Source organism: Shewanella litorisediminis (assembly GCF_016834455.1).
In the GTDB taxonomy this organism is placed as follows: Bacteria; Pseudomonadota; Gammaproteobacteria; order Enterobacterales; family Shewanellaceae; genus Shewanella; species Shewanella litorisediminis.
The window spans coordinates 3,077,501-3,308,186 of the sequence record NZ_CP069213.1; the positions used below are offsets into that span (position 1 = coordinate 3,077,501).

General features: G+C 55.0%; 203 protein-coding genes, 4 tRNA genes, 1 other RNA gene, 1 pseudogene and 1 riboswitch (2 of these 210 cut by a window edge). Of the genes and pseudogenes, 111 read left to right on the top strand and 98 right to left on the bottom strand.

Annotated features, from left to right (window positions below):
- A protein-coding gene (locus JQC75_RS13545; protein WP_203324583.1) for a DUF4124 domain-containing protein crosses the window boundary here: on the top strand, positions 1 to 116 show its final stretch. 340 nt of this gene lie to the left of the window's left edge; the window shows 116 of its 456 coding nt (coding positions 341–456); its start codon lies off the left edge, out of view; its stop codon occupies positions 114 to 116.
- A gap of 164 nt (positions 117 to 280) precedes the next feature.
- Here JQC75_RS13545 and clpB read toward each other — a convergent pair whose 3' ends face one another.
- The 3 genes from clpB to rluD all read right to left on the bottom strand — a co-directional run bounded on the left by clpB (position 281) and on the right by rluD (position 4,766).
- Entirely contained in the window at positions 281 to 2,854 is a 2,574-nt protein-coding gene (gene clpB, locus JQC75_RS13550; RefSeq protein ID WP_203324584.1) for an ATP-dependent chaperone ClpB, read from the bottom strand.
- A gap of 147 nt (positions 2,855 to 3,001) precedes the next feature.
- Positions 3,002 to 3,772, bottom strand: coding sequence for a peptidoglycan editing factor PgeF (gene pgeF / locus JQC75_RS13555; protein WP_203324585.1), 771 nt, complete (start codon positions 3,770 to 3,772; stop codon positions 3,002 to 3,004).
- Between the two features lie 19 nt (positions 3,773 to 3,791).
- A complete protein-coding gene (rluD, locus tag JQC75_RS13560) occupies positions 3,792 to 4,766 on the bottom strand; it encodes a 23S rRNA pseudouridine(1911/1915/1917) synthase RluD (RefSeq protein ID WP_203324586.1) in 975 nt (324 codons plus the stop codon).
- A 122-nt stretch (positions 4,767 to 4,888) separates the two neighbouring features.
- On the opposite strand from rluD, the gene JQC75_RS13565 reads away from it, so the two are divergent.
- The 6 genes from JQC75_RS13565 to JQC75_RS13590 all read left to right on the top strand — a co-directional run bounded on the left by JQC75_RS13565 (position 4,889) and on the right by JQC75_RS13590 (position 8,188).
- A complete protein-coding gene (locus tag JQC75_RS13565) occupies positions 4,889 to 5,653 on the top strand; it encodes an outer membrane protein assembly factor BamD (RefSeq protein ID WP_203324587.1) in 765 nt (254 codons plus the stop codon).
- Positions 5,654 to 5,954: 301 nt separating this feature from the next.
- Positions 5,955 to 6,030 (top strand) — tRNA-Phe (locus JQC75_RS13570).
- Between the two features lie 52 nt (positions 6,031 to 6,082).
- A tRNA-Leu gene (locus tag JQC75_RS13575) sits at positions 6,083 to 6,169 on the top strand.
- A gap of 39 nt (positions 6,170 to 6,208) precedes the next feature.
- A tRNA-Leu gene (locus tag JQC75_RS13580) sits at positions 6,209 to 6,295 on the top strand.
- Positions 6,296 to 6,325: 30 nt separating this feature from the next.
- Positions 6,326 to 6,412, top strand: a tRNA-Leu gene (locus tag JQC75_RS13585).
- A 150-nt stretch (positions 6,413 to 6,562) separates the two neighbouring features.
- Entirely contained in the window at positions 6,563 to 8,188 is a 1,626-nt protein-coding gene (locus tag JQC75_RS13590) for a HAMP domain-containing methyl-accepting chemotaxis protein (RefSeq protein WP_203324588.1), read from the top strand.
- A gap of 214 nt (positions 8,189 to 8,402) precedes the next feature.
- On the opposite strand, the gene JQC75_RS13595 is transcribed toward JQC75_RS13590, so the two are convergent.
- Together JQC75_RS13595 and JQC75_RS13600 are read right to left on the bottom strand one after the other, a co-directional pair.
- The gene (locus JQC75_RS13595; protein WP_203324589.1) at positions 8,403 to 9,977 is read right to left on the bottom strand and encodes a sensor domain-containing diguanylate cyclase; all 1,575 of its coding nucleotides are present in this window, start codon (positions 9,975 to 9,977) and stop codon (positions 8,403 to 8,405) included.
- Between the two features lie 101 nt (positions 9,978 to 10,078).
- Positions 10,079 to 11,944, bottom strand: a complete 1,866-nt coding sequence (locus JQC75_RS13600) for a methyl-accepting chemotaxis protein (RefSeq protein ID WP_203324590.1) — start codon at positions 11,942 to 11,944, stop codon at positions 10,079 to 10,081.
- A gap of 270 nt (positions 11,945 to 12,214) precedes the next feature.
- Here JQC75_RS13600 and lhpI point away from each other — a divergent pair, with 270 nt between their 5' ends.
- The 4 genes from lhpI to JQC75_RS13620 all read left to right on the top strand — a co-directional run bounded on the left by lhpI (position 12,215) and on the right by JQC75_RS13620 (position 15,252).
- Positions 12,215 to 13,168, top strand: a complete 954-nt coding sequence (lhpI, locus tag JQC75_RS13605) for a bifunctional Delta(1)-pyrroline-2-carboxylate/Delta(1)-piperideine-2-carboxylate reductase (RefSeq protein ID WP_203324591.1) — start codon at positions 12,215 to 12,217, stop codon at positions 13,166 to 13,168.
- 82 nt (positions 13,169 to 13,250) lie between these two features.
- The gene (locus JQC75_RS13610) at positions 13,251 to 13,814 is read left to right on the top strand and encodes an RNA polymerase sigma factor (RefSeq protein WP_203324592.1); all 564 of its coding nucleotides are present in this window, start codon (positions 13,251 to 13,253) and stop codon (positions 13,812 to 13,814) included.
- Positions 13,811 to 14,326: a hypothetical protein gene (locus JQC75_RS13615; RefSeq protein ID WP_203324593.1), complete on the top strand. Its 516-nt coding sequence runs from the start codon at positions 13,811 to 13,813 to the stop codon at positions 14,324 to 14,326. The genes JQC75_RS13610 and JQC75_RS13615 overlap by 4 nt, the downstream gene beginning before the upstream one ends.
- Positions 14,323 to 15,252, top strand: coding sequence for a DUF4097 family beta strand repeat-containing protein (locus tag JQC75_RS13620; protein WP_203324594.1), 930 nt, complete (start codon positions 14,323 to 14,325; stop codon positions 15,250 to 15,252). The genes JQC75_RS13615 and JQC75_RS13620 overlap by 4 nt, the downstream gene beginning before the upstream one ends.
- A 151-nt stretch (positions 15,253 to 15,403) precedes the next feature.
- Here JQC75_RS13620 and JQC75_RS13625 read toward each other — a convergent pair whose 3' ends face one another.
- Entirely contained in the window at positions 15,404 to 16,330 is a 927-nt protein-coding gene (locus tag JQC75_RS13625; protein WP_203324595.1) for a LysR family transcriptional regulator, read from the bottom strand.
- Between the two features lie 674 nt (positions 16,331 to 17,004).
- On the opposite strand from JQC75_RS13625, the gene JQC75_RS19005 reads away from it, so the two are divergent.
- On the top strand, positions 17,005 to 21,969 hold the full coding sequence (locus JQC75_RS19005) for a S8 family serine peptidase (protein ID WP_203324596.1): 4,965 nt from the start codon (positions 17,005 to 17,007) through the stop codon (positions 21,967 to 21,969).
- Positions 21,970 to 22,067: 98 nt separating this feature from the next.
- Here JQC75_RS19005 and rsuA read toward each other — a convergent pair whose 3' ends face one another.
- Positions 22,068 to 22,760: a 16S rRNA pseudouridine(516) synthase RsuA gene (rsuA, locus tag JQC75_RS13635; protein WP_203324597.1), complete on the bottom strand. Its 693-nt coding sequence runs from the start codon at positions 22,758 to 22,760 to the stop codon at positions 22,068 to 22,070.
- A 230-nt stretch (positions 22,761 to 22,990) separates the two neighbouring features.
- On the opposite strand from rsuA, the gene JQC75_RS13640 reads away from it, so the two are divergent.
- The 3 genes from JQC75_RS13640 (at position 22,991) to JQC75_RS13650 (ending at position 26,238) form a co-directional block, all read left to right on the top strand.
- Entirely contained in the window at positions 22,991 to 25,078 is a 2,088-nt protein-coding gene (locus JQC75_RS13640) for a M13 family metallopeptidase (protein WP_203324598.1), read from the top strand.
- A gap of 240 nt (positions 25,079 to 25,318) precedes the next feature.
- Positions 25,319 to 25,720, top strand: coding sequence for an SMI1/KNR4 family protein (locus tag JQC75_RS13645; RefSeq protein ID WP_203324599.1), 402 nt, complete (start codon positions 25,319 to 25,321; stop codon positions 25,718 to 25,720).
- Positions 25,721 to 25,734: 14 nt separating this feature from the next.
- Positions 25,735 to 26,238 carry a DUF4447 family protein gene (locus JQC75_RS13650; protein ID WP_203324600.1) on the top strand — a complete coding sequence of 168 codons (504 nt, stop codon included), beginning with the start codon at positions 25,735 to 25,737 and terminating at the stop codon, positions 26,236 to 26,238.
- Positions 26,239 to 26,370: 132 nt separating this feature from the next.
- Here JQC75_RS13650 and JQC75_RS13655 read toward each other — a convergent pair whose 3' ends face one another.
- Entirely contained in the window at positions 26,371 to 28,917 is a 2,547-nt protein-coding gene (locus JQC75_RS13655) for a TonB-dependent receptor plug domain-containing protein (RefSeq protein WP_203324601.1), read from the bottom strand.
- Positions 28,918 to 29,104: 187 nt separating this feature from the next.
- Between JQC75_RS13655 and JQC75_RS13660 the strand changes: the two genes are divergently transcribed.
- The 3 genes from JQC75_RS13660 to JQC75_RS13670 all read left to right on the top strand — a co-directional run bounded on the left by JQC75_RS13660 (position 29,105) and on the right by JQC75_RS13670 (position 32,654).
- A complete protein-coding gene (locus JQC75_RS13660) occupies positions 29,105 to 30,154 on the top strand; it encodes a serine hydrolase domain-containing protein (RefSeq protein WP_203324602.1) in 1,050 nt (349 codons plus the stop codon).
- A 37-nt stretch (positions 30,155 to 30,191) separates the two neighbouring features.
- On the top strand, positions 30,192 to 30,659 hold the full coding sequence (locus JQC75_RS13665; protein WP_203324603.1) for a YehS family protein: 468 nt from the start codon (positions 30,192 to 30,194) through the stop codon (positions 30,657 to 30,659).
- A 306-nt stretch (positions 30,660 to 30,965) separates the two neighbouring features.
- Positions 30,966 to 32,654 (top strand): NAD-dependent malic enzyme, encoded by a 1,689-nt coding sequence (locus JQC75_RS13670; protein ID WP_203324604.1) that lies wholly within the window; start codon positions 30,966 to 30,968, stop codon positions 32,652 to 32,654.
- A gap of 66 nt (positions 32,655 to 32,720) precedes the next feature.
- Here JQC75_RS13670 and JQC75_RS13675 read toward each other — a convergent pair whose 3' ends face one another.
- On the bottom strand, positions 32,721 to 33,155 hold the full coding sequence (locus JQC75_RS13675) for a DUF3069 domain-containing protein (RefSeq protein ID WP_203324605.1): 435 nt from the start codon (positions 33,153 to 33,155) through the stop codon (positions 32,721 to 32,723).
- Positions 33,156 to 33,407: 252 nt separating this feature from the next.
- Between JQC75_RS13675 and JQC75_RS13680 the strand changes: the two genes are divergently transcribed.
- Entirely contained in the window at positions 33,408 to 35,288 is a 1,881-nt protein-coding gene (locus JQC75_RS13680; protein WP_203324606.1) for a GGDEF domain-containing protein, read from the top strand.
- On the opposite strand, the gene JQC75_RS13685 is transcribed toward JQC75_RS13680, so the two are convergent.
- The gene (locus tag JQC75_RS13685; protein ID WP_203324607.1) at positions 35,285 to 36,091 is read right to left on the bottom strand and encodes a substrate-binding periplasmic protein; all 807 of its coding nucleotides are present in this window, start codon (positions 36,089 to 36,091) and stop codon (positions 35,285 to 35,287) included. The two genes, JQC75_RS13680 and JQC75_RS13685, sit on opposite strands and share 4 nt — an antisense overlap.
- A 141-nt stretch (positions 36,092 to 36,232) precedes the next feature.
- On the opposite strand from JQC75_RS13685, the gene queG reads away from it, so the two are divergent.
- The gene (queG, locus tag JQC75_RS13690; RefSeq protein WP_203327228.1) at positions 36,233 to 37,390 is read left to right on the top strand and encodes a tRNA epoxyqueuosine(34) reductase QueG; all 1,158 of its coding nucleotides are present in this window, start codon (positions 36,233 to 36,235) and stop codon (positions 37,388 to 37,390) included.
- On the opposite strand, the gene JQC75_RS13695 is transcribed toward queG, so the two are convergent.
- The gene (locus JQC75_RS13695; RefSeq protein ID WP_203324608.1) at positions 37,387 to 37,596 is read right to left on the bottom strand and encodes a dodecin; all 210 of its coding nucleotides are present in this window, start codon (positions 37,594 to 37,596) and stop codon (positions 37,387 to 37,389) included. The two genes, queG and JQC75_RS13695, sit on opposite strands and share 4 nt — an antisense overlap.
- A gap of 89 nt (positions 37,597 to 37,685) precedes the next feature.
- Positions 37,686 to 39,956, bottom strand: a complete 2,271-nt coding sequence (gene metE / locus JQC75_RS13700) for a 5-methyltetrahydropteroyltriglutamate--homocysteine S-methyltransferase (protein WP_203324609.1) — start codon at positions 39,954 to 39,956, stop codon at positions 37,686 to 37,688.
- A 164-nt stretch (positions 39,957 to 40,120) separates the two neighbouring features.
- Between metE and JQC75_RS13705 the strand changes: the two genes are divergently transcribed.
- Positions 40,121 to 41,020 carry a LysR family transcriptional regulator gene (locus JQC75_RS13705; RefSeq protein WP_203324610.1) on the top strand — a complete coding sequence of 300 codons (900 nt, stop codon included), beginning with the start codon at positions 40,121 to 40,123 and terminating at the stop codon, positions 41,018 to 41,020.
- A gap of 87 nt (positions 41,021 to 41,107) precedes the next feature.
- Here the strand turns inward: JQC75_RS13705 and JQC75_RS13710 are convergent, their stop codons facing one another.
- The 5 genes from JQC75_RS13710 to JQC75_RS13730 all read right to left on the bottom strand — a co-directional run bounded on the left by JQC75_RS13710 (position 41,108) and on the right by JQC75_RS13730 (position 45,939).
- A complete protein-coding gene (locus JQC75_RS13710; RefSeq protein ID WP_203324611.1) occupies positions 41,108 to 41,839 on the bottom strand; it encodes an HDOD domain-containing protein in 732 nt (243 codons plus the stop codon).
- Positions 41,840 to 41,997: 158 nt separating this feature from the next.
- Positions 41,998 to 42,594 (bottom strand): GDSL-type esterase/lipase family protein, encoded by a 597-nt coding sequence (locus JQC75_RS13715; RefSeq protein WP_203324612.1) that lies wholly within the window; start codon positions 42,592 to 42,594, stop codon positions 41,998 to 42,000.
- Between the two features lie 82 nt (positions 42,595 to 42,676).
- Positions 42,677 to 44,617 (bottom strand): TonB-dependent receptor, encoded by a 1,941-nt coding sequence (locus JQC75_RS13720; protein ID WP_203324613.1) that lies wholly within the window; start codon positions 44,615 to 44,617, stop codon positions 42,677 to 42,679.
- A gap of 88 nt (positions 44,618 to 44,705) precedes the next feature.
- A riboswitch (cobalamin riboswitch) is annotated at positions 44,706 to 44,836 on the bottom strand.
- Positions 44,837 to 44,920: 84 nt separating this feature from the next.
- On the bottom strand, positions 44,921 to 45,517 hold the full coding sequence (locus JQC75_RS13725; protein ID WP_203324614.1) for a hypothetical protein: 597 nt from the start codon (positions 45,515 to 45,517) through the stop codon (positions 44,921 to 44,923).
- Positions 45,518 to 45,594: 77 nt separating this feature from the next.
- Positions 45,595 to 45,939 (bottom strand): DUF805 domain-containing protein, encoded by a 345-nt coding sequence (locus tag JQC75_RS13730; RefSeq protein WP_203324615.1) that lies wholly within the window; start codon positions 45,937 to 45,939, stop codon positions 45,595 to 45,597.
- Positions 45,940 to 46,146: 207 nt separating this feature from the next.
- Here JQC75_RS13730 and JQC75_RS13735 point away from each other — a divergent pair, with 207 nt between their 5' ends.
- Complete coding sequence (locus JQC75_RS13735; RefSeq protein ID WP_203324616.1) at positions 46,147 to 47,997, top strand: hybrid-cluster NAD(P)-dependent oxidoreductase; 1,851 nt, start codon at positions 46,147 to 46,149, stop codon at positions 47,995 to 47,997.
- Between the two features lie 155 nt (positions 47,998 to 48,152).
- On the opposite strand, the gene JQC75_RS13740 is transcribed toward JQC75_RS13735, so the two are convergent.
- From JQC75_RS13740 to JQC75_RS13795, 12 genes are all read right to left on the bottom strand, one after another.
- Positions 48,153 to 50,273, bottom strand: coding sequence for a methyl-accepting chemotaxis protein (locus JQC75_RS13740; protein ID WP_203324617.1), 2,121 nt, complete (start codon positions 50,271 to 50,273; stop codon positions 48,153 to 48,155).
- Between the two features lie 125 nt (positions 50,274 to 50,398).
- Positions 50,399 to 51,676, bottom strand: coding sequence for a 4-aminobutyrate--2-oxoglutarate transaminase (gene gabT / locus JQC75_RS13745; RefSeq protein WP_203324618.1), 1,278 nt, complete (start codon positions 51,674 to 51,676; stop codon positions 50,399 to 50,401).
- Between the two features lie 21 nt (positions 51,677 to 51,697).
- Positions 51,698 to 53,140, bottom strand: coding sequence for an NADP-dependent succinate-semialdehyde dehydrogenase (gabD, locus tag JQC75_RS13750; RefSeq protein ID WP_203324619.1), 1,443 nt, complete (start codon positions 53,138 to 53,140; stop codon positions 51,698 to 51,700).
- 55 nt (positions 53,141 to 53,195) lie between these two features.
- Positions 53,196 to 54,482, bottom strand: a complete 1,287-nt coding sequence (locus tag JQC75_RS13755) for an NAD(P)/FAD-dependent oxidoreductase (RefSeq protein ID WP_203324620.1) — start codon at positions 54,480 to 54,482, stop codon at positions 53,196 to 53,198.
- A gap of 168 nt (positions 54,483 to 54,650) precedes the next feature.
- Positions 54,651 to 55,466: an ABC transporter permease subunit gene (locus JQC75_RS13760; RefSeq protein WP_011760747.1), complete on the bottom strand. Its 816-nt coding sequence runs from the start codon at positions 55,464 to 55,466 to the stop codon at positions 54,651 to 54,653.
- A complete protein-coding gene (locus tag JQC75_RS13765) occupies positions 55,463 to 56,374 on the bottom strand; it encodes an ABC transporter permease subunit (protein WP_203324621.1) in 912 nt (303 codons plus the stop codon). Before JQC75_RS13765 ends, JQC75_RS13760 begins: the two co-directional genes overlap by 4 nt.
- Positions 56,371 to 57,507, bottom strand: a complete 1,137-nt coding sequence (gene potA / locus JQC75_RS13770) for a polyamine ABC transporter ATP-binding protein (protein WP_203324622.1) — start codon at positions 57,505 to 57,507, stop codon at positions 56,371 to 56,373. The genes JQC75_RS13765 and potA overlap by 4 nt, the downstream gene beginning before the upstream one ends.
- 117 nt (positions 57,508 to 57,624) lie before the next feature.
- Positions 57,625 to 58,725, bottom strand: a complete 1,101-nt coding sequence (locus JQC75_RS13775; RefSeq protein ID WP_203324623.1) for a polyamine ABC transporter substrate-binding protein — start codon at positions 58,723 to 58,725, stop codon at positions 57,625 to 57,627.
- A gap of 172 nt (positions 58,726 to 58,897) precedes the next feature.
- Positions 58,898 to 60,280, bottom strand: coding sequence for an aspartate aminotransferase family protein (locus JQC75_RS13780; protein WP_203324624.1), 1,383 nt, complete (start codon positions 60,278 to 60,280; stop codon positions 58,898 to 58,900).
- A gap of 46 nt (positions 60,281 to 60,326) precedes the next feature.
- Positions 60,327 to 61,682 (bottom strand): glutamine synthetase family protein, encoded by a 1,356-nt coding sequence (locus JQC75_RS13785; RefSeq protein ID WP_011760752.1) that lies wholly within the window; start codon positions 61,680 to 61,682, stop codon positions 60,327 to 60,329.
- A gap of 3 nt (positions 61,683 to 61,685) precedes the next feature.
- Positions 61,686 to 62,450: a gamma-glutamyl-gamma-aminobutyrate hydrolase family protein gene (locus tag JQC75_RS13790; protein WP_203324625.1), complete on the bottom strand. Its 765-nt coding sequence runs from the start codon at positions 62,448 to 62,450 to the stop codon at positions 61,686 to 61,688.
- A gap of 439 nt (positions 62,451 to 62,889) precedes the next feature.
- Positions 62,890 to 63,438, bottom strand: coding sequence for a cupin domain-containing protein (locus JQC75_RS13795; RefSeq protein WP_203324626.1), 549 nt, complete (start codon positions 63,436 to 63,438; stop codon positions 62,890 to 62,892).
- Positions 63,439 to 63,733: 295 nt separating this feature from the next.
- Here JQC75_RS13795 and JQC75_RS13800 point away from each other — a divergent pair, with 295 nt between their 5' ends.
- Entirely contained in the window at positions 63,734 to 65,041 is a 1,308-nt protein-coding gene (locus tag JQC75_RS13800; protein WP_203324627.1) for an NAD(P)/FAD-dependent oxidoreductase, read from the top strand.
- A gap of 65 nt (positions 65,042 to 65,106) precedes the next feature.
- Here the strand turns inward: JQC75_RS13800 and JQC75_RS13805 are convergent, their stop codons facing one another.
- Positions 65,107 to 66,603, bottom strand: a complete 1,497-nt coding sequence (locus tag JQC75_RS13805) for an aldehyde dehydrogenase (RefSeq protein ID WP_203324628.1) — start codon at positions 66,601 to 66,603, stop codon at positions 65,107 to 65,109.
- Between the two features lie 380 nt (positions 66,604 to 66,983).
- On the opposite strand from JQC75_RS13805, the gene aptA reads away from it, so the two are divergent.
- The 4 genes from aptA to JQC75_RS13825 all read left to right on the top strand — a co-directional run bounded on the left by aptA (position 66,984) and on the right by JQC75_RS13825 (position 71,099).
- The gene (gene aptA, locus JQC75_RS13810) at positions 66,984 to 68,324 is read left to right on the top strand and encodes an omega-aminotransferase AptA (protein ID WP_203324629.1); all 1,341 of its coding nucleotides are present in this window, start codon (positions 66,984 to 66,986) and stop codon (positions 68,322 to 68,324) included.
- Between the two features lie 42 nt (positions 68,325 to 68,366).
- Positions 68,367 to 69,857 carry a CoA-acylating methylmalonate-semialdehyde dehydrogenase gene (locus JQC75_RS13815; RefSeq protein WP_203324630.1) on the top strand — a complete coding sequence of 497 codons (1,491 nt, stop codon included), beginning with the start codon at positions 68,367 to 68,369 and terminating at the stop codon, positions 69,855 to 69,857.
- Positions 69,858 to 69,896: 39 nt separating this feature from the next.
- Positions 69,897 to 70,262 carry a cupin domain-containing protein gene (locus tag JQC75_RS13820; RefSeq protein ID WP_203324631.1) on the top strand — a complete coding sequence of 122 codons (366 nt, stop codon included), beginning with the start codon at positions 69,897 to 69,899 and terminating at the stop codon, positions 70,260 to 70,262.
- 108 nt (positions 70,263 to 70,370) lie between these two features.
- On the top strand, positions 70,371 to 71,099 hold the full coding sequence (locus JQC75_RS13825) for a TorF family putative porin (RefSeq protein ID WP_203324632.1): 729 nt from the start codon (positions 70,371 to 70,373) through the stop codon (positions 71,097 to 71,099).
- Positions 71,100 to 71,155: 56 nt separating this feature from the next.
- Here the strand turns inward: JQC75_RS13825 and JQC75_RS13830 are convergent, their stop codons facing one another.
- Positions 71,156 to 71,338: a hypothetical protein gene (locus tag JQC75_RS13830; RefSeq protein WP_203324633.1), complete on the bottom strand. Its 183-nt coding sequence runs from the start codon at positions 71,336 to 71,338 to the stop codon at positions 71,156 to 71,158.
- A 144-nt stretch (positions 71,339 to 71,482) separates the two neighbouring features.
- On the opposite strand from JQC75_RS13830, the gene JQC75_RS13835 reads away from it, so the two are divergent.
- Both JQC75_RS13835 and JQC75_RS13840 read left to right on the top strand, forming a co-directional pair.
- A complete protein-coding gene (locus tag JQC75_RS13835; protein WP_203324634.1) occupies positions 71,483 to 71,827 on the top strand; it encodes a DUF3634 family protein in 345 nt (114 codons plus the stop codon).
- Between the two features lie 182 nt (positions 71,828 to 72,009).
- A complete protein-coding gene (locus JQC75_RS13840) occupies positions 72,010 to 74,109 on the top strand; it encodes an alkyl/aryl-sulfatase (protein WP_380797919.1) in 2,100 nt (699 codons plus the stop codon).
- A gap of 46 nt (positions 74,110 to 74,155) precedes the next feature.
- Here JQC75_RS13840 and JQC75_RS13845 read toward each other — a convergent pair whose 3' ends face one another.
- Entirely contained in the window at positions 74,156 to 75,250 is a 1,095-nt protein-coding gene (locus JQC75_RS13845) for an ISAs1 family transposase (RefSeq protein WP_203324635.1), read from the bottom strand.
- Between the two features lie 194 nt (positions 75,251 to 75,444).
- Here JQC75_RS13845 and JQC75_RS13850 point away from each other — a divergent pair, with 194 nt between their 5' ends.
- From JQC75_RS13850 to JQC75_RS13870, 5 genes are all read left to right on the top strand, one after another.
- A complete protein-coding gene (locus JQC75_RS13850; protein ID WP_203324636.1) occupies positions 75,445 to 76,383 on the top strand; it encodes a LysR family transcriptional regulator in 939 nt (312 codons plus the stop codon).
- Between the two features lie 148 nt (positions 76,384 to 76,531).
- Positions 76,532 to 77,428: a DUF6662 family protein gene (locus JQC75_RS13855; protein ID WP_203324637.1), complete on the top strand. Its 897-nt coding sequence runs from the start codon at positions 76,532 to 76,534 to the stop codon at positions 77,426 to 77,428.
- Between the two features lie 44 nt (positions 77,429 to 77,472).
- Positions 77,473 to 78,024, top strand: coding sequence for an FMN-binding protein (locus JQC75_RS13860; protein ID WP_203324638.1), 552 nt, complete (start codon positions 77,473 to 77,475; stop codon positions 78,022 to 78,024).
- Complete coding sequence (locus JQC75_RS13865; protein WP_203324639.1) at positions 78,025 to 78,846, top strand: FAD:protein FMN transferase; 822 nt, start codon at positions 78,025 to 78,027, stop codon at positions 78,844 to 78,846.
- 12 nt (positions 78,847 to 78,858) lie between these two features.
- Complete coding sequence (locus JQC75_RS13870; RefSeq protein WP_203324640.1) at positions 78,859 to 79,371, top strand: hypothetical protein; 513 nt, start codon at positions 78,859 to 78,861, stop codon at positions 79,369 to 79,371.
- 22 nt (positions 79,372 to 79,393) lie between these two features.
- Here JQC75_RS13870 and JQC75_RS13875 read toward each other — a convergent pair whose 3' ends face one another.
- A complete protein-coding gene (locus JQC75_RS13875; protein WP_203324641.1) occupies positions 79,394 to 79,588 on the bottom strand; it encodes a hypothetical protein in 195 nt (64 codons plus the stop codon).
- Positions 79,589 to 79,693: 105 nt separating this feature from the next.
- On the bottom strand, positions 79,694 to 80,254 hold the full coding sequence (locus JQC75_RS13880; protein ID WP_203324642.1) for a DUF6942 family protein: 561 nt from the start codon (positions 80,252 to 80,254) through the stop codon (positions 79,694 to 79,696).
- Between the two features lie 144 nt (positions 80,255 to 80,398).
- Between JQC75_RS13880 and zapE the strand changes: the two genes are divergently transcribed.
- Entirely contained in the window at positions 80,399 to 81,520 is a 1,122-nt protein-coding gene (gene zapE, locus JQC75_RS13885) for a cell division protein ZapE (protein WP_203324643.1), read from the top strand.
- Here the strand turns inward: zapE and JQC75_RS13890 are convergent.
- On the bottom strand, positions 81,517 to 82,971 hold the full coding sequence (locus JQC75_RS13890) for an amidohydrolase family protein (protein WP_203324644.1): 1,455 nt from the start codon (positions 82,969 to 82,971) through the stop codon (positions 81,517 to 81,519). The two genes, zapE and JQC75_RS13890, sit on opposite strands and share 4 nt — an antisense overlap.
- A gap of 115 nt (positions 82,972 to 83,086) precedes the next feature.
- Between JQC75_RS13890 and JQC75_RS13895 the strand changes: the two genes are divergently transcribed.
- Complete coding sequence (locus JQC75_RS13895) at positions 83,087 to 84,010, top strand: LysR substrate-binding domain-containing protein (protein ID WP_203324645.1); 924 nt, start codon at positions 83,087 to 83,089, stop codon at positions 84,008 to 84,010.
- Here JQC75_RS13895 and glnE read toward each other — a convergent pair.
- Entirely contained in the window at positions 83,950 to 86,835 is a 2,886-nt protein-coding gene (glnE, locus tag JQC75_RS13900; RefSeq protein ID WP_203324646.1) for a bifunctional [glutamate--ammonia ligase]-adenylyl-L-tyrosine phosphorylase/[glutamate--ammonia-ligase] adenylyltransferase, read from the bottom strand. The two genes, JQC75_RS13895 and glnE, sit on opposite strands and share 61 nt — an antisense overlap.
- A gap of 215 nt (positions 86,836 to 87,050) precedes the next feature.
- Here glnE and JQC75_RS13905 point away from each other — a divergent pair, with 215 nt between their 5' ends.
- From JQC75_RS13905 to JQC75_RS13940, 8 genes are all read left to right on the top strand, one after another.
- Complete coding sequence (locus tag JQC75_RS13905) at positions 87,051 to 88,028, top strand: hypothetical protein (RefSeq protein ID WP_203324647.1); 978 nt, start codon at positions 87,051 to 87,053, stop codon at positions 88,026 to 88,028.
- 23 nt (positions 88,029 to 88,051) lie between these two features.
- The gene (locus JQC75_RS13910) at positions 88,052 to 88,951 is read left to right on the top strand and encodes a DUF350 domain-containing protein (protein WP_203324648.1); all 900 of its coding nucleotides are present in this window, start codon (positions 88,052 to 88,054) and stop codon (positions 88,949 to 88,951) included.
- 3 nt (positions 88,952 to 88,954) lie between these two features.
- On the top strand, positions 88,955 to 90,670 hold the full coding sequence (locus JQC75_RS13915) for a polyamine aminopropyltransferase (protein ID WP_203324649.1): 1,716 nt from the start codon (positions 88,955 to 88,957) through the stop codon (positions 90,668 to 90,670).
- Between the two features lie 135 nt (positions 90,671 to 90,805).
- Positions 90,806 to 91,219 carry a YjfI family protein gene (locus JQC75_RS13920; RefSeq protein ID WP_011760775.1) on the top strand — a complete coding sequence of 138 codons (414 nt, stop codon included), beginning with the start codon at positions 90,806 to 90,808 and terminating at the stop codon, positions 91,217 to 91,219.
- Positions 91,220 to 91,229: 10 nt separating this feature from the next.
- Positions 91,230 to 91,919 carry a PspA/IM30 family protein gene (locus JQC75_RS13925; RefSeq protein ID WP_203324650.1) on the top strand — a complete coding sequence of 230 codons (690 nt, stop codon included), beginning with the start codon at positions 91,230 to 91,232 and terminating at the stop codon, positions 91,917 to 91,919.
- 99 nt (positions 91,920 to 92,018) lie between these two features.
- Complete coding sequence (locus JQC75_RS13930; protein WP_203324651.1) at positions 92,019 to 92,666, top strand: hypothetical protein; 648 nt, start codon at positions 92,019 to 92,021, stop codon at positions 92,664 to 92,666.
- The gene (locus tag JQC75_RS13935; RefSeq protein ID WP_203324652.1) at positions 92,663 to 92,992 is read left to right on the top strand and encodes a hypothetical protein; all 330 of its coding nucleotides are present in this window, start codon (positions 92,663 to 92,665) and stop codon (positions 92,990 to 92,992) included. Before JQC75_RS13930 ends, JQC75_RS13935 begins: the two co-directional genes overlap by 4 nt.
- Positions 92,993 to 93,024: 32 nt before the next feature.
- Complete coding sequence (locus JQC75_RS13940) at positions 93,025 to 93,861, top strand: ion transporter (protein ID WP_203324653.1); 837 nt, start codon at positions 93,025 to 93,027, stop codon at positions 93,859 to 93,861.
- Positions 93,862 to 93,996: 135 nt separating this feature from the next.
- Here JQC75_RS13940 and JQC75_RS13945 read toward each other — a convergent pair whose 3' ends face one another.
- Complete coding sequence (locus JQC75_RS13945) at positions 93,997 to 95,475, bottom strand: CYTH domain-containing protein (RefSeq protein ID WP_203324654.1); 1,479 nt, start codon at positions 95,473 to 95,475, stop codon at positions 93,997 to 93,999.
- A gap of 231 nt (positions 95,476 to 95,706) precedes the next feature.
- Between JQC75_RS13945 and JQC75_RS13950 the strand changes: the two genes are divergently transcribed.
- From JQC75_RS13950 to JQC75_RS13970, 5 genes are all read left to right on the top strand, one after another.
- Complete coding sequence (locus tag JQC75_RS13950; RefSeq protein ID WP_203324655.1) at positions 95,707 to 96,387, top strand: TIGR00153 family protein; 681 nt, start codon at positions 95,707 to 95,709, stop codon at positions 96,385 to 96,387.
- Between the two features lie 15 nt (positions 96,388 to 96,402).
- Positions 96,403 to 97,674 (top strand): inorganic phosphate transporter, encoded by a 1,272-nt coding sequence (locus JQC75_RS13955; RefSeq protein ID WP_203324656.1) that lies wholly within the window; start codon positions 96,403 to 96,405, stop codon positions 97,672 to 97,674.
- Between the two features lie 127 nt (positions 97,675 to 97,801).
- Positions 97,802 to 98,404 (top strand): TIGR04211 family SH3 domain-containing protein, encoded by a 603-nt coding sequence (locus tag JQC75_RS13960; protein WP_203324657.1) that lies wholly within the window; start codon positions 97,802 to 97,804, stop codon positions 98,402 to 98,404.
- A gap of 258 nt (positions 98,405 to 98,662) precedes the next feature.
- The gene (putA, locus tag JQC75_RS13965) at positions 98,663 to 101,839 is read left to right on the top strand and encodes a bifunctional proline dehydrogenase/L-glutamate gamma-semialdehyde dehydrogenase PutA (protein ID WP_203324658.1); all 3,177 of its coding nucleotides are present in this window, start codon (positions 98,663 to 98,665) and stop codon (positions 101,837 to 101,839) included.
- 120 nt (positions 101,840 to 101,959) lie between these two features.
- A complete protein-coding gene (locus JQC75_RS13970) occupies positions 101,960 to 102,136 on the top strand; it encodes a helix-turn-helix domain-containing protein (RefSeq protein WP_203324659.1) in 177 nt (58 codons plus the stop codon).
- Between the two features lie 122 nt (positions 102,137 to 102,258).
- Here the strand turns inward: JQC75_RS13970 and cydC are convergent, their stop codons facing one another.
- From cydC to JQC75_RS13985, 3 genes are all read right to left on the bottom strand, one after another.
- Positions 102,259 to 103,986: a heme ABC transporter ATP-binding protein/permease CydC gene (cydC, locus tag JQC75_RS13975; protein WP_203324660.1), complete on the bottom strand. Its 1,728-nt coding sequence runs from the start codon at positions 103,984 to 103,986 to the stop codon at positions 102,259 to 102,261.
- A gap of 4 nt (positions 103,987 to 103,990) precedes the next feature.
- Positions 103,991 to 105,775 carry a heme ABC transporter permease/ATP-binding protein CydD gene (gene cydD, locus JQC75_RS13980; RefSeq protein WP_203324661.1) on the bottom strand — a complete coding sequence of 595 codons (1,785 nt, stop codon included), beginning with the start codon at positions 105,773 to 105,775 and terminating at the stop codon, positions 103,991 to 103,993.
- Positions 105,776 to 106,019: 244 nt separating this feature from the next.
- Entirely contained in the window at positions 106,020 to 107,285 is a 1,266-nt protein-coding gene (locus JQC75_RS13985; protein ID WP_203324662.1) for a DUF3626 domain-containing protein, read from the bottom strand.
- A gap of 297 nt (positions 107,286 to 107,582) precedes the next feature.
- On the opposite strand from JQC75_RS13985, the gene nirK reads away from it, so the two are divergent.
- The 5 genes from nirK to JQC75_RS14010 all read left to right on the top strand — a co-directional run bounded on the left by nirK (position 107,583) and on the right by JQC75_RS14010 (position 111,852).
- Positions 107,583 to 108,764, top strand: a complete 1,182-nt coding sequence (gene nirK, locus JQC75_RS13990) for a copper-containing nitrite reductase (protein ID WP_203324663.1) — start codon at positions 107,583 to 107,585, stop codon at positions 108,762 to 108,764.
- Positions 108,765 to 108,867: 103 nt separating this feature from the next.
- Entirely contained in the window at positions 108,868 to 109,764 is an 897-nt protein-coding gene (locus JQC75_RS13995; RefSeq protein ID WP_203324664.1) for a hypothetical protein, read from the top strand.
- 14 nt (positions 109,765 to 109,778) lie between these two features.
- Positions 109,779 to 110,438, top strand: a complete 660-nt coding sequence (locus JQC75_RS14000) for an SCO family protein (protein WP_203324665.1) — start codon at positions 109,779 to 109,781, stop codon at positions 110,436 to 110,438.
- Between the two features lie 29 nt (positions 110,439 to 110,467).
- Complete coding sequence (locus JQC75_RS14005) at positions 110,468 to 110,941, top strand: copper chaperone PCu(A)C (protein WP_203324666.1); 474 nt, start codon at positions 110,468 to 110,470, stop codon at positions 110,939 to 110,941.
- Positions 110,942 to 111,033: 92 nt separating this feature from the next.
- The gene (locus JQC75_RS14010) at positions 111,034 to 111,852 is read left to right on the top strand and encodes a Crp/Fnr family transcriptional regulator (RefSeq protein WP_203324667.1); all 819 of its coding nucleotides are present in this window, start codon (positions 111,034 to 111,036) and stop codon (positions 111,850 to 111,852) included.
- A 66-nt stretch (positions 111,853 to 111,918) separates the two neighbouring features.
- Here the strand turns inward: JQC75_RS14010 and JQC75_RS14015 are convergent, their stop codons facing one another.
- A complete protein-coding gene (locus JQC75_RS14015; protein ID WP_203324668.1) occupies positions 111,919 to 112,446 on the bottom strand; it encodes a hypothetical protein in 528 nt (175 codons plus the stop codon).
- Positions 112,447 to 112,687: 241 nt separating this feature from the next.
- On the opposite strand from JQC75_RS14015, the gene JQC75_RS14020 reads away from it, so the two are divergent.
- On the top strand, positions 112,688 to 114,319 hold the full coding sequence (locus JQC75_RS14020; RefSeq protein ID WP_203324669.1) for a DEAD/DEAH box helicase: 1,632 nt from the start codon (positions 112,688 to 112,690) through the stop codon (positions 114,317 to 114,319).
- A gap of 108 nt (positions 114,320 to 114,427) precedes the next feature.
- Here JQC75_RS14020 and JQC75_RS14025 read toward each other — a convergent pair whose 3' ends face one another.
- A complete protein-coding gene (locus JQC75_RS14025; RefSeq protein WP_239002013.1) occupies positions 114,428 to 114,985 on the bottom strand; it encodes a peroxiredoxin family protein in 558 nt (185 codons plus the stop codon).
- 10 nt (positions 114,986 to 114,995) lie between these two features.
- Positions 114,996 to 115,742 carry a hypothetical protein gene (locus tag JQC75_RS14030; RefSeq protein WP_203324670.1) on the bottom strand — a complete coding sequence of 249 codons (747 nt, stop codon included), beginning with the start codon at positions 115,740 to 115,742 and terminating at the stop codon, positions 114,996 to 114,998.
- A gap of 91 nt (positions 115,743 to 115,833) precedes the next feature.
- Between JQC75_RS14030 and JQC75_RS14035 the strand changes: the two genes are divergently transcribed.
- From JQC75_RS14035 to JQC75_RS14060, 6 genes are all read left to right on the top strand, one after another.
- Positions 115,834 to 116,400, top strand: a complete 567-nt coding sequence (locus JQC75_RS14035) for a MarR family winged helix-turn-helix transcriptional regulator (RefSeq protein ID WP_203324671.1) — start codon at positions 115,834 to 115,836, stop codon at positions 116,398 to 116,400.
- 31 nt (positions 116,401 to 116,431) lie between these two features.
- The gene (locus JQC75_RS14040; protein ID WP_203324672.1) at positions 116,432 to 116,608 is read left to right on the top strand and encodes a hypothetical protein; all 177 of its coding nucleotides are present in this window, start codon (positions 116,432 to 116,434) and stop codon (positions 116,606 to 116,608) included.
- A 257-nt stretch (positions 116,609 to 116,865) separates the two neighbouring features.
- Positions 116,866 to 117,195: a N(4)-acetylcytidine aminohydrolase gene (gene yqfB / locus JQC75_RS14045; protein WP_203324673.1), complete on the top strand. Its 330-nt coding sequence runs from the start codon at positions 116,866 to 116,868 to the stop codon at positions 117,193 to 117,195.
- 136 nt (positions 117,196 to 117,331) lie between these two features.
- A complete protein-coding gene (locus JQC75_RS14050) occupies positions 117,332 to 118,132 on the top strand; it encodes a PhzF family phenazine biosynthesis protein (protein ID WP_203324674.1) in 801 nt (266 codons plus the stop codon).
- A gap of 153 nt (positions 118,133 to 118,285) precedes the next feature.
- Positions 118,286 to 118,765: a CopD family protein gene (locus JQC75_RS14055; protein WP_203324675.1), complete on the top strand. Its 480-nt coding sequence runs from the start codon at positions 118,286 to 118,288 to the stop codon at positions 118,763 to 118,765.
- Positions 118,766 to 118,864: 99 nt separating this feature from the next.
- Complete coding sequence (locus JQC75_RS14060) at positions 118,865 to 119,428, top strand: peptidylprolyl isomerase (RefSeq protein WP_203324676.1); 564 nt, start codon at positions 118,865 to 118,867, stop codon at positions 119,426 to 119,428.
- Positions 119,429 to 119,604: 176 nt separating this feature from the next.
- Here the strand turns inward: JQC75_RS14060 and JQC75_RS14065 are convergent, their stop codons facing one another.
- A complete protein-coding gene (locus tag JQC75_RS14065) occupies positions 119,605 to 120,693 on the bottom strand; it encodes a hypothetical protein (RefSeq protein WP_203324677.1) in 1,089 nt (362 codons plus the stop codon).
- A gap of 117 nt (positions 120,694 to 120,810) precedes the next feature.
- On the bottom strand, positions 120,811 to 121,698 hold the full coding sequence (locus tag JQC75_RS14070; RefSeq protein ID WP_203324678.1) for a DUF2927 domain-containing protein: 888 nt from the start codon (positions 121,696 to 121,698) through the stop codon (positions 120,811 to 120,813).
- Between the two features lie 187 nt (positions 121,699 to 121,885).
- Here JQC75_RS14070 and JQC75_RS14075 point away from each other — a divergent pair, with 187 nt between their 5' ends.
- A complete protein-coding gene (locus tag JQC75_RS14075; protein ID WP_203324679.1) occupies positions 121,886 to 123,052 on the top strand; it encodes a sterol desaturase family protein in 1,167 nt (388 codons plus the stop codon).
- A gap of 81 nt (positions 123,053 to 123,133) precedes the next feature.
- On the opposite strand, the gene JQC75_RS14080 is transcribed toward JQC75_RS14075, so the two are convergent.
- On the bottom strand, positions 123,134 to 125,059 hold the full coding sequence (locus tag JQC75_RS14080; RefSeq protein ID WP_203324680.1) for a DUF4339 domain-containing protein: 1,926 nt from the start codon (positions 125,057 to 125,059) through the stop codon (positions 123,134 to 123,136).
- A gap of 45 nt (positions 125,060 to 125,104) precedes the next feature.
- Positions 125,105 to 125,536: a DUF4339 domain-containing protein gene (locus JQC75_RS14085; RefSeq protein ID WP_203324681.1), complete on the bottom strand. Its 432-nt coding sequence runs from the start codon at positions 125,534 to 125,536 to the stop codon at positions 125,105 to 125,107.
- 623 nt (positions 125,537 to 126,159) lie between these two features.
- Between JQC75_RS14085 and JQC75_RS14090 the strand changes: the two genes are divergently transcribed.
- On the top strand, positions 126,160 to 126,978 hold the full coding sequence (locus JQC75_RS14090) for an AraC family transcriptional regulator (protein WP_203324682.1): 819 nt from the start codon (positions 126,160 to 126,162) through the stop codon (positions 126,976 to 126,978).
- A 244-nt stretch (positions 126,979 to 127,222) separates the two neighbouring features.
- Here the strand turns inward: JQC75_RS14090 and gcvP are convergent, their stop codons facing one another.
- The 6 genes from gcvP to JQC75_RS14120 all read right to left on the bottom strand — a co-directional run bounded on the left by gcvP (position 127,223) and on the right by JQC75_RS14120 (position 135,106).
- Positions 127,223 to 130,111 carry an aminomethyl-transferring glycine dehydrogenase gene (gene gcvP / locus JQC75_RS14095; RefSeq protein WP_203324683.1) on the bottom strand — a complete coding sequence of 963 codons (2,889 nt, stop codon included), beginning with the start codon at positions 130,109 to 130,111 and terminating at the stop codon, positions 127,223 to 127,225.
- Between the two features lie 101 nt (positions 130,112 to 130,212).
- Positions 130,213 to 130,602, bottom strand: a complete 390-nt coding sequence (gene gcvH, locus JQC75_RS14100) for a glycine cleavage system protein GcvH (protein ID WP_011760828.1) — start codon at positions 130,600 to 130,602, stop codon at positions 130,213 to 130,215.
- A gap of 25 nt (positions 130,603 to 130,627) precedes the next feature.
- Positions 130,628 to 131,722 carry a glycine cleavage system aminomethyltransferase GcvT gene (gcvT, locus tag JQC75_RS14105; RefSeq protein ID WP_203324684.1) on the bottom strand — a complete coding sequence of 365 codons (1,095 nt, stop codon included), beginning with the start codon at positions 131,720 to 131,722 and terminating at the stop codon, positions 130,628 to 130,630.
- A gap of 280 nt (positions 131,723 to 132,002) precedes the next feature.
- Positions 132,003 to 133,184, bottom strand: coding sequence for an FAD-dependent oxidoreductase (locus tag JQC75_RS14110; RefSeq protein WP_203324685.1), 1,182 nt, complete (start codon positions 133,182 to 133,184; stop codon positions 132,003 to 132,005).
- Positions 133,185 to 133,207: 23 nt separating this feature from the next.
- A complete protein-coding gene (ubiH, locus tag JQC75_RS14115) occupies positions 133,208 to 134,437 on the bottom strand; it encodes a 2-octaprenyl-6-methoxyphenyl hydroxylase (RefSeq protein WP_203327230.1) in 1,230 nt (409 codons plus the stop codon).
- Between the two features lie 93 nt (positions 134,438 to 134,530).
- On the bottom strand, positions 134,531 to 135,106 hold the full coding sequence (locus tag JQC75_RS14120) for a UPF0149 family protein (protein ID WP_203324686.1): 576 nt from the start codon (positions 135,104 to 135,106) through the stop codon (positions 134,531 to 134,533).
- A gap of 249 nt (positions 135,107 to 135,355) precedes the next feature.
- On the opposite strand from JQC75_RS14120, the gene JQC75_RS14125 reads away from it, so the two are divergent.
- The 6 genes from JQC75_RS14125 (at position 135,356) to JQC75_RS14150 (ending at position 138,697) form a co-directional block, all read left to right on the top strand.
- Positions 135,356 to 135,664, top strand: coding sequence for a cell division protein ZapA (locus JQC75_RS14125; protein WP_203324687.1), 309 nt, complete (start codon positions 135,356 to 135,358; stop codon positions 135,662 to 135,664).
- A gap of 52 nt (positions 135,665 to 135,716) precedes the next feature.
- Positions 135,717 to 135,897: non-coding RNA, 6S RNA (gene ssrS, locus JQC75_RS14130), on the top strand.
- Positions 135,898 to 135,905: 8 nt separating this feature from the next.
- Entirely contained in the window at positions 135,906 to 136,640 is a 735-nt protein-coding gene (locus JQC75_RS14135; RefSeq protein WP_203324688.1) for a 5-formyltetrahydrofolate cyclo-ligase, read from the top strand.
- Positions 136,641 to 136,794: 154 nt separating this feature from the next.
- Positions 136,795 to 137,256: a hypothetical protein gene (locus JQC75_RS14140; protein WP_203324689.1), complete on the top strand. Its 462-nt coding sequence runs from the start codon at positions 136,795 to 136,797 to the stop codon at positions 137,254 to 137,256.
- A gap of 257 nt (positions 137,257 to 137,513) precedes the next feature.
- Positions 137,514 to 137,708: a hypothetical protein gene (locus JQC75_RS14145; RefSeq protein WP_011760838.1), complete on the top strand. Its 195-nt coding sequence runs from the start codon at positions 137,514 to 137,516 to the stop codon at positions 137,706 to 137,708.
- A gap of 206 nt (positions 137,709 to 137,914) precedes the next feature.
- Positions 137,915 to 138,697 (top strand): EAL domain-containing protein, encoded by a 783-nt coding sequence (locus tag JQC75_RS14150; protein WP_203324690.1) that lies wholly within the window; start codon positions 137,915 to 137,917, stop codon positions 138,695 to 138,697.
- A gap of 400 nt (positions 138,698 to 139,097) precedes the next feature.
- Here JQC75_RS14150 and JQC75_RS14155 read toward each other — a convergent pair whose 3' ends face one another.
- From JQC75_RS14155 to JQC75_RS14170, 4 genes are all read right to left on the bottom strand, one after another.
- On the bottom strand, positions 139,098 to 139,667 hold the full coding sequence (locus JQC75_RS14155) for an NAD(P)H-dependent oxidoreductase (RefSeq protein WP_203324691.1): 570 nt from the start codon (positions 139,665 to 139,667) through the stop codon (positions 139,098 to 139,100).
- 68 nt (positions 139,668 to 139,735) lie between these two features.
- Positions 139,736 to 140,092: a MerR family transcriptional regulator gene (locus tag JQC75_RS14160; protein WP_203324692.1), complete on the bottom strand. Its 357-nt coding sequence runs from the start codon at positions 140,090 to 140,092 to the stop codon at positions 139,736 to 139,738.
- Between the two features lie 42 nt (positions 140,093 to 140,134).
- A complete protein-coding gene (locus tag JQC75_RS14165; protein WP_203324693.1) occupies positions 140,135 to 141,181 on the bottom strand; it encodes an NAD(P)H-dependent flavin oxidoreductase in 1,047 nt (348 codons plus the stop codon).
- Between the two features lie 100 nt (positions 141,182 to 141,281).
- Complete coding sequence (locus JQC75_RS14170) at positions 141,282 to 142,211, bottom strand: DUF808 domain-containing protein (RefSeq protein ID WP_203324694.1); 930 nt, start codon at positions 142,209 to 142,211, stop codon at positions 141,282 to 141,284.
- Positions 142,212 to 142,411: 200 nt separating this feature from the next.
- Between JQC75_RS14170 and rpiA the strand changes: the two genes are divergently transcribed.
- Entirely contained in the window at positions 142,412 to 143,074 is a 663-nt protein-coding gene (rpiA, locus tag JQC75_RS14175; protein WP_203324695.1) for a ribose-5-phosphate isomerase RpiA, read from the top strand.
- Positions 143,075 to 143,141: 67 nt separating this feature from the next.
- On the opposite strand, the gene recJ is transcribed toward rpiA, so the two are convergent.
- The 4 genes from recJ to brnQ all read right to left on the bottom strand — a co-directional run bounded on the left by recJ (position 143,142) and on the right by brnQ (position 148,193).
- Positions 143,142 to 144,866, bottom strand: a complete 1,725-nt coding sequence (recJ, locus tag JQC75_RS14180) for a single-stranded-DNA-specific exonuclease RecJ (protein WP_203324696.1) — start codon at positions 144,864 to 144,866, stop codon at positions 143,142 to 143,144.
- Between the two features lie 87 nt (positions 144,867 to 144,953).
- Positions 144,954 to 145,682: a bifunctional protein-disulfide isomerase/oxidoreductase DsbC gene (gene dsbC / locus JQC75_RS14185; protein WP_203324697.1), complete on the bottom strand. Its 729-nt coding sequence runs from the start codon at positions 145,680 to 145,682 to the stop codon at positions 144,954 to 144,956.
- 140 nt (positions 145,683 to 145,822) lie between these two features.
- Positions 145,823 to 146,704 carry a site-specific tyrosine recombinase XerD gene (gene xerD, locus JQC75_RS14190; protein ID WP_203327231.1) on the bottom strand — a complete coding sequence of 294 codons (882 nt, stop codon included), beginning with the start codon at positions 146,702 to 146,704 and terminating at the stop codon, positions 145,823 to 145,825.
- Positions 146,705 to 146,855: 151 nt separating this feature from the next.
- Positions 146,856 to 148,193, bottom strand: coding sequence for a branched-chain amino acid transport system II carrier protein (gene brnQ, locus JQC75_RS14195; protein WP_203324698.1), 1,338 nt, complete (start codon positions 148,191 to 148,193; stop codon positions 146,856 to 146,858).
- A 513-nt stretch (positions 148,194 to 148,706) separates the two neighbouring features.
- On the opposite strand from brnQ, the gene JQC75_RS14200 reads away from it, so the two are divergent.
- The 6 genes and pseudogenes from JQC75_RS14200 (at position 148,707) to JQC75_RS14225 (ending at position 158,966) form a co-directional block, all read left to right on the top strand.
- On the top strand, positions 148,707 to 149,408 hold the full coding sequence (locus JQC75_RS14200; RefSeq protein ID WP_203324699.1) for a tRNA1(Val) (adenine(37)-N6)-methyltransferase: 702 nt from the start codon (positions 148,707 to 148,709) through the stop codon (positions 149,406 to 149,408).
- 65 nt (positions 149,409 to 149,473) lie between these two features.
- Positions 149,474 to 150,847 (top strand): annotated as a pseudogene (gene srmB, locus JQC75_RS14205) (ATP-dependent RNA helicase SrmB); the annotation flags it as partial.
- A gap of 622 nt (positions 150,848 to 151,469) precedes the next feature.
- Entirely contained in the window at positions 151,470 to 152,678 is a 1,209-nt protein-coding gene (locus JQC75_RS14210; RefSeq protein WP_239002015.1) for an efflux RND transporter periplasmic adaptor subunit, read from the top strand.
- Positions 152,678 to 155,887 (top strand): efflux RND transporter permease subunit, encoded by a 3,210-nt coding sequence (locus JQC75_RS14215; protein WP_203324701.1) that lies wholly within the window; start codon positions 152,678 to 152,680, stop codon positions 155,885 to 155,887. Before JQC75_RS14210 ends, JQC75_RS14215 begins: the two co-directional genes overlap by 1 nt.
- A gap of 132 nt (positions 155,888 to 156,019) precedes the next feature.
- A complete protein-coding gene (locus JQC75_RS14220; RefSeq protein WP_203324702.1) occupies positions 156,020 to 156,655 on the top strand; it encodes a TatD family nuclease-associated radical SAM protein in 636 nt (211 codons plus the stop codon).
- 91 nt (positions 156,656 to 156,746) lie between these two features.
- Positions 156,747 to 158,966 (top strand): PAS domain-containing protein, encoded by a 2,220-nt coding sequence (locus tag JQC75_RS14225; RefSeq protein WP_203324703.1) that lies wholly within the window; start codon positions 156,747 to 156,749, stop codon positions 158,964 to 158,966.
- Here JQC75_RS14225 and JQC75_RS14230 read toward each other — a convergent pair.
- The 3 genes from JQC75_RS14230 to JQC75_RS14240 form a co-directional block, all read right to left on the bottom strand.
- Entirely contained in the window at positions 158,956 to 160,359 is a 1,404-nt protein-coding gene (locus JQC75_RS14230) for a hypothetical protein (protein ID WP_203324704.1), read from the bottom strand. The two genes, JQC75_RS14225 and JQC75_RS14230, sit on opposite strands and share 11 nt — an antisense overlap.
- 89 nt (positions 160,360 to 160,448) lie before the next feature.
- On the bottom strand, positions 160,449 to 160,964 hold the full coding sequence (locus JQC75_RS14235) for a hypothetical protein (RefSeq protein WP_203324705.1): 516 nt from the start codon (positions 160,962 to 160,964) through the stop codon (positions 160,449 to 160,451).
- Positions 160,957 to 161,712, bottom strand: a complete 756-nt coding sequence (locus JQC75_RS14240) for a winged helix-turn-helix domain-containing protein (RefSeq protein ID WP_203324706.1) — start codon at positions 161,710 to 161,712, stop codon at positions 160,957 to 160,959. The genes JQC75_RS14235 and JQC75_RS14240 overlap by 8 nt, the downstream gene beginning before the upstream one ends.
- A 403-nt stretch (positions 161,713 to 162,115) precedes the next feature.
- Here JQC75_RS14240 and JQC75_RS14245 point away from each other — a divergent pair, with 403 nt between their 5' ends.
- Positions 162,116 to 162,934 (top strand): cytochrome c3 family protein, encoded by an 819-nt coding sequence (locus JQC75_RS14245; protein WP_203324707.1) that lies wholly within the window; start codon positions 162,116 to 162,118, stop codon positions 162,932 to 162,934.
- 9 nt (positions 162,935 to 162,943) lie between these two features.
- Positions 162,944 to 163,471, top strand: a complete 528-nt coding sequence (locus JQC75_RS14250) for a hypothetical protein (protein WP_203324708.1) — start codon at positions 162,944 to 162,946, stop codon at positions 163,469 to 163,471.
- A 92-nt stretch (positions 163,472 to 163,563) separates the two neighbouring features.
- Here the strand turns inward: JQC75_RS14250 and JQC75_RS14255 are convergent, their stop codons facing one another.
- The 8 genes from JQC75_RS14255 to tkt form a co-directional block, all read right to left on the bottom strand.
- Entirely contained in the window at positions 163,564 to 163,968 is a 405-nt protein-coding gene (locus JQC75_RS14255; protein WP_203324709.1) for a hypothetical protein, read from the bottom strand.
- A 163-nt stretch (positions 163,969 to 164,131) separates the two neighbouring features.
- A complete protein-coding gene (gene nhaD, locus JQC75_RS14260) occupies positions 164,132 to 165,547 on the bottom strand; it encodes a sodium:proton antiporter NhaD (RefSeq protein ID WP_380798149.1) in 1,416 nt (471 codons plus the stop codon).
- Between the two features lie 260 nt (positions 165,548 to 165,807).
- Positions 165,808 to 166,548, bottom strand: coding sequence for a DUF481 domain-containing protein (locus JQC75_RS14265; RefSeq protein WP_203327232.1), 741 nt, complete (start codon positions 166,546 to 166,548; stop codon positions 165,808 to 165,810).
- A 147-nt stretch (positions 166,549 to 166,695) separates the two neighbouring features.
- Positions 166,696 to 168,189 (bottom strand): protein adenylyltransferase SelO, encoded by a 1,494-nt coding sequence (locus JQC75_RS14270; protein ID WP_203324711.1) that lies wholly within the window; start codon positions 168,187 to 168,189, stop codon positions 166,696 to 166,698.
- Between the two features lie 140 nt (positions 168,190 to 168,329).
- Complete coding sequence (gene fba / locus JQC75_RS14275; RefSeq protein WP_203324712.1) at positions 168,330 to 169,397, bottom strand: class II fructose-bisphosphate aldolase; 1,068 nt, start codon at positions 169,395 to 169,397, stop codon at positions 168,330 to 168,332.
- Between the two features lie 132 nt (positions 169,398 to 169,529).
- A complete protein-coding gene (locus JQC75_RS14280; RefSeq protein ID WP_203324713.1) occupies positions 169,530 to 170,711 on the bottom strand; it encodes a phosphoglycerate kinase in 1,182 nt (393 codons plus the stop codon).
- An 81-nt stretch (positions 170,712 to 170,792) separates the two neighbouring features.
- Complete coding sequence (gene epd / locus JQC75_RS14285) at positions 170,793 to 171,809, bottom strand: erythrose-4-phosphate dehydrogenase (protein ID WP_203324714.1); 1,017 nt, start codon at positions 171,807 to 171,809, stop codon at positions 170,793 to 170,795.
- 120 nt (positions 171,810 to 171,929) lie between these two features.
- Positions 171,930 to 173,921: a transketolase gene (gene tkt, locus JQC75_RS14290; protein ID WP_203324715.1), complete on the bottom strand. Its 1,992-nt coding sequence runs from the start codon at positions 173,919 to 173,921 to the stop codon at positions 171,930 to 171,932.
- A 380-nt stretch (positions 173,922 to 174,301) separates the two neighbouring features.
- Here tkt and metK point away from each other — a divergent pair, with 380 nt between their 5' ends.
- Positions 174,302 to 175,453, top strand: a complete 1,152-nt coding sequence (metK, locus tag JQC75_RS14295; protein ID WP_203324716.1) for a methionine adenosyltransferase — start codon at positions 174,302 to 174,304, stop codon at positions 175,451 to 175,453.
- Between the two features lie 167 nt (positions 175,454 to 175,620).
- Here the strand turns inward: metK and JQC75_RS14300 are convergent, their stop codons facing one another.
- From JQC75_RS14300 to JQC75_RS14310, 3 genes are all read right to left on the bottom strand, one after another.
- Positions 175,621 to 175,938: a hypothetical protein gene (locus JQC75_RS14300; protein WP_203324717.1), complete on the bottom strand. Its 318-nt coding sequence runs from the start codon at positions 175,936 to 175,938 to the stop codon at positions 175,621 to 175,623.
- Between the two features lie 4 nt (positions 175,939 to 175,942).
- A complete protein-coding gene (locus tag JQC75_RS14305; RefSeq protein ID WP_203324718.1) occupies positions 175,943 to 177,979 on the bottom strand; it encodes an EAL domain-containing protein in 2,037 nt (678 codons plus the stop codon).
- A gap of 82 nt (positions 177,980 to 178,061) precedes the next feature.
- Entirely contained in the window at positions 178,062 to 178,610 is a 549-nt protein-coding gene (locus JQC75_RS14310) for a GNAT family N-acetyltransferase (protein WP_203324719.1), read from the bottom strand.
- A 142-nt stretch (positions 178,611 to 178,752) separates the two neighbouring features.
- Here JQC75_RS14310 and JQC75_RS14315 point away from each other — a divergent pair, with 142 nt between their 5' ends.
- Positions 178,753 to 179,730, top strand: coding sequence for a GGDEF domain-containing protein (locus tag JQC75_RS14315; RefSeq protein WP_203324720.1), 978 nt, complete (start codon positions 178,753 to 178,755; stop codon positions 179,728 to 179,730).
- Between the two features lie 85 nt (positions 179,731 to 179,815).
- Positions 179,816 to 180,733, top strand: a complete 918-nt coding sequence (locus JQC75_RS14320) for a GGDEF domain-containing protein (protein WP_203324721.1) — start codon at positions 179,816 to 179,818, stop codon at positions 180,731 to 180,733.
- 31 nt (positions 180,734 to 180,764) lie between these two features.
- Here the strand turns inward: JQC75_RS14320 and JQC75_RS14325 are convergent, their stop codons facing one another.
- Complete coding sequence (locus JQC75_RS14325; protein ID WP_239002016.1) at positions 180,765 to 180,965, bottom strand: hypothetical protein; 201 nt, start codon at positions 180,963 to 180,965, stop codon at positions 180,765 to 180,767.
- 86 nt (positions 180,966 to 181,051) lie between these two features.
- Here JQC75_RS14325 and JQC75_RS14330 point away from each other — a divergent pair, with 86 nt between their 5' ends.
- Positions 181,052 to 181,462, top strand: a complete 411-nt coding sequence (locus tag JQC75_RS14330) for an META domain-containing protein (protein WP_203324723.1) — start codon at positions 181,052 to 181,054, stop codon at positions 181,460 to 181,462.
- Positions 181,463 to 181,568: 106 nt separating this feature from the next.
- Here JQC75_RS14330 and JQC75_RS14335 read toward each other — a convergent pair whose 3' ends face one another.
- Together JQC75_RS14335 and JQC75_RS14340 are read right to left on the bottom strand one after the other, a co-directional pair.
- Positions 181,569 to 182,861 carry a dicarboxylate/amino acid:cation symporter gene (locus JQC75_RS14335; RefSeq protein ID WP_203324724.1) on the bottom strand — a complete coding sequence of 431 codons (1,293 nt, stop codon included), beginning with the start codon at positions 182,859 to 182,861 and terminating at the stop codon, positions 181,569 to 181,571.
- A gap of 134 nt (positions 182,862 to 182,995) precedes the next feature.
- Positions 182,996 to 183,301, bottom strand: a complete 306-nt coding sequence (locus tag JQC75_RS14340; protein WP_203324725.1) for a DUF4234 domain-containing protein — start codon at positions 183,299 to 183,301, stop codon at positions 182,996 to 182,998.
- Between the two features lie 215 nt (positions 183,302 to 183,516).
- Here JQC75_RS14340 and JQC75_RS14345 point away from each other — a divergent pair, with 215 nt between their 5' ends.
- A complete protein-coding gene (locus JQC75_RS14345) occupies positions 183,517 to 183,969 on the top strand; it encodes a GNAT family N-acetyltransferase (RefSeq protein WP_203324726.1) in 453 nt (150 codons plus the stop codon).
- Between the two features lie 90 nt (positions 183,970 to 184,059).
- Here JQC75_RS14345 and JQC75_RS14350 read toward each other — a convergent pair whose 3' ends face one another.
- The 3 genes from JQC75_RS14350 to JQC75_RS14360 all read right to left on the bottom strand — a co-directional run bounded on the left by JQC75_RS14350 (position 184,060) and on the right by JQC75_RS14360 (position 189,692).
- On the bottom strand, positions 184,060 to 185,424 hold the full coding sequence (locus JQC75_RS14350; RefSeq protein ID WP_203324727.1) for an L-serine ammonia-lyase: 1,365 nt from the start codon (positions 185,422 to 185,424) through the stop codon (positions 184,060 to 184,062).
- Positions 185,425 to 185,473: 49 nt separating this feature from the next.
- Positions 185,474 to 186,700, bottom strand: coding sequence for a serine/threonine transporter (locus JQC75_RS14355; protein ID WP_239002157.1), 1,227 nt, complete (start codon positions 186,698 to 186,700; stop codon positions 185,474 to 185,476).
- A 391-nt stretch (positions 186,701 to 187,091) separates the two neighbouring features.
- On the bottom strand, positions 187,092 to 189,692 hold the full coding sequence (locus JQC75_RS14360; protein ID WP_203327233.1) for an acylase: 2,601 nt from the start codon (positions 189,690 to 189,692) through the stop codon (positions 187,092 to 187,094).
- 216 nt (positions 189,693 to 189,908) lie between these two features.
- On the opposite strand from JQC75_RS14360, the gene yjjX reads away from it, so the two are divergent.
- From yjjX to JQC75_RS14390, 6 genes are all read left to right on the top strand, one after another.
- On the top strand, positions 189,909 to 190,451 hold the full coding sequence (gene yjjX / locus JQC75_RS14365; RefSeq protein WP_239002017.1) for an inosine/xanthosine triphosphatase: 543 nt from the start codon (positions 189,909 to 189,911) through the stop codon (positions 190,449 to 190,451).
- A gap of 74 nt (positions 190,452 to 190,525) precedes the next feature.
- On the top strand, positions 190,526 to 191,464 hold the full coding sequence (locus JQC75_RS14370; protein WP_203324730.1) for a bifunctional helix-turn-helix transcriptional regulator/GNAT family N-acetyltransferase: 939 nt from the start codon (positions 190,526 to 190,528) through the stop codon (positions 191,462 to 191,464).
- A gap of 105 nt (positions 191,465 to 191,569) precedes the next feature.
- Positions 191,570 to 192,607, top strand: coding sequence for an NADP(H)-dependent aldo-keto reductase (locus tag JQC75_RS14375; protein WP_203324731.1), 1,038 nt, complete (start codon positions 191,570 to 191,572; stop codon positions 192,605 to 192,607).
- 145 nt (positions 192,608 to 192,752) lie between these two features.
- On the top strand, positions 192,753 to 193,982 hold the full coding sequence (locus JQC75_RS14380; RefSeq protein ID WP_203324732.1) for an aminotransferase class V-fold PLP-dependent enzyme: 1,230 nt from the start codon (positions 192,753 to 192,755) through the stop codon (positions 193,980 to 193,982).
- A gap of 17 nt (positions 193,983 to 193,999) precedes the next feature.
- A complete protein-coding gene (locus JQC75_RS14385) occupies positions 194,000 to 194,458 on the top strand; it encodes a SufE family protein (protein ID WP_203324733.1) in 459 nt (152 codons plus the stop codon).
- Entirely contained in the window at positions 194,455 to 195,594 is a 1,140-nt protein-coding gene (locus JQC75_RS14390) for a membrane dipeptidase (protein WP_203324734.1), read from the top strand. The genes JQC75_RS14385 and JQC75_RS14390 overlap by 4 nt, the downstream gene beginning before the upstream one ends.
- Positions 195,595 to 196,050: 456 nt before the next feature.
- On the opposite strand, the gene JQC75_RS14395 is transcribed toward JQC75_RS14390, so the two are convergent.
- On the bottom strand, positions 196,051 to 196,938 hold the full coding sequence (locus JQC75_RS14395) for a polyprenyl-phosphate transporter (RefSeq protein ID WP_283165656.1): 888 nt from the start codon (positions 196,936 to 196,938) through the stop codon (positions 196,051 to 196,053).
- 308 nt (positions 196,939 to 197,246) lie between these two features.
- Between JQC75_RS14395 and JQC75_RS14400 the strand changes: the two genes are divergently transcribed.
- On the top strand, positions 197,247 to 197,723 hold the full coding sequence (locus JQC75_RS14400) for a hotdog fold domain-containing protein (RefSeq protein WP_203324736.1): 477 nt from the start codon (positions 197,247 to 197,249) through the stop codon (positions 197,721 to 197,723).
- A 76-nt stretch (positions 197,724 to 197,799) separates the two neighbouring features.
- Here the strand turns inward: JQC75_RS14400 and JQC75_RS14405 are convergent, their stop codons facing one another.
- Positions 197,800 to 198,531, bottom strand: a complete 732-nt coding sequence (locus JQC75_RS14405) for a pseudouridine synthase (protein WP_203324737.1) — start codon at positions 198,529 to 198,531, stop codon at positions 197,800 to 197,802.
- An 11-nt stretch (positions 198,532 to 198,542) separates the two neighbouring features.
- Entirely contained in the window at positions 198,543 to 199,169 is a 627-nt protein-coding gene (locus JQC75_RS14410; protein ID WP_203324738.1) for a helix-turn-helix transcriptional regulator, read from the bottom strand.
- A gap of 161 nt (positions 199,170 to 199,330) precedes the next feature.
- On the opposite strand from JQC75_RS14410, the gene JQC75_RS14415 reads away from it, so the two are divergent.
- The 3 genes from JQC75_RS14415 to JQC75_RS14425 are packed head-to-tail and all read left to right on the top strand — an operon-like array spanning position 199,331 to position 200,795.
- Positions 199,331 to 199,915 carry an NADPH-dependent FMN reductase gene (locus JQC75_RS14415; protein WP_203324739.1) on the top strand — a complete coding sequence of 195 codons (585 nt, stop codon included), beginning with the start codon at positions 199,331 to 199,333 and terminating at the stop codon, positions 199,913 to 199,915.
- A 27-nt stretch (positions 199,916 to 199,942) separates the two neighbouring features.
- Entirely contained in the window at positions 199,943 to 200,326 is a 384-nt protein-coding gene (locus JQC75_RS14420; RefSeq protein ID WP_203324740.1) for a VOC family protein, read from the top strand.
- 40 nt (positions 200,327 to 200,366) lie between these two features.
- The gene (locus tag JQC75_RS14425) at positions 200,367 to 200,795 is read left to right on the top strand and encodes a VOC family protein (RefSeq protein ID WP_203324741.1); all 429 of its coding nucleotides are present in this window, start codon (positions 200,367 to 200,369) and stop codon (positions 200,793 to 200,795) included.
- Here JQC75_RS14425 and JQC75_RS14430 read toward each other — a convergent pair.
- Entirely contained in the window at positions 200,749 to 201,171 is a 423-nt protein-coding gene (locus JQC75_RS14430; RefSeq protein WP_203324742.1) for a TehB-like domain-containing protein, read from the bottom strand. The two genes, JQC75_RS14425 and JQC75_RS14430, sit on opposite strands and share 47 nt — an antisense overlap.
- A 79-nt stretch (positions 201,172 to 201,250) precedes the next feature.
- On the opposite strand from JQC75_RS14430, the gene JQC75_RS14435 reads away from it, so the two are divergent.
- On the top strand, positions 201,251 to 201,751 hold the full coding sequence (locus JQC75_RS14435) for a YcxB family protein (protein ID WP_203324743.1): 501 nt from the start codon (positions 201,251 to 201,253) through the stop codon (positions 201,749 to 201,751).
- A gap of 58 nt (positions 201,752 to 201,809) precedes the next feature.
- Here JQC75_RS14435 and JQC75_RS14440 read toward each other — a convergent pair whose 3' ends face one another.
- Complete coding sequence (locus JQC75_RS14440; RefSeq protein ID WP_203324744.1) at positions 201,810 to 202,346, bottom strand: GNAT family N-acetyltransferase; 537 nt, start codon at positions 202,344 to 202,346, stop codon at positions 201,810 to 201,812.
- Positions 202,347 to 202,574: 228 nt separating this feature from the next.
- On the opposite strand from JQC75_RS14440, the gene JQC75_RS14445 reads away from it, so the two are divergent.
- Positions 202,575 to 202,841: a hypothetical protein gene (locus JQC75_RS14445; protein WP_203324745.1), complete on the top strand. Its 267-nt coding sequence runs from the start codon at positions 202,575 to 202,577 to the stop codon at positions 202,839 to 202,841.
- A 63-nt stretch (positions 202,842 to 202,904) separates the two neighbouring features.
- Here JQC75_RS14445 and JQC75_RS14450 read toward each other — a convergent pair whose 3' ends face one another.
- The 3 genes from JQC75_RS14450 to JQC75_RS14460 are packed head-to-tail and all read right to left on the bottom strand — an operon-like array spanning position 202,905 to position 207,486.
- Positions 202,905 to 203,981: an ACP S-malonyltransferase gene (locus tag JQC75_RS14450; protein WP_203324746.1), complete on the bottom strand. Its 1,077-nt coding sequence runs from the start codon at positions 203,979 to 203,981 to the stop codon at positions 202,905 to 202,907.
- A complete protein-coding gene (locus JQC75_RS14455) occupies positions 203,978 to 206,251 on the bottom strand; it encodes a thiamine pyrophosphate-dependent enzyme (RefSeq protein WP_203324747.1) in 2,274 nt (757 codons plus the stop codon). Before JQC75_RS14455 ends, JQC75_RS14450 begins: the two co-directional genes overlap by 4 nt.
- Before the next feature lie 59 nt (positions 206,252 to 206,310).
- Positions 206,311 to 207,486, bottom strand: a complete 1,176-nt coding sequence (locus JQC75_RS14460; RefSeq protein WP_203324748.1) for an acyl-CoA dehydrogenase — start codon at positions 207,484 to 207,486, stop codon at positions 206,311 to 206,313.
- Positions 207,487 to 207,666: 180 nt separating this feature from the next.
- Between JQC75_RS14460 and JQC75_RS14465 the strand changes: the two genes are divergently transcribed.
- The 5 genes from JQC75_RS14465 (at position 207,667) to JQC75_RS14485 (ending at position 211,890) form a co-directional block, all read left to right on the top strand.
- A complete protein-coding gene (locus JQC75_RS14465; protein ID WP_203324749.1) occupies positions 207,667 to 208,503 on the top strand; it encodes a LysR family transcriptional regulator in 837 nt (278 codons plus the stop codon).
- 143 nt (positions 208,504 to 208,646) lie between these two features.
- On the top strand, positions 208,647 to 209,513 hold the full coding sequence (locus tag JQC75_RS14470) for a MipA/OmpV family protein (RefSeq protein WP_203324750.1): 867 nt from the start codon (positions 208,647 to 208,649) through the stop codon (positions 209,511 to 209,513).
- Positions 209,514 to 209,518: 5 nt separating this feature from the next.
- Positions 209,519 to 209,914 (top strand): DUF3019 domain-containing protein, encoded by a 396-nt coding sequence (locus JQC75_RS14475; protein ID WP_203324751.1) that lies wholly within the window; start codon positions 209,519 to 209,521, stop codon positions 209,912 to 209,914.
- Positions 209,914 to 210,624: a winged helix-turn-helix domain-containing protein gene (locus tag JQC75_RS14480; protein ID WP_203324752.1), complete on the top strand. Its 711-nt coding sequence runs from the start codon at positions 209,914 to 209,916 to the stop codon at positions 210,622 to 210,624. Before JQC75_RS14475 ends, JQC75_RS14480 begins: the two co-directional genes overlap by 1 nt.
- A gap of 3 nt (positions 210,625 to 210,627) precedes the next feature.
- The gene (locus tag JQC75_RS14485) at positions 210,628 to 211,890 is read left to right on the top strand and encodes a sensor histidine kinase (RefSeq protein ID WP_203324753.1); all 1,263 of its coding nucleotides are present in this window, start codon (positions 210,628 to 210,630) and stop codon (positions 211,888 to 211,890) included.
- 47 nt (positions 211,891 to 211,937) lie between these two features.
- Here the strand turns inward: JQC75_RS14485 and JQC75_RS14490 are convergent, their stop codons facing one another.
- A complete protein-coding gene (locus JQC75_RS14490; protein WP_203324754.1) occupies positions 211,938 to 212,258 on the bottom strand; it encodes a DUF1289 domain-containing protein in 321 nt (106 codons plus the stop codon).
- A 131-nt stretch (positions 212,259 to 212,389) separates the two neighbouring features.
- On the opposite strand from JQC75_RS14490, the gene JQC75_RS14495 reads away from it, so the two are divergent.
- Entirely contained in the window at positions 212,390 to 212,917 is a 528-nt protein-coding gene (locus JQC75_RS14495) for a DUF4136 domain-containing protein (protein ID WP_203324755.1), read from the top strand.
- 108 nt (positions 212,918 to 213,025) lie between these two features.
- Here JQC75_RS14495 and JQC75_RS14500 read toward each other — a convergent pair whose 3' ends face one another.
- The 3 genes from JQC75_RS14500 to JQC75_RS14510 form a co-directional block, all read right to left on the bottom strand.
- Complete coding sequence (locus JQC75_RS14500; RefSeq protein ID WP_203324756.1) at positions 213,026 to 214,498, bottom strand: AAA family ATPase; 1,473 nt, start codon at positions 214,496 to 214,498, stop codon at positions 213,026 to 213,028.
- A gap of 85 nt (positions 214,499 to 214,583) precedes the next feature.
- The gene (locus JQC75_RS14505) at positions 214,584 to 215,729 is read right to left on the bottom strand and encodes an HlyD family secretion protein (protein ID WP_203324757.1); all 1,146 of its coding nucleotides are present in this window, start codon (positions 215,727 to 215,729) and stop codon (positions 214,584 to 214,586) included.
- 2 nt (positions 215,730 to 215,731) lie between these two features.
- Positions 215,732 to 216,127, bottom strand: coding sequence for a DUF3302 domain-containing protein (locus JQC75_RS14510; RefSeq protein WP_203327234.1), 396 nt, complete (start codon positions 216,125 to 216,127; stop codon positions 215,732 to 215,734).
- Positions 216,128 to 216,325: 198 nt separating this feature from the next.
- Here JQC75_RS14510 and purT point away from each other — a divergent pair, with 198 nt between their 5' ends.
- From purT to JQC75_RS14530, 4 genes are all read left to right on the top strand, one after another.
- Complete coding sequence (gene purT, locus JQC75_RS14515) at positions 216,326 to 217,504, top strand: formate-dependent phosphoribosylglycinamide formyltransferase (RefSeq protein WP_203324758.1); 1,179 nt, start codon at positions 216,326 to 216,328, stop codon at positions 217,502 to 217,504.
- A gap of 314 nt (positions 217,505 to 217,818) precedes the next feature.
- Positions 217,819 to 218,424, top strand: coding sequence for a PepSY-associated TM helix domain-containing protein (locus JQC75_RS14520; RefSeq protein WP_203324759.1), 606 nt, complete (start codon positions 217,819 to 217,821; stop codon positions 218,422 to 218,424).
- Between the two features lie 7 nt (positions 218,425 to 218,431).
- Entirely contained in the window at positions 218,432 to 218,941 is a 510-nt protein-coding gene (locus tag JQC75_RS14525; protein ID WP_203324760.1) for a DUF2271 domain-containing protein, read from the top strand.
- A gap of 8 nt (positions 218,942 to 218,949) precedes the next feature.
- The gene (locus tag JQC75_RS14530) at positions 218,950 to 219,762 is read left to right on the top strand and encodes a DUF4198 domain-containing protein (protein WP_203324761.1); all 813 of its coding nucleotides are present in this window, start codon (positions 218,950 to 218,952) and stop codon (positions 219,760 to 219,762) included.
- Positions 219,763 to 219,793: 31 nt separating this feature from the next.
- On the opposite strand, the gene JQC75_RS14535 is transcribed toward JQC75_RS14530, so the two are convergent.
- From JQC75_RS14535 to JQC75_RS14555, 5 genes are read right to left on the bottom strand one after another with little or no spacing between them, the layout of a single operon-like run.
- Positions 219,794 to 220,747 (bottom strand): D-2-hydroxyacid dehydrogenase, encoded by a 954-nt coding sequence (locus JQC75_RS14535; protein ID WP_203324762.1) that lies wholly within the window; start codon positions 220,745 to 220,747, stop codon positions 219,794 to 219,796.
- Positions 220,748 to 220,749: 2 nt separating this feature from the next.
- On the bottom strand, positions 220,750 to 221,367 hold the full coding sequence (locus tag JQC75_RS14540) for a porin family protein (RefSeq protein WP_203324763.1): 618 nt from the start codon (positions 221,365 to 221,367) through the stop codon (positions 220,750 to 220,752).
- 16 nt (positions 221,368 to 221,383) lie between these two features.
- On the bottom strand, positions 221,384 to 222,154 hold the full coding sequence (gene djlA / locus JQC75_RS14545) for a co-chaperone DjlA (RefSeq protein ID WP_203324764.1): 771 nt from the start codon (positions 222,152 to 222,154) through the stop codon (positions 221,384 to 221,386).
- Positions 222,155 to 222,163: 9 nt separating this feature from the next.
- Positions 222,164 to 222,844 (bottom strand): N-acetylmuramate alpha-1-phosphate uridylyltransferase MurU, encoded by a 681-nt coding sequence (gene murU / locus JQC75_RS14550; RefSeq protein WP_203324765.1) that lies wholly within the window; start codon positions 222,842 to 222,844, stop codon positions 222,164 to 222,166.
- Positions 222,841 to 223,887 (bottom strand): aminoglycoside phosphotransferase family protein, encoded by a 1,047-nt coding sequence (locus JQC75_RS14555; protein WP_203324766.1) that lies wholly within the window; start codon positions 223,885 to 223,887, stop codon positions 222,841 to 222,843. The genes murU and JQC75_RS14555 overlap by 4 nt, the downstream gene beginning before the upstream one ends.
- A gap of 146 nt (positions 223,888 to 224,033) precedes the next feature.
- Between JQC75_RS14555 and lptD the strand changes: the two genes are divergently transcribed.
- From lptD to JQC75_RS14585, 6 genes are all read left to right on the top strand, one after another.
- Entirely contained in the window at positions 224,034 to 226,328 is a 2,295-nt protein-coding gene (lptD, locus tag JQC75_RS14560; protein WP_203324767.1) for an LPS assembly protein LptD, read from the top strand.
- 122 nt (positions 226,329 to 226,450) lie between these two features.
- Positions 226,451 to 227,755: a peptidylprolyl isomerase SurA gene (surA, locus tag JQC75_RS14565; protein WP_203324768.1), complete on the top strand. Its 1,305-nt coding sequence runs from the start codon at positions 226,451 to 226,453 to the stop codon at positions 227,753 to 227,755.
- A gap of 5 nt (positions 227,756 to 227,760) precedes the next feature.
- On the top strand, positions 227,761 to 228,750 hold the full coding sequence (gene pdxA / locus JQC75_RS14570; protein WP_203324769.1) for a 4-hydroxythreonine-4-phosphate dehydrogenase PdxA: 990 nt from the start codon (positions 227,761 to 227,763) through the stop codon (positions 228,748 to 228,750).
- A 9-nt stretch (positions 228,751 to 228,759) separates the two neighbouring features.
- A complete protein-coding gene (gene rsmA / locus JQC75_RS14575; protein ID WP_203324770.1) occupies positions 228,760 to 229,563 on the top strand; it encodes a 16S rRNA (adenine(1518)-N(6)/adenine(1519)-N(6))-dimethyltransferase RsmA in 804 nt (267 codons plus the stop codon).
- Between the two features lie 33 nt (positions 229,564 to 229,596).
- A complete protein-coding gene (gene apaG / locus JQC75_RS14580; RefSeq protein ID WP_203324771.1) occupies positions 229,597 to 229,977 on the top strand; it encodes a Co2+/Mg2+ efflux protein ApaG in 381 nt (126 codons plus the stop codon).
- Between the two features lie 9 nt (positions 229,978 to 229,986).
- On the top strand, positions 229,987 to 230,686 hold the 5' portion of the coding sequence (locus JQC75_RS14585) for a symmetrical bis(5'-nucleosyl)-tetraphosphatase (protein ID WP_203324772.1). It continues 113 nt past the right edge of the window; the window shows 700 of its 813 coding nt (coding positions 1–700); its start codon is at positions 229,987 to 229,989; its stop codon lies off the right edge, out of view.

Sequence of the window (230,686 nt, forward strand, 5' to 3'; positions counted from 1 at the left end):
CCCGTAAAGATGACTCGAGCGATGAACCCGTGATGATGACGGATGAGGAACGAGAGTCTGCCCTCGCTGAGGCCAAAAAGCGGATATCGCTTTTCTGTAAAGACGGGAAAAAGTAACCCACTCCAGACAAGCGAACATTCTTGACGCCTGCGTCAGATAATAAAGAGGGAGCCAAAAGGCTCCCTCTTTATATTGCGGTCGCAAAATCGCCTCAGATTCATACCACACTATTTGAGCAGCGGTATTTGAAACGCGGTATCCCCATCTTTTTGCTATCGGCTTACTGTGCAAACACCAGCTCTGCATCCTGGCAGTCGACCCGAATGGGCTTGCCGGGGATAAACTCACCCCGCAGCAGTTTCTGCGCCAGCGGGTTTTCCACCTCTTGCTGCAGCGCCCGCTTCAGTGGCCGCGCACCATAGACAGGGTCAAATCCGGCTCTGGCAATAAATGCCAGCGCCTCATCACTGAGCTCGAGTTCAAACTCACGCTCGGCCAAACGCTTGCGCAGAGACTCGATTTGAATGGAGGCAATGTTCTTGATGTGCTCTGCATCCAGCGGGTGAAACACAACCGTCTCATCAATCCGGTTTAAAAACTCCGGCCTGAAACTGTGCACCACCACATTCATCACTTCTTGCTTCATCTGGGCATAATCCAGGGTACCGAAGCGCTCCTGAATAATATCGGAGCCGAGGTTCGAGGTCATGATCACCACGGTATTGCGAAAATCCACAGTGCGGCCCTGACCGTCGGTCAGGCGACCATCATCCAGCACCTGCAAGAGAATATTGAACACATCGGGATGCGCTTTTTCCACCTCATCGAGCAGAATGACCGAATACGGTTTGCGGCGCACCGCCTCGGTAAGATAACCGCCTTCTTCGTAACCCACGTATCCGGGAGGCGCCCCCACCAAGCGGGACACTGAATGCTTCTCCATAAATTCCGACATGTCGATGCGCACCAGCGACGACTCGGTATCGAACAAAAACTTGGCCAGTGATTTACACAGCTCTGTTTTACCTACCCCGGTGGGGCCGAGGAACAGGAAAGAGCCGATCGGACGGTTGGGGTCGGCAAGTCCGGCGCGGCTTCTGCGAATAGCATTGGCCACGGCATCCACCGCCTCGTTCTGACCAATCACCCGTTCATGGAGTGCATGCTCCATTTGCAGCAGTTTCTCGCGTTCGCCTTCCAGCATCTTGGCCACAGGAATACCGGTTGCCTTGGACAGCACCTCGGCTATTTCCACATCGGTGACCTTGTTGCGAAGTAGCTTCATATCCTGCATTTCGGCCTGCGCCGCCAAATCGAGCTGTTTTTCAAGCTCGGGAATACGGCCATATTGCAACTCAGACATGCGGGTCAGATCGCTCGCCCTGCGGGCAACCTCCAAATCCAACCGTGCCTGTTCGAGATCGGCTTTAATATGTTGGGTACCCGCGAGCGCCGCCTTTTCGGTGCGCCAAATCTCATTGAGCTCATTGGCCCTGGCTTCCACTTCTTTGAGCTCATGGCGCAAATGTTCAAGACGCTTGCGACTGGCCTCATCGTTTTCTTTGGCCAGCGCCTGCTCTTCCAGCTTAAGCTGAATGGCACGGCGCTCGAGGCGGTCGAGGGATTCCGGCTTGGAGTCAATCTGCATCCGGATGCTGGATGCGGCCTCGTCGATGAGGTCGATAGCCTTGTCCGGCAACTTACGGTCTGACACATAGCGGTGCGACATGCTCGCTGCCGCCACAATGGCCGGATCAGTAATTTCCACGTGATGGTGCAGCTCGTAGCGCTCCTTGAGACCACGCAAAATAGCAATGGTGTCTTCCACTGAGGGCTCATCCACCAGCACTTTTTGGAAACGGCGTTCAAGGGCGGCATCTTTTTCCACGTACTGGCGGTATTCATCCAGGGTCGTGGCGCCGACGCAGTGCAGCTCACCTCGGGCAAGCGCGGGTTTGAGCATGTTACCGGCGTCCATGGCACCATCGCTCTTACCTGCACCCACCATGGTGTGCAGCTCATCGATAAAGAGGATCACCTGGCCCTCTTCCTGAGCGAGCTCATTGAGCACAGCTTTTAAACGCTCTTCAAACTCACCACGGTATTTGGCGCCGGCCACCAGCGCCCCCATATCCAGCGACAGCACCCGCTTGTTTTTAATGCCTTCGGGCACCTCGCCATTAACAATCCGCTGGGCAAGCCCTTCCACGATGGCGGTTTTACCCACGCCGGGCTCACCGATGAGCACGGGGTTATTTTTACTGCGGCGCTGCAATACCTGAATGGTGCGGCGAATTTCATCGTCGCGACCTATCACGGGGTCAAGCTTGCCCTGCTCGGCACGCTCAGTCAGGTCAACCGTGTACTTTTTCAGCGCCTGACGATTGTCTTCGGCATTGGGGTCATCCACCTTCTGGCCGGCGCGGATATCCTCAATGGTTTGCTCCAGCCGCTCTTTGGTGGCACCCGCCTGTTTGAGGATTTGCGCCAGGGTGTCGTTGCCTTCAAGGGCGGCGAGCACAAACAGCTCGCTGGAGATGTACTTGTCTTTACGCTTTTGCGACAGCTTGTCACACAGGTTAAGCAATCGAATCAGCGCCTGAGACAGTTGTACATCACCGCCGGTGCCTTCTACCTGGGGCTGACGCTCGAGCTCCTGCGACAAGAGTGAGCGCAAATTGCTCACCCGCATACCGGACTGGGTTAGTAAAGGATGAATTGAGCCGCCGTCCTGATTGAGCAGCGCCATCATCAGATGAACAGGTTCGATAAATTGATGGTCTCGACCAAGGGCCAGAGACTGGGCATCAGATATGGCAATCTGGAATTTGTTGGTCATACGATCGAGTCGCATACAGCCTCCTGAAACTAGGACCGCAATAAATTGGGTTACCCGAGAATGGTTACCTGAGTGAGGTCACCTGAGAGTAGTTACCTAAAAGATGGGGCTGCAAATGCAATTTTCAAGTGTGTAAAAAACAATCACACATAAAAATGGGGGTTAATCTCGCCAGATGAGGGAAGCCATACGGCCAGTCACGCCGTCTCGCCGGTAGGAAAAGTAGTCATTGGGGTGAGAAAAGGTGCATATGTCCGTCGAAAAACACTGCACCACACCGGCATGCATCAGTCGTCGCTTCGCCAGTGAAAAGAGATCGGCCAGAAACTTACCTTCCACCGATGCGTGAAAACACACATGGGCTCCGGGATCCTTGGCCAAAAATGCTGTACGCACCTCAGCCCCCACCTCAAACGCGTTTGGGCCGATGGCGGGGCCTAAATAAGCATGGATTTGCGCAGGCGGCACGCTGAAACAAGCCAGCGTTTGTTCAAGCACACCTTCACAAAGACCGCGCCACCCCGCGTGGGCAGCCGCGACTTCCTGGCCATCGGCGGAGGCAAAAAGCACAGGTAAACAGTCGGCCGTCATCACTGCGCAGACTGTACCTGAGCGATTGGTGTAGCTGGCATCGGCAACGGGTGGCTTATTGCCACAAGTCCCAACATCAAGAATGTCATCGTCTTCAACGACTTGATTACCGTCGACAGCAAGGTAAACCTCTGTGCCGTGGACTTGCTCAAGCCAAAGCGGCTCGCAAGGCAAAGCCAGGGCGGCGACAAGCTCGCGGCGATTGAGCTCAACCCGCCCGGCATCATCGCCTACATGCAGCCCAAGATTAAGGCCGTCGTAGGGGGGCTCACTCACGCCCCCCTCACGATCAGTAAAGGCAAGTTTCACCCCGGGAGGTAGTGGCCAATGCGGGCGCAGCATCTCAGCTCTCGTCCTTCTATCAGATATAGTCCTGAGGATTGGCCTCAGTATCTTTACGAAGGGCCTTGGTCAGCATCACCATGTCTTCAGGGATAGGAGCGTTGAAGGACATGATCTCCATGGTGACCGGGTGGGCAAGCTCAAGTCTGACTGCGTGCAGCGCCTGACGGGTGAAGTTTTTCAGAATTTCAAAAAACTCCGGGCTGGCATTCTTTGGCGGTTTAGGACGCCCACCATATACGGGATCGCCCACCAGCACATGACCAATGTGTGCCATGTGCACTCGAATTTGGTGAGTGCGCCCGGTTTCCAGACGGAGGCGCAAACGGGTATGTGCCCGGAACTTTTCAGCCACCCGATAGTGGGTCACCGAAGGACGGCCACTGTGATGCACCGCCATATGGGTACGCTTGGTAGGATGACGACCAATGGGCGCATCGACAGTACCACCGGCGGTCATGGTGCCAAGCACTATGGCTTCGTACTCGCGGGTAATGTCTCTGGCCTGCAGCGCAGCAACCAGATGGGTCTGAGCCTCAACGGTTTTTGCCACCACCATCAAGCCTGTAGTGTCTTTATCGAGGCGGTGGATGATACCGGCTCTGGGCACATGCTCAATTTCGGGACAGTGATGCAACAACGCGTTCATCAGGGTACCGTCGGCATTACCGGCACCGGGATGCACGACAAGGCCTGCCTGCTTATTGATCACCAGAATGTGCTCGTCTTCATAGACGATGTCGAGATCGATGGCCTGAGCTTCTGCCGCAACTTCTTCTTCCAGCGTGGCCTCAATCTCAATGACTTGAGACTCGAGCACCTTTTCTCTGGGTTTAGTCACAGCAACGCCATCAACATAAACGTTGCCACCGAGGATCCATTCTTTCAGCCGGGTGCGCGAATAGTCGGGAAACAACTCGGCAATGGCTTGATCCAGTCTCAGCCCCGTTTGTGTTGCTGAAATCTCGCTTTTTAGATTAATCTCTTGGGTCATGGGAACCGTACCCCGGTATTGGGGTCCAAATTGGTGTGCTATCTGTTACAATCGGATGTTTTCCATTTTATCGTGAAATGGAAGAATTCTTAACTACAACTTCAAAAGAATTGAATTCAAGTATGTATAAATTTGCCAAAGGCTCGGCCGTTGCCTTGTTCGCGCTGGCGCTGGGCGCTTGTAGCAGCTCAGGAAGTCAGGAAGATGTTGTACTGAGCCAGAAGTCACCTGAGGCACTTTATGCCCAGGCCCGAACCTCCATGGAACTGGGGAATTTCTCCAAAGCCGTTAAAAGCCTTGAAGCCCTGGACTCCCGTTTTCCCTTCGGTGCGCACAAGACTCAGGTTCAGCTGGACATGATCTATGCCTATTATAAGCTGGATGACACACCACAGGCGATTGCCAATATAGACCGCTTCCTGCGTCTGAACCCCACCCACCCCGATGTGGACTATGTCCAGTATATGCGGGGCTTGGTGAACATGCAGGCGGACAGCTATCTGTTCCATGACATGATGAACATCGATCGTACCGATCGTGATCCTAAAAATGCCATGGATGCCTTTAAGGATTTCGAGCGCCTTATCAAGACTTACCCCAACAGTAAGTATGCGGCCGATGCCCATCAACGGATGCAGTTCTTGAAAAACCGTCTGGCCCGTTATTCCATCCAGGTGGCCGAGTACTATGTAAAGATGAACGCCTGGAGCGCGGCTGCCGTTAGAGCACAAACCGTGATGGAATCTTTCCCGGGTACACCTTCTACTGAACGTGCGCTGGAAATTATGGCCCAGTCCTATGACGAGCTGGGTCAGGAACAGCTTAAAAAGCATGTCCTGATGGTAATGCAGGAAAATTTCCCTGCCAATGAGATGCTGCAAAACTAAGGCATCTGCACCTTTGATAACGCCCGGCTAAATGCCGGGCGTTGTTTTTAGGCCTTTAACCAGGCTTTTTCAACCTTTCCCCTACAGCAAGCCCTTATCTCCTCTCCCCTTGCCCGCTTTATCACTCACAACAAAATCCACCTTAACCCACCCGGGTTTCCCTGTGGTGCACAATAAAAATACACAAAAACACGGCTTTCAGGCCATTTCGGGCAAAACTTATCCAAACAGGCATGTTTTTAAAATATTCCTGAGAAAAGAGTTGACTCAAAACCGCAAAAGCTATTTAATGCACCCCGTCGCCCGAATAGCTCAGTTGGTAGAGCAGCGGATTGAAAATCCGCGTGTCCCTGGTTCGATTCCGGGTTCGGGCACCACCTTCAACTCTAAGGTGCTCTGGCGACAGAGAAAAACGCAAAGCGGTACAGTGCAGGTGTGGTGGAATTGGTAGACACGCCAGCTTCAGGTGCTGGTGCCCTTACGGGCGTGGAAGTTCAAGTCTTCTCACCTGTACCAACTTTGCGATTATGAGTAAACTGTACAAAGACTCAATGTGCAGGTGTGGTGGAATTGGTAGACACGCCAGCTTCAGGTGCTGGTGCTCTTACGAGCGTGGAAGTTCAAGTCTTCTCACCTGTACCAATTAACACAGAGAGTCTTTAACAATACAGTGCAGGTGTGGTGGAATTGGTAGACACGCCAGCTTCAGGTGCTGGTGCTCTTACGAGCGTGGAAGTTCAAGTCTTCTCACCTGTACCAAACAAATGAACCTCGCAATGCGAGGTTTTTTTGTATCTGTAACATCCCTCCCGAAAAGACTTCCTTTTGCTATACCTATAACTATGGCTCAACCAAAGGCATGACAGAGTCAGGCAAAGGAGAGTCCATTTTCCCTGTCGGGGGTCACCGATGAATCAACTGCAGATTAAACACAAGATGCTGCTGGGATTCTTTATTCCAGTGCTGCTGCTAATCATCGTTTGCGGCGTCTCCATGAGCATCATGTCCAAAATAGAAGATGGCGTGCTTCGCATCTACCACGACAGAGTGGTTCCTCTGGAAGACCTCAAGCTGATTGGCGATGACTATGCGGTATTTGTCATTGATGCCATCAACAAAGCCAACGCCGGCGGTTTTTCGGCTGAAGAAGCCAGAAACGGCTTAATCGAAGCCAAAAAGAACATTGGCAGCCGCTGGGAAAAGTACATGGCCACCGAACTCACTCCCGACGAACAAAAGCTGGCCCAACAAGCCCAGCAGCTGTTTTCCCCCGCCAATCAGCAAATTCAGCTGCTGATAGACAAACTCAGCGGCAAGTCAGGTACTGTAACGGGTCAATTCAGCGGAGACATCATGCCGCTTTACCAGGTGATTGATCCCATTAGCGGTAAAATAGCTGAGCTTGTGGCGCTGCAAATCCACATAGCCGATCTGGAGCGGGAACAGGTAGAGACGCTGCACACAAGCTCGCTGAAATGGTTTATCAGTCTTGCAGCCTTTGCCATCATCATCACCAGCTTTTTCGGTGTGTGGGTTAACCGAGGTGTGATGACTCCGGTGACCGAAATTCGCCAAAAGCTCAGGCTGATACGGGACAAATCAGATATGACGGTCAGCTTTACCGTATTCCGGGATGATGAACTGGGCCATATATCCAAAGACTTGAATGGCGTGGTAAACCACCTCAGGGGCATTTTGAAGAGTATTGCCGAGGCCGCATCAACGCTTGGCGACTCAGCCGATGAACTGAATGAGTTTACCCGCCAGGCCAATGACCGCATGTTCAAACAGCAGTCGGAGACCGAGCAGACTGCCACAGCCATGAATGAAATGACCGCCGCTGTGGCAGAGGTCGCCCAAAGCAGTAATTCAGCGGCCGAATCAGCCAGAAACGCAGATGAAAGTGCCGCCCGAGGCAACAGCATAGTGCAGCAGTCCATCAGCAGCATGTCGGTGCTGGCATCTCAAATTCAGGGAACCGCCACCGTGATAGGCGAACTGGCCACCGAGAGTCAAAACATAGGCAGGGTGCTGGATGTGATTAAGAGCATTGCCGAGCAGACAAACCTGTTGGCGCTTAACGCCGCTATCGAAGCCGCCCGAGCGGGTGAACAAGGACGCGGCTTTGCCGTGGTAGCCGATGAGGTAAGAACCCTGGCACAGCGCACCAGCGAATCGACCCGGGAAATTGAATCCATGATAGCGGCGCTGCAGCAAGGGGTGAAAAGCGCGGTCACGTCTATGGAACAAGGCATTGCCCAGGTAGACAATGCCAACCAGAGCACCAATGCCGCTGGCAGTGCACTGCAGGACATAGTGGCGAGTGTAGACAGCATTACCCAACTGAACACCCATATCGCCACGGCAGCCGATGAGCAAAGCTGCGTTGCCGAAAGTATCAATCAGAGCATCATTGCCATCAGTGACATCGCCCAGGAATCGACCCAGGCCGCAAACGATTTGAGTGATGCCGTTCATCAACTGGCACAACTCGCAGGACATATGCGTACTCAGGTGGGGACTTTCGTTCTCTAAGTGACTCTGATCAAAGTCACTCTTATCAAAGTAACTCTTCTGCAGGCAACTCTGGGAAGCCTCTGAAAACGATGGACGACATAGAAACGTAAAGGGGTCATCAGCAAGAACAGACGGTGTACATCACAAAGACACCGTCTGATACTACAACGCCAACAACACTTCATTTGCCTTCACTTGTACTTCCCCGCAAACAAACCGATATTGTTTGGCTTTACCCCACTGTTTTCATCAATCTGGCTGCCTGCATAAAGCGGACACACACCCGATTGCGGCCTTCGGATTTGGCCAGATACAGCTGCTTATCCGCCATGACCAACATATCCTGCCAGGAAGTATCGGCAAACTGGGGATCATAGTGCTCAAAGAGCACACCTCCGACACTGATAGTAATATAGCCAAACTGGCCGGATGGATGGGTAATGGCAAGCTCTCTAACCCTGTGCAGCATCCGCTCGGCCAGGCGCTCCATTTGCAGGGTATCGTCTCCATGAACCACCACGCAAAACTCTTCACCACCAAAACGCGTCACCAGCTCTCCCCTGCGCCGACATTCAATCAGCAACGTCTGGGCCACCGAGAGCAGCGCCTTATCGCCCGCGGTGTGGCCTTGACTGTCGTTATATTGCTTAAACTCATCCACATCCACCATCAGAAAACCCAGGGCTCCCTTGCCATCCAACCATTCCTGATGGGCCCTCGAGGCAAACGCCTCCAAGCCCCGGCGATTGGCAATGCCGGTAAGAGGGTCTTTGAAGGATAAAGACTCCAGATAGTTTTGATGCCGCTCCAACATGTCAGCCAACTGGTTAAATGAGCCAGTTAGCCTGTGCAGCTCATCGATAAAAAAGGATTGGTTTATTTTTGTAAGTCGGCCCCGGGTTGTCATTTTCACCAGCACCCGATTGATATTGCCAAGGGGCGTCAAAACAAACAGCGAAAGCGGCACCGATCCCAGGAGTAACACCACCATAAAGGTGGCAAAAATCACAATGGATTCACGGGAAATAAATGAGGGGACATCACTCTTGTGATGCTGCACTGTCATGACCATAGCGGGCGCGCCAAACACATCCTTCACCAACCACTGATGGCTTTGGGCCACATCATCGATATAGACGGGCTCTTCGAGTATGGGCAAGCGTCCATGAAGCCGGGGATTGGCAAGAGACAGGCTGGACTCAACCAGGGTCAATTCCTTGAGCATATCCGTAAGGGAGACATTAATCAGTCGAACCACCATAAAACTGCCCAGAACGTTACCATGGCCATTACTTGGCAACACATTGCTGTTACTGAAAAACATTACCTTACTGCCGTAACGGATAATCCCCCGACGTGTGCTGGCAGACTCGGCACTCACGGCCTTGGCATCGGGCAATACGGGCCCAATCCATACAGCCTGTGACTCAAGACTGTCCGGCAGCAGTCCTGGAACCGCCTGATATCGCCACACCAGCTTTCCGTTGGTATCAAACAAAAAAGCCCCGTCCATGCCTGCGGCAACAAAGGCATCGTCATAGAGATTTGACTCGATAAAGTCCGGATCCGGGGATTGGATAAAGCCCACCATGTCGTCCCAAACGCCGTAATCATGGCTGAAAGTAGACAGGGGTTGACTGAAGAAATTCATGCCCGCTTTAAGGGCCTTTACCTCCATCAACTGCTGATCCCGCACCTCATTCATCAGTCCCGGGCGAATGAAAAGGCCGTGGATCAGAAACGATGTCACAAAGGCGGCCAATGTAACCAAGGTGCCGAGCAACATATTGAAATGATTGAGCCGCATACAAATATCCCCGGATGAAGCTTCATTTAAGCTTAGCCCCGCGGCAGGGATTTGCCCGTAAAAAAAGCCGCCTTTCGGCGGCTTTATGATGGATATTTTACTCAACTCACCCGGAACTGACTTACTGCCCGCTGTAAATACTCTGCCCGCTCCCGCAAATCGTCGGAAGCTCTGGCGTTCGCCATAGCCGCCTGGGAAGACTCTTCGGCAATATCCCTGATGACCACCACGTTTTTGTTGACCTCGGCAGCCACGGAGCTTTGTTCTTCGATGGCCGCGGCTATCTGGGTGCTCATATCCATAATGTTGGTCACATCCTGGTTTATCTGCGCCAACATGGTACCGGCACTGGCGGCCTGCTCTGCGCTCTCGCCGCCCTGGCGCTGACTGGCTTCCATCAGCTGGACAATGGAGCGGGTTCGCGATTGCAACGTTTGGATGATACCGGCAATTTCTTCTGTCGATTCCTGGGTACGCATGGCCAGTGAGCGAACCTCATCGGCCACCACGGCAAAGCCCCGGCCCTGCTCACCTGCACGGGCGGCTTCAATGGCAGCGTTCAGCGCCAGCAGGTTGGTTTGCTCAGCGATACCCCGGATAACATCCAACACGCTGCCGATAGTGCCACTGTCACGCTCAAGCTCTGCAACCACAGAGGCCGAGTTGTTGAGTTGTTGCGCCAGCGACTGAATTTTTTCGATGGTTTGCTCAACGCTCTGCTGCCCCACCTGAGCATTGGAGTGTGTGTGGTTGGCACGTTCGGCGGCCAATTCAGTATTTTTGGCAATCTCATCGATGGTCGCACCCATTTCGGTAATGGCGGTAGCCACCATGTCGGTTTCATTCAGCTGCCTGAGCACCCCATCGGATGCCTGGGTGGCGTTCGCCGACAGCTCCCTGCAGGACTCATTCATCACCGCCACGGCATCATTCACTTGCTGAATAAGTGCACGGAAACTTTCAACCATTTCATTAAAATGCAGGCCAATCTCGGCGATTTCGTCCTCACCCGCCGTATCACAGCGCAGGGTCAGGTTTTTATCCTTGCCGACGTGTGAAATCACCTGATTGATATTGTTGATGGGGGTAATGATGGCGCGGATGATAAAAATGGTCACGATAGCCACCAGAACGGCGATAACGGCAAACAGGGTGGTTGCCATGGCAACACTGTCACTCTCTTCATCATGAATTTCATGAAGCGCCAGCTCCCGCAACTCCTGAGTCGCCTGCTCAGCCTGGTCAATTACTGCTCTGAGTGCCCCCATCTTGCCGTCTTCTTTCCCTAAGCCAAACTCCTTCTCTTTGTTAACGAAGGCCTCGAAATTATTCTGATAATCCTTCATCAGACGGCGAATTTCACTGACTACATCAGCGCTCAAATCGGACATACTGAGGGTGCTGTCAAAGCTGCTCAGCGTTTGCTGAAACTTATCCAGATAACTGGCGTCACGGCGCAGCATAAAGTCTTTTTCATGGCGTCTGAGCTGTAACATTTGTACTGCCAGCTCCGGCTTATTGTGTTCCTTCAGTAAGGTTTCCACATTGTGTACGGCCCCTCTGAGCTGACCATACAAGCCAGACTTGGGTGTCAAACCGATTTGCTGCTGAAGCGTTACCACCTCGGAAAACAGCGTCAGATATTGTCCTAACAAGCTTTCAAACCGATTCAAAGGTGCCAGCGGCATGTCATATTCTTCAAAGGTTTGGCTGATGGTACCCAGCTTGGTTTTCAGCTCTGTTGCGTGCTGGGCATGCCCTTGCACATATGCCATATCACTGCGGGTTAAAAAGTCTTTCTCATCCTTGCGAAGCTCGAGCATATCCCTTTCCAGCTCAACAACCGTTTGAGCGGCCAACGCCAGCTCAACCTGAGTTTTGCCGGAATACAGCTGCAGACCGAACATGGCCACAAGGGCACCTATCGACAGCGCTGCGCTCAGCATTAATTTTTGACGAATGAGCATATTACTTTCCCCATGTAGCGATCTTTATTAACTGTAGCCCCCTGGCGTCGATTTGGTAATAACAGCCTTGGGAGCACAAAAGAATCACACGTAGATTATTCTTCTTGTTGAAGGCATCCTTATGAGTATCGGCTGCAAATGCTAAAAACTCCATGAGTTTTAATCACTTTTTGATTTATTCACTCACGTCATAAGGTCCGGATCAGACGATTTACTTCCCACCACAAACTTGCATACAATATTCAAGTATTTCTTTCTATCTGAGTCACTATGCAAATCATCAATGCAAAGCAAGTGCAACAAAAGTTGACGTTCCCAACCCTTGTCGAAGCCTTAAAGCAACAACTGTGCCACCCATACAGCATGCCCCGGCGCCGGGTCTACGCCCTGTCGGAGGCAGCAGAAGACCAGGATGCTTTTGCCCTGTTACCCGCCTGGGATGATGAAAGCATTGCGGTAAAAGCCTTCACCTATTTACCTGACAATCCGGTTAAAAACCCGGGATATGAGAGCCTGTATTCGCAGATACTGCTATTTGACAGACAAACAGGCGTACCTCAGGCACTGATAGATGGAACCAGCGTCACCTACTGGCGCACGGCGGCGATTTCTGCGCTGGCAACAAGCTTCCTGGCACGTGAGAAAAGCAGCCGTCTGTTACTGTGCGCCACCGGCAATCTGGCATCCTACATGGCACTGGCACATGCCAGTGTCCGGCCAATCACGGCAATCAGGGTGTGGGGAAGAAATCCGCAAAAAGTTGCGGCTACTATTAGCGCTATTAAGGCGCAGCGCGCCGACATTGAGGTAACAGCCGCAGATGCGCTGCAAGTGGATGTGCCCTGGGCCGATATTATCAGCTGCGCCACCGGCTCCCCTACGCCGCTGTTCCCCGGAGAATGGGTCTCGCCGGGCACCCACACCGACTTTGTCGGCAATCATCATAAAGACTGCCGCGAATGTGATACCTACCTTGTCACCACCGCCCAAGTTTATGTCGATTCGAGGCTCAATGTATTCAATGAAGCCGGTGAGCTCTTGATACCGGTGGCCGAAGGTCTGTTCTCGCTGGATGAAGTGAAAGCCGAGCTCGCTGAACTTTGTCAGGGAAAAGCCGGGGGGCGCTTGAACGACAACGACATCACCCTGTTCAAAAGCGTTGGCTCGGCATTGGCCGACCTCGCCGGCGCCCGGCTGGTTTTCAAGGCAATGCAGGAACAATAATTTACAGGGGAGGCAAAAAAAGTTGCATCCCCACTAAACCTTTCTATCTTGGGCATCTGTCTTATTAAGCAAACAAGGACCGATGGAACCCAAGGTGCTCCCAATACCACAGCAAGCTGAGCAGCAAGCGCCAGAACCGAACGATGCCAGTTTGGCGCAGCAAGCGGCCCAGGGCGATAAACGCGCCTTCGAAGCACTGTACCTGCGCCACCATAAACGGATTTATGCCTTGGCACTGCGTCTTGGCGGTGAACCGAGTCTTGCCGATGAGATATTGCAGGAAAGCTTTGTTCGGATGTGGCACAAGCTGCCGCAGTTTCGTGGCGAGAGCCAATTTGGCACCTGGTTTTATTCGCTGGCCCTTAATCAGGCGCTGACAACCCTCAAGAAGCATCGAAGCTTTTGGGCGCGCATGGTGCCCGACTGGCAAATACAGCAAGCCCCTGAGCACGCGCAGCATGATGACGGCCTCTTGCTTGACCGCTTGATTGTCAGGCTTCCGGAGCGCGCACGCCTGGTGTTTGTGCTCTTTGCCGTTGAAGGCTTTTCCCATGAAGAAGTGGCCAGCCTGCTTGGCATATCCACCGGCACCAGCAAGGCCCACTACCACAGGGCAAGGGAATTGATGAAGGAGATGCTGTCATGAAAAACACAGCCGACAAAGAGCTCGACGCGCTCATTGCCAATACCCCAAAAGAGCTGACGCCACCACAACACAACTGGACTGCCATTGCAGCCAGACTGGATAGGCCGCAGCCCACAGCCATTTCCTCCAGGGCTCGCGGTTTTTTACCCCTGGCTCTGGCGGCAGGCTTGTTGCTGGTATTGGTCCCTCTGCTCCCCCAAACCACATCACCAGAGAGAGATGATAGCCTGCTGCCACTCATTGAAAGCATTGAGCTTTCCCATAACCAGGAAGTAGCGTCGTTATCCTCGTCCGCCAGCAGCGGCTGGCAGCGGGTGGGATATCAGGAGCCGGTGGAGGCCGGTCTGAAAGAACTGCGGGAAGCCGCACGGCTCATCCTGGATTCTCTTAAGGCCAATCCACACGATAAACAACTTTGGCAGCTCTGGCTCTGGGTCCAGCGCCGCGAAATTGAACTGTTAACCCAGGGACAAAGGCTGCCAGTCGGCGCCACACAAGGAGACAACCTATGAAGACACTGCACTCACTGTCGCTGCTGTGCCTGCTAGCAAGCCCGCTGTTTGCCGCCGAACAAATTGACCAAAGCCTGGATGTCGGCGCTCGGGTGGTATTGGATCTCAGGGTCCAGCGTGGCCAGGTAGAAATCAGCCCATGGGATCAAAATAAAATTCAGGTTCAGGGTACGCTGGATGAACTCAGCGAAGGCCTGATTTTCGAAAATCAGGGCGGCCGGATCCTGCTGGAAGACAAGATGCCCAAAAGCTATCAAGGAAAGAAGAATAAGGGCTCAGACCTCGTTATCAAGGTGCCCGCCAAACTCACATTGCATGCTGAAAGTGTTTCGGCAGATTATCGGGTGAAGGGACTGGAAGGCGACCTGGGATTTGGCACAGTGTCGGGTGACATCAAGGCCAGCAGCCTTGGTGGCAAGGTCAGCTTCAATACGGTTTCCGGTGAAGTGGATGCCACACAGCTTGCCGGCAACATAAAAATTGAGACTGTGTCAGGGGCCGTCAAAGACAACAGCTCCACCAGCGATGAGGCCAGCTACAAGTCTGTCAGCGGGAGTATTCAGCTGAATAATGAGGCACAGACGGTTCGCATCGAGCAGGTATCAGGGGATACCGAAGCGACGCTGCCAAGCGCCCGTGGCGTACAATATAACGCCGTGAGCGGTGACGCCGAGCTTACGCTTAAGGGCGATGTAAAGTTGTCGGGAGAATCGGTCAGCGGTGACTTGTCAGTCAAGCTCCTTGGCGATGCCGATGTCCGCGTGGCCATTAACGGTGGTCCGGGCGGTAAAATTCATAATGGCCTGACCAATGAAGCGCCCAAAAAGCCGAAGTACGGCCCGGGAAGCAACCTGGATATGGTACTTGGCAATGGCAAGGGGGTGATTGAACTCTCCACCCTCAGCGGCACATTATCCGTGGAATAATAGGTAACGCTCATGGATGAGCGAAGCCTCAAAACCGGCCAATAAGGGCCATAACTGAGGTTAGTCACCGCTTTACATGACATATCGTCTTGATAAGGCGTAGCGGTCAATGAGAAGAAGGTCAGAGCTAAGCTAGTAGAGCTAATAAAATCTATGAAATTTCGCCTACGGTTAATTGGGCAACCCTTTGTTTCAAAAAATCCACAAAATTTTGAAAAATATGATTTTGTGGCTTTTCCTTTAGAAACACTATGCTAAAACGCGCATATAGTTCTGGCATTAATGTAGGGGTCAAACGCACCAAGCTGCCTTGTTCAAGTTCACTTCGTACTGCTATGTCGGGAGTCATCGCCACTAAGTCAGTAGTCAGGACCGCCTCTCTAATAGAATGAAACTGCCCAAATCTTACTAAACCGGAAAAATCATCTCTATGCTTCTTAAAAAGATCTTCGAACTCTTCGGCCACTCTGGTAGGTAGTCTTCGAGGGATCGCCAGCGGGTAATCCCTCAGTGTGGTCAAAAACAATCTGTTCAATCCGGTGAGGGGATGGCCTGCACGGCAACAAAAAATAACGGGAAATTCGGGTAAATCTATCAAGTCCACCATCTGACTCTTATCCAAATCAGTCAGTCTTGATTCTGCTATGAAAAAATCTATTTCACGATTCAGTAACTGCTCATAGAGTCTATCCCACCCTGCAACCTGTAAGTCGATAGTCAGATCGGGATAGTGCGCCAAAAAATCCCCTAGGATAGGTCCCACCAAACTGTGTGAAGGTATCGGACTTGCACCTATAGCCATTTCTTTGGAGTCGATGCCTTTAAAAGCCCCCAAATCATGCTCGAGTTTCTCACACTCATTCAAAATACGCTGACTGTGACTCAGTACCATGGTGCCAAAGTCAGTGATTACGACTTCTTTCGCTGTACGGGTGAAGACAGCCCCACCCACTAACGCTTCAAACTTTTTGATACTTTTGGATAAACTCGGCTGGGTTATGTTCAGTTTTCCGGCTGCGCGATGAAAACTCTTGGTTTCAGCCAATACGACAAAATGCTTTAAATGACGTAACTCCATATAAACTCTCTCAATTGACCGCGCCCCTAAAAAACACTATCAAGCCATTAACAAATATTTCCCCCATTAACATCGAACAGCAATTTGCAGAGTAGCGCCGAGTTGCTTGCTGAACTCTCAGCTTGGTTTAAGGCTATATCTGCCGCACTACGTTTTGCGAAGACCAAATACTATTCGCTCAAAACCGCTATGCATCTTCAGCGGCTAACTCACCCTATGCCCGCAGGGCACTTATTGAACCTTGCTTGGATGTCTGCCCCAAAAGCAGTTGTGTTAGATTTTTCGCCTTCGCGATCTTTATTGATTGCTGATGCGTTGACCGTCTCATCAATGACATGCCCCCCGAATTTGCCGCGTCAATCTTACCGCAATCACAAACATCAAATTGTTACAAGTTGCATCAAAATAAACACAAAAAACCAAACAGGCAGCAACCATTTAGAAGCAAAAATATCAATCACCTTGCAAAAATCCCGATCAAGATGCTGTTTTACAATACGAAAATTCTCAAATTGCTTTTATAGCGGACAAAAAACAGTCTCCATCAGATGCCCGTCAGGCATCAGATCATTCCTATTGGCTATTGGATGGCAAAGCATCCGAACGGATAAAAAGGGAAGGATCAGTAAACTCATATTGACTGAGCAAACAAAAAAATAGGGAAGAAACTAATAATGAAACTAAAAAAAATCAGCATAGTGACCCTCGCGGCCATGTATGCGGGTGCCGTCGGAGCCAGTGCTGCCAATAGCATTTCCACGACATCCACTGGGGCTAAAATTAAGCCAATTGAAGTGACTGAAAACGTAAAGCAGTTCAACAAAGACAAATATAAAGATCGTGCGATTACCAGCGGTGACTCAGTTAAGCATTCCAATGGTCGCAATGTTCATCGCGCATACACAGATGAAAACCGCAAGGTAGCATTCGAATATGAACAGGGCTTGCAAGGCGAGCATGTATATATCATTGAGTTGAATGAAAAACCAGTAACTCTATATCAAGGCGGCAAATCAGGTTTGCAAGCCACTTCCGCTCGGTCCAATGGTATCCCTGCGAGCTTAAGTCCCGCACTTCACGATAAAATTGATGTTAACAGCAGGGCAGTTAAAGCCTACCGTTCATACATACAAGAACAACAAGCTTCATTGATATCACAAATCAACAGTCAAGTGGGTAGCACTGAAACTGTGGCTCAATATCAGCTTGCGTTCAACGGCATAGCCATAAAAATGAACCAGGAACAAGCTGCACAAGTGGCAACGTTGCCCAATGTTGTCAAAGTCACTCGCGAAAAGATGTATGAACTTCATACTGATGTTGGCCCTCAACATATTGGCGCAGACAAGTTCTGGACAGGCGAAATTGCTGGTGAAGTGTTCACCGGAAAAGGGATTGTCGTAGGTGTACTCGATACGGGCATCAATTCAGACCATGCATCCTTCGCGGCCGAGGGTCATGATGGCTACGTACACAAATTGCCGTCACGTTACTCAGGCTACTTGGGAGACTGTGAGAAAGAAGCATTCGCTTCTATGTGTAACGACAAGTTAATTGGTGTTCGCTCTTATCCAATCATCACAGATACCTACACCGACCCCAGTTTCCAACCTGACAAAAACAGTTGGGAGATCACAGTTCCAGTTCGGCCTCCAAACGGGGAAGACTACAACGGACACGGCTCTCATACCGCATCGACAGTGGCAGGTAACATATTACTGAATACTTTCTATACCGTGCCTGATGCTGGCGTCACCAGCGATGGAAAGCCGACAGACTTGGTCTTGCCTCGTATCTCAGGTGTAGCACCTCACGCCAACGTCATTATGTATCAAGTATGTCATCCGGGTGATGGCACGCTAAACCAATACGCTGGCTGTCCCGGCTCAGCGTTACTAGCCGGTGTAGAAGATGCGATCGCCGATGGTGTAGACGTTATCAACTACTCGATTGGTACGGCATTTGGCGCTTTTCCGTGGGAAGACCCCGTTGAAATGGCGTTCCTGGGTGCCCGAGAGGCCGGTATTTCTGTCTCTGCTTCAGCAGGTAACTCGTTTGATCCCTCTCGCTCAAGCCAAAGACGAGGGGCTATCGATCATCTTTCACCTTGGCTTACGTCTGTTGCCGCCACCACACACAGCCGTGAATTTGCGGTTGAAGGCAAAATGCTGACCAACTCGCAAGGGGGCAATCAGCCACTTTCCGACATTGAAGGCAAAGGTATCACGCAGGCGTATACCGGGCCAGTTGTCGAAGCCAAGGCTTATGGCTGGCAATATGAAAAGTGTAATGACCCATTCCCGGCAGGCTTCTTCGATGTTGCCCCCGATGGGACACCATTTGACACTGCGCCTATTGTTGTCTGTAAACGTGGCGATATTGCACGTGTACAAAAAGCGATAAATGTGGCAGAAGGCGGTGCTGGCGGCTTTATTTTACGTAACGCCAGCAACTCTGAGTCACTTAATAATGATCCTTTCGCTATCCCCGGTATCCATATTTCTTATGGTGATTACTATGGTAATGCTTCCAACAACTACTACGGACTCAATAAGTGGTTAGCTAACGGCAGTGGTCATCAGTTAACGATTACCGCTTCTGAAGTGGTCTCTAAAAATAGAGAAGCCAACTATGTTGCCGACTTCTCATCTCGTGGTCACAACTTCGCCAACCCTGAAGTAATGTCTCCCAACTTGGCGGCGCCAGGTGTTGATGTTTACGCTGCCTGGGCTGATGACATGCCTATGACAGTTGGGCCAACGCCAAGTGACTTTAATACGATAAGCGGCACATCTATGGCGGCGCCACACGTAGCCGGTGCAATGGCATTACTGAAACAAGCCCGACCTGAATGGACGCCTGCACAAATTCAATCTGCGTTAATGACCACTGCCAGCCTTGACGGTGTGAATCGCACTTCTGAGGTTTATCCATGGGAAGCAGCTGAGCCTGCTGGCTTTAGCGATGCTGGCAGCGGTGTGATTAACGTTGCAAAGGCTTATAAAGCAGGCCTGATAATGGATGAAACTGCCGATAATTACCGCGCAGCCAACCCGAAAAATGGCGGTACTGTCAGCACACTTAACGTTCCTTACTTCTTCAACGAAAGCTGTAATGGCACCTGCACTATGATGCGTACATTTACTGCAACTGCAGATGGCAGTTGGACAGTCGATGCATCCGTATTGGCCATTGATGGGGCTGATATGCTGTCGCTTGAGGTAACGCCTTCAAGCTTCAGCCTGACCAAAGGTGAGACTCAAACCATTCTGCTCACAGCTAAGGTCCTTGAAGTACAGGCACCGGGTGCCGACTCTTCATCTTTGCGCTTGCTTGGTGATGTGAAGATCACCCCAAGTGCCGCTGACATGCCAATTCAACACTTACCAGTCAGCATTCGTTACAGTGGAAACACAATGCCTGAGAATGTGTCAGGTAAGATCCACCGCAAGCAGGGGCATATCCTGTCACCGGAAATTCGTACCGAAGAAATTCAGCAATTTAATTACCAGGCTAATGGTTTAATCAAGGCTGAACGTTTTGATATACAAATGAAACGCAGCGATGCCCGTAACTACGCAGGCAAAGAGGAACGTGAAGCCGATGGCCAACTGGTGAAATTCTTTGAAGTACCAGAAGGCACTAAACGCATTGTGTGGGAAGTGATCAAGGCCGACTACAATGCGTATGCGTCTATTGATATTGGCCTGGACGTTAATAACGATGGCGACATTCAATGGCAAGAGGAAGCAATCTGTTACTCTCGCACAGACAACAATGACTTCTGCGCTATCAATAACCCCACGCCCGGTACCTATTGGGCCTATGCTTCCAACTATAAATATGACTATGAGGATCCTGAAAACCTGGCAGACAACTTCACCTTGGCGTTAGCCGTTATTGGCGAGCAGGACGAAGGCAATCTGGTCGCCACCGGTCCTGACACCACGAATGGTATGGATCCTTATCGCGTACAACTTAACTACGATTTAGCCGACCCACAAGAAGGCGACATCTACTACGGTTACGTTGGTATTGGCAGCGATGCTTATAATGCTGCTAACTTAGGCTATATTCCGCTTCAGTTGATATATGAAGGAGCTGACACCGCAGTTACCGTCAGCCAAACTGCAGCCAAAGTGGGAGATATCGTCAACTTCGAGGTTAGCCTCGCACCGAACTTATTGGGAAGTGAACGCGCCTTCATTCTGGACACTGTACTGGATGATGGCTTTCAATTGCTCAATGACAGCATTAGCTTAGCCGGCCCAACACAGTTTAAGGACGATTTAACAGTTGATGGAAACACCATCAGTATTCACTCTGTCCAAGAATCATCGTTGGAAACCAAACGTCACTATGTGTTTACCACCAGCCTGGATGATGCGACTTGCCGAGTACCATCAAAGTTGACCGACAACGCAGAAGACACTTACTTTGACCTCGGGACGCGTGATCCGCGCACAGCTTTGGGCATCCAAGGCTATTCGTCACAATACTTGTCAATTCCTATGTCAACCAATGGGTTACCTCATGTACCTCTCTATGGTGCAGAGCAAGACATGCTGCATGACATTTTGGAGATTTCACCCTTTGGTTATGTGAAGTTTGACGAGTTACCCGACTTCTATAACATCCATCGTGAGTTTACTGATAGCTTCCAGGACTTTCCCGACACCATAGTGGCTCCACTGTGGCGTGGCGATGTCATGATGCCCGCACCTGTATTTGACATCACTACACGTCAGTACATTAACAATGTATATGGGGCTGTAATTGAAGACTATTATGTATTCCAGTGGAAAGGCGGCAAAGAGTTCAACAACCGATTCACTGGCAACCGCAACCCAGATCCGGATTCCTATTTCGACGTTGAAACCATCATTTCAACCAAGATTGACTTTACCCCGGGACAACATGAAATCATGTTCGGTTATAAAACCATCCGCAGCCAGAACGATCACTTTGGTTCCATTGGATTACATGGCTACTACGGTGAGCGTGCAACTTTTGCTCCTGTAAATGGCTGGTCAAACGATGGTTTTGCCTTCAATAACGTGGATGAAGTAGTCTCTGATGGCATGATGATATGTGCTAACTACCAAGGGCCGGAAAGCTCAGGTATGACGTTAAGCTTCTCGGCTCGCGTATCAGCTAAGGCGGTTGGTTTAGAGAATGCGGTCACCGTGACCTCTAAATATGAAGACTCCGAAACTGTAACTGTTTCTAAAGTGGTTAAATCACCCAGCAACATTCAAGTGACAACCATTTATGATCAAAGCATTGAAGAGAATACCAGTTTAGAGCTCACCATCAGCTATGCCGATCTTAAAAATACCGTCAACGGTATTATGGTAGAAGGTGAACATATCAGTGCCAAAGTTGATGGCGATGTGGTCACCATCACGCCTGATGCGAACTGGTATGGTGAGACGCAGGTGACTATTACGGTGCACGACATGGCCTATCCAAACGACAAAGCATCAACCAGCTTTACGCTGACAGTTGTTTCTGATGGCGTAGAGCCCACACCACCTCCAACACCAACACCACCGGCTAGCAGTGATGGTGGCGGTAGCTTGGGCTTCCTGAGCCTTGCCCTGCTTGGCCTCCTGGGTCTGGGTCGTCGCAAGTACTGATTGGTATCAGTTAAAACTGAAAAGGGCCTTCATTGAAGGCCCTTTTTCTTTGCTGTTTCGGTCGCTATCGTTGACCTACGCTTTTAATTTTCCTGCCACTATTTTACCGAGGCGATTTCTGCTTCGGTCAGATACCGCCACTCGCCGGGTAGAAGCTCGGGGTCAAGCTCTATGGCACCTACGGCCTCGCGATGCAGGCCAATCACCTTGTTGCCCACGGCGGCGAACATCCTTTTTACCTGATGGTACTTGCCCTCGGTGATGCTGAGCAGCGCCTCAGTATCACCAAGGATCTCCAGCCTGGCGGGCTTGGTCAGGCCATCCTCACCATTAAGCTGCAGGCCCTGTGCAAAGGTATCAATCAGATCGGCGGTGAGCGGGTCAGCCAATTTGACCCGGTAGCGCTTGGCGCAATCTCGCTTGGGCGAGGTGACCTTGTGGGACCAGTGGCCATCGTCTGTAATGAGCACAAGACCTGTGGTATCGGCATCGAGCCGCCCGGCAATATGCAACTTGTCCGGACGGGGGATATCCAGCAGTGAGATCACCGAGGGATAATATTCATCCTGGGTGGAACAAATGGTATCAACCGGCTTGTGCAGCATCAGATAGCGAACACCCACGAGCGCCAGCACCTCGCCCTGAAAACAAACACGGGCGCCCTGTGGCACCTTGAATGCCGGGTCTTTAATAACAACGCCATCGCAGCTGACATCGCCGCTATTGATGGCTTTTTTGGCGAGCCCACGGCTGAGCGCTGTGGTTTCGGCGAGGTATTTATCCAGTCTCACAATATTCGGTCCTACCCTGTCAATGCGCCGTCATTATGCCCGGCAGACTACAAAAGGCAATGCTGACAGATTTGCTTACAACCCGTGCAAAAGTTCTCCCGCCTTTCGCTTGTTTACATTCAATCAAAAGCTTTAACATAACGCACGACCACAAGCACAGTAACCGCCTGTTTACCGGATAAAATACCCTTTTTGTATTCACCGGAGGCGAAACAACCAAGGAAAATATAATGAGAAAAGTACTCATCGGGGGATTGTGTGCCTCGCTCATCATGGGTTTGACCGCCTGTAATCAGGAAAAAGCTGCCGAAACCAAGGCACCGGAAGTCGCCAAAACCGCAGCCGCTGAGGCCGTTGCCAAGGCATTGGGTTCAGGAATTGATTTTGCCAACTTCGACAAGAGTGTACGCCCACAGGACGACTTCTTCGATTATGTAAACGGCACCTGGTATAAAAACACCGAAATCCCCGGTGACCGCACCAGTACTGGCGCCTTTTACGATCTGCGTGAAAAGTCACGTGACGACGTCAAAGCCATCATCGATGAGGTTGCTGCGACGCCAAACCTGAAAGAAGGCACGGACGAGCAGAAAGTTGCCGACCAATATCGCGCCTTCATGGACGTAGAAACCCTCAATAAACTGGGTATTACGCCTATTCAGCCAGAGCTGGATGCCATAGCGGCCATCCAGACCAAAGATGACCTGGTAAAATTCTTTGCCCAAAGCCAAATCATCGGCGGTGGCACCCCTATGGCGTTCTACATCGATGTGGATGCCAAGGACTCCAGCCGTTACGCCACCCACCTGTGGCAATATGGCCTGAGCCTGCCTGAAAAAGACTACTACTTCAACGAAGAAGAACGCTTCGTCAATATCCGCGAAGCCTTCAAGGCTCACATCGAAAAGATGTACGAACTGGCCGGTCTCGCCGGTGGTAAAGCCGCAGCTGACACCGTACTCAAGCTCGAAACCGCCATCGCCAATGCCCACTGGAATGTGGTTGATGTTCGCGACAGCACCAAGACTTACAACAAGTTCCAGGTAAGCGAGCTGGCCACCCTGGCACCAGACATCAACTGGCAGCTGTACCTCGCGACACTGGGCGCAGACAAGCAGAACGATATCATCATTAACCAGCCAAGCTTTATAGAAGGCCTGAATGCGCTGGTGAAAAATGAAGATTTGGCGACCTGGAAAACCTACCTGCAGTGGCAAACTCTGACCCACGCCGCAGGTCAGCTGACCGAAGCCCTGGATCAGGAAAACTTCGAGTTTTTCTCAAAGACCCTGAACGGCCAGGCTGAGCAGCAGCCACGCTGGAAACGCGCTGTTGCCAGCGTGAACGGCATGCTGGGTGAAGTTGTTGGTAAAGTTTATGTAAAACATCACTTTACCCCCGAAGCCAAGGCTCGCATGCAGGACCTGGTAGAGAACCTGCGTGGCGCCTATGGCAAGAGCATCGATGAGCTGAGCTGGATGAGCCCGGACACCAAGGTGGCCGCCAAGGACAAACTGGCCAAGTTCAACCCCAAGATTGGTTACCCCAACAAGTGGGAAGACTACAGCAAGCTGACCATCAAGGCCGACGATCTGGTGGGCAACGCCAAGCGTGCCGCCGCCCTGCAACATGAGAAAGATCTGGCCAAGCTGGGCGCACCTATCGATCGCGACGAGTGGCACATGACCCCACAAACCGTGAACGCCTACTACAACCCCACCATGAACGAAATCGTGTTCCCTGCGGCCATTCTACAGCCGCCATTCTTCAACATGGAAGCCGACGACGCCGTAAACTACGGTGGTATCGGCGCCGTGATTGGCCACGAAATGGGTCACGGCTTTGACGATCAGGGTGCCAAGTTCGATGGCGAAGGCAACCTGCGTGACTGGTGGACCGAGCAGGATCTGAAAGAGTTCAGTGCCCGTGGTAACGCCTTGATTGAGCAATATAACGGTTATCAGGTGTTTGACGATTTGCACGTAAACGGCGAGCTGACCCTGGGCGAAAACATCGGTGACCTGTCCGGTGTGACCATAGCGTACAAGGCTTACAAGATGTCATTGCAGGGCAAAGAAGCACCTGTGATTGATGGCCTGACCGGCGATGAGCGTTTCTTTATCGGCTTTGCCCAAATCTGGCGTGCCAAGATGAAGGAAGAGGCACTGCGAAACCGCGTGGCCACCGACCCTCACTCACCAGCCAAGTTCCGCGCTCTGGGGGCTCTGTCCAACATGCCAGAGTTCTACAGCACTTTCGGCGTGAAGGAAGGTGATGCCATGTATCTGGCTCCCGAAAAGCGTGTGAAAATCTGGTAATAGCTGTAGACACCAGAGCTTTAGCACAGCTTCTGGTGCCTCGTCGCTTTCAAGCCCAAACACGAGGCGATGCCAGCTATTATTGCCTCCCCAAAGCGTGTGAAAATCTGGTAATCGGCATCCCATGCCAGCCACATATACATGGGCAAAAATGCGTTAAATCAAGGGTACCTTCGGGTGCCCTTTTTTTTGAACAGTCCCATGGTTATACTCGCTCGAGTATGCCAAGGAGCACATAAAATGCATGAACTCATTGAACAACTTCAAGAAATGAGTGAACGGGTTCCGGTTCCACTGGAACTCCCTTCATTTGACCAACTGCTGGACGTCGAAGAAGCGATACTCATCCCCTTACCGGCTGATTTAAAAGAATATCTGCTTCATGCCAGCGATGTGATTGTTGGCAGCCTGGAACCCGTGACTGTGGCCGACCCCCATAGCCATACGTATTTGTCTGAAGTCGCCGCCTACGCCTGGTCAATTGGCCTGCCACGGGAGATGATCCCCATCTGTCAGAACGGCGATAACTTTTACTGTATCGATCAGGAAGGTCAGGTACACTACTGGGCCTTTGGCGACTTCACCGAGGACCAGTGGGACTCCTTCTGGGAATGGACCGAAGACGTTTGGATGAACAGTTAATTACGGATACACACATGGCAAAAGAGATTGGCCTCAACGGCATCGAAATGCAGTACCTGAGGCTGTCACTGGGTCTCAATCCAGCGCAGGTTGGCACTGTCACAGGTCATAGCGAAGAAGACGTAATGGCCTGGGAAACCGGCACCACTGAAGCGCCGGGCCTGGCACAAAAAAAATTGCTCGATATCGACGAAGTGATTGAGATGCAGGTGCTCAATACCACAGATGGTATTGAGGCCATGTTCAAGAAAGAGCCCAAGCGCCGCCTTGCTTTTGTGGTATACCCTACCCAAGCTGTGTATGCCCAGTACAATCCTGAGTTTTTAAGCTCGCTTCCGTTGGCAGAACTCTACAATACCTCTGCATGGCGAATTAAAAAGGAATGTCAGCTGGTGCTGGAAGTGGAAGTCACTCTGGTGCCTTTGGATGTGGAAAGCTACAAGGCCTTCCGCGAGCAAAACGGCCTGGGTGAAAGCCGCGAAAGCCGCGCCAAATGGGCTGCGGCTCAGCTGAAATAGCGGCCTGAGCCAGATCCCCCGGAGCGCGATAACATCCGGCAATACGGCTCCCTAAACTGACCTGCCACTAAACAATGAACCATAAAAAACGGCATCCCATGGATGCCGTTTTTGTTGCTGAATCTCAGCTTATCAGAAGTTCACTGTCACCTTGGTGTACAGATAACGTCCCATCGGGTTATGCGTGGCCATGACGTAACCGTAGAGGTCGCCATCGCCATCACCAATGGCAAATGGAGGCTCTTCATCCAGCACGTTGTTCACACCCACAGTCCACTTAAAGGTTTCGCTGAAGCGATAAGAGGCTGACATGTCCACCAGCAACTGGGCATCCACTGTGCGGGTTTCGTTGTAATCGTCAAACTCACCGATATAAGTTAGGTTGAGGTTAGCAGCAAAGTCATCCATTACCCAGTTAGTGGTCGCCAACCAGCGGTGCTCTGGGTAACGATACTTGCCAGTCCAATCTACATCACCCTTTTCAAAGTCCATCAGGTAGCTGTACTCAAGACCAAACTTCACATCGCCGTAGCCATCCATACTCAGGGTGTAATGGCTGGAGAGATCCAAACCCTGTACTTCCTGAGAACTTAAGTTGACAAAGCTGGACAGGATCTTGTCGATTGTTCCCAAAGTGTCAGTGCCAACCGGAGCCAATCGCTGACAAATAGGACTGTTCTGAGAACCACAGTTGGCATCATATACATCCTGAGGTTCGAGCTTATCTATCTTGTTATCCTGAGTGATGTTGTACCAATCCAGGCTGATATCGAATGACTGGTTTGGCGCATAAATCATACCCAGGTTCCAACTCTCAGACTCCTCAGCTTCCAGCTCTTTGTTCCCTGAGAACAGGAAGTTTTGGTCCAAATTCTTGCACTCGGATGCGTCTAAACCATTGGCTTGGCAGAAGTAATAATCGTCCAGGAACAAACTTTCCTGTGATGGCCCCAAGCCAATCTGTGCCAGGGATGGCGCACGGAAGCCTGTTGCCCAGGAGCCACGGGCGGTGATTGCGTCTGTGATGCCCCACTGGAAAGCCACCTTGGGATTGGTGGTGGTTCCAAAATCGCTGTAATTGTCATAACGACCTGCCAGCTGCAGTTCAAAGTTATCAGTCAGCGGAATGGAAAATTCCAAATAGGCCGCCCACTGATCGCGTTCAGCGCTGGCAGAAACAGCCTCAGTACCAAAAATCAGCCCACGCTGGAACTGCTCGTCGGGTACGTCACTCACGTCTTCTTCACGATATTCAAGGCCTGCGGCCATCATCACATCACGATCGGCTAGGGTGAATGCCTGCCCGGTAATGCTGGCATTGTAAGCCGTCATATGAGAGACGCCCTGACGTACCAGACTGGTAGTGATAGCATCGATAACTTCGGGTGAGTTGACGGCCGCACCGAAAGGATTGTAACGGCCCGCGTCTATTTCACGCTGCAAGTAATCCACACGAACCCAGCCCTGAGAGCGGTCGCCAGTCTGAGTCTGCTCCTGACGTCCCTTTTGTGCAGCAACTTCCCAATCCCACTCGTTCAGAGTGCCACGCAGGCCTGCAACCAGTCTCATGCTGTCAGACTCGATGTCCCAACGACGAGCTCCCGCATCAACCGGACGATAGCGACCAATAAGGATGTCTTTACCCCATGGGTTATCGGGGTGAGTTCCGGGTACAGTCAAGCCTGCTGATTCGTCCAATGGCGTCGCAGCACCGCCAGCTTCTGACGTGTTGTGCTGCACAGCAAATTCCAGGAAGGCAGTCACGTCATTATCGAAGAAATATTCGAACTGTCCGATGGCCCCCACACGCTCAGCGGCAGGGATGGTCAGGTTATAAGGACCATAGTCAAATAAACAACTGCCACTGCCTGTGAGGCGATCGGCCGGACAATCGGGATCCGGAGTTTTCACGCCATCGACATAAAAGTAGCCAGGGTAACCACGGGAAGAGCGGTTGTCATCACCGCCATAGGGCTCCTGGTTAGCGGTACCGAAACGGCCCATTTCATCGGCGCTGAGAGAAGTATTTTTAAAGTAATCGAGGATGATAGAGGCATTGCCTTTTTCACCCTTGGTACCCCATACCAGACTGCCGGTTTGCTCTTCATAGCTCGGACCGGTCGCACCGCCATAGCCAAGATTGACTTCAATACCTTCGATGTCCTTCTTCAGAACAATGTTCACTACACCGGCAATGGCGTCTGAACCGTAAATAGCCGAAGCACCGTCTTTCAGAATATCGATGCGCTCAATGGCCGAAACCGGTATGTTGTTGATATCCACAAAGGAGTTGCTCACGCCTTCAGCAAAGGAGCTGATGGCTACGCGGCGACCGTTAATCAGTACCAGGGTCGCATCCGGGCCAAGGCCCCTGAGGCTGATAGAGGCAGAACCGTTGGCGGTAGAGTCCTGGCTGTTACCCCGGGTAGAGAAGGCACCGGCACCGTTGGCAGGCATTTTCTCGAGTAACTGTTGCAGGTTATCAAACCCCATGTTGGCAATATCTTCTTTGCCAATAGACTGAATCGGCGATGGGCCTTCGATGTCAGTTCGCTTGATACGGGAGCCTGTTACTTCCAGACGCTCAACTTTTGCACCATCTTCTGCCGAAGCAACAGAGGGCAGTGCCAAAGCAACCGCTAACGCACAACTGCTCAGAATCCATTTTTGAGCTTTCATAATCATTCCCCAGCTATTTGGATAGTTGTTATTTTTCGATAGCGACTGCAGACTGCCATCGATGGTGAGATCATCCACCAAGCTATCCAATTTGTTAACCAAGTCAACTGCATTGCAACACATTAAGAACAATTCATCACAACACACGCAACATTGATACGCACAAAGACCGAAGGATTTAATCGTTTTGAAGATTACTAAGGGATTATTTAAATTAGCTTTTTACCTTTCCAGTCTGTTGGTTTCTTCTGCTGCACAGGCAAAGGAACTGACAGAACTCAAGGCAGCACTGAACGCACAGATTTCAAACAGTTTTCAAGGCATCATCTGGGTACAACATCAGGATAGAAAGTTGTTCGTCAAAGCGGCGGGCGACGGTATCAAGGAAGATAGCCTGTTCATATTGGGCTCTGTTTCCAAGCCTGTTTTCAGCAGCTTTTACCTGAGCCGGCATCTGCAATCCTTGAATTCGCCGCTGACAGTCCAGCAAAAGCCCGCCTTCTACCCCGAAGGAAGACGCCTGACCCCAGCCATGCTGCTCAGCCACTCCTCGGGCATAAATCGAGGTTTTACCGGTATGAGTTCAGATGAGCCGGGGCATTTCGAATACAGCAACGGCAACTATCAGTTTTTGGCAAATGGCCTTAATCCCGGAAACAGCGCGGCCTGGTTATCCGACCTTAACCATTTTCTGAACACCAATGCGTTGGACATTAAAGCCACTGCAGGGCATACCCAGACACTGAGGCAAATATATCCCCGCCTGGTGCAGGGCTTCAACGAGCAGGCTAATCAGCGTGAGGTCGCCGAATTAGCGCTGACAACCGCCAGCGCGGCCTCAGGTACCCTGATAGGCTCAGCCAAAGGCGTAGCCGATTTTCAGCAGAAGCTCCACACTGGCCAATTGCTGCCTGATAGCGCCTATCAAGCCATGGTTACCCCCATGGCCAACAGGGACCATCGCTGGGGAACGCTTGAGTATGGTCTTGGGCTGCAAATCGCACAATCGCCACTGGAATACAGCCATAGCGGCTACCTGCCCGGCTTTATGAGTCTGATGCTCTATTACCCCGATACGCAGTTGCTGCTGGTGCTGCTGCAAAACATCTCTGGTGACCTCAATAATCCCGACGCGGTATTCGCATTTCATGACCAGGTTCGAACCCTGATGCGCAGTTTTGCCAGCCTGCCGCAGCCTGCAAACGCAGACAGCATTAGCCCAGAGGATGCCCCTTAGGTATAATCGCCCCAGCCCGGCAACTGCCCTTTAATGGATGCCCATGACAAACAACGATATTCTGCGCCGCCTGCGCTTTGCCCTGAATCTCAGTGACAGCAAGCTTGTCGCGCTCTTCGCCCTGGTCCACCAACCAATAACCGAAGAGGCCTTGCTCGCTATGCTGAAAAAGGACGATGAACCCGGCTTTCGTCCCTGCACCGATAAGGAACTCTGCCAGTTTCTTGATGGTTTGGTTATCGAGCGCCGCGGACTGAGACCCGGTGACGGCGTGCCTGCACCAACTCCATTGGATAATAATTTGATCTTCAAAAAGATCCGTATTGCGCTGGAGCTCAAGGAAGACGACATCTTAGCCATGTTGACCAAGGCCGGATTCGCCCTGTCCAAGTCGGAACTGGGTGCCATTTTCAGAAACCCGGATCACCGCCATTATCGTCCCTGTGGCAATCAGTTGTTGCGCAACTTTTTGAAGGGGCTCTCTATCAACCTCCGTGGTCGCTAAGCCGCCGGGTTGACCTCGGCTATTTTGTGCCAATGCCCAACAGGGCAAACTCCGAAAGCCATCGTCAATCGATGGCTTTTTTGTTTGAGTTAAACAGCGGGTAAACATCCAAAAGCGTCAAAGTGAATTAATTTAACTTTTTCAATACATTCACAATCGCGTTTAAAACATGCATTCATGAAAAAATGCGAAAAATCCCCTGTACTCAAAGCTACAAAGATCACATTTCGTGATAATCTTCTTGCTATTGACAGCACATTTCATGCCCAGAAAGCACACACCCAAAAAGCATACAAAAGGTAGCCCATGGACGATAACAAACGCCCGCTCTATTTACCGTTCGCCGGTCCAGCCATTCTTGAAGCGCCACTGATCAACAAAGGCAGCGCCTTTACCGAAGAAGAGCGGATATTCTTCAACCTTGAAGGCCTGTTACCTTACGCGATTGAAACCATCGAAGAGCAGGCATCCAGGGCCTACGATCAGTTCCGTAGTTTCAACAACGATCTGGATAAGCACATCTACCTGCGCAACATCCAGGACACCAACGAAACTCTGTTTTACCGCTTGGTGCAAAACAACATTGCCGAGATGATGCCTATCATCTACACCCCAACAGTGGGCCTGGCCTGTGAGCGTTTCTCCAAAAACTATCGGCGCAACCGTGGACTCTTTATCTCCTATCCCAACAAGGACAGGATTGACGATATCCTCAATAACTCCACCCGTCACAAGGTAAAAATTATCGTTGTGACCGACGGTGAGCGCATTCTGGGTCTGGGCGATCAGGGTATCGGCGGCATGGGGATACCCATCGGAAAGCTGTCACTCTACACGAGCTGCGGTGGTATCAGCCCGGCCTATACCCTGCCTATTACGCTGGATGTGGGTACTGACAATCCGCACCTGTTGGAAGACCCCATGTACATGGGCTGGCGTCACCCTCGCATCGGCGGAGAAGAATACAGCGAGTTTATCGAAGCCTTCATGGAAGCGGTACACCGCCGCTGGCCGGATGTACTCATACAATTTGAAGACTTTGCCCAGAAGAATGCCATGCCCATTCTGGAGCGTTATAAGGACAGATACTGCTGCTTTAACGATGACATTCAAGGCACGGCTGCAGTGACCGTGGGTTCATTGCTTGCCGCCTGTAAAGCCGCAAACACGCAACTCAGTGCCCAGCGCATCGCCTTCCTCGGTGCCGGCAGCGCTGGTTGTGGTATTGCTGAGGCCATAGTGGCGCAGATGGTCTCTGAAGGCATCAGTGATGAGCAGGCCCGTAGCCAGGTCTTTATGGTTGACCGCTGGGGACTGCTGCTGGACAACATGCCCAACCTGCTGCCATTCCAGCAAAAACTGGCACAGAAGATTGATAACATTAACCACTGGGATGACTTCAGCGACAATGTCTCGCTGCTGAACGTGGTGAACAATGCCAAGCCGACGGTACTGATTGGTGTATCCGGTGCTCCCGGCCTCTTTACCGAAGAGATCATCCGCGCCATGCACAGTCATTGCGCCCGTCCAATCGTATTCCCGCTGTCAAACCCCACCAGCCGGGTTGAAGCGACGCCAAAAGATATCCTGCACTGGACCAGCGGCCAGGCACTGGTCGCAACCGGAAGCCCGTTTGAACCTGTAGTGGTGGACGATGTGACCTACGACATCGCCCAGTGTAACAACAGTTACATCTTCCCCGGCATTGGTCTTGGGGTGCTCGCGTGCGGTGCCAATCGGGTTTCAGATGAAATGCTGATGGCCTCCAGCCGGGCGCTGGCGGAGTGTTCTCCATTGGCAAAAGACGGCGTTGGCCCCTTGCTGCCACCGCTGGAAGAAATTCACGATGTGAGCAAGCACATTGCCTTTGCCGTGGCCAAGGTGGCTATCGAACAGGGGCATGCACTTGACACCACAGATGAGCTGCTGCTGCAGTCCATCGAGGCCAACTTCTGGTACCCCGAGTACCGCCGTTACAAGCGCACTTCGTTCTAATAAAAAAGCCCGGCACAGCCGGGCTTTTTTTATGGGGTAAGCTTCATGGCTTATTCAGCCATCGACTCAAATCCCCATCACCTCACGCATGCTGTTATACATGCTTCTGTCGGTGCGGGCTTTTTTCAGCTTTTTCACGCTTTCCTTCAGCGCTTCCTCGGCAACACGCACATAGAGCCCACTGTATTCCTGCTCGGCAATGGCTTCATCTGTGTCCTGAAGCTCAGAGATATCTCGGGCAACTATGCTGAGCTGTATCCAGGCATTCGCCAAATAAAACCCGTGGAAGACACTGCGTTCAAACAAAGAGGTTGCACTGACAGGCAGCTTGTCCCAGGCACGGGCAAATTGCCCGTCTTTGTCAGCCAACAATTCGTCGCACAGGCTGTGATAAGCCGACAATAGCGACTCAGGCAACCTGTCGAGCGCAACAACGCGACCTGCAACCTTATCTGCCACCTGCTGCGCCAATGCCCGGTAATTTGCGTCAATCTCGCTCATAATAATACCTTGAATTCCTGTGAAACCTTCAGCATTGCCACCTCATTGGGTCGCGATTCAGTGCTGAAATTAAATAATGGAGACATAAATTGGCGTCTTATACACATTCTGCAACCCAATTGCAAAAGTGCATGGTGGGCTTTGGATTATCGGCCGGTTTTCCAGTATCAAATAAAGAAAAACTGGGAAACTCCATGACATACGGTTATGATTTGCGCAGAACAAAAAATAACAAATTGGCAACAGATTTAGATGAAACTTGATTTTCCAAAGTCCATTCTTTGGGCCAGTTTTTTGCTTATTCTCTGGCAGCCTGTGCATGCTGGGGACTTGTCGCTGGATGAAATAGACAAGCTGTTCAGCCAACTGGAAACAGATCCATCTCAATTTGAGTCAATTCCCGAGCAGGTTGAACTGCTGAAACAAAATATTGCCGCCGACGACATCCCCCGAACCCTGCGCCTGAAACGGGCACTCTGTTGGTCACCCGACCTGACCAAAGAAAATGCTCTGGATAAGGCTTTGAATTATGCCAATGAACAGCTTGCGCTGCCCATGGTTCAGGCTGATATCCCCAGCCAAGCCGATTTGACACTCTGCCGTGGCTGGCTATTGCAGGAAAAAGGCGTCATGGCCGACGCCATGAGTGATTACAACCGCTCGGTTGCCCTCGCCTATCAATCGGAAGAACCCCGTCTCATAGCCGATAGCCGCAGCCTCAGGGGCGCCCTGCTTTCTTATCAGGGTAACTTTGCCGATGCACTGGAAGATCTCATCACCTCCCAACATCTTTACGAAAGCCTGAATCAAACCTACTGGGCCAGATACAACCTCCTTGAGCTTGCTACCAGTTATCGCCGTTTCGGCGACCCGGCCACGGCTATTCGTTACTACGAAGATCTCCTGCAAAAGTACACAGAGATAAAAGACAGCTTTGCCATTGTGGGGGTAAAGGCCGAAATGGCCATGGCATATGAAACCCTGGAAGAATATGACAAGGCACTCATCTACTATCGTGAGGTACTGGCAAGCTGGGAAGCGCAAAAAGATCCCGTCAACATTGCCGCCACCCGGGTAAACATGAGCGGTACCCTCATTAAGCTTGGCAGGTTGAAAGAGGCAAAGGCCGAGTTAGAGCTGGCCTTTGCGGATGTAAAACCAGAGCATGTGGGCTTCTATGCCTTCAAGCACTTGTTTATGGCTCAAATTTTGCTCGCGGAGGGTAAACCCATGGATGCTTTGCCGCTGCTGCAAATTGGCGAAGAGAGTTTCCGCAATGTGGAAAACAGCCGTGGATTAGCCGAACTCTATGCCACCAAAAGCCAGGCCTATGCCGCCCTCGAAGACTGGGCCAACGCATTTTATAGCCTTGAGATACAGAACTCGCTCCATACTCAACTGGACAGTCAGCTGCAATCTCAGCGCACCACAGAGATGCGCACCCGATTCGATACCGACAGAATAGAAAATGAAAACCGCCAGCTGATTGCATATCAGCGGTTGCGGGAAAAAGAGATGGCCATATTGCAGGAAAATAAATTGCTGCAATTCACCATTATTATCATGGGCATTATTATCCTCAGCATAGTGTCTATTTTTGCCTATAAGCAGGCACAGCGCTCAAAGCTGATGGAACGGCTGGCCCTTACTGATCACCTGACGCAACTGGCCAATCGCCGACATACCTACCATGAAGGCGAGGCTATGTTCCGAAGCGCCAGGCCAGGCAGTCCACTCTCGGTTATCCTGTTTGATGCCGACCATTTCAAAAAAATCAATGACCATTTCGGCCATGATGTTGGTGATAAGGTACTGATAGCCATGGCTCAAAGCAGCGTTGGGCAAATGCGTAAAGGCGATTTGGTCGGCCGTATCGGGGGGGAAGAATTTCTGGCGCTGCTGCCACACACTACCCTGGAGCAGGCCGTGGAAATTGCCGAACGCCTGCGGTTAACCATAGAAACCACGGATTTGTCAGAGGTTGCTCCCGGCCTTGGTATGAGCATCAGTGCCGGTGTTGCCACTTTGGACAGCAGTCGGGATAAAAACTTTTCCAGTTTCCTTAACCGGGCCGATCATGCGCTGTACCGCGCAAAACACAATGGCCGTAACCGGGTAGAGAAAGAGGATTAATCTTCCGGCGTCAAATGCCAGAGAATGTGGCTCTGAGTATTTTCTACCGGCATGTTGAACCACCGCTCATAGAGCTCGGCAAAACCGCCCTCTTCCTGAAAGTCAGCGAGCGCCTGATGCCATTGCTGCACCGTCAATGCAGGTGTGCCACGCGAAAACGCAAGATAAAGCTCCACCCTCTCCAATTCAAACAACGGGGTAATCGCAAACTCTGTTGTACCGGCCTGACTCAGCAACATACTGACGGCCAAATCCGCCTGACACCAGTAGCGAACTCTTCCTGCCAGCAGTTGCCTCAGGGACTGCAACGGGTAGCTGGATACTTCAACGTTTTTTACCCCGCTTTTTTTGAGGATCCGTTCAGAAGGCGAACCCCGATATACCCCCAAACTGCCATACTCAGCAGCCGCATCCAGGCTTGTGGGTATGTCGGTATCTGTCGCCAGCTTGTACACCTTAATCCTCGCGGTCGCGATAGGCCCCACAAAATCAAACTGACTGCGCCTCGAATCTCTGAGCGCTGTGGAAAACAGTAATATATTGGGGAGCTGAGACGCCACACTGTAGGCCCTGGCCCAGGGCAATACCTCTATGTTGGCCCCTTCATTCAGCCGGGCCTTTAAATGCTCAACCAACTCCACCGCATAACCCGTGGCCTTCTCACCTTCAAGGTAACTCAGTGGTGGCAAGGGTTCCGTCAACAGGCGCAGCCTTATCGGAGCAGTGGGGTCTGCCGCTTCTCCTTTTGCCATCAACGAAAAACACAGCAGGGCAGTAAGCAGCAAATAGCATGTATAGCCCAATCGATGCATTCCTTAACCTCAACGCCAGCCGGTTTAACTCCAGCATAGCGGCCAAAACGCAGACAGACCAGCAAAGCTTTGCCTGACGCTGACGGCAAAAACTGCTACTATCCGCCCGAGATTGACTATCTGCTTAAGCCAATGACTTCAACCCCCTCTCACGCCCAACTCAGCGACCTTGCCCGGCTAATCAAAGACTGGGGCAAAGCACTCGGCTTTTCGGGGCTGGGGATCACGGACACTGATTTATCGGCCGAAGAGCCCCGATTCCTTGACTGGCTGGCCAAGGGGTATCACGGTGAGATGGCCTATATGGAAAGCCACGGCCTGATGCGTACCCGAGCGCAGGAGCTGCACCCCGGCACCATCAGGGTTATCGCAGCGCGCATGGATTACCTACCCGAGAACGCCGGATTTGCCGCAAACCTGCGCGATCCCAATCTTGGCTATATTTCCCGCTACGCCGGTGGCCGCGACTATCACAAGCTCATACGCAACCGATTGAAAAAGCTCGGCGAGCAAATCGATGCCTGGCTTGACGAACGTGGCTTTGCGTCGTCAAACTTTCGCCCTTTTGTCGACTCTGCCCCCATTCTTGAGCGGCCGCTGGCTGAAAAAGCAGGCCTTGGCTGGACCGGCAAGCACTCGCTTATTCTTAATCATCAGGCTGGCAGCTGGTTCTTTTTGGGAGAACTGCTGGTTAACCTGCCGCTGCCCATAGACATTCCCATCGCCAACGATTGTGGCACCTGCGTGGCGTGCATCAAAAGCTGCCCAACCGATGCCATAGTCGCGCCCTATGTAGTCGATGGCAAACGCTGTATTTCCTATCTCACCATCGAGCTTCAGGGCGCTATCCCGGAAGAATTCCGCCCATTGATGGGTAATCGCATCTATGGCTGCGATGATTGTCAGCTGGCCTGCCCGGTCAACAGTGGCTCGCCGCTTTCCAGCGAAGCCGACTTTCAAACCCGGCAGCCACTCAAGTTGCCGTCGCTGCTTACGCTGTTTGCCTGGGATGAGCAAAGCTTTTTACGCCAAACCGAAGGCAGTGCCATTCGCCGTATTGGCCATAAAAGGTGGCTGAGAAACATCGCTGTGGCGCTGGGGAATGCCCCGGCAAGCCCCGATATCCTGAACGCCTTACACGCGCGCCTCAGGGATGAAGACGTGGATGAGATGGTAGCCGAACATATACATTGGGCCATCAAGCGTCAGCAAAGTGGCCTGACTGAAGAGAGCCGCAAGACGGCGCGCTTGGTGCGCGCCATCGAAAAAGGCATGCCCCGGGACGCCTAAGGCGTGTCCAGCGTAAACCCGATTTTCACTGTCACCTGCCAATGGGCTATCACACCTGCCTCAAGGTGACCGCGGGTTTCAACAACCTCGAACCAACGCAAATGATGCAGTGACTGCGCCGCCGCAGACACCGCATTACGAATCGCGTCATCGCTGCTGAGGGTAGAGGAACCTGTGACTTCAATTATCTTGTAGACATGATTCATGGCAAGCCTCCTTAAGGCGAGGGTGCCGCATTAAGCTGCAACCCCGATGATGTTCCCTCAGTATAGTCCCTGATTTCACGGGTAAGGATTCATCCAAGGCGTCGACGCAGCTCGCGGGAGGCATCCACCATGTTACGAAGTGCTGGCTCCACCTCATCCCAGGTGCGCGTCTTGAGGCCGCAGTCCGGGTTTACCCAAAGCTGCTTGAGCGGAATCCGCTTGGCCGCCCTTTCCATCAGCGCCACCATGGCCTCCACGTCCGGCGTGTTGGGCGAGTGGATATCGTACACGCCCGGGCCAATCTCGGCCGGATACTCAAAGTCTTCGAAGGCCCGCAGCAGCTCCATGGCCGAGCGGCTGGTCTCGATGGTGATCACATCGGCATCCATGGCGGCAATGGCAGCTATGGTGTCGTTAAACTCGCTGTAGCACATGTGGGTGTGAATTTGGGTGTCATCCCGCACGCAGGCAGCGCTGAGCTTAAAGGAGTCCACCGCCCAGTCGAGATACGTCTGCCAGTCGCCGCGGCGCAGCGGCAGCCCTTCCCGGAAGGCCGGCTCATCAATCTGGATAATGGCGATGCCCGCCCGCTCCAGATCCGCCACTTCATCGCGAATAGCCAGCGCAATCTCCTTGCAGATGGTTTCGCGGCTGATATCTTCCCGGGCGAAAGACCAGTGCAGAATGGTCACAGGCCCGGTCAGCATGCCTTTCACCGGCTTATCCGTAAGGCTCTGGGCGTACTCAGCCCAGTCCAGCGTCATAGGTTTTGGACGCGACACATCACCGTAAATCAGAGGCGGTTTCACGCAGCGGCTGCCATAACTCTGCACCCAACCATTTTTGGTAAAGCCAACGCCGTCGAGCTGCTCCCCAAAATACTCCACCATGTCGTTACGCTCGGCTTCACCGTGGACCAGCACATCGATACCAAGCTTTAATTGGCGGTCGATGGTATCGCGGCACACCTGCTTAAGCTGGTTGTCGTACTCGAGGGCGCTGATTTCACCTTTACGGGCACGGCTTCTCAGGGCGCGGATAGCTGGCGTCTGGGGAAAGGAGCCTATGGTGGTGGTAGGCAAGAGTGGCAATTTAAGCCGCTGTTGCTGCTGTTGCTGACGAACCGGAAACGCACTTTGACGCTCATAATCCGCGCAGGAAAGCGCAGCAAGGCGCGCAGCAACGGCGGCATCGGCGGCCTGGGCACGTTCGGCGCGGCGGGCCACGCACTCGGTGGCAATAGCGGCAGCCTCAGCGCCGTTGGGCACAGTGAGCAGGGTATTGAGGCTTCTCAGTTCCAGCAGCTTTTGTTTGGCAAAGGCAAGCTGGCGCTTGAGTTCAGGCTTAAGGGCCGTTTCGACATCAAGGTCCACCGGTGTGTGCAGCAGCGAGCAGGAGGTCGCCAGCCACAGGCGTTCACCAAGGTCTCTTGCCACCGGGGCAATGCGCTCAGCAATCAAATCCAGATCTGCGGCCCACACGTTACGGCCGTTGACGAGGCCCAGGCTCAGCACCTGCTGCTGTCCAAGCCTGGGCAGAAATACGTCTAGCTGCTCGGGGGCCGACACCAGGTCCAGGTGCAAGCCGGCCACCGGCAGCGCCTGAATAATCCCGGCATGGTGGGCTACTGAGCCATAGTAGCTGGTCAGCATCAGCTTAACCGACACGCAGGTAAAGGCCTGATATGCGGTTGAAAACGCCGCCAGCCAGTCTGCGTCAAGATCGAGTGCCAACACGGGCTCTTCAATCTGTATCCAGGTCACGCCCTGGGCGGCAAAGCGAGCAAGCAGCTCAACATAAGCCCCCAGCAGCTGGGGCAGCAGGCTTAACTTATCAAACTCACTGCCGTAGGCCTTAGACAAATACAGGAAAGACACGGGCCCGAGAATGCAGGGTTTGGGATCGTAGCCCAGTGCTTTTACTTCTTCGACTTCATCAAACAGCTGGGTCCAGGCAATGGAGAAGGCTTGGTTGGCGTGAAGCTCTGGCACTATGTAGTGATAGTTGGTGTTGAAATACTTGGTCATTTCCGCTGCGGCGGCCGCTTTACCACTTGGCGCACGGCCTCGGGCAACCCTGAACAGGGTATCCAAATCAACCTTGTCACCATCGCGATGGCGAACAGGAATGGCATTCAGGGTCGCCGCCAGGGTCAGCACCTGATCGTAATAAGCAAAGTCCCCCACGGGCAAACGTTCAACGCCAGCGTCGGCCTGCCACTGCCAATGGGTCTGACGCAATGCCTTGGCCTGCGCGAGCAGCTCATGCTGGGACAACTCTCCACGCCAGTATTGTTCGAGGGCGAATTTCAGCTCACGGCGACGGCCTATTCGTGGGAAGCCAAGACTATTTAATTGCATATTGTATACCTTGTTGGTTTAATATGAGCACATTTCAAAGAGGAACACCTGTTAAACAATTTTTAATAGGCGTCTGGACGTCTAGAAGTTTATTGTGGTAGTCTTCTGGCAAGCAAACGAATTGCGTTCACGGGCAACATGAACAAACTTCATGTGGAGTAGAGATGATAGAGCTAAGACACCTTCGAACCCTGATGGCACTGAAAGAGAGTGGCAGCCTTGCGGCCGCGGCCAAAAAGCGTTTTGTGACCCAGTCAGCCCTGTCTCATCAGATTAAAGAGCTGGAAACCCGCATCAACTCCCCTGTGTTCGTGAGAAAAAGTAAGCCCCTGTCTTTTACTCAGGAAGGCGCCAAACTGCTGAATCTGGCAGAAGAAATTCTGCCTCGGGTGATGGAAACCGAGTTTGTATTGAAGAAAGGCCTGGAAACCGATGCCCATTTGCTCAAGGTCGGCATCGAGTGTCACAGCTGTTTTCGTTGGCTGATGCCGGTGATGGAAGCCTTCAGGACTGAATATCCGAATGCGGATTTGGACTTGTCCAGCCGTCACCTGTTCGACTCACTCAATGCGCTGGAGTCCGGTGAGCTGGACATAGTACTGACATCCGATCCCGTACCCGGGCATCAACTGGCCTATCAGCATCTGTTTGATTTTGAGGTGCGCCTGGTGGTTGCCAAAGAGCACCCGCTGGCGAGCAAGAGCCAGGTACTGCCGAAAGATCTGGAAGGCTTGCCCATCATCAGCTACCCGGTGCCACTGGAACGTCTGGACCTGTTCCGACTGTTTCTGGAGCCTGCCGGCGTGGTGCCCGGAGTACAGAAGAGCTGCGATCTGACCTCGGTACTGTTTCAGCGCATCGCCTGCCAGGATGGCATTGCCGCCCTGCCCAGCTGGTCCATCAGTGAAGCACAGGGTCTGAGCCTGAGCAGTTTGCGTCTCGGAGCCGAAGGGCTGAAGCGCCCCTTGTTTGGTGCCTATCGCCGTGGCAGTGCCAACTCCCGCCAAATACAACGCTATCTCGAACTGGTGGCAGCAGAAGGCTTGGCCCGCCAGTCACAGTAAGTTCGTCTGTTAAACCGCCCACACCCGAAATTATTCATATAAAAAACGCCTGCAATTGCAGGCGTTTTTATATGTTGTTCTGTGAACTCATAGGGGATTAAGCAGCAAACCGCGCATCGACAATACCCTGCGCAACACCAAGCCGGCTGAGTTGGGGTTGCGGGTCTGGCGCAGGTTGTGGGCAATCATAAACTCTTCTTTGAGTTCTTCATCGAGCCCAAGTGAGTCAAAGGCTTCCAGTGTCAGGGTTTGCTGCTGGGTATCTATGATTTGCTTGATAATGCCCAAGGGGAATGACTCTTCCGATTCGGCATTGAGATACGCAAAGGCTGTCAGAGCAATCATCTGTCCGAACACGCTGAAGAGTGCCAGGGTTTGTACTTCGTCCGGGTCAATATTGTTGCTTACCAGATCTTTAAGGCTGTCCACCGCAGATGCGGCAATGCTTTCGGTCAGGCGCCAGTATCCCAGTACCAGCTTCTTATAAGGCTGCGGCAGCTCATCGAGGCGCTCTTTCAAATAAAAGCTGAACGCGTAGCGATAAATGTTCACCTGCCCCAAACGGATAAGCGCATCCTTCAAGCTGCGGTTTTTAGTGTTATTGGCGGTTCCGCCCACGTGAGCCGTGGTGCTTCGCCACAATAAATGCGCCGCAAGCGCCGGATCGCTGGAGACAATATCCACCACATTACGCACATCGCCGTCGGCAAGGATGGCCTTTTTCAGTGGAATAAGGATCCCCCTGCGGCCTAATACCTGCTCTTCATTGGCGATGATCGCCCTGATTTGAGAAAAAACCTGATGCTCAAGCTCAGTCATGAAACTAACCTATTTTTGTCCGGGCAATCAAAAAGGGACTCAAGTTTGGCCTTAGCAATAAACCCGCCCTGGCTGTTATTACCGGGGAATTTACCCATAAAATCCTGCCCATGGTCAAGCTGATTTCCGTCCGTTTCAGCATTTTTCGGGGAGCAGCCTCAAAAGGCTCCACTCTCCCTCGCGAGCTGGTAAATTTCTTCAGCTAAAAGCTGATATCCGGCGTCATTTAAATGAACTGTGTCCGATTTCATGGCGCTTTGTGACAGCAGCTGCGGCAGCGTATCCTCAAGCAGTGGCAGAGAAAATTGCTCAGCCAGTTCCTGATACAAGGGTAATGGAGATAAAAACACCTTTCGGTCTGGCACGGCAATCAGGAGCACAGGCACCTGCCTTCCCTGAGCTTCCCTAATCATAGCTTCCAAATTGCGCTTAAGCTGTGCTTTATCTTGATTTCTGAGGATATCGTTGCCACCTTCCATCAAGATGAGCAAATCCGGTTGGGTCTCATCGAGCAATTCCCCGATCCGCGTCAGCCCCTGGGCTGTGGTTTCCCCCGATACGCCGGCATTAATCACTTCGCAGCCGCACAAACGGGCAAGGTGCGCCGGGTAATCCATCCCCTCACGCGCGCCAACCCCAAAGGTTAGGCTGTCACCGAAAGCCAATATGCGGGCATTGTTGCCCAGAAAGGGCAATTGTGGCCCACCGCAGGCAGACAAAAACAACAGGACGAACAAGACTGACAGGATACGCACTTTGTACTCCCCGGACTAATCCGTCTGTTATCGCCCAAAAAAAAGCCGGACACAAGTCCGGCTTTTCAATTTCAGTGGCTTATCAGTATCTCAGCCCCAGCGTCAGGCTCACCTTGCGCCCTTCACCGGGGTAATAACCATTGCCCCAGTCACTGTAGAAACCCGATGCGGCATACGCTTCATCGAACAGGTTATCCACTCTCAGGGTGGCACTCAGGGCATCCTTACGGAAACTGACTGCGGCATTGGTCAGCCAAAAAGAATCGAGCTGCTCGCCCACATTGGCGTTGTCCCCTTCCACAAAACGCTCACCCGTGTAGGCAGCATCCACGTACGCCGACCAATGCTCGGCAAACTGGGTAGAGACATACATACGGCCGCTGTGTTTGGCGACCCATGACAGCGCCTTACCCTCATTGAGACCTGCGGTAAATTCGGCATCAGTATACTGGTAGTCGGCGCCCAGGCTGATGGCATCGTTCAGCTGCCAGTCCCAATCCAACATGGCACCATATCGGCGCGACTCATCGGCGTTGATGTTGGCCCCCGGGAAATAGCCACCCACGGGCGTGTCGGCGCTGGGGTCAAACACGATTTCATCTTCCAGGCTTAAACGGTAGAGGCTCAGGCGCAATGCCTGCTGAGCGCCCTGATAGTCCCAGCCTGCTTCATAGCTGCGACCGGTTTGAGGCTTTAGGCTATCCTGGCTGGTGTAGGCCTGCTCATCCACCTTGGCAAAACGGAAGTTATCTTCAGCGCGCAGGTAGAGTCTGTGTCCCTGCAGTGGACGGTAGTTCAAGCCAAGCTCAAGCGCATGGGCGTCATTATCCAGCTTGCCACCCTGTGGAAAGGTATTTTGATCGCGAATATCGTCCTGAACTTCGGCGTAGCGGCCACCCACCACATAACTCAGAGACTTGGTCAAAGGCACCGACGCCTGGGCAAAAGCGGCCCAGAGTTCCTGGGTGTTGCCGCGTTCCATATAAGCCGAGGTAAATTCAGATTCGCCTCGTGACAGGTCCAAACCTGTTACCAGCTTGAGTTCGCCATCGTCAGTCTGGTAGCGGCCAATCGCTTTGGGAGAAAGGCTGATGAGTTGGCGCTCGGTTTCACCCGCACCGCCCCAGCTGATGTAATTGACCTGAGTATCACTGGCATCCAGATCCGCGGCCAATGTCCAATGTTCGGTCAGGTTGTGCTCATATCCCAGTCGGCCGGCCTTGGTCAGATTATGCTGATAGTCGCTGCTGTTGGCGGCGTTTGCCTGACGGGGATTGGCGTCGAGTTCCTCTGCGGAGAGAGAACCTGCAAGTTCGCGGTCATCATCGTAATAGGACGCTTCTGCAAAAAAGCGCTGCCCATCGCCACGGTATTCAAGGCGGCCCAGCACAGAGCCTGACTCGCTGACGGCATGGTCACGGTAGTTATCGCTCTTATCGAAGTTGCCACCCACAAAGAGATTCCAGCGCTCATTCAGCGCCGCCGAAAAATCCATGGCAGTGCCAAGGGTGCTGAAACTGCCGCCAGTGAGCGAGGCGCCGCCGGTGCTTTCCTGACTGCGCCTGGTAATGATATTGATGACGCCGCCAACGGCCTGATCGCCATAGAGCACACCGGCGCTGCCAGAAAGCACTTCGATACGCTCAATCTGACTCAATGACACGGCATTGAGGCTGGGAGCGGCAATATCAATATTGTTGAGACGGCGGCCATCCACCAGCACCAGGGTGTTGTTGGCAGCCTGGCCAGCGCCAAAACCGCGCATGGCGAATACCGGCCCGGTGCCGCTGTCACTTATTTGTATGGCACTCTGGCCGCGCAGCAATCCGGCAAGGCTGGTCGCGCCGCTCAAGGCGATATCTTCGGCCGTAATAACCGCTACATTGGCGGCAATATTGAGGGGGGTATCGGCCTGACGGCCAATGACCACCAGATGTTCATCCACAGGAGCCTGTGCTGAGGCGAAAGATGACAGCAGGCTTGTGGCCAGCGCCAATGAAATCAAAGAAGGTTTGGTACCCATTTTCCTTACACTCCATCAAGGGAAACGGGGCATGGGTCATCGACATGCCAAAAGCTGTCGCAGTCAAGGATCTGCCCACCGAAATCCACGACAATACCTTATTTGGGCCGGTCTCCGGACTTAGATGCCAGGCATCATTACCGTTGCGGGGGCAGTGTCGGATTTACACCGACTTCCCGATTCTCCCGCCAATGCGGGCACCCAAAGGGCTGACAATAAAGAGGCCGTCACTCATGGACGGCCGCGCATTATAGACGTCTAAACGTATAAAAGTCTAAGCCTTTGTCTCGCACGAGTGGCCGTTCAGTTGAGGCGCAAGGGCAAAACAGAGGCAATAAATTCGCTGTGATTGGCCGACGTCAGCGGAATATTCTGCCCCGCAAACACATCGCCTCTCATGGATTTATGCATGAGCACCAGCTGCCCGGGGCCGCTCACCACCCGGTAATAACCCACCTCACCTTCGGGCTTGGTGAAAAAGGGGCGCGACTCTTCAAGGGAGGCATGCTGATTGGGCATGCGACTGCAACCCAGAATACCGTGAAAACCGGGATGTCCGTCGGTATCAACGTCGCCCAACTTTTCGTAGGTGACTTCGCCCTCGCAGCTGCCCCGATACTGCCTGGCCAGGCCATCCAGAAAGGCCTCCGGAGCGGGAGAATCATCACTCAATTTAAAGCTTTGAACACAAATAAGCCCGCCCCATTGATTGAGGTTTTCCTGGACCGGCACAAATTCAGCACTCACCATGTCGGTCCTTTCCTCGGTGGCAGCCAATTTCCACCCCGACGGCAATTCAAACGAGAAAGGCGTGCCAAACAGTGACAGCTCCTGAGTTTGCGCAAGTGCGCCGGTGGCGGGCAGTAAACCAATAAGAAGTAATAAGCAGCGGGTCATCATCAGCTTCCTTGAAATCTCATACCGTAACGTCCTGAAACGGCATTTTGATGGGGGGAGGAGAGCCTCCCCACAGACTATCAGGCAAAGGCCTTGGGGTTTTCACCGTAGTCGTTCTCGTCCTGACTGTCCTGACAGTAGAACACGATCAGCACTATGATACCTATGATGGGGATAAGCGCGATAAGCTGCCACCAGCCGCTGCGGCCAGTATCGTGCAGACGACGGGCACCTATGGCAAGAGACGGTAAAAATACGGCCAATGAATAGAGGGTACCGACCAGCATGCTGCCAAGGGCCATGTCCACCAGATTCATCCCCACACTCACAATCAGGTTGAACAGAAAGAACATCCAAAACTCTTTGCGACGGGCACGCCCCGTGAAGTCCGCGTATTTTTTCCAGGCGCCAATGTAGTATTCCATGGTTTCTCCTTAAAGCCGGGCTCCATCGCCCAAATTACCGCACAGAGTGCGAATTTGTCCTTATGATTCATTAACCTGCTACCGATAAGCGCCATTACTTTACCACAGAGCCGGGCATTGAGAAGTATGAAAAGCACTTGGGTACTGGCTTCAGCTGCAGCCACATGGTTATAGTGTCGCTATTTGCCAACCACAGGGAGACGGCAAATGGCAAAACTCAGCGCAATTCATATCTATCCGGTTAAATCCATGGGGGCGCAACCACTTAAGCTGGCACGAGTTTGCCCGGAGGGATTGGCAGGTGACCGACGCTTTATGGTGATAAAGCCCAGCGGTGATTTCATCACGGCCCGCACACACCCGATGCTGCAATTGATAACCCCCAAGGGCCAGGACGAAGATATTCACGTAGGACGCCTTCGGCTCTCCTACCCCGGCCAGCCAGACCTTGCCCTGGATGCCAGCGAGTTTGAAAAAGCCCCGGTGAAAACCCAGGTCTGGAAAGATGGCTTCGAGGCGCTTTCTATCCACGCGCTGGCCGATGCCTGGATCTCGACCCTACTGGGCGAACCAGCCCGGCTTATCTGGCTTGGGGAAACCTCCAACCGTTTTCGTGAAACACTGGCCACCCGTGTCAGTTTTGCCGATGGCTATCCACTGCTGCTCATCAGTGAGGCCTCGTTGGCTGACTTGAATCTGCGAGCCGATGCTATCAGCCAGATGAGCCAGTTCCGCACCAATCTGGTGGTATCTGACACAGATGCCTTTGCCGAAGACGGCTGGAAACGTATTCGTATCGGTGAAGTGGAATTTTTACTGGCCAAACCCTGTAGCCGCTGTGTCATGACCACCGTTATTCCGGGCACCGATAGGTTTCATCCACTGGGCGAGCCTCTTGCCACCCTCAGCAAGTTCCGTAAAACCCAACAAGGCGATGTCAACTTTGGCCAGAATCTGATTGCCCTCAATGAAGGCATAATACGCGAAGGGGACACCTTAGAGATTCTTGAAGAGCAGCCCAGCGAGCACTACCCCAATCGTGCACCGGCCAAGCGCAGTCTGCGCCTGGCTGCCAAAGCGCCCATTGCAAAAGACTTTATGGGGTTCACTTTTGAAGCTGCCGATGGCAAACCTTTGCCGACCTTCTTACCGGGCCAGCATCTGGTGTTTGCCTTTGATATCGACGGTACCCGCCATATCCGCCGCTACAGCCTGACCCATGCACCGGCTGAGGGTAACTATCATATTGGCGTAAAACGCACCCAGGGCGGCCTGATTTCCAACTGGCTGCACGATGAGCTGGCTGTGGGTGACACAGTGCTGTGCAGCCGCCCCGAGGGCCGTTTTATCCCCAAAACCGGCAAACCCTTATTGCTTATCAGTGCAGGCTCCGGCGTTACCCCCATGCTGGCCATGGTCAGAACCGCACTGGAGCTTGGTAAACTGAAAGGTCTTTCTGCGCCACTTGCCCATATTCACTTTATCCACCAGTGCCGCTCTGAAGCGGATATCCCCTGCCGGGGAAGCCTTCACGATTTCGTCGCGGCGGGTATGACGCTTGAGCTCAATCTGACGGCTCCAGCCCCTGACTGGCAGGGCAACGAGGGTCGTATCAACGCCCCACAGCTGTCTGCGGTGCCCGGGCTTGAAGAACGCGATACCTTTATCTGCGGCCCCAGCGGCTTTATGCAAACAGTGGAGACTATGCTGGCACAAGGTGGCGTGCCGACTGAGCAAATTCACTGTGAAAGTTTCGGGGGATTGACCAGCGTCGAAGCAAGGGCGCCGGAGCAACTCAAGATTCAGATTGGCGAGAAAGGTTTTGTGGGCGATAACCAACAAAGCCTGCTGACCCAGGCCGAAGCTCAGGGCATAAAGCTGCTGTGGTCCTGCCGCGCGGGTATTTGCGGCAGCTGTAAATGTAAGCTCACCAAAGGCGAAGTGCACCAGCCCCGGGCCGAAGCCCTCTCTGATATCGAGCGTGAGCAGGGCGTCATTCTGGCGTGCTGCGCTACCCCGTTAACGGACGTCAGCCTGGTGCCACTGGACAGCGTATAACTCAGTCTCAAATAAAAAAGGCTGCCTCGGGCAGCCTCTTTTTTTCAGGTTAAGTCCAGCACACGTCCGTGTTTTCATCCCGGTACCAAACATCCGGGACGGAAAGCCAATAACAGAAGCCGCTCAGGCTCCATGCCACCTACCTTAAGACTATGTCAGGTACGCAGCTTCGCCAGCTGACTTTCCTGCCTGCCAACCAGCTTGGCGAGACTCTCACTGCTTTCCCGGGCTTTACCGGCCAGCTCCATCAGCTCTGCCGCAGAGTCGGAGATCCCCGTGATGTTGCGGCTCACCTCTTCAGTAACTGCACTTTGTTCCTCGGCAGCAGTCGCAATCTGAGTAACCTGATTGGAGATTTCGTTAATGCGCTCCACCATCACCGACAGGGCTTCAAAGGCCTGCTCGGTTTGCGCCACCGCCTGCTCAGCAAGGCCTACCCCTTTATCGATAATTCCGGATGCCCCTTTCACCTCTTGCTCGAGCGCATCAATTAACCGGCCAATATCGTCGGTGGAGGCCTGTGTCTTGGAGGCAAGCGAGCGAACTTCATCGGCAACCACAGCAAAGCCCCTGCCCTGCTCACCGGCACGGGCCGCTTCAATGGCGGCATTGAGCGCCAGCAGGTTGGTCTGGGCAGCAATGGCACTGATCACTTCCAGGATCTTGCTGATATTGGTGCTGCTGTCGGCCACCTTACCAACCGCAATCTTGGCTTGCAGCGACTCCTTGGACATGGTGCTGACCAGGTTGACCGCCTGAGTCAGACTTTCCTGACTCACCTTGACCTGCGAGGCCATGGCGGCAGACTCGCTGGCCGTTTGTTCAGACGCCTTGGCCACTTCATGGGCGGTATGGCTCATCTCGTTGACGGCGGTCACCACACTCTCAATTTCACTGTACTGGCGGTTGACACTTTGCTTGGTTTCTTCGGCAATCCGGGCCGTTGCCTGGCTTTCAGAACGGGATTCTGTGGCGACCTTTTTCAATTCACTGATAAGCCCATGGAGCTTGCCAATAAAGGCATTAAACCCGTTGCCAAGGGCAATCAGCTCTGCGTGTTCATCCACTTTCAGGCTTTGGGTCAAATCCCCCTCGGCACTGGCAAGCTGACTGACCCGCTGCTGAATTTGCTGGATGGGGGCCACCACGCTGCGGATAAAGAGGGCGATGAGGATCACCGCCACCGCGGCAATACCTATACCCAGCAGCAGCACAAAGCGCCCCAGGCTGGCAGCCATGGCCTGCATGCTCCCCTCAACCTGTTCGGCACTGGCAAAAGCGATATGTCGTGGCACCTCGATAGTGAGCAACCACTGACTGCCAGAGAGCGGAATATTGATGGGATAGGCCACTATCATGCTGTTATCGTTGAGAAGATAACCGTCCCCCTTGCCCAGGCCCAACATTTGGCTGGCGAGGGCGTTGTCTATTGACTCCCCAAGGGGACGGGCTTTTTTATCATAGTGGCTCGCCGCCACTATCAGCCCCTTGGTCGACAGCAAGGTTACCTTGGCCTGGCCCTGGTAGAGACTGGCAGACAGTTCCTCAATCATCTTTTGAAACACCGGCAGGTTCAAATCGACCCCGACCACGCCCCTAAAAGCGCCGGCGCGAACAATAGGCACGGTCAGCGAAGTCATGAGCATGTTGTTGCCGGGGGTGATCTCGTAGAGATAGGGCTCCATCAGGCAGGGCTTTTGGGTGTCTTTGGCACACAGGTACCACTCTGCTTCCCGCAAACCAAACTCATTGCGGGTATCAGCGTATTTCTCGTTGGCGTCATCCACCTGAGACTGGGTCTGGCTGCCATCATCGTTGCGATAAAAATACACCTCGAGGGTACCCACGCCCTCAACAGAGTGCATCAGACCCGGGGCAGTAAACTCGCTGTCACGGCCATCGAAACCATTGGGTTCGAACTGCGCATACATGGAGGAAATCTGGCGATTTTTCTGCAGCACAGCGCCCACGGCATCCTGAACGGTTTCACGATTCATCCGCCCGACCAGCGCATCGTTTTCCATCATGGCACTGAATGAATAGGGAATTCGGTAGGCTTCGTTGATAAAGGCGGCGACCTTCTCACCATAGCGTCCGGCGCTGGCGGTAAGTTTGGTACGTATTTCATCATTCAGCGCTTTGTCGACTTCAACAAAGAGCTCGTCGGTTTTGTTATTGAGGGTACTCCAGAGGGTAATCGACATGGTGGCCACAGTGGCCAGAAACAGCGCCGAGGTCATCCAAAGTAGCTTTTGTCGCAGGGGAAGATGTTTCATGCACTCTCCGCAAGATCCTGAAAACACATAGGTAGACTAATGTATGACTGAGTATAGTCTCTATCTGCGTCCGTGCATTTTTCAATAAAAAAGCGGCCCTTCATGGGCCGCTTTTACTGCTGACGTTATTTACCGAGCACGGCCTCGAAACATTCGGCCATGATCTCAAGCCCGCGCTGGATTTGAGCATCCGGTGCCGTGATGGGCACCAGAATCCTCAGCACGTTGCCGTAGGTACCGCATGACAGCAGGATAAGACCACGGTTACGGGCTTCGGTGAGCACCTGCGGGCAATACTCAGGGGCAGGCTTGCCGTTTTCCATCAGCTCAATGGCAATCATGGAACCCAGGCCGCGCACCTCAGCGATTTGCGGATAACGACCGGCCAACTCGCCAATAGCCGCCTTGATGGTCTGGCCGATGGCATTGGAGCGCTCCAGCAGTTTTTCTTCTTCAAAAACCTCTATCACCGCCAGCGCAGCAGCGCAGGCCAGCGGGCTGCCGCCGTAGGTGCCACCAAGGCCACCGGGGCCAATGGCATCCATCACCTCGGCGCGGCCTGTGATACCAGAAAGCGGGAAGCCACCGGCAATCGACTTAGCGAAGGTGGTAATGTCCGCCGCCACACCCATTTGCTCCATGGCAAAGAAGGTGCCGGTACGGCCTGCGCCGGTTTGCACTTCATCGGCAATCAGCATGATGCCTTCGCGATCGCAAAGCTCACGCAGACGCTTCATAAAGCTTGGGTTCGCGGCATAAAAACCGCCCTCGCCCTGCACCGGCTCAAGAATGATGGCGGCGATATCGCTTGGCTCGGCATCGTTCTTGAAAATACGCTCGATGGAGGCCATGGCATCATCTTCGCTCACCCCGTGCAGCGCACAGGGGTATTCGGCGCGAAACACGTTGGCCTGCATCAGCCCCATGCCCTTGCTGTAGGGAGCCACTTTACCGGTCAGCGCCAGTGCGGCCATGGTGCGACCATGGTAGCCGGAGGTAAAAGCAATTACGCCGGCACGCTTGGTATAGGCGCGGGCCACCTTGATGGCGTTTTCCACCGCTTCCGAGCCACTGGTAAACAGGGCCGACTTTTTGGCAAAGTCACCGGGCACCAGATGATTGAGCTTTTCACATACAGATACATAGCTTTCATAACCCATCACCATAAAACAGGTGTGGGAGAACTTATCCAGCTGCTCGGCCACGGCAGCCTTCACTTTCGGATGCAGGTGACCTGTGTTCAGTACAGCAATGCCGCCGGCAAAGTCGATATACTCACGGCCTTCAACGTCCCAAACGGTGGCGTTTTCGGCGCGCTCGGTAAACACAGGGTGGATTTGGCCAACGCCACCGGCCACAGCAGCGCGGCGACGAACCATCAATGAATCATTGGTCAAGCTCATAGGATACTCCTGTTTGGCCGGTCACACCGACAGACAGATATATTTGATTTCTACATACTCATCGATGCCGTACTTGGAGCCTTCGCGGCCCAGACCCGATGATTTCATGCCGCCAAAGGGGGCCACTTCGGTGGAAATAAGGCCGGTGTTCACACCCACCATGCCGTATTCCAGTGCCTCGGCCACCTTCCAGATAAGGGAGATATCGCGGCCATAGAAGTAGGCTGCGAGGCCAAACTCGGTGTCGTTGGCCTGACGAATCACATCATCCACATCGCTGAAACGGAACAGCGGTGCCAGCGGGCCAAAGGTTTCCTCGCGGGCCACCTTCATGGTGGCATCCACGTTGGTCACAATGGTGGGCTCCATAAAGTTGCCACCCAGCGGTTTGCCACCGGCAACCAGGGTCGCACCCTTATCCAGCGCATCCTGAAGGTGGCTTTGCACCTTCTCCAATGCGGCAGCGTTGATGAGCGGCCCCGTGGTCACACCCGGCTCTGCGCCATTGCCCACCTTAAGCTTGGCCACAGCAGCGGCCAGCTTTTCGGCAAAGGCGTCGTACACACCGTCCTGTACGTAGATGCGGTTGGCGCATACGCAGGTTTGACCGGCGTTGCGGTATTTGGAAATCATGGCGCCTTCAACGGCTGCATCCAGATCCGCATCGTTAAACACGATAAAGGGCGCGTTGCCGCCAAGCTCCAGGGAGACTTTCTTCAGCGTTGGCGCACACTGCTGCATCAGCTTGATGCCGACACCGGTTGAGCCGGTGAACGACAGCTTGCGCACCACAGGGTTTTCGCAAAGCTCGTTGCCAATGGCCACGGCATCGCCGGTGACGACACTGAACACGCCGGGTGGAATACCCGCTTCTTCAGCCAGTTCGGCCAGCGCCAGCGCAGTGAATGGCGTCTGGGGTGCTGGTTTCACAATCATGGTACAACCTGCTGCCAGCGCCGGACCCGCCTTACGGGTTATCATGGCCGCCGGGAAATTCCAGGGCGTAATAGCCGCTGTGACCCCAACACCCTGCTTAATCACCATGATGCGCTTGTCGCCCTGGTGACCCGGGATGGTATCGCCGTAAAGACGCTTGGCCTCTTCGGCAAACCACTCGATAAAGGAGGCGGCATAGACCACCTCGCCCCTGGCCTCGGCCAAAGGTTTGCCCTGCTCTGTGGTCATCATCAGCGCCAGATCGTCGGCGTTTTCCAGCATCAGCTCATACCAGCGGCGCAATTTGGCACCGCGCTCTTTGGCGGTCAGTGCACGCCAGGCTGGCAGCGCCGCTTCTGCGGCCGCAATGGCTTCGCGGGTTTCATCCCTGCCCATCACGGGCACAGAGGCAATGGCCTCATTGGTGGCCGGATTGGCAATGGTCACCGTCTCGCCCGACAGGGCATCGCGCCACTCGCCATTGAGATAACACTGGGTTTTCAAAAGTGAAGGACGTTTGAGCTGCACAGCTGACTCCTTGATACCTGTTACTTGTTACTGGGCACTTACGCCGTTAATTCTGTTAGATGCCCAACTTATCGCGAACCGTGTAGTACCAGGCGCCCAGGGCGCTGAAAGGTACCCGCAGCGCATGGCCGCCGGGGAACGGATAATGGGGCAGCGCGGCAAAGGCATCGAAACGGGTCGCCTGACCGTTCAGCACCTCGGCAATCAGCTTGCCAGCCAGGTGGGTGTAGGTTACACCGTGGCCACTGCAGCCCTGGGAGTAATAGATGTTCTTGCCGATGCGGCCCACCTGCGGCAGACGCGACAATGTCAGCAGGAAGTTACCTGTCCAGGTGTAGTCGATACGCACATCTTTAAGCTGCGGGAAAGTTTTCAACAGCTTGGGCAGAATGATGGACTTGATGTTGTCCGGGTCGCGGGCACCATAAACCACGCCACCACCGTAAATGAGTCGCTTATCGCCGGTTAAGCGGAAATAGTCCAGCAGGTAGTTACAGTCTTCGACACAGTAATCCTGAGGCAGCAGGCTCTTGGCCATCTCATCGCCAAGGGGCTCGGTTGTGATCACCTGGCTGCCACAGGGCATGGACTTGGCCATGAGTTCGGGCATCAACTTACCCAGGTAGGCATTGCCTGCAACCACCACAAAGCGGGCTTTAACCTGACCGAATTCGGTTTTGACGATGGCAGGCTCACCTTCCACCACATCCAGCACGGCCGAGTCTTCAAAGATTTTACCGCCAAGACTTTCCACCGCACGGGCTTCGCCCAGTGCCAGGTTAAGCGGATGAATGTGACCGCCACTCTTGTCCAGCATACCGCCAACGTAGCGCTCAGTATTTACCACATTGCGGATACCGGCTTCGTCGAGGACTTCCAGTTGCTCAGTATGACCGTGGGCTTCCCACAACGCCTTTTGCGCCCTGAGGTGACCCATCTGCTTTTGGTTCAGTGCAGCAAACACACCGCCGTTTTTCAGATCGCAGTCGATGTTGTATTTTGCGATGCGCTCGCGAATGATGCGGCCACCTTCAAATGCCATTTCACCGAACAGTTTGGCCTTTTCCTTACCAACGGTTTTTTCAATGACATCAATGTCGCGGCTGTAGCTGTTAACGATTTGGCCGCCATTGCGACCCGAAGCACCCCAACCAATTCGGGCGGCCTCCAAAACGACGACCTTGAAACCACTTTCAAGTAAATGCAATGCCGAGGACAGACCCGTATAGCCTGCGCCTATAACACACACGTCGGTTTCAAGATGCTCCTCAAGACGAGGGCGAATACGGGTGTCATTGGCGGAAGCGGCATAGTAGGACTCGGTATGAGGTGTAGCAGACATGATGCTTCCTTCTTTCTTATGTTCATTATTTTAAACAACCAGCTCATCCTACACCTTCACCCAGGGAAACTCTAGGGCTACTGAAGGATAATTTTGAATTTTTGTTGAAAATATCAAACAAACAAAAACGGCCGCCAAGGCGACCGTTTCATTAGTGGACACTCAGGACTATTCCATCGCAGCCTTGGCCCGTTTTTCAGCCCTGCGGGCGAAATACCAGGACAGGAAGGCAATCAGAGAGACCGCCAGGATGATCAGGGTCGCCAGCGCGTTAATCTTGGGTGATACCCCCAAACGTACCGAGGAGAACACCACCATCGGCAGCGTCGTCGCCCCAGGACCAGACGCAAAGCTTGCAATCACCAGGTCATCCAGCGACAGGCTGAAGGACAGCAGCCAACCTGCAGTCAGTGCCGGCGCAATCATGGGCACAGTGATGAGGAAGAAGGTCTTGAGTGGCGTTGCCCCCAAGTCCATGGCCGCTTCCTCAATCGACATGTCCAGTTCACGCAGGCGGGACGACACCACCACGGCCACGTAGGCTGCACAGAAGGTGGAGTGCGCGAGCCAGATGGTCAGCCTACCACGCTCGGCGGGCCAACCTATGAGGTCGGCCATGTGCACAAACAGCAGCAGCAACGACAGACCCGTGATCACCTCTGGCATTACCAGTGGTGCCGTGATCATGTTCGACAGCGACAGCTTGGCCCAACTGCGGCGAAAACGTGTCATCACGAAGGCCGCCATGGTGCCCAGCACCACGGCCATGGACGCCGACAGGAAGGCAATCTCGAGACTGGTCCAGACCGCGTCGAGAATTTGCTGATCCTTAAACAGCTCCACATACCATTTGGCCGAGAATCCGCCCCATACGGTCACCAGCTTGGACGCGTTGAAGGAGTAGAAAATCAGGATAAACATAGGGGCATAGAGGAAGATGAGCCCCAACCACAACATCACGGTAGAAAAACTCAGCTTTTTCATGCCTCTTTCTCCAAATCACGGGCCTGATAATGATGGAACAGGGTAATAGGTATAATCAAAAGTCCCAGCATCACTATCGCCAGCGCCGAGGCCACCGGCCAGTCACGGTTGTTGAAGAACTCCTGCCAAAGCACCTTACCTATCATCAGCGAGTCCGGGCCACCGAGCAGTTCAGGGATAACGAACTCGCCCACCGACGGAATGAACACCAGCATCGACCCGGCAATCACGCCACCCTTTGACAGCGGCAGGGTGATATTCCAGAAGGTATTGATACTGCGTGAACCGAGATCTGCCGCAGCTTCCAGCAGACTCATATCCATCTTCACCAGGTTGGCGTACAGCGGCAGCACCATAAAGGGCAGATAGGCGTAAATCAGGCCTATGTATACCGCGATATCCGTGTTCATTATCTTCAGCGGCTCATTGATGACACCCAGCCACATCAGCACATTGTTGATTAGGCCGGTATCAGCCAGCAGACCCATCCAGGCGTAAACGCGGATCAGGAACGAGGTCCAGGACGGCAGCATGATAAGCAGCAGCAGAACGGTCTGCATCTTGGCTGGCGCGCGGGCAATGGCATAGGCCATGGGATAGCCAAGCAGCAAGCAGCCGAGGGTCGCTACCAACGCCATCTTCAGCGACCCCAGATACGCCGTGTAGTAAAGCGCATCGTCCAGCAGCAACAGATAGTTGCCCAGGTTCAATGCCACATTCAGCAACTGGTCAGCGTAAGTGAAGGTAGGCTCATAGGGCGGAATGGCAATCGCCGCCGTGGAGAAACTGATTTTGAGCACTATCGCAAAGGGCAGTGCAAAGAACAGGGTCAACCACAGGAAGGGAAAGCCGAGGGTAAAGTGCCTGCCACGGATGGCAAAGCGAAAACCTTTCTTTCGTTTGCTCATGATCTCAATACCACACCACTGGTGGCCTCCCAGCTGATGTAAATATCATCGCCCCAGGTAGGATGGTCTGCGCGGCGCTCGGTATTGGTCATGGAACATTGGATGATGCGCTCGTCTTCAAGCTTGATGTAATACACCGACAAACCACCCAGATAGGCTATGTCATGCACAGTGCCCTTAGCCCAGTTGTATTCGCCTTCGGGCTGCTCGCGGGTAATCAGCGTCTTTTCAGGGCGAACTGCCAGCCACACGTGCTTGTCTTCCAGGCTGGTCGTTACACCGTGGCCAATAAAGAAGGGTTGCGGCAAGGTGGGCGACTTCAAAATGGCGTGGTCGGCCTCATCTTCAACGATTTCACAATCAAAGAGGTTCACTGAGCCAATAAACTCGGCAATCATGCGACTGTTGGGGCTCTCGTAGATATCCATGGGGCTGCCAACCTGGGCAATCCAACCGTCGCTCATGATGGCGATACGACCGGCCATGGTCATGGCTTCTTCCTGATCGTGGGTCACCATCACACAGGTCACGCCCACGCGCTCAAGAATTTCCACCACTTCGAGCTGCATCTGGGTACGCAGTTTTTTGTCCAGTGCGCCCATGGGCTCATCGAGCAGCAGAAGTTTGGGTCGCTTGGCAAGTGAACGGGCCAGAGCCACACGCTGGCGCTGACCACCGGAAAGCTGATGGGGCTTACGCTTCGCGTACTGCTCCATGTGCACCAGCTTGAGCATTTCCTGCACGCGCTGGGCAATTTCATCCTTGGCCATCTTGTCCTGCTTCAGACCAAAGGCAATGTTTTGTTCCACTGTCATATGAGGGAAAAGCGCGTATGACTGGAACATCATGTTGATGGGACGCTCGTAGGGCGGCAGATCAGTAATGTCCTGGCCGTCGAGATAAATACGACCTTCCGTTGGCCTCTCAAACCCGGCAAGCATCCGCAGCAGGGTAGATTTTCCGGAGCCAGAGCCCCCAAGCAATGCGAAGATTTCCCCTTTGTTGATGGTCAGGGACACGTCGTCCACTGCACGAACATCATCAAACAGTTTGCTTACCCGCTCTATTTTGAGCAGTACTTCGTCTTGCGTCTTTGTCGTTGGTTTATTGGTGACGCCCGAGGTCATAGCCATAAATACTTCTCCATTCCAAACTGCGCCAGAACAAGCCTCCGGCCTGCTGGAATTCGGTTTACTTGTGCAATCTAAGAGTCAAAGGTGGGGCAGCAATCCGCTGCCCCAAGTACAGGATCACTGACCAGACTTGATCTTGGTCCAGATCCGGGTCATGGCGCGCTGGGTCTTCATTGGACGCACTTCACCCAGGTAAAGCTTGGCGAGTGTTTCTTCTGATGGGTACACAGCGGGGTTTTTAGCAACTTCCTCGTCCAACAGAGGGTTAGAACCATCGTTGGCGTTGGCATAAGCCACATAGTTACTGATAGAGGCAATCACCTCTGGGCGCATCAGGTAGTTCATAAAGGTCAGCGCATTGTCTGGGTTGGCAGCGTCGGCTGGGATAGCCATCATGTCAAACCACAGAGGGGCACCTTCTTTAGGGATGCGGTAATCCACTTGCTGGCCGTTGCCGGCTTCTTCTGCACGGGCCTGAGCCTGCAGCACGTCACCGGACCAACCGATGGCGGCACAGATTTCGCCGTTGGCGAGATCAGAGATGTAGCGGGAAGAGTGGAAATACTTGAGGTAAGGACGAATTTTCAGCAGCACTTCACCGGCTTTTTCATAGTCGGCTGGATCTGTGCTGTTGGGGTTCAGACCCAGGTAGTTCAGTGCCGGTGGCAGGATTTCATCGGGTGAATCCAGCACGGCAATACCACACTTGGCCAGCTTTTCAGCATTGGCAGGGTTGAAAATCAAATCCCATGAATCCACTGGCGCATCTTCGCCCAGCACTTCCTTCACCTTGGCAACGTTAAAACCGATACCTGTGGTACCCCACAGATAAGGTACGGCGTGCTCGTTACCCGGATCGCTCTTTTGCAGCTGGGTCATCAGGTTTTTATTGAGGTGCTTTTCATTTGTCAGCTTGGACTTGTCCAGCTTCATGAAGGCACCGGCTTTAATCTGCTTGGCCAGGAAGTGGGCAGAGGGCACGACCAGATCGTAACCGCTGCGGCCTGACAGCAGCTTGGCTTCCAGCACTTCGTTGGTGTCGAATACATCGTAAATGACGCGGATGCCGGTTTCCTTCTGGAAGTTTTCCAGGGTGTCTTCGGCGATATAGTCAGACCAGTTATAGACGCGAACAACTTCTTCGGCCGATACCGCAGCGCTTCCCAAAACACCGGCGGTAACCAAAGCCAGAGCTGTCATTTTGTGTAATAACTTCATGCTATCTCCTTTTGCAGGTAGCAGTAATTGAAAGCCAATTACCCTGATTGTGTCGCCGGCTTGGCCGGCATTTATTTTATTGTTAGGACCAATGCTACAACCTGAAAAACCGCATCGGCAGTTGCTGCTGCCCAGAACCTCTTCCTCTATTGGCAGGCTTTTTAATATGCACTCAGTTACCCCGAGCTGCAATCTTCTCAAGCGTCAGTGAAAGTGCCTGACTTGCTTTAAAAATCAGTTCATCAATCTCATCGCGACTAATGCAAAGTGGCGGCGAAATAATCATGGTGTCACCTACCGCGCGCATCACCAAACCATTGGCGATACAGGCCTCACGGCAGAGCATACCGGCCGAAATTTCACTGCCGAATCGTGCCATGCTTTGCTTATCTGCCACCAACTCAATGGCACCGACCATGCCCATGCCCCTGACCTCACCCACCAAGGGATGCGCACTCAGGGTTTGCAATCTGTCCTGCAAATAAGGCCCGGTGTCGGTTCTGACCTTATCCACCAGCTGCTCGTCTTCGAGAATACGGATATTCTCCAGCGCCACCGCAGCCGCCACCGGATGGCCTGAGTAAGTAAAGCCATGGGCAAACTCACCGCCATCGCTGATAAGAACATCGGCAACCCGATCGGACACTATCACGCCGCCCATGGGGATGTATCCCGATGTCATGCCCTTGGCGATGGTGATTAAATCGGGTTTGAGCCCCAAAGTTTGGGCGGCAAACCAGTTACCGGTACGACCAAAGCCGCTGATAACTTCGTCCAGAATAAACAGAATATTGTACTTTTCCAAAACCCTTTTAATTTCATTCCAGTAGCTATCGGGTGGGATGATTACTCCCCCAGCGCCCTGAAATGGCTCTGCAATAAAAGCGGCTACTGTGTCTTCACCGAGCTCAAGGATTTTGGCTTCCAATGCCCGGGCCGTTTTAATGCCAAACGCCTCCGGCGACATATCTCGCCCTTCACCAAACCAATAAGGCTGGTCGATGTGGACTATCCCGGGAATGGGCAGATCGCCCTGCTGATGCATAAAGCCCATGCCGCCGAGGCTTGCACCCGCCACTGTTGAGCCGTGATAGGCATTCTTGCGGCTGATGATGGTTTTCTTGGCGGGCTGCCCCTTCAAGTCCCAGTAACGGCGCACCATACGCAGATTTGTGTCATTGCCCTCGGATCCCGAGCCGGTAAAGAACACCCTGTTCATGTGTGCAGGTGCCAGGGAGGCAATCTTTGCCGCGAGCCGAATGGCAGGCTCATGGGTACATTGGAAGAAATTGTTGTAAAAAGGGAGAGTTTGCAGCTGAGCGTAGGCGGCATCGGCGATGGACTTGCGACCGTAGCCGACATTTACACACCAGAGTCCGGCCATGGCATCCAGCAGCTTGTTACCCTTGGCATCCCAAATGTACACACCTTCGGCACGTTCGATAACGCGGGTGCCACGTTTGGCCAAATCAGCACTGTCGGTAAAAGGATGCAAATGATGTGCTGCATCCATTGCTTGCAGTGCGCCGATGGTATCTTGCTGTTGTTGTTGCATCTTCGCCCTCCCCCCAATGTGCCGGGGCACGCCCCGGCCTGTGTTTTTATACTGTCAGTAACAGGAATTCACGCTCCCAGGCACTGACAACGCGCCTGAAGTTTTCAAGCTCTGCCTGCTTCACCGCCACAAAGCCGGTGGTAAAGGCATCGCCAAGATATTTACGTGCCGCGTCGCTCTCATCCATGGCCGTCAGCGCCTCTTCCAGGGTCAGCGGCAGGCAATTGGTATCTGCAGTGCGGCTTTCGTTGGCACGGCCCAGTGCCGGGTTGGTTGGCTTAAGGCCCTCCACCATGCCGATGTAACCGGCCAGCAAACTGGCGGCAATGGCCAGATAACAGTTGGCATCAGCACCGGGAATGCGGTTTTCAATTCGGCGGTTTTGCGGTGATGATTCCGGAATACGCAGACCACAGGTACGGTTCTCTTCACCCCACTCCAGGTTTACGGGCGCAGAGGTGCCCGGCAGGAAGCGGCGGAACGAGTTCACACTGGGCGCCATCAAGGGCAGGAATTCAGGGATAAACTGTTGCAAACCGGCAATATAGCCGAGGAAGTTGGCGCTCTTGGTGCCGTCTTCTTTGGTAAAGATGTTCTTGCCGGTCTTTTTATCCACCACGCTCTGGTGAATGTGCATGGCACTGCCGGGCTCATTGGTTACGGGCTTGGCCATAAAGGTGGCACACACATTGTGCTTAAGCGCCGCTTCACGCAGGGTACGCTTGAACACAAACACCTGGTCGGCCAGCGACAGGGCATTACCGTGACTGAAGTTGATTTCCATCTGCGCCGGACCATCTTCGTGGATCAGGGTGTCGATAAACAGCCCCTGGGCCTCACACCACTCATACATGTCTTCAAACAGGGGATCGTATTCGTTGGCGGCATCGATGGAGAACGACTGGCGACCGGCTTCAGGGAGACCTGAACGTCCCAGTGGAGGATTCAGCGGCAGATCCGGATCCCCATTGCGCGCCACCAGATAAAACTCCATCTCGGGGGCTACCACCGGTTCCCAACCCTTTTCTTCGTACAGTTTTAGCACTTTTTTCAGTACGTTACGTGGCGAAAGCTCGATGGGGTTCCCCATGCGGTCGTACACATCGTGGATAACCTGAGCGGTTGCTTCCACACACCAGGGCAGTTCAAAAACGGCGTTTTCATCGGGCACGCAAAGGAAGTCGACATCGGCTTCATTCAGCAGCTCATAATACGTATCGTCATTTACATAATCGCCGGTGACAGTCTGCAGCAGCACGCTCTCGGGCAAACGCATGCCCTGCTCAGCGATAAATTTGTCGACCGGGGCAATTTTGCCACGGGCAATACCCGTCATATCGCTGATAACACACTCGACTTCGGTTATCTTTTTTTCTTTTAAAAACGCAATCAGCTTTTCCATGATTTATCTCACTCGGTTTTGGGCCCTGCGTCGGCACGCTTCACCGAAAGCATTGAAAATCGACAGATAAAAAGCATTGTCGGCCACTTTCCATTCGGGATGAAATTGCACACCCAGGGCAAAATTTTTGGCATCTGTAACAGAGAAGGCTTCTATTAAGCCATCCGGAGCGTAGGCTTCTGGCCGCAACCCGTTACCCAGGCGTTCAACGCCCTGAGTGTGGACGGAATTCACTTCCGCCGAGCTGCGGCCCCAGGCTTCAAAAATTACCCCCCCGGGCTCCAGAGTCACCGTGTGGGCCAGACCATACTGCACCTCAAGTGGGGCTGTTCTGTCTTCGCGATGCTCTTTAAACACACCCGTTTCATGTAACTTTTGGTGCAGACTGCCACCAAAGGCCACGTTCATTTCCTGGAAGCCACGGCATATACCCAGTACCGGTACGCCTGCTGCGATAGCCGCCTTAATCAAGGGCAAGGTGGTGGCATCACGACGGGGATCATGATGAGTTCCCGGCTCGCTGGCCGGCCCCGAATAGTGATGTGGTTCGACATTGGAAGGTGAACCCGTGAACAGAATGCCGTCCAGGCGCTCAAGCAACAATTCCGTTGGCATACCATCACCAATAGAAGGAATGATAAGCGGCCAACCGCCTGTGCCATTAATCACACCTAAGAGATATTTTTCTCCCACCGTATTAAACGTCTGCAGTCCAATCGGGGTATTACAGGCAGAGACACCAATCAGGGGTATCGTGGCGTCAGACATACTTCACCTTGCAGTTGATTCAGTGTTTGAGTTTTGTGATCGCCCTCAAACTCGGCGTTCATTTTTTCACACAGTACACGGAAATATTGAACGAGGCAATAGCCCACTTACCTCTGCGCAGCACTTTTATAACAATAAAATTTTATCCGCTAACAATCAGCCACTTAGGCTAATACAGCCCATATAAACACGTTGTGAAGCCCGGAGGTTTCGCCCGCAGCCAGTGGGATAAAAAGGAAATAACCGCCTGAGAGCCGAATTCGAAAAGCGGCCATATTTGGTTAAAATTATTTACATCAGTGTTTGAAATGGTGGCAGCCAGCCACCCAAAAGAGTGCAAAGTGGCAATTGATGGCGCAAAGCGCCCCAAAAGGGTGCAAAAGTGACAGATACAACAACGGCCCTTGAAGGGCCGTTGTTGTATTTGAACGGGAAAGTATCAGAAGTTGGCAGGTGTAGTGGCACTGACCAGATGGCAAGGCTCATCGAAGGGATTTCTGAACCTGTGGGGCAATTCGCTGTTGAAGTAATAGCTGTCACCGGCTTCGAGCACAAACACCTCGTCACCTACTGTCAGCTCGAATTTGCCTTCAATCACCAGCGCGGCCTCTTCGCCAACGTGCTTGAGCATCTCTTCACCGGTATCCGCACCGGGAGGATAAATCTCACTCATCACCGACATGGCCCGGTTGGGATAGTCACGGCCAATCAGCTTGAACTCCAGGGGACCTGTACCAATATCCAGCAGCTCGTCGGCGCGATAGACAATCTTTTGTTCGGCAGATGCCGAGTCGCCGATAGAGAAAAACTCCACCAGCGACATAGGTATGCCGGCCAACACTTTTTTCAGTGAACTCACCGACGGGCTCACGCTGTTTTTCTCAATCATTGAGATGGTACTGTTGGTCACACCGGCACGCTTGGCAAGCTCACGCTGAGACAAGCCTTTCATTTTCCGGACTGCTTTGAGACTGGCTCCGATATCCAAATTTGTCACCCCCAAACAGGTTCAGTTATCTGCACAGCAGATAAAGTGCAAATTATCTATCCCGACCGTGAGTACCGCCAAACAATCTCAGGACCGGAAAACAAATTTTCTCAAGCAAACTCAATTAACTGCAATGCGCAAATGGATTAAGGCAGGGCGCAGCAAATGAGAATACGCATTGTATTTTAGCGGTATTGTGTGTTAAATAAAATGCACACGTATGTTTATCCGCAAAAAGTGTGATGAGTATACAGAGACAAGACCAATTTACAATAAAAACAGCGTCGGAGCCCTTATGGCAAACAAATCTCCCATCCACAGCGATAAGTACCCGGATTCATTCTATTTTGCGACGGCAAAAGAGTTATATCAGTATCCCGTACTGGACAGCACCATCGATGTGGATGTCTGTGTGGTGGGAGGCGGTTTCAGTGGGCTCAACACCGCTATCGAACTGCGCCAAAAAGGCTTCAGCGTCGCGCTGCTGGAAGCCAAGCGCGTAGGCTGGGGTGCCTCGGGTCGTAACGGTGGCGAGCTTATCCGTGGTATTGGCCACGGACTGGAGCAATTTCACAACACCATTGGCCAGGAAGGCATCGACGCCATCACCCAAATGGGATTTGAAGCGGTTGAAATTGTCCGGAATCGGGTTGCCGAACACAATATCGACTGCGACCTGGCCATGGGCTATTGCGATCTGGCAGTCAAACCCAGGCATATGGTTGAACTTGCTGAAGAATTCGAACATCTGAAAACGGCAGGTTACCGCCAGGACATTAAACTGCTGCAAAAGGCAGATTTAGGGGAAGTCATAGGCTCTGACTGCTATCAGGGCGCCCTGGTCGACATGGGCAGTGGTCATTTACATCCCTTAAACCTGGCCCTCGGTGAAGCCAGGGTCGCCCGTGAGCTGGGTGTACAGATTTTTGAATACAGCGCTGCCACCAAAATCATCAAGGGAGATAAGCCCAGGGTAATCACCGAAAAAGGCGAAGTGACCTGTCGTTATCTGGTGCTTGCCGGCAACGCCTACATAGGCCATAAGCTGGAACCTTATGTGGGCGGAAAGGTATTGCCCGCCGGCAGCTACCTGCTGGCGACCGAGCCCTTGAGCCCCGACCTGCAACAGGAAATCATCCCCAAAAATATGGCCTTTGCCGACATGCGCATTGCACTGGATTATTTCCACCTCTCCGCCGATGGGCGTTTGCTGTTTGGTGGCCTCTGTACCTATTCAGGCAAGGACCCCAGCAACATTGAAGCCGCACTGAGGCCAAATCTGGAGCGGGTATTCCCCAAACTCAAGGGTGTTCGTATCGATTATCAATGGGGCGGCATGATTGGAATTGGTGCCAACCGCTTACCTCAGCTTGGACGCCTGCCGGATGCACCCAATATTTTCTTCGCCCAGGCTTACTCGGGTCATGGCGTCAATGCGACCCACATGATGGCAAAGCTGCTCGCCGACGCCATTGCTGGTCAGGCAGAACGTTTTGATGTGTTCGCCAAGGTGAAACATATGACCTTCCCCGGCGGCCCTGCGCTGCGCTCACCGCTGCTGGCAGCGGGTATGCTGTACCACCGCTTTATGGATATTTTTTAACGGCATAGTGATAGTGCCAAAAAGAAACCCGCCAAATGGCGGGTTTCTTTTCACTCGGGTAACACTCAGAGCGCTATCCAGGTCGCCTTCACTTCGGTGTATTTCTCAAAGGCATGCAGCGATTTATCCCTGCCATTGCCTGACTGTTTATAGCCACCGAAAGGCGCAGTCATATCACCACCGTCGTAGTGGTTAATCCACACCATGCCGCTGCGAAGTGCCTTGGCAGTTTTATGGGCCTTACTGATGTCAGAGGTCCACACCCCGGCGGCAAGGCCATAGATAGTGTCGTTGGCAATGGCTACCGCTTCATCCATGCCATCAAAGGTGATTACCGACATCACAGGGCCAAAAATCTCCTCACGGGCGATTTTCATCTGATTGGTTACCCCATCAAACACAGTCGGCGCAACATACACACCGCCGGTTTCGGCAAGCACCTGGCTGCCGCCACACATCAGCTTGGCGCCTTCATCGTGACCGGCTTTGATATAGCCAAGCACGGTATCCAGCTGCTGCTTATCCACGACAGCACCGCAGGTGGTGGCAGGGTCCAGCGGATGACCGGGCTGCCAAGCCTCCATTTCCTTGACGATAAGCTTAAGCAGCTCGTCTTTTACCCCGGACTCCACCAAGAGGCGAGAACCCGCGGTACACACTTCCCCCTGGTTAAAGGCAATGGCTGAGGCGGCGGCTTCGGCGGCGGCTTTCAGATCAGGCGCGTCATTGAATACGATGTTGGGGCTTTTGCCACCGGCTTCGAGCCAGACACGTTTCATGTTGGACTGACCGGCATACACCATCAACTGCTTGGCTATCTTGGTGGAGCCTGTGAACACCAGGGTGTCCACATCCATATGCAGTGCCAATGCCTGGCCCACTGTGTGGCCAAAACCCGGCAATACGTTGAGCACCCCATCGGGAAGCCCGGCTTCTTTGGCGAGCTGCGCCATGCGAATGGCGGTCAGTGGAGATTTTTCTGAGGGTTTGAGCACCACGCTGTTACCTGTGGCAAGGGCTGGCCCCAGCTTCCAACAGGCCATCAGCATCGGGAAGTTCCAGGGCACGATGGCAGCCACCACCCCGACAGGTTCGCGGGTGATCATGCCGATCTCATTGTGCGGCGTCGGGGCCAGCTCATCGTAAATTTTATCAATGGCCTCACCCGACCAGCGAATGGCGCGGGCGGCACCGGCGACATCCACCGCCTTTGAGTGCGCGATGGGCTTACCCATATCGAGAGTTTCCAGCAGCGCCAGCTCGTCGGCATGCTCTTCCAGCAGTTCGGCAAAGCGAATCATCACCTTTTTACGTTTTACCGGTGATTGCAAAGACCAGACTCCGGACTCGAACACCTCACGTGCATTGGCAACGGCGATATCGGCATCGGCCTGCTGACAGCTGGCCACCTGAGTCAGCAAACGGCCATCCACAGGACTGATGCAGTCAAAGGTTTCTTTGCCAACGGCATCGCAATACTGGCCGTTAATAAAGGCTTTACCATTGATTTCAAGGCGCTGTGCCATTGCTTCCCATTCGCTGCGGCTTTGGGGTGTACTCATGATGACTCCGTATCTGTGACTGTTATGGTTATTGATTTCGGGTTTTCGGGATGCAGGTCTGGTTTACGCCAAAGAGTTGTTCTCTCCGCGGGTCCAGCAAGACGGGAAGTACCCACTGGTTGAATCAACAAAGGCAGCGATACAGCGGCTTCATCACATCGACTTACCTGCATCGCCCTGCTTTGTGTGCGGTCCCGAAAACGGACACTGGGCTCAGATTACGCTCAGGCATTGAGCATTTCAATATTTTTTACAATTTGCACTTTTTTGCCACAAATAAATGCACAAGGGTATTCCATGTTCATTATTTCTGACATAGCATAGCGAATATCAATCACCTTAAAAACTCAAACAACCGATAGGATCAAGGTAAATAATGTATGGTCGACTTCAACGCAATTACAGGACAAGACACACCGTCCCTTGAGCATTACTGGATGCCGTTCACCGCGAACCGCCAGTTCAAAGCCAGCCCACGATTGCTGGCCAGTGCAGAGGGTATGTTTTACAAAGATGTTGACGGCAATCCGGTACTGGATTCCACCGCGGGCCTTTGGTGTTGTAACGCCGGCCACGGCAGAAAGAAAATCAGTGAAGCTGTCAGCCACCAAATCCGTGAATTGGATTACGCCCCTTCATTCCAAATGGGCCACCCACTGGCATTCGAACTGGCCAGCCGCCTCGCCGACATAGCGCCGGCAGGACTGAACCGCATCTTCTTTACCAATTCAGGCAGTGAATCTGTCGATACGGCACTGAAAATGGCGCTTGCCTACCACAGAGCCAATGGCCAGCCCACCCGCACCCGCTTTATTGGCCGTGAACTTGGCTATCATGGCGTTGGCTTTGGCGGCATCTCCGTGGGCGGTATCGGCAACAACCGCCGTACTTTCAGCCAGCAATTGCTGCAGGGCGTCGACCACCTGCCCCATACGCTGGACATCGCCAACAACGCCTTCTCACGAGGTTTTCCCGCCCATGGCCTCGAAAAAGCCGAGGTGCTGGAACAACTCATTACCCTCCACGGTGCGGAAAACATCGCCGCCGTTATCGTTGAGCCCATGTCTGGCTCCGCTGGCGTGATTCTTCCGCCTCAGGGTTACCTCAAGCGTCTGCGCGATATCACCAAGAAACATGGCATCTTGCTGATTTTTGATGAAGTCATCACAGGTTTTGGCCGTGTTGGTGACGCCTTTGCCAGCCAGCGCTGGGGCGTTGTGCCCGATTTGATGACCACAGCCAAAGCACTCAACAATGGTGCTATTCCCATGGGAGCTGTGTTCGTGAGCCAGGATGTACATGATGCCTGCATGACTGGCCCAGAGGAACTGATTGAATTCTTCCATGGTTATACCTATTCCGGCCATCCGGTCGCGGCAGCGGCCGCGCTGGCAACACTGGATATTTATCAGGAAGAAAAACTGTTTGATCGTACCAAGGAACTCGAAGGCTACTGGGAAGATGCGGTCCACAGTTTGAGAGACCTGCCAAATGTGATTGATATCCGCAACACAGGTCTGGTCGCCGGGGTGCAACTGTCACCCAATGATGAAGGCCCGGGGCGCCGGGGCTACAAGGTATTCGAGCGCTGCTTCAGAAACGGCACCCTGGTGAGGGTCACCGGCGACATCATTGCCATGTCTCCGCCACTTATCGTGGAAAAGCAGCACATCGACCAAATCATTAATACCCTCGGCGACGCCATTCGCGCCGTTGGATGACCCCTTTGCCAGCACAGAATTAACAGGTAGCCAAAGATACCCATGCAAAGCATTACTCATTTCGTAAACGGCCAGCACACCGCCCCCAGTGCCCGCAGCCAAACTGTTTTTGAACCCGCCACCGGTGAGGCCCGCGCCCAGGTCTCTCTGGCAAGCACACAGGAAGTCGGCGAGGCCATCGCTGTCGCCAAGGCAGCATTTGAGAGCTGGTCTCAGATGACTCCCTTAAACCGCGCCCGAATTCTTTTTAAATTCAAAGCCCTTGTTGAAAACCACATGGATGAGCTCGCAGAGCTTATCACCCGTGAACATGGCAAGGTGCTGGACGATGCCAAGGGCGAACTTATCCGCGGCCTCGAAGTGGTGGAATTTGCCTGTGGCATTCCCCATTTGCTCAAAGGCGAGCACACGGCGCAGGTCGGCACAGGTGTTGATGCCTGGGCGGTTAATCAGCCGCTGGGCGTGGTGGCCGGTATTGCCCCCTTCAACTTCCCTGTGATGGTGCCCATGTGGATGTTCCCCATCGCCATAGCCTGCGGCAACACCTTCATCATGAAGCCATCGGAAAAAGACCCAAGCTCTGTGATGCGCATTGCCGAGCTGCTCAAAGAAGCCGGTTTGCCCGATGGCGTGTTCAACGTGGTCAATGGCGATAAAGAAGCCGTGGATACCCTGCTGACCCACAAAGACATTCAGGCCGTCAGCTTCGTAGGCTCCACCCCCATTGCTGAATACATCTATGCTACCGCCTCCGCCCACGGCAAACGGGTTCAGGCCCTTGGCGGTGCGAAAAACCATATGCTGCTGATGCCGGATGCCGATCTGGATCAGGCGGTTAACGCTCTGATGGGTGCTGCCTACGGCTCGGCCGGCGAGCGCTGCATGGCCATCTCCGTGGTACTGGCCGTGGGTGATGCCGGTGATGCGCTGGTTGAAAAACTGCTGCCCAAGATTGCCGCGCTCAAGGTGGGCAACGGCCTGACCCCTGAGATGGAAATGGGGCCACTGATTTCGGCTCAGCATCTGGACAAGGTCTCAAGCTATGTGGAAGCCGGCGTACGTGAAGGTGCCAGGCTGCTGGTCGATGGCCGGACACTCTCTATGGAAGACAAGGCCAATGGTTACTTCCTGGGTGCCTGCCTGTTCGACCATGTCACGCCACAGATGAGCATCTATAAGGAAGAAATCTTTGGTCCCGTGCTCAGCATAGTTCGGGTGCCCGACTACAACAGCGCCCTGCAGCTCATCAACGACCACGAGTTCGGTAACGGCACCGCCATCTTCACTCAAAGTGGGGAGGCCGCCCGCCACTTCTGTCATCACGTACAGGTGGGCATGGTAGGGGTCAATGTGCCCATTCCCGTGCCTATGGCATTCCACAGCTTTGGCGGTTGGAAGCGTTCACTGTTCGGTCCTCTGCACATGCATGGCCCGGATGGCGTACGATTTTATACCAAGCGCAAAGCGATTACGGCGCGCTGGCCTCAAGGAAAACAACTGGCCGCCGAGTTTGTAATGCCTACCATGAAGTAAGCAGATGCGGGGCACACCTGTGCCCCCTTCGGAGCAACAATGACTGCAAAAATATCTGATATACAGCGATTTTCGGCATCAAACGCCCAAACAGAGCAATATTTCCTTCCCGAGGAAAAACGCCTTGATGGCAATCCGCTGCAATCGCTAACCAACCACTATTCCAGCCCCTGTGGCCAGTTTCACGCTGGGGTTTGGCAGAGTGCTGGCGGTAAATGGAATGTCAACTATACTGAACACGAATTTTGTGACATTCTCGAAGGGTCCAGCATTATCTGCGACAGCGAAGGTAACTGCCTGACCGTGGAAGCTGGAGACAAGTTCGTTATCCCCGCCGGTTTTAAAGGCACATGGGAGGTGGTTGAACATTGCCGCAAGATCTATGTGATTTTTGAGCAAAGCTAACAGGTAAACCCGCCATGAGGTCACAGCCAAGTGCTGATGTTTGGCAATAAATGTGAACGTGCGAATTAACGTCGTCACTGTCAACAAAAGTAAAATGGAGAATCAAGCGTGGATAAATATTTCAATAAAAACAAGCTTGCTAAGCTGACTGGGATCCTTCTGACAGGTGCGCTGCTGTCCCCTTTGGCCAACGCCGGTGAACTGACCGGTGAAGTTGGGGTGGCCAACGATTACCGCTTCCGTGGCATATCGCAAACTGACAGTGGTTTCCAGGTTTCTGCAGGCATTGATTATGCCGCCGACTCAGGCTTCTTCGTGGGTGCCTGGGCCAGTAACGTGGACTTCGGTGAAGACGATGACACCAATATTGAATTGGACATCTATGCCGGTTACTACCATGAAGTCAGTGACGATCTGTCGTTCGACGTCACCATCTATCGCTACAACTATTTCGGTGAAACCAGCGATTACGATTACTTCGAAGGCACCGTTGGCGCCGATTTCCATGGTTTCCGTGCTGCTTACTGGTACACCAACGACTACAGCGGTTCAGACTACGACTACCATTACCTGGAGTTGAACTACAGCTGGGAATTTGCTGAAAACTGGAGCCTGGACCTGCACATAGGTAACAACTTCGGCGATGCGATTGAAGATGAAGATTTCGGCTTTGGCGATACCTTTATCGATTACTCCATCGGTGTGTCTACCGAAGTGGCCGGTTTTGGTCTGTCTCTGGCCTGGCTCGATACCAACCTGGATGACGATGTACAGATCACTGACGATCTGTTCAATACCGAAGGCACAGTGCTCGCCAGCGTAAGCTACGCCTTCTGATCCCAGGTCTTTCTCCCTTCCCCCCCAAACAAAAACCGCCCAATCGGGCGGTTTTTTTATTTCACCTGGTTCACCCGCGGCACATCTCCGCAGTCTATTTGATGTTTCAACTCACGCCAATAACGGCTGAGTTCGGTCAACGGCTGATGCCGCTCAGGGAAGTGGCTGCGCATGTTTTCTATCAGGCGGGCTTGTTTGTCACACATCTGCGACCAGGCTTTGGCGTTGGTAAGGGGCATGGGGTCATCCTTAACGTGAGTGGGGTTCCTGTCTTGCATCATAAATCCTGGGCGCCATATCTCAAGGTTGCAAATGAGACCTTGTGCACTTTTTTTATAAAAAGTTAAGGCGTATCTTTAACAAAAAACGCCGGGGAATTTTTTATGTTAGCTAACCTTTTGAAACTGCTTTTTATCGCTATTGGTGTGTACATTCTTTATCGGCTCATCTTTGGGGGTAAAAAAGGCCTGTCGCTGTTCGAGATGCATTTTAAGGAAGGTCGCATGACCAGCCACAAGGGAAAAATTCCGGAAAAATTTGAGCGCGAGTGCAGAAACCTGGCCAAAGCAGAAAAGCTGACCTGTACTATCCGCGCTGAACGCCTCGGCGATGTACGCTTACATATTTCGGCAAATGTGCCAGATAATCTGACTCAGCGGATCCGCAATCTGTTTCCTTTTGAGCTGTACGACAAAAAAGCCGTGGATAATAGTAAGCAAAGCATCTGAATTACCACACTTCAGCTTCCGTTAAACGCCGACATTTGTGTCGGCGTTTTTGTGATCTGAGCCACCACGACTCATTCACCACATAAATGTCAAAACCATTTTTAAGTGAGTTTATCGAAATAACCAGGTTCTCTAATATGGCTCCATCGGCGAACGCCTACTCATAAAGGAACACCAAGATGCTGAAACTCACCGTTGTATCTGTAGCCGTCATTTCAATGTTATCGGCAGCCCCAAGCTATGCCGGCCCAGGCCACAACCATGGCGCAGGTCAGGACGAGCATGCCCTGACCACCAGCTTTACCTACCAAGGCAAACCCGCCACCGAGGCCACCAAGGCCCACAACGCCAAGGTCGCCGCTGGCCTTAACTTTGCCGACCAAGAGGCCTTTAACAACACCCGGGCCAAACTCATCGCCAAGCTCGATGATGCCACTGCCGCGCTGCTGGCCGACAAGTTCGAATTTATTGGCAATGAGACCCCTGATACGGTCAATCCGTCCTTATACCGCCAGGCCCAACTGAACAATGAAGCCTATGGATTATATGAAGTCAGAGACGGCATCTATCAGGTACGCGGCACCGACCTTGCCAACATGAGCTTTGTGCGCACCGACAACGGCTGGATAGTCTTCGATCCGCTTACCACTTTTGAATCGGCCAAGGCGACACTCGACTTTGCCCTGAAACATCTCCCGGGCGGAGACAAGCCGGTGGTGGCCATGGTGTATTCACATTCCCACAGCGATCACTTTGGTGGTTCCCGCGCGATTGCGGAGCGTTTTCCCAATGTAAAAGTGTACGGCTCACATAACATCACCGCCGAAATGGTCGATGAAAACGTCCTTGGGGGCAATGCCATGGCACGCCGAGCCTCCTATCAGTATGGTAATACCCTATCTCAAGGCAACACCGGCATTGTGGATGCGGCGCTGTCCAACGGCTTGGCCAAAGGGGAAGTCACCTATGTGATGCCCCACTATGAAACCAACGCTCAGGGCCAGAAGTTTGAAAAGCTGAACATAGATGGCCTAGAAGTCATCTTTATGGATGCCTCCGGCACCGAGGCACCATCCGAAGCCGTAGCTTACATTCCCTCAAAGCAGGCCATCTGGGGCGCCGAAGTGATGTATCACGGTATGCACAACGTCTACACCCTGCGTGGTGCCAAGGTACGTGATGCCCTCAAGTGGTCCAAAACCATTAACCAGATGATTGAAGCCTGGGGCGGCGAAGCCCAGTTCCTGTTTGCCGCGCACAGCGCACCTGTGTGGGACAACGACAATATCCTGTCTTACATGAAACTGCAGCGTGACAACTACGGCTTTGTCCATAACCAGTCGCTGCGACTGGCAAACTCCGGTGTAGTGATGCAGGACATCGGCTGGGAAATTCAAAAGGTCATTCCAGAAACTATCGAGAAAGCCTGGCACACCAACGGCTATCACGGTACTTACAGCCACAATGCCCGCGCCGTGTACAACATGTATCTGGGTTACTTCGATATGAATCCGGCCAACCTTAACCCTCTGCCAACCAAAGAAGAAGCGGCTAAGTTCGTTGAATACATGGGTGGTGCCAAATCTGTGCTGAAAAAAGCCAAGAAAGATTTCAGCCAGGGCGAATACAACTTTGTTGCGACTGCGCTCAACAAGGTGGTAATTGCAGACCCCAGAAACGAAGACGCCCGTAACCTGCTGGCCGATACCTACGAACAGCTGGGATATCAGTCCGAGGGTGCTGGCTGGCGCAATGTATACCTGTCGGGAGCTCAGGAGCTCAGAGTGGGCATTCAGGACGGCGAGCTGAAATCTGCCTCAGCAGATGTAATTGCCAACATGCCTGTCAGCAGCCTGCTGGACTATCTGGCCATCAAGCTTGACTCTGTGAAGGCGCAGCATCATAGCTTTGGCTTTAACCTGGTACTGCCCGACATCAAAGAAACCATCTATGTCGAACTTGCCAACGGCAACCTGAACAATATCAAGGTAGATAAGCCCAAGGCCGGTGCCGACCTTACTGTAACCCTGAACAACAAAGATGCCATCGCCATGAACCTGGGCCAGGTATCGCTGAAGCAGTTGTTTGAAGCCGGTAAGGCCAGCTATGAGGGCAATATCCAGGTACTGGATACCCTCAAGAGCCTGATGGTGGATTTCGACCCTCGCTTTGAAATCGTGCCGCTGCCGACTCAGACCGAAGCAGATGCCAATCGTAGCCTCTACTACACGAGCGAGCCACAGCACGACGACAAGCATTGGGGACGTCGTCACCAGCACTGACAAGTTCAGGCATTAGCCCAGGGCGGGATTCCACTTTGTGCATAATTTAGCCAAAGAGCAGCTCTGAACGAAATACAGGGCTCCAAGCTGCACGCCGGCGCTTACCTGCAAGGCTGTCTTTCTTGCCATTGTGCTGTTTTATTGCACTTAGTGCCGCACGGTTGAATAGGGCCAAATGTTTAGCACCCTCTGGATCTGACACTTTCAAAGCATCCTCGCGAAAAACAACGTCCAGCACCCAGTGCAGTTGGTTCTCAACGGCCCAGTGGTCGCGGATTGTGCGAGCTGCTTCCTCAGCGTCCACTGGCAGGGAGCTGACGTACCAACGTGACGAACATGATGTGCTACCATTAACAGTCCGCTCGCTGGCGACCTCTATCAGTGACTTTATATGGGGCCATTTCTTTTTCAGGTCTGGTGACAACTCGGCTTCAGTTTGCATCACGGTCCTGCACTCCTTGCGGCCATGACCGGTGTTGGACTGTTCATACGTTTCCAGTTCCTTTGAGTCATAAAGGTTACGGAATGACGCCTGCACTTCCTCAAGCAGCGCTTTTTGATTGGACTTCACCTGGATCACGAAATCGCCTTTGCGCTGTGTAATTGTGCTCATGGTGGCGACCTGGCAGTGCAACGCGTCGAGCGTGACAATTGCGTTATCCAGTGCCAAGGCATCAATCACGTTTCGGGCAATCTCGGCTTCTTTGCCTTTGGTATTCGAACTGTCCTGATAAAGCGTGACACCGTTGCTGACATCGAACGCACTGACGACATGAAGTGCATTTTTAACGTCGTCACTCCACGCACCGCGCATCGTTTTACCGTCAAGAGCGATGACCGACTTACCTTCGCTCTGCCGTTTCTCGTTGATCCAGCTGAACACCGTTTGCAGCAGAAGCTCACTATCCAAGGCTTTGATAATGTTGGCGATACAGTGTCGTCTGGGGATACCATACTCAAACTGGCGGTACTGCCGTAACCAGTCGAGTTGTTCTTCACCGAACTCCTGGATCGACTTCCAGCCGGTTGCACCGCTGAGTACGGCAGAGAGTGTCAGGAAGACTACGTCAACCAAGTTGTGTTTAAGATTGATTTCCTTACGAGGATCGGGCAGTGTTTCAAGGTGTTCCAAAAGATTCATGTCTGTCAGCTGGTTATGACTAATGCTGATCTGATCATAAGGCTGTGTAAAAGTTCAACTCAAAGTGGGATCCTGCCCTGGGCATTAGCCCAGCTAAGAGCTAAAACTACTGTGCTAATGCGGCAATAACCCCAAATCCACTGAGAGGCAGCCCCGGCTGCCTCTTTTTTTATCCTGCAACAGGAGTTACCTTATTGTTTTACCAGAAACAAATACAAGACCACATGGGCGATTACGGCAAGCTGGATCTGAATCTGTTGCGGGTATTTATGTGCGTATATCAGCACAGCTCCTTCACTCGGGCGGCGGATGTTTTGGGGTTGACCCAATCATCTGTCAGCAACGCCATTGCCAGACTCAAAGCACAAATAGGTGAGGAGCTCTTTGTGCGCACCGGACGCGGCATTACTGCTACAGCCGCAGGGCATCAATTATATCGGGGTTTGTCTGTCGCCATGGAGGACATTGCCGCCACACTGGATGCCTTTAAAGCGTTCGATCCGGCCACCAGCACCCGTCAATTTACGGTGTATACCTACGAAGCGGCAACTCATACGCTGCAACACCTGCTCGAACCCCTCCTGCGCGACTTGAAACTGGGGATTGTATTCAAAGACATGACCGCCGATCCCGAAGGCGTTTACCAAGCGCTCTATAGTGGCAGCGCCGACATGGTGATAGACATTCTTCCCCCCACAGGCAACAGCACCAAAAGCCAGCTGCTTATCGAAGAAAAGTTTGTATGTGTCGCTGCCCGTAATCACCCAAGGATCCATGGCAGCCTTTCGGCAGAGCAATATGCGGCAGAACGCCACTGTGTCTTAAACCTCAGCCGTCATGGTTTAAGTCTTGGCGAGATCTTCTGCGACGAGCCCCTGCCAGAACGGCACATCTATAGTGAGAACAACAGTGAAATCAGTATGATGGCTAGCATCGCCCGAAGCGAAGCCATCGGCATTGCGCCCTCACGGCTGGCCCGAGCCTATGCACCTTTATTGCAATTACAGGTACTGCCCTTCCCTTTCAAAAGCCGCGCCATCCCGGTTTACATGGTTTGGCCCCGGCGAGTAGATAACCAACCTTCCCACCGCTGGCTCAGAGATATTCTCAGTCAGGCGGTGTCCAATCAATGAGCTGAAAACAAGCTTAAATTTTATTAGCCATATTTATCAATAACATAGATATGAAAAGCACAAAAACATAATGCGAACCATTTTCATTTTCACCTGCATTATCTAAAATGCGCAGCAGTTTGGACATAACATCAAGATGGGAATGAACATGAAAGCAACAAAACTTGGGCTATGCATATTTGCCCTGCTCGCCACAGCAGTCAGCCAACACAGCCTTGCGGGTGAAGATCTGTTTGGCTATATCAAAGGCGCCGAAGCCCTGCCTGAAGGCGCCTCTGAGCTATACCAAAAAGTCACAGTACGTGACGGCAAGAGCGTGGCTTCGTATCAGGGTATCGACTTCGAGACCGAATACGAATACGGGGTTTCCAACAAGTTTTCTTCATCGGTTTCGGCCAAGTTTATGTCGCTGGATACCAAGGGCCTATCCATTGATGGCTACCTGCCGGGGGCCAAAGATATAGGTTTCAAAGCCTCTGGCGTGGAATTGGGAATGGCCTACATGTTCCTCAGTCCCGCCAAAGACGATGTGGGTCTGCAGGCCAGCCTGTCACTGGACTACGACTGGATTGACAAGCACTCAGGCTATGACAAAGACACACTGTCGCTGGAGCTGGGACTGCAAACACAAAAGTACTTTATGGAAGGTGAGCTGGTTTGGCTTGGTAACATGGCGGTGGAAACCACCTACGCCAACCGCGCCCCCATCGATAACCTACCGGAGGATTTTGACTGGCCAACCGATCCGGAAATGGAGATCGAGCTTAAATTCGGTACAGGCCTGAGCTATCGTTTCGCCCCCAACTGGTTTGTCAGCGCCGAAGTACTCTACGAGACCGAATTTGAAACCGAAGTAGGTCAGGAACGCTGGTCATGGTTCGCCGGTCCTTCACTGCATTACGGCAGCGCCAACTGGTGGGCAACACTGACCTGGCTGCCTCAGCTTGCCGGTGGTGGTGAGCAGTTTGACGGCCAGGATACCGACCTGCACCTGATTGAAAAAACAGAGCAGGAATGGCGCTTTAAGATCGCCTACAACTTCTGATTGCAGGATGGGGCGTCCGTCGACGCCCCTTTTGGAGAATCACAATGTCTGACTCCCTGTTAAACAACAGCCTCTGGTTTATTCCCATGACTTTTGTGGCGGCACCTGCCGTGGCCGCCGATTACCTGAGTATCCCTCTGGCGCAGCAGTTACTGTTTCCCTCCGCGAGTAGCTTTATCGAGCGCCCTACCCTGTTTGACAGCGGTGCACGCAGCGCTATCAAATCCCATGCCGGCACCAGACAACGTCAGGACCACCAGCCCATTTGGCGGGTAGAAAAAGACGGTCAGTTACAAGGCTGGTTTATGGTCGATGACGTTATAGGCAAGCACGAATACATTACCTACGCCGCCGCCATCAGCGCCGACGGCGAAGTCATGGGCATAGAAGTGCTGAGCTACCGCGAAACCCACGGCGCAGAAGTACGAGACGAAAGCTGGCGCACCAACTTCAAAGGCAAAAGTCTGAAAGACCCCTTCAAGCTCGATGAAGATGTGCCCAATATCAGCGGCGCTACCCTCAGTTGCCGTAATCTGCTTGATGGAGTCAAAAGACTGCTGACCATCCACGAGCTTTTTCTGGCCCGCGAGTCCTGAGTGCTGCGCCGCGCCAAACCCATGCTGGGCACCCTGACGGACATCAGGATCACTGCCCCCGGCCATGCTGATGTAAAGGTAGCGATGACTGACGCCTTTCGGCTGATGAGCGAGATAGACACCAGCCTGTCGTTTCATCGGCCGATGAGTGCACTTTCGTCCCTCAACGCCAGCCCGATGCAATGGACCGACATGGGCAGACATGGCGCCAGGATACTCTGGCTCGCCAAAGCGCTGGGCAGGCTGAGCGATAACCGTTTCAATGTCACCCTGGGCGGCGCTCTGGTCACCGTCGGAGCACTGCCCTGTCATACCGAAGCCGACTTTTTACCTTGTGGCAGTTGGGAAGACATAGAGATAAAAGGCACCCGGGCCAGGCTTAAACGGCCGGTTCTGGTTACCCTGGATGGCATTGCCAAGGGCTACGCGGTGGACATGGCAGTAAGCTGCCTTAAACGCTCTGGGGTGCGCGCAGGCTCGGTCAATGCCGGGGGCGATCTCAAAGTGTTCGGGGAATACGGCATTAAGGTGCTGCTGAGAAACAGCCAGGGCTTTACCGATACCCTGTGGCTCAAGAATGCTGCACTGGCAAGCTCAAGGCTCGGCGGTGGGCCGGATGCGCGCTTCCCCTCGCTTATCATTTGCCAGGATGCTCCCCCGGAAAATTCCCCGCAGACCGAGTCCCTGCTATCTGTTATCGCCCCTTTTGCCTGGCGTGCCGATGCGCTCACCAAGGTGCTGGCGTCTGCCACCCCAGATATGGTGACTCGCCTCGGCGGACACATTCCTTACCCAGCATCAAACCCTGAGTCCACGCCCTGAGACAAGAGACTGATGAAACGCTTAAACGGATATCCTGACTGTTTTTTTTACCTGCTTATTGTGTCGATGACGCTTTGCGCCGCCACCGGGTTTGCCATGTATCCCTGGGTACTGGAATTTAAACTGGAATGGGAACTGCCCATGATGCTTAATGGTCGATGGCGCTTGCCTCTGGTGAGCACTCACGCTCTCAGCGCGGCTGTGCTGCTGATACTTCTCGGTGCGCTTTGGCAAGTCCATATACGCGCAGGCTGGCGTAAAAAGAAAAACCATGTCAGTGGGCTCTTAATGTCACTTTCCATGATGCTGTTGATGCTGACAGGTGTTGGTCTTTATTACCTGAGCGCAGAGTCGGCGCAGTTTGCAGCAAGCCTTGCCCACTCGGGAATGGGATTATCCCTAGTGTGCGTATTCACCTGGCACTGGGTAAAGGGCCGCAGGGTAAGGAGGCAAAAAATCCAGCAGGCAGCCAGTAAGCACACCAGCTCCCGGCAGGCGTTAAAGCAGCATTCTTTGACTGAATAAGTCGCTGCTGGAACTATCGGGGCTACTGGTTGAGCCTGCCGTCCCGGCGGGCATCATCGAGGATGCGCTCATTGTCTTTCACCATGCCATCCTGCTCGGGGAGCTGAGGTTGATTCACCTCTTTGGCAGGTTCGGGGTCAAGCCAGTGAACATTCTCGCAGCCACCCAGGCACAGGCCTGCCAATAACACCCCCACCCCGTATTGAGGTTTTATCATACGCTCTCCTTTCACAGCGATAGCACAGCCATGGCAGTCAAATAGTCAGATTTAAGAATAGATACTGGCATAAATGTGTATCGGTATTTAGTTCGGCCATACGCATTACTCACAAAAGCGCCGTATCAGCACCACCAGCTCATCGATGCGCTGATTACTGAGTTGCCGATAGTCGAAATAAGGACAGACGATAAGGCGGCGATGACGGTCTATGGCAAATCGCTCACTTAGCCACTCGAGTTGCAATCCGCCGTTTTCCCTGTCGCTGAAAGCAGTGCCGTAACCTTTCCCCATCACCAGATACAAAGGGCCAGTTCGCGCATCAAGGGGGGATGAAAACAGCAGCGCGGTGCCGCAGTTTGGTTGCAGCAGCATTGCATCCCGATACGCCTGCCAGCTATCAAATTGGCTCACGGCCGCAACCGCTGGCAATGCCTTTTTAATCACCTCATCGGCGGCCATGGCCCACATTAACTTGGCATACACGTTAAACACCTTGCGCCAGCCATTGCCACAGGCGTCGCCTATGGCTTTGATTTCGCCGCTCACCAGCGCGCGGCAGCTGGCAAGCTCGCCAAGCCCCATAAAGGGTGGGCGATTGGCGATACAGACACCCAATTGATAGTGTTCATCACCCAGGCACACGGGTGGTCTTGTGCTTGTCATCTTCATTCCCTTATTCGATTTGCCGGTTCAGGCAGGCGAAATGGGCCACAGCATAGGTTATCCGCACCGGGACGCCAAGGGCTGCGACAGGGCGGCAACAGGGCTGATATACTGCCACTCTTTGTGCCTCCCCGACCTTGCTGTATGCCAGACACTCGCCAAATCCCTGATTTTTCATCGCCAAGTGAAGCTTACCAACGGCTGTGCCAAACATCCCGGCTGCACCAGGACCCGGCACAGCTGGCGGCTCTGGCCGCCTTACAATTCAGATTCGAGTCGCTTCAGAGGCACGCTGGCACTAAGGGGCTTTACCTGTGGGGTGATGTGGGCCGGGGCAAGACCTTACTGATGGATCTCTTCCATGCCTCCCTCGGGAATATCCCCAACCTGCGGCTGCACTTCCATCACTTTATGGCACGTATTCACCGGCAATTAAATCAACTCACCGGTGTACGTGACCCACTGAGACATCTGGCACGGCAGCTGGCAAAGGACTGCCGCGTTCTCTGTTTCGATGAGTTTTTTGTCTCGGACATTGGTGATGCCATCATTTTGGGGCGCCTGTGCGAGGCCCTGTTTGATGAAGGCGTTATGCTGGTCGCCACCTCCAACACGCCAATTCACAAGTTGTATGAAAACGGCCTGCAGCGGGACAGGTTTCTGCCTGCCATCGAGCTCTTGCAGCAACAGCTGGAGTCCATTCACTTAAACGGCAGTGTGGATCATCGCCTCAGGGCAAATACAAAAGCCGCGGGGCTGCCGCGCTGGCAGTGTGGCGGCGATGCTGATTTCGAGGCCCTATTCGGCCCTGAAGCAGTTAGCAATCTTGAAATGCAGATACTGGGGCGCCCTATTCATGCCAGACGCACCGCTTCGGGCGTTGCCTGGTTCCGCTTTGAAGACTTGTGTGATGGTCCCCGCTCGCAACTGGACTACATGGCGCTGGCGGAGCAGTTGGAGATATTGGTGCTAAGCGACGTGCCAAGGCTCGGCGGCGAGCCCCGGGGCTGGATCCGCGCCCGGGGTACCGAAGATGGCGTTGAAGCCACCATCACTGGCGAGCGCATCTTGAGTTATGCCCCACAGGATGATGCGGCGCGGCGCTTTATTGCCTTGGTGGATGAGTTTTACGATCAGGGCAAGCAGCTGTTTTTACACACCCAGGTCCCCCTCGACGAGCTTTATTGTCAGGGGGCTCTGGGATTTGAGTTTCGCCGCACCCAAAGCCGGCTTCAACAGATGCTGCGGGCCGATTGGCCGGGCTAGATGTCCTTGCGGCCGGTGTTAAGGATTTGCACCGCCGCAGCGGCATTGTCTTTCCAGCGCGTGAGCTGAGCTTCGTTGTGATACTCCCCGCCCAGCACCAGACTATCGATTTTCAGTGTCGCGCTGATATCCGCCAGGGGGTTGGTCTTTAGCACCAACAAATCCGCCCGCTTACCCTCGGCAATACTGCCGTAATCCTTCTCCAGCCCCATGAATTTGGCCCCATCGAGAGTGGCAGCGCGCAAAATTCTCGCCGGGCTCAATCCTGCCTTCTGCCACAGCTGCAATTCTGTATGCAGCCCTTCAGCAGGATAAACATAAGTATTGAGCGCCGCGGAGTCACTGCCCGCAAGCAGCATTACCCTGGCGGCATCCAGATGACGCAGCTGACTAGCTTCGCTCTCATAGCGCTGCTTGCGCGCTTGCCACTGCTCGGGCGTTTGCTCGCCCATGCGTTCGATGCGCCAGCGATACTTATCGGTAAAGGCCGTAGTCAGATAACGCAAAAACGCATCCTGACTGTGATTGTTGGTGTCGAGATTCGCCAGCTGATAACCACCAATCAGGGTGGGCGTCACGGCCACCCCCTCCGCCGCCAGCATCTTGTATCCCTCTGAGGCCACGTGCTGCTCGAATCCCTGCCGGTATCGGGCGGCGGCATCTTTGGCCGACAAACTGCCGTCTCTCACCGACGCCGCGATGGCGGCCTCGTCCCTGTGCCCCAAACGCAGCACGTAGGAGGCATGCTCAATACTCGACAGCCCGGTGCGGGCGGCATCGGCCACACTCACGCCATAGGGAATGTGGCTGGATACCCGATACCCACGGCTGTGAGCTTCGGCCAGGGTTTTAAGATAGAGCGCCGGTGTCATGGTGTTTTCGGTTATCTTGATGAAATCCACCTGCATGGCGACAAGCTTCTCCATGCCGCGGCGCATGGCAGCCTCATCACCCACTTCCATATCGCCGTTCCACAGGGAGTCTATGCCCTCAAATTTTTGGCCTGCCGAGAAAATACGCGGACCAAGGCGTTCGCCATCGGCAATTTGCCGGCGCCATACCATCACTTCCGGGGCAAGGTCGCTGGCAGCTTCGCGCACCGCCGTAATGCCATAGGCCAGATAGAGGGGGAGCAGCAGCGCGTTATCCTCCACCAGCTCACGCCCCTCAAAGTGCACATGCATATCCCACAATGACGGCAACAGATACTGGCCGCCCAGATCTTGCGTGCTGTCGGCCTCCAGAGGCTCATTCGCCGGGGCCACATGCACAATACGGCCATCTTCAATCAGCAGCTGCTTACCCTGTACCAGACGGCCTTGCTCCACGTCCACCAACTGGAAATTGGTCAGTTTGAGGCTTTGGGCATGGGCGTGAGCCGTCAACCCCAATGCCAGGCCGAGACTTAAGGTCAGGCTAAGGGTTCGAGCGAGTGGTTTGAGTCTGGTCATTATCTGGGATCCTTTGAGGGTCTTGTTATTGTGCCCCCAGTCTAGGACGCGGCCATTTGATTTAGAAATTAAATAACGAAATAATCATCAGTGGATTTCCCACTGGAATATAACTATGTCATCCCCATCGCTCGGCACTGGGCAGGTATTCCCCCAACAGGCCTTGCTTGATCCTGTGCTGCTGCGGGCATTCGTGGCGGTGGCCGACAGCGGCAGCTTTACCCGGGCCGCTGCCGCCACCCATTTAACCCAATCCACCGTGAGCCAACAGGTAAAAAGGCTCGAGCAGCAGCTGGGCTGCGAGCTACTTAGCCGCAAGGGACGCTACGCCATGCCCACAGTGGATGGCGAGCGGCTTTTGGGTTACGCACGGCAAATTTTGGCTCTGATGGCCGAGGCGGGCATGGCGCCGGAGCGGCCCCCCTTGCTGCGCCTCGCTGTGGCAGAAGACTTTGCCGGAAACACCCTGATGCCCATCCTGATGAAACTCAGGACACGCTATCCCAACGTAAAGCTCGAGGTGCAATCGGGCCTCAGTAAACCGCTGTATCAGGCGTTTCAGGAAGGAATGGTGGATGTGGCGCTGATTAAACAGCGCCCGGGAGAGCACCCGGCAAAAGCCTGTTGGCCAGAGGCGCTGAGCTGGCTTGCCGCCGCAAACTGGCAACCCGAAAAGGCAGGAAAGCCCTTGCCCCTGGTTGCCTTTCCGGCAGGCGGCCTTTATCGCAATGAAATGGCCCAGTTGCTGGATGAAGCTGGCATTCCCTGGCGACTGGTGTACAGCAGCAACTCCCTTGAGGGGGTGCTGTGCGCCGTGGCCGCCGGGCTGGGGGTCAGTCTGTTACCCAGCCGTTTTATCAGGGCCGGGGAACATAAAGAGATAGCATCGCTACCCCAGGCAACCGCCATGGAACTGGCGTTGCACCTTGCCGGCTCACCGGGGGCAGAACTGCAGTGCCTGGCGGATGAAATCGGCGCTTATTGCGACCGGCTCTCCAGTGGCAGCTCATCACTGTCATCCCCCAGTACATCGGCGTAAATGGCACACACCCGCTCACTGTGCTCGGCAACGGCAATGGCAGGTAGCTGCCCGGCCTCACGCTGCAGGGTGAGCCTATGATTTTCATCCCGCAGGGTACAGTAAGCGGCAATCAGCTGCTGCGCCAGACTGAGTGGCAGTATGTCGAGTTCGGCGGCCGTCTGGAAAATCCGCACGTTATCAGACCACACAGTCAGGTCCTCAAATTCGGCGCTGCCCGCCAACACCAGATACTGGGCAATAAACTCAATATCCGCGATGCCACCGGGGCTTTGCTTCAAATCGAACATGCCCTCGTCCACTTTCAGCAGGTGCTCACGCATCTTGGTGCGCATGGCTTTGACCTCGCCCTTGAGCACCGCGGGATCCCGTACCTTGCCAAGCACCTCGGCGCGAATCTCGCTGAAACGGGCCGCCAGTTGGTTATCGCCAAACACAAAGCGTGACCGCACCAGTGCCTGATGCTCCCAGGTCCAGGCTTCTTGCTGCTGATATTCGCCAAATCGCTCAATCTCGCTCACCAGCAAGCCTGATGCCCCGGAAGGGCGCAGCCGCATATCCACTTCATAGAGTTCACCCGACGTGGTGCGGGTCGAGAAAAGGTGCAAAATGCGCTGGGCCAGTTTGAGATAAAAATGGCTGGTTTCGATTTGCCGCTCCCCGGTGGTAAGGCCTGCTCCCTGATGATTGTGCAAGAACACCAAATCCAGATCGGAGCCATAACCCAGCTCGATACCACCCAGCTTGCCATAGGCTATCACGGCAAAGCCCATCTGCCCGGGCTCCAGGTGCGCAGGAACCCCATGACGGGATGCGACCTGCCCCCATGCCTGATGCACCACCTGCTCAATAATGGCTTCGGCGAGGAAAGTTAAGTGGTCGCTGACCTGCATAATCGGCAAAACCCCGGTGACGTCGGCGGCGGCAATCTTGAGTTGCTGGGTCAGCTTGAACTGGCGCAGGGCTTCCATTTGCTGCTCCATGTCATCTTCCGGCACCCGCAGGAGATACTGGCGCAGCTCGCTGCCATAGTCGTCGAGGGAGGTGATGTCATAAAGGGCAGCCGGATCGATAAGTTCATCCAGCAGCATGGGAAACTTCGCCAGCTGATCGGCAATCCAGGGGCTGACGCAGCAGAGGCTGACCAATTGGGCTCTGGCGCCCGGGTTTTCACACAGGAGCTCCAGATAGGTGGTGCGGGTCAACACCTGCTCAACCACATTGAATACCGGGGAAAAGGCAGCCGACGGCGTGGGCATGGACACCAGTTCCCCCAACAGTTTGGGCATCAGGCGGTCGAGGGTTTCCCGCCCTCTGGGACCGATGGGGCGCCGCGACATGGTTTCACGCCAGCCCTGAAGCAAAGGCCAGAGCGCCGGATCGTCGATGTGCTGATCTTTCAGCAGCGCTTCGGCATGGTCGTCTTCCTGCACATTCCAGAACTGCCAGGTCCAATGTTCGTGATTCTCTTCGGCTTCTTCGCCGCCCACTGTGGCGCGAAAGTGACGGTGAATTTTGCCCATGGCCGCTTCGATATGGGCGCGCAGGTCAAACTCATTGGCCATTTCCAGGGCACAGCACAATCGCTGCCAATCCAGCGGGTTATCCGGCAGAGTCTGGGTTTGTTTGTCGTCGATGGCCTGCAGCAGGTTTTCAACCCTTCTGAGCAGCACATAAGCGTTTTTCAGCTCATCCACCGCCAGGTATTCCAGTTGGCCCAGGCTGTACAGGGTATCTATGGCGCCAAAAAGACTCTGGGTGCGCAGGCTGGGTTCACGCCCGCCCCGGATAAGCTGAAAGCTTTGCACCACGAACTCGACTTCACGGATACCGCCGGCCCCCAATTTGATGTTGTCGGTCAGGTGGCGGCGTCTCACTTCCTGGGCGATAAGCTGCTTCATGCGGCGCAGCGATTCTATCGCCGAAAAATCGATATAACGGCGGTAAACAAAGGGGCGCAGCAAACTGTGCAGCTCATCGCTGCAGCCGCTCCAGGGGCCCAGCGCCCGGGCCTTGACCATGGCGTAGCGCTCCCAGTCACGGCCCTGCTCCTGATAATAATCTTCCAGCGCACTGAAACTGACCACCAAAGGGCCGCTCTCGCCGTAGGGGCGAAGACGCATATCCACCCGGAACACAAAACCATCGACAGTGACCTGAGACAGGAGATTCACCAGTCGTTGTCCCATGCGGATAAAAAACTGCTGGTTATCCAGCGATTTGCGCCCACCCTGGGTTTCGCCGTGCTCGGGGAAAGTAAAAATCAGGTCGATGTCAGAGGAGAAATTCAGCTCACGGCCACCCAGTTTACCCATCCCCAGGATCATCAGGGGCTGAGGGCGACCATCGGGATCGGTGGGGGTGCCGAGGCTTTGGCACATCTCCCGGTAAAGCCAATCACGGGCAGCGATAATCAGGGCTTCAGCCAGCGCAGAGATATCCAGCAGCGACTCACCCAAGGGCGCCTTTCCGGTAAAGTCGCGCCAGGCCAAACGTGCCATCTGAAAATTACGGTAGCGCCGAAGCACCGCCTTGGCGTCTTCTTCTGCCGTGACAGACGCCAGCGCCTGATGCAGTTCCCGGTCAAAAGCACTTCTGTCGACCTTGTCCAGCAAACCGTCAAAGAGTCTGGCAATGCGCTCGGGATGGCGCGACAGCTCTCTGGCAATAAAATCGCTCAGCCCGGCAACCTGTTCCAGTTCCCGGCGCTGCACCGAGTCGAGCCCAATCAGAGACTCAGGATGGTGCGCCTCCAGAGATGCCAGCCACAGGCTGCCTTTTTCTTTGATTTCTTTCGGTATTTCTGCCTGATGTTGCTGCGACATAGTGTTCCCTGACAACCGAGTATCGACATATTATGTCGAGAATGATATAGGTAGTGGGTCTGCATTCCCGCATCCCGGGGGCAAGACGCCGATACCCGGATAAGGTTACTATAAACCTCTGGGGATGACCTACGGGTTAACCCGATAATATTCCCTGAATTTTTAATGCACCGTCCAAGGCGTTCGCCTGCGGTGCAGGGATTAACGGAGTGAAAATGGCAGGATGGCTAAAACGCATCTTTCTCCCTCTTGGAGCTGTGATGCTGATGCTTGGTCTGGGAGGCTGCGGCGACGATGGCGCGGCCCAGCAGGCGAAGGAAATCGAAAAATACCTCACGCTCACCGAGAGCCGCATCAATACCCTCGGGAGCATGCTGGATAAGGGCGAAATCCGCAACGCAACCCTGATTACCCAGTATGCCGAGCGGCTGAAGGCTCAGGATGCGTCCTTATCGCCAATCATTGACGCCCTGTCACAGGATGCGGCCCGGGGGCCCCTGTATCAAAGCCTGGTCAGGCGCCGCAGCGACGCCCTCGCGCCCGGGAACTTTGTCGATGAAGACATGCGCCTTGCGGAGCTGGAAAACCTTTATCAGGCGGCCGACCCTATTCTTTATAACGACATGCTGTCAGACCCCCTCAATGCACTGGCGGATATGTCGGGCGGCACCCTGCCGCGAATGAATGCCATCAGCCGCGAGGCCGAGCTAGCCGCCAATGGTGAAGACTTTGGACCGGGCAGCCAGCTCGTCGGCAACCCCACCTATGGTCAATGGCAAACCGGCAGCGATGGTACCTCGTTCTGGGCCTGGTATGGCATGTATGCCATGTTCTCCAACCTGTTTCACCGGCCGGTTTACTACGATAACTGGTCCAGTCGTCGCCATTACAGCTATTACAACGACGTAGGCCGCTACCGCTACAGCTCCCCCAGGGATCTGGCACGCCAGCAGCAGGTGTTTACGCAGGCGAAAAAGCGCTTCGACAGCCAGGGCAAGCGTTTCGACAGCCCCTATGCCAAAACCCGCAGCGGTGCCAGCGGCCTGTCACGACAGAGCCAGCAGGCACCCAGCGTGGCCCAGGCCGCCAAGGCCCGTACCGAAAAACAGAAATTCCGCTCCAACTATGCCAAGGACAGCAGTTTTCGCGATGCCAAAAACCGCACCAGCCGCAGCACCCGACGTGGCAAGTGAGCCCAGAAATTAAGGATCTGATGATGACACTGTTACAAGACTATGGCCTGACACAAGAACTGTTGCTGATCCTCGCCATCGACCTCACCATCGCCGTGCTGCTGCTCACCGCCATGCGATATCTGCAGGGGTGGAGCGTCAAGGTCAACAGCAGCCATGAGCTGGCGGAAAAAGATAATGCCGCCTTTGGCATCAGCACTGCCGGCGCCGTGCTGGCATTGGGTATTGTGCTCACGGGCGCCATCACAGGCGCTGCGGCCCCCGATTACCTCACCGAAGCCATCGGCATGAGCGCCTACGGGGTGTTTGGTATGCTGCTGATTAAAGTCGGCCGGGTCATGCACGACAAAATCGCTCTCAACAACATCGACAAAAATGCCCAAATACTCAAAGGCAATTTGTCGGTGGCACTGGTGGATGCCGCCGCCGCTGTGGCCACGGCCATTATCATCCGCGCCAGCCTCCTGTGGGTTGAAGACTTAACCATCAATACCTTTATCGCCATAGGCACCGCCTTTGTGGTGTCACAATTGATGCTGGTACTGCTGACACGACTTCGCGAAAATCGCTACAGCGCCCGCAATCAGGGCGCCTGTATGCAAGAGGCGCTGGCAAAGGGGCACACCGCACTCGCTATCCGCCACTCAGGGCACATGCTGGCCATGGCATTAACCTTCAATGCCGCGAGCCACTTTATCCTGTTCTCGCCAACGGCCTATCTGACCAATCTGCTTGGCTGGCTGTGTTTCTCGCTGGTGATGCTGCTGGCGCTCTCGCTGCTGCTGAAGCTGGTCAAATTGCTGGTGCTGGCCCGTATCAATCTCGCCGATGAAATCGAGCGCCAACACAATGTGGGACTTGCTGCAGTCGAGGTCGCCATCAGTATCGCCATTGCGCTTATTCTCACCGGATTGATGGCTTAAGCCATGGCGCTGGCACAGGACCTGCCTCAGCCTTTAACCCCGGCCAAACACCTCGGCCGCCTGGATGATGCACTGCTATTGGGGATAATGGCCCTTTTAGCCGGGTGTGGCCTCATTTACGAGTATCTGCTCAGCCACTACGCCGGGCGAATTCTCGGTGCCATGGAAGCCGCCATCTACACCATGATTGGCTTGATGATTGTGGCCATGGGAGCAGGCGCCTTCGCTGCGCGCGCAATTCGCAATCCCTTTGCCGGTTTTGCATTGCTGGAGCTGACGGTAGCCCTGCTTGGCGCCTCCAGCGTACTGTTTTGCGCCGCCGCCATCGGCCTCACCCAAAGGTTGCCACAGCTGCTGGCTGATACCTTTGGTTTGCCACCTGACCTCTTGCCAACCGGCGGGTTTCTGGGCCAGATACAACAACTGATGCAGTATCTGCCCTATTTGGTGGGTACCTTGCTGGGGCTGTTAATCGGCATGGAAATTCCACTTATCGCCAGGGTGCGCCAGGCACTTTCCGATGAGCATCTGCTGCACAACGCCGGTACCATCTATGGTGCCGACTATATAGGCGCGGGTGTCGGGGCTGCCATCTGGGTAGGCCTGATGTTGGCCATGGATATTCAGCTTGCCGCCGCCCTCACCGCCAGCGTGAATTTGTTGGCAGGCTTGGCTTTTATTTTGCGTTTCAGAACCCGCCTCAGACACTTTTTCTGGCTGTTGCTTGGGCACATTCTGGCATCAGTGGCACTCTTGCTACTTGCCATCAAGGGGCCGGCACTGGAGCAGGATTTCAATAACCTGCTCTACAAAGACAAGGTTATCTATTCCCAGGCAACCCGGTTTCAACAACTGGTATTCACCGAAAGACTCAGGGGCACGGCTCCCCCTGTGTATTCCCTGTACCTGAATGGCCGTTTGCAGTTTTCCACACAGGACGAAGCCATTTATCACGGCTTTTTGGTATGGCCGGCAATGATGGCTGCCGCGCGGCACGACAGAGTACTCATTGTCGGTGGCGGTGACGGCATGGCCGCACGGGATGTGCTCCAGTGGCAACCCAGGGAAGTGGTGCTGATGGATCTGGATGAACAGCTGGTGCGCTTGTTTCAGTCACCGGCTGACGACATGCCAACGCGTCTGGCCAATGCACTGCTGAGGCAAAATGCCGCGGCGCTGCAGGATGCAAGACTCTCGCTGATGTTCGATGATGCCTTTAACGGAGTAGACAAACTCATCGAAGCGGGCCAGCACTTTGATGTGGTAATAGTCGACTTACCGGACCCAAGCCATCCGGATCTTTCCAAACTCTATTCCGACCTCTTCTATCGCAAACTCAAAGAACTGCTGAGCCACGACGGCGCCATTGCGATTCAATCCACCTCCCCCTGGCATGCCACCCGCGCCTTTCTGAGTGTGGGTAATACCCTGGAGTCGGCAGGATTCAACATTGCCCGCTATCACCAAAATGTGCCCAGTTTCGGTGAATGGGGCTGGACGCTGGGCACACTGTCAGGCTCGGCCAAAGACAAGGTGATGGCGGCAGAGCCCATACCCCATGCCTGGCTCAGCAAAGAGATGATAACCAGCGCCTTTGCTTTTCCGCCGGGATTTGAGGAGCGGGCTGGGGCGGTGGACATCAACCAATTCGGTTCTCAGGTGATTTATCAATATCATCAGGAAGCCTGGCAGGAAGAGAGCGGTATCAATTTGTTTTAACAAGGAACGGCCCAAAACAGGTCACGCCCTAAAACAGGCTACACTCGGGGCGAAAAAACGACCAAGATAATACTTGACATATTATGTCCCAGTGTTATCTTGAACCACAGACATAATATGTCAGAGAGGACAACTATGAATATCCACGCTATCGCCAATCATCTCAATGGACTGGGTGACAACAGCCAGACCGGCTTCAGGTTTGATTGTTATCCCATCGAAGGTGATGTGGAGGTACTGCAGGTCAATATCGTAGGCCGGGAGGAGATCCCGATTTTTGTGTCGGTTACCGATAATCAGGTGCTCTGCATCAGCTACCTGTGGGGTGAAGACGAAGTCAAAACCGAGACCCGTGCCGAGATGTTTGAAACCATGCTGGAACTGAACATCCCCATGCCACTGTCGGCCTTTGCCAAAATCGACGACAAATATGTGGTGTATGGCGCGCTGTCGCTCAAGTCCAGCATGGCTGAAATAGAACAGGAGCTCAGTGTCCTGTCAGACAACTGTCTCGAAGTTATCGCCGAAATGGCCGATTACCTGAATTAAGGAGCGCATTATGGGCATTCTCAACAAAATTCTGACCGCCTTTCGCGGTGGCGCCAACGAAATTGGCCAAAACATTGTCGACGCTAACTCGACCCGTATTTTTGAGCAGGAAATTCGCGACGCCGAAAAGCACCTGACCAAAGCCAAGCGTGATCTCACCGACGTCATGGCCAAAGAAATGGCTGCCGCCCGTGAAGTTGACCGCTTGAAGCGCACCATTGCTGAGCATGAAGGCTATGCGACCCAGGCGCTGGAAAAAGGCAATGAGGCACTGGCTCTGGAAGTGGCCGAAAAGATTGCCCAGCTCGAGCAGGAACTGGCCGAGCAACAATCTGCCAATGAGGCCTTCTCCAATAACGCCGCCAAGCTAAAAGAGCTGGTGAAGAAAACCGAGCGTCAGTTGGCCGATTATCAGCGTCAACTGTCGATGGTAAAAACCACCGAAAGCGTGCAAAAAGCCACCGCCTCCATCACAGACTCTTTTGCCTCAAGCAACTCCAAGCTGCTGAATGCCAAAGAGTCGCTAGAGCGTATCAAGGCCCGTCAGCAACAGTTTGATGACCGCATGAAGGCCGCAGAAACCCTCGAGAGTGAAAACAGTGACAAGTCACTGGCTGCCAAACTGGCTGAAGCCGGCATCGGCGAGCAAAAGAGCGATGCCAATGCAGTGCTTGAAAGGCTTAAAGCCCGTAAAGGCTAATCGCCTCGATACATACAACACCCGGGCCAAACGGCGCCGGGTGTTTGCGTTTGTTCTGTACCACCCGTTATGCACATCTTCCGCGCACGGAGCTCTGACATGAGTTTTTTCAAAAGCCTTTTCGGTGACAAGCCGGTTCCCCCCAGAGTCATTAAGCACCCCAAAGAGCTGAAAAAAGGCGATATTATCAGCCTGGACAACGACTTTGGCCTGCCAAAGCAACTCCGTGGCCAGTCGTTGGAAGTGATTGCGGTCAATACCTATGAGTTTGAGCGCAGTCAGGAAACCGAATGGCAGCTCAAAGGGGCCGGTGGCGATACCCTCTACATGGGTCTGGTAGATGACGATGAGCCAGCGCTGTGCTTCAGCTTCAAGATACAGCGTGGTGACGTAGAAACCCTGTTTGACCTGGATGCCTTCAGCGATATTTTTGAAGAAGATTGCAAGGCAAGCCTCTCGACGCAGCAGGTTCCATCTCATCTTGAGCAATGGGTTGCAAATCAATACCATGAGGTTGTATTTGCTCAATTCGGTTACTTTCACCGCGAAGACTATCGGGGTCTTAAACCACCTCAGGATGCGAACGGTGCCACGGGAGAGCCCTTTGAGCGCTATCTGTTGGAAGATGCGAGCGAAACCTATTCGGTGGAAGTGGAAGTGTTCGAAGGCGGAGAGACAGACGTGCTCGTCGGCCTGACAAAGCCCCTTGGGATTATTCGAGAGTACTGGCCAGGAACCCCATCATGACCAAGACTAAACACCCGCTGCCGGAAACCTGGCTGCAAAATCAAAAGGCCGCCAAGGCGACTCAGGTTGCCTTCGATTTGGACGAAAAATTTCAGTACCAGATCCGCAAAGCCGCCCTGGATGCCAATCGCAGCCCATCGGATCAAATTCGCTCCATCCTGGGCCTGCCGGTTGCCAAGCGGCCGACCCGTCCCAGGCTCACAGTATCACTGAGTCCCGAGGACTATGTTCGACTGGCCGAAAAATACGGATTGAGTGCCGACTGTCAGCTTGAAATTAAAAAGCGGGTACTGGAAGACCTGGTCAATTTTGTTTCTGAAAACTGAGTAACAGCCCATTAAAGGCTCGGGGGAGTCGGATGCCGGAACATACAAACATGCACGTAAAACCCAATAAAAGCCCACAGCCGATAGAACTGGCGATGATGCTCCTGTCCTTGCTGGCCGTGATTGTGGTCCTGGTGATGACCTTTGGTCGCCTCGATGCCGAAACCTATCGGCTGCTGCTTTTTATCGATACCGGCATTTGCAGTATTTTTCTGCTGCACTTTTTTGTTGGGCTTTTTAAAGCTGCCAATAAATGGCACTTCATCCGGGATCACTGGATTGACTTTGTCGCCAGCATCCCGGCCATCGAAGCCCTCAGGTTCGCCCGTCTGTTTCAAATTCTAAGGGTCATCCGACTTATTCGCATGAGTCGCTCCCTTTTGGCTCACATGCTCAGACAAAGACGCCAGGCAACGCTGGCGAGCCTCTTGGTGGCATTGGTTACCATTCTGACCCTGTCCTCTGTGGCCATCTTATTGGTGGAGTCCCCAGCTGACGGCTCAAACATACTCACCGCCGAGCAGGCTATCTGGTGGGCCATGGTGACCATCTCTACCGTGGGTTATGGCGATCATTATCCTGTCACCACCGCCGGGCACATAGTCGGCTCCATGGTCATCGTCTGTGGTGTCAGCTTTTTCGGTATTATTTCGGGCTATATGGCTTCGGTATTTGTTGCGCCGGACGAGGAAGAGCGACAGGAGGCCCAGACCGAAAATATTCGCCATGAGCTGGAAGCGGCGCTCAGGCGCATGGAAGACAATCAGGCCAACATGCTGAGGGAAATGGCCGCGCTCAAACATGCACTCAAAGAAGCCAGGTATACGCCGGCCCAGGAAGGCGCCGATAACAAACAAGCGGAGCAATGACTCTTCGTCTTTAAAGACTTGCTGATAATGAATAAAAACGCCCGACTTACCCGGGCGTTTTCGTTTCTATGCATGCTCAGAATCAAATCACCCGCCTTATCGGGCTATTTGGGACATCATCGACCCACACATGAATCAGGTCTGCCAGTAAGGCAATTGGGTTAATGCCGAGCGGCGGCTCTGCTCCAGTGCATGCATCAGGCTCAAGGACTTATCATCGAGCCACTCCTGCATCTCGGTAGCGGGGCCAGCCAACTCCCCGAGCAGAACATAAGCTCTCAGGGTATCTATGCCGCGACGCAGGTCCTGCCAGGGTGCCCGGTACTGATGCCTGGCATCGCTGCTGTAGAGCTCACCATAGGCAAGCCCCACCAGCAGCGCTTCATCGAGGGCACTGCCTAAACGCAAAAAGTCACAGGCTCTTGGACTCTCTGAACCCTGTTCTGGCATCAAGCCCTGAATGCTTTCCCGGGATGCCTGCTGCAGGGCATCTGCCACCTGACGAAGCCCGGTTTCGGCCATCGATTTGGGCGACATCAATATGCGAACCAGCGCTAACTGCACCCGGCCGTATGCTGGCATGCGCCAAAGCGCTTGCAGTCGTTCGGTCGATGGCTGAGCGCCGAGACGCGCCTGTGCCTCCTGCTGCCAGTGCAGTGCATCTTTACGCCGCCCAAGCAACGAATCCCGGTTTTCCGCAATAAAGGTAAGCGCAATAAGCTCGTCCACAAACCCAAAGGCCTGACGAATGTCGTTGAAGCCTGCCTCAAGCTCGGGCGTTAACAGAGTAAACTGTCGGCAGCTGGCTTCAAGCAGTCCAATGCAGGTACGCATCCTTAACCAAAGCGAAGCGCTGCCATTGGGATCGTCCACGGATTGCCCCAGCAGGTCTTCCAACAATTGCCAACGTTCGAGGGCGGTTTCCAGTAAGGTCGTCAGGGCGTGCTCGGCACTGTCGTCAGGGTCAAGCGGAATGGTTTCAAGCGCCTGGGGAGCCGCTTTGGTCGCCATTCCGGCGAGTCGATAACCGCGCTGCGCCTTACTGGCCTTCCCCAAACGTAAAGGGATGGTGTTTGCGAGCTCTGCAGCCAAATCAAGGAGAGCCAAAGGCTCGCCGGCCATCAGTTCAAACTCCAGCTCACACAGGGGCTCTTCGTTACCCGCAGCGCAAATCAGCCCCTGATCCAGGGCGATTTCGATGCGATTGCGGCCTTCTTCCACCAACCAGGTGAGACGTCTGAAATCGGTATTGAAAATACAGGCAAGCTCGGCCTGCGTTTCATTCAGGTTTGCGCCTTCAGGCCAAATATGTTCAGGAAACAGAGACAATACAGGTGAATCAGCCTCGATATCGACGTTATATTCGGGCCGGGTATGAATACCGCCTACCACCTTGCCTGCGGTCTTGATGGTTTGCTCGCGCTTGCCATTGCGACCACGCACCCTGAGGCCCATATCCCACTGACGCAGCTGCATGTCGGGAGTATCAAAGTATCCGTTGCTCAACTTTGCATCGTCGCGGATACTGTGCGTAAATCTGTTATTGAGTGCCTGAATGAGGCTATCTTTATATTCGGGAAGGAAAAAAAGCTTGAGTTCTATCTCGGCTTCCATTGAAAAGGACCCTGGAGTTCATCAAAAATTCATCAAACTGACACCTAAGCGTCATAATGTCATACTGTTGTCACAATTCTTCAGTATGATGCGCGCCGTGGGTTAGGTTATAACCCGATAGTATAAAGACTTGCGTTTTTTAGGTAAAAACACAGTTTCAATACGTGGACGCTTGGGTTACCATGCGCCCGCAATTTCCAATAGTGGAATAACCTACATAGGTAAACGGCTATGCCAGTAAACTCCATTTTGGGCGTGTTTGCAAAATCGCCAATCAAGCCGCTGCAAGAGCACATCGATAAAGTGCACGAGTGCGCCAACTTCCTCATCCCCTTCTTCGAAGCCACTACTTCAGGAGATTGGGATACAGCCACAGAGCTTCGCAAGCAAATCAACAAAGCAGAAAAAGAAGCGGACGCCCTTAAGCGTGAAATCCGTTTGACCCTGCCCGGTGGTTTGTTCATGCCTGTAGAACGGACTGACCTGCTGGAGCTTTTGACCCAGCAAGACAAGATTGCCAATAAAACAAAAGACATCTCCGGCCGCATCATAGGCCGTAACCTCGTCATTCCTGCACCTATCCAGGAACCTTTTATGGCTTACCTCAAGCGTTGTCTGGACGCTGTGGCCATGGCCAAAGAAGCTATCAACGAACTCGACGAACTGCTTGAAGCCGGTTTCCGTGGTCGTGAAGTCGCCCTGGTAGAAAAAATGGTCAGTGAACTCGATGCCATCGAAGAAGATACTGACGCACTGCAAATCACCGTACGCCGCGGTCTCTATGCCGTTGAAGCAGGCATGAGCGCCGTTGATGTGATGTTCCTTTATAAGATCATCGAGTGGGTTGGCGACTTGGCCGATCTCTCAGAGCGTGTCGGTTCCCGCCTTGAGCTGATGTTGGCTCGCGTATAACGAAGGTTATAAAAAATGGTTGATATATTTGTCACCTATGGCCCGTGGCTGATTGCCATCGCGGCCGCATTCGGTTTCCTGATGGCTTGGGGTATCGGCGCCAATGACGTAGCCAACGCCATGGGAACCTCGGTTGGCTCCAATGCCATTACCATCAAGCAGGCGATCATCATTGCGATGATTTTCGAATTTGCCGGCGCTTATCTGGCCGGTGGTGAAGTAACCAGTACCATACGTAACGGCATTATTGATGCCAGCTACTTTACCGAAGTACCGCACCTGCTTGTGTATGGCATGATAGCCGCACTGCTGGCGGCGGGTATTTGGTTGGTTGTAGCCTCTGCGCTGGGCTGGCCCGTGTCTACCACCCACTCAATCGTGGGCGCCATCATCGGCTTCGCCGCTGTGGGTGTCGGCTCTGAAGCCGTTGCCTGGGGTAAGGTAACCGGTATCGTGGGTTCCTGGATTGTAACCCCCGCCATCTCCGGCTTTATCGCCTTCCTGATTTTCCAAAGTGCCCAGAAGCTGATTTTCAACACCGATAACCCGCTGGAAAACGCCAAGCGTTACGTGCCGTTTTACATGGCACTGGCCGGTTTTGTGATGTCACTGGTCACCATCAAGAAGGGGCTGAAGCACGTAGGTCTGCACTTCTCTCCTTTGGAAGCCTACGCACTGGCCATCGCCATCGGTATCGCCGTTGCCATTGTGGGTAAACTCTTTATCGGCCGCCTGAAAATGGCTGAAAAAGCTGACCGCCACACCCAGTTTGCCAACGTGGAAAAAGTGTTTGCCGTGCTGATGGTGGTTTCTGCCTGTTGTATGGCCTTTGCCCACGGCTCAAACGACGTAGCCAACGCCATCGGCCCTCTGGCTGCCGTCGTGTCTGTGGTTAACAGCGGTGGTGAGATTGCCTCCAAGTCTGCACTGGTATGGTGGATTTTGCCTCTGGGCGCCTTCGGTATCGTGTTTGGTCTGGCAATTTTCGGTAAGCGCGTGATGCAAACCATTGGTAAAAACATCACTCACCTGACCCCAAGCCGTGGCTTTGCTGCCGAGCTGGCTGCCGCCTCTACCGTGGTAATTGCCTCGGGTACAGGTTTGCCAATCTCCACCACCCAGACTCTGGTGGGTGCGGTATTGGGTGTAGGCATGGCACGTGGTATCGCTGCGATTAACATCGGTGTGGTACGTAACATCGTTGTCAGCTGGGTAGTCACCCTGCCAGCAGGTGCCGGCTTGTCCATCATCTTCTTCTACATCATCTGGGGTGTGTTCGGCGGATAAGCAATTGAACAGCTTAAACCACTGACAACAAGCCAAAAACAAGAGGGAAGTCGCGAGACTTCCCTCTTGCATTGGCGCCGCCAAATCCCTAGCATGGTGGCACACTTTTGCTGATGGGATGTAATCTGTGTTCAGACCCTTGTTTCTTGCCGGAGCCCTGCTCCTCTCCCCGGCCCTGTTGGCTGAAAATCTGCCGCGCTATATTTCCGACGACATCTACATTTACCTGCATAATGGCCCGGGCAACGAGTACCGCATTCTGGGCAGCATCAACGCAGGCACCCAGGTGTCTTTCACCGGCAAAACCTCGGGTGACTTTTCAGAAATCGTCGACCATCGTGGCCGTGATGGCTGGGTTCGCAGTGATGCTCTGAGCAGTGACAAGAGCCTGAAACAAAAGCTGGAAGAGGCAGTGAAAGCGCTGGAAGACAATCGTGCCGAACTCGCTGCCGTGCGGGAAGAATTCAAAGACGCCGATGGCACCATCCGTGGTCTGCGTGAGCAGCTTGCCAAGGCCGATGAGCTGGTGAGAACCGCCATCACCGACAAGGACAATGCCGAAGCCGCAAGAGCGCAGGCAGAATCCGAAATGCAGTCGCTGAAAAACAACGAGCGTTTCCGCCTGTGGCAGGAGGGTGGCCTTATTGCCGCGCTCGGTATTCTGGTGGGAGTCATTCTGGTGTATCTACCCCGTCCGCAAAGGCGCCGAAGCGGCCGCTGGATGAACTGATATCGGCCCAAGGCCCCATTGATTTCAAACAGTGGGGCCTTGTCAATTGGGCGTTACGCACGCTTATCCCAATCCAAATCAAACAATCTTCACATTCCCTCCCCATCCAGTGTCGCCGATCACATTTTGCATGTATAATTTGCGCGCCCGAGACGTCAAATTGTATACAAAATGAAATAAAGGCGTCCGCCGGAGCGTCGGCCACCCCCAGTGAGCGTGCCCGATACCCCCTTAACCGGCCCAGATGGAAAGATAACTATGTTCAAAGCGAGTGAAGTACTGGCAGGTCGTTACGACAACGCCAATCTCGACGAATTGTTCAGTCTGATCAGTCAAAACTACATCGTTGATGAGGAAGCCTACCTCAAAGAACTGATTGCGCTGGTTCCGTCGAGCGACGAAGAAATCGCGCGCATCACCAGCCGTGCCCACGACCTGGTGGCCAAGGTTCGCCAATACGAGAAGAAAGGTTTGATGGTTGGCATCGATGCCTTCCTGCAGCAGTACTCCCTGGAAACCCAGGAAGGCATTATCCTCATGTGTCTGGCCGAGGCCCTGCTGCGTATTCCCGATGCCGAAACCGCCGATGCCCTGATTGCCGACAAGCTGTCCGGTGCCAAGTGGGATGAGCACATGTCCAAGAGCGACTCTGTGCTGGTAAACGCCTCCACCTGGGGCTTGATGCTGACCGGTAAAATCGTCCAGCTCGACAAGAATCTCGACGGCACCCCAAGCAACCTGCTGAGCCGCCTGGTAAACCGTCTGGGTGAGCCTGTTATCCGTCAGGCCATGTACGCCGCCATGAAAATCATGGGCAAGCAGTTCGTACTGGGTCGTACCATCGAAGAAGGCCTGAAAAACGCCGCCGACAAGCGTAAGCTGGGTTACACCCACTCCTACGACATGCTGGGCGAAGCCGCCCTGACCATGAAGGACGCTGACAAGTATTATCGCGATTACGCCAATGCCATTGAGGCACTGGGTACGGCCAAGTTCGATGAGAGCGAAGCCCCGCGCCCCACTATTTCCATCAAGCTCTCAGCCCTGCACCCACGCTACGAAGTGGCCAATGAAGACAGGGTAATGACCGAGCTGTATGGCACCCTGATCAAACTTATCGGGCAGGCACGTCGTCTGAACGTGGGTATCCAGATTGATGCCGAAGAAGTGGACCGTCTCGAACTGTCACTGAAACTCTTCAAGAAGCTGTACCAGTCTGACGCCGCCAAGGGTTGGGGTTTACTGGGTATTGTGGTGCAGGCTTACTCCAAGCGCGCCCTGCCGGTACTCATGTGGCTGACCCGCCTTGCCAAAGAACAGGGCGATGAAATCCCGCTGCGTCTGGTGAAAGGCGCCTATTGGGACAGCGAGCTCAAGTGGGCCCAACAGGCCGGTGAAGCGGGCTATCCGCTGTTCACCCGCAAGGCTGCCACCGATGTGTCTTACCTTGCCTGTGCCCGTTACCTGCTGTCTGAAGCGACCCGCGGCGTAATCTATCCGCAGTTTGCCAGCCACAACGCCCAGACTGTTGCCGCCATCACCGCCATGGTGGGCGATCGCAAGTTTGAATTCCAGCGTTTGCACGGCATGGGACAGGAACTCTATGACACTGTGCTGGCCGAAGCGGCCGTACCCACAGTGCGCATCTACGCCCCGATTGGTGCCCACAAGGACCTGCTGCCCTACCTGGTGCGTCGTCTGCTGGAAAACGGTGCCAACACCTCATTTGTACACAAACTGGTGGATCCCAAGACGCCCATCGAGTCGCTGGTGACCCATCCGCTGAAAACCCTGCAAGGCTACAAGACCCTGGCAAACAACAAAATAGTTAAGCCCGCCGATATCTTCGGTGCTGAGCGCAAAAATTCCAAGGGACTCAATATGAACATCATTTCCGAATCCGAGCCATTCTTCGCGGCCCTGGAAAAATTCAAGGACACCCAGTGGAGCGCAGGCCCGCTGGTCAACGGTGAGACCCTGTCGGGTGAAGTGCGTGACGTGGTCAGCCCCTACAACACCACCCTGAAAGTGGGCCAGGTCGCCTTCGCAAGCGAAGCAGCCATCGAGCAGGCCATTGCCGGTGCCGACAAGGCATTTGCCAGTTGGTGCCGCACCCCGGTTGAGACCCGCGCCAATGCCCTGCAAAAGCTTGCGGATCTGCTGGAAGAAAACCGCGAAGAGCTGATTGCCCTGTGTACCCGCGAAGCCGGCAAGAGCATCCAGGACGGTATCGACGAAGTGCGCGAAGCAGTGGACTTCTGCCGTTACTACGCGGTGCAGGCCAAGAAGATGATGAGCAAGCCCGAGCTGCTGCCAGGCCCAACAGGTGAGCTGAACGAGCTGTTCCTGCAGGGTCGTGGCGTGTTTGTGTGTATCAGCCCATGGAACTTCCCACTGGCCATCTTCCTTGGTCAGGTAGCCGCCGCACTGGCAACCGGTAACACTGTCATTGCCAAGCCAGCAGAGCAAACCTGCCTGATTGGTTTCCGCGCCGTACAGCTGGCCCATGAGGCAGGTATTCCAAAAGATGTACTGCAATTCCTGCCCGGCACAGGTGCCCTTGTGGGTGCCAAGCTGACCTCAGATGAGCGTATCGGCGGCGTGTGCTTTACCGGCTCTACCACCACTGCCAAGGTCATCAACCGTGCCCTGGCCGGTCGTGATGGCGCCATCATTCCGCTGATTGCCGAAACCGGTGGTCAGAACGCCATGGTGGTTGACTCCACCAGCCAGCCTGAGCAGGTGGTGAACGATGTGGTATCTTCCGCATTCACCAGCGCCGGTCAGCGCTGCTCTGCACTGCGGGTGCTCTATTTGCAGGAAGACATCGCCGAGCGCGTACTGGACGTGCTCAAGGGTGCTATGGATGAACTGACCCTGGGTAACCCAGGTTCGGTGAAAACCGACGTGGGCCCTGTGATTGATGCCGCTGCCAAGGCCAACCTGAATGCCCATATCGACCATATCAAGCAGGTGGGTCGTCTCATTCACCAACTGAGCCTGCCGGAAGGTACCGAAAACGGTCACTTCGTGGCGCCAACCGCGGTGGAAATCGACTCCATCAAGGTACTGACCAAAGAAAACTTCGGTCCTATCCTGCACGTGGTGCGCTACAAGGCTGCCGATCTGCAGAAGGTTATCGATGACATCAACTCTACCGGTTTCGGTCTGACCCTGGGCATCCACAGCCGCAACGAGGGCCATGCCCTGGAAGTGGCCGACAAGGTGAACGTGGGTAACGTGTACATCAACCGCAACCAGATTGGTGCCGTGGTTGGCGTGCAGCCATTCGGTGGTCAGGGCCTGTCCGGCACTGGTCCAAAAGCTGGCGGTCCACACTACCTGACCCGTTTTGTGACCGAGAAGACCCGCACCAACAACATTACCGCCATCGGTGGTAATGCGACCCTGCTGTCTCTGGGCGACGCCGACTGATAGTCGACTCCCCTTAAAAAAGCCGGGCTATTGCCCGGCTTTTTTGTGCCCCTTGCACGCCGGCGTCATTGGCTATACTTGATTAACCCCGATTATGACCGCCATCAGAGGAACAGCCCAATGAGCGATAAACTGCTGACACTGGACGAAGTTGCCAAGCTGCTCGATAAATCTGCCGTCACCATCAAACGCTACGCCAGGGAACACCTGCTGACCAATGTCGGCGAAGGCGATGAGCTTATGTTCAGGGAAGAGGAAGTGATGCGCTATCTGGAGTTTTCCAAACGCCTGGGTTAGCCGGGCTGAAGCCGACACTGCCCGGGAGTAAACCGGGAATACTGCATCATCTTAAGAACACAACCTTATGAGTTCGAATAAAAAAACAGGGCCAAAGCTGCCCTGTTTTTTTCGACTGCCCCTTACTCTCGGCAAAGGGACAGAGCCCGGTATTCCGGATGCTGAGCCACCAGGGCCTCGTGGCTGCCACTGGCCCGCACCCGGCCATTTTCCAGGATATGAATCGCATCCATCTCCGTCATGGCGGTGAGCCTGTGACTTATCATCACCAGGGTTTTGTCTTTGGCGTGCTCAAACAGGAGGGCCAGCATTTGCCGCTCGGTGCGCCGGTCAAGGCCTTCTGTGGGTTCGTCCAGCAGTAAAATGGGGCTGTCTTTCAAGAGTGCTCGGGCAATGCCGATGCGGCGGGTCTCACCGCCCGAGAGCAAGCGTCCGCCTTCGCCAATCCACTGCTTGAGCCCGTCGCTGCCCTCGGCCAAATAACCCAGCCCTACCCGTTCCAGCACCTGCATCAGCGCCACATCGGTGGGCGGTGTCTCACAGGCCATGGCAAGGTTGTCCTTTAGGGTACCGGCGAAGAGATGCACCCGCTGGCTCACCACTGTGATGGCGGAGCGCAGGGCTTTTTCAGTGACATCCTGAATGTCTGTCTCCCCCACCAGAATGCGCCCCGAGTCGGGGTTATATCCCCGGGTCAGCAGGGTAAAGAGACTGGATTTGCCCACCCCGGTTTTGCCGAGCACTGCCACCCTGCTCCCCTGGCGGATTCGCAGAGAAAACTGTGACAGCACCGGATGCCGGGGTTGGTAACCAAACTCGATGTCTTCGAAATAGATATCCCCGGCAGGCAGCTGCGCTTTATCGCCAAACGCGATATCGCTTTTCTTGTCGATAATGTCATTGACTCTGTCGCCCGCAGCAAGACACCCCGCCAGCTGACTGAACGCCCCAGCGAGCGGCATCAGCATTTCCATCACTGCCAGACTGGCAAAGAGCACCATGGCCGCCAACGGCCCGGGGGGCACCCTGTCGCCGACACCGCTCGATGCCATGACCAACATCAGCAGGATGAGCACGCCATGCACCAGCACCAGCACCGCCTGCGACAGCCCCTGCAGGCTTGCCATGGTGCGCTGCGAACGTTGCCATTGCTGCTCGGTAAGGTCCAGATCATGACGATACTTATCCAACGCCCCAAACAGCCACAGCTCTGCCAGCCCGCCCAAAAACTCCAGGGACTGCACCCGGTAGCGGCGCTTTTCATTGACGACCGCCACGGCGCTGCTGCGCCCAAGCAGATAAAAACTGAGGGGAATACAGCAAAGCGCCAACAACACCCCCCCACAAAGCAGCATGGCGAGGCGCGAGTCAAACCATCCGATAAAGGCAAACAGCGCCAGCAGCACAGCAACAAAGGCCCCCATGGGCACCAGGAGACGCAGGTACAGATGATCCAGGGTGTCGATATCGGCGACCAAACGGTTGAGGAGTTCAGACTGCCGCAGTCCCGCCAAATCCTTGTCCGCCAGAGGCATCAGCGCCCGCCATACCTTTACCCTGAGCTCGGTCAGCAGTCTGAAGGTGGCCTCGTGGGTGGCAAGGCGCTCACCATAACGGCTCGCGGTGCGGGCAATGGACAAAAACCGCACCCCACCCGCCGGGGTGAAAAAGTTAAAGGCCTGCGCCGTGGCAAGGCTCAGCCCCGCAACCGCGGTAGCCGACAAAAACCAGCCAGACAGTGACAACAGGCCGATTCCGGCCACCAGGGTGATAAAGGCCAGTAACAAACCGGTAAACATCATCAACCATTGACGGCGAAGCAGAGGTAAAAAAAGTTTAATCAGGTTCATGGCCTTACCTCCCATCACACACCGGGGTGTCCAGGCTGCTCGCAAGCCCCGACTCAGACAAGAGCTCGGCAAAAAGGCCGTTGGCGTTGGCAAGCTCCGCTGCCGTCCCCGACTCCACAATGGTGCCGGCATCCATCACCAGCACCCGGTCGAGCTGAGTCAGCGCTTCAAGGCGATGGCTCACCATCACCAGACTCAGGCCCTCACTCTCCCGCATAATGCTGTCCATCACCTTGCGCTCACTGTCCACATCCAGGCTGGCGCCGGGCTCGTCCAGTAAGAAGATTTTAGGCTGCCCTGCCAGGGCTCGTGCCAGCGCCAGTCGCTGGGCTTGCCCCACAGACACGCCGCCTCCACCTTCGGCGATGGCGTGTGACAGGCCATCGGCCGACCCGGCCACAAAATCCGCTATCTGCGCCTTGGCGAGCAACCCATGTATTTGCTCATCGCCAAGCTCTCTGCCCATGGCAATGTTGTCGCGAAGGCTGCCGTGGAAGAGATGTGGCTCCTGTCCAAGCCAGGCCACGGCGCCGCGCCACTGGGCCATATCCAGCTCGGTAAAAGGTATACCGCCGACCGTCAGCTCCCCCTTAAAGGGCAAAAAGCCGAGCAGCGCATGCAAGAGGCTGCTTTTGCCCGCCCCGGATGGCCCGACAATGGCAAGGCGCTCACCTTGCCTGAGGCTGAATGACAGCGGCCCTGCCAGCAGCGCACCCTGATGGCTGTAAATACTCAGATCCCGTGCTTCGATATCGAAACTGCCGGGAAGTGGCTCCTTGCCTTGCTGTTTATCGATATCGATGGCCAGCAGTTCAGACAGCGCCTCGGCGGCGGCCACCGCCTGCGCCTTGGCGTGGTAATGGGTACCCATGTCTCTGAGGGGCTGATAAAACTCAGGTGCCAACATCAGCACAAAGAGGCCGGTAAAGAGGCTGATACTCTGGCCGTAATGGCCAAAATCCAGGTGCCCCAGGTAGCTGAAGCCGAAATAAACGGCGACCAGGGCAAGGCTGACAGCGGCAAAAAATTCCAGCACCGCCGAACTTAAAAAGGCCATGCGCAGCACCGCCATGGTGCGGCTTCGAAATTCGTCTGAGGCTTTTTCGATAGCCCGTCCTTCGGCTTCTGCTCTGTCGAATAGCCTGAGGGTAATTATGCCCCTGAGCCTGTCCATAAAGTGCCCTGACAACCTTGAGAGGGCAGCAAAGTGCTTACGGTTGGCGTCGGCGGCCCCCATACCAACCAGGATCATAAAGAGTGGAATGAGTGGCGCCGTGCCCAGCAAAATCAGCCCTGCGGCCCAGTTCAGCGGAAACACACAGGCGAGAATAACCAAAGGTATCATGGCAGCCAGCGACAGCTGCGGCAGATAGCGGGCGTAAAAGTCGTGCAGATCTTCGATTTGCTCCAGCACCACGGCGCCCCAACTGCCAAGGGGTTTGCCCTTGATGAAGGCAGGGCCCAGTGCCGAGAGACGGTTTAATACCTCGCCTCTGAGCTCAGTGCGAAGGCGGCGGCCCGCTTCAAAGCTGACCCGCTCACGTCCCCACGCCACCGCCGCTCTGGCGATGATAAGCCCCAGCAGTGCGGTTATCTCAGCCCCAACGGCTGAGATGGTTTCACCCTGCATCACCACGGCGCTCAGCATACTGGCGAGCAGCCAGGCCTGGCCTATGAGTAACAAACCAGCGAGCAGGCCCAGCGCAACACTCAGCAGCAGAAAAGGACCACAGGCGGCCTTACGGGATTTGAGCCAGAAGGCAAGTTGTTTTTCGAGGGATTTGTCCATGTATATCCTGCGCCAACGCCCCTTGACCGGGGCCGGGAATTACGGCAGGGAGGCAGTATCTCAGTGTTTGAAGGAGGAGGAAACCCAAGTCGGTGGATTTGTTAAGGGATTCACAGAATTTGCGCTGGATCAAAAAAACGCTTAAGTCTGAGTTAAGCCAACCCCTTGTGTGTTGGGGGTGTGGCCGGTTGGCGATGGCGTTTTAGCATAAACAGGGAAAAGAATATCCACCAGGAACAGGCAGTCAGCTTGCTGAATTGTCCTTGGCTGTCGCCGCCGCATCACCGGCGTGAGACCCCTCTGTGGTTAACGCTTCCTCCAGACCATCTTCTCTGAATGTCTCTTTGTCGCAGGTAGCATCATTGCCAGGCCCTGACTCGGAGTGGGCGGTTTCCTGAAGCGATGCCAACTCATCGCCCCTGAAAGACGGCTCTCGTTCATCACGGGCTGCGCCGTAACGCACCAAGAGATGCCACAACCATTTGAGCTCGCTCATTACCTCGGCTTTATGACCCCGGGCGCGCCAGCGGGTTGGAAAACGGCTGACTTCCCGCGCCGCAACACCGATGGCATAGGCCGTGACTGTGCCATCGATGGCGACTCGCTGCGCCAGTGACGGCATGCCTGCACCGCGAAAATCCCGCACCACATGCTCAACATCCAGACTCAGGCCCGAATGCCAGTAAAGAGCTATCTGATAACGCTCAGCAATCGCGCGCAGCAGGGGTTCAATCTCTGTGCCTCTGAAACTCGGGTCGGCCACCAGCGCCTCTATGTCCTCTGCCAAAAGCAGCGGCCCGTGGATCTGCGCCTCGATATAGTGATCCAGATTGCCCGACAAGCCGCGCTCAAATCTGAGGCCTATGTCTTCGCCCAGGGTCGAGACGAGCCTCTCCACCAGTTTGGCCGGCGCCAGGCCATGCTCACCCAGGGCGTAACGCCGCTCGAAACTCTCGGTCAGCAAGGCCGCCATCACCATCTCAAAGGCGTCCGCTGTGCCCTTGTCGCGGGGATTGCGGTAAGAATCGTTAAAACAGAAGGTGGCCCGCGACAGCACTTCCGGTTTTGTCAGGAAGTAGCAACTGCCAAACCGCGGTGCCGGACCATTGGGAGCAAGCAGTAAATCGAGGGCGCCGTATTTGGGGCGGGCAGCTATGTCAGTTGTCAGCTCTCGGAAAAATTGCCGCTCCCAGTGATCCCGGGCACCACCAATCTCAGGCGATAACAGACCGGACGAAATATGGGTTTCAAACTGGCAACGATAACGCCCGTCCTGCAACAGGCCTTCAGCCACCGTCAGCCCCCGGGAATCGAGCCTGTCCGGATGAAAGTGCAAGGCAATGCGACCATGGATGGCCACGGCCTGCATGGCCGCATTGAATCGTCCCGGCGCGATGTCTGACATCTGCAGCACATTACGGATGATCCCGAGGGCGGATTCACGCTCTTCCCGGGCATAACGACTCAGGCTTTCTATCGCCAGATACTGGCTGCTCGGCGATCGCGGCATCATGCTCCTTGTGGCTGGCCGGAAAAGGTTGAAAACACTGCAAAGATAGCAGAGCGGCCGCTGGCTCTCCATCTAAATTAACAGCCTTTAATGAGAAGCATTTTCTCATCTCTCATCAGTTAGTTATCTGTTCATTTGACGTTAACGGAAAGTTTTTTTCGTCAGTTGACCTTCATCAATTGCTTTTTCGCCCATGGCGATAATTTAGTCACCAGAAAAGGATTCTCAACACAAAGCGCCTCCACACAGGGAGGCCATAAAAAACCATCACGCGATATCACAACCATGGAGTTTGGCATGAAAAACGAACAGCAATCTATCGAACATGGCGTGGACACCAACCGCAGACAATTTCTGGGTGGTTCTGTGGGCGCAGGCCTCGTGGGACTGGGGCTCGCCTCCGGGCTGATGGCCAGCCAAGCCAATGCCACCACCGCAGGCACCAAGGCCAAAAGCGATCGCATGGCCAACTACACCGCCGATCAACTGGAGCGCGTAAAACAAGAGCTGGTGCCCCCTCCATTCGTACCCAAACATGATCAGGTCGCCAGCGGCAAACCCAAGGTCATTGAAGTACGTCTCGAAGTGGAAGAAAAACAAATTGAGCTGGAAAACGGCGTCTATGCCTGGGTGTGTGCTTTCAACGGCAGTGTGCCCGGACCGCTCATTGTGTGCCATCAGCATGATTATGTTGAGCTGACTCTGGTCAACCCCAAGACCAATGTGCTGTCGCACAATATCGACCTGCACTCCGCCACCGGCGCAATGGGCGGCGGCGAGCTGACTCTGGTTGCCCCCGGGCAGGAAGTCACCTTCCGCTTCAAGGCCACCAAGGCCGGCACCTTTGTTTACCACTGTGCCCCGGGCGGCATCATGATCCCCTGGCACGTGGCCATGGGCATGCATGGCGCCATCATGGTGCTGCCACGGGAAGGCTTGAGTGACGGCGACGGCAATCCGCTGCATTACGACCGCGCCTATTACATTGGCGAAGCTGACTTCTACGTGCCCAAGGATGCCCAGGGCAATTACAAACGTTACAACCAACTGATGGAAAGCATGGAAGAAGTGCTCAACACCATGAAAACCCTGCTGCCTTCCCATATCGTCTTCAACGGTGGTGTGGGCGCCCTGACCGGCAAACAGGCCTTGAATGCCAGGGTGGGTGAGTCGGTGCTCTTTATCCACTCCCAGGCCAACCGCGACACCCGCCCCCATATCATCGGCGGTCACGGTGACTATGTGTGGCCCGCAGGCTCCTTCGCCGATAGGCCACAGCGGGATCTGGAAACCTGGATGGTGGCCGGTGGCAGCGCCGCCGCTGCACTCTACACCTTCCGCCAGCCAGGTCTGCACGCCTACGTTAACCACAACCTGATTGAGGCCATCATGAAAGGCGCTGCAGCCCACATCAAGGTGGACGGCGAGTGGGATGACAACCTGATGGTACAGGTGAGGAAGCCCAGCGCCATCGCCTGAGCTGTTGTCCTCTGACATACCGCGGCGAGAAACCCCAATGGGTAAGCCATCGCCGTAAGCACCTTGCTACGCCGGGCCAGGAGGCCCGGTTAAGGAGTCTGATATGACCGGTCCGCGCCATACCACAGGGTTTCGGGCACGCCAGCTTGCATGGTTGAGCGCCTTTGTGTGGCCACTCAGCCAGCCCCTGCTGGCCGCCGAGCCACTGAAAGACTACCGGCTGGAAGCTGCGGTTTATCAGTGGTATGGCGCACTGGACTCAGGAACAGCCACTGTATCCGGTGAGCAGGCGGTGGCTGTTACACTCCCGGAGTATCAGGGCACACAGGGCGGCGGTGCCCATCATATTCTCGCCATCACGCCACTGCCCGCCGCCACACCATTACCAGCCACCACGCCAGCAGCGCGCGATGGCTCGCCTTTACAGGCTTCAGTGTCCCTGGAGTTTTTGCCTCCATCACCCGGCGACATAACCCGGGGACACTACCTCGAAGTCACCCTGAGTTTTGATGCTGCCATGGCTTTAACGGCGCACAGTACCGAGGTGCACGAGCAGGACGACTTTGACTCTCGCTTTCGCCCCTCCGCCGACACCAACCTTATCCGGGCCCTGATTTATCGCTGGACGGCTCAGCTGGATGCGCCGGGCACCCGTTATCCAAACGCCCTGCCCCCTTTTACCAACGGTGCCAGCTTTATCACGCCGGAAAGGGGAATCAACACGGCAGAGGCCTATCTCAGCTACCTCGAAAGCCTGCAACATCAATCAAGCCGGCGGGAAATCAAAAATCTGATATTGCAGTCCAGCGTGCAACCGGGGGAATACCAGGTGAGCTTCGAATACCAATGGCGGGCACAAAACGCCCGGGGTGAAGAAGAGCTGTCCCAACTCCAGGTCGATATGACGCTCATCCTGCAGGATGGACAGGCAAAAATTTCTGCGTATCGGGAGCGCTTTCTCCCCCCAGTGACCGATCTTGGCGCCGAAGTCCGGTGCTAAGCCAGGAGAGCCTTATGATAAACAAGCGTATTCAAGCAGCCGCCTTCGTCGGCAACGCCTTATCCATCCTGTCTTTGCTGTTCGTGCTTGCCACTGCCCAGGTACAGGCGCAGATGCCTGTGCTCAAAGGCATTGGCGGCGATTTCAGCATGCAAAGCAGTAAAGGGACTCAGGTTAACCTCAGCGACTTTCGCGGTAAGGTGGTGATGATGTTTTTTGGCTATACCAACTGCGCCGACATTTGCCCCACCACCATGGCCCATATCAGCCAGCTGATGCAAAAAATGCCGGCGGAGGAACGCGCCCGGATTCAGGTGCTCTTTGTCAGCATCGACAGTGATTACGACACCCCAAAACACCTCAACAAATACCTGAGCTACTTTGACCCCAGTTTTATCGGTCTGGTGGACGAACGGGCCAAAATCGATGAAGTGGCCGCCATGTATCACGCCGATTACAGCAAACTCGCCGACGATAAGGTCACGACCGAGTACAAAAAGCTCCGTCTTGAACGTCAGGGCAGCGCCGGAAAGGGCTATCTCTATTCCCACACCGCCAAGATTTTTGTACTCGACCCCGAAGGCCGGGTGCGGGGCTTCTTTTACACTGGCACGCCGCTGGACGAAATGCAGGCCGACATTTCCTCTCTGCTCAATCCTGAAGCCCAGGGTTAGTCAAACCACGACTCTTAAGGAAAAGCATCATGACATTCAGTTTCAGACGCCTCATCAAACCCGCCCTGCTGCTGGCTCTGGTCAATTCCAGCGCCCCCTTCGCAGGGGAGGTCATGGTCCACGATGCCTGGATAAGGGCCATGCCTCCCAATGCCAGGGCTGTGCCTGTTTACCTGTCACTGCACAATGGCAGCGACTCATCCATCGCCCTCACCGCCATAGAAACGCCCCTTGGCCGGGTTGAACTGCACCAGAGTATTCAACAGGGGGAGATGATGAAAATGCAGCGCGTCGAGCGCATCGAGGTAGCCGCCCATGAGATGGTCAAACTCGCCCCCATGGGCTATCACGGCATGCTGCTGGACATGCAGGCGCCCCCGGCAACCGGGGAACAAGTCGCACTGACACTGCACTTTGACAACGGTGAAACCGCACGGGTGGAAGCGCCTGTGATAGCAGGGCAAGGAAAGATGATGGCCTCGGGCCATGAGCATCATCACTGATCCCGGCCTTATCCACCTAAGGCGATCCAGATCAATGATTTGAATGGAAATGTGACTTAGTCTGCCCTTCAGTAACCGAGCCGGGGGGCAGCATGATCACCGACATTCAAACCAGTCAGATTATTCACCAGCACCATCTTTTCTCTCCCCTTGCGCCGAGGCAATTGGAGCAGCTGCTGGCGGGAGCCGGTCGAATCAGCCTCGCGCCACAGGAGCACCTCTTTCACCGTCAGGATCCGGCCAAACGCTTTTATCTGGTGCTCAAAGGCAACCTGCAACTCTATATCACCAGCGCCCAGGGCCAGCTCAAGGTACTGGAAGTGGTGCGACCGAATCATTCCTTTGCTGAGGCACTGATTTTCAATCAGGAACCTTTTTACCCGGTATCGGCTCAGGCGGTGCAGGCCTGCGAGCTGGTGAGTTTTGATGCTGAGGCCTATCTTGCCATTCTCAAGCAGAGCCCGGATGCCTGCATCGCCGTGATGGCGGCCATGAGCATGCGTCTGCACAAGGATATTCAGGAAATTGAAAATCTATCGCTGCAAAACGCCGAGAACCGGCTGCTGATGTTTTTGCTCAGGCACAGCAAACCTTCCGGGGACAACAGCGGCATGCTGACCCTGGATGTACCCAAACGTACCCTGGCGTCTCGCTTGTCGATTCAGCCGGAAACCTTCTCCCGGCTGATAAAAAAGATGAACAGTGAGGGCATGATAGAAGAGTCGCGGGGGCTGATTAATATTCCGGACCTCAGCCGTCTTTACGAAAGTATTCAGCAGCTTGAGCCTGCCGCCTGTGGCCGTTGCCCCATGGCCATCAAGAAAGCGGCGCTGAAACAGGCCGCGGCCGCGAACAAAACCCCCTTGAATGCCAGAACGCTGGCGGACAGGATCCCGGCCAGCGTGGGTTAAACAGACTGAGCCGGTTTGGGGCTGGCGGCAAGCTGGCTCAGTTGGTCAGATTCCTGACTGAATGTGTCAGGTTCCGGACGGGGTTTCACAGCTGCCAATCAGGGTCTTGAAGTGTTGCCCCAGATCCTGACCGGCGAAAGACTGTGCCTGGCTTACCATCTGCGCCAATGTTTGGGAGGCCCCTTCCAACCCCTCCTGTTCAATCAAGGCCTTGGCATAGGCCGCCACATCGGCGCCCTGTTGCAGGAGGGCCGCCGCACTTTGCAGGTCAAACTCCTGCTCCATCATAGACTGCACATTGGCCAGCAGCTCAGCCACCTTGGCAGACTCCACCAACGCACCTTCAACCTTGACCAGCTCACCCACTGGGTCGTCGGCAAGCTTATTGGCCACACAGGCCGCCACTGAACCTGCCTCAGCGCTCTTCACCACAGCATCCAGCCCCTCGGCGCGAATTTGCTCAACCGCTTGCTGAATGTCAGCATTACGCGCGAGCCAGGCCTGCTCCATGGCCGCCTTTTCATCGCCCCCAAACCAGCCGCATCCAGACATCAGCAGGGCACCCAATGCCAAGGTAAGAATTTTTTGTGTCATTGCCTTTTCCTTTAAATCAACTATCCATAAACAAGGCATAGAGAACTATGCCGCCCCGTGTTGCCACAGTGTTCCAGAATCGCCTTAAACGGGGATGAACGAGGATAACCAACAAATAAACGCAGGTTTGCGGCCATTTACATGGCGGCATGCCCGGTGCTTTGGTAAGCTTGCGCCCCCTGTTACGGGTCTGGCCACCAAGCCTGTCCGGACACCTTTCCTGCAAGCAAGAGAAGACTGCATGAGTTTTGCCTCACTGGGCCTGTCGGCGCCCATCCTCAAAGCCCTCGATCATAAGGGCTATAAAACCCCGTCTCCCATTCAGGCCCAGGCCATTCCTGTGGTGCTTGAAGGCCGGGATTTGCTCGCCGCAGCCCAAACCGGTACCGGCAAAACCGCAGGCTTTACCCTGCCCTTGCTCGAATTGTTGTCCCAAACCCAAAAGGCAGGCCCCAAGCAGGTGCGTGCCCTTATCCTGACCCCAACCCGCGAGCTCGCGGCGCAAATAGCCGACAACATCAGCGCCTACAGCAAGTACCTGCCGCTGAAAAGCACCGTGGTATTTGGTGGGGTGGGCATTGGCCCACAAATCACCACCCTGCGCCGTGGTATCGACATTCTGGTGGCCACACCGGGCCGCCTGCTGGATTTGCACCAGCAAAATGCCGTGAGCTTCCATGGTCTGGAAATTCTGGTGCTGGATGAAGCCGACCGCATGCTGGACATGGGTTTTATCCACGACATCAAGCGCATCCTGAAATTGCTGCCGGCCAAACGACAAAATCTGTTGTTTTCGGCCACCTTCTCGCCGGAAATCCGCACCCTCGCCCATGGACTCTTGCACAATGCCGCCGAGGTATCTGTTACCCCAAGAAACAGTGCCGCCGAGTCGGTAAAGCAATGGATAGTCCCGGTGGACAAAAACCAAAAGCCGGCCCTGCTTGCCGAGCTGACCCGTTTTTACCGTTGGCAGCAGGTGCTGGTATTTTGCCGCACCAAGCACGGCGCCAACCGCCTGGTACGCCAGATGGAAGCCGAAGGCATCAAGGCCGCCGCCATCCATGGCAACAAGAGCCAGAACGCCCGTACCCAGGCGCTGGCCGACTTCAAACGCGGCGCCATCCGCATGCTGATTGCCACCGACATTGCCGCCCGCGGCATTGATATCAGTGAGTTACCCAACGTGGTGAACTTCGAACTGCCCCACGTGCCGGAAGACTACGTGCACCGCATCGGCCGCACCGGTCGCGCCGGCGCCAGCGGTGAAGCGGCCTCGTTGGTTTGCAATGAGGAAGCCAAGCAATTAAGGGATATTGAAAGGCTGATTAAGCAGTCGCTGCCCCGCAAAGAGTTTGTGGGTTTTGAACCGGTTCACGGCCTGCCGCCAAGCGAAAATCAGGGTAAGTCCAAGCCTGGAAGTCAGCAAGGTGCCAAGCCGGGCAATAAGAGCCAGGGGCGCAAGCCACAGGGCCAGAGCCGCAATGCACAGCCCAAACAGCGCCAGGGCAGCCGAGCGCAGGAAGAGCGGAACCTGCAGGACAAAGCCCCATCCCGCAGCGAACAGCCGCGCCGGGAAAGAAGCAGTAACGACCAGGCTCGCGCTGAAAAGCCACGCACTGACAAACCACGCAGCGACAGAGCCCGTAGCGACAAAGCCCGTAGCGACAACGCTCGCAGCGAAAGCGGCCGCAGCGATATCCGTAGTGACAGCGCTCGTAACGACAAGCCACGCACCGACCGCCCGAACACTGACAGAGCCGCCGGCAATAAGCCCCGCAGCGGCAATCGCCCCCAGGGACAGGGCCAGCAGCGTGCTCAGGGCCAGCAGCGCCCCCGCAGCAATGCCAAAGGTGGCGATCGCAATCAGGCGTAATCTTGCCCAAGCGAGACAATAAAAAACCGGCCAATGGCCGGTTTTTTGTTTGCGGGCTGTTTTCATCACTGCCCGCTCTCTTCAAGCTACTGGCTACAGAAGCTTGGGCTACAGGCTGCAGCGCATATCATCACAATCACCTCGTTCAAATGCCGCTGAAGTGCGATGAGCTGCATTGTCGGAATTCACCGCATTCTCAGATGTTTCTGCCAGCAGGGCTCCTATCATCTTACCGAGTTTCATATCTTCCAACGGCCCCAGGTGTTGCATCCTCACCCGGCCATCGGCATCCAGCAGCACCAGGGTCGGCGTGCCCTGAAATCCCCAGCGAGCCATGGTCTCGGGAATACGTCCAGCCGGACGGTCGATGGCAATGGGAAACCTGAGCCGATACTCATGCACAAAGGCCTGCAGCGCCTCTGGCCCCATCACCCCGTGGTGCTCAAACACCGAGTGCAGCCCCATGATGGCAATTTCATCACCGAAGCTATTTGCCACCCGGGCAAGTTGCGGCAGACCATGGCTGATGCATGCAGGGCACAGCATCTGAAATACATAAATCAGCAGTGGCTTGCCACGAAAATCATCAAGGCTTAAGGGTTTTGGCGTATTGAGCCAGCCACTGGCGGCAAGCGCCGGTGCCAGCGGGAATTCAACGTGCGACATAACCAGTTCCTCAGTGATTTACCTTACCCGGCAGACTCAGATCCCCTGAGGCCACATCGAACACATCCACCACGCAAAACAGCGGCGTATGCAGATTGGCGCTGACCCTGAGCCCGGACGTTACCCCATCAAAGCTGGCGGACGTGACAACATCGATATTGTCGAAAGGCACCTTCACCTCGACTCTGTCGCCGCTCAGCAGCGGGTCGAAGCCGGGACTGTCGATAAACAGCGGCAACCCGGGCCAGGTCTTGGGCAACTTGGGGCGCGCTCCTTCGGGAATATCCTTCACCTTGAGCTTTCCGGGGCCGCATGCCTCATCCGCTGCCAATACCACCCAGTGGCTGTGCCAAAGGTCGCCATCGTTGTCGGTATTGTTGTCGCCGTTTTCATCGAACAGCGGGGTATCGTCGAAGTCCGGGTGACTCGCCACCGCCAGCGCCAGAATACCTGCCCCGGCTTCAAAGCCCACTTCGCCACTGTCGATACTGGTCGGCCATACGTAGGCAAAGGCCGAGGCGCCCGCGAGCTTGCCACCGGCGTTGGGAGTGAGGCCCCCGGCTTCACCGGCAACGCCCATGTGGAAGGTTGCCACATTGCCCTTGGTGGTGATTTTGGCGTGCACTATGTCAAAGGCGGGTTCTATCGCCTTATCGGTTTTGGCCTGAATACCGCCCTGATGGGCGCCGTGGCCTATTGCGGCTGCGCTGAACAGCAAGCCTGACAGGGTTGCAATGGCAAGTTGTGACGATTTCATGGTGGATCTCCTTAATTGTTTTGAGTCGAAACAATTAAAACCAAAATGATCCAGCCTTGTCAACATAGTTTCGAGGCGATACAATTATTTCATGACCTCAGAAACCATCCAGATCCAGCAGTTGCTGGAACGCATTGCGGCGCTGCTGCGCGGCGAAAGGCGAAACAAATTAGTCGAGTTGGGGCTGCTTCCGGTGCAGTTCGATGCCCTGTGCTATCTGGGAGAGTGCAACCGCTACTCAGACACCCTGATGGCCCTGTGTGAATACCTGGGCCAGACCAAGGGAACCGTATCGCAAACGCTGAAGGTGTTGGAGAAAAAGGGGCTGATTGAGCGCCAGAGCGATGCCAAAGACAAGCGGGTGGTGCACCTCAAACCCTCTGAGGCTGGATTGGCACTGCTCGCCGAACTGGCCCAGTCTCCCCTGCTTTGTGCCTTGCACACAGAGCATGGATTCGACACCCGGCTGCAAGGCTCCCTCGCTGAGCTTTTAAAGCAGCTGCAACAGGCCAATGGTGGCCGCACCTTTGGCGTGTGCCGCCAGTGCCGCTACAACCAAAGCCCTGCCGAAGGGCATTTCCAATGCGGTCTGACCGGAGAAGCCCTGTCTGAGGCGGATACACGGCTTATCTGCCGTGAATATGAACGTATTGATTAGTAAATAAAAAACTGTATTGCGCCGGTTTTTTATGAAAGTACACAAGACCTCTATCGATAGCCCCACAGGCCAGCAGACTATCATGCATCAGCGCTGGCGTGCCTTCACCGAAGCGGTCGTAAAGCTGCCTGAACCTGTCGTCGGCAAGGTACATGGCCGCGAGCATGGGCTGCCGCGCCTTCGCCGAAGCGGTAGTAACACTGCCTGAACCTGTCGTCGGCAAGGTACATGGCCGCGAGCATGGGGTGCCGTGCTCCGGGGCACTCGCCATTGGTAGAGCGTCAGCGGCACTGCGCCACACTCTCTCCTTAAAAACGGTTCGTAAACACGTGTTTTAGCATTTCAGACGAATTTATTTGAGCCCCTTTCGAAAGTGCACCCAAAAAGCACCGCAGTCGGGCGTTACAGCGTTAAAATGGCTTGGTCCTGAGAAAAAGCCCCTTTATTTTAGCCTTGGAGCCTAAAGTGCATCCCACTAAAATCACCTTTTACGAGCGGTTCGAACCCATCATTCTGTCCGGTGACAAGACCATCACCATCCGTGATGAGGCAGAGTCCCACTATGTGCCCGGCACCCGGGTCGCCGTCCATACCTATGAGACAGACCGCTGGTTTTGCGATATTGAGATACGCTCTGTCACCCCCATTCAGTTCGATGACCTGAACGAAGAGCACGCCCGCCAGGAGCATCTGTCACTGGAGGATTTGAAACGTATCATCCGCGATATCTACCCCGAGCTGGATTCCCTCTATGTGATTGAGTACCGCCTTCTCGCCCGGGACCCAGCTGGGTAATGCGTAAGGCTGACTTTCAGCCCTCCAGAGCCCGTGGGCAGGGCTCCTGGGTTGACTCAAGGCAAACAAGCTGAAATAACAATACCTTGCATAACAATTTCTGAATACATTTCCGATATTGCTTCAAGGAAGTCCCATGGAAATAACCCTGTATCAGGTCGATGCTTTCGCAAGCCGGGTGTTTGAAGGTAACCCGGCCGCAGTGTGCCCCCTGCCCCACTGGCTGGACGATAAGCTGCTCGCCAGAATTGCCAATGAGAACAACCTGTCGGAAACCGCTTTTTTCGTCCCCAAAGACGGGGGCTATCACCTGCGCTGGTTTACGCCCGCTGAGGAAGTGGATCTCTGTGGCCACGCCACCCTGGCCGCAGCACATGTACTTTTTAATCACCTTGGCCACCAGGGGGATGACATAGACTTCCATACCCTGAGCGGCACTCTCACAGTAACGCACAGCAACGGACTCTATACCCTCGACTTTCCAGCCACTGAGCCACAGGCCATCGAGGTACCCGCCGCCCTGATTGCGGGTCTCAGTTCGGGCGCAGAGGCCGTGCTCGCCGGCTTTGATTATGTCGTAGTGCTCAAGGATGAAGGGAGCGTAAAAGCCCTGACACCGGACTTTGCCCCCTGGCACAGCCTGCCCCTGAGAGGGGTTGTAGTCACAGCGCCCGGTGATGAGGTGGACTTCGTCAGTCGCTGCTTTTTTCCAAAGCTCAAGGTGGACGAAGACCCGGTAACGGGATCGGCCCATTGTGAACTGACGCCCTATTGGGCCAAAAGGCTCAATAAAACCCGACTGACGGCCCGGCAACTTTCGTCCCGCCCCGGCAGCCTGGTCTGTGAACTCCGTGACGACAGAGTCAGGATCTCCGGTCAGGCCGTGGACTATCTCAAAGGCACCGTTTTACTGCCTGATGCAGAGGTTAAGGGCTAAAGCGCCTTCTGATACGACGGCCAACCGGCGCTAACTCCCGTTCGCCTACTTTTTTCCGTGAATTAACCTGGATCAAGGCGCTTTGATTCCCCTCCCTTAATCTTGGCGCCATCGCCCATCAAACTGACGGGGCGCCTTTGGGGAATCTTGACCTTGTACGCCACGATTTTACTGCTCCATGTGCTGGGGGCCACTCTCTGGACCGGAGGCCACCTGGTATTAACCCTAAGCATTCTGCCCGGTGCCATAAAAAACAACGACCCACAGCCTTTACTGGATTTTGAGTCCCGGTTTGAAAAGCTGGCCATGACCGCACTCGCGGTGCAGGTCACCACGGGAATGATGCTGGCGCGCCACTATTTGCCCAACCCGGCCCTCTGGTTTGCCGAAGCTCAGCCGTTTTCGGCCATCATCAAGGCCAAGATGCTGCTGTTGCTGCTGACGCTTCTGGTTGCACTGAATGCCAGATTCAGAGTGCTGCCACAGCTTGCCGCCCTGTCGTCTGGCACTCCGATGTCAACCAGCAAAACCCGTCTGCTTTACACCATGGCAACCCATGTCATGGTGGTTACCCTGCTATCTGTGGCATTTGTTATCGTTGGTGTGGGAGTGCGTACCGGCTGGTTTTACTGACGCCTGAAGACAGAGGTGTGGCAAGCAATCAGCAATAACTTGAATTTTAAGCCAATCCCTGTAGTTTAGGTTGGAACCACCACGCCACCGGACTGTGCAATGACACCCGTTTCCCGACGCTTATCATCCGGGCTGTTCCTGCCCTTGATGACACTCTGCCTTGCCCTCGTTGGCACAGGCGCGAAGGCGGAAGATCTCGTCACCATAGAAACCTCCTTGGGCGAGATGACCTTTGCATTTTTCCCCGATGAAGCCCCCCAAACCGTCGCCAACTTTAAACGACTGGCGCAAAGCGGCTGGTACGAAGGCAAGTCTTTCTACCGGGTGGTCAAGGGACATGTTATTCAGGCTGGCAGCCTGGATGAAAACAGCGAGCCCATGGTGGAAGCTGAGTTCAATCATCATCCCCACCTCAAAGGCACCCTGGGGCTTGCCCGGGACGAAGACCCCAATTCTGGCTCCACAGAGTTTTACATCTGCCATGGGGCCCGGCCACATCTGGATGGCCGTTACACCGTATTTGGCCAGCTGGTTTCCGGCGAGGCCGTGCTCGACGCCATCGCCAATGTAGAAGTCATTGAAAAATATTATGATGAAGACAAAAAAGTCGCCTTCCACGAACCCAAAACGCAGGTAACTATCAAGGCGGTGAGGCTGCATTAACCCAGATAAGTTCGCTCGGAATATAAGGCATGGCACCAAACCATCCCATTGGACAGCGTTAGGCAAAGTCTCGTCGAAGAGGTCTGAGGCAAAACAGGCATTTGCAGAAGCTGATAAAAAAGCTGCCCTGAGGCAGCTTTTTTAGTGGTTTGAACCCGGTGTCTGAGGGGTTGATATCACTGACCAAAGGCCGGCGAAATACAGCGTTTCACACTGTAGCTGTACCCCAAAGGAACGCTGTCGTCCTTCAGGATCTCCAGGATTTCGTAGTCGTTCAGCTCCACCACCTTACTGCCTTGCGAATGTTGGCAACGGGAGCGACTATCTGATTCGTATACATAAATAAAATACGCCAGCATCGACTGCTGCAGACTGTGGTAGCGTTCGGCTCGGGCCCGCATTTCACGTACCGGCATGGAAGCCAGATTGGTCGTATCTCCGTCTCGGGTGATATGTACACCCAAATTGGCGGCGGGCTCCTCGGGCTCGTCAATCACAGCGCCAGCCACAGACGCCGGCTCGGCGTTGCCCGTTGAGTCTGGGGCGGATGCGGGCAATATCCCGGTTTCTATCACCTTTTTTTGCACATCTTCATCGGCATGGAAAAATCCTTCATATAAGCCCGACGTGAAGGCGCTGGATTCCGAACCGACGCCGGTAAAGGCACCCAGCATCAACAGCTGGATAAGCAGCGCAATACTCCAAAACCAGCGCACCAAGGCGGTGGTAAACACAAAGCGGTAATGGGGTGGGTGCCAGAGCGCGTGAATACCAAAGGGCTTGAGCAGTAACAGCAGCAATAAGTAAAAGGGCATGGCCACCTGGGCCAGCAGTAACATCAGCAGCGAGGTGATAAAGAACCACCCCGGCAAACTGAGCAAAATCGCAAAGTTATGACTGTATGGCAGACTGGATGCCGCCACCCCGGTCACCTCATTGACCATGCCTGCCGCATTGCCCAGGGCAAAGTTGGCCACGACCGCATAGAACAGCAGGATGAGAGCCTTACCCGGCAGGCTGTGCCACACGTGTAAAAAGCGCGGCCAGAACTCACTCACCAGGCCGGTTAACATCATCAGGGACATCAGGGCGAGAAACCATGGGCCCAACTCCAGCATCAACACCAGCTCAACCAGCAGCAACACTGTGGCTGCCACATAGCAGCGCTGGGCAAAATTAAGGCTTTGCCAGAATCGTTTCAGGCTGATGAGGATGCGCGTGAGTGGTCGGGTGAAGGGGCGATTGAACAGCCCCGAAATTTTCATTTTTACCTGGGAGGTAAGTGCCGGTAATTCCATATTTAATAAGCGCCGCACTGTGTGTAATCCATTGTGCCCACAAGATACTGGAAACCAATTTTTTACACCAGCATGAGTGGCCTATCATCGCCCCAGCAATCGATAGAGCTCACCCCGTCGCACCTCGCTTTCGGCGCTCGCCAAAGTGCCATCGGCGAGCCATATTGCCAGTTGCTCTGCGATGATGGGCGCAGTTTGGGTGCGGCTCATGCCCGGTTTAAGGGCGTCCTGATACAGTAACCGGATCAGCACCCAGTCCATGGGGGTAAGCAAGTCTGCTGCGGCTTTATCGTTGAATACGGAAGGAAATATCGCCTCGCTATCGTTTGGCAGCCCCAGCACCTGGGTCAGCTCTTCCACCACGCAGGATACCAACTTGCCATGCATCCTGGCCTGATCCACAGGAATAAACACCTGTGCCCGGCGGATAACACCGCCCGGCGCCTCAAAATGGGCAAGGCACACGGCTCCGTGCAGATTGGCAGCGGCTTTAGCCCCCAGGCGCCGCTTCACTTCCCCCTCCCAATCCCGCTGGCGGGTAAAAAGAATATGAAGATTTGCCTCTTTAACACCCACTTCACGGATACGGAGCCCTGTGAGTTCACCAAGCTGCTTAAAATGCATAAGCACCAACTGGCGCTGCACCGGCTCCTGAACCTGCTCTTCGATGGCAAATCGTATCTCACCGACCCACTTGGAAAGGGGAAAACTGCCAGCCTCATACTCGCGGCCGTGAACGATAGCGGCAAACGAGCGTGCCACATACCCGGGGTTGAGATGATTGCCAGCACCGGGTTCAAAATCGGTGGCAAGCGGCTTTGCCGATGCAGTGGCAATGACCAGCAGCCCGGTCAGCAGCAGCCCTGCTAATGGGACTGCGGTTACCGTCACGGCTCTTGGCTGCAAAGCGACTCCAGTTCCCGGCCGCAAGGCGGCAGGGCGCAACAGCCGGTAGAACCATCCAGTACTCACATTACATCCTTTTTCACTATTACTTTTGGCGTATGCTGAAAGCTTAGCACGTCGCATTTCACCAGAGCGCTATATCCGTCATCCGGGCTGTGACATAATCGCCGCAATTGCATTAAGCGGCCAATGGAGCCAGCAACCGGGCTCACCCGAATTATGCCACCCCACCACGACACAAGGATATTCAGCCATGGATGAGCAGTATCACTATCAGCAAAGGGACGTGCCCCCACACCCCCACAAGGCCTTCCGACTCGGAGAAGGTAAAATCAGTGGCTACGCCAGCGTATTTTTAGGGGCGCTCTCCCTTCTGGCCGTGCTTGCCTATCTTTATCCTTCCTACCTCACCACCACCGAACTCAGGGCGGTTTACAACGCCGAAGAGCTTCAGCAAGTGCTGAAATACGGCATGTATTTTTCACTGTTTTTTGGACTGCTGACCTTTGTGCTTGGGGGATACAGACGCCTGGGCATGGCGGGGATCGCCCTGACCGGCATCGCGTTTTTACTGGGCGGCTGGCAAATCCCGGTTGGGCCTGTGGCGCCAAAAGCGCTATCCCTCGGTGTCGACTGGCTTATCCTGGCGTTCTTGGGGTCAGTATTTATTTTTATGACCCTGGAGAAACTGCTGCCACGGTATAAAGATCAGGTGATTTTGCGCCCCGGCTGGGGGCTGGATCTCTGGTATTTTGTGTTTAACCATTTGGCCATTTCTGCCATTTTGTTGTACGCCAACTACCATGTGAGCCACTTTCACTGGGCGGTAAGTGACCCTGTGCAGGCCTGGATTCAGGCGCTGCCGCTGTGGGTACAGGTGGTGGCCATCATACTCGCGGCCGATTTTGTGCTCTATTGGGAACACAGGCTGTTTCACGAGGTGGGCTTTTTGTGGCCCATCCATGCGGTGCATCACTCGGTGGAAGATTTAGACTGGCTCGCAGGCTCCCGAGGCCACTTTATTCAGATGTTCTCCGAGCGTGCCATGGTGATGGTGCCATTGTATCTGCTGGGGCCTGACAAAGCCGCGCTGGACATCTATGTGGCCTTTGCGGCGCTGCAGGCGGTGCTTATCCACTGCAACACCCGGCTGCATTTTGGTCCCATCAAATATCTGTTGGTGACGCCCTGGTTCCACCACTGGCATCACAGCTCGGAAAAGCCAGCCATAGATACCAACTACGGTGCCCACACACCCATTTACGACTGGCTTTTTGGCACCTTGCATGTGCCTTCAAAGCATTGGCCCGCCCACTACGGCACCACCAAGCCCCTGCCCCGCTCCTTTATGGGACAGCTCTGGTATCCCTTTGCCTGTTGGTTGGCCAGGCGCAAAGCATCGAGCGCTGACCAAGCCTGAAGCAACCTCGTTAGCGAAACGTAAAAACAAAACGCCCGGCAAATCAGCCGGGCGTTTTATTCAGATGAAGGCAAACATCAATCAACCGCGCCTGCGGCTTCTGCGGCGCATGCGGCCTTCGACATCGCCTTTTTGCGGCTTGGGCTGACCGGATTGCTCACCGCTCAGCGCATCCTCGCTAAACGCCTCGGCAGTCGAAACCTCATCCGCAGAGCCTTCTTCATCGACCTCGGTCTCTTGCTGAGCATCCTTTTTATCGCCCTTGAACACGGACTTGAAGATGCTCGTCACCGACGGCAGCTTGACTTTGGGCTCGGCTTTTTCTGCCTTTATGGAAGACTCAGCCTCCGGCGCCTTATCCTCAGGCAACTTTACTGACACAGTGGCGCTATCTTTAGCCCCGGGCTCAGTAGCAGACGCCTTCTGAGCCGTCCCGGCAGGGGTAAAATCCTCCGGGGAAAAGCCAAATAATCCGTCTTTACCCTGGGGGCGACTGGGCAACGGGTCTGGCAAAGTGCTGGGCATCAGGGACGCGAAAAAATCATCGGGGTTGGCCTTCACAGCGACCGGGTCCAACGACCGAGAATCACCTTTTAATGCCCCTGTGGGGACAGACACATCACCGGCGGCTGGCACCTCTGCAAACCCGATATCGGCTGTGCCCTTGGCCGCTTCGGCGGCATCGAGGGAAGCGATAAAGTCGTTTACCGAAATCATTTTGGGCCGCTTTACAGCAACAGGATCCTTGGGAACCAATGCGGGATCTTTTGCCGGGGTGGCAGCAGTGGCAGCCTGGGGCACTGTCATCCCGGACGCACCTGTCTCAGGCTTAAAAGCCAACGACGTGGCTGCCTGGGGCTCAGTACTCCCATCGGCGTCCTCACTCTCAACAGCCTCATCAGGCTCTGTACGGGAAGCTTCATTTGCAGTTTCCTTTACCACTGGCAGCGGCTCCAGTGCATTGGACAACTCCTGCTCCCAGGCCAGTGACAGAGCCAGATCGGCACTGAGCCCCTCATCATCTTCAGGCAAAAGCAGCTCGTGTTCGGCTTGTGCTTCCACCTCGCCTGACGCCATTGACGCATTCTCTATGAGTTCGAGGCGGATTACTGCTGACGGCTCATGCGATGGAGTCGCCGGGAGCACTGATTCAGCCTGCTCCAGCGCGATGGACTCAAACTCAAGAGGGGCGATTTCAATACTGGCCTTGGGTGCATCAACGAGCAGCTCGCTATCGACTTCGAGCGGGTCGCTGTCGATTTCAGACAGTTCAGGTTCGGCGCCAATCACGGGTTCAGGCTCAGGCTGATGCTTAAGCTCAGGCTCAGGCTGATGCTTAAGCTCAGGCACAGGCTTACGCTCAGGCACGGAGTCAGATGCAGGGGCTAAGGTGGCAGTAGAAACGGCAGCGGCTTCGATTCGAGGCGCCACCGTTAAACTTGCCATCCCCGAGGTCACCAGAGGTGCACTCACTGTGTTTGACACCGCATCCTGACCCGCATCGGCTTTTGCCTTGCGCTCACGCAGACACAGGTCAAACCCGTCGCTCACTTCGGTAAGTTCGACTTTGGCCATCGCCAGCGCGTAGCCAAGGTCGTCCAGTTGCTTGCGGTACTGGCCTGCATCTTCCTCAATGCCCGCAATCCCCCGTTTGACCTCGTCGCTGAGCTTATGGGTCAGGCGCTTGTAGGTGGTAATTTCCTGCTCCAGCTCACGGAGCACCCCCTGGGTGGTCGTCACGCTGGCCTCAAGGGCTCCGACCTGCTGTGTCAGTTGCTGACGTCGGCGTTCAAATGCTGCCGAGAGCGTGGGTGGCACAGTTGTCGCCACTGGAGCAGGCGTGGGGATGTGGCCACTGAATTCAGGAATATGACTCACGGGGAGCCACTGGGTATACGAAGGGTGCCAGCCATAACTCTCGGGTTTATCCTGTAAAAACGCGATAGCCTCGGCATGGGTCAATGGCGCGCTCTGGGCACCATTATGTGAAAGAATCCATTTCTTCATAGTGATCATTCTTGTTCATCGCCACGGCGACTGTGTGGAATGGGGTTAGCCTTGTCTTACGGCAAAACCGGCCAGCTTTTTCTGCAACGCCTCATACTGCTCATTGATGGTGCGCAGGGTCTGATTGACCTCTTGATTCAGGCTCTGAGTGACCGTTTTGCTGCCCTTGATATCGGCACCGAGTGCCGACAGGCTTTGCTGCAGTGACGTCAGGCTGGCGGCTATGGGTTCGAGCGACTGCTTTAGCCCTTGCTCTTTGGCGAATACCCGCTCAATCAAGGCCTGTGGCACGGCTTTGGGTGGCGGCGGGGGCGTTAGCTTAAGCTCAAACTCGTCGATGTGGCTTACCGGTACCCACTGGGCAAACGATGGCTCCCAGGCATAGCTGTCTGGATGGGCTGCGATAAACAGATTGGCTTCAGTCAACCCAAAGGGGCCACTGATCTCGCCCTGATGGGACAAATACCATTCCTTCATAGATCACCTCTTACCTTTTTGTATTGGTACTACTTGGTTTTTTCATTGTTCAGGCGTGATGTTCTAACCATTGCAGCGGGCTATCTGTTCTCAGGGGAAAACCCACTACAACAACCGGCTACATTAACCGATGTTTTTTTACAAGACCACCGATAAGGCGTAAATCCCGGATAAAAATTAATCGCCATTCGTACGGAAAAACCCTTACAAACCAGTCAAAAGACTGAAAACCTTGCGAATACCTCTATTCGAGGCTTAAACAAATCAAAGGATTGACCCCAGGTCTTAAGAAAGCCATAGCAGGTATCATGTTGACGAAGGAATGCAGGCCTCTGAACAACACCCCACTCCAGTAACACTGAGGTTTGATTGACGCAGGTATTCATTGGCAGACCTCAGTTAAAATCGAGGCTTAAGCCTCTCGTGCCCACTTTCAGGGATGAAGGAAAGCCCTGCTTTCTCTGGCGTTACTGCGACCTCAGGCACTATGAATAATGAATGAAACAGCGAATGTAAGATTGACGGTATCTGATTAAGAAGCACGAGATGTAAAAAGGCTTGCGGGTTTTCACCCAATCTTGCTTTGATATACTGGCTCACCCCCGCTTTTGGAGCGCTTTGCTATGTCGACACTGCCGCATCTTGGTTTTCAGCGCTACCAGCCCTGCGCCCTGCTGCAGCCCTATGTAAGTTGCTACTGGCAAATCTTCCGCCCCGCAGGCGCCGAGTCACAGTCGACTGAGTTTATGCACCCCGAAGGCGGCACAGGTATCGTGTTTAATTTTGGCGCGCCCATGCACCTGGATGGCTGGCAACACAGGGCACAATGCCTGATCACGGGTCCCACCAAACAAAGCACCAAACTGGAACTCTCCGGCAGGATTGATGCCCTGGGTATTCGCTTCTGGCCCGGCGCAGGGCGGGTATTTTTAAAGTCACCGCTGTCAGAATTGTTGGGACAACACCTGACACCGGGGGATCTGTCGCTGGCGCTGTTAAGCGATGAACTGGCCGAGCGCTTAGCGCTGCTGCCCACGGCACCAGAGCGCATTGCCCTGCTCGAAACCCGGCTGCTGCAATATCTCACCGCCCACGAGTCCCAAGCTCAGGCAACCGAGCCCAGGATGCAGTACGCACTCAAATGGATAGCCGCGCAAAAGGGTCAGGGTGAAATACGCAACCTGCTAACCGAGATGGATATCAGCCAGCGCCAGCTCGAACGCCTGTTCCAGCAAAATGTGGGCATGTCCCCAAAAAACTACAGCATTCTGCAGCGTACCGGCTTCGCCCGCGAGCTGCTTAAACACGACACCGCCGCCCCGCTCACCGACATCGGCTATCAGGCCGGATTCTACGATCAGGCCCACTTTATCCGGGAATTCAAGCACGTGATTGGCATCACCCCCGGACAATTCAGAAGCAAGGCGCAGCAAAGGCGCTGAGCCCGAGTTTGACGTAACAGTTATCCCAAAATAAAAAACGAGTGCCGAAGCACTCGTTTTTTATTTGTCAGTCTAGCCAGGGGTCAACAAGGCCAAAATTGCGTTGCCGACGTCAAGGCGCCAACAATGGCGTTACTGCCGCAGATAAGACAAGGAAACCTGCTGTTTTCGCCGCGCAGTTTACTCATGTAAAGAGCCACGAAAACAGTGGGGTGACGCCGTATTATCCAGGCTAAGTAGCCATTTACTCGTAGTCGCTCATCGGCACACAAGCACAGAACAAATTCCGATCGCCATACACGTCATCGATACGGTTCACCGTTGGCCAGAACTTGTGGGCGCGCACGAACTCAGTCGGGAACACCGCCAGCTCACGGCTGTATGGACGGGCATCGAACGCTGGGTCCATGATGTCGTCCATGGTGTGCGGGGCGTTGCACAGTGGGTTGTTGTCCACTGGCCACTCGCCGCTTTCCACACGGGCGATTTCGCCGCGAATGGCAACCATGGCCTCGATGAAACGGTCGATTTCGACTTTGGATTCAGACTCAGTCGGCTCGATCATCAGGGTGCCGGCAACCGGGAAGCTCATGGTTGGCGCGTGGAAACCGTAGTCGTTCAGACGCTTGGCCACGTCCATCTCGGTCACACCAGAGGCTTCTTTCAGCGGACGCATATCGATGATGCACTCGTGAGCGATACGATCGTTACGGCCGCGGAACAGCACTGGGTAGTGCTCAGACAGCTTCTTGGTCAGGTAGTTGGCGTTAAGCATAGCGGTCTGGGTAGATTGCTTCAGACCCTTGCTGCCGAGCAGCTTGATGTACATCCAGCTGATTGGCAGGATGCCGGCGCTGCCGAATGGCGCGGCAGACACGGCGCCATTGTTGTCGCTTTCGATGCCCTGCTTAACCACAGCGTGACCGGCCACAAAGGGTGCCAGATGCTTCTTCACGCCGATTGGGCCCATGCCGGGGCCACCGCCGCCGTGAGGGATGGCGAAGGTTTTGTGCAGGTTCAGGTGCGATACGTCGGCGCCGATAAAGCCAGGGGCGGTGAGGCCTACCTGAGCGTTCATGTTGGCACCGTCGAGGTACACCTGGCCGCCGTGCTGGTGAATGATGTCACAGATTTCACGCACGGTTTCTTCGTATACACCGTGGGTAGAAGGATAAGTGATCATGATGCACGACAGGTTCTCGGCCACTTCGGCGGCCTTGGCGCGCAGGTCGTCCAGATCGACGTTACCTTCTTTGTCACAGGCAGTTACTACGACTTTCATGCCAGCGAGCTGGGCAGAAGCCGGGTTGGTACCGTGGGCAGACTGAGGGATCAGACACACGTCGCGATGGCCTTCGCCGCGAGACTCGTGGTACTTGCGGATTGCCAGGAGACCGGCGTATTCGCCCTGAGCACCTGAGTTAGGCTGCATACATACGGCATCGTAACCTGTGATATCCACCAGCCAATCGGACAGCTCGCCAATCAGCTGAGTGTAACCCTGGGCCTGCTCGGATGGGCAGAAGGGGTGCATGTTGGCAAATTCTGGCCAGCTCACCGGGATCATCTCAACGGCGGCGTTGAGCTTCATGGTGCAGGAACCCAGCGAAATCATCGAGTAGTTCAGCGCCAGATCTTTGCTTTCGAGGCGCTTGATGTAGCGCATCATCTCGGTTTCGCTGTGGTAGCGGTTAAAGGTTGGGTGAGTCAGGTAGGCTTCTTCACGCACCAGCGCTGCAGGGATAGAGTTTGAACCCTTGGCAAGGATGTCGGCATCGATAGCGGCCACATCCAGACCATGACCGGCGCCCAGGATGATGTCGAACAGTTCGGCAACATCGCCACGGGTAGTGGTTTCGGCCAGGCTCACACCCACAACGCCATCGGCGTCGTAGCGCAGGTTCACACCGGCAGCCAGGGCGCGGGCACGTACGGCGTCCACATCAACCTTGAAGCTTAAGGTATCGAACCATTGATTGTTCAGTACAGTCACACCCTTGGCGGCAAGACCGGCGGCCAGGATGTCGGTCAGGCGATGGATGCGCTCGGCAATCACCTTGAGCCCCTGTGGGCCATGGAATACGGCGTAGAAAGAGGCCATGTTGGCCAGCAGCACCTGTGCGGTACAGATGTTGGAGTTGGCTTTCTCGCGGCGGATGTGCTGCTCGCGGGTTTGCATGGCCATACGCAGGGCAGTCTTGCCACGGGTGTCTTTGGACACACCGATGATACGGCCGGGCATAGAGCGCTTGTGCTCATCTTTGGACACAAAGAAGGCGGCGTGTGGGCCACCAAAGCCCATGGGCACGCCAAAGCGCTGGGCTGAGCCGAATACCACGTCGGCGCCCATGGCACCGGGGCTCTTCAAGAGCACCAGCGACATGATGTCGGCGCCCACGGTCACAATCACGTTCTTGGCGCGCAGCTGGGCAAACAGCTCGGTGAAGTCGGTCAGTTGACCCTGACGGTTGGTGTACTGGAACAGGGCACCAAAGAGGTCATCATGGTTAGCGGCATCAGCAGCAGGACCGGTCACAATGTCAAAGCCAAAACACTCGGCGCGGGTTTTTACCACGTCCAGGGTTTGTGGGAATACGTCATCGGCTACGAAGAAAGTGTTGGCTTTCTTGGCCTTGGATACACGCTTGGCCAGCGCCATAGCTTCGGCAGCGGCAGTGGCTTCGTCCAGCAAAGAGGCAGAGGCCAGGTCCAGACCGGTCAGGTCGATGGACAGCTGCTGGAAGTTCAGGATGGCTTCGAGGCGGCCCTGGGCGATTTCTGGCTGATATGGGGTGTAGGCAGTGTACCAACCCGGGTTTTCCAGCACGTTACGCAGGATAACGTTAGGCACTTCAGTGCCGTGGTAGCCCATACCAATGTAGCTCTTGAACACCTGGTTCTTATCGGCCAGCTGGCGGATGTAGGCCAGACCGGCGGCTTCGCCATTGGAGGCACCCACGTTCAGCTCGCGACCCAGACGGATAGACTCGGGTACGATTTGGGCGGTCAGATCTTCCAGGGACTCGGCACCAACGTAGTTCAGCATGGCTTGCTGTTCGTCGGCATCGGGGCCAATGTGACGGGTCAGAAACAGCTCGTGCTGTTCCAGCTCTGTGAGGGTTTGCTTGGTCATGATAAACCTTTCAAATTACGCCGATCTCAATTGCGACCGATCTGCTTTATGTCGGATAAAACAAACGAAGCCCCGGGGGGCTTCGTTTTTCCTGGCGAGGATTATTCCTCGTCGATAACTGCTTGATAACCTTCGGCATCGAGCAGGCTGTCCAGCTCAGACTCATCAGAAGGCTTGATGCGGAAGAACCAGCCGTCACCGTAAGCATCGCTGTTTACCAGCTCAGGAGAATCTTCCAGAGATTCGTTCACGGCAATTACTTCACCGGAGATAGGGGCATAGATGTCAGAGGCGGCTTTTACAGACTCGGCCACGGCGCAGTCTTCACCGGCAGACACAGTGTCACCCACTTCAGGCAGCTCAACGAATACCATGTCACCCAGCAGTTCCTGAGCGTGCTCAGTGATACCTACGGTGTAGGTGCCGTCGTCTTCCTTGCGGATCCATTCGTGGGAAGAAGCATACTTGAGTTCGGACGGGATATTGCTCATTGTTCTTGTTCCTTAATCGGGTCTTTTAAAATGCTTGTTTTCCGTTGCGTACGAAGCTGGGTGCAATAACACGCACCGTCACACGCTTCTTGCGCATTTCCACTTCGGCAGTATCACCGATGGCGCCGGGTACGCGAGCCATCGCGATAGAATAGCCCAAAGTGGGTGAGAATGTACCGCTGGTGATCACGCCCTGGTGCTCAACGCCATTGGCGTCGGTAAAAAACACTGGCATATCATGGCGCAGAACGCCCTTCTCTTCCATCACCAGACCGACTAATTTGTCGCTGCCCTTGGCCTTGATGGCTTCCAATGCTTCACGGCCGATAAAGTCGCGATCCGCCGGTTCCCATGCAATGGTCCAGCCCATGTTGGCGGCCAGTGGGTTGACGCTTTCGTCCATGTCCTGACCGTAGAGGTTCATACCGGCTTCCAGACGCAGGGTATCACGGGCACCCAGACCACATGGCTGCACACCGGCATCCAGCAGGGCTTGCCACAGGGCCTCGGCTTCGGCTTCAGGCACGATAATCTCGTAACCGGCTTCGCCGGTGTAACCTGTGGTAGCAATAAAGAGGCTGCCGGCCTGCTTGCCGAAGAAAGGCTTCATGCCTTCGATGGCGGCGTTTTGCTCGGCGGTAAATACGGTGGCGGCTTTGGCCTTGGCGTTAGGACCCTGCACGGCAATCATGGCCAGTTCAGGACGCTCGGTGATGGTAACGTCGAAGCCTTTGGCCTGTTCGCCAATCCACGCCAGATCTTTTTCGCGGGTCGCAGAGTTAACTACCACGCGGTATTGGGTATCGCTGAGATAGTAGGTGATGAGGTCGTCGATGACGCCGCCGTCGTGGTTCAGCATGCCGCCGTAGAGGGCTTTGCCGGGAACGGTCAGTTTGGCAATGTCGTTAGCCAGCAGTTTGCGCAGGAAAGCGCGGGCATCGGCACCTTCAACGTCCACCACAGTCATGTGAGATACGTCGAACATACCGGCGTCACGGCGCACGGCATGGTGCTCTTCGATTTGGGAGCCATAGTTGAGGGGCATATCCCAGCCGTGGAAGTCCACCATCTTGGCGTTCGATTCCAGGTGCTTGCTAAAGAGTACAGTTTTATTAGCCATTATTATCCCTTCTATCCGGGGCTTTGGTGCCAAAAATAGAAACGGCACCTGGTTAAAATGCGGCGAAATTATACCTTGCGTCACAAATTTGTATACAAGAGAATTTTCTAATCCGAACAACAAGGCATTAGTTTTTCTTATGAAAAAACCAGAAAAAACTAATCTTCAGAAGTCGCATTACAATTTTTGGCCGCCAATTGTTTGATATTTGCTGCAAAAATCGCCTTTAACGCCTGCCTGGTCGGCAGCTGTTATCAAATATTTCACAGAGACTGTTTGCTTATCTGCCCATGGCCTGTTTGATGAACACTGTTTTCAGTCCAGGCAGCTTATCCACCAGATTCAGCCCCAGATCCCGCACCGCTTGCTTAATGGGGTTGTTGCCTTCAAAGAGGCGTTTGAAGCCTTCCATGGTGGCTATCATTTCCTGGGCGGCGGCCTTACGTTCGCGCTCCAGCGGCCGCAGCAGGCGGTAATCGCCTATGTCTTTACCGTCGGCTTTCAGGCCACTGAGGGTATGGATTATGGCGGCGGCGTCCTGAAAACCCAGGTTTACCCCTTGGCCCGCCAGCGGATGTATGGTGTGGGCCGCATCCCCCGCCAGCAGCAGGCGGTGGCGGGCAAAATGGCGGGCATAGCGCATCCGCAGGTTAAAGCCGATACGCTCGCTCTTTACCTGGCACAGGCCCAGACGGGCATCGAAGGCGGCGGTGAGGGATTTTGAAAAATTTTCATCATCCATGGCCAGCAGCGCCTGCGCCTTGGGCTCGGTCACCGACCAGACGATGGAGCAAAGATTTGCCTGATACAGCGGCAAAAACGCCAGCGGACCGTCAGGCAGGAACACCTGACGGGCACAGCTCTCGTGGGGCTCGGCGGTTTCTATGGTGGCAACGATGGCGGTATGGCCATAGTCCCAGAAGGTCAGCGGAATATTGCACTGGCTGCGCACCCAACTGTTGGCGCCATCGGCGGCGATAACAACGGCAGCCGAGAGCATGTCGCCCTCTTCCAGGGTCAGCCAGGCTTCTTTTTCGCCAAAGGCGAGGCGGCTTAGGCGCACACCTTCGCGGTAATCCAGGTTATCGAACTCACCGGCGCGCTTGGCCAGTGCGGCGGCAATGTTGTCGTTTTCGATGATGGTGCCAAGGCTTGTCTCACCGAGCTCATTGGCATCAAAGCCAATCTTGCCCATGCCGTCTTTGTCCCAAACCTGCATTCGGCTGTAGGGGGCGGTGCGCTGACAGTCCATCAGTGGCCAGGCGCCCAGAGACTTTAGCAGATCTTCACTGGCACGATTGATTGCACTGACCCTAAGACGCGGCTCACCCTCCACCGCACTCTGACTGCCGGCATCCAAAACTGTCACCTTAAGCCCTGCCTCGGCAAGGCCGATGGCGGTTGCCAATCCCACCATGCCGCCACCTACAATGGCCACATCACAGCTTTGGGTTGTCATCATCTGTCAGTCCTCGGACGAAAAAGTTACAGGGTTGAAGTAAGGCGGATACCACGGCGCCAGCCCATGGCCCGGCTTGCCAGTGGCGCCTTGAGCGGCGGACACCAGGACAGCAGCCGAAGCCCCAGACTGCGACCGGCCACCAGCGGCCAATATTGATTGGAAAAGCCCCGAACCAGGGATTCGATGGCCAGCAGGGTCTCGCGTCTGTCGTGCTCGCGAAGCGCCAGATAACGATGCAGTATGCGGATATCGCCCACATCGGCCTGACTGTTTTCACTCAGAGCAAGCCTTAATACCCGTGTCAGGTCCACTATGTCCCTTAGCCCCAGGTTAAAGCCCTGACCGGCGATGGGATGCAGGGTTTGGGCGGCATTGCCCACAAACACGCAGCGATGATGAATGGGTCTGGGCATCCAGGAAAGTTTAAGGGGGTAACGCTGGCGATTACCGGCGCCAACAAACACTCCGGCTCTGTTGCCAAAGGCCTGTTGCAACTGGTTCACGAAGCGTTGCTCATCACAGTCCTGCAGCGTCTGGGCTTGCTCTGGGGGCAAGGCCCACACCAGCGAGAGCCGTGACTCTCCATTGATGGGCGCCATGGGCAACAGCGCCAAAGGCCCGGTGTCGGTAAAGCGCTCCCAGGCCCAGTGGTCGTGGGGCTGCCGGGTTACCACGTTGGCAATCACGGCGTCCTGGTCAAAGTCCACCTGCTCCAGCGGCAAATTAAAGTGGCTGCGCACGGCAGAGCCCAAACCATCGGCGGCGACGACAAGCTTTGCCGTGAGCCTTTTACCCGACTCGAGCAGCAGGGTGTGGGCATCCTGACCGGCCTCCATACCCACCAGGCTATCGGGGCACAGCAGTTGGATGCTGGTTTTGGCAATGGCATCAAACAGTGCCTTACCCACGGCCTCAAGCTCAACCACCTGCCCAAGGTAAGGCAGACCAAATGCACTGCTATTGAGTTCGGTCATACCGAAATGGCCACGGTCTGAGACGTGAATATCGGTGATGGGGGTGCCGAGCCGGCTCAGGTGTCGCCACACACCGAGGCGCTTGAGCTCCTCAATGGAGCCTTCGGCGACGGCGATGGCGCGGGCATCAAAGCCTGGATGTTCATCGCCCGGCGCCCTGGCTTCAATCAGGGCGACAGAAAGGGAGGCGCCTGAGGATTTGCAGAGCTGCTCGAGCGCCAGCGCCAGGGTTGCACCGGCCATGGCACCACCCACGATGGCAATATCCACCGCCAGCATTTGTGACGCGTGGGCAGGCTCCTGGTCACTGCGAGTTTGGTTAGTTTGACGGGTGTCGTCCATGGTGCACAGCTCCTCGAAGTCCCATCAAAATCAATGCAGATTGTTGTTGGGCTGCACGGCGCCGCCGCCATCCTGAGGGCCAAACTCCTGGTAGCAGTGAATGGCCGCCATACGAACAAATTCAAGGATTTCGACATAGGCGGTTTCAGATTCTTCATCATCCACCACATCGATTTCGACCTGGGCTACGGCGGCGAGATCGGCTATCACCTCACGCACATCTTCTGAGGCCTGATTGAGCCCGGGCTGGATAATGGCAAGCCCGGCCAGAAAACTCTGTACCCACAGGGACAGGGCTTCGACTCTGTCGCACAGGGGCTCTTCTTCTTCGGGCAACAGCGGCATAAAGCCAAATTCGATTTCGCCCAGACGGGCCAGCGTGTCCACAAACAGCTCTTCCACCAGGACCTGCAACTCTTGAGGCAATGACTGACCGTCATTCATCAGCTCTACCAGAGGTTTGAGCCAGGCGCCGCGGCCCTGCTCCACGCCCCCGGCAATCAGGCCGACCATGGCACCGTGAACTTCCACCGGATGCTGACCAATTTCGGCCGCTTCGAGTGCGCCGAGCAGTTTTTCAATCTTGAGGGATGGAGGGGTTGCCATAATTGAGTGTCCAGAGCCTAAACGCAATGGGCCAATGCTAACAGACCCCGGGGGCTGTGACCAAGTTTGCAAACAGGGGTTTGTGGCAATTTTGCGTGACATTGGCTCAATAATCATCTTTTGCCTCAGGCCGTTGCTCACGCAAGCAGCAAACTCGTTTTCAGTGTGGCCTGAACGCCGCTCCGGCCTTGCACTTTTGCAACCCGCCTTATATAGTCCGCCACATAAAGACCACCACAGGGATAGCCCATGAGCAGTAGCGCCATTGATATTATCCTCCTTGGACGCACCTACTCCATCGCCTGTCCAGTCGGACAAGAAGCGGCACTGAGGGCGGTGGCACAAAAGCTTGAGCAGCAGCTGACGTCACTTCGTGGCCGCACCAGCAATCTGAGCCGGGAAGATCTGGCCATGATGGCGGCATTAAATCTCGGTCACGAGTTGCACGAAGAACAGCGGAAGAATCAAGACTATATGCAGCAAATGGACGACAGAATCCGCCTGCTGCAGCGAACGCTCGAACAAGCTTTGGTTGAGCGAAGCCACAAGGAAGATTAAACTGATTACAGGTTTTGCGCCGGGTATAATCCCTGTGTAACACCACCAAATTTGCTCCCTGGGTTGTGCGCCAGCTGGTAATGTCCCTGTGCCGATATTTTTGACTTTAGGGCAGGTGTTTTACCGACATTGAGCAGGCTCGGCTCGTACCGAGAAGCCTTAGGAAGTAATCGCAGGCCCGCCTTGAACCTACGGTTCAAGGGCTACACCGGCAGCGGCATTCCGGGGAGCATCTCAACTTATGACGGTATCCGTCACATCCAACGCGACTATCGCCCAACGTGCTGAGGCACAAGAGGGCTTAAGTGCCGAGGCACAAGAAGGCTTAAGTGCTGAGGCACAAGAAAGCTTAAGTGCTGAGGCACTGGGCAGCATGAGTGCCGAGGCGCAAATCGGCATAAGTGCGAACGCGTCGCGCAGTACCATCCGAAAACACATTCGCGCCCTGAGGCGCGCCCTCAGCATTCATGTTCAGGCATCGGCTTCCCTGCAGGCAGCGCAGCATCTGTTAACTGAGCTGGATGGCGCTCGCGCCGTTGCCCTTTATCTTGAAAATGACGGTGAAATCAGCACCCGCCCCCTGATTGAGGCCCTGTGGCAACAAGGGGTTGACGTGTATCTGCCGGTGCTGCATCCCTTCGCCGAAGGCCATTTACTCTTTATCCGTTACGATAAACACAGCGAGATGCGCGACAACCTTTACGGCATCCCTGAGCCTGTGATGGCCTGCCATCGCCTGTGCCCAGCCTATAGGCTGGATGCCATCATCACCCCCCTGGTCGCCTTCGATGACCGCGGCAATCGCCTCGGCATGGGCGGCGGCTTTTACGACCGCACCCTGGCACATCTGCCAGACAGTACCCGGGTGATAGGCCTCGCCCACGATTGCCAGCGCCTGCCAGCCCTGCCGACTGAGGTTTGGGATGTGCCGCTGCCAAAGATAATTACCCCATCAAAGGTATTCGACTTCAGTTAATCCCCTTTTACTCACCTCAGCGGCAGGTGCTTTTGTGCTAACCGCTGCGCTAACACGCATTAGCCCCGGGGTGATAATTCACCGCTTAACAAGGCTTTCAGGCCTTAGTGTCCTTTGGGTAAGATAAGGTTACCCTTAACTGAATTGACTCCTTATGCCACCAAGACTCGAACGCGCAGGCAAAATCGACAGTGCAGCCCGGGCCCGCGCAAAACTGGAAATCATGGAAAATGCTTACCGTGCGCTGAAGCAGCGCCAGTCTCCCTACAAGACCCTGCTTGGCAGTCTATTGGGGGCGGTATTGGCGCTAATCGCTTTTGTGATGATTGCCGCAGCCGATACCGGCATGGTGTTTTTATACCTGCTGCCGCCGGCGCTGATTGGTCTTGGGGCCAGGATCATTGGCCAATGCTTTGATTGGCAGCTGCTGCTTATTCCCGTGGCCAGCGCCACCTGTGTTTACCTGACGGTGTTTGGCTATTTATTGCCATTTCACAGTGCCGATCTGATTGTGGTGCCACTGGGCGTAGCCCTTGCCGCCTTCCTTGCACGAAAACCCCTTTCTGATCTTGAGAAAAAAGCCCTCTGGCAGGCCAAACTGGGCAAGTTTGACTGAATTTTTTACCAACGAATCTGGTGCCGAGTGAGCCCTCATAGCAATGCAAGCATAACCCAAGCCAACTTTTTAACCTTTAAATCCATTTCTTAACAAAGCTTGCGCTGGCGCAAGCTTTGCGTCCCTAGCAAGAAACCGGCGCATTAAACTTGATTGCGATCAAATATCTGCATCATCAAATCTTCATACTGAAGCCATCAAAAGCGGGCGAGAAATAAGCCCCTTGTCCATGACAAACCTTAGAAAGGAATTCGGTTATGAAATCAGAAGTCGTTGTTCTGCTCCTCGCAACCCTGGCCCTGGTCGTGGCACTGGTAGGCCATATTGCAATCGGGTTTATGCTGAATGTCAGCGCATTGGGAATGGTGGCAGCGCCCGTGCCCTTCGTGTTGATGTTAGTGGCCGTGATTGCGGTGAAATATGCTGCCGCCCACGATAAACCCGCTCACTGAGTCCCGAAGAAGCATGCCTCCCTGGCCCGGATAACCCGGGCCAGTCGTATCCAAGGTCTGCCGTCCTGGCTCAGACCAGGGCATATCCAACAAACGGTTCCAACTGTGCCAGACAGCCCAGCGCTGATAAGTGCTTGGCATTCTCACCCGCTGCATCTACAGTAATCTCACGCCCTCTTTTTTTGCGGACCCGCTGAGACAACAACGTGGACTTTCCTGAAGAAATCAAACAGCAAACCTGTGCCGACTGCCTGAGCGGCGTCTCTCTTGGCTTTCGTATCCGCATGGCTTTTCAGCCCATCATCGATTGGCAAACCCGCAAAATCTTCGCCTATGAGGCGCTGGTCAGGGGCCCAGACGGGCAAGGGGCTGGCTGGGTTTTTGAACAAATCAACGAGACCAATAAGTACTATTTTGATCAGGCGTGCAGAATAACTGCCATCAAAACGGCATCAGAGCTTGGATGCGACACCTTTTTATCCATTAACTTTTTGCCCAACGCAGTCTACAACCCACAAACCTGTATCAAGGCAACCATAGAAGCTGCGCACCTTTACAACTTCGATTTGAAAAAACTCATTTTTGAGGTGACTGAAGGGGAAAACATTATCGACAAGGCACACTTGCGGAACATCTTCCAAAGCTATGCCAAGTTTGGCTTTTTAACGGCTATCGATGACTATGGCGCAGGCTATACCCATATCAGTTGGCTGTCTGAGCTGAAACCCCATGTGCTCAAATTGGACATGTCCCTCATCCGGGACATAGACAAAGACCCACTCAAACAAGTGCAAATCCGGGAAATTAAGGCCCAGTGCGACCTGCAGTGCACCCAACTTTTGGCTGAAGGCATTGAAACCCTCGAGGAGCTCGAATGCCTGACCGAAATGGGTATTCGCTATTTACAAGGGTATTTATTTGCCCAGCCCAGTCTCGAACACCTCACCACTGCCGGCGACATCCAATTACTGCAGGCAAATGATTTATAAAACAATTTATTTCTAGCATCCGGGTATGCATGGGGTCTCCCATGCACTCCCATGCATAGGCTGCGGCGGCTCACCACCGAACCCGGCGGTTTACAAAAAGCCGTGAGCCAACATCATTGCAAACCTTAAGCACATCGAGGTTTGCTCATATCGAGCTTTGCAAACATCGAGCTTTGCACACACCATTCGAGGGAAAGCATCTTAGACTGCCCCAAAACCTTCGGCACCCGCGATTTAACTCATCAGTCAACCGGGCTGCTGCCAGCGACAGGAGCCCGATGTCATGTCTCCCCGGTAGGCTTACACTTACAAATCAATGGTGTCTTCCCCTGAATATCGCCAGTCCAAATGGCGATATCCGGGGGGATATGGCAACACTGCGACTCGCCTCTACTCCCCTCTACTCCCCCTTTCGGCCAAAGGCTTTAATGGTCTGTTGCCAGAGTTCAAGAAGCTCTGCAGTCACCCAGGACGCGGCAGGAAAATACGATATGTTTGCCGGAGCGAAGCCACAAAACTGCAGGGTGAACCGGTCAAGCTGGGCCACCACGGGTTCAGCCTGCTGTTCAGCAAAGTCTGCCGGAGCATCCATGGTGAACATCAGACGCGCGGTTTTACCCTGCAGCAGCGGGATAACGGCTGCAGTATTGGCGTCGTAACGGAAGGCAAAGCCCGGCAACAGACTGCGGTCAAGCAAGCCTTTAAATGCAGCGGGCAGACCTCCCCACCAGACAGGACTGACAATTACCAGATGTTCGGCCCAGATAAGCGCCTGCTGAAAGTCCTCCAGGCAGGGCTCCAGCGTCTGCGGTGCATAGCCCTCACTCAGGTTGGCATCAAACGCCATGTGTGACAGATTGAAGCGCCTGACCCTGTGGTACTCCCGTGCCTCGATTTCATACATATCCGCCAAATGCTTGCACAGACTGTCGGCTTTGGGGTTGGCGTTTACTATCAGAATATTTTTCATCCCCGTACTCCTTTTCAAGGTTAACGAGGCCGATTCTAACGTCTCCCCTTAGGGGCAGAGTCAAGGGCTCAATCGGTGAGGCCGGGGCAATCCTCAATGGCCGAAAGACATTGCTCTACTGTCGCAAGCTGCTGCTTGAGTCTGAGTTGCTGCGCCCGGATGTCCTGTTTGATGCCACCAAGGAAGCGCCTTATCTCTTGCCAGTCGAGGGGGTCGTCCTTAGCTGGCAACACGGTCGTGAGTTTGGCGAGCGGCACACCCAAGGCTTTGGCATCGCGAATGAGGCGCAGCAGCTCAAGGTCTTTTGGCGAATAGACCCGATAACGACCATGGCGATGTGGCGCCGGCAACAACCCCTTTTGCTCGTAAAAGCGGATGGCCTTAATGGAAAGCCCAGTCTCTCTGGCAGCCTGACCTATATACATATGACTCCTTATCCAACTAATCCCCTATCCACTTTTCCACACTCACTGCATCAATCCGGCCGCGAGGGCCAGGGTCAGTTCTGCGGCCGGCACATCACAGCAGCCTGAGGTGTTTTGCCCGCACCACAAAGGCGAGAAGTCCCCAATGCCCTGCCGCTCCGCCGCCTGTCGCAGCAGTCCCATGTCGATTGCGGCAAAGGGAAATGGCGGCGCGGCCTCATGCAAGGGGCCAAGCTCTGCCATGGCGCGGTTGACTATACCCCGGGCAGGTCTGCCGGAGAAAAGCGTGGTGATTTGAGTCTGTACCGGCTGCTGGCCAATGGCGCGGCGATGTATGGCTGAGGTTTTAGCTTCATCGCACAGCAGATACGCAGTGCCAATCTGCACCGCATCGGCGCCTGCCTTAAGCGCAGCATTGATATCGGCAGCGCTGCCAAGGCCGCCGGCGGCAATCACGGGCACGGCAAGCTTATCCTTTGCCTGTACCAACAGCGCACGCAGTGGCTGCTGAGAGCCAAAATCCATCGACAAAAACATGCCCCTGTGGCCACCGGCTTCAAGCCCCTGCAGTATGATGCCATCTGCGCCATTGGCCTCTAGCCAAAGCGCCTCATCGAGGGTGGTCGCCGATGACAGTACCTTGGTGCCCCAGCTTTTTAATCGCTGTAACAAGGGCTTGTCAGGAAGCCCAAAATGAAAGCTGACAAAGGCTGGCCGGGCGGTTTCTATCACATCGGCGATGTCGTGACTGAAGGGTTGGCGACTGGCGCTGGCGGTACCTGCGGAGGCAGTAACGCCAAACTCGTCAAAGTAAGGTGCCAGCAGGGACTGCCAGCGCTGGCGAACAGGTTCGGGGTAGTCACTCACCCGATGGCAGAAAAAATTAAGGTTGTAAGGTGCCGGGGTTGCCGCCTGAATACGGCGAATTTCAGCCTGCAGCATTTCACTGCTCAACATGCCACAGGGCAAAGAGCCCAGCCCCCCGGCGTTACACACCGCAATGGTGAGCTCACTGTCCTGCACCCCGGCCATGGGGGCCTGTATGATGGGTAATTCAGTGCCAAGAAACGGCTGCCGTTTATTTGTCATCTCCACTCCCTGGTATGCTTGCGGGCAAAGCCCGTGATAAATCCCTTATTCCACACCTATGCCAAAAGACACAGGCACATCAGTACAGGTCCCTGGCGGCTCAGTGTGCTGTCTTAGCGGGTTTGAGCCTGGCAATGAGTGTCATCACCAGCACAGCCACTGCGCCCGCGACTATGCCAAAAAGCAGATTAAGCAGGCTCGGAGTAAAAAACTCAAGCACCGGGCCTATGGCCTCGATTGCCCCCACACGCACTGCGGCGGCATTGATGCCATCGTGAAGCACATGAATACCGTGGGTAAGAATACCGCCCCCCACCATAAACATGGCCGCCGTGCCCACCACAGATAAGAGCTTCATCAATTTGGGGGCTGCCGCCAGCAGCAGCTTGCCCACCAACCGGGCCAGAGCAGCCGTTTTACGCGACAGCCAGAGACCCAAATCATCCAGCTTGACAATGCCCGCCACCAAACCATACACACCTATGGTCATCGCCACCGCGATAATGGACAGGGTCGCGACCTGGGTCATAAAGGGTTGCCCGGCGACCACCCCCAGGGTGATGGCAATGATCTCGGCCGAGAGTACAAAATCGGTGCGTACCGCGCCTTTCACCTTTTGTTTCTCATACTCTTTGGGATCCATGCCCTCCGGCGCCAGGGCATCGTGGGGATCTTCACCTGCTACCGGCACATGTTTGGCCTTCGCATGCCACAGCTTTTCAAAGCCCTCGAAGCACAAAAACAGGCCGCCGAACATTAAAAGGGGCGTGACCAGCCAGGGAACGAAAGCACTGATGAGCAGCGCCGCCGGAACCAAAATCAGCTTGTTCAAAAACGAGCCCTTGGCAACGGCCCACACCACTGGCAACTCCCGGTCGGCATTGACTCCGGTCACCTGCTGGGCATTGAGGGCCAAATCATCCCCCAGCACTCCGGCGGTCTTTTTGGCTGCGACCTTACTCATCACAGACACATCATCCAGAATGGTGGCTATATCATCCAGCAGGGTGAGCAAACTGGCTCCGGCCATAACAACTCCTTGTGAAAACTCCGAAATCGATTGCGGTTATCCTAATCCATCCCTTCGGCAAAACGCACCCCCGGAAGGCAAAAGTACCCAGATGTCATTAAAGCAGGCAGGATTTTTGTTAGCCAACAACCACTTTTGTGGCCACTTGCAGGTATAATAAGGGCAATTTTTTTGCATTAAGTCTTTTACAGGATCTCACCATGACTCAAGACGAAATGAAAAAGGCCGCCGCCTGGGCTGCACTCAAGTACGTTGAAAAAGACAGTATTGTGGGCGTGGGCACCGGCTCTACCGTTAACCACTTCATCGATGCGCTGGCTACCATCAAGGCAGAAATCGAAGGCGCCGTGTCTTCTTCTGAAGCCTCAACCGCCAAGCTCAAAGCACTGGGGATCCCGGTTTACGATCTCAACAGCGTCGACAGGCTGTCGGTTTATGTGGATGGCGCCGATGAAATCAACGGCCAGATGGACATGATCAAGGGCGGCGGCGCTGCGCTGACCCGTGAAAAAATTGTCGCCGCCGTGGCCGACAAATTCATCTGTATCGTGGATAACACCAAAGAAGTGGCCATCCTCGGCGACTTCCCGCTGCCGGTGGAAGTGATCCCCATGGCCCGCTCCTATGTGGCCCGAGAGCTGGTGAAACTGGGCGGCGACCCCGTGTACCGTGAAGGTGTGGTTACCGACAACGGCAACGTGATCCTGGATGTGCACAACATGAAGATCATGGAGCCCAAGAAGCTTGAGCAGCAGATAAATGGCATCGTGGGCGTGGTCACCAACGGCCTGTTCGCCCACCGCGGCGCCGATGTGCTCTTGGTCGGCACCCCTGACGGCGTGAAAACAGTCACTGCCAGATAAGCGACCCGATAAATACGAAAAAGCCACCCTTGGGTGGCTTTTTTATTGCGTTGAGCCCCATCAGGACTCATTTGGCTTCAATTTGCTCCACCAGGAGCTGCAGGCTTTGATTACCGCGAAACTCGTTCACATCGAGTCGGTAGGCAAGCTGCACGTGGCGCACGCTGGCGTCTGGCCAGGCTTTGAGATCCACATTAAAGGCGATGGCATCCAGCATCAGTCGGCCACACTCGGTTTCCACCAACATCTTCAGATGCTTTTCGCCCACGAGACGCTGCTGCAATAACCTGAAATGACCATCAAACAGCGGCTCTTCGAAGCCCTGCCCCCAGGGGCCGCTGGCACGGATAAGGTTGGCGGCTTCCAGGGTCAGGTATTCGATGGGCAGTTCACCATCCGAGAGGATTTCGCCGGTGAGGAGCTCAGGTGCCAGCAGCTCCCGCACGGTTTCATCAAACACGGTCTGGAACTTGCCGACATCAGATTTGGCAAGGCTCAGGCCAGCAGCCATGGCATGGCCACCAAATTTGGGAATAAGCCCGGGGTGACGGCTGGAAATCAGCTCCAGCAAGTCGCGCATGTGCAGGCCCTTGATGGAGCGGGCCGAGCCTTTGACCTCGGTATCCGAGGCTTCGGCAAAGGCAATAACGGGTCTGTGGTACCTGTCTTTGATACGGGACGCCAAAATGCCTATCACCCCCTGATGCCAGTCATCCTGATACAGGGCTATGCCCCAGGGCAGTTGTGATTCTTCCAGCTGCAAACGCTCGAGGCTCTTTAACGCCTCGGCCTGCATGCCGGTTTCCAGCTCGCGACGCTCCTGATTCAGGCCATCCAGCTCGGCCGCCATCCTGCGGGCATACACGATGTCGTCACACAAGAGGGTTTCGACCCCGAGGGACATTTCATCGAGGCGCCCGGCGGCATTGAGCCTGGGGCCCACGGCAAAACCAAAGTCGGCGGCCACGGCGCGGGCAGGGTTACGCTTGGCCACTTCCAGCAGCGCCGTGATCCCGGGCCTGCAACGGCCGGCCCTGACGCGTTTAAGTCCGGCATCCACCAGAATCCGGTTATTGGCATCCAAACTCACCACGTCTGCCACAGTCCCAAGCGCTACTATGTCCACCAGTACCGCCAGGTTGGGCTCTTTTATACCGAGCTTTTCAAACCAGCCGCGGTTTCTGAGTTCGGCCCTCAGGGCCAGCATCAGATAAAAGGCCACGCCAACACCGGCAATAGACTTGCTGGCAAAGGGGCAGCCATGTTGGTTGGGGTTGACTATGGCGTCAGCGTCCGGCAATACCTGCCCGGGTAAATGGTGGTCGGTGATCACCACCTGCATCCCGGCGGCCTTGGCCGCCGCCACGCCGTCGATACTGCTGATGCCATTGTCGACCGTGATAAGCACCTCGGCGCCCTTTTCCACCGCGAGCGCCACCAAAGGCACACTGAGGCCATAGCCATAATCGAAGCGGTTTGGAATAAGGAAGTCAGCCCCCTGAATACCCAGCATCTTCAGCGCAAGCAAACACACACTGGTGGAGGTGGCACCATCGGCATCGAAGTCACCGACAATCAGCATACGCTTTGACGCCAGAGCCGCGTCGGCCAGGAGGCGCGCAGCAACATCGAGGCCCAGCATGGTCTCAGGGCGCAGCAAGCGCGACAGTTCCTGCTCACAGTCATCGGCGGCAACACCGCGGCGGGCAAGCAATTGCTTTATCAGAGGGTGTAGATGGTTTGGCAGGTGGGAGTCATCCACCGTTTCGCGCCTGGTGAGCTTGTACTTCACGCAGGGACTCCTTGCTTGAACCTTTGGGGACACGGGTACAACAAAAAGGTGAGCCTGGGCTCACCTTCGCTGTGGTGCTGCATGCAGTTACTGCTTAACCGCACGACGCTCCAGTACATCAAACAGCGCCGAGGCAGGCTGGTAACCGGGGATCATGGAACCATCTTCCAGCACCATGGCCGGGGTACCATTTACGCCGAAGGCGCCACCCAGATTGTACTGACCGGCGATATCCGCATCACACTTGGCGAGGCTGATATTTTTACCGGCTTTGGCATCGTCCATGGCCTTGTGGGGGTCTTTGGCACACCATACGGCTTCCATTTCGTCGGCATTGGGCGAAGGCACGCCCTGACGGGGATATGCAAGGTAGCGCACCGTGATCCCCAGGTCGTTATAGTCTTTCATCTCGCGGTGCAACTTGCGGCAATAGCCACAGGTAATGTCTGTAAAGACAGTCACTACGTGCTTTTCGTCTTTGGCTTTATACACCAACATCTTGCTTTCAAATTCTTTGAGCATGTCCAGACGCGGACCAGCCAGGGCTTTTTCGGTCAGGTTGTTCATCTGGTCATTCAAATCATAGATATTGCCGTGAAGCAGTTTGCTGCCATCGGCGGTGATGTAAAGTACACCGCGGTTAGTGATGGCCTGATACAGACCTTCAACCGGTGAGGCAGTAATAATGTTCACTTCCAGGCCAAGGGTGCTTTGAATTTTCTGCTTCAACATGTCGTTTGGAGTGGCAGGCGCAGCCATCACCATGGGTGCCAGGGCCAATGAGCCCAGAAGCGTCAGGGTACGGGTGAATTTCATCTTGAGTCCTTGAATACGACTGCGGGTGTAGTCTCTTGATTATAAGACCCGCGAATGGCCTGAAAAGTTACCGTCTAACGATAACAAAAGCAAATTACCCGAGAGTGAATTTGTATCAGTCGGTGTTTTTGCCGGCCTCATTATCCCCTCGGGTGATGTTTTTGATGGAGATCCGCAAGGCGGGTTCTGGCCACGTGGGTATAAATTTGGGTGGTCGATAAGGAGCTGTGCCCCAGCAGCAACTGCACTACCCTGAGATCGGCGCCATGGTTGAGCAAATGGGTGGCAAAGGCATGCCTTAAGGTATGGGGCGACAGCTCAGTGGAAATGCCTGCTCTGAGCGCATACAGCTTGATGCGGTGCCAAAAGGTTTGCCGGGTCATTTGCTGGCCACGGCTGGATGGAAACACCACCTCGGAGGCCCCTTGCCTGAGCAGCATCTGCCTTGGGCCGGCAAGGAACTGCTCCAGCGCATCCTGAGCCACCTCCCCCATGGGCACCAGCCTTTCTTTACCCCCTTTACCAATAATGCGAACCAACCCCTGACGCAGCCCCAGCTCCGACATCCCCAGCCCCACCAACTCACTGACCCGAAGCCCGGTGGCATAGAGAAGCTCCAACATGGCTTTATCGCGGCACTCCACAGGGTCGTCACTGTTTGGCTCCGCCAGCAGCAGCTCCACCTGCGCCTCCGACAGGCTGCTGGGCAGGGATTTGGGCAGCTTGGGCGACTCAATCAAGGCCGTGGGGTCTTCACTGAGATTGCCGGATACCAGCTGATGACGATAGAAGCGGCGCAGGCTTGAAAGCATGCGTGCCGTGGAGGTTTTGGCCATACCCTGCTCAAATCGGTGGGCCAGGTAGTCCCTGAGTGTCAGGCTATCGAGGGCCAGCAAGCCAATACCCTTTGCTGTGAGAAAGGCATCAAACTGGCACAAATCGGTTCGGTAGGCACTTAAGGTGTTGTCAGACAGCCCCTGCAATGACCAGAGATCATCCAAAAAGGCATCTATCAACGCCATGCCTGCCTCGCTGGGCTGCAATGAAGCGCCGGATTTTTTGGGGCGCTTGCCACCCTTGTGGGCAGAATTAACCTTGGCGGACAAAAAAGACTCCAACAGAAAAAAACAAAAAAGCCGGACAAGGCCGGCTTTTTAAAGATGAATCTGGCTATCAGGCCGCGGCCGGCGTGCGCTTGCCGATAAAGAGGCAGATTACCATGGTCACTGCGGTTGGCAACAACCAGGCCATGCCTTCGGCATAAAGCGGCATAAAGCTCAGTGACTCCATGTTCACCCCGGCGGCCTTAAGACCATCGATGGCACCAAACAGCAAGGCCACCGCCAGTACCAGTCGGTGGCTGATTCTGGGATTGGGCAGGTATTGGGTCATAAAGGTCACGGCCACCAGTGCAATCACCACGGGGTAAACACTCACCAGCACCGGAATACTGACGCTGATAAGCTGGGTCAGCCCCACGTTGGCCACCACGGCACAGATTATCGAAAACAGGATCACAAACTGACGATATTTAATGCGCGGGAACAGCTCATTGAAATAATCAGAGCAGGCACTCACAAGGCCAACGGCGGTAGTCAAACAGGCCAGAGATACCACAGTCGACAGCATCAGCGCCCCTAAAGTGCCAAACTCGCGGTCCACATACCGGGTCAGGATCTGGCCGCCATTTTCAGCGCCCTGGGCGATCTCCCCCGCAGTGGCGCCAAGGAAAAACAGCGAAATATACACAAAGGCCAATCCGGACGCGGCAATAAAGGCCGCACGCACCAGTGCCCGGGTTTGGTCGGCCGGGGCATCGACCCCTTTCTTGCGCAGCAGGTCGATGATAAGCATACCGAACATCAGTGATGCCAGGGTGTCCATGGTGTTATAGCCTTCAATCACCCCCTTGATAAGCGGACTGGAGGCATAGTCACCCACCGGGGCTGAAGTGTCACCGGATGGCAGCATTATCACCGAGATAGCCAGCGACAACAGCAGCACCATCAGCACCGGCGTCAGCACCTTGCCGACGCTGTCCATCAACTTGCCCGGAAAGAGTGCCAGCAGCATGGTGACGGCAAAGAAACCCAGGGTAAAGATAAGCTGGGCCACATTCAGGCTGATGCTGCCGATTGCCCATACGGTACTGGTATCGCCGAGGAAAGGTTTGGCGCCGATTTCAAAGGCGACAAGGCCGGTGCGGGGCGCCGCAAAAGCCGGGCCTATGATGATGTAAATAGCCACGGCCAGGGCGGTAGCTGCCACAGCAGGCAGATACGCCATCACCTTGCCCTGAGTCTTGGCGACAGCAATCAAACCGACCAGGGGCATACCCACGGCAGTCACCAAAAAGCCCATCATGGCCAGTGGCATGTTGTCTCCGGCAAGCATGCCCGCGAATGGCGGGAATATCAGGTTGCCGGCCCCCAAAAAGAACGCAAAAGTCATAAAACCCAGACTTAAGGTGTCTGAGAAACTCATCTGCTTGTTTTGCACAAGAAGCCCCATCTTATTTATTAGTGTTTTTCGAACAAACTTAAGTGATTATCTGTAACTTGGCTACCGAAGAAGGACTGAGAAAGCCCCCGTGTAACGCCAGAATTACAGTACTGGAGAGGTAAATTTGGCGTTGCACGCCGAAAAAACCACCTGCCTCGAGGTGAATTTTGGCCAAAAACGCCACCGAGGGGCCCGAAGTCGCAAAATTTGGCTACGGGAAAGGGGAAAACTAATACCAAAGCCCGGACAGCAGCGCAAGCAGACCGGCCTCTCTTGCACAAAAAAGTGTCCCATGCTGCACTCGCGCTAACAACATGTTGCGCCGGATCACGGCCCTTGGGCGTTTTCGGGGTGCGACCATCACATTCCGGCAACAGCACCGCGAAAAGTAGGCCATCAAGGTCAGACCAGCCAGCAGGGACCGGTGTCTTTTTGCGGGCAAACCCGGGGCACGACTGGGGACTGGCGCATGATTCTGCTACCATGCCGCCATTAAATTGCGATTGGTTATTTGGCGACCCCATGGGATTCAGTTTTAAAGCATTTCACGTGGACGATTTCGGTTGCGGTATGCCGGTGAGCACAGACGCCGTGCTGCTGGGAGCCTGGGCTAACCTCTATGGCGCCGAAACTGTGCTCGACCTCGGTGCCGGCAGCGGTCTTTTAGCCCTGATGGCAGCACAGCGCTGCAACGCGCCCATCACCGCCATTGAGATAGACCCGGTTGCCGCCAACGCCTGCCGAGCAAATATTGCCGCCAGTCCCTGGCCCGACAGGATAACCCTGATAGAGGCCGACGCCACCGATACGACCGTGCTGGCGGGCAAAGTGTTCACTCACATACTCTGTAATCCCCCCTATTTTGAAACCGGGCCATTGTCAGAAAAGCCCGGCAGGGCGTTGGCACGGCACACAGGGAGCCTCGGCTTTTCAGTCCTGTGCCACTTAATTGCGGCACACTTACGCGCCGATGGTCTTGCCAGCCTGGTGTTGCCGGTGGAGAGTGAAGTCACATTCAGGCAAGCACTCACTCACGCTGGACTTGGCATTCGGCAACGGGTTGAAGTCAGCACAGTTGAAGGCAAGCCGCCACGGAGACTGCTGCTGGCACTGGGCCAGGGCGACGGGCCTTGTGAGAATGAGAGCCTCGCCATCAGGGATATTCACGGCTGCTACACTGAGGCCATGACGGCCCTGACCCGAGACTTTTACCTGAAACTGTAACTCTTGGTTTCAGTAACCGAGTAAAGCACCTATAATAGCGCGCCTGTTAGAGTAGGAATGCCACCATGCTATTTGAAGATTTCCAATTGGACCCCGAGCTGCTGGAGTCCCTGAAAGCCATGGGGCACAACACCCCCACCACCATTCAGCGTATGACCATCCCCCTTGCCATGGAGCAAAGGGACATTTTGGCGCGCGCTCCAACAGGTACCGGCAAGACTGCCAGCTTTTTGCTGCCTGCACTGCAGCACCTGATAGATTTCCCCCGCCGTCGCCCGGGTCAGCCCCGGGTGCTGGTACTTACCCCGACCCGAGAACTGGCCAGCCAAATCCATCGCTACGCCAGCCATTTGGCCACCAATCTGGAACTGGACATCAAACTGATTACCGGTGGTGTGCCCTATGGTCCCCAGGAAGAGATGCTAAAGAGTAACGTCGATATCCTGGTGGCAACTCCGGGGCGTTTGCTGGAATACCTGGACAAGGGCCACTTCAGCGCCGAACTGGTGGAAGTTCTGGTTATCGATGAGGCCGACCGCATGCTGGACATGGGCTTTGGTGAAGTGGTGAAAACCCTTGCCGTGGAAGCCAGTGGCCGTAAACAGGCCATGCTGTTTTCAGCCACCCTGGAAGGTGGCGGAGTAGGCAGCTTTGCCCGGGAACTCCTGAACGAACCTGTATTTGTCGAGTCTGAGCCACCCCGCAGCGAAAAGGCCAAAATCCACCAGTGGATCCATCTGGCCGACGACAAGGACCACAAGTTTGCCCTGCTGACCCATCTGCTGAAGCAGGAAGACGTCAAACGGGCCATCGTTTTCTGTAAAACCCGCGACGTGGTCGCTTCACTGGAAGGCCAGCTGCAACAGGCCGGTATTGCCTGCGCCTTTATGCGCGGCGACATGGATCAGAAAAAACGTTTCCAGGCACTGGGCCGCTTTACCAAGGGTGAAGTTAACGTGCTGCTGGCCACCGACGTGGCTGCCCGGGGTATCGACATTGAAGACATCACCCACGTGATAAACTTCGACATGCCACGCTCCGCCGACACCTATGTGCACCGCATTGGCCGTACCGGCCGTGCAGGCGCCAAGGGCACAGCCATCTCCCTGGTAGAAGCCCATGACATGCGTATTCTGGGTAAGGTCGAGCGTTACATTGAGCAGCCGCTCAAACGTCGGGTGATTGAAGAGCTTCGCCCCAAACACAAAGAAGCCAAGGTGCCCACCAAGAAAAAGGTCAAGGCCAAGGATGCCAAAGCCAAGGCCAAAAACCCCAAGCCCAAAGCGGCCCCGGGCCGTGGCCCCGCTACGCCAAACGCCAAGACCGATGACAACCGGGGCGGCGACAACTTCAGATCTGGCGGCAGAGCGTCGACACGCCATGCCGGTAATGACGACAAGGGCGAAGGCCAGGATAAACACGAGCGCAGAAGCTACGACAAGCAAGAGCGCAGAAGCCACGACAAGGGCGATACCGGCCGCAGCCAACATGGCACCGGACGGAATGAACGCAGTGCTGATGGCAAAGGTTATGCGCCGAAAGACGGCCCCCCCCGTGGTCCAAAGCGTGAAGCGGGTGAAAAAACAGCCCATGGCCGCGCAGACCAGCGTCACTCCAGGGATGCAGACCCAAAGAGCGATAGAGGCTATCAATCGGCCGAACGCAGCAATGCCCAGGGCAAAGAGCGCTCTAACGCCGAAGGAAAGCAGCGCTACAGTGCTGAAGGGAAACAGCGTTTCAGCGCTCAAGGTAAAGACGGCAAACGCAGTGATAAAAGCGGTGACTACCGCGCATCTGCATCAAAGACCACAGGCGGCAAAAGCCGCAAACCGTCCAAAGCCGACTGACACCACAAAAATTGTATAAAAACAGGGGCCTTGTGCCCCTGTTTTATTTTGTGGCCAAAACCGCCAAAACCACTCCTGCTCAGACAGGCGTGACAAGACTTTTCCATCTCTTCGATAAAAATCAGATACATTTCTGTTACAAAAACTGATTGGTATAGCAGGGCGCTTTTGATACCTTAACCCCCGTTACCTGTTAATGGACAAGCGGGCCCCTATGAGCACTATTTTAAGACGTACCCTCCCCCTTATCATTCTCGCGCTATTCATTCTGGCCGCCATGGTACTCATGGCCACCAAAGAAGCCCCGGAACAAAAGGCCGAAGAGGCCGATATGCCAATTATCGAAGTGACTGAGGTCCGGCAGGAAACCATGTCGCTGAATTTGCCGTCATACGGGGTGGTAATGCCAAGGCACAAGACCCAATTGGTGGCCGAAGTGCAGGGGCGCCTGACGAGTGTATCGCCCAATTTTGTTGCCGGCGGCGTGGTGAAGGCCGGCGATCAACTGGCGGTGATAGAACCGTCAGACTATCAGGCCGATCTGATGCAGGCAGAGGCTTCACTGGCCCAGGCTACAGCCGCGCTCAACGAAGAAATCGCCCGCGGCGAAGTGGCAAAAACCGAGTTCAAGGGATATGACAAGGGCGTCCCCCCTGAACTGGGTCTGCGTATTCCACAGCTCAGAAAAGAACAAGCCAACGTCAAATATGCCGAAGCCGCTTTGGCCCGCGCCAAGCGCAATTTGGAGCGCACCGTTATCCGCGCGCCTTTCGACGGCATAGTCAAAGCCCGTGGTGTCGACCTGGGTCAATACGTCACCCTGGGCACCAAGCTGGGCGAGCTTTACGATACCAGTGTTGCCGAAATCCGCCTGCCGCTGGCCAATGCCGACCTCGCGTATCTGGAGTCGGTTGACAACCCCGACACCGAAGTCACCCTGACCGCCTCCCTCGCCGGACGTGATGTGGTGTGGACCGGCGACATAGTGCGCAGCGAAGGAGTTATCGATGAAGGCAACCGCATGGTGTATTTGGTGGCAGAAATTCCCGACCCTTATTTGCGCAAGCAAAAAACCCAGGGCCAGCTGCCACTGAAATACGGTACCTTCGTCAACGCCATCATCAAGGGCCGCACCGAAGACGGCATAGTGCGTCTGGACCGCCATCTGGTACGTGAAGGTAAGGTGCCCGTCGTTCGCAGCGACAATACCCTGGAGCTGCGTGACGTGAATGTTGTGCGCTCGGATCTCAACTACGCCTACATCAAGGACAGCCTGAAGACCGGTGAGCGCGTCTCCCTGACCAACACAGGTACCCTGTCCACCGGCCAAATGGTGAAAATCCGCGGTGAGGAAACCCCGGACAGCACCCGGGATAGCGAGGCGCCATCCAATGAGCGTCTGGCACAGGCAGGGGATAAGTAATGGACACCCACAAAGGCATAATTGCGTGGTTTGCCCGCAACAGTGTGGCGGCAAACCTGTTGATGATAGTACTGCTGGTTGGCGGTCTTTTTAGTACACAGCTGATTAACAAAGAAATATTCCCAAGTTTTGAGCTCAATCTGCTCAGAATTTCGGTGGCCTACCCCGGCGCCGCGCCACAGGAAATCGAAGAAGGGATCAACATCAAAATCGAAGAAGCCATCCAGGATGTTATCGGCATTAAAAAGCTGACATCGGTGGCAAGCGATGGCGTGGGCAGTATCACCATCGAAGTGGAAAATGGGGTCGATGCCAAAACCGTACTGGATGAGGCCAAACTCCGTATCGATGCCATATCCACCTTCCCGGCCAATATCGAAAAACCCAACATTTACCAGATAAAGCCGGAAAACAACGTGATTTGGCTGTCTGTGTATGGCGATATCAATGCCCACGAGATGAAGGAGCTGGCCAAGAACATCCGTGATGAAGTGGCCGCCCTACCCTCGGTGACCCGCGCCCAGGTGGCCGGTGCCCGCAACTATGAAATCGGCATCGAAGTCTCGGAAAATAAATTGCGTGAATATGGCCTCACCTTCACCCAGGTTGCCATGGCGGTGCAAAACTCCTCTCTGGACTTACCCGGCGGTGCCATTCGTGCCAAAGATGGCGATATCCTGCTACGTACCAAGGGTCAGGCCTACACCGGCGAAGACTTCTCCAGCATAGTGGTTGCCACCAGCAAGGACGGTAGCCGCATCATGCTGCCGGACGTGGCCACCATCAAGGACGATTTCGAAGAACGCCTCGACTACACCCGCTTTAACGGCAAACCCGCAGTGATAGTGGAAGTGCTGAGCGTGAAAGATCAGGACGCCGTGGCCATCGCCGAGGATGTGAAAAACTACATTACCGAGCGCAAACTCAGTTTGCCCGCCGGCGCCGAGCTGGATTACTGGGGAGATTTGACCCACTACCTCAACGGCCGCCTCAATATGATGCTGTCGAACATGACCATGGGTGCCCTGCTGGTGTTTGTGATCCTGGCACTGTTCCTGGATCTTAAACTGGCATTCTGGGTAATGGTGGGCATTCCCGTGTGTTTCCTCGGCACCCTGCTCTTGATGCCGGTGGAGCCCTTTGCCCTGTCCATCAACATGCTCACCCTGTTCGCCTTTATCCTGGTGTTGGGGATTTTGGTGGATGATGCCATTGTGATTGGGGAGAGCGTCCACACCGAGGTGGAACGCCACGGTCATAACATGGACAACGTTATCCGCGGTGCCCAGAAAGTGGCCATGCCCGCCACCTTCGGGGTACTGACAACCATAGCGGCCTTTATTCCCATGCTGATGGTGGATGGTCCCATGGGGATCATCTGGAAATCCATCGGCATGGTGGTGATCCTCTGTCTGGCGTTTTCGCTGGTGGAATCCAAGCTCATTCTGCCTGCCCACCTCGCCCACATGAAGCCAAACACCAAGGAGCCCACCGGGCCACTTGGCCGCATGAAAGTACGCTTTAACGAGCGCGTGGCCCATTTTATCCATCACAGCTACAAGGCGTTTCTTGAGCGTGCCATTCGCAACAGATACAACTGGCTGGCCGGCTTTACCGGGGTATTGATCCTTTCTATCGCCCTGGTTGCCAGTGGCAAGGTGCGCTGGGTGTTTTTCCCCAGCATTCCTTCTGACTTTGTGCAGGTAAATCTTGAGATGGAAGAAGGCAGCTCAGAGGACAACACCCTCAAGGCGCTGCAACAAATCGAAGATGCCCTCTACCGCATGAACGGTGAAATGGAGCAGAAGTACGGTGAACCTGTGGTGAAACACAGCTTCTTCAACATGAACTCCCGCACCAGTGCCTTTATTTTTGCCGAGCTGACCAAGGGGGAAGACCGCGAGCTGGATGGCACCGCCATTACCGATGCCTGGCGTGACGCCCTGCCGGAAATGGTGGGAGTGAAGAAGTTGTCCATGAATGCCACCACCAACGATGCCGGTGGCGATGTGGCTTTCCGTCTGTCTTCCAGTGACCTTGAGCAGCTGTCACTGGCGGCCAAAGACCTTAAAACCAAGCTGGCAAGCTATGAAGGCCTGTACGATATTGCCGATAACTATTCCTCCGGCAGCCATGAAATTCGCCTGAAAATCCGCCCCGAGGCCGAAGCCCTTGGACTGACACTGTCAGATCTGGCGCGCCAGGTACGTTATGGCTTTTATGGCTACGAGGCCCAGCGCATTTTGCGCAACAAGGAAGAAGTGAAGGTGATGGTACGCTATCCACTGGAGCAGCGACGCACCCTGGGTCATCTGGAAAACATGCTGATCCGCACCCCCGATGGTACCGCGGTCCCCTTTGCCAACGTGGCCGAAATCGAAATGGGCGACTCTTACTCGGCCATTACCCGGGTAGATGGTCGCCGGGCTATCACCATCACGGCCGCCGCCAACAAAGACAAGGTGGAGCCGGGCAAAGTGGTTGCAGAAATTCAGAAAGACTTTATGCCGCTGCTGAAACAAAAGTACCCCCATATCGACACCTCCCTCGATGGTCAAAGTCAGGAAGAGGCCGATGCCATTTGGGGGCTGCTGCAGGGGCTGTTCTTCGCACTTTTCACCATCTATGCCCTGATGGCGATTCCGCTGAAGTCATACAGCCAGCCGATGATCATCATGTCGGTGATCCCCTTCGGTATGATTGGCGCCATCATAGGTCACCTGCTGCTTGGGCTGTCTCTGAGCGTCCTTAGCCTGTGCGGTATTATCGCCCTGGCCGGGGTGGTGGTGAATGACTCGCTTATCCTGGTGGACTTTGTGAACCGTGCCCGGGCACAGGGTTTTGCCCTGCGTGAAGCCGTGGTGAATGCGGGCTGTTTCCGCTTCAGGGCCATCATTCTGACCTCCCTGACCACCTTCTTCGGTCTGGTGCCCATCATCCTTGAACGCAGCTTGCAGGCTCAGATTGTCATACCCATGGCCACCTCTCTGGCGTTCGGCATCCTCTTCTCCACCTTGGTGACCCTGATACTGGTGCCCTTGCTGTACGTCATACTGGCCGATTTCGCGAGCCTTTGGCAGCGCTTCTTCAATTGGTGGTGGCAACCAAACCATGGACACCAAGAGCGGAGCGTTTCTGCCGAGCGTATCGCTGAGCAGGGGCACGGTGCCTCACTGGCGCAGTCGCTTGAGGGTGCAAAGCACGACTGAGGCAAAATACTTGTCTGTCATCCCAAAAGGGAGAGCCGAGGCTCTCCCTTTTTGATCCCGGGAACATTTTGCACAAGATGCCTCTGTTACACTGCCCCCACGTTGCCCCCAGGCCCAACCGGGCGAAGCACCATGAATCCAAAGGACTCCACTCCCCCAAACGGCATACCAGACGCGACCCTCGTTTACGATATCCGTCGCAGCCGATACCTCAATATCACGGGTCGCTGTACCCTCAGATGCGGCTTTTGCCCCAAACAGCAGGGCAGCCGACAAATTCATCAGTATCAGCTGGCATTGGATAAGCAGCCCAGTGTTGATGCCCTCCTCCCCCTGCTTGGGGATGTGGACGCCTTCGATGAATACGTGTTTTGTGGCTATGGCGAGCCAACGCTGAATCTGCCCACCTTGCTCGGTGTCGCCCGCGCCATTAAAGCCCGGGGCGGCCGGGTCAGGGTGAATACCGATGGGTTGGGCAATCTGTTTCATAAACGCAATATCCTGCCGGAACTGGCCGATTGCGTGGATGCGCTCTCGGTGTCCCTCAATGCCCAGGATGAACTCATATACCTGAAACACTGCCAACCACGACTGAAAGGGTCATGGCAGGCCGTAAATGACTTTATTCGCATGGCACCGGCTTACATTGACCGGGTGGACGTGTCCGCCATCGATGGTTTGCCCGGCGTCGATATCCAGGCCTGTCGGGCACTGGTTGAAGCGGCAGGCTGCACATTCAAGCACCGCCACCTCGATATAATGGGCTAGTTTTGTCCCGCCAAACCCGGCGCACGGGCCTGTACCGGCGGGGGAATCGTGTTAACATTGTGCCCACTTTTGGTCCAAATTTAGCTCTGGCATGCTCAAACCCAATACCGGATTATCGTCGCTCTCCTCTTTGCTGACCGATGAACAAAGTGTTCGCTGGTCACATCAACGTATGCTGGCCATCGCCAGTCAGTTGGCGATGCTGGTGATTAGCGTAGTGTTGGTGATTAATGTCATCATTACCCTGGGCGAGCGCAGACTGCAGCAGGAATGGGCCACCCAGAGATACAGCGAGCTTCAGTCTGTCGGCACCATGATTGCTGACAAGGTCACCTTCCAGCAGTTCCGCACCCAAACCTTTGCACGGGGTGAACTCCTGCGCCAGTACCTTGAGACAGGGGATGAAGCCCTGAAGGAAAAGCTGCTGCTGCAGTGGACTGGGCTGCAAAAGAACATGCCTGAACTGATGGGGATTGCCCTGTTCAATGCCAATGGCGAGTTTCTGTTTGCCTCCACCGATGTGTTCGGGCGCCAGACCCTGCCACCTTCACTGCTGGGCGGCGCCCGCAATATGGGCGGTAACGAAATCTACAGCTCCCCCATGGAGTTTTTGTCCGTCAATGGCGACCTCGAACCCTACATGTATCAGCTGGCATGGCTTGAGAATCCCGACCAGAGCGTACGGGGCTATCTGGTGACCTATAACTCCATGCTGCGCACCCTGGATATGGTCAAACCCGCCCTCAGTGCCAATCAGCAACCCATGATGATGTTTGATACCCAGGGCCTGATGTATGCCGGTGCCAGCGATGCGCCTCTGCCCCGGCTGCCAGAGGGCTTAAGCGGCAGCCTTCGTCAGAGTTACCCTGCCCTGTGGCGACAGATGGCCATGAGCAACTTTGGCCAGTTCCACGGCGATGACGCCACCTTTGTGTATCTGAAGGTAGACCTCACCACCCAGTATGAAACCCGTCGTGAATACTTTTTGGTGTCCTATATCCGCAACGATGACATCGCATCCCGCTTCTCCCAGTGGCAAACCATTCTGGTGATAGGCGCCTTCATACTGACTCTGCTGGCCGCAGCCGTGGTGATACTCACCCATCTTTTCCGCCTCGAGCAGCGCGCCCGTCACAACAGTATCCAACTGGCGGCGGATCTCTTTACCGGTGAAGAAGGCCAGCTGCTGGTGAACGATAAGGGCAGGGTCCTCAGTGCCAATCCCAAGGCCGGCAGTTTATTGAATCTTGCGGCCAACCAACTGACAGACCGCAGCCTGCAGCGCTGTTTGCAGCTGGATGATGAGAGCTTTGAGAAAATCATCGCCACCGCCAAGGCCAAGGGCGAATGGCGCGGTGAAGTCAGCCTGGATGAACTCCCCGGCGCCGTGATAAGGGTGGTGCTGCGTTACACCCGCGCCAACACAGAGCGCCAGCGTTATTTCCTGGTTAGCCTCAGTGACATCAGTGAACTGGCACAGAGCCGCCGTGAAGAATCCATGCACAGATTGCTGGCCGACAGCGCAGTGGCAACCGCACTGACACGGGCCGACGGCACCCTGCTGAAATTCAACAACGCCTTCGAACAGCTGCTGGAATACAACGAGCCCCTGGGCGCCAATCTGGCCGATATTCTGGAAAATGACCTGGGTAATCAGTGGCCGCGCATCACACAAATGGTGGCCATGCAGGGCAGCTGGCAGGGGCAGATTCTGTGCAGCAACAACGCCAGCACCTGTTTGCAGGCCACCCTCAAAGGCCACCTGGACGACGAAGGTGATATTGAGTATCTGGTGTGTACCCTGGAGCAGGCCAGTAGCCGCAACCGAAACCGCGAAAACAGCCAGCTCATCCCCAACCGCAGCACCATTCTGGCCAACCTGGAAGATCTGGAACGCTACTACGATGCCCTTGGCGAGCAAAGCCGTAACCAGTCCTGCCTGATGTTGATGGACATCAGCCCCGCCGGCATGCTCAGCCATATGAGTGATATTGGTCAGCTGGAAAAACGCCAACAGGAAGTGGAGACTCTGCTGCTCAAAGAGCTGCCCTCCAATTCACAAATTTCCCACTGGCAGCTGGGCAAGCTGGTAGTCATATTACCGGGCACCGACAGCAACGCCGTCCACAAGTACGCGGTAGATGTGCTGGATGCACTGAACAGCATGGGGCTCGGCGAAGGCATCTCCATTGGCATTGCCGCCCACCAGCAGGGGCAAAACCTCGAGGCCTTTATCAGTCACGCCGAAATTGCCCTCAAGCGCGCCAAGCAAACCGGCGATCAGAAGATTTGTCAGGCCTTTACCCGCTGACACCCAGTAGCTGTTCCGGCAGGGATTTTTCACTGACGCTGATAATCCCGCTGCGGTTTAAGGTTACCTTGTATCTGGCATAGCGAGGGCCCTTACGCCCTTCGCGGTACACCAGCACCACGTTGATTTGATAACGACGCTCAGCGGTTTCGGCGCAGATCCCCTCTTCGGTCTCACGAAACACCTTCACCTTGCCCCGCTCCAGATAGCGCACAAAGGGCACCAGGCTGAATGACACCTGTTCTGAGAGGGTGTCATAACCGGCCAAAAATCCCTCATCATTTACCCGGGTCGAAATGCCATAGTGCAGGTATTCCGCCTCCAGGCGGTTTTGCTGATGTCGACGGCTTAAAATTTCAGTCACCGCCGGCGGCAAGTCCTTGCTGCGAACAAAGTCCAGCCACACCTGCTGGCGGGCCACCACCTTCTGGCTTGAGGTATCACGGAGCAATCGGCTCCAGCGGGGACGACCGCGCTGGATAACCCGCCACATGGCGTTGCGGATATCCTCTTTAAAGATTTCCCGGAAACCGTAGATAACCGCCAGGGTCAACAGCAAACTCATGGTGACGCCGCTGAACACCCCCTGCGCCTTGATGATAAGCGCCGACACCACCAGCATCACCAAGCCTGTGGCGAGACCCGTGACAAACTTTTTCAGGCCTACTCCCAAAGGTTTGAGCTCTTCTTTGAGTACAACCCCCTGCTGAATAAGGCGTCTTAGCAGCAACATCTTGTTGGAAATACGGTTGTGATCCGACTTGGTCTTTTCCGAGTTGTAATGGCGGCTGTCACGATAAAGCGCCTCGGTCCGACACAGTGACAGCACAGCATCTCGAACAGTGCCGGCGCCTTCGGCGTCTTCTGTGGGAATGTCCGGGGCGTGCATGATGAGCTGCAGCAATTTTTGCTCACAGTGCCATGACAGGTAGTTGTCGGCGTGCTCAAACCAGGGTTTCCATTTGGGATCTGTGGGCTCGCTGCGACGGAATTTTTTGAGGATGGCGCCCACCTGCTCCCCGAGCTCACCGAGACGGGGAAAAAACTCCTCGGCGTTTTTCAGCTGCAGCAGCTCCTTGGTGTCATTTTCCATGGCAACCGCGAACTGGTAGGCAAAGAGATTCAGATAGAGCCTGAACTCCTCCATGGTGCGCTTGTTGAGGCTGACAAAGCGGCTCTGCACCAATGGCAGATGCAGACCGTCGGAATAATAGGCTCGCCGGCCGATAATGGCGCTGTGGAAGTACTCTTCTTCATCGAGGCTTTCGGGGCCTATGCCCATCTCCTTGGGCAGGGCAAAATACAGATCCAGCCGGCAACTGTCGTTGGCACCAAGCTGATGGGAAAATTTAATCGAAAGTGCGTCTTCTTGCTTGAGTTGAATGTTGGCCACAGGGCTCCTCTATGCCAGGCTGGTGAAATACCTGCGATTTCTGCCGCCAGCCCAACTGACTTGACTCGTCCAGTGTGCCAAATCCTCCCTCAGTGGATCAACCGGCATCCGCAAACAGTATTGCTTGGCTGAAACAGTACGATGGCATAATCCCTGGCCTTATCCAGTTCAAGGATCTCCAGCTCTATCTCGTGCAGCCCCTTGCCAGAAAGATTCAGCCCACTGACGTAGGAAACATAATTCATGTGCATGGGTTTGGGCGCACCGTTTTTGGCGGTTTTCTCTTCTTTACTGTGAATGGCAATGCTGTATCTGTTACCGGCGCCGGCAGAGGCTTTGAGCTCACCTTCCATACTGATACTGCCCGCCAGACTGCCATCGAGGTTGAAATAACGATAATGCATCTGCGCCCGCTTTCCCTTGGTAACCAGATCAACCAACAAATACTGTTTGGCCTGAGCCCCATCGCCGGGCTCATAGAGTTCCGATGAGCAGTTCAGCAAGGTGGTTTCTGCGCCACGGGTTAAGGAAAAAATCGTCCCCAGTGCCAGCAGCAACAGCAGCAGAATGCACAGGTTAATACTCCAGATCCAGGCTCTAGTCACAGATGTCCACCTCTTTGAGCCAGTCAGGACTAATAAAGCGTCTTGGACTGCGGCCGTCGCTTATCTTCAGGTTGCGTACCACAGCCTGGCCAAGATAATCGCCCCTCAAGGTCAGATTCAGCACCCTTGAGTCGTGGCTTAACGACATAAAGACATCGCGCCAGCGGGAATGGCGGCAATCTCCCAATACTGTCGCCAGCTCGGCGGCTTTTTCCAGCAACAGGGTATTGTTGCTGCGGGAGTGTGCGTAGAGTACAAGCTTCACCATTTGCCCGTCGGCCTGCACCAGTGACTGCACCTTTAAAGGCGCCGTGGGCGACATTTCCCCCACCCGCAAGGCAAAGTAGCCACCGACAAACAGCAGTGCTAACATCAGCAGCGCCGGGATCCAAATAGGCACAGGCCCCAGGCGGCGGCTTGGCAGGCGTCTCTTGGCCGGCACAGGGGCTTTAATGGGGGTAAGATGCAGCCGATATCCCTGACCTTTAACGGTTTCAATCAGGAGTTCGCTGCCCGGACCGAGGAAGGAGCGGATCATAAACACAGCCCGCGCCACTGAGGAATCACTGAGCTCGCCATGTTCATCGTCGCCCTGGCGCAACTGTGCCTTGGTGACGACCTGATCTGCCTGGCTGAGCAAGAGTCTAAGCACCTGGGCTTCCGCTCTGGGTAAATGCCAAACGTCCCCGGAGGCGCGGTTAATCAGCTCCCCTTTGGCATCATCAAACCAGCAGTTACCCAATTGCATCCAAAATCCCCACCCAAAATACGGTGTTATTTTACCCTGTGCCAGCACGAGCAACTGTGATCTGGATTAAGTGATGGCTTCTTTGCGCCAAAAGGTGCCGGCGTTAGAAAATGTGATATTGAACAATATGTTGAATGTAAACATCACCCAATATGAATGCCGCTGAATCTCGCTGAATTTACATGAATGCTACAAATAGCGTGAGGCCGCACCATTTATAGCCTGGCCGCTCAATCAATCCATACCACCTTAATCGACCATCCCTCTCATACTCAGTCATTCGCAGCGCTTGGCTTCAAGCGCGGCAAATCACAGTCTTCCTTTTCATGCCCGACATACTGATGTCACGGCCCCAGGGCCCTTTTATCACAACACCCTTGAATAACAACAAGAGGACAACAGCATGAAAATCGACAGACGACAGGCGCTCGGACAAATTATCGGACTTGGCAGTGCAGCAGGCCTTGGCCTGGTCAGCACTTCACTGATGGCGGCCACCGACGAAAACGGTAACTATCAACTCGCCCTCGGTGAAAAGCTCAAATATGTTCCCCTGGATCCCATGGCCACTGCAAAGCTCGCCTATGAGACGGGTGGCGGCTGTATGCACCAGGTATTCCACGCCACAGTCACCATGCTGGCCAATTCAGCCAGCGTGGATGCCGACAAGTTCAAGTCTATTCCCACCGCACTCGCAGGCTATGGTTTTGCCGGGGTGACGGGTCAGGGCACCCTGTGCGGTAACCTCAACGCCATAGGTATGCTGGTCAATCTGCTGGACGACATCAACGGCCAGAACGCCGCCGTGATTGGTGCTGCATTCCGTTGGTATGAAAACACCAAACTGCCATTGGATACTGCGGAATTTATTGCAGGCATTGGCTCCACCGCCGAGAAAACCGAACTGGTTGTCAGCTCATCGGTCGCAAACAGCGTGATGTGCCACTCCTCCATCAGTAATTGGTCCAAGGCCTCGGGCAAAACCTTCAGCCAGAAAGGCGAGCGCTGCTACCGTCTGTCGGCTTCCATGGCCTATCACCTGGTTGAACTGCTTAACCGCGCCTACAAGGGTGAAGTCATTGCCGGTACACCGGCAGCCAAACCATCTGAAGAAGCCCAAGCGTGCCAGACCTGCCACGGCAGCACAGAAACCATGGGCCCTGCCGCCAGCGTTAAGACCGACATGGAATGCACCACCTGTCACACCGGCCACTTCAATTAAGGGGGCACCATGAAACCAAGACTTCTCTACCCGCTGCTGGCGACACTGCTTGTGGGTGCCTGCGGCAGTGACAATGACCCGCAAGAGCCCACCATACCTGAGCCACCCGAGCCACCGGTGGCAGAGGTTGTGCATGTGGACGAGGCCAACAGCATCGCCCTTGAGGTCGTCAGCTTTGAGCCCCTCTCAGGTGCTGTGGAATTCACCCTCAAAAACGAGGCGGGGCTTGCTGTCACTGGCGCCAGTCAGTACGAGCTCATCTATTTCGGCTTACCGCCGGAAGAGAATGCATCTCGCAATCCCAAGGCCTGGAAGCGTTGGCACGTTTCCCAGAGTTTTCGCTGTGGTGAAGACACATCAACCTGTGAGGGTGTGTTGACAGAGGGCAACACCAAGGGACGCTACCTGTTTGAAGCACAGGGACTGGATTGGAGCCAGGATGCGCCGGAAGGCACACTCAGCAGATACCGGTTGGCAATTACCCTCCAGGGTGCCAAGGCCAGCAGTGACATGCAATTTGTCGCAGAAGCGCCATAATGCGATAACGGGGGCAAAATCCGCCTCACGCCCCCGACTTTTTTTTCCATACAGCGGATAGCGCCACGGCGTTATCCGCTTTTTTGCGGTCGTTAAGACCAGATAAGCAGTACCAGAAATACCGCCAACATGCCGATACAGGCCAATGCAAAACAGTGAAGCCAGGGTAAGTCCCTGACGGGCCTTGCAAATAGCCGCCCCATGGGATGCATCCCCGAATGCAGCAAATAGCCCTCACTGCCCACCTCTTCGAGCAAATAACGCCACGCCGGGCCCATCAGCACCCCCAGCGCGCGCATTTCCTGCTCCAATTTACGCTCATTGGCCCCCACTTGCTTGAGGGCGCCTCGCAAACTCGAGCGTGACACCACACGACCGCGCTCGGCGCCGAGCATCAACAGCAAGGCTCCCTGAGCCTGGGTCAGGGTATGGCGGCGACCATCGGTGAATTCGAGTGTCAGGGTGCTGGCCGTAAAGTGGGCCTCACCAATTTGCATGGGTTGTGTATCCGAAAAGTATCAAATGGGCTCAGTATAGAGAATCCGTCCCCCTCGGGTTGTGATCCCGTCTAAGCCCTGAGCAGGAAAAGCCGAAAATGTGAACGGCGCCGGATTACAAGGGATACAAACACTTACCCTTGTAACCCGGTGTCATCGACTGTCAATGAAAGGTTGCGGCATTCAGCCACATGTGCACCAGAATGCTCGCCACGTACCCCAGTGCGATAACCGGCGTCCACTTAAGGTGAGTACCGAAGGTGTAGATGCCACGGGCCTGCCCCATGAGAGCGACACCGGCGGCGCTGCCGATTGACAGCAAGCTGCCGCCCACACCGGCGGTCAGGGTGACCAGCAGCCACTGCCCCAGTGCCATATCCGGGTTCATGGTCAGCACGGCAAACATCACGGGAATGTTATCCACGACCGCTGACAGGAGGCCGACGGTAATGTTGGCATAGGTAGGATCCCAGTGGCTGTACATGGCTTCAGACACCAGGCTGAGATAGCCCATAAAGCCCAGACCACCGACACAGAGTACCACCCCGTAGAAGAACAGCAGGGTATCCCATTCGGCGCGGGCCACCCGGCTGAACACATCGAAGGGCACCACGTTACCCAGGTAGGTTAAACGCTCCCTGTTTTGCTCGGCTTCGGCCTTGGCGATGGCCTTGGCAACCGAGTGGTTGAAGGTTTTGCGCAGGAAGAAGCCAAAGAATTGCAGGAAACCAAGGCCTGTCATCATCCCCAGCACAGGAGGCATGCCCAGCAGGGAGTGAGCCATGACCGCTGAGGCAATGGTCAGCAAAAACAGGGCGACAATCCGCCTGGCACCGCGGCGCATGTATACCTTTTCCTGTACGGCATCCGGCCGGGCATTGCCAACAAACAGGCTCATCACCACCGCAGGCACCATAAAGTTCACTACAGAAGGAATGAAGAGAGCGAAGAAATCTGCGAAGGATACGATACCCTTTTGCCACACCATGAGGGTAGTGATGTCACCAAAGGGACTGAAAGCGCCACCGGCGTTGGCGGCCACCACAATGTTAATCGAGGCCAGGCCAATAAAGCGGCGATTATCCCCGCCCACCTTCATCACCACGGCGCACATCAACAGCGCCGTCGTCAGGTTATCAGCCACCGGCGAGATAAAGAACGCCAGCACACCCGACAACCAGAATACCTGCCGCAGGCTGAAGCCCCGGCTGACCATCCAGGCACGCAGCGCATCAAACAGACCCCGCTCTTCCATGGCGTTGATGTAGGTCATGGCCACCAGCAGGAACAGCATCAGCTCAGCGTATTCCAGCAGGTTATGCTTAAAAGCCACTTCGGCGACCTGGGGCATACCGTGCTGGGAATACACATACCCCAGCATGCTCCAGATGATGCCCGCCGCCACCAGCACGGGTTTGGACTTTCTAAGGTGCAGCTTCTCTTCCAGCATCACCAAGGTATAAGCCAGCACAAAAATCAGAATGGCCGCATAACCGACCCCGGAATGGGTCAGATTCAGCCAGTCACCCCCGCCCGTTTCACTGGCCCGGGCGAGCGGCGCAAACAATACCGCCATCATAAAAGAAATCACAAGCCCCGCTTTGCGGTGGACTCCCCCAATCCAATGCTTCGTTCTCATAGCTAGCCTTATTCGTTGGAAACTGGGCAGAAAGTAGCACGCCGCCGGAGGGGCAAATGTTGATTGGGCGCAACTTTCTTGGAATAAGCTTTGCCTGAATCACAAAAAATTTCAGTATTTTTTTACATTTACCTACAAGGTGGTAATAAAAAAACAAAAAAGCGCCCTGAGGCGCTTTTTTATCCCACTATGACCTGTACTTAGAATGAATACAGCAGTGTCATGTTGGTTTCTGTGTCAGTGCTCTTTTTACCATCCAGCGGCTCATTGTTGTAACGCACCACCACGGCAAATTTCATCGCCAGCGCGCCAACGATATTGGCCGTCAGAGAGGTTTCAGAGCGGGCTTCCAGCTGTTCGCCATAGTCAGCAACGATGAGTTGCCTGAACTTGGAAGAATCGCTGATCCTGGTTTCAAAATTCAGCACGCCGTGGGCAACCACGCTGTCTTCCGAGCTGTATCCCAGCAGGGTGCTCTGCTCATCATCCAAACGACGATACTGGTAACCCGGACCCACTTCCACGGCAAGCGTGGTACTTTCGGTATTGATAAAACGATGACCATAACCCACGGCACCGCTCAGCTTGTAGTCATAACCGGTAAAAGGGTCCTGCTCGTAATTGGCGTTGGCAAACAGGTAGTTGTCATCGTTAAACTTATAGTTGCCCTGGACACCGGCGAAGTAGCGCTCGGCTGTCACTTCATCCGTGTCTTCCTTGTAGAGCGCTTCCAGGTCGTACTGATTTTCCCAGTTACCCAGCTCATGTCTGAGCCCGAGACGGCCCTTGAGTGACGTGGTGTCTGTATTGCCTGTGGTCAGAGTGGCACCCAGTTCGGCTTCACCGGCAAAAGTCTTGTCGCCTTCCACGAAGTCGGCACCTGCCATGGCGGCAAAAGGTGTCACCGCCGTCAGGGCGGCGGCAATCAGCAGTTTGTTCATCATTCTCTTATCCTTATCAGGTGTTTTCGCTCCCAAAAATCGCCGCACATGGTACCACCTGAGGTCGAAAATGAGAAATACACCACAAAATCCGGCAGTTGACAGCGCAACTATGGGCAGGATTCCTATACGGATAAAAGGGGCTTATCAGGTACCGCAAAAGGTGCGGAAGGGGCCAAAATCCTGTGGCGCGCCCTGTCCGTAGGCTTCACAGCCCTCTTGCTCCTCAAAGGGGCGGCACACCACCTCAAGCAAACGTTCAAAGGCGGCCATATCACCGGCTTCCGCGCTATCCAGCGCCCCCTGCAGCAAGTGATTGCGGGGGATATAAACGGGATTGACGCTCAGCATCAAGGTCCTTACTTGTGCTGCTGATACCGCCTCAGACGTCTGTTCACGACCGAGCCGCTCATGCCAGCGGGCAAGCCAGGGCGCAAGCCTTGAGCTATCGGGCGTCAGGGCCTCGATTCCACCAGGGGCTGCACTATTGGCACTGTCCGCCAAGGCACGAAACGCCTGGGTAAAGTCGAGCCTCAGCTCACCGAGCAACGTCAGGAAGTCCATAAAGAGTTCAAGGTCGCCGTCCTGTACGGTTTTCAGGCCGAACTTGGCGGCAAACACCGCCAGCCATTCGTTGGTATACACCTCGGCAAAGCCATCGAGCACCGACTGGGCATGGGCCAGCGCCTCGGTTTCATCCTCCGCCAACAGCGGCAGCAGGGCTTCGGCAAAGCGGGCCAGATTCCAGCGGGCAATGCCAGGCTGATTGCCATAGGCGTAGCGGCCGTCGTGATCGATGGAGCTGAACACGGTGCGGGCATCATAGGTGTCCATAAAGGCGCAGGGACCATAGTCAATGGCTTCACCGGAAATGGTGACATTATCGGTATTCATTACCCCATGAATAAAGCCTATGCCCATCCACCTGGCCACCAGCTTTGCCTGTGCCCGAGACACCGCATTGAGGAGCGCAAGAGCCGGCGCTTCATCGCTCACAAGCTCGGGATAGTGGCGCTTCAGGCTGTAATTAACGAGTTCTCGCAGCCCTTCATGGTCACCGCGCGCAGCCGCGTATTCAAAGGTCCCCACCCGGATATGGCTCGATGCCACCCGCGCCAGCACCGCGCCGGGCTTGATGCCATCGCGGTAAATGTCTTCACCCGTGGTTACGGCCGCCAGCGCTCTGGTAGTGGGAATACCCAGGGCATGCATGGCCTCCCCCATCAGATATTCGCGAAGCACGGGCCCGAGCACCGCCTTGCCGTCACCGCCACGGGAAAACTGCGTACGCCCCGACCCTTTAAGGTGCAGGTCGCGACGCCTGCCATAAATGTCTTTAACTTCGCCAAGCAATAAGGCACGGCCATCCCCCAGCCTTGGCGAAAAGCCCCCAAACTGGTGGCCCGCGTAGGCCATGGCAACAGGCTCGCTGCCTTCTGCGGTCAGCATGCCGCAAAAGAAGGCAGCCAGTCGGCTGTCTTCCATGGCGTCGGCATCCATCCCAAGCTCTTCAGCCAGCTGCTGGTTAAAACACACCATGGCGGGCGCAGGAACCCTTGCCCCTTGCCAGGGCTCAAAAAAGCCCTCCATGTGCCGGACAAAACTGTTATCGAATTGAAACGGGGAAAACACCTTGGACATCCTCTGCTCCGACATAACGGCGATGGGCTAATGCTAACCCGTTTGTCCGGCGAGCATAAGCAAAAGCGCACATTTACCCGCTTATGACAGATAGCCAAATAAAAAAGCCCGCAATGGCGGGCTTTTTCAGTTCAGAGCGATTAGAGGTTGATCTTCGGATCCAGCTCGCCGGTCTGATAACGCTTGTACATGGCCTGCAGTGACAGCGGCTTGATTTTTGATGCCATACCGGCACAGCCGAAGGCTTCGTAGCGCTCGGTACAGATATCGGCCATGGCTTCCATGGAGGCCTTGAGGAACTTACGTGGGTCGAACTCACTTGGGTTCTCGGCCAGGAACTTACGTACCGCGCCGGTAGAGGCCAGACGCAGGTCGGTGTCGATGTTCACCTTACGCACGCCGTGCTTGATGCCTTCCACGATTTCTTCCAGAGGCACACCGTAGGTCTCAGGAATGTCACCACCGTACTGGTTGATGATTTCCAGCCAGTACTGGGGTACAGAAGAAGAACCGTGCATTACCAGGTGGGTATTGGGGATGCGGGCGTGGATTTCTTTGATACGGTCGATACGCAGCACGTCACCGGTAGGCTTGCGGCTGAACTTGTAAGCACCGTGGCTGGTACCGATGGCAATGGCCAGGGCATCCACGTGGGTGTCGGCCACAAAGCGCGCGGCTTCTTCGGCGGTGGTCAGCAGCTGATCGTGGCTCAGCACACCAGCGGCGCCGATACCATCTTCTTCACCGGCAGTACCGGTTTCCAGGCTACCCAGACAGCCGATTTCACCTTCAACAGACACACCACAGGCGTGGGCGAATGCCACGGTCTTACGTGTCACGTCGACGTTGTACTCGTAAGAAGCCGGGGTTTTGCCGTCAGACATCAAGGAGCCGTCCATCATCACCGAGCTCATACCCAGCTGGATAGAACGCTGGCACACGTCGGGGTGGGTGCCGTGGTCCTGGTGGATACACACAGGGATATCAGGATACTGCTCGAGGGCGGCGTTCATCAGGTACTTGAGGAACTGAGGACGTGCATACTTGCGGGCACCGGCAGAGGCCTGAACAATCACAGGGCTGTCGGTAGCTTCGGCCGCCTGCATGATGGCGCGCATCTGCTCAAGGTTGTTCACGTTGAACGCAGGCACACCGTAACCATGCTCTGCAGCGTGGTCCAGCAGTTGACGTAGGGAAATAAGGGCCATTTTTTACTCCATTAATAGGGTGACATCCATGCTGAACTTGGGTCACCGAGGTCGCTATCGTTTGGACTGATTTTTATACCTCCCGGTCTCCCGGGAGGCGGTTTCTTCTAATAATAGTAATGTGTTGCAGTGTTATGCCTTGGCACCACGGGCGGTGAGCATGGCCACGGCTGGCAGCTCCTTGCCTTCGAGGAACTCAAGGAAGGCGCCGCCACCGGTAGAGATGTAAGACACCTTGTCGGCGATACCGTATTTGTCAACGGCCGCCAGAGTATCGCCGCCACCGGCGATGGAAAACGCTGAAGACTCGGCAATCGCCTGGGCGATGCGCTTGGTGCCTTCACCGAACTGGTCGAACTCGAACACACCCACAGGGCCGTTCCATACGATGGTACCGGCATTCTTGAGGATGGCAGCCAGGGCCTCAGCACTGTCTGGACCTATATCGAAAATCATATCGTCTTCGGCCACGTCGCTGACGTTTTTCAAGGTAGCAACCGCAGTTGGGCTGAACTCTTTCCCCACCACCACATCGGTAGGTACAGGGATATCGCCGCCGCGGCTCTGGGCATTGGCTACCAGACGCTTGGCTTCATCAATCAGGTCAGCTTCATACAGTGACTTACCGACCTGATTACCGGCAGCGGCAATAAAGGTGTTGGCGATACCGCCGCCAACCACCAGCTGATCAACGATGCCGGAGAGTGACTCAAGCACGGTCAGCTTGGTTGATACCTTGGAGCCACCCACAATGGCCACCAGAGGACGGGCCGGGTTGTCCAGCGCCTTGCCCAGAGCATCGAGCTCAGCAGCAAGCAAGGGGCCGGCACAAGCGACAGGGGCATACAGACCCACGCCGTTGGTGGAGGCTTCGGCGCGGTGCGCGGTACCAAAGGCATCCATCACGTAGACGTCACACAGGGCTGCCATCTTCTTCGACAGAGCCTCGTCGTTCTTCTTCTCGCCTTTGTTGAAGCGCACGTTTTCGAACACAACCACTTCGCCAACGGCCACATCAACGCCATCGAGGTAGTCGCTGACCAGACGCACCGGGCAATCCAGCGCGGCAGTCAGGTAGTTCACCACAGGCTTCATGGAGAACTCTTCGTTGTACTCGCCTTCGGTGGGACGGCCCAGGTGAGACATCACCATTACCGCGGCACCTTGTTCCAGCGCCAGCTTGATGGTGGGCAGCGAGGCGCGCAGACGGGCATCACTGGTCACCACGCCATCGGCCACAGGCACGTTCAAATCTTCACGGATAAGCACGCGCTTGCCGTTAAGATCCAGGTCTGACATTTTGATAATTGTCATGGTATTGCTTCCTTATTTTTAATCAAAAACAAATTCTTGTGAGAAAAGCTTGTCCCTGCTCTTCTTCATTATCCAGTAGGGTCAATCGGCCTGTGTGGCGGCCATGGCCAGGGCGGTATCGAGCATGCGGTTGGCAAAACCCCACTCGTTGTCGCACCACAAAAGCATTTTCACCAGATGCCCGGCACTGACACGGGTCTGGGTACCATCCACCACGCTGGAGCGCGGGTCATGGTTAAAGTCACATGATACCAGAGGCTCGTCGGTATAGCCCAGTATGCCGCTGGCGCTGCCATCGGCGGCTGCCTTGAGCGCGGCGTTGACGGTAGCGATATCCACCCGGGTATCCAGGGTCACCGAAAGGTCGATGGCGGTGACATTAATGGTAGGCACCCGTACCGAAATCGCCTCAAACTTGTCTTTCATCTGCGGCAGAATCCGCTCGATGCCCCTGGCAAGCTTGGTGTCCACCGGGATAATCGACTGACTGGCGGCGCGGGTACGGCGCAGGTCGTCATGATAAGCATCAATCACCTGCTGATCGTTCATGGCCGAGTGAATGGTGGTGATGGCGCCGCTCTTCACGCCGAAATGGCGGTCGAGCACGTCAATCACAGGCACCAGACAGTTGGTGGTACAGGAGGCGTTGGAGACGACGGTATCTGTGGCTTTGAGGCTGGCGTCGTTTACACCAAAGACGATGGTGGCATCGACATCGGCAGACGATGGGTGGCTTATCAGTACCTTGCGGGCACCGGCATGAATATGGGCTTCGGCGCTTTGCCTGTCATTGAGGGCGCCGGTGCATTCGAACACCAAATCCACATCCAGCTCACGCCAAGGCAGCGCGGCGGCATCTTCAACAGCCAGCAAACGAATGGCGTCATCCCCCAGATGCATCATGCCTTCATCGAGGGTCGCACGGGTATGGAAACGGCCGTGGGTGGTGTCGTAATTGGTCAGGTGAACTATGGCCTCGGGCTTGGCCAGTTCATTAATGGCGACCAGCTGCATCTGGCCCCGTTTGCCGGACTCATAAAGCGCCCTCAGTACGGAGCGGCCGATGCGGCCATAACCATTGATAGCAACACGGATCATAGTGGTGAGCAAATCCTCTGGGGAGGGTGAAAACCCTGTCGGCTCCCCTGCCGACAGAGGCTGACCGGCAACGCCGGTCAGACCGGTGGCAGCTAAGCTGCCACCTTGCTCGCGTCAGTATTAACCCAGCAGCTCTTCGGCGGCAGCAACCACCTTGTCGACGGTGAAGCCGAACATTTCGAACAACTGATTGGCTGGCGCTGACTCGCCGAAGCTGGTCATGCCGATGATGCGGCCATTGAGGCCCACATACTTATACCAGTAATCGGCAATACCCGCTTCCACTGCCACACGTTTTGTGACGCTGGCAGGCAGAACCGTTTCTTTGTAAGCCGCATCCTGCTTATCGAACACGTCGGTAGATGGCATTGACACCACACGCACCTGCTTGCCCTTGGCGGTCAGTTCGGCCTGGGCCTTCACTGCCAGCTCAACTTCAGAACCGGTGGCGATGATGATGAGCTCAGGCGCAGCAGCGCTGTCGACCAGCACGTAGCCACCCTTGGCGACATTGGCCAGCTGCTCGGCGCTGCGTGGCATTTGCGCCAGGTTCTGACGGGAGAAAATCAGCGAGGTTGGGCCGTCTTTACGCTCGATGGCGTATTTCCAGGCCACGGCAGATTCAACCTGATCACATGGGCGCCAGGTGCTCATGTTTGGAGTCACACGCAAAGAAGCCATTTGCTCAACCGGCTGGTGAGTCGGGCCGTCTTCGCCCAGACCGATTGAGTCGTGGGTGTAAACCTGGATGTTCTGCACCTTCATCAGGGCAGCCATACGCATGGCGTTACGGGCATATTCCATAAACATCAGGAAGGTGGCGCCGTATGGCACAAAGCCACCGTGCAGGGCGATACCGTTGATGATGGCGGTCATACCGAACTCACGCACACCGTAGTGCAGGTAGTTACCGCTGGCGTCGTCACCTGTGATGGACTTGGAGGCTGAGTACATGGTCAGGTTGGATGGGGCCAGGTCGGCACTGCCGCCGAGGAATTCAGGCAGCATGGCACCAAAGGCTTCGAGAGCGTTTTGTGAGGCTTTACGGGAAGCGATATTGGCAGGGTTGTTCTGCAGCTTCTCGATGTAAGCCTGAGCTTCTGTGCCGAAGTTGGCAGGCAGTTCGCCCTTCACGCGGCGCTGGTATTCAGCGGCCAGCTCTGGGTAAGCAGCGGCATAGGCAGCAAATTTTTCGCCCCAGGCTTTCTCAGCGGCGATACCGGCTTCTTTGGCATCCCACTGGGCATAAATATCAGCTGGGATAACGAATGGGTCGTGCTTCCAGCCCAGGAATTCACGGGCAGCAGCGATTTCAGCATCGCCCAGTGGCGCGCCGTGGCAGTCGTGTGAACCGGACTTGTTTGGCGAGCCGTAGCCAATGATGGTTTTACAGCAGATAAGGGTTGGACGTGGGTCAGCCTTGGCAGCCTTAATGGCAGCATCGATGGCGTCGCTGTCGTGACCGTCAACACCGGCAATCACGTGCCAGCCGTAAGATTCGAAACGCTTTGGCGTGTCGTCAGTAAACCAGCCTTCAACGTGACCGTCGATGGAGATGCCGTTGTCATCCCAGAAGGCAATCAGTTTGCCCAGACCCAGGGTGCCTGCCAGAGAGCAAGCCTCGTGGGAGATACCTTCCATCAAGCAACCGTCGCCCATGAACACATAGGTGTAGTGGTCAACGATGTCGTGACCGTCACGGTTGAACTGAGCAGCCAGCACTTTCTCGGCAATGGCCATACCCACACCGTTGGTGATGCCCTGCCCCAGAGGACCTGTGGTGGTTTCGATACCAGGGGCATAACCGTACTCAGGGTGGCCTGGGGTGCGTGAGTGCAGCTGACGGAATTGCTTAAGATCTTCAATAGACAGGTCATAACCGGCCAGATGCAGCAGCGAGTAGTGCAGCATGGAGCCGTGGCCATTGGAGAGGATGAAACGGTCGCGATCGGCCCACTGTGGATTGGTGGGGTTGTGCTTCAGATGACCGCGCCAAAGGACTTCGGCAATATCTGCCATCCCCATTGGGGCACCGGGGTGACCGGAGTTGGCCTTTTGAACGGCGTCCATGCTGAGTGCGCGGATAGCGTTGGCGAGTTCTTTACGAGACATGCTCTCTCCTGCTTGTATTGAGGCTTTTCGGGCAATTGTGGGCACATATTTTCCCTTAACAGGGCTTGTGGACGCAAATTTAAATTTCCATATTGACGGCTGGCAAAACCAGTGAGGCGCTATCGGGGGCTTCTTTCGCTGGTCGCATACAAAAACACATGGAAGAAACCACAGCACACCAGGCCTTTATCACCCTGAATTTGTTAAAGTAATTGATTTTCTCTATAAAACAGTCCCCTCACCCAGTCCTATCTTGGTCACAATTGGCACTAAATTTTCTGATCCGGGGGATGATCGTGAACGTAATTTCAACTAAAATGGCCGTCTAGATGTAGATGCTTCTACACGTTTAACGCTTAAAAAGTCGAGATATTCCAAACATGGCAAAACACTTGTTTACCTCTGAGTCGGTCTCAGAAGGTCATCCCGATAAAATTGCAGACCAGATTTCCGATGCTGTGCTTGATGCAATCCTGGAGCAGGATCCCAAGGCCCGCGTAGCGTGCGAAACCTACGTGAAAACCGGTATGGTGATGGTGGGTGGCGAAATCACTACCTCTGCCTGGGTCGATATCGAAGAACTGACCCGTAAAACCGTACGCGAAATCGGCTATGTGCATTCTGACATGGGCTTCGATGCCGATTCCTGCGCGGTACTGAGTGCCATCGGTAAGCAGTCTCCTGACATCAACCAGGGTGTTGACCGTGCCGATCCACGTGAACAGGGCGCCGGTGACCAGGGTCTGATGTTCGGCTACGCCAGCAACGAAACCGACGTGCTGATGCCAGCCCCTATCACTTACGCTCACGCACTGGTTAAGCGTCAGTCAGAAGTCCGTAAAGACGGCACCCTGTCCTGGCTGCGCCCCGACGCCAAGTCTCAGGTCACCTTCGCCTACGACGAAGGCAAGATTGTGGGTATTGATGCCATCGTACTTTCTACCCAGCACTGTGACTCTGTGTCTCAGTCTGATCTGGTGGAAGGCGTGATGGAAACCATCATCAAGCCTGTGGTACCTGCCCAGTGGCTGAACAAGGACACCAAGTTCTTTATCAACCCAACCGGTCGTTTCGTTATCGGTGGCCCTATGGGTGACTGTGGTCTGACTGGCCGCAAGATCATCGTTGACACCTACGGCGGCATGGCCCGTCACGGTGGTGGCGCCTTCTCCGGTAAAGACCCATCCAAGGTTGACCGTTCTGCTGCCTATGCCGCCCGCTATGTTGCCAAAAACATTGTGGCCGCGGGTCTCGCTGACCGCTGTGAAATCCAGGTGTCCTACGCCATCGGTGTAGCCGAGCCAACGTCTATCAGCATCGAGACCTTCGGTACCGGTAAGCTGCCGGAAGATAAGCTGATTGCCCTGGTACGCCAGCACTTCGACCTGCGCCCATATGGCCTGACCGAAATGCTGAACCTGGCACGTCCTATCTATCAGGCCACTGCCGCTTACGGTCACTTTGGCCGTAACGAGTTCCCTTGGGAACAAACCAACAAGGCCGAAGCGCTGCGCGCAGACGCGGGTCTGTAATCAGACGCTCGCCCATGAAAAAAACCGCCGCAAGGCGGTTTTTTTATGTCTGGCTCAACCCCTGAATGCATCACGCCAGCGCGGCACGAGGCAATTCAGCCGTTGGCTGTGGTCTACCCGTGGCTGTGGTCTACCCGTCGCTGTGGTCGACTAGTAGCTGTGGTCGACTAGTAGCAGTGGTCAAAGTGCGCCGCCTGCACCAATAAAAACCCCAACTGGCTTTCTGGCACGGCTTCCAGCTTCAAAGGCTCCAGAGTGCCACCCGGCGTGATGTCCCATTGCCAAGCGGTACTGGCAGCATGAAGGGCACCACAATGCACATGACCTTCGGGTACTTGCAGCCAATAAGCCTCAGGCTCCCCGCCCCGAAAGGCCTTAACCTCGACGCCCCCATGTACACAGAGGCTGTAACCGAGACGCAATCTGTCCCAGGCACTGAGAGAATGTTGTTGGTAAGGCATTAACAGCTGTTGGATATGTTGCATGGTGTCAGATGGTGTCCAAATCGTTAGGGGTTATTTTGCCATGATTGAGCGCATATTCCATTGCCTGGGCTTGTGGCAATGCCCTGGCATACAACCACCCCTGAACATAATCCACACCCGCATCACCGACGAAGCTTGCCTCCGAGGGCGTTTCAACCCCCTCGGCCACCAGCTGGAACCCCAGGGATTTACACAGCTGGCAAATTTGCCGGTAAAGCACCCTACCCTGATCGGTATCGGTTTTGCCAAGGATGCTCCGATCAAGCTTGATGCCATCCACGGAGATCTGGGTCAAGAGACTGAGACTGGAAAATCCCGTGCCGAAGTCATCCAGCAAGAATCGGAACCCCAACGTCTGCAATTGGGCAATGGCGCGGTTAATGCCTTGCAGATCCCGCATAAATGCCCGCTCGAGGATTTCCACTTCGACCTGATGGGCAAATTCCCCCAGGGTGGTGCGCAGCCTGTCGAGCATAAGCACATCGTTTAAGTTGTTGGGATCGAGGTTAATACTCACCTTGGGTGAAAAGCCGGCCGCCTGCCAGCGCCGCAAATCCTCCGCCACCGTAGTTATCACAAAGCGGTCTATCACGTGGGAGTAACCCGCCCGCTGGAAGTTATCAATAAACCAGGGGCCCTTTATGTTGCCGTCGGCATCCTTAAGCCTCAAAAGCGCCTCGAAACCAACCACTTCCTGCCCGGGCAGCTTGAGCTTTGGTTGATAGTGCACCAGAAGTTCACCGCTCAGCACCTCGCGAACCGTACGCTCCAGACTGCGACTGGCGGCGAGGGATTCAGACTGATTACGACTATATTGACGCTCGGACATGCGCTCAATATCCGTTTGTAATTCAGTGCGTTTGATAAGTTCACGGTCGTATTGATTGGCATCGGCGAAGGCACTGTATTTCCGAATAAATGGCCGATAGATGAATACCCCGACCACGACCAGTAACAGCTGCAGCACCACGACGGCAAAACCGCCGGATGCAATCCAGCCATTTAAAAACAGAGGTGTCACCCAGGGAAAGGGTTTGCCATCAAAACTCAAAAGTCCGGCGGAAATCACTGACCAGGCAATGAGCACATTCAGGCAGGGCAGCAGAACAAAGGGGATGGCAAGGCGCAGGTTAAAGACCACTGGTAAACCGTAAATCAGGATTTCATTGATGTTTACCACCGAGAAAGGCACCGCAATTTTGGCCAGGTGCCGGCTCTGCTCGTCGCGGCTTTCCAAAAAGATGGCAATCAGCAGCGGAATGGTGGCACCACTGCCTCCAAGTAAAACAAAGAGATCCATAAATGCGCTGAAGGTCAGGTTGGGCGCCAGGAATTGCAGCCCATTATCATCGCCAATCAGCAGCAGGAAGGCATTATCGCCATGTACACCAAAACACCAGAGTATGTGTGTCAGCAGTACCCGGAAAATGATTTGCCCAAGCGGGCCCAGTTCACCCACGGCATCCACCATGGGCGAGATCCCGAGCAGCAACAGCATACTCATGGCCTTGAGGATCAAAAACACCAGGGTGAAGGTCAGCACCATGGGAATAATCAGGTTCAGGTGCTGGCTCAGGTAAGCACTGATTTCGGCACTTCTGACCAGATGCAGCTGGGGGAACTTTAAGAATGGCCGCATTACGTAGGCAGCCAATATTGGGGTAATCACCATCCTCGGGTCCCCAAGCACCTCCACCAGATAATCGCTGAACACCAGTCCACCGCTGCTGTGCACATGGAGCGAAAAGACAATGCATAACGACAGAGTGGCACAGGCCACCGCAGAAATATCCAGATACTTGGCAAAGTGATACGACAGCGACAGCATAGCCAGCAAAGGGAAAAGCCGCCCGAGCGTATCACTTATCCCCTCAAACCAATGAAAAGCATCGGATCCCGACAACTCAGGAGCCAGCGCAGTGGCAAGTACAGGGAAGAGCGCCAGGAGCGCATTGATAAGCAGAAACGGTAACAGCGCAATAAAGGACTCGCGCACCGCCAACAGAAAGCTGCGATCAAACAACTGAAAATTTACCTGCATAGGCTGCCGTACAATATGACTGCTCGTTAAATTAACTTAACCCATAAACCGCAGGTGCGACAGTCCGTGCAGGAAAAGCGCATTAAAGGCGCTGCAGCAAGTAAAATCCCCTTCCGTCATCCTCGAAAAAGTCCACCACCTCCATGCCGGCGCGCTTCACATGCACGTTCAGCGAATGCTGATTCTCCTGTGCAATAAAGGTAAACAAGGATGAGTACCGCCCCATTGAAAGCGTCAACACCTTGTCAAACAAAGCCCCGAAAATCCCTTTGCCGCGGTAGCGGCTATCCACCCACACAGGACCATAACAGCCTGGCGCCGGGCGTTTCCCGGCGCGGCCTCGTGTCGAAGTGTTAGACTGCTGATGGCTGCCAAGTAGCTGATAAAGCTTGCGATAAAAAGACTGCCCCTGATAAAAGCCTTCATCAGCAACAATGGCGTATGCCACTATTTGCCCCGCGTCATCCGCCACCACCACCAGATGATCCGCAATAAGGGATGTGAATTCCCGACGCCCATTAAGCTGAGCCTCAAGGCGAGAATCATCATTGCCAAGCTCATCCCGGCCAAAACGCTGTTCAAGCCTTACCAACTGGTCAATGTCATCGGGGCTTGCCTGCCGTATCTGCATCAGAACTTCTCCTTTGGAAAGCAGTCATTATACTGGGAGTTAGACCGATGAAAGCCAACAATCAAAATCAGCCATTAATTTGCGGTTCCTGCGGTTCCTGACCACACTGTAAGACAGTTCCCAGCGAAAGGTGCTGCCCTTTATGTTGCCTGAAACCATCAATCCCCATGCCAGCCTGCTGGAGTCCGACAGCCCCCAGGTCAACCTTGTGCGTTGGATGCATCAGTGTGAGCTCATCAAGCGCTACTACGAAGCCGACTATGTGTTTGTCGTGCAAAAGGTATCCCTTGGTTTCGAAGTACTGGTGAGTGCCATCGCCAGCCTGCCGCACTTCACCTCGGGGCAAATGTTTGACCGGGACACACCGCTGTTTCTGGATTTGGTCAATGCCATGCCCGATGGTGTGTCACTGGATTTATCCAAATACCACGCCGGAGACTTACCCAACGATTTTGACAGCTGCCTTGGGCTGCTCGCCAGGCCCATCCTCTGGCCCGATGGCTCAATTTTTGGCTGTTTGTGCGTGCTTTCCCACAAGCGGGTAGAAAACCAGAGCATTAACAGCCTGATGCTGGAGCCATTTCAAATCCTGTTGCAGCAAGATCTCGCCCTGCTGTGCCAAAGCCACCGGGTGGAATCACTGTCCATGCGGGATAGGGAAACCGGCATGCTAAACCACTATGGTTTTATCATGATGGCGCCAAGACAGTTGAATCTTGGCCGCCGCTTCGGAGCCCATGCCGGCATTTTGTTTTTTGAGTTGCAACAACAAAGCCCCGATGCAGAGCTCAACGAAAAGCATCACCGGCTGCTTGGTGGCATCATACAGCACACCATTCGCACCGCCGATATTGCCGCGCACTACAGCGAAACCCTGTTTGTAGTGCTGGCGTTTTTGGACAATGAGCGGGATCTTAACCATATAGTGCAGCGGGTTGAACGCCAGCTGGCCCAGCAGGAACCCAGTCTCAAGCTGGATTACAGCTTCCGGTTTTTCGCGCCGGACTCAGGCAGTAAGCTCGGCCCCATGCTGATGTTGGCCAAAGAAAACCTGCAATCCTGGCAGCGAGAGCAAAAGGCAAGAGCCGCAGAAATCCCATTGACGGCCACCACCCAATAGCCCGGTTGGCACCCCGGGCTGGCTTTTTCAGTGATTCGCGACTAACGTATTATGGAATAACAACAATTACATCAATGAATACCCTATGTCAGAATCTGTATCCTGGTTATTGGATTCCCCCCACACTGCTATCGATGAATCCCGATGGCAGCATTTGACGCAGCTGTTGTGTCAGCTGTTTAAAGCCAGTGCCTGCGCCATAGTGCAGTATCAGTTTGGCGACGCCAAAATCCTTACCCTGAAACAACCTAAAAACGTTGGCCTGACCCTTGGCGCCGCTGAGTCCATAGACAATCTCAAGCAGCGGCTGGCCAATACCGAATTGCCCGAAGAAGGCATTTGGCAGCAGGGGTTGATTGAGTTTCCGCTGAACTGGCCCGGTGGCAGCCCCTTCGGCGCTGTGCTGCTGGTGTGTGACAAGTTGCCCCCCAACATCGACAGCGGTCGGACGTTGGCAGAACCCATGTTGTCACTGATAGAAAGTGAGTTAACGTTATTCCGCCAGGCCAGCCGCCTGGAGCGTATGTCGCTTCAGGATGAATCCACACAAATGCTCAATGACAATGGTTTTAACCTGATGGCCCCGAGGCAGCTGAACCTGAGTCGGCGCTTGGGATCCCACGCCGGTCTGGTGGTGATGGAAAACGGCACCCAGTATGACGCCGAAGAGTCGCAGGAAAAGCTGCGAGCCCTGGCACAGGTGGTATTTGAAAACCTTCGTGAGGCCGACGTGGCCGCCCGTATAGGGGAACAAATTGTGCTGCTGGCCTTTGTCGACAGCGAAGCCAACCTGGACTCCCTGGTGACCCGGCTGCACAAACAATTCAGCCGTAAACTGGAAGACCAGCGGGTGATGACGGGGCACAAGTTTTTCACCCCGGACTCCCATCTTGAACTGGCGCCCATGCTCGCTGAAGTAAGGGATGAGCTGGACAAGACCCGCAGCCGCCTGTATCCCAAGCCCCAGAGCAGTGACGAAGCACAGACACCTCCAGAAGCTTAAGCGCCTAGAGGCAGCCTGACAGGTTACCCCCTCAGGCGCTTGATTGTCCCCTGGCCCACTCGATGGCGAGCACTACCGGGAAAGGGGACATAAACACCAATCCCAGCCCCAACAAGACTGACGTCCACAGCATGCCACTGACTTGCTCCGTCAGGTCTGTACCCAGATGCAGCCAAACCACGCCCAGAACCATGGTCAGACCAAGCCAATGCAGGATTTTCAGAAATTTCATTACACTTTTCATCTGTTCCACCACATAATCGCCCCAGAATGGCGGCATGCCGACGTCGCCCGTCAAAGTACAGTATGGAAACCCGCATGATCAAGAAATTTGCCCTGCTGGCCGGCGCACTGGCGCTGGTGGGCTGCCAATCATCCCCATCCTCTCACGCTGATACCGTGAATTTGCTCGGAACCTGGCTAATAGAACAGGTTAACGATCACCCTGTTATCGACTATAGCCCCGCAAAACTGGTGTTCGAAGAAGGCAACAAACTTCATGGCAACAACAGCTGCAATAACTTTTTTGGCAGCTTTGAACTCCAGGGCAATCAGCTGCTGCTTAGCCCGTCGGGCACGACCCGCAAGGCCTGTGTCGATGCCTTGATGGATCAGGAAGCCAGGGTAGCCGACGCCCTCCCCAAGGTGAGATCGCTGGCACAAGGCGAGGGTAAATTGCGCCTGTTCGACAGTGAAGGCAAGCTGCTGCTGATTTTAAGCCGCCTCTGAGCGCTCTTTGCCACATAGCCAAGGATTGACTGGCAGCCTGCGTCCTCACTATCAATAAGAAGCCCGGCCAAAGCGGGGCTTTTTTATGACTCAGCGGCTCAGGTAATCATGCCTCTTCCCTTGCCTGCGCCATCTCGGCGCTGGTTTCCATGTCGGCGTTGTAGTGGGCAATATCTATCTCACCCTCTGAGCGTGCAATCACTGTGGTAGCCACCAGGTCACCGGACACATTGACCACGGTGCGGGCCATGTCCAGTATCCGGTCGATACCGGCAATAATGGCCACCCCTTCAAGGGGCAAGCCCACCGTGGTGAGTACCAGCGTCAGCATGACAAGCCCTGCTCCGGGTACACCGGCAGTACCGATTGATGCCAGGGTCGCTGTCAGTACTATGGTGAGGTAATCCACCCAGGTTAAGTCCACCCCAAATGCCTGCGCCACAAAGAGTGCCGTCACGCCCTGATACAGGGCCGTCCCATCCATATTGATGGTGGTGCCAAGGGGCAACACAAAACTGGAAATCTTTTTGTTTACGCCCAGATACTCGCTGGCGCACTTCATGCTGGCCGGCAGGGTGCCTGCACTGCTTGAGGTGGTAAAGGCCACCGCCATGGCATTGCTAATGCCCTTGAAAAACTGGATGGGATTAAGCCCTGCCACCAGTTTAAGCACCAACGAATAAAAGCCCAGAATATGCAGGGCACAGCCCAGATACACGGCAACAATCACCTTAATCAGCGGCAGCAGCATATCAATGCCATACTCGCCCGCCACCCAGGCCATCAGGCCAAATACGCCATAGGGCGCAAGCTTCATCACCATGTCGGTGAGTTTGTACATGGCTTCCGCGAGGCTCTCAAACACCTTGATGGCAGGCTTGCCATGGTCACCAATCAGTACCAGGGCCACACCCAGGGCCACGGCAAACACAATCACCTGCAAAATCTGACCACTGGCCAGCGCCGCCACCGGATTGGTGGGCACTATGTTAATCAGGGTATCCATCACAGAGGGCGCCGTTTTCACTTCGGCACTGAGGTCGTGTCCTTCAAGGCTCAGACCAGAACCCGGTTCCAGCAGCCAGCCAACCAGCAAGCCCACCGAGATGGCAATGGCAGTCGTGGCCAGATAAAACGCGAAGGATTTAAAACCGATACGCCCCATGCGCGCGGTATCCTGCATCGAGGTAACACCCACAATCAGCGAGCAAAACACCAGCGGCACTATCAACATCTTGATGGTGTTAACGAACAGGGTACCTATGGGTTTGAGGGCGCTGGCATCGGGCCCAAGGACAAGGCCAACACCAATACCGAGCAACATGCCGGTGAGAATTTGCAGCCACAGGGGCACAGCGCACCAACGGCGCCACAAGCTAACGGGTGGAGTAACGGACATACAGAACCTTTTCAGACTTGCCTAAGGGGCACGCTCAGCATCCATCCCGGCGCGCTCGGCATCAGAGGGCCGAACGCGAATATTAACATTTGCTGTGGGAAGGCGTGACGATCGGCCTCACAAGTTAGCAGGCTTCAGGCATCAAAAGTCCCGCGCTGCTCGGCACTGAATCTCTGTGGGTACAGGGCGGCGGGCGGCTGCTCGCGCTCAATCAGGTAACTCCAGTAATCGTCATCGAAGCCCGTGAGTATGTCTCGTTTTCCCTGTTGTTTCAGGATGAGGTACCACCACACCAGGCCCCACAATCCGAAGGTAACCAGCGTCAGACAAAAATGCAGAGGATGCTGAACGCCCGGCACCTGTTGGTGGTGTAACGAATTATCTATTTGATGTGACTTAGAAAAAAACTTGGGACGCGCAACACGGATACGCTTGGCCATAGGATCCCCCAAAATTCACACCTCTCTCAGACCTTAGCTAAGTGTAGCTGCATTCGACTTTAGTCGAATATTGCACGCCGACATTTTTATCTTCAGGGCCGCGCGCAGATGCCGTCGGCACATCAGGCTGCACGCTTTGTTGCATTCTCCCTGGCTGCATAAGCATGTGCCGCTGTGCTAGATTATCGGGTCTAAAACAATAACAGGAATGACTGATGAACATACGCAAGGCTGTGGCGGCCGACTTAACCGATATCGTGAACTTTAACCAGGCCATGGCCTTGGAAACCGAAGGATTGCAGCTCGATACTGCCACCCTCACCAAGGGCGTCTCGACCCTGCTGGAAAACCCTGCCAAGGGTTTTTATCTGGTGGCCGATATTGATGGCGAGATTGCCGGCTCCCTGATGGTCACCTTCGAGTGGAGTGACTGGCGCGCCAAGGATTATTACTGGATACAAAGCGTGTACATTCGCCCCGAGCACAGGCGCAAGGGCATCTATACCCGTCTGTATCAGGCCGTGAAAGACATGGCCGCAGCCGCCGGTGGCGCTGCCAGCTTCCGACTCTATGTTGAGCAGGAAAATGCCAATGCCCAGCACACCTACGAGGCCCTTGGCATGGAAAAGAGCTACTACCTGATGTACGAGGAAAAGCCGAAAGGCTAATCAGGGCAAAGCCCAAAAGCGCAGTAAATCACCAACACAAAAAAGGCCATCTGTGATGGCCTTTTGCTTATGTTCCCGATTGAGGCACACTCAGTCACAGATACTGGTGACCTTGATGGCAAGGCCACCCAGACTGGTTTCACGGTACTTGGCGTGCATGTCTTTGCCTGTCTCGTACATGGTGGCAATCACCTTATCGAGGCTTACACGGGGGTCTGAGGTGCGCCTCAGCGCCATGCGCGCCGCATTCACCGCTTTCACCGCTGCGATGGCATTGCGCTCGATACAGGGCACCTGCACCTGGCCTGCCACCGGATCGCAGGTCAGCCCCAGGTTATGCTCCATGGCGATTTCGGCCGCCATACATACCTGAGCTGGGCTCGCGCCCATGAGTTCCGCAAGGCCCGCCGCCGCCATGGAGCAGGCTACGCCCACCTCCCCCTGACAACCCACCTCGGCGCCCGAGATAGAGGCATTGCGCTTATACAGGCTGCCAATGGCGGCTGAAGCCAGCAAAAAGCGGCTGTATTCCTTTTGCCCAAGCGGCTGAATAAAGCGATCAAAGTAAGCCATTACCGCCGGAATAATCCCCGCCGCACCATTGGTTGGCGCGGTCACCACCCTGCCACCGGCAGCGTTTTCTTCGCTCACGGCGAGGGCAAACAGGTTCACCCAATCCACAATCTCCATGGGATCGGCACTGATACGGCCACTGCTTTCCAGCTGCTTAAGCAGCGCCGGCGCCCGGCGAGGCACCCGCAGTGGCCCGGCGAGGACGCCTTCGGTGTGACAGCCCCGGTCAATGGCCTGCTTCATGGTCAGCCAGATATCGCGAAAACCGCGGTAGATAAACTCTTCACTGTGGCAGGCTTTTTCATTGGCCAGCATCAGGGTCGAAATACTCACCCCTTCGGCGCGGCACAATTTAAGTAAACCCTCCGCGTTTTCAAAGGGGTAAGGAAACGGGATGTCACCGCCCTGCACCTTGCCAAAATCGGCTTCTTCCACCACAAAACCGCCACCGATGGAGTAGTAGGTCTTGGACAGCAGCAGCTCATCGTCTGCAAAGGCGCTTAAGGTCATGGCGTTTTCATGCAGAGGCAGGGCATGGGGATGAAACACCATGGCGTCACGGGCAAAGCGCACCGGTCTGCCGCTTTCAAGCCACAGGGTTTCGGTGTCATTCACGGCGGCTATGGTGGCCGGGATGGCATCTATATCCACACTTTCCGGGCTTTGGCCCATCAGACCAAGCAAAATGGCGATGTCGGTGTGGTGCCCCTTGCCGGTGAGTGACAGCGACCCGTACACATCGGCTTTCAGGCAATCCACCCGGCCTGAAAAATTAAGATTATCAAGGGTATCTACAAAGGCCTTGGCCGCCTTCATCGGTCCCACTGTGTGGGAACTCGAAGGCCCGATACCAATTTTGTAAATATCAAAGGTACTGAACATGGAAGACTCCAAAAGCAACGGCGACGCAGTGCGTCGCCGGTCAATCAACTCAGGCGGCCAGACCGTAGAGGATGGCAGTCATCGACAGCAAACCGGCAATGATCACGAACACATTGCTGATACGGCCTCGGTAGGCCTTGAGTGCAGGCACCCGATACACGGCGTACATGGGCATCAGGTAAAGAATGGCGGCAATAATGGGGCCGCCGAGGGCTTCAATCATGCCGAGGATACTGGGGTTGATTACCGCAACAGCCCAGATGGTCAGGAACATAAAGCCCAGAATAAAGCGGTTCAGTTTGGCTTCGTTGACCGGCTTGCCCTTGCCTTCGAGCTGTTTCTTGATAATGCCACTCATGCCTTCGCTGGCGCCCATGTAGTGGCCAAAGAAGGACGACACTATGGCCACAAAGGCGATGAAAGGACCAAAGTAGCTGACAAAACCGCTGTCGAACACGTTGGCAAGGTACGACAGGATCGGCAGGTTCTGGCTCTTGGCTTCAGCCAGCTGCGCAGGGCTTAAGGACAACACGCAGGAAAACACAAACAGCATCACAAACCCCACCAGCATCATGGCGGTGTTGCGCAGAATGATATCAGCCTTGCGTGACGCATTGGTGCCGTGTTCGCGCTTGAGGGAAACCGCAAACTGACTGATAGCTGGCGAGTGGTTAAAGGCAAAAATCAGCACTGGAATCGTCAGCCAGATAGTGCCGAGGAAGTCTCCGGCGGCAGGCACTTCTTTCACCGCGGCCAGGTTCCAGTTGGGCATCATATACAGCGACATAAAGGCGAGGATGGCCACCAGCGGATACACCAGGAACTGGGTTACCTTGAGCATCATTCTCTCACCGGCCACCATCACCGACATCATGCCGAGAATAAGCACACCCGACAGCAGCCAGCGCGGCAGCGACTCCATACCCAGCTGGTTGACCATAAAGCTGTCGACCACGTTGGTAATACCCACGCCATAAATAAGCACAATCGGGTAAATCGCGAAGAAATACAGCAGCGTAATGGCTTTACCTGCACCCTTGCCGAAGTGCTCTTCCACCACCTGGGTGATATCACTGCCGGCGATGGATGAGGAGCACACAAAACGCGACAGCCCGCGGTGGGCCAGATAGGTCATGGGGCCAATCAGGAGCGCCATCATCACCAGGGGCCAAAATCCCCCCATACCGGCATTAATGGGCAAAAACAAAATACCTGCGCCCACGGCGGTGCCGAACAGGCTGAGCATCCAGGTGGTATCCTGCGCCGTCCAGGGCATGGCAGTGTTGGACTGTGAAACGGTTGGGGAGGCAGTTGCTTGCCGGGTAGCGGCAGTCATGGTTTCGTTGGACATGGGCTCAACCTTGGCACCAGAGGTGCGATAAACGTTGGGGTCTGAGTCGTGACTCAAAATTCGCGGCAAGGATAGTCAAAAGGCAAGAGCCCGCCTTTGATCGATGGCCGTTTTACGTAATTAAATTTCACCAAATGCTGATATTGGGATCCCGATCCCGTATGTCGCGTAATTTATTTTCAGTTAAGTTGCCATCTCTTAACCCGGGCTTAACCACAGGCAACCAAGCCGATACAAGTGCGCCCCTGAGTGGAGCCTGCAAAACAAAAACCGGCCTCAGGGGCCGGTTTTTTTTCTGCGCAGTTTGCTGCGAATGTTAACGAATGCTGTCGCCCGAAAGCTCCAGCGTCTCTTTTACATCCGCCTCAATATCGGCTTCAGCAAACAGGAAGGGGCGGAACCGCTTCTGGGTGGAATACAGCAGTGTCTGGTCGGCAAACTCGGGCCTTAAGATATTGCTGGTTTCCGAGTAGGTCAGAATGCCGCGGGCATCCACCCCGGTATCGGTAAAGTTCACCGCCATCATCCAGCTCGAGCCATAACGAATCTGATACCCCTTGTCGGTGAGCCCAGAGCGAAGTGGCTTGCCGCTGAGTACATCCAGGGATGGCGCATAGCTGTGCTGGGGAATAAGGGTGTCATCACCACTCAAGCTGGTGGAAAATACGTTAAAGCCACCCTCGGCATTGTGGGTACCAGGCCATGGCAAGCGCTGACCGCTTGGCAAACCGTTGGGCAGCGAGCGCTCCACAAACTGCACACTGCCCAAGGGCGCATCCACCGCAAAACCGGCGTTTTCCAGGTTCAGCGCTGCCAGTGCCAGTGCCTTGAGGGCACTGCCGTCTGCCACCAGCGTATTTGGCGTAGACGCCGCAGCCTTGAAATCAAAGGGCACAGTAAGCATGGTGTCTTCGCTGAAGTTATGGGCAAACTCTCGCAAGAGCGCCCCACCTATGCTGTCGTTATCCTGCTTGCCGTTCCAGCGTGAAAGCGCATCGCAGGCACCGCTGATGTCTTTGGAAACACCCTCTGCCACCATCACCGGGGTTGAGCCCTGGGCATCGCACTGGGCCAGCAGTTCCGGCAACACCATCTCGGCCAGATAGCTGTGATTACCCAGCACCGCCGCTTCCAGCTCGTCGAGGTTAAACTTGCCATCGCTGCCACCGGCCTCACTCGTCAGCTTAAGCCCCATGCGGGTTCGCATGCTCAAGCGGCCGCGCTCGGGTCCATACATGGGCGAGAAAAACTCCAGCGGCTCCTGAAGGTTGGTTGACCAGAATGAGTTATTGGAGTTTTGCACAAAGTCGGTGCGCTCAAGCTTGGGCGCCCTGTCGTATGGCATGGGCCCATCGAAGGCAAACAGCGAAGTGTTCCCCGGCAAAATGGTAAAGCCTGCCCGGGCGCGGGCATCACGTATGGCCTGCTCGGTGCGCAGCAGCATCACAGCGGCATCCGATAAACCGGGTACGGTGGAGTCGTCGATATAGAAGGCATTGCCCTCTCTATCGGCGTACATGGTGTTGTTGAAAATCACCCCGTCATAATCTTTGAATGCCTGCTGGAACTCGTCCTTGTTGGTGGCAAGGTTCATGGCCAGCCAGTGGTCCAGCGGGTCCATGTTGGCCATGTTGGCATCTTTGAGCATAAAGGCCTGGCCATCGTCCCAGCCAAAGGGCGCGAGGTTGGCGGGGGCCTCTATCATCACGGCATCATCCGTGTAGTACACCTCTTTTTCAGCCACCAGAATGCCGGCAGGACCGGCGTTCACCAGCACCTGCACTGTTTCTTCGTGAACGTCTTTGGCTTCACCATCCACCAGATATTGCATCCTGTCGCCTGACTTAAGCTCCAACTGATACACAATAAAGTGCTCGGCGGTTGAGAAGGTGTGGGTCCAGGCGAGGTTTTCGTTAAAGCCAATGTTGATGGGACCCGGCATGCCCACCAAAGAGCCGCCCATGACATCCAGATGACCGGGGATGGTGGCATGTGACTGCCAGAATCTCAGGTTACCCGTGTGGGGGAAGTGCGGGTTGCCAAGCACCATGCCGCGGCCATTTTCAGTTTTGTCTTTACCAAGGCCCCAGCCGTTGGAGCCCAGTTCCCGTGGATTGGTGTCCGGCGTTTGAATGCGCGCGGCGCGGGCAATAAGGCGCTGGTTGAGATCGTCCACAAAGGCCTTGGTGGCGGCCGAAGCAGGGGCAGACTTAGCGGACGCAGAAAGAGTGGCCGGGCCCACGATGCGCGGCAGGTACTCGGTGCCATCGCCGGGGTTGGCGTAAAAAATCAGGTCGAGAAAGTTGGCGGCACCGGGCAGCAGGGCAATAGAGAAGAGATAGGTCACCACATCTTCCGGCACTATGGGTTTCACCCAGGGCTGACCGGCACAGAAGGGCTCGGCCTGCTCTTTGCCTTCGGCCACATCGCTGAGGTACTGGTTGTAACCGGCCACAAAACCCGAGATCAGGGCGCGGGAGTTGTCGCTGAAATCCGGCCATTTGGCTTCGGCCAGGGCCCTTATCTTCAACGCCTTATAGGCAAAGTCACTGATAAGGTTACCGTTATCCTCCTGCTTTGGCATACCTGTGGTGAAATCCAGGCTGGCATGGGGGCCAAAATACAGGGAGCGCTCTGAGTTGGCCTTGATAAAGCCGTCCGCCAGAATGCAGAGGTTATCCTGTGCCTGCACATAGCCATTGCCAAAACCCAGACTCTCAAGGTTGTCGGCCTTGATATGGGGAACCCCGTAGGAGGTGCGGCGGATATTGACCGAGAGCTTGCCATCCGGCGCAAAGGCCTGCAGGGAAGTGTCGGAGGGAGGCGTGGTTACAGCGTCGTTGTCGCTGTCGTTACAGCCGGTCAGCAAAATCATGCTGCCCAGCCCCATGGCGATAAAGAGTTTGTTGAATGTCATCATTATTGGTCTCGTTAGATTCCCTTTCCTGCGACAGGAACCCCTGTATCCCTTTATTAAGGAACGCAAAAAAGCGGAGTAGATGTCGTATCCCGAAGGGTGCTTGCCCTGACTCGCCGCTAACGCCAAAATACCGGTCCGTGTGGAGCAAAAACACCTCGGACCATTTAAACAGTCATTTAAACAAACGTCTACATGTTGGAAATAATTAACACAATGACATTAACAAACATCAGGGTGCTGGTCGGCTCCAAAAACCCTATAAAGGTTGCCGCCGCCAAAGGCGCCATCGAAGCCCTGTACCCACAGGCCAAAGTCGAATGCCATGGCGTCTCTGTGCCATCCGGTGTACCTGACCAACCCATGAACAGCGCCGACACTCGCCTTGGCGCCATCAACCGTGCCAGGGCCTGCCGCGAGCTTGGCAATGCCCACTTTTACATGGCCATGGAAGGTGGCGTGGACGAACTGGAAGACGGACCGGCCACCTTTGCCTACGTGGCCATTATCACTGACTCGGGGCAGATGTCGGTGGGCAGAAGTAGCCAGTTACCCCTGCCAAGGCAGATTTTCAGTGCCCTTCAGGCCGGTGAAGAACTTGGCCATGTGATGGACAGGATGTTCAATACTGTGAACATCAAACAGGATGTGGGCGCCATCGGCTTGCTGACCCACAACGCCGAAAGCCGGGGCAGCAGCTATCGTCAGGCACTGATCCTCGCCATGGCACCCCTGCTGCACCCCGGGCTCTATCGATAATGGGACGCACGCCTCTTGCCTAAGGTTAAAAAACTGTTAGATTGGTTGTAATTCGCAACCAACCAAACTGCATCATGGTCAGAAGTACCCAAGTTCAGGAATCCCAGGCCCGTGAAGTTCGTCAGCTTTCACGGCAACTGATACGTCAGCTCGGCATGTTGGCAGGCGCCGTTGGCAAGCTGCCCTTAAGCCCGGTTCAGGCCCACGCGCTGATAGAGCTGGGCCAGCAAAGCCTGTCCATCAAACAGCTTGCCCATTTGCTGAACATCGACAAATCCAATGCCAGCCGGGCCGTGACCCATCTGGTTGAAAAAAAGTTGGTTGAAACCCGGGTGCACCAAAGGGACAGCCGCAGCCTGCAAGCCAGTTTAACCCCCAGAGGGCGCACCATGCTCGAGCGTCTCGACGAGCAGCAGGACAACTACTTTTTGCAAGTGCTGGCACAGCTGACCGACGAAGAAGCCGGGCAAATTGCCCTGTCGCTGGGGCGCTTTCAGCGCGCCATAGTGCAGGCCAAGGCCCAGGATGGCATTGAGATCCGCCCCCTCACTCCCGACGATGATGTTGCCATTGCCGCTGTGATCCGCGAAGTGTCGGCCGAATATGGGCTGACGCCGGACAAGGGCTACGGCGTGGCCGACAAGACCCTCGACTGCCTCAGTGAGGTGTACAGTGTGCCCGGCGCCGCCTACTGGGTGATTTGTCAGGATGGCCAGGTGCTTGGAGGCGGCGGCATAGCGCCACTTGCCAGTGAGCCCGGGGTCTGCGAGCTGCAAAAAATGTACTTTTTACCGGTTATTCGCGGCAAGGGTCTTGCCAGACGTCTGGCCAACCACAGCCTCGCCTTCGCCCGCCAGGAAGGCTATCAGGCCTGCTATCTGGAAACCACAGCCGTGCTCCACGAGGCGGTAAAGCTCTATGAGTCACTGGGCTTTGAACACCTCACCGCTCCCATGGGCAACACAGGCCATGACGCCTGCGAAATCCCCATGCTCAAACGCCTCATTCCCTGACGCAATTTTGTGCAAGCGATAAGGCAAGGCCCTGTGCTGCCTTGCTTTATCAGCCAGAGTTGATAGCTTCAAACTCATAACGCCTATCATGCTAAGGATGTTTTGATGGAATACCGCCGCCTGCCCCACTCCAATCTGGAGGTCAGCTCCCTGTGCCTTGGCACCATGACCTGGGGTGAACAGAATACCCAGGCCGACGCCTTCGCACAGCTTGACTACGCCATTGGCCGGGGCATCAACTTTATCGACGCCGCCGAAATGTATCCTGTGCCACCCCGCCCGGAGACCCAGGGGGCCACAGAAGAGATCCTCGGCAACTACCTCAAAGCCCGTGGCAATCGTGATGAACTGGTGATTGCCACCAAGATTTGTGCCCACGGTGGCAAGGGCGACTATATTCGCCCCAAGATGGCACTGGACTGGAACAACATCCACGAAGCCGTGGATGCGTCTTTAACCCGCCTCGGCATAGACACCATCGACCTGTACCAGCTGCACTGGCCCGACAGAAACACCAATTTCTTCGGCGAGTTGATGTACAGGCGTGACGACGCCGAGCACCAAACACCCATCATAGAAACCCTCGAGGCCCTGGCCGAGCTTATCCGGGTGGGGAAAATCCGCTACATAGGCGTCTCCAATGAAACCCCATGGGGCATCATGAAGTATCTGCATCTGGCAGAAAAACATGGCCTGCCGCGCATCGTATCGATTCAAAACCCCTACAACCTGCTCAATCGCAGCTTTGAAGTGGGCATGAGCGAAATCAGCCACAGAGAAGAGTTGCCACTGCTGGCTTACTCGCCACTGGCCTTTGGCACCTTAAGCGGCAAATACCTCAATGGCGAATGGCCGGAGCAGGCACGCCTGACCCTGTTCAAGCGTTTTGCCCGCTACAGCAGCGACCACGCCAAAGCCGCCACCGAGGCCTATGTCAATCTGGCGCGGGAGTTCAACTTAAGCCCGGCGCAAATGGCGCTGGCCTTTGTGAACAGCCGCAGCTTTGTAGGCAGCAACATCATAGGTGCCACCTCGCTGGAGCAGCTCAAAGAGAACATCGACAGCCTCGATGTCAGCCTGCCTGACGCGCTTTTTGATCGCATCGATGCCCTTGGAGAAATCTACCGTTTGCCCTGCCCTTAAGTTACGGACTGCAGTTAAGGGCTGCCAATATACGTCAATTATTGCTGCAATTCCTGTTTCAATCCCGGCGCGGCCTTGCAATGGCCGCGCAAATCCTTAAAGATCAACTCAATCCCATTACGGCCACTGCTTTGACAGCGTTTTAATGAACATTTCCAGCCTTCGTAACCAGTTTCCTGCGCTTGACCAACACATTGGCGACTATCCGCTGGTGTATCTGGACACAGCCGCCACCAGTCAAAAGCCCCGGCAGGTGCTGGATGCCATGGCGAACTTTCTGACCACAGACAACGCCAACGTGCACCGCGCCGCCCATACCCTGTCTGGCCGCGCAACCGCAAGCTACGAAGCCGTTCGGGATAAACTCAAAGCCTTTATCCAAGCCGCCCGCCGGGAAGAAATCATCTTCACCCACGGCACCACAGAGGCCATCAATCTGGTGGCCAATGGGCTTAAACACCGCCTCAATCCCGGCGATGTCATTCTGGTGGACAGTGCCGCCCACCATGCCAATCTGGTGCCCTGGCAGCAGCTTGCCGCGCAAACCGGTGCCCGGCTTGAAGCTATTCCCCTCACAGCAGAGCTGCGTTTGGATACCGCCGCCTTCGACGCACAGCTCGAAGCCGGTGCAGCCCTGGTGGCGCTCGGTCATGTCTCCAACGTGCTCGGCACAGTGAATGACGTCAAAACCCTGTGCGCCAAAGCCCGCGCCAAGGGTGCCCTCACCCTCGTGGATGGCGCCCAGGCCGTGGCGCATCAGGCGGTGAATGTGGCCGATATCGGCTGCGATTTCTATGTGTTTTCCGGCCACAAGATGTATGGTCCCGATGGCGTGGGCGTGCTCTATGGCCGCTTTGAGGTGCTCGATACCCTCACGCCGCTCCTCACCGGTGGCGAGATGATTAAAACGGTAAGCTTTGCCGGCACCGAATTTGGCGAGCTGCCAAACCGGCTCGAAGCCGGCACGCCGCCCATCGTCTCAGTTATTGGGCTTGGGGCTGCCATCGACTTTATCAATAGCCTCGACAGGCATGCGCTGCAGGCCCACGAGAGTGAACTCATGGCCAGGCTTCGCGCTGGGCTTGAGGCGGTGCCGCAGATCCGTATTCACAGCCCCCGCGATGCCAAGGGGGTTATCCCCAACAGCGGCGCCATCGCCTTCAATCTGGGGGATGAGCATCATCAGGATGTGGGTATCTTATTGGATCAACAGGGGATTGCGGTGCGCTGTGGCCATCACTGCGCCATGCCGCTGATGAGCCTGATGGGGGTAAAAGGCTGTTGCCGGGCCTCAATCGGCCTCTACACCACCCCGGATGATATCGCACGTTTTCTCGCCGCCATCAATGAAGCGGCCGAGCTCTTATGCCCATGATTTGCTGCGAGGAAAGTATGGAACAACGCCCCAGCGCCACCGAATTTTTAAGCCGCTTCCAAGACAGCAGAGCCTCCCTCACTCAGCTGGTTAATCAGGTGCAACAAGCCCCCAACTGGCAGGAAAAGTACCGCGCCCTGATGCTGGGTGGCAAAGCCCTGGCGCCGCTGGCGCCTGAGTGGCAAACCGAGGATGCCAGAGTGCGTGGCTGCGAGAGCGCCGCCTGGTTGTATCACCATGGCGAGCAGGGCAAACACTATTTTATTGCCGGATCTGAGGCCCGCATTGTCACCGGCCTGATAGCCCTGCTGCTGGGTGCCTGTTCGGGTAAAACCAGCGACGAGCTAGCCGCCTTCGATGCGGCGGCCTATTTCAGCGCCCTGGGTCTGGAGGGTCAGCTTAGCCCGTCACGCACCAACGGCGTATATGCCCTGGCAAACCGCATTAAAGAATTAAGCCGCGAGGACACCCCATGACCAATCTTCACCGGCGCAGCCTGATAAAAGCCCTCGGCGCCAGCGCCCTCTTATCTGCCCTGCCCCCGGGGGTGCTTGCCGCCAAGGCGCTGCGGCCGCTGTACATAGATGGCCTGTCGTTTCTGCCTGACTCCCTTGACGATCTCGCCGCCTCCGGCCTCTCGGCCTTCCTGTGCGATATCTCCGCCATCGAAGAAGTGAAACAGGAAGACGGCACCCTCAACTACAAGCGCACTTACAACGCCTGTATCAAGTCGATTGCCGAAGCCGGTCAGCGTGTGAGAGACAACCCCAGGCAGCTGCTGCAGGGTCTTTCGGCCAAAGACATACAAAGCGCCCGTGAGTCGGGTCGCACTGCGGTGTTTTTCCAGATTCAGGGGGCAGACTGCGTGGAAGAGCGCCTGTCCCAGGTGGATGAGTTCTACCAAAAGGGCCTCAGGGTGCTGCAGCTCACCCACCACTATGGCAACAGCTTTGCCGGTGGCGCGCTGGACAGCGATGAGCGCGGCGGCCTGAATCTCCCCCTGAGTCCCAAGGGCTACGCCCTGGTGGATAAACTCAACGACAGCGGCATTCTCATCGACCTCAGTCACTCCAGCCCACAAACCGCTCTGGACACCATAGCCGCCTCCCGCATGCCGGTGGTGCAAAGCCACGGCGCGGCCCGCGCCATCGTCAACCACGCACGCTGCTCACCGGATCAGGTGATCCGCGCCATCGCAAACAGTGGCGGTGTGTTCGGTGTCTTTATGATGAGCTTTTGGCTGACCACCAATAGCACTCCCAGGGTGGAGCACTATCTGGCGCAGCTGAAACATGTGGCCAATGTGGGCGGCATGGATGCGGTGGCCATTGCCAACGACTATCCGCTGCGGGGCCAGGAAAACCTGCTCAAACTTAATAATGATAACGCCGAAGGGGTGAAGGAGTTTCTGGACTGGTGGCACAGTCTGCGCGCCAAAAAGGTGCTCGGCTTCGACCATGAGCCGGTGCACGTGGTGATCCCCGAGTTCAACCATATTGAGCGCATGAGCCGTATCCACGATGCCCTCAAGGGCGCGGGTTTCAGCGCCGCTGATGCCGATAAAATCATGGGTGGCAACTGGCAACGGGTGCTTCATCAGGTGCTGGTGTAACCCAAGGCCTGCCATCCATGAAAGAGCCCGCTTAAGCGGGCTCTGTTTTTACAGTATCGGTTAATTTTCCCCGGCGAGTCGCGGCGGCAACTTCGACTGAGCAGGCGCTAAAAAGCGCCCCTGTTTCCAAGCCACAGCAGAGAAGCCGTCATCACCAACGTCACCATGACTACTGTGACTATAGAGTCTTGCCGCCACATCGTTTGGCGCGTGAAAGTTAAGCAAAGGCTGATAAACGTTTGTAGTTTGTACGGGGAGGATGCCGGCCCTTACATCAACTCAAGCACTGACTCAGATATCCACTCAGTTACCGACTCGGACACCGACTCAGCTATCAAAGTAAGGCCGCATCCGCTTCAGCGGAAAAACCCGTGCAAAGCAGCTGGAAATAAACCAACAAAAAGCCCGCTCTCGCGGGCTTTTTGTATTCATTGCCGATGTTTATCACAAGCCAAATCAGTGGCGCGGTTTACCTTCGCCCAGCTTCTCAATAATCAGCACCAGAGCTATACCCACCAAGGCGCAAACGATGGCAAAACCGAGCTGGGATGACTCGCCGGTGAGCTGCTCGAATCCCCAGGGCGTGAGGTTTTGCTGCGCCAGCGGCACCTCTTCGCCGTGGGAGTTGGTGCGCCAACTTATGGTTTCTTTCCAGGGCCAGATTTTACCCAGGGTGCCCAGCATCAAGCCGGTGAGGAAGAAGATGGTGGCGTCGTGGAATCTACGTAAAAGCATCGACAGCAAATGGCTGAAACTCAGGATGCCACAGATGGCACCTGCCGCAAAACAGGCAAGGATATCCAGCTGCAGGCCCTTGGCGGCGGCGAGCACCGCAGGATAGAGGCCGAGCAGAAGCAAGATAAAGCTGCCGGAAATGCCCGGCAAAATCATGGCACAAATGGCGATGGCGCCGCCAAGGAACACATTGAGGTAGGTGGCAGGTATTTCGGTGGGGGTGATAACAGTGATACCCCAGGCCACCACAGCGCCGAGGGCAAAGAGCGCGATACGCCCGGCATCGAAGCCCTTTACCTGCCGCAGCATATGCCACACAGACACCAAAATCAGGCCGAAGAAGAAGGACCAGACCGGAATGGGGTGATGTGTCAGCAGGTATGAAATCAGCTTGGCGAGACTGAAGATGCTGGTAAGAATTCCGCCAAGGAGACACACCAGAAAGGTGCCGTTGATACGCGCCCAGGCGGCCTTGCCGCCCTCTTCCCGTATCACCTTGATGAGAGAGGGATTAATGGCGCGCACGCTGTCCAGCAGCTTGTCCAGAATGCCGGTAATAAAGGCGATGGTACCACCGGATACACCGGGTACCACATCCGCCGCGCCCATGGCGAGCCCTTTAAAATATGTCAGTAAGTTATTCACCCAATTCCCCAAAAAATACCGGCACTTGGCCGAAGCTGTCCTTAAGTTGCCGCCGATTATATGTCGGGTGGGCGGCGGCTGAAAATGAACTTTGCGTTAGGAACCCAAGAAAGCCATGGGGCTTACTCTGGAGACACCTGCGCTCTTGCAGATGGTTAATGGCATGTTACACTGCGACAAAACAAACAGGCCAGACCAGTTATGGGTTAACAGCCCGACAACCGATATGGCCAGATAACAGAATGCAGTACGCACAGACAGGAAGCAAAACCATGGCAGGCAAACCCAATAAGGTGATGGCGCTTTACCAGAAGCTCATTCCCTATCCCTTTGGCAGGGTTATTTTCTCCAAAATGGTGGCACGTATGGCGCCCTACTTTGGCACCATCAAGCCACTCATTACCGAACTTCGGCCCAATTACTGCGAATGTTTTATCAAGAAGCGCAACGCCGTGCATAACCACATCAAAACCGTGCACGTGATTGCCATCTGTAATGGCCTGGAAATGGCCATGGGCGTGATGGCCGAGGCCTCAATCCCACCGCATCTGCGCTGGATCCCCAAGGGCATGACGTTGGATTACACCGCCAAGGCAGGCAGCGATATCCGCTGTGTGGCCGAGGTAAAGCCAGAAGACTGGCAGGAAGGTGATTTGCTGGTGCCCGTGACCGCCTACGACAAAGACGGCGTGGTGGTGGTAAAAGGTCATATCAAGCTGTGGATCTCCCTTAAACCGGCCAGGGCCTGAACCGATTTCCCCCAAATCAGGATCGGGAGAAAAAAGACTGAGATTTCAGTCTTTTTTTGTTTTGAGCCGTCTGCACTCAGTCGTTTGGCGACTCGGCGCCTTGCAGACAGGCCAGCTTTTCATCGTCGGAGAGTGGCCGCCACTGCCCGGGAGCAAGCGCCGGGTCCAGCCTCAGGGCGCCGATGCGGTGTCGATGCAGTGCAACAACCGGGTTTTGAAAACGGCCAAACATGCGCTTGATTTGATGGTACTTGCCTTCGCAAAGCTCTACCCTGGCCTCGCGCTCACCGAGGATGGTAAGCCTGGCAGGCAGTGTGGTGATGCCTTCGGTCTCAAAGTAAAAGCCGCGCTCAAAAGCGGCGACGTAATCTTCTGTGAGCACATTTGCCAGAGTCACCCGATATTCCTTGGGCACATGGGCGCCGGGCTGCATCATGGACTCGGACCAGCGGCTGTCGTTGGACAGAAGCACCAGCCCCGAGGTATTCAAATCCAGCCTGCCGACTATGTGTAAGCCTGTTCTGAGCGCATCAGGGATAAGGTCGAGCACGGTTTTATGCTCTTTGTCTTTGGTGGCCGACACCACCCCCACGGGTTTATGCAGCATCAGGTAGCGCGGCGTTTCGGCGCGAAGGGCGGTATCGCCTAAATAAATCTGGCTGAAGGGGCCAATTTGCTGCGCCATCTCCAGCGCAAGCTCGCCATCCACAGTCACCCGCTCGGCTTTGAGCAGTTCGCGCACTGCTTTTTTGGGAATATTGAGGGTTTTGGCCAAAAAGCTGTCGAGCCTGCCACGGGGGGAAATCATAGTTTTGTGCCTTATTCGGCAATGGCCTTGGTGATGCGATAGGCGCAGCGGCGCGCCCCTTCGATGATGTGTTCGCTGCGCTCCACGGTGACGTCCTCGCTCAGCAGACGGCGAAACAGCATGAGCTCCGAGCGGCAAAAACTCTGGCAACTGGTGGCGGCGGCGCAAATGGGGCAGTGATTTTCATACAGCCACCAGACATCGCCTTCGTTTGCCACAGTCGCCATATAGCCTTCTTCGCTGCGAATAAGTGCCAGCTGCCCGATGCGCCCGGCAAGAGTACTCTCTCCCGCCATACGCTCGAGGTAGACCTGCTCGGAGGTCGCTTCGCGGTGGCTTATCAGGGCATCCATACCCGCATCGCCAAAAATCACCTTCACCGAATCAATCAACCTTAAGGTCAGCTCGCTGTGGCGATCGCCAAAGTGCTTTTGCGCCGATTCAGTGAGGTTCCAGTAGCGCGCCGGGCGGCCGCGGCCCTCGCTGATATCTTCATAGGCGAGATTGCCTTCGGCTTCCATGGCCTGCAGATGTTGCCTTACCCCCATGGACGTCAGCCCCAGCGATTCGGCCAGACCGGCTGCGGTCATGGGCCCTTGCTGCTTCAGCAAATCGAGGATTTTTTGGCAGGTTTTCATGGTTTCATCCAATACATAAACGCGGCTGTTCTGGGCTCTATTATGGATAACAAAAGTATTAAGTAAACTTTTTTGTTTATTTTTAGCTTTACATAATTAAGTAAAGTTTTTACCTTACAAATTAATTTAGAAACAAAAAACTTTACTAATAAGGACGCACCATGAAACTCAGCATCATCAATGGCAGCCAGCGCCGGGGTTCACAAAGCGGCAGGGTAGCCGAATTCATCAACGCCCAAAGCAACAGCTTCAGCGATGTGGAAATCATTGAACTGGCTGAGTATTCACTGCCGTTTTGGGATGGCGACAGCCGTGAAAGCAAGGGCGAAGACTGGGCCATTATCGAGGCCAAACTCAGTGCCAGCGATGCCTACGTGCTCATTACCCCGGAGTGGAGCGGCATGGCCACCCCAGTACTGAAGCAACTGTTAATGAATGCCAGCGTACCCGTGACCGGCCATAAACCTGCGCTGCTGGTGTCGGTTTCATCCAGCGTTAATGGCGTGTTTCCACTGAGCGAACTCATGGTAAGCGGCAATAAAAACAACAAGATGGTATTTATTCCTGCCAACGTCATAGTGCGCAATGTGGAAGAGGTGCTCCATCCGGTGGCACAAGGCGAGCAAAGCCGCCGCGACAGGGCGATACGTGAGCGGATTGCCGAGTCAGTGACTTTACTTGGGCACTACACAGAGCTCTTGCTGCCGATGAGCAAGTACCGGGATCCCTTCCAATACGGCATGTAACCAAACCGCAAAGGCACAGGAGGCACGATGAGACAGAATCAAATCACCCTGGGCGTCACCGATATGGCCGCCGCCGTGGAGTTTTACCTGACACTGGGCGCAATACAGATAGTGGATACGCCCCATTACGCCCGCTTTGCCCTGCCCCAGGGCGACGAAAGCTTTTCACTGCACCTGCGAAAGGAGCCACCTTCACCGGGCCACTGCCTCTATTTTGAGAGCGAGCGATTGGACGAATGGGTGGCAGAACTGAAAACCAAGGGCATATCTTTTAAGGGTGAGCCGGAAGATAAACCCTGGCTGTGGCGCGAAGCCGAGCTGACCGACCCCAGTGGCAATGCCATCAAGCTGTTTTATGCCGCCGACAATCGCCTGAACCCGCCCTGGCGGGTGGAAAAACGTAAACACTGATACTGACCATTCACAACTCACCACGACAAGGAACGCAATCATGGTACATCTGGAACACATCAATTTGGTCGTGCATGACCTGGAAAAGAGCCTGACCTTTTACAAAGCCGCCTTTCCACATTGGCAGGTAAGGGGTGGCGGTGAGGGCAGCTGGTATGGCAAACCCCGCCAATGGCTGCACTTTGGCGACGATTATCAATACATTGCTTTAAATAACGACGGTGAGGGAGAGAGCCGGGATCTCACCGGCCATCAACCGGGTCTGGCCCACTTTGCCTTTGTGGTGTCGTCGCTGGATGCCCTGATTGCCCGCCTCGAAGCCGCCGGTTTTGCCATTGCCAAAGACGGCGCACCCGACTCGGGCCGACGCAACGTGTACTTTATCGACCCCGATGGTATGGAAGTGGAATTTGTGGAATACCTCAGCGATCTGCCTGAAGTTCGCAATCAGTATCCTCAGTCTGCTTAGCCGCAGGGGTCAGAGAGGTATCGAGGGGCTCGAGAAAGAGCCCCACAGTGCTGCTGACATCGAGGTTGCTTTCCTGCAGGCTTTGATGGGCAAACACATTGAGTCTGAACCGGGTGTCGTCGGTGAGCAGCTTAACGCAGTAACATTTACCCGGATGGGTCATGGCCCTGTCGTTGGCGCGCAAGTGCACCTCAATGCCGGGCTTGCCATCTGTGTCGCCAAAACCCTGCCATAACAGCTCACCTTCAATCACCTCGATTTGGCTGTAAAAGCCGTTTCGGGTACGATGCTGGGACAGCAGCAGCTCAGGTAAATCATTACCGCCGAATATCCGGGTAGAACCCACTGGAACATAATTTTTTGGTATCAATGCCATGGGCGCTGTCTCCGGTTTCACCTCAATTTAAGGCTGTTTTGGGAACACACCCCCAGCCACCAAACTCTTGAGCATCGCAATGCCGACAAGTTTAAACCACCAGCACAGTTTTATCCTGAATCGCGCCCATTTTGAAGAGTGCTTTGATGAATCAGTCACGCCATTGACAGGCCCCAAACGCCATATCAAAACCCTCGGTTTTGGCCTGATGACATTTGCCCTGCTGGCAAGCCCGCTGCCATCCTACGTGGGGTGGTTTTTCCTCGGGTTAACGGTACTGGAGTTTTTGAGTGTGCGTTATCAGCGTACCTGGTGGCTTTGGCGGCAACTCATGAGTCGCGCCGCTGGCAATGAAGTCACTGTCACTCTCACCGACAAGCTGCTGATAACAGAATCACTGGGGCAAAAGCGTGAGCTGGCCTGGGACAGCCTGGATGCGATTACCCCAACGGCAAGAGGCTTTTTATTGCAGCGGGGCCGTGCCCGTCAGTATTTATCCGCCTCAGGGTTATCGCCCGAGGCGCTGGCTTTCCTGACAAACTTTAACAGTGCCCATGACGAAGCGCAGATGGAACAATAACCCGCGACAGGCTGTCAGATCACAGTCAATTTGAGTACAGACCTTCCCGGCACACGCTTCAGCCGAAGTCGCGACAGCTGGCCATCAAAAAGGCGTCAACGTATTCACCGCCCCGGAAGGCGTAACCTATGGCCTCGCCTTCAATCACAAAACCATGTCGTTTATAGAGTTTGATGGCGGCATGGTTATCTGTGTACACCTCAAGCTCGATGCGCCTGACCGCAAGCCAGTTGTGGGCCAGCTCCATCATGGCGGCCAGGAGCGCCGAGCCCACGCCAATGCCCTGATAATCTTCGCTCACCGCCATGCCCAGATTGGCCACATGTTTGCGTCTTGGATTCACGAAGACTTCCATTCCGGCCTGCCCCACTACCTCACCATCGATTTCGGCGACCAGGCTGTAGCAGTTCTCGGGTAAATCCCCCAGGCGACGCTGCCATTTTTCCAGTGAAGGAAAGGGATGTTGCAACGTATTGGCAAAGCAACTGGGCTGACTGTAGATGGCGCGAATGGCACCTATGTCACCGGCATCACTGTGGCGCACCTGAATTCGGCCATCTGTTGTCCGGTAGATGCTGGGCGATTGCGCACTCATTACTTCTAATCCCATGTAAGTTAAAGAGATCACTATGCCATTTCCAACAATCACATCACAAGGGAAAGACTTGCTGTGCCAAGGAAAAAAAAACTTTCCGACACCTCGAAAAACTCGCGATATCCAAAGGCTAAACTTACTGTCACAATAGCGCCACCTCCGGGGCATTGTAAGGATGCCGAGCGGCACCTTGGTCCCGGTTGCTCTAACCCCTTGAAGGAACCCAAAATGCGCACCCCCTCAGCTATCCTCACCAAAGTCGCCCTGGCAATGGCGCTTGTGGTTAGCTTTGCCGTATCCGCCGAAGAAGAACCCACTCTCGACCTTCCTCCGGCTCCCAGTGAAGATGTCAAACAAATCAAAGAAGTCTGTCTGGAGCTCATCACAGAGCAGGAAATCCCACTCGAAGAGCAGGAAAGCTATTTGCTCACTTGCGTAAACGACCAGTTATTCGAGATGGGCTATTTGGCGGTGGTGCAACAAGATCTCAACTGAATCAGTCTGAAGTCGAAAAATCAAAACGGCCCAAGGGCCGTTTTGTTGTTATTTTACTCCTGACTACTGGCTGCCGGGCTTCAGTGCCAATGGCCGCTGGGCGTCCATCCCCATGGCGATAAGTCTGGTGTCGACTTTTTGCCCCTCACTGAAATCCGCCTTTTGCCGCCAGCCAAACCAGTGGCAACCAATAAGACTCTGGGCTACGGCGCCGCCAAGGGTGGTGCCCGGCCCCAATATCATCACTCTGTCGGGGGCAAATTCTTTCACCGCCACCTGCACTGCACTGGTGAAGTCGTAAGGCTCGGTAACCTGATGGCCGAGGGTGTAATCCCACAGCTTGTCAGTGTCTGTACTGTACTGGGTCCAGATGGCGCCGCGGCCATCCACCATAGGCACCTTGGGCGCTTTAAAGAGGCTCTTTGGCAACAAACTTTTGCCCTTGGCCGACACCTCGGTTAACAGCGGCGAGTGGAAGGCACCGTGGTTATAAAGCCGCATCGGATAACGCTCATCGATTTTCGGCAGTCGCTCTTCGGCAAGTTTAAGCCCCGCTTCGTTGCCCGCCAGCACCCTGAAACCACCGAGGCGAATAGAGGTGTAAAGGGCGCAGCCCTCGGTACCCGCAGCCTCGGCGAGCAGGGCATCGAGCATTTGCGTCCTGGCGAGACTCGGATGCCAGTTATCATCCATCTCGGGATAAATCATCTGCCCGCCAATCAGGCCATCCTGCATCATGGAACCCATGGTGTTAATCACCCCGATGGCGCCCTCTTCATCGAGCGCACCCGCGCAGGCAAGGGCAATATACCAGCCCATGGAGTTGCCGGTAACCGCCACTATCTCGAAGCGTTCCCGGTCGATATCCATAAAATCGGCCATGGCACAGGCGTAGATCAGCGCCGAAGCGTTTTCGCCGGGGGTATGCAGCTTGAAGGAGTACTTGTCCATGGCATCCAGTTCGGCAATGGATTTTTGCCCCTCGTGGCGCCGAAAGGCATCGATACCGGCGATAAAGTCACCCTTATCCGCGTGGAGGCGCTTTAGGTACCCCAGCTCCTCTTTGTTGTAACAGCCACGGCCCGGGGCTATCACCAGCACCCGCTCTTTACTCGCTGTTGTGCTTAAGTTTGAGCTCATGCCGATGCCTCCAATCCAATCACTATGGCAGTGTCCTTGCCAGCATCCGTCCCCAGCACCAGCTTGAGCGCGGCGGCCACTATGCTGTCTTTGCCCGGCAGCGGCAAGGTTGCGGCGTCGGCGAGCGGAATAAAACAGTCTTCGGCGTTAAGCCGCGCCACAGGTGGGCAATCGTTGCCAAGCCTTTCATGGAGCGCCGTGACTATGGCCTCGGACACAGAGCCTGAGCGGCGACACTCATCCACCACCAGCACATGGCGGCAACCGGCGGCGATATCGCTGATGGCAGCTTCATTGAGCGGTGCGAGATAGCGAAGGTCCACCAGGGTGCAATGGACACCGGCCTTGGCAAGTTCTTTCTCGGCCTGACGGCTTAAGTAGTAACCATTGCCATAACTGATGATGCACAAATCCTTGCCCTCACCGAAACGGCCCGGCTCACCAAAGGGCAGCTGGGTTGCTTCACGCTCGGGTACATATTCCGCCGCCCACAGGCTATCGCCAACCTCATGCAGATCGCGGGTCATGTAGAGTGCAATGGGCTCAAGGAAAATCACCAGTCGCTGCTCTTCACGGGCAAGGCGCACGCACTCCCGCAGCATGCCCTGGGCATCGGCGCCATTGGATGGGCAGGCGAGGATAAGCCCGGGAATATCGCGAAACACGGTAAAGGAGTTGTCGTTGTGGAAGTGGCCACCAAAGCCCTTTTGATAGGCAAGACCCGCAATGCGAATAACCATGGGGTTGGTGTATTGACCATTGGAGAAAAATGGCAAGGTCGCGGCCTCGCCGCGAATCTGGTCTTCGGCGTTATGCACATAGGCCAGAAACTGGATTTCGGGAATGGGCAGCAGGCCATTGTGGGCCATGCCGGTGGCGAGCCCCAAAATGGAGGTTTCATCCAACAGGGTATTGATGACCCGGCTGGGACCAAAGCGCTCCACCAACCGCGAGGTCACATGGTACACCCCACCCTTTTTGCCCACATCCTCGCCGCACACCACTATGTTGTCGTGGCTTGCCATGAGCTCTGTGAGGGTGAGATTAATCAGTTTACCCATGTGCACGGGTTTACCCAGCGACTGCTTGTCGGCCGCAAAAAGACTCGCAAAGGCGGCTTCATCCAGCGTCTTCACCGCACGGGGATTGGCAAGCTTTGGCGGCACCACGCTCGCCATGGCATCTTTTGCCGTTTTGAGCTTGGGTCGGGTGGCAGCCACCCTGGCAATGGCAGCAATCCTGTCTTTAAGTTCCTGATACATCGCGAGGATTTGTCCTGCGCTCAGTACGCCTGCCTCTATCAGCATGGCGGCGCTGCGAAGCAGTGGATCCAGCGCTTCGTTTTCGAGGATTTTCGCCTTGGGCAGGTAGGCAATCTCGGCATCGCTGCCTGCATGGCCCATCAGGCGCACTGTGCGCACATGCAAAAACACCGGCTGGCGGTGGCTGCGACACCAATGGGCCGCCTCTTTGCCCACCTTGAAAGTGTCCAGCAAATCCAGGCCATCACAGCAAAAATACTTAAGCCCCGGCCTTTGGCTGAAGTTGGCACCAATCCAGCCCTTGGGCGTGGGGGTAGAAATGCCTATGCCGTTGTCTTCACAGACAAACATCAGCGGCATGGGAATATTCTGAAACGCCGCCCAGCAGGCCGCGTTTATGGCAGTCTGGGCGCTGGCGTGGTTGGCTGAGGCATCACCGAAGTTACACATGGCGATGGCATCAGGGGGCAAAGTCCCTTCGACACCCAGTCGCTCGGTGAGTGGAATGCTTAAAGCCACCCCCACCGCTTTGGGCAGGTGGGAGGCAATGGTGGAGGTTTGCGGCGGAATATTGAGTGACTTGCTGCCCAGCACCTTATGGCGGCCGCCGGAGATGGGGTCTTCGCATGAAGCCGCAAAGGAGAGCATCATATCCCACAGCACAGTCTCACTCGCCTCATGACGGCTGCGCTCCACCATAAAAGCACCGCTGCGGTAGTGCAGCAACGCCATATCGGTGGTATTGAGCACGGCGGCAATGGCCGCATTGCCCTCATGGCCCGAAGAGCCAATGGTGTAAAAGCCTTCGTTACGCGCCCGCATGCGGCGCGACTCCAGGTCGAGCAAACGACTCTTTAACTGAGATTCGAAAATCCCCACAAACTCGGCATCACTGAGCCCAAGGCGGCGATGGTCCCAGCCCTGGGTATTATCGATAAAGGCACTGATTGAGCCGGTTTCCAGCGCCTCAATAAACTGCCGCTCAACGGCAATAGCCCTGTCTTCCATGGTTATCCCTCACTGGGTGAACGATACAAAAGCGGGGGCGCGCGGCCCCCGTTTTCCCATCAGCAAAATGCCTGCAGATCGGTCTGGGCGCGTCCCAGGATCAGGGCATGGATGTCGTGGGTACCCTCATAGGTGTTCACCGCTTCAAGGTTCATCACGTGACGGATAACATGGAATTCGTCGCTGATACCGTTGCCGCCATGCATATCACGGGCGATGCGGGCGATATCCAGCGCCTTGCCACAGGAATTGCGTTTAATCAGGGAGATGGCCTCCACCGGCAGGGCGTCGGCATCCATCAGGCGACCGGCCTGCAGACAGGCAAAGAGACCTGTGGTGATTTCGGTTTGCATATCGGCCAGTTTCTTCTGATACAGCTGATTGGCCGCCAGAGGGCGGTTGAACTGAATACGGTCCAGACCATACTGTCGGGCCGCATGCCAGCAAAACTCGGCAGCGCCAAGTGCGCCCCAGGCGATGCCGTAGCGGGCCTTGTTAAGGCAGCCGAAAGGCCCCTTGAGCCCTTCCACATTGGGCAGCAGCGCATCTTCGCCCACTTCCACATTGTCCATTACGATTTCGCCGGTGATAGAGGCGCGCAGGGAGAACTTGCCTTCAATCTTGGGCGCCGACAGGCCCTTCATCCCCTTCTCGAGCACAAAGCCACGGATGGCACCATCGAGCTTGGCCCACACCACAAACACATCGGCAATGGGTGAGTTGGTGATCCACATCTTGGCGCCATTAATGCGATAGCCGCCATCAATGCGCTCGGCGCGGGTTTTCATGCCGGCGGGATCAGAGCCCACATCCGGCTCGGTCAGACCAAAGCAGCCCACCCACTCGCCTGTGGCGAGCTTGGGCAGATACTTGTGGCGCTGCGCTTCGGTGCCATAGGTATAGATGGGGTGCATCACCAGAGATGACTGTACGCTCATGGCCGAGCGATAACCGCTGTCGACCCGCTCGATTTCGCGGGCCACCAGGCCGTAACTCACATAATTGGCATTGGCGCAGCCGTATTCTTCCGGCAGGGTGGCACCGAGCAGGCCCAACTCACCCAGTTCATTCATGATCTCCCGATCGAAATGTTCTTCACGGTTGGCCATCAGCACCCGCGCCATCAACTTATCCTGGGCATACTCGTGCACCATGTCGCGGATCATCCGCTCTTCTTCGGTCAGCAGGGAGTTGAAATTCAGCGGGTCTTGCCAGTCAAATTGCACGCGGGCCATAGGGTAGTCCTTTATTGAGTCTTATTGTTTGAACGGGTTTGCAGGCAGCTTAGAGGCCAATACATACAGCCACAGCGCCACTTGTGATTTGCACTAGCATAGGCATAATCAATCATTAGGAAAAATATTCTTTTTCTCTTACTCCCATAGCTATTTTCTATACCTTACGCGCAGGGAAATATGAATCTTAAGGCATTGAATTACTTCGTCGCAGTTCTGGAGAGAGGCAGTATCAGCGCCGCTGCCAAGCACTGCTACATAGCACAACCCTCGATTTCTGCGGCCATTGCCGCGCTGGAGTCTGAGCTCGGGGTGCAGCTCTTTGCCCGCCACGGGAAAGGGGTGTCGGCCACCGATGCGGGTATGCGCTTATATCCCCTGGCCAAGCGGCTCTTGAATGAGTCCAAAGCCATTCAGTCGCTATTCTCCAAGCCTGAAACCCAGGTGCCATTCAGGCTTGGGCTTATCCGCTCGCTCGGGGTAGCGCGCATGAGTATGCTGCTCAAAGACTTCACTGCCGCCTGCCCGGATATGGATTTAACCTTGGTGGAGCCCAGTGAAGAGTGCGATGGCCGCATCATCACCACCGCCGATTTAACCCCCAACGAAAGCTTTCAGGCCATGTGGCACGACACCTACTTACTGGCCATTCCCCCGGCTTTGAGTCTGGCGCTGAAAAACAGCATCCGGCTCGAAGATTTGCAGGGGCAACCCTTTATTCACCGTGCGCCCTGCGAGGCACTCACCAGCCTGCAGCAACTTTTGGACATGGAAGGGATAAAGATGCAGGTGCGTGCCCGCATTCAAACCATCGAGTATGCGGTGGGCCTGGTAACCGCCGGGTTGGGGATAGCGCTGGTGCCTGCCATTCCGGCACTGCTGGATCAGCAGGACATAGTGTTCCGGCCATTGGCTGACATTGAGCTTAAACGCACCGTGGGACTGGCTCTGCCTCTGGGCCGCCCTCCGACACCGCAGCAACGGCAACTTGCAGCCCTTTGCCGACAGTGCAACTAACCCCGCAGGTACCTTTTACGCCGCACCTTTTGCGAAATACTGGTATCAAATTGCAACAGTGACAGCTTGACCACTGCTGCACCGCCATTTACATGCTAATCTGTTGCAATCTTTGTTAATGGATAACCCTGATTGCCACCAAGATGAAGTCATCCTTTTTTGGTTTTTTACTCAGCGTCTTACTCCTGTCACCCGGTGTGGTGATGGCGCAGTGTGACGACACCACGGACTGTATCGAAAAAGGCAGTTGGGATCTGGGCATTGCTTTTGGTTATGGCCAAAGAACCAATCCCATCAAGGATTTCGATGACATTCCCATCTATGTGCTGCCCACCATCGCCTATTATGGCGAGCGCTGGTTTTTTGATAATGGCGCCATAGGTTACACCCTCACTGAGCAGGAGAGTTTTACCGTGAATCTGATCACTGGCTTTTCCAGTGACAGGGCCTTCTTTTACCGCTGGGATCCATCCAATATTTTCCTCGCCGGCAGTTCCCATTCCTTCCAGCAGACCCCTTTTGTTGAATCAAAAAGGCCCGTAAAAACAGAGTCCCAAAACATCGGTGAACTGGAGTCCCGCCACTTTACTTACCTTGGCGGAATTGAGGCTTACGTATACAACAGATTCGGCACCTGGCGGCTCGCACTGCTTCACGACCTGCTGAATGTGCACCAAGGCTCAGAAGGCCAAATCAAATGGAACTACCATTGGGGTCATAAAGAGTTAAGTGTTGATTTTGCGGTATTCTTTGATTGGAAAAGTCAGGAAATCGTTAACTATTACTATGGCGTGCGCCCGTCGGAAAGTGCATACTGGCACGAGCATTACCGCACAGAAAACGGCTGGAATCGGGGGCTCGAACTCACTGCCCGTTACAGCCTAACACCTGCATGGGAACTCCTGATGACGGCTCGCTACACCCAACTCGCTGATACCATAGCGCAAAGCCCACTACTGGACGAAGACTACAGTTACGCCTATTTGATTGGCGCTGCCTACAGGTTCTGATACCGTTGAAGACCTGTCGTCGACTTTTACTGTTGCCTTTAATCAGCCTGCTGGGGCTCTCTGCGTCACAGGCAAATGAATCGTCCAAACCTTTCGAGGTCACCCCCAGTCTTTGCCTGACCGATAAGGCAAGCGGCCGCTGCGATATCCGGGTCACCCTCACCTGGTATACCGATGACCCTGTGTGTATTGAGGTGAACTTGCCCGACTTACCCCGTTGGTGCATAAGTGATGATTCCCAGGACTCGCTGACACTGGATATCAGTACCGATAAGGACCTGCATTTTGTCATGCGGGATGAAAAGAGTAACCAACCGCTGGCCGATGCGGTGCTCGAGGTCAAACCCCTGAGCGAACCCCAGACCCGGCGACGCTTTCGTAACCCGTGGAGTATTTTCTGATGACGACTCAAGTACCACACAGAGTATTGCTGGTTGAAGACGATGTGCGTCTGGCAAACCTTATCGTGGACTACCTGAAAGCCAACGGTATGCATGTAGAGCTGGAACGCCGCGGCGATACAGTGCTGACCCGCCTGCTTAACTACAAACCCGATATCATATTGCTGGACATCATGCTGCCCGGCATGGACGGCCTGACGCTGGTTGAAAAGTTGCCGGATTACTTTGCCGGCCCCATCCTGCTGATGAGCGCCCTGGGCACCAATGAAGATCAAATCAAGGGGCTGGAGCTCGGCGCCGATGATTATGTGGTTAAACCGGTCGACCCCGCCTTGCTGGTTGCCCGAATCAACAATCTGCTGCGTCGCCACAGCGCGCCGCCCAAGCAGGAAAGCCATTGCCTCAATTTTGGCAAGCTCAGCATAGATCCCCACACCCAGACCATACGCCTTAACGACCAAAGAGTGGATTTAACCAGCCATGAGTTTGAACTCTTGTGGCTGCTCGCCTCTCAGGCAGGGCAGGTACTGAGTCGCCAGTATATTTACCAATACCTGCTCAATATCGATTTCGATGGCAAGGACCGAAAGATCGATGTGCGCATCTCTCGCCTGCGCAAAAAGCTCGACGATAACCTGGAAACCCCCTTCAGGATCAAGACCGTTTGGGGTCAGGGTTACCTGTTTGCACCCGAGGCCTGGACAAGCTGAACCGTGAAGCGCCTCTTTGTCAGCCTCTATCTGCTGCTGAGTCTGTCTATACTGGGCATAGGCTGGACCCTGGATAGCCTCTGGTACCACAATGTAGACGACTCGGCCGCTGAAGACGCCCCCTTCCTGGCGCTCGCCAGCCTGCTGTCTGAAATGCCCGAAGCCGAGCGGGCAAAACACCTCGCCAAATTCGAAGAAGACAAGACGCTGCCCCTGTCGCTGCTGAGCGCCAGTCAGGTGGCATTGTCCAACAACGAGGCCCTGAGCAGCGGCACTGTGTTTACCATTGCCCTGGATGACGACAAAGAAATGCGTCTGGTACGGGTTGGTGAGCAGGTGCTGATGGCAGGCCCCATGGAGATTGACCCCAGAGAAAATCTGCGCGGGCTCTTTACGCTGTTTTTTTATGGGCTGCTTGCCGGTGTTGCACTGCTGTGGGTGTGGCCGCTGTCGCGGGACATCCGCATTCTGAGGGAGGCCACCGAAGCCTTTGGCCGCGCCAAATGGGATACACGCATCGCCCTGTCAAAGCGCTCTCAGGTGAAAAGCCTCGCCGATACCTTCAATGAAATGGCGCGCCATATCAGTGCCCTGATGGAAAACCAGCAGCACCTGACCAATGCAGTTTCCCACGAAATCCGCACCCCGCTGGCGCGACTCAAGTTTGCCCTGGCGCTGTTGCCCGGTTATTGCGGTCAGGACTGCAACGATGAGAAGCTCAACCAATTCCTTGCGGATATGCAGTTGGATATCAAGGAGATGGAACAGCTGCTTTCTGAACTCTTAACCTATGCCAGCCTGGAAGCCCCCATGAAAGGGCTGAAATTTGAAACCAGTAATCTCAGTGCCCTCACCCGTCAGGTGGCACAGCGGCTGCAAAGTTTAAGTCAGGTACCCATTGAGCTGCATTTGCCGGAAAAAGACGTACAGGTGCCCGCCGACCCATCGCTTATCGAGCGCGCCCTGCAGAATCTCATCACCAATGCCATCCGTTTTGCCCATACCCGAATTCGTATCGAACTGGTACGGGTCGACAATGAATGGTGCCTCTCGGTAGAGGACGACGGTGAAGGGATCCCGCTTTGCGATCAGGGCAAGATTTTCGAGCCTTTTTATCGGGTGAGCAGCAGCCAGAACGGCAACAAGGGACATGGCTTGGGACTGGCCATCATCAAGCGCATCATGCAGCGCCATAAGGGCAAGGTAAGCCTTGAGAGTGAACCCGGCAAAACCCGCTTCACCCTGCACATGCGGGCACGCAGTTAGTCATCCTGAAGGGTTATTTTAGCGATACAGTTCAGCGCGGCTGACAGTCAATCCAGACTGAAATGGCCAAGATCCAGTTCATTGTCATGACTATCTGTTGCCTGCTCATCATCCAGCGCCAGACGCCCATTGGCAAAGGCACGCTCAGCATTCAGGGCTTCCAGTCTGGCCTTGTGCAGGGCATAAGCACGGCGACGCTTGCGGTCACGGCACAGGCGAATCACTTCGGTCTTTTGGGCATCACTCAGATTTTGCCAGTGAAAGCGTTCGTCACGACTGCGAAAACAGCCCAGGCAATAGCCACGGTTGTCACTCTGACACACGTTAATACAGGGGCTGGGAATTTCGAAAAAGACTAACTGTTCCATGGATTCTTGGCACTGAACGCTGTCCGCTAGGTATAACATCAAACCCTGAAAAAGGCGAAATAATCTACAGCCTGCGGGCTTGCCATGACCTTCGCCAGGGCGCAAAGTAGATAAAAAACGGGAGAATAACCATGTTGAGAACCCTGACCCTGTCACTTGCCCTGTTGGCTCTGACGGCTTGCCAGAGCGGCCCGAAAACCGATTACGACCCCAACACCAACTTTGGGGCAATGAAGCGTTTTGCCCTGCAAACTCCTGAGCAAACCAACGATCCCCTGAGTTCAGAACGCATCGCCATGGCGGTGACCCAAAATCTGATGGCCAAAGGCTTTAGCCAAAGCGACACTCCGGATATCAGGGTGACCTGGGTATTTCAAACCGGCAGCAAGCCACCGAGTTCCGGCCTGTCCATCGGGTTGGGTACTGGCTCCTGGGGGCATTCTGGGGGCGTATCTGTTGGCACCAGCGTTGGCATTCCCTTGGGCGGCGAGAAACAATATCAGCAAATTCAAATCGATATATTAACCGCCAGCGGCGATCGCCTGCTGTGGCGCGGCAGCGACAGTTTTGAGTTCAGCGATGGCGGCGAGGATAAGGCCGAGGCCACCCAAAAGACGGTAGCCAAGATACTGGCCGCCTTTCCGCCCACACCAAAGTGACCCCTTCAATGTCAAAGCGCGGATGAAACCGGCTTTCCCAATTACACAGCCATTAAAAAGCCACCCAAGGGTGGCTTTTTAATGGCTGTAACCAATCAGTGGTGCTGACTAATCCAGATGGGCATTAACCGTGCGACCCTTTGCCCAGGCCCTGAGGCCATCGATTTTTTCCCGCATCACCACTGAGAGTGGGCGGGTGCGGGACAACTCTTCCAGAATAATGGCCTGATCCACCGGCTGGCGGCGACTGGCCGCTGCATAGATGGCTGAAATCACCACCTGCTCAATTTCGGCGCCACTGAATCCCTGACTGGCGCGGGACAAAAGCCCCAGATCCATACTGGTCACGTCAACTGCACGCTTTTTACAGTGGATAAGGAAAATGGCTTTACGGATTTCCTCATCGGGTAAGTCGACAAAGAAGATTTCATCCATACGTCCCTTTCGCATCAGCTCGGGGGGCAGAGCCTGAATATCGTTGGCAGTGGCCACCAAAAATACATCGGATTTACGCTCCGCCATCCAGGTCAATAAGGTCCCGAGTATGCGCTGTGATGTGCCCTCGTCACTGCTGCTGCCGCTGATGCCCTTTTCAATTTCATCCACCCAGAGCACACAGGGCGCCATCAGATCAGCCAGCTCCAGCGCCTGACGCAGGTTCTTCTCGGTTTCGCCTATGTATTTGTTATAAAGCGCCGCCATATCGAGGCGCAGCAAGGGCCGCTGCCAGGCACCAGCCACCGCCTTGGCGGCGAGGCTCTTACCGCTGCCCTGCACGCCCAGCAGCAGTATGCCCTTGGGAGGTGGTGCGCTGCTTTGGGGAGAGAGTTCTGGCGTACGGGCCTTGAGCCACTCCTTGAGATTATGCAGGCCGGCAATGTCGGAAAAACTGCTGGTGTCGTACTCGTATCTCAGCACCCCATCCATGTCCATCAAGCGGAACTTGGCCTGATTAACCCGCTCCACATCATCATGGGTGATGGCACCATCATCCACAATCGCTTTGTGGATCAGGCGGCGGGCATCATCAAAGGTCACGCCACGCAGGTTATCGGCCAATCTGGCAATGGCGGCCTCATCGGCCACCAGCGGCAAGCCCTGACGGCGTACCTTATCAACTTCTTCCACTATCAGATTTTCAAGCTGGTTGCGGCTTGGCAACGACAGACGGAAATGGGCACAGTAGCGGCGGATTTCAGGCGGGATCTCAAAGGCATGACTGACCAGCACCAGGGTATGTTTCAGGGCATCGTATTCGAGTGCAATTTCCTTCAATAATCGAACATTGCGCGGCGCATCCTGAACGAAGGGATGAAAATCACAGAGCACATAGATGCCCTGCTGCTGGGTCGATTTGATTTGCCCAAGCAACTCGGCGGGATCGGTATTGAACTTTTGGGTACCCATGTCCTTGTCTACCCGGGATAACCCCGAGGTGACAGACCAGGTAAACAGGGGTTGATACAGGGTCATGGCGACCCGTTTAAGCAACTCTATGACCCGATATTCTTCGTAGGTTTCAATTACCACTATGGGTGTATTCGATCTGAGTACCGCTGTTAAATCCTTGATATCCTGCATCTTGTCTTCCGGTTAACAAAAGAGGCCCTCGGGTGGGGCCTCTGGATTATGCATGGGTTTACTGAGTCTGGACAGAGGCTTAGCCTCAGTGCCCCTCACCGAAGAGGTAATTGAGCCAGCCCTGCATCCTCAGCAGCACTTTGCGCATTACGGCAACGTGGGAGAAGTGGTCTGTGTATATGGCTACCTGCCCCGCAACCCCGGCAGGAAATGCCTGCATCTCATCAGAGCGCTCAAACTCAATCATCACCAACACCCTGCCCCGCTGGAACATTCTGGCGGAGGATTGCAGCTGGCCATTGGCCTGTACCTCCCCTTCCGCCATGGCTGGCAGGATCTGGGCAACCCGACCTTTAAACACCTGCCCGGGGGCGGCATCCAGTATGACCTCAGCCTCGTCACCGGCTTTCAGCCTCAGCATGGAGTTTTGCCAAAACGCCCCAACAAAGTAACGCTGCCCATTGGGGATAAAACTCATCACAGGCCTGAGTGGCATGGGCACCACCACCATACCGGGACGCAGCGCCATGTGAGTGACAACACCGTCGGAGGGCGCGCGCACCACAGACTGTTCAAGATCAAACTCGGCCCTGGCAAGTTCGGCCCTGGCCGCAGCGACCTTGGTGTTCACCCCGTCTATGTTGGACTCATAGGCATAGCGCACCCGCATTTCCTCGGCTCTGGCGGCGGTGAGCTGCGCCTCGGCAGCAAAGTAAAGCTGGCGTTTGTTGTCCAGTTCCAGCGCGGTAAAGGGCGAGTTGGCACCGCCTTTACGACGGCCCGCTTCATAGCGTTCATACTCAGACTTGCTTCTGTCTCTGTCAGCCTGGGCGCGCTCAACGCTGGCCTTGGCGGTTTCCCACGCGGCCTCTAGCTGTGGCACTTCCTGCTCTGCCGCCTTCAGTGCCGCCTGCTTCTGGATAAGGGCCGACTCAAAGGGTCTGGGATCCAGCCGGAACAGCACGTCTCCTTCGCGAATTGGGTCATTGGGCGTTACGGCCACGTCCACCACCTTGCCGGTGACCAAGGGGTTAATGGGCACGGTAACAAAATACTCACGGGCAAAGCGGCTGTAGGGATGGTTGTAATTCATCAGCAACAGCAAGGTGCCCAGAAGCACTATGCCGCCCAATACCGCTGTGGGTACAGTCCATTTGTTGAGGGGAATTTTAAAGACTTTAAATATCACCACGCAGATGGCGGTGTAGGTCAGGATAAGCAGTAAATCCATGTTTATTCCTCCCCGCCCTTGGTGGTTGATTGGTGGGCATCACTCACTCGTGCCGCGCCCGCCTTGTCCAATTCCAGCGCCTGCAGACGGTTTTCCATTTCCATCAGATTGGCACTGAGATCTTTGACTTTTTCTTCCAGTTCAAGCTCACGCTTAACCACAGTGCCAAAACCCCAGCCACGATCTTCGCGATAGAGGGTCGCCCAAATCCACAGGAAGGGCCAAATCACATGCAACGTAAACAGGCTCACCCAACCGGCAATGTGCAAGGCATCCTGCTGGGGATGATTGCGCTTTTTAGCGATTTCATAAGGTATATCGTGAATGGCGATGATGCCGTAAAACATCACTATCACCACGAAAAAGAGAAGCACCAGGGCAAAGTAGTCCAGAAACACAGACACCTCCATCGATGTCGTCCATTGAGTTTTTGTTAGCCAAGATTAGCGCATCTTGCGCTGTCGGCAACAGAACCCCGCACAATTGTTTTGCAATTTCCGTTTGATTTTTCCCATTTTTTACGATTTTCAGCCCAACATTTTTCATCAAGGCAGGTTATGATTTTTGGCTGCCAACAAAAACGAGGTAATCAAACCATGATAGGCACTCCCTACACCCAGGGCGCTACCCGCGCCATGCTGCTTGGCTCCGGCGAGCTTGGCAAAGAAGTGGCCATTGAATTAACCCGTCTCGGGGTTGAGGTGATTGCGGTTGACCGCTATCCCAACGCCCCAGCCATGCAGGTTGCCCACCGCAGTCATGTCATCAATATGCTCGATGGTGAGGCGCTCAGGGCGCTCATTGCCAGTGAAAGGCCCCATTTGGTGATCCCGGAAATTGAAGCCATCGCCACTCAAACGCTGGTCGAGCTGGAAGCCGAAGGGCTTAAAGTTGTACCCACCGCCCGGGCAACCCGCCTGACCATGGACAGAGAAGGCATTCGCCGTCTCGCCGCCGAAACCCTGGCGCTGCCAACCTCGCCCTATGTATTCTGCGATAGCCTGGCCGAGCTGCAGGCCGCCCTTGAGGTCACAGGCATTCCCTGCGTGGTGAAACCTGTCATGAGCTCTTCCGGCAAGGGCCAAAGCGTTATCCGCAGCCTTGGAGACGTTCAAAAAGCCTGGGATTATGCCCAAAGCGGTGGCCGCGCCGGTGAGGGCCGCATTATCGTCGAAGGCTTTATCGACTTTGACTACGAAATCACCCTGCTGACCATCTCTGCGGTGGACGGCATTCATTTCTGCGCCCCAATCGGCCATCGCCAGGAAGATGGCGACTACCGTGAGTCGTGGCAGCCCCAGGCCATGGGCAGCCTGGCACTGGAGCGGGCACAGCATATCGCCCGCGAGGTGGTACAAAACCTAGGCGGCTACGGCCTCTTTGGGGTGGAGCTCTTTATCAAGGGCGATGAGGTGTATTTCTCAGAGGTGTCGCCCCGCCCACACGATACCGGCATGGTGACCCTCATAAGCCAGGACCTGTCTGAATTTGCCCTGCATGTACGTGCCATTTTGGGGCTGCCAGTGGGGACAATCGTTCAGCATGGCCCCAGCGCCTCGGCAGTGGTTTTGGTAGAAGGTGAATCCAGCAATATTGCTTACTCGGGCCTTGCCGAGGCATTGGCGCTGCCCAATACCCAGGTGCGCCTCTTCGCCAAGCCGGAAATCCATGGCAGGCGACGACTCGGGGTTGCCCTGGCCCGAGGGGCCAGCATAGATGAAGCCCTTAACACCGCGCTTGCCAGTGCCGCCTGTATCAAGGTGCACTTTAACTGACCAGTAAGGTAAATCGAGCCAAGCTTTAACTGGCTCTATCGCCACGTCACGGAAAATCTGAGCTTCGATGACGTGGCATATTTCCCCTGCCTCGCCCTGATTTTTTGCCTGCAACCCCCTTTTGTAAATCCCTCCCCCTTTTTTGCGCATCTGCCCTGACTGCCCGGGTTAACCGGAACATTCGACTTGAGGGTAAAGACTCCCGCAACACTGCCGGTGTAAACATTGTAAATAGTCTTTTGGTGAGAATTACTCTCAATTAGATTTAGGCCATTGTTGTTGAGCACCTCCCCGGCGGGAGTCACGGTTTCCCTATGTCTGTATCACTGCGCCCCTCCAAAAAGGCGCTTTCCATCGCCCGAACGCTCCATGTGTATGTGTCGATGGCACTCTTGCTGTTGATGCTGTTTTTTGCCTTTACCGGCATCACCCTCAATCACCCCGACTGGTTTGGTGCATCCAACGCCAGCAGCCATACCGAGTCAGTGGCGTTGCCCGACTTCCTCCTGCCCATCACCGCCGATGACCCCCATTGGCAGGAAGCCGCCGCCCATTGGATGGCAAGCCAGTGGCAGGGTCAGCGCCAACAGGTGGAGGTGAGTGTCGATGAGTTGGTGCTCATTCAAAAGGGCCCTGGTCGTTACCGCACCGTACTGCTGGACACCGAGATGGCCCAAGTGCAGGTGGAAAGCCTGGACTATGGCATCGTGGCCGTGCTCAACGATTTACACAAGGGCCGCAACAGCGGCGACATCTGGAGCCTGGTAATCGATGCCAGCGCCATACTCATGCTGCTGTTCTCCCTGACCGGTGCCTTTTTGCTGCTGCCCCAGAGTCGCAGACTCAAACGTTCCCTTGGCTACATGACGGCGGTCAGTGCCGCCTGTGTGGCCATCTATTGGTTATCTATACCCGGATGAAAACCTGATGAAACTGAAACCTTTGTTATTGGCGAGCGTCCTTTGCGGCATCAGCACCGGCGCCTTCGCCCAGATGCAGCTCGAACTGAGTCTTAAAGAAATCGCCACGGGCCAGTATCACAGGCCCTATACCGCCATTTGGGTGGAAAACAGCCGCGGTGAATCGGTGAAGACGCTGGCGCTGTGGGTACAACACGATGGCCACAAATGGTTTAAAGACATTCGCCGTTGGTGGCGCAAGGCCGGTCGGGACAATCCCGCCATGGTGGATGCTGTGTCGTCGGCCACCCGGCCTGCAGGCAAGTATCACCTCGACTGGGATCTGTCCAACGATGAGGGGAAGCCGCTGGCCGAGGGTGATTACCAGCTCTTTATCGAGGTCGTCAGAGAACATGGTGGCCGCGAGCTTATTCGCCACCCCTTCAACCTGCCCGGCGATGATTTCAACGTTAAGCTGCCCGCCACCAGCGAAACCGGCGAGAGCCAAATTCACTATTCCCGCCAAGCCAAGCGCTAAGGATCCCTATGAAACGTCTTATCCCACTGACTGCACTTCTGTTTCTGCCTCTTACCCAGGCCCATGATCGCTGGATACTGCCAACCCATTTCAACGTGTCTGCCGAAGATGGCAAAGGGGTTTGGATAAGTGCCGACGTCAGCGCCAGCAATCAGGTGTTTGAGGTCGATAAACCCTTCGGCGCCGAAGATGTACTAATCATCACCCCAGAGGGTAACACCGACAGGCCAAGTTCCAGCTACCGCGGCAGTCGCCGCAGTGTGTTCGATTATCAGTTGACGGATGAAGGCACCTACCGCCTCGAAAAAGAGGCCAGGCCGCGTTATTTTTCCCGCTACAAAATCAAGGGACAGGATACGCCGGTCAGAAGCAACCTCGACAAGGCCGCTACCCGCGCCGCTATGCCAAAGGATGCTGTGGAGCTCGAAGGTGCGCTGTATTTTTCCCGGGTTGAGTCCTATGTAACTCTCAACAAGCCCTCGGACAAGGCCTTTGCTCCCAAGGGCGAGTACCTGGAATTGGTCCCTGTTACCCACCCGGCCGACTTTGTGGAGGGTGACCCCTTAAGCCTCAAGCTGCTGTTTAACGGTACGCCCGCGCAAGGTGTGAAGGTAAATGTGGTCGCCGATGGCACCCGCTATCGCAACCAGATTGAAGAAATAAGCCTGGTCAGCGACAAAGATGGTCTGGTGCAGTTTACCCCCGCCAAGGCCGGGCGCTTTTTACTGCACGCCGAGTACGAAGAAGCCATGAAAGACACCCGCCTCGCCGACAAGACAGTGAGCGAAATTTTCCTGACCTTTGAGGCCGCGCTTCAGTAAGCCTGTAGCAAAGAAGACATAAAAAACCGGGTCAATCGACCCGGTTTGCTTTGTCGCCACGACAAAATGCCCTCAGGTTTTCAACCGCTATATCCAGCAGTCGCTGGCGCGCTTTGACTGTGGCCCAGGCATTGTGAGGAGTAATGCTGATATTGGCGGCATGGAGCAGCGGGTTGTCCGGCGATGGCGGCTCGGTTGAGAGCACATCCACCCCCGCCCTGACGCGCCCGGCATTGAGCGCATCCGCCAGTGCCACTTCATCCACCAAACCACCGCGGGCGGTATTGATAAGCAGGGCACCAGGCTTCATCAGCGCCAGGCTCTCGCGATTGACCATGTCACGGGTGTCGTCGGTCAGCGGGCAATGGAGCGACAACACATCGGATTCGGCAAACAGGGTGTCCAGCGCAACAAACTTCGCTCCCTCTGGCAAATCAACGGGTTTGCTTCGACTGTGTACCAGTAACTTCATACCAAAGGCCATACCGATACGCGCCATTTGCCGCGCAATGTCGCCAAAACCCACCAGCCCCAAGGTCTTGCCGGACAGAGACTCCAGCTGCCCCAGAGTAAAGCAAAAGTCGGCCTGGCCGCTCCACGCCCCCTGAATAACCGCATCATGGTGGACACTGACCCGGGACATATGATGAAGCACATGGGCAAAGCCCATTTGCGCCACCGCATCCGGGCCATAACCCGGCACATTGGTAACCGCTATCCCAAGACGCTCAGCAGCCGCCACGTCCACCACATTGGTACCTGTTGCCAGCACCCCTATGTATTCCAGCGCAGGCATAGCCTCGAGGGTGGCGGCATCGAGCACGGTTTTGTTGGTCAGCACAAACGGCGCGCCACCGGCCCGGCTCAGGATAAGTTCTTTTGGCGTTCTGTCGTGGACCTCAAAAGGGCCAATATCAGACAGGGGCGACCAATCCAAATCCCCGGGATTCAGGGTAAAGCCATCCAATACACAAATCGCTGTCATCATTAAAACCTGAAACTGACGCCGACATTAGCCTGACCTTGCCACATCAGGTCGGCATTCACCCGCCACAAACAGTTATTGGCATCACAAAAGAGACTGTTTTCACTGTCGATGAAAGTGGCAAAGGCCCGAAGATCGGCAAGCAGGGAGAAGTGCTCACCGAGGCGATATTCTGCGCCAACGCCAAGCCCCAGCGAAAAGCGGGTTTCATCGCTGTAGTCATCTCCCGGCCGCATCTGAGTCAAGCCCATGGAGGCGGTCACATAGGGCAAAAAATCACCACTGGGGAAATACAGGCTGCCACCCACATGGGCGTAGTCGAGTTTGAGGGAGGTAATGCGCTCGTTTGAAAAGTTCCCCCCCGCTTTGAGGTCGGTGCTTTGGGAAGAATAGAGCACATACATATTGCCGGGATGATTGGTGGTGGTTCCCAGAATGATGCCGTAATGGGAAGACTCTTCGGCACTGACGCTGCCATTGGTCTCCAGCCCGTCACGGTTGGCATCCAGACTACTGGCGGCAAAACTGTAACCGGCAAAGGGGGTAACATACACTTCGGCGGCCACCCAGGGTGACACCGACAGTGATGCGGCAAACAGTAAACTGAGCGGGTATTTCATGGCACTCTCCCTGAAATCAGCGCATCTTTCGCGCGGCCTTGACCGCCTCATAGGCGGCCTGAATGTCCTGAGCCTTGCGCTTGGCGAGTTCCATCATTTCCTCCGGTAAGCCCTTGGCCACCAGTTTGTCAGGATGATGTTCATTCATCAGTTTACGGTAGGCTCGCTTAACGTCCTGATCAGTAGCAGATTCTTCTATGCCTAACAAGCCATAGGCATCCTTGAGCGAGGTCTTGCCAGTCCCGCCCCGACGGCCAAAATTCACTTCGGCCTGCCAGCGGCCAAGCAGCATTTCCAATGCATCATCCCGAAATCCCAGCTCCGATGCGACTACCTTGAGAATTCTGTGCTCATTGGGGTGCAGCTCACCGTCGGCCAAGGCTACCTGAATTTGGATCTCCAGGAACATCTGCAACAATTCGTTACGGCCCATGGATAATAGCCTGAACGCCCTGAGATTGCCCTTGAGATCGAAGTCTCCGGCCTTGCCATCCCGAAACGCCTGCTGCGCCTGACGGCGGGCTTCGCTGTCGAGCCTTAGCTGATCCATCAGATCCGATGCCAAACGGATATCGGCTTCGGTGACCCGGCCGGATGCCTTGGCCACATGCCCCATCACCGCAAAGGTCGTGCTGAAAAACACCTGTTGGCGCTTACTGCCTGAACCGGCGGTGCCGGCAAATCGTTTGTCGAACCAGTGCCCAACCACCAGGCCAAGCAAGGCGCCAAAAATTTTGCCGAACATAAAGCCAATCAGAAAACCAAAAAACTTGCCTTTGTACTTCATAAACGGACGTTACACTCCAAGCGCCATAAGTCGTTGATTGAGGGCATCGAGCCTCTCGGGCGTACCCACATCGCACCAGTACCGGTCAAAATGCTCGCCGCGAATGCGTCCGCCTTCCATGTGTTGCCGCAGCAGTGGTCCCAGCGCATGACGCCCGGGTGCCAGCGCCCGAAAGAGCGCAGGATGATAAATGCCAATGCCGGAGAAGGTGAATTTCGGACTGCCCTGGGCGCTGAGTATGCCCTGTTCGAGCGCAAAATCTCCCTGAGGATGCTGGGGCGGATTGTCCACCAAATAGAGATGCGCCAGAGTTTCACCCGACAACAGTTCAGCGCTCGGTGAAAACGACGGCAAGGCGTCGATATAGATATCACCATTGACCACCAGGAAAGGCGCACCCCCGAGCAAAGGCAAGGCTTTTACAATACCGCCTGCGGTTTCCAGCGCTTCATCTTCGTGGCTGTAGTGGATAATCAGGCCAAACCGGCTGCCATCTTCAAGGGTTTCCACCAACTTGTGGCCAAGCCAGGCAGTATTGATGACCACCTCACGCACCCCGATGGCCGAGAGCTTTTCGAGGTGGTACTCAATCAGGGGTTTGCCCGCCGCTTTCACCAAGGGTTTGGGCACTGTGTCTGTAAGCGGCCTTAAGCGCTCGCCCCGCCCTGCCGCCAGTATCATGGCCTTCATGCTTTTGCCTCCAGCGCAGGCATTACCCGCCCCATGATGAACTGGGCGAAGTCCCCCAGTTCTTTATAGCGAACGGCCACATCGCGGATGTAGTGCATCGTAAGCGGAATGTCCTTCAGGTACCCGGCCTTGCCATCCCTGTGATTGAGGCGGGCAAAAATACCGGCCGCCTTGATATGGCGCTGCAGCCCCATGAGTTCAAACCAACGTCTGAACTGCACCATGTCTGTGTCTGGTGGCACTAATGCGTGCTCATGGGCAAGCACAAAGAACGCCACCAGCATGTCATCCACCAGATCTTCGCTCCAGCGAATGTAACAGTCCCGCAGCAGCGACACCGCATCATAGGTCACAGGCCCGAGCACAGCGTCCTGAAAATCCAGCAGCTTGAGCTCGCCATCAACGACCATCAGATTGCGGCTGTGGAAATCTCTGTGCATGCCCACCCTGGGCTGCTCCAGTGCGTTTTGGGTCAGCATTTCGAAAGCGGCCGCAAGAACGGCCTCTTCGTCGCGGCTTAACTCAAGCCTGAGATGGGTGCCAAGCAGCCACTCGGTAAAGATACCCAGCTCGCGGCGCACAAAGGCGTCATCATAGTCGGGCAAGGGGCCCAGAGCCGTTTGGGTGACTGCGGCGATGCCCGGCAAGAGTGCCAGCGCCTTGGGATACCAGTGGCGTGCGCTTTGGCTATCGAGCAGCGCCAATAACTGTACATCGCCGAAATCTTCCAGTGCCATAAAACCCTGCTCATCGTCCCTGGCGATGATGGCGGGCACCGGTAAACCGGCTGCGGCATAGGCATCGCGCACCGCCACAAAGGGCTCTGTGGGGATAAGGGCTACCGGGGTATCCATGATCACCATGGCGCGGCCCTGATGCACTGCCCGAAAGTAGCGTCTGAAGCTGGCATCGCCGGAAATCAGTTCAGGGTAAAGGGCTTCTCCAAAGGTATTGGAAAGCCAATGATTAAGGGCAAGAAATCTCGAATCTGACACGGTCGTTCCATGGCTCTTGGCAAAAAATTGCTTTATTATAGCCAGCATATTTAATGGAAACAGCCAATTCGTTGATACAGTCCTATTGGCTCTATTGTACTGGGGACGAGTGCAACTTCTCCCTCCTCTCAGTCTCCAGGTAAAGCCCGGATAGTGAAATCCAGATAACGAATATCAAACTGAATACTCTTAAGATGCAGATCCGTTACTTATTGGCCCTCGGCCTGCTTTCATGCCAGGCCACGGCCAACGATGCCGTGCCTGAGCCCGCCCCGGATCAATGTCTGGTGGTGCCTCCCATTCCGTTACCAAACCCATCTCAGGATGCCGGTGCTGAAGAACAGGTGGAAATTCGCTCTGTATTCTCCGATGCAGTGATGAATCAAAACGCCATCTTCGAGGGCGATGTGCAGTTCCGCCAGGGCAATCGCTCCATCTCCGCCGACCGTGCGAATATGGATTACGAGAAGCAGCAATTGGATGCCGAAGGTAACCTGGTGTTTCAGGAGAGCCAGTTTAGCGTTACCGCCGATAATCTCAGTGCCAAAATCAAGGACAACAGCGCCACGCTGAGTGGCGCCCAGTATTGGCTGCATGGCCAGCAGGTTCATGGCAATGCCCGCAAGCTTGAGATAACCAAAGACAACAATCTCATTCTCAACGGTACTGACTTTACAACCTGCCCGCCGGGTGACAGTTCCTGGCTCCTTGAGGCCGAGCGGATCAAGATTGACTCCAGCGAAGAGTGGGGCGAAATCTGGAATGCCAAGATGCGCATTGCCGATGTCCCTGTGTTTTATGTCCCCTACATGACGGTCCCGGTTTCGGATAAGCGCAAAACCGGTTTTCTGTTCCCCCAGTTCAGCACCAGCACCACCAACGGGGTGGAAATTGCCACGCCCTGGTACTGGAACATTGCCCCCGAATACGATTTAACCCTGACGCCCCATTACATGTCGTCACGGGGTTTGTATTTGCAGAGTGAGTTTCGCTATCTCGCGGGCGATGCCCAGGCGGGCCGGGTAAATCTGGAATACCTCGGTAGCGATCGTCTGCTGGAAAACAGCGACGACCGCTACCTGTACCACTGGGAACACAGGGGCGCCATAGACAAACACTGGCGAGTCAACGCGGCCTTTACCGACGTCTCCGACAATAACTACTTTAACGATCTGGATTCCGAAGTCGCCAGGGCCACAGACAACCAGCTGTCCCGCATCGGCGAAATGAGCTATTTCGAGAACGACTGGAATATCAGCGCCCGGGTGCAGGATATCAAGGTTCTGGGTGAGGACGAAGTACCTTATCAGGTGATGCCGCAGCTGAGCGTTAACTACCGAAGCCAGGATTTGCTCAATACGCTCGAGTTCAGTTTCTTTGGCGAAGCCACCAACTTTGAGCACAAGGATCAAGATCAGGTCACGGCCACCCGTCTGCATCTGCAACCGACGCTGAGCCTGCCAATCCACGGTCCGGCCGGGTCGTTAACCAGCGAGTTAACCCTGCTGCAAACCAACTACTGGCAGCGTAACACCGATTGGATGCCCAACTCAGAACTCGCCAGCTCTGTCAGCCGCACCCTGCCAAGGGCCAAGTTGCATGGCCAAATCAATCTGGAGCGCAATACCCAGTGGCTGGGTGAATCCTATCGCCAAACCCTGGAGCCTCAATTCCAATATTTGTACGTAGGACACGAAGATCAGGATGATATCGGCATTTACGACAGTGCCAGGTTGCAGGATGACTACTATGGTCTGTTCCGGGCTCGCCGCTTCTCGGGGCTTGACCGTATCGCCGATGCCAACCAGCTGACGCTGGGCTTGACCACCCGCATCTTCGATGAACACAACCAGGAACAGTTCAAGTTCAGCCTCGGCCAAATTCTCTATTTCTCAGAGAGCAAGGTATCCCTGACCGAAGGTATTGCCGAAGAGCGCCCCAGCTCCTCGGCGATTGCCGCCGAACTGGACGCTCATCTCTACGAAGATTGGTATTTCAGTGGCGCCCTGCAATACGATGCCCGCACCCGGGATAATAAAAAGTCGGAGTTCACCCTGGATTACCGTCCCGGCGGCGAAAAGCTGGTGCAGTTCAGCTACCGCTATGTGCCGGATTTGGTGAACACCAACACCAATGAAGAAGTGGGCATCAGCCAGGCCGGTATGCGCACCACCTGGCCTTTGACCGATAGCCTCTACTTTGTGGGCAACTGGTACTATGACCTCAACGAAAGCCGTTCGGTGGAAGCCTATACAGGTTTTCAATATGAGAGCTGCTGCTGGGCCGTACGTTTGAGCTATCACTACCGGATAAAAACCAACTACGATGACGATTTCAATACGGTACAGGATAACCGCGAGCTCTTTGAAAGCGGTGTATACCTGAATTTCGTGATAAAAGGCCTTGGCGGCTCAGGCCCCATGGGTGTCAGCGACATGCTGGATGAAGGGCTGTTCAACTACAGAAAGCCGCTTTATCTGAGGAATTAACACAGAAATGTGGTAGATTGCGAAACCACATTCAGGACGCGTTGTCCAAACAGGTTAACACTGCCGGGTTTTCTGTGCCGGTGAGGTGGAAGAAAACCGAAAAACGCCAAGGATTTATTTGGATGAAACCCTGTAAGAAACTGATTTTTGCCGCTCTGGCCATGACAATGGGCTTTCAGAGCTTAGCTGCACCCCAACCCCTGGATCGCGTTGCCGTGCAGGTAAACGACGGTATTGTGCTGGAAAGCGAAATCCAGAATATGATGGATACCGTAAAGAAAAACGCCTCCGCCGCCGGCCAGACGTTGCCCTCTGACGATGCCCTGCGTACCCAGGTCATTGAGCGCCTGATTCTGACTCGCCTGCAATTGCAGATGGCCGAACGTATTGGTCTGCACATTGGTGATTTGCAGCTGGATCAGGCCATCGAAAACATCGCCCGCGAACAGAACATGACTGTGGCCCAGATGCAACAGGCGATTCAGGCCGAAGGCATGAGCTTTGCGCAATACCGCGAGCAGCTGCGTGAAGAAATCACCCTTGGGGAAATCCAGCGCATCCAGGTACAACGCCGTATCCAGGTTTCTCCTCAGGAAATCAACAACCTGGTGAAAATGATTGAAGAACAGGGCAACAAGGACGTGGAATACCAGATTGGCCACATCCTGATTGAAGTACCAAGCAATCCCACCAGTGCCGAACTGGAATCTGCCAGCAAGCGTGCCCAGGCCGTCATGGATCGCCTGAACGCCGGCAACGACTTCCGCTCCATCGCCATCGCCGCCTCGTCCGGCCCCAAGGCGCTGGAAGGTGGTGTTTGGGATTACATGAACATCAACGAAATGCCTACGCTGTTTGCGGAAGTGATTGGTGATGCCAAAAAAGACACCATCATAGGTCCTATCAAGAGCGGCTCAGGTTTCCACATCCTGAAAATCATTGACATCCGCGGTCTGCAAACCCGTGAAATCGAAGAAGTGCGTGCCCGCCACATACTGCTGAAGCCTTCACCAATTCTTTCTGAAGAGCGCGCCAAGGCCATGCTGGATCAGTTTGTGACCCAGATTAAGAGCGGTGAAGCCAAGTTTGCAGATATCGCCCGCCAGTACTCTGAAGACCCCGGCTCTGCCACTAAGGGCGGCGAGCTGGGCTGGGCCGAACCCAACATCTATGTGCCTGAATTCGCACAGATGCTTGGCCAATTAAGCCTGGATGAAATCAGCGCACCGTTTCGTACGGCCCACGGCTGGCACATAGTGCAGCTGGAAGAAAAGCGTAAGACAGATGCCACCGAAAAGTTCAACACCAACCGTGCACATCAGCTGATTTACCGCCGTAAATTCAACGAGGAGCTGCAAGGCTGGCTCGATGAAATTCGCAGTGAAGCCCACATCGATGTGTGGGAAGCCGAAGCTAACAGAGGTTAATCAGAGTGACAGTGAAACGCATCGCCATCACCCCCGGAGAGCCTGCCGGTATAGGCCCAGATCTGGTGATCCAGCTTGCCCAGCAAGCCTGGCCGGTACAGTTGGTGGTATGCGCCGATCCTGAACTTTTGCACAGCCGGGCCCGCAAACTGGGGCTGCCACTGACACTGGAGCCCTATGATGCCAGCCTGCCTGCCAAACCCCAGTCTGCGAGTACGCTCACCCTGGTACCCTTCAAGCTGAATGCGCCAGCCGAGTGCGGCAAGCTCAATGAGCAAAACGGCAGCTATGTGGTCGATACCCTGAGCTTCGCCGGTGAAAAAAATATGACCGGCGAGTTTGATGCCGTGGTCACTGGGCCTGTACACAAGGGCATCATCAACCAGGCGGGTATTTCTTTCAGTGGTCACACTGAATTTTTTGCCAATCAGGCGGGTTGCCAGGATGTGGTTATGCTGCTGGCCTGCCCCGGTTTGCAGGTGGCACTGGTGACCACCCATATTCCACTGGCGTATGTGGCCAAAGCCATTACGCGGGAAAGATTACATAAAATTATCAAGATCCTGCATCAGGATCTGGTCAGCAAGTTTGGCATTGCCTCACCCAAAATTTATGTCTGCGGCCTCAATCCCCATGCCGGGGAAGATGGACACCTGGGCCGCGAAGAGCTGGATGTGATCATCCCTGCCCTCAATGAACTCAGGGAAGAGCTGAACTTTAATATCGTCGGCCCGTTGCCTGCCGATACCCTGTTCCAGCCAAAGTATCTGGACGATGCCGATGTGGTACTTGCCATGTATCACGATCAGGGATTGCCGGTGCTGAAAGCACAGGGTTTTGGCAAGTCCGTCAACATCACCCTGGGCCTGCCTTACATTCGCACCTCGGTGGACCATGGTACCGCCCTGGAGCTGGCAGGTACGGGTCGCGCCGACATCGGCAGTTTTGTTTGCGCCCTCAACAAGGCCATAGAACTGGCTGCCAAGACCAACTGATAGAGAGTCATGAGTAATAAAGTCCATTTGGGCCATACGGCCAGAAAACGTTTCGGTCAGAACTTCCTGACCGATGGAAACATCATCAACCGCATCGTCGGCGCCATTTCACCCGACGATGAGCACGTGATGGTGGAGATTGGCCCGGGCCTCGCGGCCCTGACCGAGCCCGTTGCCATGGGCATCAAAAACCTCACGGTTATTGAGCTTGACCGTGACTTGGCCGAGCGCTTGAAAGTTCACCCCACTCTGAAGGATAAACTCACTATCCATCAGGGCGATGCCATGAAGTTTGACTTCAGCCAGTTGGTAGAGCCTGAGCGCAAGCTCAAGGTCTTCGGCAACCTGCCATATAACATCTCCACCCCGCTGATGTTCCATCTGTTCGAATTTGCAAAGCACATTGAGAACATGCACTTTATGCTGCAAAAAGAAGTGGTGCTGCGTCTCTCGGCTTCTCCCGGTACCAAGGCCTACGGCAAGCTGACCGTCATGGCCCAGTACTACTGTCAGGTAGTGCCTGTACTGGAAGTGCCGCCCAGCTGCTTTACCCCGCCACCCAAGGTGGATTCGGCTGTGGTGCGTCTGGTGCCATATGCTGAAAAGCCCTGGCCATGTCATGATGTGGAAATGCTGCGCAAGGTGTGCAACACCGCCTTTAACATGCGTCGCAAGACCCTGCGCAATAACCTGAAACCCCTTCTTCAGGACGCCGACTTTGACGTTCTTGGCATAGATGCAGGTCTACGCCCCGAAGACATCAGCGTGGCCCAATATGTGGCCATGGCCAACTATTTGTGTGAAAAGCGATAAACTCCAGTAACAGGCAAATAATCCGGAATGACGATGACCGACGTAGATCCCGCAATCAAGGTTGAGGTAAACACCGAATACCTGGAAGAGCAATCCACGCCCGCCGAGCACAAATACGTGTTCAGCTACACCATCACCATCATTAATCTGGGTGACAGAGCGGCCAAACTGGAAAGCCGTCACTGGATAATCACAGATGCCAACGGTCACATGACCGAAGTGCAGGGTGCCGGCGTGGTGGGAGAAACCCCCACCATTCCACCCAACACCGCCTATCAGTACACCAGCGGCACTGTGCTGGAAACGCCGGTCGGCTTTATGGAAGGTCGTTACGGCATGGTTTGGGAAGACGGAAAGCCGTTTCAGGCTGCCATTCCCACCTTCCGCCTCGCCGTCCCCGGCGTACTGCATTAATTCTCCGCCATGGCGCGATACTTTGTCGGTGACATCCAGGGCTGTTATGAAGAGCTGATGCGGCTGCTGCTGCGGGTCGACTTTCATCCCTCAAGGGATGAACTCTGGGCCGTCGGCGACTTGGTTGCTAGGGGGCCCGAGTCCCACAAGGTGCTGGGCTTTTTCAGCTCACTGGGGGATGCCGCCAAAGCTGTGCTTGGCAACCATGACCTGCACCTTTTGGCCATACATGCCGGCCTCAAACGCCCCAAACCCAGCGATAAGCTTAAAAAGTTGTTGGACTCCAAACACCTGCCGGGGTTTATCCACTGGGTGCGCCATCAACCCCTGATGCGGGAGCTTCCCGAGCACAAACTCATCATGACCCATGCAGGGGTGCCTCCCCAATGGGATCTGCCAACATTGCGTGAAGAAGCCAATGAAGTGAGCAAGGTACTGATGAGCGACACCTACCTTGAACTCATTGGCAGCATGTACACCGAAGAGCCCGAAAGCTGGGATCCCAATGCGTCCGGGTTTCTCAGACACAGGTACTGTATCGACGCCCTGACACGGATGCGCTTTCTCTACCTCGATGGTCGACTGGATTTTGCCTGTAAAAAGCCGCCCGTCGACTGTGACGGCATGGCCTTAAAACCCTGGTTTGAGTTCCCATCGAAGTTGGACGACTATACCCTGGTGTTTGGCCATTGGGCCGCACTGATGGGCA

Excerpts from the sequence above, each read along its gene's own strand:
- clpB (WP_203324584.1), bottom strand. The coding sequence starts at position 2,854 with ATGCGACTCGATCGTATGACCAACAAATTCCAGATTGCCATATCTGAT.
- pgeF (WP_203324585.1), bottom strand. The coding sequence starts at position 3,772 with ATGCTGCGCCCGCATTGGCCACTACCTCCCGGGGTGAAACTTGCCTTT.
- rluD (WP_203324586.1), bottom strand. The coding sequence starts at position 4,766 with ATGACCCAAGAGATTAATCTAAAAAGCGAGATTTCAGCAACACAAACG.
- JQC75_RS13565 (WP_203324587.1), top strand. The coding sequence starts at position 4,889 with ATGTATAAATTTGCCAAAGGCTCGGCCGTTGCCTTGTTCGCGCTGGCG.
- JQC75_RS13590 (WP_203324588.1), top strand. The coding sequence starts at position 6,563 with ATGAATCAACTGCAGATTAAACACAAGATGCTGCTGGGATTCTTTATT.
- JQC75_RS13595 (WP_203324589.1), bottom strand. The coding sequence starts at position 9,977 with ATGCGGCTCAATCATTTCAATATGTTGCTCGGCACCTTGGTTACATTG.
- JQC75_RS13600 (WP_203324590.1), bottom strand. The coding sequence starts at position 11,944 with ATGCTCATTCGTCAAAAATTAATGCTGAGCGCAGCGCTGTCGATAGGT.
- lhpI (WP_203324591.1), top strand. The coding sequence starts at position 12,215 with ATGCAAATCATCAATGCAAAGCAAGTGCAACAAAAGTTGACGTTCCCA.
- JQC75_RS13610 (WP_203324592.1), top strand. The coding sequence starts at position 13,251 with ATGGAACCCAAGGTGCTCCCAATACCACAGCAAGCTGAGCAGCAAGCG.
- JQC75_RS13615 (WP_203324593.1), top strand. The coding sequence starts at position 13,811 with ATGAAAAACACAGCCGACAAAGAGCTCGACGCGCTCATTGCCAATACC.
- JQC75_RS13620 (WP_203324594.1), top strand. The coding sequence starts at position 14,323 with ATGAAGACACTGCACTCACTGTCGCTGCTGTGCCTGCTAGCAAGCCCG.
- JQC75_RS13625 (WP_203324595.1), bottom strand. The coding sequence starts at position 16,330 with ATGGAGTTACGTCATTTAAAGCATTTTGTCGTATTGGCTGAAACCAAG.
- JQC75_RS19005 (WP_203324596.1), top strand. The coding sequence starts at position 17,005 with ATGAAACTAAAAAAAATCAGCATAGTGACCCTCGCGGCCATGTATGCG.
- JQC75_RS13640 (WP_203324598.1), top strand. The coding sequence starts at position 22,991 with ATGAGAAAAGTACTCATCGGGGGATTGTGTGCCTCGCTCATCATGGGT.
- JQC75_RS13645 (WP_203324599.1), top strand. The coding sequence starts at position 25,319 with ATGCATGAACTCATTGAACAACTTCAAGAAATGAGTGAACGGGTTCCG.
- JQC75_RS13650 (WP_203324600.1), top strand. The coding sequence starts at position 25,735 with ATGGCAAAAGAGATTGGCCTCAACGGCATCGAAATGCAGTACCTGAGG.
- JQC75_RS13655 (WP_203324601.1), bottom strand. The coding sequence starts at position 28,917 with ATGAAAGCTCAAAAATGGATTCTGAGCAGTTGTGCGTTAGCGGTTGCT.
- JQC75_RS13665 (WP_203324603.1), top strand. The coding sequence starts at position 30,192 with ATGCCCATGACAAACAACGATATTCTGCGCCGCCTGCGCTTTGCCCTG.
- JQC75_RS13670 (WP_203324604.1), top strand. The coding sequence starts at position 30,966 with ATGGACGATAACAAACGCCCGCTCTATTTACCGTTCGCCGGTCCAGCC.
- JQC75_RS13675 (WP_203324605.1), bottom strand. The coding sequence starts at position 33,155 with ATGAGCGAGATTGACGCAAATTACCGGGCATTGGCGCAGCAGGTGGCA.
- JQC75_RS13680 (WP_203324606.1), top strand. The coding sequence starts at position 33,408 with ATGAAACTTGATTTTCCAAAGTCCATTCTTTGGGCCAGTTTTTTGCTT.
- queG (WP_203327228.1), top strand. The coding sequence starts at position 36,233 with ATGACTTCAACCCCCTCTCACGCCCAACTCAGCGACCTTGCCCGGCTA.
- JQC75_RS13695 (WP_203324608.1), bottom strand. The coding sequence starts at position 37,596 with ATGAATCATGTCTACAAGATAATTGAAGTCACAGGTTCCTCTACCCTC.
- metE (WP_203324609.1), bottom strand. The coding sequence starts at position 39,956 with ATGCAATTAAATAGTCTTGGCTTCCCACGAATAGGCCGTCGCCGTGAG.
- JQC75_RS13705 (WP_203324610.1), top strand. The coding sequence starts at position 40,121 with ATGATAGAGCTAAGACACCTTCGAACCCTGATGGCACTGAAAGAGAGT.
- JQC75_RS13710 (WP_203324611.1), bottom strand. The coding sequence starts at position 41,839 with ATGACTGAGCTTGAGCATCAGGTTTTTTCTCAAATCAGGGCGATCATC.
- JQC75_RS13720 (WP_203324613.1), bottom strand. The coding sequence starts at position 44,617 with ATGGGTACCAAACCTTCTTTGATTTCATTGGCGCTGGCCACAAGCCTG.
- JQC75_RS13725 (WP_203324614.1), bottom strand. The coding sequence starts at position 45,517 with ATGATGACCCGCTGCTTATTACTTCTTATTGGTTTACTGCCCGCCACC.
- JQC75_RS13730 (WP_203324615.1), bottom strand. The coding sequence starts at position 45,939 with ATGGAATACTACATTGGCGCCTGGAAAAAATACGCGGACTTCACGGGG.
- JQC75_RS13735 (WP_203324616.1), top strand. The coding sequence starts at position 46,147 with ATGGCAAAACTCAGCGCAATTCATATCTATCCGGTTAAATCCATGGGG.
- JQC75_RS13740 (WP_203324617.1), bottom strand. The coding sequence starts at position 50,273 with ATGAAACATCTTCCCCTGCGACAAAAGCTACTTTGGATGACCTCGGCG.
- gabT (WP_203324618.1), bottom strand. The coding sequence starts at position 51,676 with ATGAGCTTGACCAATGATTCATTGATGGTTCGTCGCCGCGCTGCTGTG.
- JQC75_RS13755 (WP_203324620.1), bottom strand. The coding sequence starts at position 54,482 with ATGTCTGCTACACCTCATACCGAGTCCTACTATGCCGCTTCCGCCAAT.
- JQC75_RS13760 (WP_011760747.1), bottom strand. The coding sequence starts at position 55,466 with ATGAAAAAGCTGAGTTTTTCTACCGTGATGTTGTGGTTGGGGCTCATC.
- JQC75_RS13765 (WP_203324621.1), bottom strand. The coding sequence starts at position 56,374 with ATGAGCAAACGAAAGAAAGGTTTTCGCTTTGCCATCCGTGGCAGGCAC.
- potA (WP_203324622.1), bottom strand. The coding sequence starts at position 57,507 with ATGGCTATGACCTCGGGCGTCACCAATAAACCAACGACAAAGACGCAA.
- JQC75_RS13775 (WP_203324623.1), bottom strand. The coding sequence starts at position 58,725 with ATGAAGTTATTACACAAAATGACAGCTCTGGCTTTGGTTACCGCCGGT.
- JQC75_RS13780 (WP_203324624.1), bottom strand. The coding sequence starts at position 60,280 with ATGCAACAACAACAGCAAGATACCATCGGCGCACTGCAAGCAATGGAT.
- JQC75_RS13785 (WP_011760752.1), bottom strand. The coding sequence starts at position 61,682 with ATGGAAAAGCTGATTGCGTTTTTAAAAGAAAAAAAGATAACCGAAGTC.
- JQC75_RS13790 (WP_203324625.1), bottom strand. The coding sequence starts at position 62,450 with ATGTCTGACGCCACGATACCCCTGATTGGTGTCTCTGCCTGTAATACC.
- JQC75_RS13800 (WP_203324627.1), top strand. The coding sequence starts at position 63,734 with ATGGCAAACAAATCTCCCATCCACAGCGATAAGTACCCGGATTCATTC.
- JQC75_RS13805 (WP_203324628.1), bottom strand. The coding sequence starts at position 66,603 with ATGAGTACACCCCAAAGCCGCAGCGAATGGGAAGCAATGGCACAGCGC.
- aptA (WP_203324629.1), top strand. The coding sequence starts at position 66,984 with ATGGTCGACTTCAACGCAATTACAGGACAAGACACACCGTCCCTTGAG.
- JQC75_RS13815 (WP_203324630.1), top strand. The coding sequence starts at position 68,367 with ATGCAAAGCATTACTCATTTCGTAAACGGCCAGCACACCGCCCCCAGT.
- JQC75_RS13820 (WP_203324631.1), top strand. The coding sequence starts at position 69,897 with ATGACTGCAAAAATATCTGATATACAGCGATTTTCGGCATCAAACGCC.
- JQC75_RS13830 (WP_203324633.1), bottom strand. The coding sequence starts at position 71,338 with ATGCCCCTTACCAACGCCAAAGCCTGGTCGCAGATGTGTGACAAACAA.
- JQC75_RS13835 (WP_203324634.1), top strand. The coding sequence starts at position 71,483 with ATGTTAGCTAACCTTTTGAAACTGCTTTTTATCGCTATTGGTGTGTAC.
- JQC75_RS13845 (WP_203324635.1), bottom strand. The coding sequence starts at position 75,250 with ATGAATCTTTTGGAACACCTTGAAACACTGCCCGATCCTCGTAAGGAA.
- JQC75_RS13855 (WP_203324637.1), top strand. The coding sequence starts at position 76,532 with ATGAAAGCAACAAAACTTGGGCTATGCATATTTGCCCTGCTCGCCACA.
- JQC75_RS13860 (WP_203324638.1), top strand. The coding sequence starts at position 77,473 with ATGTCTGACTCCCTGTTAAACAACAGCCTCTGGTTTATTCCCATGACT.
- JQC75_RS13870 (WP_203324640.1), top strand. The coding sequence starts at position 78,859 with ATGAAACGCTTAAACGGATATCCTGACTGTTTTTTTTACCTGCTTATT.
- JQC75_RS13875 (WP_203324641.1), bottom strand. The coding sequence starts at position 79,588 with ATGATAAAACCTCAATACGGGGTGGGGGTGTTATTGGCAGGCCTGTGC.
- JQC75_RS13880 (WP_203324642.1), bottom strand. The coding sequence starts at position 80,254 with ATGACAAGCACAAGACCACCCGTGTGCCTGGGTGATGAACACTATCAA.
- zapE (WP_203324643.1), top strand. The coding sequence starts at position 80,399 with ATGCCAGACACTCGCCAAATCCCTGATTTTTCATCGCCAAGTGAAGCT.
- JQC75_RS13890 (WP_203324644.1), bottom strand. The coding sequence starts at position 82,971 with ATGACCAGACTCAAACCACTCGCTCGAACCCTTAGCCTGACCTTAAGT.
- JQC75_RS13895 (WP_203324645.1), top strand. The coding sequence starts at position 83,087 with ATGTCATCCCCATCGCTCGGCACTGGGCAGGTATTCCCCCAACAGGCC.
- glnE (WP_203324646.1), bottom strand. The coding sequence starts at position 86,835 with ATGTCGCAGCAACATCAGGCAGAAATACCGAAAGAAATCAAAGAAAAA.
- JQC75_RS13905 (WP_203324647.1), top strand. The coding sequence starts at position 87,051 with ATGGCAGGATGGCTAAAACGCATCTTTCTCCCTCTTGGAGCTGTGATG.
- JQC75_RS13910 (WP_203324648.1), top strand. The coding sequence starts at position 88,052 with ATGACACTGTTACAAGACTATGGCCTGACACAAGAACTGTTGCTGATC.
- JQC75_RS13915 (WP_203324649.1), top strand. The coding sequence starts at position 88,955 with ATGGCGCTGGCACAGGACCTGCCTCAGCCTTTAACCCCGGCCAAACAC.
- JQC75_RS13920 (WP_011760775.1), top strand. The coding sequence starts at position 90,806 with ATGAATATCCACGCTATCGCCAATCATCTCAATGGACTGGGTGACAAC.
- JQC75_RS13925 (WP_203324650.1), top strand. The coding sequence starts at position 91,230 with ATGGGCATTCTCAACAAAATTCTGACCGCCTTTCGCGGTGGCGCCAAC.
- JQC75_RS13930 (WP_203324651.1), top strand. The coding sequence starts at position 92,019 with ATGAGTTTTTTCAAAAGCCTTTTCGGTGACAAGCCGGTTCCCCCCAGA.
- JQC75_RS13935 (WP_203324652.1), top strand. The coding sequence starts at position 92,663 with ATGACCAAGACTAAACACCCGCTGCCGGAAACCTGGCTGCAAAATCAA.
- JQC75_RS13940 (WP_203324653.1), top strand. The coding sequence starts at position 93,025 with ATGCCGGAACATACAAACATGCACGTAAAACCCAATAAAAGCCCACAG.
- JQC75_RS13945 (WP_203324654.1), bottom strand. The coding sequence starts at position 95,475 with ATGGAAGCCGAGATAGAACTCAAGCTTTTTTTCCTTCCCGAATATAAA.
- JQC75_RS13950 (WP_203324655.1), top strand. The coding sequence starts at position 95,707 with ATGCCAGTAAACTCCATTTTGGGCGTGTTTGCAAAATCGCCAATCAAG.
- JQC75_RS13955 (WP_203324656.1), top strand. The coding sequence starts at position 96,403 with ATGGTTGATATATTTGTCACCTATGGCCCGTGGCTGATTGCCATCGCG.
- putA (WP_203324658.1), top strand. The coding sequence starts at position 98,663 with ATGTTCAAAGCGAGTGAAGTACTGGCAGGTCGTTACGACAACGCCAAT.
- JQC75_RS13970 (WP_203324659.1), top strand. The coding sequence starts at position 101,960 with ATGAGCGATAAACTGCTGACACTGGACGAAGTTGCCAAGCTGCTCGAT.
- cydC (WP_203324660.1), bottom strand. The coding sequence starts at position 103,986 with ATGAACCTGATTAAACTTTTTTTACCTCTGCTTCGCCGTCAATGGTTG.
- cydD (WP_203324661.1), bottom strand. The coding sequence starts at position 105,775 with ATGGACAAATCCCTCGAAAAACAACTTGCCTTCTGGCTCAAATCCCGT.
- JQC75_RS13985 (WP_203324662.1), bottom strand. The coding sequence starts at position 107,285 with ATGCCGCGATCGCCGAGCAGCCAGTATCTGGCGATAGAAAGCCTGAGT.
- nirK (WP_203324663.1), top strand. The coding sequence starts at position 107,583 with ATGAAAAACGAACAGCAATCTATCGAACATGGCGTGGACACCAACCGC.
- JQC75_RS13995 (WP_203324664.1), top strand. The coding sequence starts at position 108,868 with ATGACCGGTCCGCGCCATACCACAGGGTTTCGGGCACGCCAGCTTGCA.
- JQC75_RS14000 (WP_203324665.1), top strand. The coding sequence starts at position 109,779 with ATGATAAACAAGCGTATTCAAGCAGCCGCCTTCGTCGGCAACGCCTTA.
- JQC75_RS14005 (WP_203324666.1), top strand. The coding sequence starts at position 110,468 with ATGACATTCAGTTTCAGACGCCTCATCAAACCCGCCCTGCTGCTGGCT.
- JQC75_RS14010 (WP_203324667.1), top strand. The coding sequence starts at position 111,034 with ATGATCACCGACATTCAAACCAGTCAGATTATTCACCAGCACCATCTT.
- JQC75_RS14015 (WP_203324668.1), bottom strand. The coding sequence starts at position 112,446 with ATGACACAAAAAATTCTTACCTTGGCATTGGGTGCCCTGCTGATGTCT.
- JQC75_RS14020 (WP_203324669.1), top strand. The coding sequence starts at position 112,688 with ATGAGTTTTGCCTCACTGGGCCTGTCGGCGCCCATCCTCAAAGCCCTC.
- JQC75_RS14025 (WP_239002013.1), bottom strand. The coding sequence starts at position 114,985 with ATGTCGCACGTTGAATTCCCGCTGGCACCGGCGCTTGCCGCCAGTGGC.
- JQC75_RS14030 (WP_203324670.1), bottom strand. The coding sequence starts at position 115,742 with ATGAAATCGTCACAACTTGCCATTGCAACCCTGTCAGGCTTGCTGTTC.
- JQC75_RS14035 (WP_203324671.1), top strand. The coding sequence starts at position 115,834 with ATGACCTCAGAAACCATCCAGATCCAGCAGTTGCTGGAACGCATTGCG.
- JQC75_RS14040 (WP_203324672.1), top strand. The coding sequence starts at position 116,432 with ATGAAAGTACACAAGACCTCTATCGATAGCCCCACAGGCCAGCAGACT.
- JQC75_RS14050 (WP_203324674.1), top strand. The coding sequence starts at position 117,332 with ATGGAAATAACCCTGTATCAGGTCGATGCTTTCGCAAGCCGGGTGTTT.
- JQC75_RS14060 (WP_203324676.1), top strand. The coding sequence starts at position 118,865 with ATGACACCCGTTTCCCGACGCTTATCATCCGGGCTGTTCCTGCCCTTG.
- JQC75_RS14065 (WP_203324677.1), bottom strand. The coding sequence starts at position 120,693 with ATGAAAATTTCGGGGCTGTTCAATCGCCCCTTCACCCGACCACTCACG.
- JQC75_RS14075 (WP_203324679.1), top strand. The coding sequence starts at position 121,886 with ATGGATGAGCAGTATCACTATCAGCAAAGGGACGTGCCCCCACACCCC.
- JQC75_RS14080 (WP_203324680.1), bottom strand. The coding sequence starts at position 125,059 with ATGAAGAAATGGATTCTTTCACATAATGGTGCCCAGAGCGCGCCATTG.
- JQC75_RS14085 (WP_203324681.1), bottom strand. The coding sequence starts at position 125,536 with ATGAAGGAATGGTATTTGTCCCATCAGGGCGAGATCAGTGGCCCCTTT.
- JQC75_RS14090 (WP_203324682.1), top strand. The coding sequence starts at position 126,160 with ATGTCGACACTGCCGCATCTTGGTTTTCAGCGCTACCAGCCCTGCGCC.
- gcvP (WP_203324683.1), bottom strand. The coding sequence starts at position 130,111 with ATGACCAAGCAAACCCTCACAGAGCTGGAACAGCACGAGCTGTTTCTG.
- gcvH (WP_011760828.1), bottom strand. The coding sequence starts at position 130,602 with ATGAGCAATATCCCGTCCGAACTCAAGTATGCTTCTTCCCACGAATGG.
- gcvT (WP_203324684.1), bottom strand. The coding sequence starts at position 131,722 with ATGGCTAATAAAACTGTACTCTTTAGCAAGCACCTGGAATCGAACGCC.
- JQC75_RS14110 (WP_203324685.1), bottom strand. The coding sequence starts at position 133,184 with ATGATGACAACCCAAAGCTGTGATGTGGCCATTGTAGGTGGCGGCATG.
- ubiH (WP_203327230.1), bottom strand. The coding sequence starts at position 134,437 with ATGCTGGCGGTGGATATTGCCATCGTGGGTGGTGCCATGGCCGGTGCA.
- JQC75_RS14120 (WP_203324686.1), bottom strand. The coding sequence starts at position 135,106 with ATGGCAACCCCTCCATCCCTCAAGATTGAAAAACTGCTCGGCGCACTC.
- JQC75_RS14125 (WP_203324687.1), top strand. The coding sequence starts at position 135,356 with ATGAGCAGTAGCGCCATTGATATTATCCTCCTTGGACGCACCTACTCC.
- JQC75_RS14135 (WP_203324688.1), top strand. The coding sequence starts at position 135,906 with ATGACGGTATCCGTCACATCCAACGCGACTATCGCCCAACGTGCTGAG.
- JQC75_RS14140 (WP_203324689.1), top strand. The coding sequence starts at position 136,795 with ATGCCACCAAGACTCGAACGCGCAGGCAAAATCGACAGTGCAGCCCGG.
- JQC75_RS14145 (WP_011760838.1), top strand. The coding sequence starts at position 137,514 with ATGAAATCAGAAGTCGTTGTTCTGCTCCTCGCAACCCTGGCCCTGGTC.
- JQC75_RS14155 (WP_203324691.1), bottom strand. The coding sequence starts at position 139,667 with ATGAAAAATATTCTGATAGTAAACGCCAACCCCAAAGCCGACAGTCTG.
- JQC75_RS14160 (WP_203324692.1), bottom strand. The coding sequence starts at position 140,092 with ATGTATATAGGTCAGGCTGCCAGAGAGACTGGGCTTTCCATTAAGGCC.
- JQC75_RS14165 (WP_203324693.1), bottom strand. The coding sequence starts at position 141,181 with ATGACAAATAAACGGCAGCCGTTTCTTGGCACTGAATTACCCATCATA.
- JQC75_RS14170 (WP_203324694.1), bottom strand. The coding sequence starts at position 142,211 with ATGGCCGGAGCCAGTTTGCTCACCCTGCTGGATGATATAGCCACCATT.
- rpiA (WP_203324695.1), top strand. The coding sequence starts at position 142,412 with ATGACTCAAGACGAAATGAAAAAGGCCGCCGCCTGGGCTGCACTCAAG.
- dsbC (WP_203324697.1), bottom strand. The coding sequence starts at position 145,682 with ATGAAATTCACCCGTACCCTGACGCTTCTGGGCTCATTGGCCCTGGCA.
- xerD (WP_203327231.1), bottom strand. The coding sequence starts at position 146,704 with ATGGCGTTGATAGATGCCTTTTTGGATGATCTCTGGTCATTGCAGGGG.
- brnQ (WP_203324698.1), bottom strand. The coding sequence starts at position 148,193 with ATGGGGCTTCTTGTGCAAAACAAGCAGATGAGTTTCTCAGACACCTTA.
- JQC75_RS14200 (WP_203324699.1), top strand. The coding sequence starts at position 148,707 with ATGGGATTCAGTTTTAAAGCATTTCACGTGGACGATTTCGGTTGCGGT.
- JQC75_RS14210 (WP_239002015.1), top strand. The coding sequence starts at position 151,470 with ATGAGCACTATTTTAAGACGTACCCTCCCCCTTATCATTCTCGCGCTA.
- JQC75_RS14215 (WP_203324701.1), top strand. The coding sequence starts at position 152,678 with ATGGACACCCACAAAGGCATAATTGCGTGGTTTGCCCGCAACAGTGTG.
- JQC75_RS14220 (WP_203324702.1), top strand. The coding sequence starts at position 156,020 with ATGAATCCAAAGGACTCCACTCCCCCAAACGGCATACCAGACGCGACC.
- JQC75_RS14225 (WP_203324703.1), top strand. The coding sequence starts at position 156,747 with ATGCTCAAACCCAATACCGGATTATCGTCGCTCTCCTCTTTGCTGACC.
- JQC75_RS14240 (WP_203324706.1), bottom strand. The coding sequence starts at position 161,712 with ATGCAATTGGGTAACTGCTGGTTTGATGATGCCAAAGGGGAGCTGATT.
- JQC75_RS14245 (WP_203324707.1), top strand. The coding sequence starts at position 162,116 with ATGAAAATCGACAGACGACAGGCGCTCGGACAAATTATCGGACTTGGC.
- JQC75_RS14250 (WP_203324708.1), top strand. The coding sequence starts at position 162,944 with ATGAAACCAAGACTTCTCTACCCGCTGCTGGCGACACTGCTTGTGGGT.
- JQC75_RS14255 (WP_203324709.1), bottom strand. The coding sequence starts at position 163,968 with ATGCAAATTGGTGAGGCCCACTTTACGGCCAGCACCCTGACACTCGAA.
- nhaD (WP_380798149.1), bottom strand. The coding sequence starts at position 165,547 with ATGATGGCGGTATTGTTTGCGCCGCTCGCCCGGGCCAGTGAAACGGGC.
- JQC75_RS14265 (WP_203327232.1), bottom strand. The coding sequence starts at position 166,548 with ATGAACAAACTGCTGATTGCCGCCGCCCTGACGGCGGTGACACCTTTT.
- JQC75_RS14270 (WP_203324711.1), bottom strand. The coding sequence starts at position 168,189 with ATGTCCAAGGTGTTTTCCCCGTTTCAATTCGATAACAGTTTTGTCCGG.
- fba (WP_203324712.1), bottom strand. The coding sequence starts at position 169,397 with ATGGCCCTTATTTCCCTACGTCAACTGCTGGACCACGCTGCAGAGCAT.
- JQC75_RS14280 (WP_203324713.1), bottom strand. The coding sequence starts at position 170,711 with ATGACAATTATCAAAATGTCAGACCTGGATCTTAACGGCAAGCGCGTG.
- epd (WP_203324714.1), bottom strand. The coding sequence starts at position 171,809 with ATGATCCGTGTTGCTATCAATGGTTATGGCCGCATCGGCCGCTCCGTA.
- tkt (WP_203324715.1), bottom strand. The coding sequence starts at position 173,921 with ATGTCTCGTAAAGAACTCGCCAACGCTATCCGCGCACTCAGCATGGAC.
- metK (WP_203324716.1), top strand. The coding sequence starts at position 174,302 with ATGGCAAAACACTTGTTTACCTCTGAGTCGGTCTCAGAAGGTCATCCC.
- JQC75_RS14300 (WP_203324717.1), bottom strand. The coding sequence starts at position 175,938 with ATGCAACATATCCAACAGCTGTTAATGCCTTACCAACAACATTCTCTC.
- JQC75_RS14305 (WP_203324718.1), bottom strand. The coding sequence starts at position 177,979 with ATGCAGGTAAATTTTCAGTTGTTTGATCGCAGCTTTCTGTTGGCGGTG.
- JQC75_RS14310 (WP_203324719.1), bottom strand. The coding sequence starts at position 178,610 with ATGCAGATACGGCAGGCAAGCCCCGATGACATTGACCAGTTGGTAAGG.
- JQC75_RS14315 (WP_203324720.1), top strand. The coding sequence starts at position 178,753 with ATGTTGCCTGAAACCATCAATCCCCATGCCAGCCTGCTGGAGTCCGAC.
- JQC75_RS14320 (WP_203324721.1), top strand. The coding sequence starts at position 179,816 with ATGTCAGAATCTGTATCCTGGTTATTGGATTCCCCCCACACTGCTATC.
- JQC75_RS14325 (WP_239002016.1), bottom strand. The coding sequence starts at position 180,965 with ATGAAATTTCTGAAAATCCTGCATTGGCTTGGTCTGACCATGGTTCTG.
- JQC75_RS14330 (WP_203324723.1), top strand. The coding sequence starts at position 181,052 with ATGATCAAGAAATTTGCCCTGCTGGCCGGCGCACTGGCGCTGGTGGGC.
- JQC75_RS14335 (WP_203324724.1), bottom strand. The coding sequence starts at position 182,861 with ATGTCCGTTACTCCACCCGTTAGCTTGTGGCGCCGTTGGTGCGCTGTG.
- JQC75_RS14340 (WP_203324725.1), bottom strand. The coding sequence starts at position 183,301 with ATGGCCAAGCGTATCCGTGTTGCGCGTCCCAAGTTTTTTTCTAAGTCA.
- JQC75_RS14345 (WP_203324726.1), top strand. The coding sequence starts at position 183,517 with ATGAACATACGCAAGGCTGTGGCGGCCGACTTAACCGATATCGTGAAC.
- JQC75_RS14350 (WP_203324727.1), bottom strand. The coding sequence starts at position 185,424 with ATGTTCAGTACCTTTGATATTTACAAAATTGGTATCGGGCCTTCGAGT.
- JQC75_RS14355 (WP_239002157.1), bottom strand. The coding sequence starts at position 186,700 with ATGCCCTGGACGGCGCAGGATACCACCTGGATGCTCAGCCTGTTCGGC.
- JQC75_RS14360 (WP_203327233.1), bottom strand. The coding sequence starts at position 189,692 with ATGACATTCAACAAACTCTTTATCGCCATGGGGCTGGGCAGCATGATT.
- yjjX (WP_239002017.1), top strand. The coding sequence starts at position 189,909 with ATGACATTAACAAACATCAGGGTGCTGGTCGGCTCCAAAAACCCTATA.
- JQC75_RS14370 (WP_203324730.1), top strand. The coding sequence starts at position 190,526 with ATGGTCAGAAGTACCCAAGTTCAGGAATCCCAGGCCCGTGAAGTTCGT.
- JQC75_RS14375 (WP_203324731.1), top strand. The coding sequence starts at position 191,570 with ATGGAATACCGCCGCCTGCCCCACTCCAATCTGGAGGTCAGCTCCCTG.
- JQC75_RS14380 (WP_203324732.1), top strand. The coding sequence starts at position 192,753 with ATGAACATTTCCAGCCTTCGTAACCAGTTTCCTGCGCTTGACCAACAC.
- JQC75_RS14385 (WP_203324733.1), top strand. The coding sequence starts at position 194,000 with ATGGAACAACGCCCCAGCGCCACCGAATTTTTAAGCCGCTTCCAAGAC.
- JQC75_RS14390 (WP_203324734.1), top strand. The coding sequence starts at position 194,455 with ATGACCAATCTTCACCGGCGCAGCCTGATAAAAGCCCTCGGCGCCAGC.
- JQC75_RS14395 (WP_283165656.1), bottom strand. The coding sequence starts at position 196,938 with ATGGGCGCGGCGGATGTGGTACCCGGTGTATCCGGTGGTACCATCGCC.
- JQC75_RS14400 (WP_203324736.1), top strand. The coding sequence starts at position 197,247 with ATGGCAGGCAAACCCAATAAGGTGATGGCGCTTTACCAGAAGCTCATT.
- JQC75_RS14405 (WP_203324737.1), bottom strand. The coding sequence starts at position 198,531 with ATGATTTCCCCCCGTGGCAGGCTCGACAGCTTTTTGGCCAAAACCCTC.
- JQC75_RS14410 (WP_203324738.1), bottom strand. The coding sequence starts at position 199,169 with ATGAAAACCTGCCAAAAAATCCTCGATTTGCTGAAGCAGCAAGGGCCC.
- JQC75_RS14415 (WP_203324739.1), top strand. The coding sequence starts at position 199,331 with ATGAAACTCAGCATCATCAATGGCAGCCAGCGCCGGGGTTCACAAAGC.
- JQC75_RS14420 (WP_203324740.1), top strand. The coding sequence starts at position 199,943 with ATGAGACAGAATCAAATCACCCTGGGCGTCACCGATATGGCCGCCGCC.
- JQC75_RS14425 (WP_203324741.1), top strand. The coding sequence starts at position 200,367 with ATGGTACATCTGGAACACATCAATTTGGTCGTGCATGACCTGGAAAAG.
- JQC75_RS14430 (WP_203324742.1), bottom strand. The coding sequence starts at position 201,171 with ATGGCATTGATACCAAAAAATTATGTTCCAGTGGGTTCTACCCGGATA.
- JQC75_RS14435 (WP_203324743.1), top strand. The coding sequence starts at position 201,251 with ATGCCGACAAGTTTAAACCACCAGCACAGTTTTATCCTGAATCGCGCC.
- JQC75_RS14440 (WP_203324744.1), bottom strand. The coding sequence starts at position 202,346 with ATGAGTGCGCAATCGCCCAGCATCTACCGGACAACAGATGGCCGAATT.
- JQC75_RS14445 (WP_203324745.1), top strand. The coding sequence starts at position 202,575 with ATGCGCACCCCCTCAGCTATCCTCACCAAAGTCGCCCTGGCAATGGCG.
- JQC75_RS14450 (WP_203324746.1), bottom strand. The coding sequence starts at position 203,981 with ATGAGCTCAAACTTAAGCACAACAGCGAGTAAAGAGCGGGTGCTGGTG.
- JQC75_RS14455 (WP_203324747.1), bottom strand. The coding sequence starts at position 206,251 with ATGGAAGACAGGGCTATTGCCGTTGAGCGGCAGTTTATTGAGGCGCTG.
- JQC75_RS14460 (WP_203324748.1), bottom strand. The coding sequence starts at position 207,486 with ATGGCCCGCGTGCAATTTGACTGGCAAGACCCGCTGAATTTCAACTCC.
- JQC75_RS14465 (WP_203324749.1), top strand. The coding sequence starts at position 207,667 with ATGAATCTTAAGGCATTGAATTACTTCGTCGCAGTTCTGGAGAGAGGC.
- JQC75_RS14470 (WP_203324750.1), top strand. The coding sequence starts at position 208,647 with ATGAAGTCATCCTTTTTTGGTTTTTTACTCAGCGTCTTACTCCTGTCA.
- JQC75_RS14480 (WP_203324752.1), top strand. The coding sequence starts at position 209,914 with ATGACGACTCAAGTACCACACAGAGTATTGCTGGTTGAAGACGATGTG.
- JQC75_RS14490 (WP_203324754.1), bottom strand. The coding sequence starts at position 212,258 with ATGGAACAGTTAGTCTTTTTCGAAATTCCCAGCCCCTGTATTAACGTG.
- JQC75_RS14495 (WP_203324755.1), top strand. The coding sequence starts at position 212,390 with ATGTTGAGAACCCTGACCCTGTCACTTGCCCTGTTGGCTCTGACGGCT.
- JQC75_RS14500 (WP_203324756.1), bottom strand. The coding sequence starts at position 214,498 with ATGCAGGATATCAAGGATTTAACAGCGGTACTCAGATCGAATACACCC.
- JQC75_RS14505 (WP_203324757.1), bottom strand. The coding sequence starts at position 215,729 with ATGGATTTACTGCTTATCCTGACCTACACCGCCATCTGCGTGGTGATA.
- purT (WP_203324758.1), top strand. The coding sequence starts at position 216,326 with ATGATAGGCACTCCCTACACCCAGGGCGCTACCCGCGCCATGCTGCTT.
- JQC75_RS14520 (WP_203324759.1), top strand. The coding sequence starts at position 217,819 with ATGTCTGTATCACTGCGCCCCTCCAAAAAGGCGCTTTCCATCGCCCGA.
- JQC75_RS14525 (WP_203324760.1), top strand. The coding sequence starts at position 218,432 with ATGAAACTGAAACCTTTGTTATTGGCGAGCGTCCTTTGCGGCATCAGC.
- JQC75_RS14530 (WP_203324761.1), top strand. The coding sequence starts at position 218,950 with ATGAAACGTCTTATCCCACTGACTGCACTTCTGTTTCTGCCTCTTACC.
- JQC75_RS14535 (WP_203324762.1), bottom strand. The coding sequence starts at position 220,747 with ATGACAGCGATTTGTGTATTGGATGGCTTTACCCTGAATCCCGGGGAT.
- JQC75_RS14540 (WP_203324763.1), bottom strand. The coding sequence starts at position 221,367 with ATGAAATACCCGCTCAGTTTACTGTTTGCCGCATCACTGTCGGTGTCA.
- djlA (WP_203324764.1), bottom strand. The coding sequence starts at position 222,154 with ATGAAGTACAAAGGCAAGTTTTTTGGTTTTCTGATTGGCTTTATGTTC.
- murU (WP_203324765.1), bottom strand. The coding sequence starts at position 222,844 with ATGAAGGCCATGATACTGGCGGCAGGGCGGGGCGAGCGCTTAAGGCCG.
- JQC75_RS14555 (WP_203324766.1), bottom strand. The coding sequence starts at position 223,887 with ATGCTGGCTATAATAAAGCAATTTTTTGCCAAGAGCCATGGAACGACC.
- lptD (WP_203324767.1), top strand. The coding sequence starts at position 224,034 with ATGCAGATCCGTTACTTATTGGCCCTCGGCCTGCTTTCATGCCAGGCC.
- surA (WP_203324768.1), top strand. The coding sequence starts at position 226,451 with ATGAAACCCTGTAAGAAACTGATTTTTGCCGCTCTGGCCATGACAATG.
- rsmA (WP_203324770.1), top strand. The coding sequence starts at position 228,760 with ATGAGTAATAAAGTCCATTTGGGCCATACGGCCAGAAAACGTTTCGGT.
- apaG (WP_203324771.1), top strand. The coding sequence starts at position 229,597 with ATGACCGACGTAGATCCCGCAATCAAGGTTGAGGTAAACACCGAATAC.